The sequence below is a fragment of the Tardiphaga sp. genome (assembly GCF_041424195.1).
Taxonomy (GTDB): domain Bacteria; phylum Pseudomonadota; class Alphaproteobacteria; order Rhizobiales; family Xanthobacteraceae; genus Tardiphaga.
In genome coordinates this window covers 1-227,898 of the sequence record NZ_JBGMOE010000190.1, presented here as the reverse complement: position 1 = coordinate 227,898, position 227,898 = coordinate 1, and the positions used below count along the sequence as shown (strand labels likewise).

General features: G+C 62.5%; 215 protein-coding genes and 1 other RNA gene (1 of these 216 only partly in view). 131 read left to right on the top strand and 85 right to left on the bottom strand.

The window, feature by feature from the left end; translation table 11 throughout:
* Positions 1–849, top strand: partial view of an adenylate/guanylate cyclase domain-containing protein gene (locus ACEK02_RS26165; RefSeq protein WP_371424423.1) — the 3' portion only. It extends 357 nt beyond the left edge of the window; 849 of the gene's 1,206 nt are visible here — the last part of the coding sequence; its start codon lies beyond the left edge, outside the window; its stop codon occupies positions 847–849.
* 18 nt (positions 850–867) lie between these two features.
* Here the strand turns inward: ACEK02_RS26165 and clpS are convergent, their stop codons facing one another.
* Positions 868–1,173, bottom strand: coding sequence for an ATP-dependent Clp protease adapter ClpS (clpS, locus tag ACEK02_RS26160; protein ID WP_371424406.1), 306 nt, complete (start codon positions 1,171–1,173; stop codon positions 868–870).
* Between the two features lie 183 nt (positions 1,174–1,356).
* Here clpS and ACEK02_RS26155 point away from each other — a divergent pair, with 183 nt between their 5' ends.
* The gene (locus tag ACEK02_RS26155) at positions 1,357–2,202 is read left to right on the top strand and encodes a DUF1194 domain-containing protein (protein WP_371424405.1); all 846 of its coding nucleotides are present in this window, start codon (positions 1,357–1,359) and stop codon (positions 2,200–2,202) included.
* A gap of 6 nt (positions 2,203–2,208) precedes the next feature.
* On the opposite strand, the gene ACEK02_RS26150 is transcribed toward ACEK02_RS26155, so the two are convergent.
* From ACEK02_RS26150 to ACEK02_RS26140, 3 genes are all read right to left on the bottom strand, one after another.
* Entirely contained in the window at positions 2,209–3,528 is a 1,320-nt protein-coding gene (locus tag ACEK02_RS26150; protein ID WP_371424404.1) for a cobyrinate a,c-diamide synthase, read from the bottom strand.
* 64 nt (positions 3,529–3,592) lie between these two features.
* The gene (locus tag ACEK02_RS26145; protein ID WP_371424403.1) at positions 3,593–5,140 is read right to left on the bottom strand and encodes an acyl-CoA synthetase; all 1,548 of its coding nucleotides are present in this window, start codon (positions 5,138–5,140) and stop codon (positions 3,593–3,595) included.
* A gap of 148 nt (positions 5,141–5,288) precedes the next feature.
* Positions 5,289–6,461, bottom strand: coding sequence for an acetyl-CoA C-acetyltransferase (locus tag ACEK02_RS26140; protein WP_371424402.1), 1,173 nt, complete (start codon positions 6,459–6,461; stop codon positions 5,289–5,291).
* Between the two features lie 131 nt (positions 6,462–6,592).
* On the opposite strand from ACEK02_RS26140, the gene ACEK02_RS26135 reads away from it, so the two are divergent.
* The 8 genes from ACEK02_RS26135 (at position 6,593) to ACEK02_RS26100 (ending at position 15,781) form a co-directional block, all read left to right on the top strand.
* Complete coding sequence (locus ACEK02_RS26135) at positions 6,593–7,258, top strand: TetR family transcriptional regulator (protein ID WP_371424401.1); 666 nt, start codon at positions 6,593–6,595, stop codon at positions 7,256–7,258.
* Positions 7,259–7,450: 192 nt separating this feature from the next.
* Positions 7,451–8,209 (top strand): SDR family NAD(P)-dependent oxidoreductase, encoded by a 759-nt coding sequence (locus ACEK02_RS26130; protein ID WP_371424400.1) that lies wholly within the window; start codon positions 7,451–7,453, stop codon positions 8,207–8,209.
* A gap of 115 nt (positions 8,210–8,324) precedes the next feature.
* Positions 8,325–9,131 (top strand): enoyl-CoA hydratase/isomerase family protein, encoded by an 807-nt coding sequence (locus ACEK02_RS26125; RefSeq protein WP_371424399.1) that lies wholly within the window; start codon positions 8,325–8,327, stop codon positions 9,129–9,131.
* A 78-nt stretch (positions 9,132–9,209) separates the two neighbouring features.
* Positions 9,210–11,084: an AMP-binding protein gene (locus tag ACEK02_RS26120; RefSeq protein WP_371424398.1), complete on the top strand. Its 1,875-nt coding sequence runs from the start codon at positions 9,210–9,212 to the stop codon at positions 11,082–11,084.
* Between the two features lie 126 nt (positions 11,085–11,210).
* A complete protein-coding gene (locus tag ACEK02_RS26115) occupies positions 11,211–12,338 on the top strand; it encodes an acyl-CoA dehydrogenase family protein (protein ID WP_371424397.1) in 1,128 nt (375 codons plus the stop codon).
* A gap of 12 nt (positions 12,339–12,350) precedes the next feature.
* On the top strand, positions 12,351–13,595 hold the full coding sequence (locus ACEK02_RS26110; RefSeq protein ID WP_371424396.1) for an acyl-CoA dehydrogenase: 1,245 nt from the start codon (positions 12,351–12,353) through the stop codon (positions 13,593–13,595).
* 120 nt (positions 13,596–13,715) lie between these two features.
* A complete protein-coding gene (locus ACEK02_RS26105; protein WP_371424395.1) occupies positions 13,716–14,957 on the top strand; it encodes an acyl-CoA dehydrogenase in 1,242 nt (413 codons plus the stop codon).
* Between the two features lie 140 nt (positions 14,958–15,097).
* Positions 15,098–15,781 carry a nitroreductase gene (locus ACEK02_RS26100; RefSeq protein ID WP_371424394.1) on the top strand — a complete coding sequence of 228 codons (684 nt, stop codon included), beginning with the start codon at positions 15,098–15,100 and terminating at the stop codon, positions 15,779–15,781.
* Between the two features lie 66 nt (positions 15,782–15,847).
* Here ACEK02_RS26100 and ACEK02_RS26095 read toward each other — a convergent pair whose 3' ends face one another.
* Positions 15,848–16,654 (bottom strand): enoyl-CoA hydratase/isomerase family protein, encoded by an 807-nt coding sequence (locus tag ACEK02_RS26095; protein ID WP_371424393.1) that lies wholly within the window; start codon positions 16,652–16,654, stop codon positions 15,848–15,850.
* A gap of 267 nt (positions 16,655–16,921) precedes the next feature.
* On the opposite strand from ACEK02_RS26095, the gene ACEK02_RS26090 reads away from it, so the two are divergent.
* The 4 genes from ACEK02_RS26090 (at position 16,922) to ACEK02_RS26075 (ending at position 19,590) form a co-directional block, all read left to right on the top strand.
* Positions 16,922–17,581, top strand: a complete 660-nt coding sequence (locus ACEK02_RS26090; protein ID WP_371424392.1) for a Crp/Fnr family transcriptional regulator — start codon at positions 16,922–16,924, stop codon at positions 17,579–17,581.
* A 15-nt stretch (positions 17,582–17,596) separates the two neighbouring features.
* Positions 17,597–18,442, top strand: coding sequence for a DUF6537 domain-containing protein (locus ACEK02_RS26085; RefSeq protein ID WP_371424391.1), 846 nt, complete (start codon positions 17,597–17,599; stop codon positions 18,440–18,442).
* A gap of 170 nt (positions 18,443–18,612) precedes the next feature.
* Positions 18,613–19,017 (top strand): DUF3307 domain-containing protein, encoded by a 405-nt coding sequence (locus ACEK02_RS26080; protein WP_371424390.1) that lies wholly within the window; start codon positions 18,613–18,615, stop codon positions 19,015–19,017.
* 156 nt (positions 19,018–19,173) lie between these two features.
* Positions 19,174–19,590 carry a hypothetical protein gene (locus ACEK02_RS26075; protein WP_371424389.1) on the top strand — a complete coding sequence of 139 codons (417 nt, stop codon included), beginning with the start codon at positions 19,174–19,176 and terminating at the stop codon, positions 19,588–19,590.
* Positions 19,591–19,601: 11 nt separating this feature from the next.
* Here the strand turns inward: ACEK02_RS26075 and ACEK02_RS26070 are convergent, their stop codons facing one another.
* Together ACEK02_RS26070 and ACEK02_RS26065 are read right to left on the bottom strand one after the other, a co-directional pair.
* Complete coding sequence (locus ACEK02_RS26070) at positions 19,602–19,931, bottom strand: YkgJ family cysteine cluster protein (protein ID WP_371424388.1); 330 nt, start codon at positions 19,929–19,931, stop codon at positions 19,602–19,604.
* A gap of 60 nt (positions 19,932–19,991) precedes the next feature.
* On the bottom strand, positions 19,992–20,690 hold the full coding sequence (locus ACEK02_RS26065) for a YafY family protein (RefSeq protein ID WP_068735007.1): 699 nt from the start codon (positions 20,688–20,690) through the stop codon (positions 19,992–19,994).
* Between the two features lie 104 nt (positions 20,691–20,794).
* On the opposite strand from ACEK02_RS26065, the gene ACEK02_RS26060 reads away from it, so the two are divergent.
* Positions 20,795–20,998 (top strand): hypothetical protein, encoded by a 204-nt coding sequence (locus ACEK02_RS26060; protein WP_371424387.1) that lies wholly within the window; start codon positions 20,795–20,797, stop codon positions 20,996–20,998.
* 58 nt (positions 20,999–21,056) lie between these two features.
* Positions 21,057–21,782: a glutathione S-transferase family protein gene (locus tag ACEK02_RS26055; protein WP_371424386.1), complete on the top strand. Its 726-nt coding sequence runs from the start codon at positions 21,057–21,059 to the stop codon at positions 21,780–21,782.
* A 14-nt stretch (positions 21,783–21,796) separates the two neighbouring features.
* Here the strand turns inward: ACEK02_RS26055 and ACEK02_RS26050 are convergent, their stop codons facing one another.
* Complete coding sequence (locus tag ACEK02_RS26050; protein ID WP_371424385.1) at positions 21,797–22,423, bottom strand: pyridoxamine 5'-phosphate oxidase family protein; 627 nt, start codon at positions 22,421–22,423, stop codon at positions 21,797–21,799.
* 122 nt (positions 22,424–22,545) lie between these two features.
* Between ACEK02_RS26050 and ACEK02_RS26045 the strand changes: the two genes are divergently transcribed.
* Positions 22,546–23,445, top strand: coding sequence for a LysR family transcriptional regulator (locus ACEK02_RS26045; protein ID WP_371424384.1), 900 nt, complete (start codon positions 22,546–22,548; stop codon positions 23,443–23,445).
* Positions 23,446–23,451: 6 nt separating this feature from the next.
* On the opposite strand, the gene ACEK02_RS26040 is transcribed toward ACEK02_RS26045, so the two are convergent.
* Both ACEK02_RS26040 and pobA read right to left on the bottom strand, forming a co-directional pair.
* The gene (locus ACEK02_RS26040) at positions 23,452–23,871 is read right to left on the bottom strand and encodes a PaaI family thioesterase (protein ID WP_371424383.1); all 420 of its coding nucleotides are present in this window, start codon (positions 23,869–23,871) and stop codon (positions 23,452–23,454) included.
* 252 nt (positions 23,872–24,123) lie between these two features.
* The gene (pobA, locus tag ACEK02_RS26035; protein ID WP_371424382.1) at positions 24,124–25,296 is read right to left on the bottom strand and encodes a 4-hydroxybenzoate 3-monooxygenase; all 1,173 of its coding nucleotides are present in this window, start codon (positions 25,294–25,296) and stop codon (positions 24,124–24,126) included.
* 203 nt (positions 25,297–25,499) lie between these two features.
* Between pobA and ACEK02_RS26030 the strand changes: the two genes are divergently transcribed.
* From ACEK02_RS26030 to ACEK02_RS25990, 9 genes are all read left to right on the top strand, one after another.
* A complete protein-coding gene (locus ACEK02_RS26030) occupies positions 25,500–26,522 on the top strand; it encodes a TRAP transporter substrate-binding protein (protein ID WP_371424381.1) in 1,023 nt (340 codons plus the stop codon).
* A 264-nt stretch (positions 26,523–26,786) separates the two neighbouring features.
* Positions 26,787–27,284: a TRAP transporter small permease gene (locus ACEK02_RS26025; protein ID WP_371424422.1), complete on the top strand. Its 498-nt coding sequence runs from the start codon at positions 26,787–26,789 to the stop codon at positions 27,282–27,284.
* 5 nt (positions 27,285–27,289) lie between these two features.
* Positions 27,290–28,600 (top strand): TRAP transporter large permease, encoded by a 1,311-nt coding sequence (locus ACEK02_RS26020; protein WP_371424380.1) that lies wholly within the window; start codon positions 27,290–27,292, stop codon positions 28,598–28,600.
* 4 nt (positions 28,601–28,604) lie between these two features.
* Positions 28,605–29,069: a DUF3237 domain-containing protein gene (locus tag ACEK02_RS26015; protein ID WP_371424379.1), complete on the top strand. Its 465-nt coding sequence runs from the start codon at positions 28,605–28,607 to the stop codon at positions 29,067–29,069.
* Positions 29,070–29,259: 190 nt separating this feature from the next.
* Positions 29,260–30,051, top strand: a complete 792-nt coding sequence (locus ACEK02_RS26010) for a crotonase/enoyl-CoA hydratase family protein (RefSeq protein ID WP_371424378.1) — start codon at positions 29,260–29,262, stop codon at positions 30,049–30,051.
* Between the two features lie 62 nt (positions 30,052–30,113).
* Positions 30,114–31,997 carry a feruloyl-CoA synthase gene (locus ACEK02_RS26005; protein WP_371424377.1) on the top strand — a complete coding sequence of 628 codons (1,884 nt, stop codon included), beginning with the start codon at positions 30,114–30,116 and terminating at the stop codon, positions 31,995–31,997.
* Between the two features lie 32 nt (positions 31,998–32,029).
* A complete protein-coding gene (locus tag ACEK02_RS26000; protein WP_371424376.1) occupies positions 32,030–32,791 on the top strand; it encodes an SDR family NAD(P)-dependent oxidoreductase in 762 nt (253 codons plus the stop codon).
* A gap of 129 nt (positions 32,792–32,920) precedes the next feature.
* Positions 32,921–34,069, top strand: coding sequence for an ABC transporter substrate-binding protein (locus ACEK02_RS25995; protein WP_371424375.1), 1,149 nt, complete (start codon positions 32,921–32,923; stop codon positions 34,067–34,069).
* Between the two features lie 192 nt (positions 34,070–34,261).
* Positions 34,262–35,410 carry an ABC transporter substrate-binding protein gene (locus ACEK02_RS25990; RefSeq protein WP_371424374.1) on the top strand — a complete coding sequence of 383 codons (1,149 nt, stop codon included), beginning with the start codon at positions 34,262–34,264 and terminating at the stop codon, positions 35,408–35,410.
* Between the two features lie 64 nt (positions 35,411–35,474).
* Here ACEK02_RS25990 and ACEK02_RS25985 read toward each other — a convergent pair whose 3' ends face one another.
* The 3 genes from ACEK02_RS25985 to ACEK02_RS25975 are packed head-to-tail and all read right to left on the bottom strand — an operon-like array spanning position 35,475 to position 39,021.
* On the bottom strand, positions 35,475–36,206 hold the full coding sequence (locus ACEK02_RS25985) for an ABC transporter ATP-binding protein (protein WP_371424373.1): 732 nt from the start codon (positions 36,204–36,206) through the stop codon (positions 35,475–35,477).
* On the bottom strand, positions 36,203–37,975 hold the full coding sequence (locus ACEK02_RS25980; protein WP_371424372.1) for an ATP-binding cassette domain-containing protein: 1,773 nt from the start codon (positions 37,973–37,975) through the stop codon (positions 36,203–36,205). The genes ACEK02_RS25985 and ACEK02_RS25980 overlap by 4 nt, the downstream gene beginning before the upstream one ends.
* Positions 37,976–37,980: 5 nt before the next feature.
* Complete coding sequence (locus ACEK02_RS25975; RefSeq protein ID WP_371424371.1) at positions 37,981–39,021, bottom strand: branched-chain amino acid ABC transporter permease; 1,041 nt, start codon at positions 39,019–39,021, stop codon at positions 37,981–37,983.
* 185 nt (positions 39,022–39,206) lie between these two features.
* Here ACEK02_RS25975 and ACEK02_RS25970 point away from each other — a divergent pair, with 185 nt between their 5' ends.
* Positions 39,207–39,713, top strand: a complete 507-nt coding sequence (locus tag ACEK02_RS25970; RefSeq protein ID WP_371424370.1) for a MarR family winged helix-turn-helix transcriptional regulator — start codon at positions 39,207–39,209, stop codon at positions 39,711–39,713.
* A 120-nt stretch (positions 39,714–39,833) separates the two neighbouring features.
* Here ACEK02_RS25970 and ACEK02_RS25965 read toward each other — a convergent pair whose 3' ends face one another.
* From ACEK02_RS25965 to ACEK02_RS25930, 8 genes are all read right to left on the bottom strand, one after another.
* Complete coding sequence (locus ACEK02_RS25965) at positions 39,834–41,114, bottom strand: glycerate kinase (protein WP_371424369.1); 1,281 nt, start codon at positions 41,112–41,114, stop codon at positions 39,834–39,836.
* Positions 41,115–41,339: 225 nt separating this feature from the next.
* Complete coding sequence (locus ACEK02_RS25960; RefSeq protein ID WP_371424421.1) at positions 41,340–42,536, bottom strand: ABC transporter substrate-binding protein; 1,197 nt, start codon at positions 42,534–42,536, stop codon at positions 41,340–41,342.
* A gap of 226 nt (positions 42,537–42,762) precedes the next feature.
* Positions 42,763–43,992 carry an ABC transporter substrate-binding protein gene (locus ACEK02_RS25955; RefSeq protein ID WP_371424368.1) on the bottom strand — a complete coding sequence of 410 codons (1,230 nt, stop codon included), beginning with the start codon at positions 43,990–43,992 and terminating at the stop codon, positions 42,763–42,765.
* Between the two features lie 175 nt (positions 43,993–44,167).
* Positions 44,168–45,400 carry an ABC transporter substrate-binding protein gene (locus ACEK02_RS25950; protein WP_371424367.1) on the bottom strand — a complete coding sequence of 411 codons (1,233 nt, stop codon included), beginning with the start codon at positions 45,398–45,400 and terminating at the stop codon, positions 44,168–44,170.
* Between the two features lie 155 nt (positions 45,401–45,555).
* Positions 45,556–46,788 (bottom strand): ABC transporter substrate-binding protein, encoded by a 1,233-nt coding sequence (locus ACEK02_RS25945; RefSeq protein WP_371424366.1) that lies wholly within the window; start codon positions 46,786–46,788, stop codon positions 45,556–45,558.
* A gap of 162 nt (positions 46,789–46,950) precedes the next feature.
* Positions 46,951–48,177 (bottom strand): ABC transporter substrate-binding protein, encoded by a 1,227-nt coding sequence (locus tag ACEK02_RS25940; RefSeq protein ID WP_371424365.1) that lies wholly within the window; start codon positions 48,175–48,177, stop codon positions 46,951–46,953.
* A gap of 235 nt (positions 48,178–48,412) precedes the next feature.
* Positions 48,413–48,961: a sigma-70 family RNA polymerase sigma factor gene (locus ACEK02_RS25935; protein WP_068735058.1), complete on the bottom strand. Its 549-nt coding sequence runs from the start codon at positions 48,959–48,961 to the stop codon at positions 48,413–48,415.
* Positions 48,961–49,161, bottom strand: coding sequence for a NepR family anti-sigma factor (locus ACEK02_RS25930; RefSeq protein ID WP_371424364.1), 201 nt, complete (start codon positions 49,159–49,161; stop codon positions 48,961–48,963). The genes ACEK02_RS25935 and ACEK02_RS25930 overlap by 1 nt, the downstream gene beginning before the upstream one ends.
* A gap of 239 nt (positions 49,162–49,400) precedes the next feature.
* Here ACEK02_RS25930 and ACEK02_RS25925 point away from each other — a divergent pair, with 239 nt between their 5' ends.
* From ACEK02_RS25925 to ACEK02_RS25905, 5 genes are all read left to right on the top strand, one after another.
* On the top strand, positions 49,401–50,207 hold the full coding sequence (locus ACEK02_RS25925; protein ID WP_371424363.1) for a response regulator: 807 nt from the start codon (positions 49,401–49,403) through the stop codon (positions 50,205–50,207).
* Between the two features lie 267 nt (positions 50,208–50,474).
* Positions 50,475–51,305 (top strand): ABC transporter ATP-binding protein, encoded by an 831-nt coding sequence (locus tag ACEK02_RS25920; protein ID WP_371424362.1) that lies wholly within the window; start codon positions 50,475–50,477, stop codon positions 51,303–51,305.
* A gap of 13 nt (positions 51,306–51,318) precedes the next feature.
* Positions 51,319–52,221 carry an ABC transporter permease gene (locus ACEK02_RS25915; RefSeq protein ID WP_371424420.1) on the top strand — a complete coding sequence of 301 codons (903 nt, stop codon included), beginning with the start codon at positions 51,319–51,321 and terminating at the stop codon, positions 52,219–52,221.
* The gene (locus tag ACEK02_RS25910; protein ID WP_371424361.1) at positions 52,218–53,348 is read left to right on the top strand and encodes an ABC transporter permease; all 1,131 of its coding nucleotides are present in this window, start codon (positions 52,218–52,220) and stop codon (positions 53,346–53,348) included. The genes ACEK02_RS25915 and ACEK02_RS25910 overlap by 4 nt, the downstream gene beginning before the upstream one ends.
* 30 nt (positions 53,349–53,378) lie before the next feature.
* A complete protein-coding gene (locus ACEK02_RS25905; RefSeq protein WP_371424360.1) occupies positions 53,379–54,359 on the top strand; it encodes an ABC transporter substrate-binding protein in 981 nt (326 codons plus the stop codon).
* Positions 54,360–54,366: 7 nt separating this feature from the next.
* Here the strand turns inward: ACEK02_RS25905 and ACEK02_RS25900 are convergent, their stop codons facing one another.
* A complete protein-coding gene (locus ACEK02_RS25900; protein ID WP_371424359.1) occupies positions 54,367–55,278 on the bottom strand; it encodes a LysR family transcriptional regulator in 912 nt (303 codons plus the stop codon).
* 198 nt (positions 55,279–55,476) lie between these two features.
* Here ACEK02_RS25900 and ACEK02_RS25895 point away from each other — a divergent pair, with 198 nt between their 5' ends.
* From ACEK02_RS25895 to ACEK02_RS25880, 4 genes are all read left to right on the top strand, one after another.
* The gene (locus ACEK02_RS25895) at positions 55,477–56,811 is read left to right on the top strand and encodes an acyclic terpene utilization AtuA family protein (RefSeq protein WP_371424419.1); all 1,335 of its coding nucleotides are present in this window, start codon (positions 55,477–55,479) and stop codon (positions 56,809–56,811) included.
* A 2-nt stretch (positions 56,812–56,813) separates the two neighbouring features.
* The gene (locus tag ACEK02_RS25890; RefSeq protein WP_371424358.1) at positions 56,814–57,143 is read left to right on the top strand and encodes a hypothetical protein; all 330 of its coding nucleotides are present in this window, start codon (positions 56,814–56,816) and stop codon (positions 57,141–57,143) included.
* Between the two features lie 61 nt (positions 57,144–57,204).
* Positions 57,205–58,431, top strand: a complete 1,227-nt coding sequence (locus ACEK02_RS25885; protein ID WP_371424357.1) for an ABC transporter substrate-binding protein — start codon at positions 57,205–57,207, stop codon at positions 58,429–58,431.
* A gap of 326 nt (positions 58,432–58,757) precedes the next feature.
* On the top strand, positions 58,758–59,162 hold the full coding sequence (locus ACEK02_RS25880) for a hypothetical protein (RefSeq protein WP_371424356.1): 405 nt from the start codon (positions 58,758–58,760) through the stop codon (positions 59,160–59,162).
* Between the two features lie 21 nt (positions 59,163–59,183).
* Here ACEK02_RS25880 and ACEK02_RS25875 read toward each other — a convergent pair whose 3' ends face one another.
* The 3 genes from ACEK02_RS25875 to ACEK02_RS25865 form a co-directional block, all read right to left on the bottom strand.
* Positions 59,184–59,666: a hypothetical protein gene (locus ACEK02_RS25875; RefSeq protein ID WP_371424355.1), complete on the bottom strand. Its 483-nt coding sequence runs from the start codon at positions 59,664–59,666 to the stop codon at positions 59,184–59,186.
* 96 nt (positions 59,667–59,762) lie between these two features.
* Positions 59,763–60,134 carry a YqjD family protein gene (locus ACEK02_RS25870; protein WP_371424354.1) on the bottom strand — a complete coding sequence of 124 codons (372 nt, stop codon included), beginning with the start codon at positions 60,132–60,134 and terminating at the stop codon, positions 59,763–59,765.
* A 75-nt stretch (positions 60,135–60,209) separates the two neighbouring features.
* On the bottom strand, positions 60,210–61,319 hold the full coding sequence (locus tag ACEK02_RS25865) for an AI-2E family transporter (RefSeq protein WP_371424353.1): 1,110 nt from the start codon (positions 61,317–61,319) through the stop codon (positions 60,210–60,212).
* Positions 61,320–61,552: 233 nt separating this feature from the next.
* On the opposite strand from ACEK02_RS25865, the gene ACEK02_RS25860 reads away from it, so the two are divergent.
* The 3 genes from ACEK02_RS25860 to ACEK02_RS25850 all read left to right on the top strand — a co-directional run bounded on the left by ACEK02_RS25860 (position 61,553) and on the right by ACEK02_RS25850 (position 63,327).
* Positions 61,553–62,335: a L,D-transpeptidase gene (locus ACEK02_RS25860; RefSeq protein ID WP_371424352.1), complete on the top strand. Its 783-nt coding sequence runs from the start codon at positions 61,553–61,555 to the stop codon at positions 62,333–62,335.
* Positions 62,336–62,370: 35 nt separating this feature from the next.
* Positions 62,371–63,000, top strand: a complete 630-nt coding sequence (locus tag ACEK02_RS25855) for a DUF2865 domain-containing protein (RefSeq protein ID WP_371424351.1) — start codon at positions 62,371–62,373, stop codon at positions 62,998–63,000.
* 171 nt (positions 63,001–63,171) lie between these two features.
* Positions 63,172–63,327, top strand: coding sequence for a Thivi_2564 family membrane protein (locus ACEK02_RS25850; protein ID WP_371424350.1), 156 nt, complete (start codon positions 63,172–63,174; stop codon positions 63,325–63,327).
* 65 nt (positions 63,328–63,392) lie between these two features.
* On the opposite strand, the gene ACEK02_RS25845 is transcribed toward ACEK02_RS25850, so the two are convergent.
* The 4 genes from ACEK02_RS25845 to cysP all read right to left on the bottom strand — a co-directional run bounded on the left by ACEK02_RS25845 (position 63,393) and on the right by cysP (position 68,693).
* Positions 63,393–65,552 (bottom strand): malate synthase G, encoded by a 2,160-nt coding sequence (locus tag ACEK02_RS25845; protein WP_371424349.1) that lies wholly within the window; start codon positions 65,550–65,552, stop codon positions 63,393–63,395.
* 130 nt (positions 65,553–65,682) lie between these two features.
* A complete protein-coding gene (gene cysW / locus ACEK02_RS25840; protein ID WP_371424348.1) occupies positions 65,683–66,570 on the bottom strand; it encodes a sulfate ABC transporter permease subunit CysW in 888 nt (295 codons plus the stop codon).
* Entirely contained in the window at positions 66,570–67,397 is an 828-nt protein-coding gene (gene cysT, locus ACEK02_RS25835) for a sulfate ABC transporter permease subunit CysT (protein WP_371424347.1), read from the bottom strand. Before cysT (ACEK02_RS25835) ends, cysW (ACEK02_RS25840) begins: the two co-directional genes overlap by 1 nt.
* A gap of 285 nt (positions 67,398–67,682) precedes the next feature.
* Positions 67,683–68,693 (bottom strand): thiosulfate ABC transporter substrate-binding protein CysP, encoded by a 1,011-nt coding sequence (gene cysP / locus ACEK02_RS25830; protein WP_371424346.1) that lies wholly within the window; start codon positions 68,691–68,693, stop codon positions 67,683–67,685.
* Between the two features lie 311 nt (positions 68,694–69,004).
* On the opposite strand from cysP, the gene cysG reads away from it, so the two are divergent.
* The 11 genes from cysG to ACEK02_RS25775 all read left to right on the top strand — a co-directional run bounded on the left by cysG (position 69,005) and on the right by ACEK02_RS25775 (position 79,636).
* Positions 69,005–70,441, top strand: a complete 1,437-nt coding sequence (gene cysG, locus ACEK02_RS25825; protein ID WP_371424345.1) for a siroheme synthase CysG — start codon at positions 69,005–69,007, stop codon at positions 70,439–70,441.
* Positions 70,438–70,752: a DUF2849 domain-containing protein gene (locus ACEK02_RS25820; RefSeq protein ID WP_371424344.1), complete on the top strand. Its 315-nt coding sequence runs from the start codon at positions 70,438–70,440 to the stop codon at positions 70,750–70,752. The genes cysG and ACEK02_RS25820 overlap by 4 nt, the downstream gene beginning before the upstream one ends.
* A 12-nt stretch (positions 70,753–70,764) precedes the next feature.
* Positions 70,765–72,420 carry a nitrite/sulfite reductase gene (locus tag ACEK02_RS25815; protein ID WP_371424343.1) on the top strand — a complete coding sequence of 552 codons (1,656 nt, stop codon included), beginning with the start codon at positions 70,765–70,767 and terminating at the stop codon, positions 72,418–72,420.
* On the top strand, positions 72,407–72,919 hold the full coding sequence (locus ACEK02_RS25810) for a DUF934 domain-containing protein (RefSeq protein WP_371424342.1): 513 nt from the start codon (positions 72,407–72,409) through the stop codon (positions 72,917–72,919). Before ACEK02_RS25815 ends, ACEK02_RS25810 begins: the two co-directional genes overlap by 14 nt.
* Positions 72,920–73,126: 207 nt before the next feature.
* Complete coding sequence (locus tag ACEK02_RS25805) at positions 73,127–74,116, top strand: sulfate ABC transporter substrate-binding protein (protein ID WP_371424341.1); 990 nt, start codon at positions 73,127–73,129, stop codon at positions 74,114–74,116.
* Positions 74,117–74,182: 66 nt separating this feature from the next.
* Entirely contained in the window at positions 74,183–75,019 is an 837-nt protein-coding gene (gene cysT / locus ACEK02_RS25800; RefSeq protein ID WP_371424340.1) for a sulfate ABC transporter permease subunit CysT, read from the top strand.
* A gap of 6 nt (positions 75,020–75,025) precedes the next feature.
* Complete coding sequence (cysW, locus tag ACEK02_RS25795; protein ID WP_371424339.1) at positions 75,026–75,919, top strand: sulfate ABC transporter permease subunit CysW; 894 nt, start codon at positions 75,026–75,028, stop codon at positions 75,917–75,919.
* Complete coding sequence (locus tag ACEK02_RS25790) at positions 75,909–76,949, top strand: sulfate/molybdate ABC transporter ATP-binding protein (RefSeq protein ID WP_371424338.1); 1,041 nt, start codon at positions 75,909–75,911, stop codon at positions 76,947–76,949. The genes cysW (ACEK02_RS25795) and ACEK02_RS25790 overlap by 11 nt, the downstream gene beginning before the upstream one ends.
* Positions 76,950–77,032: 83 nt before the next feature.
* Positions 77,033–77,542: a CAP domain-containing protein gene (locus ACEK02_RS25785; protein WP_371424337.1), complete on the top strand. Its 510-nt coding sequence runs from the start codon at positions 77,033–77,035 to the stop codon at positions 77,540–77,542.
* Positions 77,543–77,657: 115 nt separating this feature from the next.
* Positions 77,658–78,848 (top strand): DUF3734 domain-containing protein, encoded by a 1,191-nt coding sequence (locus tag ACEK02_RS25780; protein ID WP_371424418.1) that lies wholly within the window; start codon positions 77,658–77,660, stop codon positions 78,846–78,848.
* A complete protein-coding gene (locus tag ACEK02_RS25775) occupies positions 78,848–79,636 on the top strand; it encodes a 3-hydroxybutyrate dehydrogenase (protein WP_371424336.1) in 789 nt (262 codons plus the stop codon). Before ACEK02_RS25780 ends, ACEK02_RS25775 begins: the two co-directional genes overlap by 1 nt.
* Before the next feature lie 41 nt (positions 79,637–79,677).
* On the opposite strand, the gene ACEK02_RS25770 is transcribed toward ACEK02_RS25775, so the two are convergent.
* On the bottom strand, positions 79,678–81,054 hold the full coding sequence (locus tag ACEK02_RS25770; protein ID WP_371424335.1) for a flippase: 1,377 nt from the start codon (positions 81,052–81,054) through the stop codon (positions 79,678–79,680).
* Between the two features lie 114 nt (positions 81,055–81,168).
* A complete protein-coding gene (locus ACEK02_RS25765; protein WP_371424334.1) occupies positions 81,169–81,996 on the bottom strand; it encodes a protein-disulfide reductase DsbD domain-containing protein in 828 nt (275 codons plus the stop codon).
* A gap of 152 nt (positions 81,997–82,148) precedes the next feature.
* Here ACEK02_RS25765 and ACEK02_RS25760 point away from each other — a divergent pair, with 152 nt between their 5' ends.
* Entirely contained in the window at positions 82,149–82,787 is a 639-nt protein-coding gene (locus ACEK02_RS25760) for a YqgE/AlgH family protein (protein WP_371424333.1), read from the top strand.
* A 131-nt stretch (positions 82,788–82,918) separates the two neighbouring features.
* Here ACEK02_RS25760 and ACEK02_RS25755 read toward each other — a convergent pair whose 3' ends face one another.
* Together ACEK02_RS25755 and ACEK02_RS25750 are read right to left on the bottom strand one after the other, a co-directional pair.
* Complete coding sequence (locus ACEK02_RS25755; protein ID WP_371424332.1) at positions 82,919–85,795, bottom strand: EAL domain-containing protein; 2,877 nt, start codon at positions 85,793–85,795, stop codon at positions 82,919–82,921.
* A 123-nt stretch (positions 85,796–85,918) separates the two neighbouring features.
* Positions 85,919–86,914, bottom strand: a complete 996-nt coding sequence (locus ACEK02_RS25750; protein WP_371424331.1) for an NAD(P)H-quinone oxidoreductase — start codon at positions 86,912–86,914, stop codon at positions 85,919–85,921.
* A 108-nt stretch (positions 86,915–87,022) separates the two neighbouring features.
* Here ACEK02_RS25750 and ACEK02_RS25745 point away from each other — a divergent pair, with 108 nt between their 5' ends.
* The 3 genes from ACEK02_RS25745 (at position 87,023) to ACEK02_RS25735 (ending at position 89,468) form a co-directional block, all read left to right on the top strand.
* A complete protein-coding gene (locus ACEK02_RS25745) occupies positions 87,023–87,217 on the top strand; it encodes a DUF1192 domain-containing protein (protein ID WP_371424330.1) in 195 nt (64 codons plus the stop codon).
* Between the two features lie 566 nt (positions 87,218–87,783).
* The gene (locus tag ACEK02_RS25740) at positions 87,784–88,296 is read left to right on the top strand and encodes a DUF1465 family protein (RefSeq protein ID WP_371424329.1); all 513 of its coding nucleotides are present in this window, start codon (positions 87,784–87,786) and stop codon (positions 88,294–88,296) included.
* Between the two features lie 86 nt (positions 88,297–88,382).
* Positions 88,383–89,468 carry an acyltransferase family protein gene (locus ACEK02_RS25735; RefSeq protein WP_371424328.1) on the top strand — a complete coding sequence of 362 codons (1,086 nt, stop codon included), beginning with the start codon at positions 88,383–88,385 and terminating at the stop codon, positions 89,466–89,468.
* A gap of 230 nt (positions 89,469–89,698) precedes the next feature.
* Here ACEK02_RS25735 and rpmE read toward each other — a convergent pair whose 3' ends face one another.
* Positions 89,699–89,929, bottom strand: coding sequence for a 50S ribosomal protein L31 (gene rpmE, locus ACEK02_RS25730; protein WP_089265403.1), 231 nt, complete (start codon positions 89,927–89,929; stop codon positions 89,699–89,701).
* 211 nt (positions 89,930–90,140) lie between these two features.
* Between rpmE and ACEK02_RS25725 the strand changes: the two genes are divergently transcribed.
* On the top strand, positions 90,141–92,003 hold the full coding sequence (locus ACEK02_RS25725) for an ABC transporter ATP-binding protein/permease (protein WP_371424327.1): 1,863 nt from the start codon (positions 90,141–90,143) through the stop codon (positions 92,001–92,003).
* Between the two features lie 19 nt (positions 92,004–92,022).
* Here ACEK02_RS25725 and ACEK02_RS25720 read toward each other — a convergent pair whose 3' ends face one another.
* From ACEK02_RS25720 to ACEK02_RS25710, 3 genes are read right to left on the bottom strand one after another with little or no spacing between them, the layout of a single operon-like run.
* Positions 92,023–92,469, bottom strand: coding sequence for a GNAT family N-acetyltransferase (locus ACEK02_RS25720; protein WP_371424326.1), 447 nt, complete (start codon positions 92,467–92,469; stop codon positions 92,023–92,025).
* A gap of 4 nt (positions 92,470–92,473) precedes the next feature.
* A complete protein-coding gene (locus ACEK02_RS25715; protein ID WP_371424325.1) occupies positions 92,474–93,505 on the bottom strand; it encodes a peptidoglycan -binding protein in 1,032 nt (343 codons plus the stop codon).
* A gap of 3 nt (positions 93,506–93,508) precedes the next feature.
* A complete protein-coding gene (locus ACEK02_RS25710) occupies positions 93,509–94,519 on the bottom strand; it encodes a flagellar motor protein MotA (RefSeq protein ID WP_371424324.1) in 1,011 nt (336 codons plus the stop codon).
* A gap of 325 nt (positions 94,520–94,844) precedes the next feature.
* Here ACEK02_RS25710 and ACEK02_RS25705 point away from each other — a divergent pair, with 325 nt between their 5' ends.
* From ACEK02_RS25705 to ACEK02_RS25695, 3 genes are all read left to right on the top strand, one after another.
* Complete coding sequence (locus ACEK02_RS25705) at positions 94,845–95,267, top strand: cyclopropane-fatty-acyl-phospholipid synthase family protein (protein WP_371424323.1); 423 nt, start codon at positions 94,845–94,847, stop codon at positions 95,265–95,267.
* Positions 95,268–95,560: 293 nt separating this feature from the next.
* Positions 95,561–96,775 carry an efflux RND transporter periplasmic adaptor subunit gene (locus tag ACEK02_RS25700; protein ID WP_371424322.1) on the top strand — a complete coding sequence of 405 codons (1,215 nt, stop codon included), beginning with the start codon at positions 95,561–95,563 and terminating at the stop codon, positions 96,773–96,775.
* Between the two features lie 10 nt (positions 96,776–96,785).
* A complete protein-coding gene (locus ACEK02_RS25695) occupies positions 96,786–99,944 on the top strand; it encodes a multidrug efflux RND transporter permease subunit (RefSeq protein WP_371424321.1) in 3,159 nt (1,052 codons plus the stop codon).
* 66 nt (positions 99,945–100,010) lie between these two features.
* On the opposite strand, the gene ACEK02_RS25690 is transcribed toward ACEK02_RS25695, so the two are convergent.
* From ACEK02_RS25690 to tkt, 9 genes are all read right to left on the bottom strand, one after another.
* A complete protein-coding gene (locus ACEK02_RS25690; protein ID WP_371424320.1) occupies positions 100,011–100,802 on the bottom strand; it encodes an inositol monophosphatase family protein in 792 nt (263 codons plus the stop codon).
* Between the two features lie 102 nt (positions 100,803–100,904).
* Positions 100,905–101,975: a tetratricopeptide repeat protein gene (locus ACEK02_RS25685; protein ID WP_371424319.1), complete on the bottom strand. Its 1,071-nt coding sequence runs from the start codon at positions 101,973–101,975 to the stop codon at positions 100,905–100,907.
* 7 nt (positions 101,976–101,982) lie between these two features.
* Positions 101,983–102,666, bottom strand: coding sequence for a thiamine phosphate synthase (locus ACEK02_RS25680; protein ID WP_371424318.1), 684 nt, complete (start codon positions 102,664–102,666; stop codon positions 101,983–101,985).
* 2 nt (positions 102,667–102,668) lie between these two features.
* Positions 102,669–103,694: a class I fructose-bisphosphate aldolase gene (locus ACEK02_RS25675; protein WP_371424317.1), complete on the bottom strand. Its 1,026-nt coding sequence runs from the start codon at positions 103,692–103,694 to the stop codon at positions 102,669–102,671.
* A 166-nt stretch (positions 103,695–103,860) separates the two neighbouring features.
* Positions 103,861–104,928 (bottom strand): class II fructose-bisphosphate aldolase, encoded by a 1,068-nt coding sequence (fba, locus tag ACEK02_RS25670; protein WP_371424316.1) that lies wholly within the window; start codon positions 104,926–104,928, stop codon positions 103,861–103,863.
* A 165-nt stretch (positions 104,929–105,093) separates the two neighbouring features.
* A complete protein-coding gene (locus ACEK02_RS25665; RefSeq protein ID WP_371424315.1) occupies positions 105,094–105,351 on the bottom strand; it encodes a hypothetical protein in 258 nt (85 codons plus the stop codon).
* Positions 105,352–105,413: 62 nt separating this feature from the next.
* Positions 105,414–106,607 carry a phosphoglycerate kinase gene (pgk, locus tag ACEK02_RS25660; RefSeq protein WP_371424314.1) on the bottom strand — a complete coding sequence of 398 codons (1,194 nt, stop codon included), beginning with the start codon at positions 106,605–106,607 and terminating at the stop codon, positions 105,414–105,416.
* A 151-nt stretch (positions 106,608–106,758) separates the two neighbouring features.
* Positions 106,759–107,769 (bottom strand): type I glyceraldehyde-3-phosphate dehydrogenase, encoded by a 1,011-nt coding sequence (gene gap / locus ACEK02_RS25655; protein WP_371424313.1) that lies wholly within the window; start codon positions 107,767–107,769, stop codon positions 106,759–106,761.
* 127 nt (positions 107,770–107,896) lie between these two features.
* The gene (gene tkt / locus ACEK02_RS25650; RefSeq protein WP_371424312.1) at positions 107,897–109,882 is read right to left on the bottom strand and encodes a transketolase; all 1,986 of its coding nucleotides are present in this window, start codon (positions 109,880–109,882) and stop codon (positions 107,897–107,899) included.
* 308 nt (positions 109,883–110,190) lie between these two features.
* Here tkt and ACEK02_RS25645 point away from each other — a divergent pair, with 308 nt between their 5' ends.
* The 7 genes from ACEK02_RS25645 to ACEK02_RS25615 all read left to right on the top strand — a co-directional run bounded on the left by ACEK02_RS25645 (position 110,191) and on the right by ACEK02_RS25615 (position 114,972).
* Entirely contained in the window at positions 110,191–110,520 is a 330-nt protein-coding gene (locus tag ACEK02_RS25645; RefSeq protein ID WP_371424311.1) for a DUF4164 domain-containing protein, read from the top strand.
* A 6-nt stretch (positions 110,521–110,526) separates the two neighbouring features.
* Positions 110,527–110,910: a cell division protein ZapA gene (locus ACEK02_RS25640; RefSeq protein WP_115030146.1), complete on the top strand. Its 384-nt coding sequence runs from the start codon at positions 110,527–110,529 to the stop codon at positions 110,908–110,910.
* 61 nt (positions 110,911–110,971) lie between these two features.
* A non-coding RNA gene (ssrS, locus tag ACEK02_RS25635) (6S RNA) lies at positions 110,972–111,131 on the top strand.
* A 129-nt stretch (positions 111,132–111,260) separates the two neighbouring features.
* Positions 111,261–111,848: a 5-formyltetrahydrofolate cyclo-ligase gene (locus ACEK02_RS25630; protein WP_371424310.1), complete on the top strand. Its 588-nt coding sequence runs from the start codon at positions 111,261–111,263 to the stop codon at positions 111,846–111,848.
* A gap of 1 nt (position 111,849) precedes the next feature.
* Positions 111,850–112,674 carry a TIGR00282 family metallophosphoesterase gene (locus tag ACEK02_RS25625; RefSeq protein WP_371424309.1) on the top strand — a complete coding sequence of 275 codons (825 nt, stop codon included), beginning with the start codon at positions 111,850–111,852 and terminating at the stop codon, positions 112,672–112,674.
* A gap of 218 nt (positions 112,675–112,892) precedes the next feature.
* A complete protein-coding gene (locus tag ACEK02_RS25620) occupies positions 112,893–113,396 on the top strand; it encodes a GDSL-type esterase/lipase family protein (RefSeq protein ID WP_371424308.1) in 504 nt (167 codons plus the stop codon).
* Positions 113,397–113,517: 121 nt separating this feature from the next.
* Entirely contained in the window at positions 113,518–114,972 is a 1,455-nt protein-coding gene (locus ACEK02_RS25615) for a tetratricopeptide repeat protein (protein ID WP_371424307.1), read from the top strand.
* Between the two features lie 52 nt (positions 114,973–115,024).
* Here ACEK02_RS25615 and ppk2 read toward each other — a convergent pair whose 3' ends face one another.
* Positions 115,025–115,951 carry a polyphosphate kinase 2 gene (gene ppk2, locus ACEK02_RS25610; protein WP_371424306.1) on the bottom strand — a complete coding sequence of 309 codons (927 nt, stop codon included), beginning with the start codon at positions 115,949–115,951 and terminating at the stop codon, positions 115,025–115,027.
* A 612-nt stretch (positions 115,952–116,563) separates the two neighbouring features.
* Positions 116,564–118,315, bottom strand: coding sequence for a methyl-accepting chemotaxis protein (locus ACEK02_RS25605; RefSeq protein WP_371424305.1), 1,752 nt, complete (start codon positions 118,313–118,315; stop codon positions 116,564–116,566).
* A 188-nt stretch (positions 118,316–118,503) separates the two neighbouring features.
* Here ACEK02_RS25605 and ACEK02_RS25600 point away from each other — a divergent pair, with 188 nt between their 5' ends.
* The 8 genes from ACEK02_RS25600 to ACEK02_RS25565 all read left to right on the top strand — a co-directional run bounded on the left by ACEK02_RS25600 (position 118,504) and on the right by ACEK02_RS25565 (position 123,441).
* Positions 118,504–119,250, top strand: coding sequence for a YebC/PmpR family DNA-binding transcriptional regulator (locus tag ACEK02_RS25600; protein WP_371424304.1), 747 nt, complete (start codon positions 118,504–118,506; stop codon positions 119,248–119,250).
* Positions 119,251–119,335: 85 nt separating this feature from the next.
* Complete coding sequence (gene ruvC / locus ACEK02_RS25595) at positions 119,336–119,863, top strand: crossover junction endodeoxyribonuclease RuvC (RefSeq protein ID WP_371424303.1); 528 nt, start codon at positions 119,336–119,338, stop codon at positions 119,861–119,863.
* The gene (gene ruvA, locus ACEK02_RS25590) at positions 119,860–120,477 is read left to right on the top strand and encodes a Holliday junction branch migration protein RuvA (RefSeq protein WP_371424302.1); all 618 of its coding nucleotides are present in this window, start codon (positions 119,860–119,862) and stop codon (positions 120,475–120,477) included. Before ruvC ends, ruvA begins: the two co-directional genes overlap by 4 nt.
* Positions 120,474–120,974, top strand: coding sequence for a hypothetical protein (locus tag ACEK02_RS25585; protein WP_371424301.1), 501 nt, complete (start codon positions 120,474–120,476; stop codon positions 120,972–120,974). Before ruvA ends, ACEK02_RS25585 begins: the two co-directional genes overlap by 4 nt.
* Positions 120,971–122,020: a Holliday junction branch migration DNA helicase RuvB gene (gene ruvB / locus ACEK02_RS25580; protein WP_371424300.1), complete on the top strand. Its 1,050-nt coding sequence runs from the start codon at positions 120,971–120,973 to the stop codon at positions 122,018–122,020. The genes ACEK02_RS25585 and ruvB overlap by 4 nt, the downstream gene beginning before the upstream one ends.
* A 6-nt stretch (positions 122,021–122,026) precedes the next feature.
* Positions 122,027–122,437 (top strand): NUDIX domain-containing protein, encoded by a 411-nt coding sequence (locus ACEK02_RS25575; protein ID WP_371424299.1) that lies wholly within the window; start codon positions 122,027–122,029, stop codon positions 122,435–122,437.
* Positions 122,434–122,892: a tol-pal system-associated acyl-CoA thioesterase gene (gene ybgC / locus ACEK02_RS25570; protein ID WP_371424298.1), complete on the top strand. Its 459-nt coding sequence runs from the start codon at positions 122,434–122,436 to the stop codon at positions 122,890–122,892. Before ACEK02_RS25575 ends, ybgC begins: the two co-directional genes overlap by 4 nt.
* Before the next feature lie 81 nt (positions 122,893–122,973).
* On the top strand, positions 122,974–123,441 hold the full coding sequence (locus tag ACEK02_RS25565) for a DUF1348 family protein (RefSeq protein ID WP_371424297.1): 468 nt from the start codon (positions 122,974–122,976) through the stop codon (positions 123,439–123,441).
* Between the two features lie 15 nt (positions 123,442–123,456).
* On the opposite strand, the gene phnF is transcribed toward ACEK02_RS25565, so the two are convergent.
* Entirely contained in the window at positions 123,457–124,191 is a 735-nt protein-coding gene (gene phnF, locus ACEK02_RS25560) for a phosphonate metabolism transcriptional regulator PhnF (RefSeq protein ID WP_371424296.1), read from the bottom strand.
* Positions 124,192–124,320: 129 nt separating this feature from the next.
* On the opposite strand from phnF, the gene phnG reads away from it, so the two are divergent.
* The 10 genes from phnG (at position 124,321) to ACEK02_RS25510 (ending at position 131,845) form a co-directional block, all read left to right on the top strand.
* On the top strand, positions 124,321–124,782 hold the full coding sequence (gene phnG, locus ACEK02_RS25555) for a phosphonate C-P lyase system protein PhnG (protein ID WP_371424417.1): 462 nt from the start codon (positions 124,321–124,323) through the stop codon (positions 124,780–124,782).
* Positions 124,783–124,784: 2 nt separating this feature from the next.
* On the top strand, positions 124,785–125,393 hold the full coding sequence (gene phnH, locus ACEK02_RS25550; RefSeq protein ID WP_371424295.1) for a phosphonate C-P lyase system protein PhnH: 609 nt from the start codon (positions 124,785–124,787) through the stop codon (positions 125,391–125,393).
* Positions 125,394–125,395: 2 nt separating this feature from the next.
* On the top strand, positions 125,396–126,502 hold the full coding sequence (locus ACEK02_RS25545; RefSeq protein WP_371424294.1) for a carbon-phosphorus lyase complex subunit PhnI: 1,107 nt from the start codon (positions 125,396–125,398) through the stop codon (positions 126,500–126,502).
* Entirely contained in the window at positions 126,499–127,383 is an 885-nt protein-coding gene (locus ACEK02_RS25540; RefSeq protein WP_371424293.1) for an alpha-D-ribose 1-methylphosphonate 5-phosphate C-P-lyase PhnJ, read from the top strand. Before ACEK02_RS25545 ends, ACEK02_RS25540 begins: the two co-directional genes overlap by 4 nt.
* Positions 127,376–128,200, top strand: a complete 825-nt coding sequence (phnK, locus tag ACEK02_RS25535; RefSeq protein ID WP_371424292.1) for a phosphonate C-P lyase system protein PhnK — start codon at positions 127,376–127,378, stop codon at positions 128,198–128,200. Before ACEK02_RS25540 ends, phnK begins: the two co-directional genes overlap by 8 nt.
* A gap of 7 nt (positions 128,201–128,207) precedes the next feature.
* Complete coding sequence (gene phnL / locus ACEK02_RS25530) at positions 128,208–128,909, top strand: phosphonate C-P lyase system protein PhnL (protein WP_371424291.1); 702 nt, start codon at positions 128,208–128,210, stop codon at positions 128,907–128,909.
* A gap of 11 nt (positions 128,910–128,920) precedes the next feature.
* A complete protein-coding gene (locus ACEK02_RS25525) occupies positions 128,921–130,075 on the top strand; it encodes an alpha-D-ribose 1-methylphosphonate 5-triphosphate diphosphatase (protein WP_371424290.1) in 1,155 nt (384 codons plus the stop codon).
* Positions 130,072–130,650 (top strand): phosphonate metabolism protein/1,5-bisphosphokinase (PRPP-forming) PhnN, encoded by a 579-nt coding sequence (phnN, locus tag ACEK02_RS25520; RefSeq protein ID WP_371424289.1) that lies wholly within the window; start codon positions 130,072–130,074, stop codon positions 130,648–130,650. Before ACEK02_RS25525 ends, phnN begins: the two co-directional genes overlap by 4 nt.
* A gap of 22 nt (positions 130,651–130,672) precedes the next feature.
* Entirely contained in the window at positions 130,673–131,293 is a 621-nt protein-coding gene (locus tag ACEK02_RS25515; protein ID WP_371424288.1) for a pyridoxamine 5'-phosphate oxidase family protein, read from the top strand.
* 252 nt (positions 131,294–131,545) lie between these two features.
* Positions 131,546–131,845: an HU family DNA-binding protein gene (locus ACEK02_RS25510; protein WP_068735221.1), complete on the top strand. Its 300-nt coding sequence runs from the start codon at positions 131,546–131,548 to the stop codon at positions 131,843–131,845.
* A 271-nt stretch (positions 131,846–132,116) separates the two neighbouring features.
* On the opposite strand, the gene ACEK02_RS25505 is transcribed toward ACEK02_RS25510, so the two are convergent.
* The 3 genes from ACEK02_RS25505 to ACEK02_RS25495 form a co-directional block, all read right to left on the bottom strand.
* A complete protein-coding gene (locus ACEK02_RS25505) occupies positions 132,117–132,464 on the bottom strand; it encodes a 5-carboxymethyl-2-hydroxymuconate Delta-isomerase (protein WP_371424287.1) in 348 nt (115 codons plus the stop codon).
* A 140-nt stretch (positions 132,465–132,604) separates the two neighbouring features.
* Complete coding sequence (locus tag ACEK02_RS25500) at positions 132,605–133,390, bottom strand: IclR family transcriptional regulator C-terminal domain-containing protein (RefSeq protein ID WP_371424286.1); 786 nt, start codon at positions 133,388–133,390, stop codon at positions 132,605–132,607.
* Between the two features lie 16 nt (positions 133,391–133,406).
* Entirely contained in the window at positions 133,407–134,627 is a 1,221-nt protein-coding gene (locus ACEK02_RS25495) for an NAD(P)/FAD-dependent oxidoreductase (protein ID WP_371424285.1), read from the bottom strand.
* A gap of 270 nt (positions 134,628–134,897) precedes the next feature.
* Here ACEK02_RS25495 and ACEK02_RS25490 point away from each other — a divergent pair, with 270 nt between their 5' ends.
* From ACEK02_RS25490 to ACEK02_RS25450, 9 genes are all read left to right on the top strand, one after another.
* Positions 134,898–136,571 (top strand): amidohydrolase, encoded by a 1,674-nt coding sequence (locus ACEK02_RS25490; protein ID WP_371424284.1) that lies wholly within the window; start codon positions 134,898–134,900, stop codon positions 136,569–136,571.
* A gap of 37 nt (positions 136,572–136,608) precedes the next feature.
* Positions 136,609–137,976, top strand: coding sequence for a Rieske 2Fe-2S domain-containing protein (locus ACEK02_RS25485; RefSeq protein WP_371424283.1), 1,368 nt, complete (start codon positions 136,609–136,611; stop codon positions 137,974–137,976).
* Between the two features lie 31 nt (positions 137,977–138,007).
* Positions 138,008–139,444, top strand: a complete 1,437-nt coding sequence (locus ACEK02_RS25480; protein WP_371424282.1) for a glutamine synthetase family protein — start codon at positions 138,008–138,010, stop codon at positions 139,442–139,444.
* Positions 139,445–139,546: 102 nt separating this feature from the next.
* Complete coding sequence (locus tag ACEK02_RS25475) at positions 139,547–140,722, top strand: ABC transporter substrate-binding protein (RefSeq protein ID WP_371424281.1); 1,176 nt, start codon at positions 139,547–139,549, stop codon at positions 140,720–140,722.
* Positions 140,723–140,889: 167 nt separating this feature from the next.
* On the top strand, positions 140,890–142,524 hold the full coding sequence (locus ACEK02_RS25470) for an amidohydrolase (protein ID WP_371424280.1): 1,635 nt from the start codon (positions 140,890–140,892) through the stop codon (positions 142,522–142,524).
* Between the two features lie 8 nt (positions 142,525–142,532).
* Positions 142,533–143,402 carry a branched-chain amino acid ABC transporter permease gene (locus ACEK02_RS25465; protein ID WP_371424279.1) on the top strand — a complete coding sequence of 290 codons (870 nt, stop codon included), beginning with the start codon at positions 142,533–142,535 and terminating at the stop codon, positions 143,400–143,402.
* On the top strand, positions 143,399–144,400 hold the full coding sequence (locus ACEK02_RS25460; RefSeq protein ID WP_371424278.1) for a branched-chain amino acid ABC transporter permease: 1,002 nt from the start codon (positions 143,399–143,401) through the stop codon (positions 144,398–144,400). Before ACEK02_RS25465 ends, ACEK02_RS25460 begins: the two co-directional genes overlap by 4 nt.
* Positions 144,397–145,161, top strand: a complete 765-nt coding sequence (locus tag ACEK02_RS25455) for an ABC transporter ATP-binding protein (protein ID WP_371424277.1) — start codon at positions 144,397–144,399, stop codon at positions 145,159–145,161. Before ACEK02_RS25460 ends, ACEK02_RS25455 begins: the two co-directional genes overlap by 4 nt.
* Positions 145,142–145,855, top strand: a complete 714-nt coding sequence (locus tag ACEK02_RS25450) for an ABC transporter ATP-binding protein (RefSeq protein ID WP_371424276.1) — start codon at positions 145,142–145,144, stop codon at positions 145,853–145,855. The genes ACEK02_RS25455 and ACEK02_RS25450 overlap by 20 nt, the downstream gene beginning before the upstream one ends.
* Before the next feature lie 28 nt (positions 145,856–145,883).
* Here ACEK02_RS25450 and ACEK02_RS25445 read toward each other — a convergent pair whose 3' ends face one another.
* Positions 145,884–146,057, bottom strand: coding sequence for a DUF1328 domain-containing protein (locus ACEK02_RS25445; RefSeq protein ID WP_371424275.1), 174 nt, complete (start codon positions 146,055–146,057; stop codon positions 145,884–145,886).
* 355 nt (positions 146,058–146,412) lie between these two features.
* Here ACEK02_RS25445 and ACEK02_RS25440 point away from each other — a divergent pair, with 355 nt between their 5' ends.
* The 5 genes from ACEK02_RS25440 to ACEK02_RS25420 all read left to right on the top strand — a co-directional run bounded on the left by ACEK02_RS25440 (position 146,413) and on the right by ACEK02_RS25420 (position 153,658).
* Entirely contained in the window at positions 146,413–148,698 is a 2,286-nt protein-coding gene (locus ACEK02_RS25440; RefSeq protein WP_371424274.1) for a GumC family protein, read from the top strand.
* Entirely contained in the window at positions 148,698–149,852 is a 1,155-nt protein-coding gene (locus ACEK02_RS25435) for a glycosyltransferase family 4 protein (protein ID WP_371424273.1), read from the top strand. Before ACEK02_RS25440 ends, ACEK02_RS25435 begins: the two co-directional genes overlap by 1 nt.
* Before the next feature lie 70 nt (positions 149,853–149,922).
* Positions 149,923–151,422, top strand: coding sequence for a lipid II flippase MurJ (locus ACEK02_RS25430; RefSeq protein WP_371424272.1), 1,500 nt, complete (start codon positions 149,923–149,925; stop codon positions 151,420–151,422).
* Positions 151,423–151,476: 54 nt separating this feature from the next.
* Positions 151,477–152,499 (top strand): polysaccharide deacetylase family protein, encoded by a 1,023-nt coding sequence (locus ACEK02_RS25425; RefSeq protein ID WP_371424271.1) that lies wholly within the window; start codon positions 151,477–151,479, stop codon positions 152,497–152,499.
* The gene (locus ACEK02_RS25420) at positions 152,492–153,658 is read left to right on the top strand and encodes a glycosyltransferase family 4 protein (protein WP_371424270.1); all 1,167 of its coding nucleotides are present in this window, start codon (positions 152,492–152,494) and stop codon (positions 153,656–153,658) included. The genes ACEK02_RS25425 and ACEK02_RS25420 overlap by 8 nt, the downstream gene beginning before the upstream one ends.
* 16 nt (positions 153,659–153,674) lie before the next feature.
* Here the strand turns inward: ACEK02_RS25420 and ACEK02_RS25415 are convergent, their stop codons facing one another.
* Both ACEK02_RS25415 and ACEK02_RS25410 read right to left on the bottom strand, forming a co-directional pair.
* Positions 153,675–154,853 (bottom strand): glycosyltransferase family 4 protein, encoded by a 1,179-nt coding sequence (locus tag ACEK02_RS25415; protein WP_371424269.1) that lies wholly within the window; start codon positions 154,851–154,853, stop codon positions 153,675–153,677.
* Positions 154,854–155,304: 451 nt separating this feature from the next.
* A complete protein-coding gene (locus tag ACEK02_RS25410) occupies positions 155,305–156,228 on the bottom strand; it encodes a helix-turn-helix transcriptional regulator (RefSeq protein ID WP_371424268.1) in 924 nt (307 codons plus the stop codon).
* Between the two features lie 149 nt (positions 156,229–156,377).
* Between ACEK02_RS25410 and ACEK02_RS25405 the strand changes: the two genes are divergently transcribed.
* From ACEK02_RS25405 to ACEK02_RS25380, 6 genes are read left to right on the top strand one after another with little or no spacing between them, the layout of a single operon-like run.
* Complete coding sequence (locus tag ACEK02_RS25405; protein ID WP_371424267.1) at positions 156,378–157,604, top strand: amino acid ABC transporter substrate-binding protein; 1,227 nt, start codon at positions 156,378–156,380, stop codon at positions 157,602–157,604.
* Positions 157,605–157,634: 30 nt separating this feature from the next.
* Entirely contained in the window at positions 157,635–158,504 is an 870-nt protein-coding gene (locus ACEK02_RS25400) for a branched-chain amino acid ABC transporter permease (protein WP_371424266.1), read from the top strand.
* Complete coding sequence (locus ACEK02_RS25395; RefSeq protein WP_371424265.1) at positions 158,501–159,448, top strand: branched-chain amino acid ABC transporter permease; 948 nt, start codon at positions 158,501–158,503, stop codon at positions 159,446–159,448. Before ACEK02_RS25400 ends, ACEK02_RS25395 begins: the two co-directional genes overlap by 4 nt.
* On the top strand, positions 159,445–160,188 hold the full coding sequence (locus ACEK02_RS25390) for an ABC transporter ATP-binding protein (RefSeq protein WP_371424264.1): 744 nt from the start codon (positions 159,445–159,447) through the stop codon (positions 160,186–160,188). The genes ACEK02_RS25395 and ACEK02_RS25390 overlap by 4 nt, the downstream gene beginning before the upstream one ends.
* Entirely contained in the window at positions 160,181–160,903 is a 723-nt protein-coding gene (locus ACEK02_RS25385; RefSeq protein ID WP_371424263.1) for an ABC transporter ATP-binding protein, read from the top strand. The genes ACEK02_RS25390 and ACEK02_RS25385 overlap by 8 nt, the downstream gene beginning before the upstream one ends.
* Before the next feature lie 32 nt (positions 160,904–160,935).
* A complete protein-coding gene (locus ACEK02_RS25380) occupies positions 160,936–162,387 on the top strand; it encodes an aldehyde dehydrogenase (RefSeq protein ID WP_371424262.1) in 1,452 nt (483 codons plus the stop codon).
* Between the two features lie 22 nt (positions 162,388–162,409).
* On the opposite strand, the gene ACEK02_RS25375 is transcribed toward ACEK02_RS25380, so the two are convergent.
* Positions 162,410–163,225, bottom strand: a complete 816-nt coding sequence (locus ACEK02_RS25375) for an IclR family transcriptional regulator (protein ID WP_371424261.1) — start codon at positions 163,223–163,225, stop codon at positions 162,410–162,412.
* 128 nt (positions 163,226–163,353) lie between these two features.
* Here ACEK02_RS25375 and ACEK02_RS25370 point away from each other — a divergent pair, with 128 nt between their 5' ends.
* The 7 genes from ACEK02_RS25370 to ACEK02_RS25340 are packed head-to-tail and all read left to right on the top strand — an operon-like array spanning position 163,354 to position 170,734.
* Positions 163,354–164,232: a xanthine dehydrogenase family protein subunit M gene (locus ACEK02_RS25370; RefSeq protein ID WP_371424260.1), complete on the top strand. Its 879-nt coding sequence runs from the start codon at positions 163,354–163,356 to the stop codon at positions 164,230–164,232.
* Entirely contained in the window at positions 164,229–164,726 is a 498-nt protein-coding gene (locus tag ACEK02_RS25365) for a (2Fe-2S)-binding protein (protein WP_371424259.1), read from the top strand. Before ACEK02_RS25370 ends, ACEK02_RS25365 begins: the two co-directional genes overlap by 4 nt.
* Entirely contained in the window at positions 164,723–167,017 is a 2,295-nt protein-coding gene (locus ACEK02_RS25360) for a xanthine dehydrogenase family protein molybdopterin-binding subunit (protein ID WP_371424258.1), read from the top strand. Before ACEK02_RS25365 ends, ACEK02_RS25360 begins: the two co-directional genes overlap by 4 nt.
* 9 nt (positions 167,018–167,026) lie before the next feature.
* Positions 167,027–168,031: an amidohydrolase family protein gene (locus tag ACEK02_RS25355; protein ID WP_371424257.1), complete on the top strand. Its 1,005-nt coding sequence runs from the start codon at positions 167,027–167,029 to the stop codon at positions 168,029–168,031.
* A gap of 51 nt (positions 168,032–168,082) precedes the next feature.
* Positions 168,083–169,111, top strand: coding sequence for an ABC transporter substrate-binding protein (locus ACEK02_RS25350; protein WP_371424256.1), 1,029 nt, complete (start codon positions 168,083–168,085; stop codon positions 169,109–169,111).
* 34 nt (positions 169,112–169,145) lie between these two features.
* Positions 169,146–169,964 (top strand): ABC transporter ATP-binding protein, encoded by an 819-nt coding sequence (locus ACEK02_RS25345; protein WP_371424255.1) that lies wholly within the window; start codon positions 169,146–169,148, stop codon positions 169,962–169,964.
* On the top strand, positions 169,961–170,734 hold the full coding sequence (locus tag ACEK02_RS25340; protein WP_371424254.1) for an ABC transporter permease: 774 nt from the start codon (positions 169,961–169,963) through the stop codon (positions 170,732–170,734). Before ACEK02_RS25345 ends, ACEK02_RS25340 begins: the two co-directional genes overlap by 4 nt.
* 51 nt (positions 170,735–170,785) lie before the next feature.
* Here ACEK02_RS25340 and ACEK02_RS25335 read toward each other — a convergent pair whose 3' ends face one another.
* The 7 genes from ACEK02_RS25335 to hemP form a co-directional block, all read right to left on the bottom strand.
* Entirely contained in the window at positions 170,786–172,159 is a 1,374-nt protein-coding gene (locus tag ACEK02_RS25335; RefSeq protein WP_371424253.1) for an FAD/NAD(P)-binding protein, read from the bottom strand.
* A gap of 36 nt (positions 172,160–172,195) precedes the next feature.
* Positions 172,196–173,485, bottom strand: coding sequence for an amidohydrolase family protein (locus ACEK02_RS25330; RefSeq protein ID WP_371424252.1), 1,290 nt, complete (start codon positions 173,483–173,485; stop codon positions 172,196–172,198).
* Positions 173,486–173,599: 114 nt separating this feature from the next.
* On the bottom strand, positions 173,600–173,965 hold the full coding sequence (locus ACEK02_RS25325) for a response regulator (protein ID WP_089265330.1): 366 nt from the start codon (positions 173,963–173,965) through the stop codon (positions 173,600–173,602).
* Between the two features lie 142 nt (positions 173,966–174,107).
* Positions 174,108–174,929, bottom strand: coding sequence for a heme ABC transporter ATP-binding protein (locus tag ACEK02_RS25320; RefSeq protein ID WP_371424251.1), 822 nt, complete (start codon positions 174,927–174,929; stop codon positions 174,108–174,110).
* 5 nt (positions 174,930–174,934) lie between these two features.
* Positions 174,935–176,032 (bottom strand): FecCD family ABC transporter permease, encoded by a 1,098-nt coding sequence (locus ACEK02_RS25315; protein WP_371424250.1) that lies wholly within the window; start codon positions 176,030–176,032, stop codon positions 174,935–174,937.
* 1 nt (position 176,033) lies between these two features.
* Positions 176,034–177,002: a hemin ABC transporter substrate-binding protein gene (locus ACEK02_RS25310; protein WP_371424249.1), complete on the bottom strand. Its 969-nt coding sequence runs from the start codon at positions 177,000–177,002 to the stop codon at positions 176,034–176,036.
* Between the two features lie 8 nt (positions 177,003–177,010).
* Positions 177,011–177,205, bottom strand: coding sequence for a hemin uptake protein HemP (gene hemP / locus ACEK02_RS25305; protein ID WP_371424248.1), 195 nt, complete (start codon positions 177,203–177,205; stop codon positions 177,011–177,013).
* A gap of 313 nt (positions 177,206–177,518) precedes the next feature.
* On the opposite strand from hemP, the gene ACEK02_RS25300 reads away from it, so the two are divergent.
* The 3 genes from ACEK02_RS25300 (at position 177,519) to hutX (ending at position 180,834) form a co-directional block, all read left to right on the top strand.
* Positions 177,519–179,846, top strand: coding sequence for a TonB-dependent hemoglobin/transferrin/lactoferrin family receptor (locus ACEK02_RS25300; RefSeq protein ID WP_371424247.1), 2,328 nt, complete (start codon positions 177,519–177,521; stop codon positions 179,844–179,846).
* Between the two features lie 91 nt (positions 179,847–179,937).
* Positions 179,938–180,276 (top strand): antibiotic biosynthesis monooxygenase, encoded by a 339-nt coding sequence (locus ACEK02_RS25295; protein ID WP_371424246.1) that lies wholly within the window; start codon positions 179,938–179,940, stop codon positions 180,274–180,276.
* A 51-nt stretch (positions 180,277–180,327) separates the two neighbouring features.
* Entirely contained in the window at positions 180,328–180,834 is a 507-nt protein-coding gene (hutX, locus tag ACEK02_RS25290) for a heme utilization cystosolic carrier protein HutX (RefSeq protein ID WP_371424245.1), read from the top strand.
* Positions 180,835–180,839: 5 nt separating this feature from the next.
* On the opposite strand, the gene ACEK02_RS25285 is transcribed toward hutX, so the two are convergent.
* Complete coding sequence (locus ACEK02_RS25285) at positions 180,840–181,745, bottom strand: LysR family transcriptional regulator (RefSeq protein WP_371424244.1); 906 nt, start codon at positions 181,743–181,745, stop codon at positions 180,840–180,842.
* A 157-nt stretch (positions 181,746–181,902) separates the two neighbouring features.
* Between ACEK02_RS25285 and ACEK02_RS25280 the strand changes: the two genes are divergently transcribed.
* From ACEK02_RS25280 to ACEK02_RS25255, 6 genes are read left to right on the top strand one after another with little or no spacing between them, the layout of a single operon-like run.
* The gene (locus ACEK02_RS25280; RefSeq protein ID WP_371424243.1) at positions 181,903–183,120 is read left to right on the top strand and encodes an amino acid ABC transporter substrate-binding protein; all 1,218 of its coding nucleotides are present in this window, start codon (positions 181,903–181,905) and stop codon (positions 183,118–183,120) included.
* 42 nt (positions 183,121–183,162) lie between these two features.
* Positions 183,163–184,029 carry a branched-chain amino acid ABC transporter permease gene (locus ACEK02_RS25275; protein ID WP_371424242.1) on the top strand — a complete coding sequence of 289 codons (867 nt, stop codon included), beginning with the start codon at positions 183,163–183,165 and terminating at the stop codon, positions 184,027–184,029.
* Entirely contained in the window at positions 184,026–184,976 is a 951-nt protein-coding gene (locus ACEK02_RS25270; protein ID WP_371424241.1) for a branched-chain amino acid ABC transporter permease, read from the top strand. Before ACEK02_RS25275 ends, ACEK02_RS25270 begins: the two co-directional genes overlap by 4 nt.
* Entirely contained in the window at positions 184,969–185,730 is a 762-nt protein-coding gene (locus ACEK02_RS25265) for an ABC transporter ATP-binding protein (RefSeq protein ID WP_371424240.1), read from the top strand. Before ACEK02_RS25270 ends, ACEK02_RS25265 begins: the two co-directional genes overlap by 8 nt.
* Before the next feature lie 7 nt (positions 185,731–185,737).
* Positions 185,738–186,454 (top strand): ABC transporter ATP-binding protein, encoded by a 717-nt coding sequence (locus ACEK02_RS25260; protein ID WP_371424416.1) that lies wholly within the window; start codon positions 185,738–185,740, stop codon positions 186,452–186,454.
* A gap of 27 nt (positions 186,455–186,481) precedes the next feature.
* Positions 186,482–187,237 (top strand): hypothetical protein, encoded by a 756-nt coding sequence (locus tag ACEK02_RS25255; RefSeq protein WP_371424239.1) that lies wholly within the window; start codon positions 186,482–186,484, stop codon positions 187,235–187,237.
* Between the two features lie 32 nt (positions 187,238–187,269).
* Here the strand turns inward: ACEK02_RS25255 and glgA are convergent, their stop codons facing one another.
* The 5 genes from glgA to ACEK02_RS25230 form a co-directional block, all read right to left on the bottom strand.
* Complete coding sequence (gene glgA / locus ACEK02_RS25250) at positions 187,270–188,691, bottom strand: glycogen synthase GlgA (RefSeq protein WP_371424238.1); 1,422 nt, start codon at positions 188,689–188,691, stop codon at positions 187,270–187,272.
* A 198-nt stretch (positions 188,692–188,889) separates the two neighbouring features.
* Positions 188,890–190,281 (bottom strand): MFS transporter, encoded by a 1,392-nt coding sequence (locus ACEK02_RS25245; RefSeq protein WP_371424237.1) that lies wholly within the window; start codon positions 190,279–190,281, stop codon positions 188,890–188,892.
* A gap of 247 nt (positions 190,282–190,528) precedes the next feature.
* Positions 190,529–191,932 (bottom strand): MATE family efflux transporter, encoded by a 1,404-nt coding sequence (locus ACEK02_RS25240; RefSeq protein ID WP_371424236.1) that lies wholly within the window; start codon positions 191,930–191,932, stop codon positions 190,529–190,531.
* Complete coding sequence (locus ACEK02_RS25235) at positions 191,929–192,432, bottom strand: helix-turn-helix transcriptional regulator (protein WP_371424235.1); 504 nt, start codon at positions 192,430–192,432, stop codon at positions 191,929–191,931. Before ACEK02_RS25235 ends, ACEK02_RS25240 begins: the two co-directional genes overlap by 4 nt.
* A gap of 212 nt (positions 192,433–192,644) precedes the next feature.
* Positions 192,645–194,207 carry an AMP-binding protein gene (locus ACEK02_RS25230; protein WP_371424234.1) on the bottom strand — a complete coding sequence of 521 codons (1,563 nt, stop codon included), beginning with the start codon at positions 194,205–194,207 and terminating at the stop codon, positions 192,645–192,647.
* A 199-nt stretch (positions 194,208–194,406) separates the two neighbouring features.
* Between ACEK02_RS25230 and ACEK02_RS25225 the strand changes: the two genes are divergently transcribed.
* From ACEK02_RS25225 to ACEK02_RS25215, 3 genes are read left to right on the top strand one after another with little or no spacing between them, the layout of a single operon-like run.
* Complete coding sequence (locus ACEK02_RS25225; RefSeq protein WP_371424233.1) at positions 194,407–195,015, top strand: LemA family protein; 609 nt, start codon at positions 194,407–194,409, stop codon at positions 195,013–195,015.
* A gap of 22 nt (positions 195,016–195,037) precedes the next feature.
* Positions 195,038–195,922, top strand: a complete 885-nt coding sequence (locus ACEK02_RS25220; RefSeq protein WP_371424232.1) for a YgcG family protein — start codon at positions 195,038–195,040, stop codon at positions 195,920–195,922.
* Positions 195,922–196,419, top strand: a complete 498-nt coding sequence (locus ACEK02_RS25215; RefSeq protein WP_371424231.1) for a TPM domain-containing protein — start codon at positions 195,922–195,924, stop codon at positions 196,417–196,419. Before ACEK02_RS25220 ends, ACEK02_RS25215 begins: the two co-directional genes overlap by 1 nt.
* Positions 196,420–196,450: 31 nt before the next feature.
* On the opposite strand, the gene ACEK02_RS25210 is transcribed toward ACEK02_RS25215, so the two are convergent.
* Positions 196,451–197,296, bottom strand: a complete 846-nt coding sequence (locus ACEK02_RS25210) for a helix-turn-helix transcriptional regulator (protein ID WP_371424230.1) — start codon at positions 197,294–197,296, stop codon at positions 196,451–196,453.
* Positions 197,297–197,948: 652 nt separating this feature from the next.
* On the opposite strand from ACEK02_RS25210, the gene ACEK02_RS25205 reads away from it, so the two are divergent.
* Positions 197,949–200,930: an autotransporter domain-containing protein gene (locus ACEK02_RS25205; RefSeq protein ID WP_371424229.1), complete on the top strand. Its 2,982-nt coding sequence runs from the start codon at positions 197,949–197,951 to the stop codon at positions 200,928–200,930.
* Positions 200,931–201,001: 71 nt separating this feature from the next.
* Here the strand turns inward: ACEK02_RS25205 and ACEK02_RS25200 are convergent, their stop codons facing one another.
* A complete protein-coding gene (locus ACEK02_RS25200) occupies positions 201,002–201,613 on the bottom strand; it encodes a glutathione S-transferase family protein (protein ID WP_371424228.1) in 612 nt (203 codons plus the stop codon).
* A gap of 173 nt (positions 201,614–201,786) precedes the next feature.
* Here ACEK02_RS25200 and ACEK02_RS25195 point away from each other — a divergent pair, with 173 nt between their 5' ends.
* The 3 genes from ACEK02_RS25195 to ACEK02_RS25185 all read left to right on the top strand — a co-directional run bounded on the left by ACEK02_RS25195 (position 201,787) and on the right by ACEK02_RS25185 (position 204,543).
* Positions 201,787–202,758 (top strand): hypothetical protein, encoded by a 972-nt coding sequence (locus tag ACEK02_RS25195; protein ID WP_371424227.1) that lies wholly within the window; start codon positions 201,787–201,789, stop codon positions 202,756–202,758.
* A 96-nt stretch (positions 202,759–202,854) separates the two neighbouring features.
* On the top strand, positions 202,855–204,369 hold the full coding sequence (locus tag ACEK02_RS25190; RefSeq protein WP_371424226.1) for a hypothetical protein: 1,515 nt from the start codon (positions 202,855–202,857) through the stop codon (positions 204,367–204,369).
* A 15-nt stretch (positions 204,370–204,384) separates the two neighbouring features.
* Positions 204,385–204,543: a hypothetical protein gene (locus tag ACEK02_RS25185; RefSeq protein ID WP_371424225.1), complete on the top strand. Its 159-nt coding sequence runs from the start codon at positions 204,385–204,387 to the stop codon at positions 204,541–204,543.
* An 84-nt stretch (positions 204,544–204,627) separates the two neighbouring features.
* Here the strand turns inward: ACEK02_RS25185 and ACEK02_RS25180 are convergent, their stop codons facing one another.
* The 3 genes from ACEK02_RS25180 to putA form a co-directional block, all read right to left on the bottom strand.
* Positions 204,628–205,194 carry a fasciclin domain-containing protein gene (locus ACEK02_RS25180; protein ID WP_371424224.1) on the bottom strand — a complete coding sequence of 189 codons (567 nt, stop codon included), beginning with the start codon at positions 205,192–205,194 and terminating at the stop codon, positions 204,628–204,630.
* A 220-nt stretch (positions 205,195–205,414) separates the two neighbouring features.
* On the bottom strand, positions 205,415–206,620 hold the full coding sequence (locus tag ACEK02_RS25175) for a CaiB/BaiF CoA transferase family protein (protein WP_371424223.1): 1,206 nt from the start codon (positions 206,618–206,620) through the stop codon (positions 205,415–205,417).
* A 263-nt stretch (positions 206,621–206,883) separates the two neighbouring features.
* Positions 206,884–209,889: a bifunctional proline dehydrogenase/L-glutamate gamma-semialdehyde dehydrogenase PutA gene (gene putA, locus ACEK02_RS25170; protein ID WP_371424222.1), complete on the bottom strand. Its 3,006-nt coding sequence runs from the start codon at positions 209,887–209,889 to the stop codon at positions 206,884–206,886.
* A gap of 112 nt (positions 209,890–210,001) precedes the next feature.
* Here putA and ACEK02_RS25165 point away from each other — a divergent pair, with 112 nt between their 5' ends.
* Both ACEK02_RS25165 and ACEK02_RS25160 read left to right on the top strand, forming a co-directional pair.
* Entirely contained in the window at positions 210,002–210,466 is a 465-nt protein-coding gene (locus ACEK02_RS25165) for an Lrp/AsnC ligand binding domain-containing protein (RefSeq protein ID WP_371424221.1), read from the top strand.
* 92 nt (positions 210,467–210,558) lie between these two features.
* Positions 210,559–211,200, top strand: a complete 642-nt coding sequence (locus ACEK02_RS25160) for a hypothetical protein (RefSeq protein ID WP_371424220.1) — start codon at positions 210,559–210,561, stop codon at positions 211,198–211,200.
* A 294-nt stretch (positions 211,201–211,494) separates the two neighbouring features.
* Here the strand turns inward: ACEK02_RS25160 and ACEK02_RS25155 are convergent, their stop codons facing one another.
* The 5 genes from ACEK02_RS25155 to ACEK02_RS25135 form a co-directional block, all read right to left on the bottom strand.
* Entirely contained in the window at positions 211,495–211,695 is a 201-nt protein-coding gene (locus ACEK02_RS25155; RefSeq protein ID WP_068734210.1) for a cold-shock protein, read from the bottom strand.
* 271 nt (positions 211,696–211,966) lie between these two features.
* Entirely contained in the window at positions 211,967–212,275 is a 309-nt protein-coding gene (locus ACEK02_RS25150) for a cytochrome c (RefSeq protein ID WP_371424415.1), read from the bottom strand.
* Positions 212,276–212,295: 20 nt separating this feature from the next.
* Positions 212,296–213,507 carry a molybdopterin-dependent oxidoreductase gene (locus tag ACEK02_RS25145; protein ID WP_371424219.1) on the bottom strand — a complete coding sequence of 404 codons (1,212 nt, stop codon included), beginning with the start codon at positions 213,505–213,507 and terminating at the stop codon, positions 212,296–212,298.
* 198 nt (positions 213,508–213,705) lie between these two features.
* The gene (locus ACEK02_RS25140; protein ID WP_371424218.1) at positions 213,706–213,948 is read right to left on the bottom strand and encodes a hypothetical protein; all 243 of its coding nucleotides are present in this window, start codon (positions 213,946–213,948) and stop codon (positions 213,706–213,708) included.
* A 166-nt stretch (positions 213,949–214,114) separates the two neighbouring features.
* Positions 214,115–215,875, bottom strand: coding sequence for an adenylate/guanylate cyclase domain-containing protein (locus ACEK02_RS25135; protein WP_371424217.1), 1,761 nt, complete (start codon positions 215,873–215,875; stop codon positions 214,115–214,117).
* Between the two features lie 119 nt (positions 215,876–215,994).
* Here ACEK02_RS25135 and ACEK02_RS25130 point away from each other — a divergent pair, with 119 nt between their 5' ends.
* Positions 215,995–217,593, top strand: a complete 1,599-nt coding sequence (locus ACEK02_RS25130; protein ID WP_371424216.1) for a glycosyltransferase family 39 protein — start codon at positions 215,995–215,997, stop codon at positions 217,591–217,593.
* A gap of 31 nt (positions 217,594–217,624) precedes the next feature.
* Here the strand turns inward: ACEK02_RS25130 and ACEK02_RS25125 are convergent, their stop codons facing one another.
* On the bottom strand, positions 217,625–218,653 hold the full coding sequence (locus tag ACEK02_RS25125) for a YcjF family protein (RefSeq protein WP_371424215.1): 1,029 nt from the start codon (positions 218,651–218,653) through the stop codon (positions 217,625–217,627).
* The gene (locus tag ACEK02_RS25120; RefSeq protein ID WP_371424214.1) at positions 218,650–220,113 is read right to left on the bottom strand and encodes a YcjX family protein; all 1,464 of its coding nucleotides are present in this window, start codon (positions 220,111–220,113) and stop codon (positions 218,650–218,652) included. The genes ACEK02_RS25125 and ACEK02_RS25120 overlap by 4 nt, the downstream gene beginning before the upstream one ends.
* Before the next feature lie 223 nt (positions 220,114–220,336).
* Between ACEK02_RS25120 and ACEK02_RS25115 the strand changes: the two genes are divergently transcribed.
* The gene (locus ACEK02_RS25115) at positions 220,337–221,035 is read left to right on the top strand and encodes a hemolysin III family protein (protein ID WP_371424213.1); all 699 of its coding nucleotides are present in this window, start codon (positions 220,337–220,339) and stop codon (positions 221,033–221,035) included.
* Between the two features lie 82 nt (positions 221,036–221,117).
* On the top strand, positions 221,118–221,915 hold the full coding sequence (locus ACEK02_RS25110) for an SDR family oxidoreductase (RefSeq protein ID WP_371424212.1): 798 nt from the start codon (positions 221,118–221,120) through the stop codon (positions 221,913–221,915).
* 52 nt (positions 221,916–221,967) lie between these two features.
* On the opposite strand, the gene ACEK02_RS25105 is transcribed toward ACEK02_RS25110, so the two are convergent.
* The 4 genes from ACEK02_RS25105 to ACEK02_RS25090 form a co-directional block, all read right to left on the bottom strand.
* The gene (locus tag ACEK02_RS25105) at positions 221,968–224,310 is read right to left on the bottom strand and encodes a molybdopterin guanine dinucleotide-containing S/N-oxide reductase (protein ID WP_371424211.1); all 2,343 of its coding nucleotides are present in this window, start codon (positions 224,308–224,310) and stop codon (positions 221,968–221,970) included.
* A 29-nt stretch (positions 224,311–224,339) separates the two neighbouring features.
* Positions 224,340–225,968 carry a benzoylformate decarboxylase gene (gene mdlC / locus ACEK02_RS25100; RefSeq protein WP_371424210.1) on the bottom strand — a complete coding sequence of 543 codons (1,629 nt, stop codon included), beginning with the start codon at positions 225,966–225,968 and terminating at the stop codon, positions 224,340–224,342.
* Positions 225,969–226,206: 238 nt separating this feature from the next.
* Positions 226,207–227,058, bottom strand: coding sequence for a MaoC family dehydratase N-terminal domain-containing protein (locus ACEK02_RS25095; protein WP_371424209.1), 852 nt, complete (start codon positions 227,056–227,058; stop codon positions 226,207–226,209).
* Between the two features lie 25 nt (positions 227,059–227,083).
* Positions 227,084–227,898 (bottom strand): CaiB/BaiF CoA transferase family protein (locus tag ACEK02_RS25090; RefSeq protein WP_371424208.1); only part of this gene is annotated, 815 nt, incomplete at its 5' end.

The window sequence follows — 227,898 nt, the reverse complement described above, 5'->3', positions numbered from 1 at the left end:
GGGGTCACCGACTATATCGCGCTCCCGCTGACCTTCGTCGACAACATGCTTCACGCATCGAGTTGGACCACCAAGCAGCCGGGCGGATTCACCGACGAGCAGATTGCGGCCCTGAAGACGGTGCTGCCGACGCTGGCGCGGTTGATCGAAGTCATCGGTATGCGGCGGATCACGATGACATTGCTCGATACCTATGTCGGTAACCGCGCCGGTGGGCGTATTCTCGGTGGCCAGATCCGACGCGGCCATACCGAGACCATGCGCGCCGCGATCTGGCTGTCCGACCTGCGCGGCTTTACGGCGCTATCGGACCGGTTGCCGCCGGAAAGTGTGGTCGAGATCCTGAATCACTATTTCGATTGTCAGGTGCCTGCGATCCTCAAACATGGCGGCGAGGTGCTCAAATTCATGGGCGACGGCCTGCTGGCCGTGTTTCCTATTGCCGAGGACGATGCAGATCGTTCGACGGTTTGCAGTCACGCACTGGAGGCGGCCCGTGAAGCCAGCGCTGCCGTCGAAGCGCTGCGCTGGTCGGATCGCGTAGCAGGTACCGAGGAGCGCTTCCGTTTCGGTCTGGCGCTGCATGTCGGTAAGGTTCTCTACGGCAATATCGGCGGCGGCAACCGGCTCGATTTCACCTGTATCGGCCCGGCGGTGAACCTCGCCGCACGCCTGGAGAAGATCGCCGGAAATCTCCAGCGTACCATCGTCGCGTCGGAGGCCTTTGCCGGAGCGATCGAGGCGGACTGGACCGCGCTCGGTGAATTCCCGATTGCCGGCTTCGCCAAGGCGGAGCGCGTTTACGGGTTGGCTGATGAGTCCGGCTCGCGAATTTCGCCCTCATCGTGAGGAGTACGCGGTCGCGTATTATTCTTCCGGCTCGGTCGTGAATAGTAGGGGATAGCCCTTGGCGCGGCCGGCGTCTGTCGCGCGGGTCGCCTTGGTCTCGGCGACGTCCCGGGTGAACACGGCGACGACGCAGACGCCGCGCTGATGCGCGGTCATCATCACCTTGGCGGCCTGGTCCTCGGACATGCGGAACTCCGCCTTCAGCACCCGCACGACGAATTCGCGCGGTGTGAAGTCGTCATTGACGAGGATGACCTTGTACAATTTCGGCCGCTCGACCTTCGGCTTGGCCTTGATCGTCGGCTTGATGACGGTGTCGGGCATGGCAACTCACGCGGGCGGAGCATACGGCCTTCAATATAATGGCACCACCAGCGACTGTCGATCAGCCGAGCCATTTATCCAGGCGCGCTGCTTCCCTGACTTGATTGTGAACATGCCCGCGGGTTCCTGCTTTGCGGCTCGTCATTTGCGTGTCACCATTCGATTATCAACGGGAGGGCCGCTATGCGCTGGTGTGTCTCGATTGGAGCGTTACTCGTCGCGGGAGCGATGGCCGGCGGCGACGTCGCGAGCATGGCGGCGACAGGCTCAAAAGCGCAATTTGTCCAGAGCAAGCAGGACCCGGTGGTCGATGTCGAGCTGGTTCTGGCGGTCGACGTCTCCTATTCAATGGACATGGACGAGCTGGCGATCCAGCGCGAGGGCTATGCCCAGGCCATTGTCTCCAAGGAATTCCTCGCCGCGCTCAAGAGCGGCCCCACCGGCAAGATCGCCGTCACTTATTTCGAATGGGCGGCCTCCAACGATCAGAAGGTCATCATCCCGTGGCGTGTCATTGACGGGCCTGAGTCTGCCGATGCGGTGGCATCCGAAATCATGAAGACGCCGATCCGTCGGGCGTCGCGTACCTCGATCTCGGGCGCGATCAATTTTGCCATGCCGCTGTTCGATGCAAACGAGTTGCATGGCCTGCGCCGGGTCATCGATATCTCGGGTGACGGTCCCAACAACAATGGCGGGCCGGTGACGATCGCGCGCGACGAGGCGATCGGCAAAGGCATCGTCATCAATGGCCTGCCGATCATGGCGAAAGAACTGTCCTATTCGACCATGGATATCGAGAACCTCGATCTCTATTACGAGGATTGCGTGATCGGCGGCGCGGGCTCCTTCGTCGTGCCGATCAAGGAGCGCGACAAATTCAAGGAAGCGATCCGCACCAAGCTGGTGATGGAAGTCGCCGGTCTGATGCCGGAGCCGCGCGCGATTCCTGTCGCCAACACAAGCAGGGAGCCGCGCGTGAATTGCCTGATTGGCGAGAAGATCTGGCAGGATCGCTGGGGTCGTTAAGTCCCGCTAGCGGTCGGCCTGCGCGATGGCGTGGAAGAACGTGCCGGTAACATGGCCGCGCCGTCCGCCACGTTCCGCCATGGGCTCGTTTTGTGCATTCCGGAGATCCACCAGCGGTTCATCGCGGCCCAGGTCGATCAGCGACGCGTAGTGAAATTCGTGGCCGCGGACGAGCGATCCCTTTGATCCGATCGGACTGTCGGATAGCAATTGCGCCTCGCGATAGCCGAGATGCAGGCGCCGCTTGTGGAAGCTCGTGGTATGGCCGAGTAAGCCCGTCATTGCGTGCCGGTTGCCGTCGGCGTCTTCGAGGCCTTCACCGAGCACCATATAGCCACCGCACTCGCCATGGACCGAACCTGTCAGTGCAAAGCGCACCAGTCCGTTTCGGAATGTCTGCGCAGATGCGAGAGTCGCCGCGTGAAGTTCGGGATAGCCACCGGGCAGCCAGCAGGCATCGCAATCATCTGGCGGCGCTTCATTGGCGAGCGGTGAGAAAGGCACGATCTCCGCGCCGGCACTGCGCCAGCCATCGATCAGGTGCGGATAGATGAAGGTGAATGCGGCATCGACGGCAAGGGCAATGCGCTGACCGGGCGGCGGCAATGCCGGCACGGCATTGCGTGTTGGCTGCCGCTCGATCGGCGCGGCCAGCGCAATGATCGCATCAAGATCGAGATGTCTCTCCGCCATGTCTGCGAGAACGGCGATCCGCGTGGCAAGGTCGCCGTGTTCGCCGGCCTGGATCAGGCCGAGATGGCGTTCCGGCAGCGCCAGCGTTGCGTCGCGCGGGATGGCGCCGACAACGGGGATGCCGAGCGGCGCGATGGCATCCGTGATGAGGCGGCGGTGTCGGTCAGAGCCAACGCGGTTCAGGATCACGCCGGCAACGCACACCTCAGGGTGATGGCTGGCGAAGCCGCGCACCATGGCGGCGGCCGATTGCGATTGCGCCGTGACATCGAGCACCAGCAGCACCGGCAATTTGAAGCGCGCGGCGATACTGGCGCTGCTGCCATCACGATCGGCCACGTCGGGTACGCCATCGAACAGGCCCATGACGCCTTCGACCACCAGCAGATCGGCGGTCGTTGTGGCACCGGCCATCAGCGCATGCAGCAGTGGCGGAGGCATCGTCCAGCTGTCGAGATTGATGCAAGGCGCGTCGGTGGCAACCCTATGAAAGGCGGGGTCGATATAATCAGGCCCGGCCTTGGCGGCACGCAGCACCATGCCGCGTCGTCCGAGCGCGGCGAGCAGGCCGAGCGTGACGGTGGTCTTGCCCGCGCCGGATCGCGCCGCGGAAACCAGCAGGCCGGCCGTCATGATGGAATGATCTGCGACATCGCCGCGGATTACCGCGGCGGATGCGGGGCCGCAAGAGTGCGGTCTAGGCCGAGGCCTTTTCCTTCTTCGGCCAGTACTTGTCGCGCAGATGGCGCTTCACCAGCTTGCCGGTGGGCGTGCGCGGCAATTCGGACTCGAAGTCGATGCTCTTCGGGCATTTGATCGGGGACAGGTGTTTGCGGCAGTACAAGATCAGTTCGGCTTCCAGCGCCTTGCCGGCGCGGCTCATGTCGTGCGGCTGCACCACGGCCTTGACCTCTTCGCCCATCTCCTCGTTTGGCACGCCGAACACGGCGACGTCGGCGATATCCGGATGGGTGATAAGAACGTCCTCCGTCTCCTGCGGGTAGATGTTCACGCCGCCGGAAATGATCATGTAGGACTTGCGGTCGGTGAGATAGAGGAAGCCTTCGTCATCGAGATAGCCGACATCGCCAAGCGTGGACCAGCCGCGGGAATTATAGGCGCGCTTCGTCTTCTCGGGATCGTTGTGATAGGTGAATTGCGGGGCGTCGGCAAAATAGACTGTGCCGATTTCGCCAACCGGGAGTTCCTGATCCTCTTCGTTGAGAATCTTGATGACGCCGGTGACGGCTTTGCCCACCGTGCCGCGATGCGACAACCACTGTTGCGAGTTGGACACGGTGACGCCGTTGCCCTCGGAGCCGGCGTAATATTCGATCAGGATCGGTCCCCACCAGTCGATCATGCGCGCCTTGACCTCAACCGGGCAGGGGGCTGCAGCATGGATCGCGCCGTTCAGTGACGACACATCGTATTTCAATCGGACTTCGTCGGGCAGTTTCAGCATCCGCACGAACATGGTTGGCACCAGTTGAGACTGGGTGATCTTGTGCGTCTCGACCAGCTTGAGGAACTCCTCGGCGTCGAAATGCTCCATGATCACCGAGGTGCCACCGAGCGTAATCGCCATCATGTTGAAGCGCAAAGGTGCGGCGTGATAGAGCGGCGCTGGCGACAGATAGACGCTGTCCGATGTCATGCCGCACATATCGGCGCAGAGCCTTTTCAAGAACGGATTCGGCACGTCGATCGGGTTGTTCTCCGATGCGCGCTTGATGCCTTTTGGCCGGCCCGTTGTGCCCGACGAATACAGCATGTCGTAGCCGGCGACTTCATCCGGGATTGGCGTGCCGGGCTGTGCGGCCAGCGCCTCCTGCCAGTTGCGGAAGCCGGGACGGGAGCCATCGACGATATAGAACACCGGCGCATCGGCGCCGTCGGTGATCAGCGGCGCCACCACGTCGGCGCATTTCTCGGAGGTGATGACGACGCGTGCGCCGCAGTCTTTCACGATATAGGCGATCTCGTCTTGCGTGAGGTAACGGCTGATCGCCGTGTAATAAAGCCCCGCGCGCTGGGCCGCCCAGCAGATCTCCATGAAGTCGAGCCGGTTTTCCATCAAGAGCGCGACATGATCGCCGGCCTTCAGACCCAACGAGCGAAACAGCTGCGCGCCACGATTGGAGCGTTCGTCGAGTTCGCGATAGGTGAGCGCCTGACCGGAACCGGCCATGCGATAGGCAATCTTGTCGGGATTGGTCTTCGCGTGAATCGACGGATGCGTCATGGAGAATTCCTTGGTGTTTCCTCGTAGACCGGCGGATTTTTCCGCTCGTGGTAGTTTAGAATAGTTTGGGCGGATGGGACGTGGCGAGCAGTGGAACGGTCTTGTGCCGGTTATCCACGCGCTGGTCACCATCCGCCGGTTGGAATCGTTACAGGCGCTCCACGATTGTCACGTTGGCCATGCCGCCGCCTTCGCACATGGTCTGCAGCCCGTAGCGCTTGTTGTTCTGCTGGAGCGCGTGCACGAGCGTGGTCATCAGCTTGGTGCCGGAGCCGCCGAGCGGATGGCCGAGCGCGATGGCGCCACCATTGACGTTGAGGCGCTTCGGATCGGCGCCGGTGGCCTTCAACCAGGCGGTTGGAATTGAGGCGAAGGCTTCGTTGACTTCGAACAGGTCGATGTCGTCGATCTTCATCCCGGCCTTTTCGAGCGCGCGCTTGGTGGCGGGCAGGGGTGCTTCCAGCATGATCACGGGATCGCCGCCCATCATGGTCATATGGTGGATGCGTGCCATCGGCTTGACGCCGAGCTGCTTGAGACCCTTTTCGTTGACGACCATCACGCCCGACGCGCCGTCGCAGATCTGGCTGGCGGATGCTGCGGTGAGCTTGCCGTTCTCGGCGATCAGCTTGACGCCTCGGATGCCGTCCAGCGTCGCATCGAAACGGATGCCTTCGTCGATGTGATGCGTATCCGTGGTGCCATCCGCGCGGGTGATCTGCAGCGGTATGATCTCGTCCTTGAAGCGGCCGGCTTCGGTCGCGGCAATGGCGCGTTGGTGGCTCTCATAGGCGTACTGGTCGAGTTCATCCTTGGTCAGCCCGTATTTCGCGGCGACCATCTCGGCCCCGGTGAACTGATTGAACTGGATGTTGGGATAGCGCGCTTCCATGCCGGGGCTCTTGTAGTGGCCCATGCCGGCTTTTGCGGCGAGGATGCTCGGCGAGCCCATCGGCACGCGGGTCATGCTCTCGACGCCCGCGGCGATCACGATATCCATGGAGCCGGCCATCACGGCCTGGGCGGCGAAATGCAGCGCCTGCTGGGAGGAACCGCACTGGCGATCGATCGAGGTGCCCGGCACGCTTTCCGGCAGCTTCGAGGCCAGCACGGCATTTCGCGCGACGTTCACGGCCTGCTCGCCACCCTGGCCGACACAGCCCATGATGACGTCTTCAACCGAGGCGGGATCTGCGCCGGTGCGCTCCACCAATGCGTTCAGGACCGAAGCTGCGAGATCGGCCGGATGCCAACCAGCTAAACGGCCACCTTTGCGGCCACCAGCGGTGCGTGCAGCGGCGACGATATAGGCCTCGGCCATGGCGTTTCTCCCTTATTTGGCTTATTTTGATGGCTTGTCGGTGCGCGGGATTTAAGTTGCCGCGGAGAGTTTAGTCAATCGGTCAATTAACTCTTGAGTGCGGGTGATTGTTCGTATTATCTGCGCCTCGAATGGCACCGACTGTGAACCCCAGCACCTCCGTGAAAACCGCCGTCGGCCGTAATCCGACGGCCGATAAGTTGCTGCTCGCGGCAAGCGAACTCATGATCGCCAGCAACTCCATCGAGGTGTCGCTGAGCGAGATTGCGCAGCAGTCGGGTGTGAACGCCGCGCTGGTGAAATATCATTTCGGCAACAAGGACGGCCTGCTGCTGGCGCTGCTTGCGCGCGACGCCGCCACCGAGATGACCAATCTGGAATATCTGCTGGCGCAGCCGATCTCGGCCACCGCAAAACTGCGGCTGCATATCGCCGGCATAATCAAGGCCTATTACCAGTTTCCCTACATGAACCGGCTGATCCACTACTTGCTGCACGAGAGCAGCAACGAGGCGGCCGACGAGGTCTCGAAGTTCTTCGTGGGGCCGCTGCTCGGCTTCCATCGCCGTCTGCTGGCGGAAGGACTCGAAGCTGGCGAATTCCGCAAGGTCGATCCGGTGCTGTTCTACACCAGCCTGATCGGTGCCTGCGACAACCTGTTTTTCAGCCGTCATGCCATGTCGCGCGCCATTGGCGTCGGCCCGGTGACGGATGAAGTTTGCCGCGACTACGTCGCCCATATGGAGGCGATGTTGCTCGGCGGAATCTTGACAAACAAGAAGGCCGCAAAGGCCTGACACAGAGCTAAGAAGAAACGGCCCCAAGGAAAGACTACCAAGAAAATTCAAGAACGTTTGGAAACGCCCAAGGAACCAAATTCAAGAATAACAAAACAAGAAAACGCCCAAGGACCTCTTCTTCTTCTTCTTTTTCTTCGCGACCCAAAAATTCAAGAAACGATCAGAAACGCCCAAGGAAAGGCATACTCCATGCAGTTGAAAGACGTAGCCGTATTCATCACCGGCGGTGGCTCGGGACTGGGCGCCGCGACCGCGCGCGCGATGGCTGCCAAGGGCGCCAAGGTTGCCGTGTTCGATCGCGCGCAGGACAATGCTGAGAAGGTCGCCGCCGAAGTGAAGGGCGTTGCCACCGTCGGCGACGTCACCAGCGAAAACGACGTCAAGGCGGCGCTCGCCAAGGCAGCCGCTGCGCACGGCACCGCGCGCGTGCTGGTGAACTGCGCCGGCATCGGCGGTTCGCAGCGCATCGTCGGCAAGCAGGGCGTCTATCCGCTCGAGAAGTTCACCAATGTCATCATGGTCAACCTCGTCGGCACCTTCAACTGCCTGCGTCTGTTCGCCGAACAGCTCGTCACGCAGGACGCCATCGGCGAAGAGCGCGGTGTTATCATCAACACCGCCAGCGTCGCGGCCTATGAAGGCCAGATCGGCCAGATCGCCTATGCTGCATCGAAGGGCGGCGTCGTCGGTCTGACACTGCCGGCCGCGCGCGATCTGTCGTCGCAGAAGATCCGCGTCAACACCATTGCGCCGGGCCTGTTCCTGACGCCGCTGCTGATGGGCCTCAACGAAGAAGCCCGCGCCAGCCTGGGCGCGCAGGTGCCGCATCCGGCCCGCCTCGGCGACGCTTCGGAATACGGTAACCTCGCGGTCCACATGGTCGAGAACCCGATGCTGAACGGCGAGACCATCCGTCTCGACGGCGCCATCCGTATGGCTCCGCGGTAGTCGTTACCCTTCTTCCCCTCTCCCCACCCGAAGCGAAGCTTCGCTTCGTGCGGGGAGAGGGCACCAATACAAGCGCCGGCAAGGCGACCTACGAGGCTGGGACGGAGTTGGCGTTGTGACCTCACCTTTGCTGATCGAACACGACGACGGCGTGGACCGGGTGACGCTCAATCGCCCGGACAATCTCAACGCGCTCGATCCGGCTCTGATCGATGCATTGAACGACTACTTCGAAAGCCTGCAGCGCAACCGCAAGACGCGTGTCGTGGTTCTCAAGGGCGCCGGCGCCAATTTTTGCGCCGGGCTCGACCTCAAGCACGCGATGGCAGCGCGCTCCGGCCAGAACGCACCGCGCACGGTTACCGAGTCCCTGGATTCCCAGCGCCGCATCGCCGACATCGTGATGCTGATGCGGCGTTGCCCGCAGCCGATCATCGCACTGGTGCAGGGCGCTGCCGCTGGTGGCGGTTTCGCACTGGCGCTGGCCGCCGACATCCGTATTGCCGCGAAGTCGGCGCGGATGAACTGCGCCTTCATCAAGCTCGGGCTAGGCGGCTGTGACATCGGCTCCAGCTATTTCCTGCCGCGCCTCGTCGGCGTCTCTGTTGCCTCTGAATTGATCCTCACCGGCCGTTTCATCCACGCCGATCGTGCGCTTGCCGTCGGGCTGGTGTCCGAAGTGGTCGATGACGGCGAGCTCGAGGCCGCAGCCGCGCCCTATGTCGACGCCATGATGACCGCGTCGCCGGTAGGGCTGCGGCTGTCGAAGGAATGTATCAATATGTCCGTCGATGCCGGCTCCATCGAGGCCGTCATCGCCATGGAAGATCGCAATCAGGTGCTGTGCAGCCGCTCGGAGGACTTCGAGGAAGGCATTCGCGCATTCATCGAGAAACGAAAGCCGGTTTACGTCACACGTTAAAGCATGATCTCACGCAGCGAATACAAGGTCCGGCAAACGAGACCATGGTTCGACAAGAACGGTTTTGGGAGAAACCACATGAACGCGCAGGCTGCCGCGGTGCTGACAAAGCCCGCCTTCCGCAAGATCCACTGGATGGAGCGCGACATCGATGTCGAGCGTCGCACGGATGGCGTGATTGTCATGAAGTCGCGCGTGCCGCTGATGGCCTATGAGACGCATCTTCCGGCCTCGCTGGCGAAATGGGCGAAGGAGCGTCCCGATCACACCTGGCTGGCGCAGCGCGCCGATGCGGATCGGCAGTGGCGCAATCTCAGCTATGCCGAAGCCAAGCGCACGGTGGATTCGCTGACCCAGGCGCTGCTCGACATGAAGCTTGAGGCGGATCGCCCCATCGCAATTCTCTCGGGAAATTCCATCGAACACGCGCTGATGACCCAGGCCGCGATGCAGGCGCGCCATCCCGCAGCGCCGGTGTCGCCGGCTTATTCACTGATGAGCCAGGATCACGCCAAGCTTAAATATCTGTTCGACCTGATCAAGCCGGTCGCAGTGATGGTGCAGGACGGTCCGACCTTTCAGAAGGCGCTCGATGCGCTGGATCTGACCGATATCAAGATCGTGCATGTCGGGCGTGCGCCCGAAGGCATCGCCAGCACGGCCTACGCCGACATGGCCGCGACCAAGGTGACGCCGGCGGTCGATGCATCCATTGCGCAGATCACACCCGACACCGTCGGAAAGCTGCTGTTCACTTCAGGCTCTACGGGGATGCCCAAGGCGGTCATCAACACCCAGCGCATGATGACCGCCAATGCGGCGCAGATGATGCAGACCCGCCCGCGCGATCCCAATGCGCAGCCCCCGGTCTATCTCGACTGGATGCCGTGGAATCACACCATGGGCGGCAATGCGCTGTTCAACCCGCTGCTGATCGACGGCGGCACGCTCTATATCGATGACGGCCGGCCGATGCCCGGCATGATCGACGAGACGCTGCGCAATCTGCGCGAGATCTCGCCGACCTACTACGCCAACGTCCCGGCGGGCTATGCGGCCATCGCCAGCGCCATGGAGAAGGACGATGCGCTGGCGCGGTCGTTTTTCAAGAATATGACGCTGATGGGCTATGGCGGCGCGCGGCTGCCGGACGATCTCTACGACCGGATGGAAGCGCTGGCCGTGCGCGCCACCGGCACCCGCATCGTGTTCTATACCGGCTGGGGCTGCACCGAGACGGCGCCGACCTCGACCGGCACCTATTGGGACACCGAGCGCGTCGGCCTGATCGGCCTGCCGTTCCCCGGCGTCGAATTGAAGATGGTGCCGGTGGATTCGAAATACGAACTCAGGCTGCGCGGCGTCAATGTGATGCCCGGTTACTATCGCCAGCCCGATCTCACCAAGGCAGCCTTCGACGAGGAAGGCTTCTACAAGATCGGCGATGCCGGCATCTTCGTCGATGACAACGATCCAGTGCAGGGCCTGATCTTTTCCGGCCGGGTAGTGGAAGATTTCAAGCTCACGACCGGTACCTTCGTGCATGTCGGCTCGCTGCGTACCGATGCCATCGCCGCGGCGACACCGGTGGTGCAGGATGCGCTGATCACCGGGCAGGATCGCCCGTATATCGGCATGCTCGCCTGGCCCAATCTGCCTGCCTGCCGCATCATGATCGGCGAGCCTGACGCGAGCTTTGCTGACGTCGTGAAACATCCCGCCGTGCTCGCCAGCCTCAAGAACGGTCTGCAGGCCCACAACGCGTCCTGCGAGGGCGCCAGCAGCCGGCGCATCGCGCGCGCGATGTTCATGGTCGAGCCGGCGTCCATCGATGGTAACGAACTCACCGACAAGGGCTACATCAACCAGCGCGCCGGTCTCGAGCGCCGTGCTGCACTGGTCGCGCAGCTTTACGCCGAACATCCCGGCGAAGACGTGATGGTGCTGAATTGAGGATGACGATCCGTAGGATGGGTAGAGCGTAGCGAAACCCATCAACTGCAAACACCGCCGCGATGGGTTTCGCGAAAAAACGCTCCACCCATCCTACGAAACAACACGAAGACAGAGTACACCGCCATGAACTTCGATTTTTCCGACGACCAGAAGCAGCTCCGCGACGAGGCCCGGCGTTTTCTCACCGAGAAGTGCCCGCCCAAGGCGGTGCGCGCCGTGATCGACGGCAAGGCGCCCTATGACCGCGAGCTCTGGAAGGGTCTCGCAGATATGGGCTTTCTCGGCGTCGCCATCCCGGAAGCCTTTGGTGGCTCGGGTGCCGGTCATCTCGAACTCTGTGTGATCGCGGAGGAAATGGGCCGCGCGCTGGCGCCGGTGCCGTTCTCGTCCACCGTGTATCTTGCCGCCGAAGCGCTGCTTCTGGCCGGCTCCGATGCGCAGAAGCAGAAGTGGCTGCCGGCCATTGCGCAGGGCAATGCCATCGGCACGCTGGCGCTGTTCGAAGGCTCGGGCAATCCGTCGCCGAAGGCGATCAAGCTCACGGCAGCTAACGGCGTGCTCAACGGCACCAAGAAGCCGGTGGCTGATGGCGCCATCGCCGACTTTGCCATCGTTGCGGCACGCACGGGCTCAACCGGCCGCGACAGCGACATCGCCCTGTTTCTGGTCGATCTCACCAGCGAAGGCGTCGAGGCCAAGGCGCTGACCTCCATCGATCCGTCGCGCAATCAGGCCGAGATCTCCTTCAAGAACGTCAAGGCCGAGCCGCTCGGCGCCGCCAACGAAGGCTGGAGCATCCTCTCGCGGGTGCTCGATCGCGCCGCCGTGCTGATCGGCTTCGAACAGGTCGGCGGTTCCGATCGCGCACTGGAAATGGGCCGCGACTACGCGCTCGATCGTATCGCCTTCGGTCGCCAGATCGGTTCGTTCCAGGCTGTGAAGCACATGCTCGCGGACATGTATGTCTCCGCGACGCTGGCACGCTCCAATTGTTACTACGGCGCCTGGGCGCTTTCGACCAATGCGTCCGAACTGCCGGAAGCTGCGGCTGCCGCGCGCATCAGCGCGACCCAGGCATTCCAGCACTGCTCCAAGAACAACATCCAGGTTCACGGCGGCATGGGCTTCACCTGGGAGTTCGACTGCCATCTCTATTATCGTCGCTCCAACGCCGTGGCGGTCGGATTGGGCTCGCTGTCCTATTGGGAAGACCAGTTGATCGAGCGCATGCGCCAGAAGAACGCGGCGTAAGGATCGATCGAGATGAATTTCGATGACACCCCACAGGAGGCCGCGTTCCGCGCCGAGGCGAAAGCCTGGATCGCGGCCAATGCGCCCAAGCAATATGAAGACGAGCTGAAAAAGGCCGCGCTTGGCCGCATTCAGCTCAGGAGCGCGAATATTCTCGATGTCGCGAAAGCCTGGCAGAAGAAGAAGGCAGATGCCGGCTGGGCGGTCCCGCATTGGCCGAAGGAGTATGGTGGTCGCGGCGCTTCTCCGATCGAGCGGGTGATCTGGCAGCAGGAAGAGGGCGTGTTCGGCAAGCTTGGCGCGCTGTTCATCATCGGTCACGGCATGTGCGGCCCGACCATGATGGCCTATGCCGCCGAGGAGCATAAGCGGCAGTATTTGCCGCCGCTGGCCTCCGGCGAGAAGATCTGGTGCCAGTTGTTCTCCGAACCAGCTGGGGGGTCGGACGTGGCCGGTCTGCGCACCCGCGCAGAGAAGGATGGCGATGACTGGGTCATCAATGGCCAGAAGATCTGGACCTCGGGCGCGCATTACTCGGATTACGGCATCCTGATTACCCGCACCGATCCCACTGTGCCGAAGCACAAGGGTCTCACCATGTTCTTCCTGGATATGAAGAGCCCGGGCGTCGAGGTGAAGCCGATCAAGCAGGCCAACGGCCAGGCCGAATTCAACGAGGTCTATTTCACCGACGTGCGGATTCCAGATAGCCAGCGCCTCGGTGCCGTCGGCGATGGCTGGAACGTGTCACTGACCACGCTGATGAACGAGCGCATGGCAATCGGCGCCAATGTCGCCACCGGCTTCCCGGAGCTGTTCGAATTCTGCAACAGCCTGATGCTGGATGACGGTCCGGCGATCGATGATCCGGCCGTGCGCTCCAGGCTCGCCAACTGGGCGGTGCGCGCCAGCGGACTTCGTTACACCAGCTTCCGCGCCATCTCGGCGCTGTCGCGCGGTGAGCGACCGGGTCCGGAAAATTCCATCGGCAAGCTCGTTGCCGGCGCCATGCTGCAGGACGTCGCGACCTATGCGCTCGATCTGCAGGGCGCGGCCGGTGTACTGAACGGACCGGAAGACGCAGAGGTTGCCGGCAAATTCCAGGCGATGCTGCTGCGTTCGCCCGCGACGCGCGTCGAGGGCGGCACTGACGAGATCCTGCGCAATATCATCGCGGAACGCGTGCTCGGCCTGCCGGGCGACATCCGCGTCGACAAGGACGTGCCATTCAACAAGATCCCGACCAAGGGACGATAAGTCAGCCTGTGGGATGGGTAGAGCGCAGCGAAACCCATCAATGTCCGCGCAAGCCCATCGATGGGTTTCGCAAGGGCTCTACCCATCCTACGCTTTCTTTTCTCATTAAGGACGACTGCCATGAATTTCGATGACACGCCGCAGGAAGCCGAATTCCGCGCGATCGCGCGCAAGTGGATCGACGCCAATGCGCCGAAGGAGCTGGAGGCCGAGCTGACCAAGCCGTCGGCCAAGCGCGCCTCTGAGAAGCGCGATGCGATGCTCGATGTCGCCAAGGCCTGGCAGAAGAAGAAAGCCGATGCCGGCTGGGCCTGCCTGCACTGGCCGAAGGAATATGGCGGCCGTGGGTCGACGCCGATCGAGCGCGTGATCTGGCAGCAGGAAGAGGGCGTCTATGACAAGCTCGCGCGGCCTTTCGCTATCGGGCAGGGCATGTGTGGTCCTACCGTGATGGCCTATGCCTCCGAAGACCAGAAGCGCAAATACCTGCCGCCTTTGGCGTCGGGTGAGAAAGTCTGGTGCCAGTTGTTTTCCGAACCTGCCGGCGGATCCGACGTCGCCGGTCTGCGCACGCGTGCTGAAAAGGATGGTGACGACTGGATCATCAACGGCCAGAAGATCTGGACCTCCGGCGCGCACTATTCGGACTACGGCATCCTGATCACCCGCACGGACCCGAATGTGCCCAAGCACAAGGGCCTCACCATGTTCTTCCTGGACATGAAGAGCGACGGCGTCGAGGTGAAGCCGATCAAGCAGGCCAACGGCATGCAGGAATTCAACGAGGTGTTCTTCACCAATGTCCGGATTCCAGACAGCCAGCGCCTTGGCGCGGTCGGTGACGGCTGGAACGTATCGCTGACCACGCTGATGAACGAGCGCATGTCGATCGGGTCACGCGTCGCGACCGGCTTCCCGGAACTGTTCGAATTCTGCAGCAACCTGATGCTGGAGGATGGTCTTGCCATCGACGATCCCAATGTGCGCTCAAGGCTCGCAAACTGGGCGGTGAAGAATTCCGGCCTGAAATATACCAGCTATCGCTCGATCTCGGCGCTGTCGAAGGGCGAGCGTCCAGGTCCGGAGAACTCCATCGGCAAGCTGGTCTCGGGCACGATGATGCAGGATATCGCGATGTTCGCCGCCGATCTGCAGGGCGCTTCCGGTGCGCTTGTCGGCGCCGATGCGGAAGCGGCCGGCGAATTCCAGGCGACGATCCTGGGTTCGCCCTCGATGCGTATCGCCGGCGGGACCGACGAGATCCTGCGCAATATCATCGCCGAGCGCGTGCTCGGCCTGCCGGGCGACATCCGCGTTGATAAGGACGTGCCGTTTAACAAGGTCCCGACCAAGGGACGGTGACATCTCCGTCCTCATCCTGAGTAATATGTAGGATGGGTAGAGCGAAGGTGCATCGCGCCGAAGCGAAACCCATCATCTCAATGCATTGCCGTGATGGGTTTCGCGAAGTCGCTCTATCCATCCTACAGGCCGAGGATTTCATGACTGAAACTACTCCCATCGATATGCTCGAAGATCTCCTCGCGTCGCGCTACTCCTGCCGTGCCTACAAGACCGAGCAGGTGCCGCGCGCGATTATCGAGCGCATTCTCAATGCCGCGCAGAAGACCGCGTCGTGGTGCAACAGCCAGCCGTGGCAGGTGACGATCACGTCGGGTGAAGCCACCAGGAAGTTTCGCGACGTGCTCTATCCCGTCGCGGCCGCAGGCACGCCGAATTCCGGCGATTTCCCGTTTCCGCGCGAATATCGCGGGGTCTATCTGGATCGCCGCCGTGAAAGCGGCTTTCAGCTCTACAACACGCTGGGCATCGCAAGGGGCGACAAGACCGCCTATGCCGAACAGGCGCTACAGAACTTCAATTTCTTCGGCGCGCCGCATGTGGCGATCATTACCTCGGACGAGGCACTCGGCGTCTATGGCGCGGTGGACTGCGGCGGCTATGTGAACAACTTCATGCTGGCGGCGCAGGCGCTGGGACTAGCGACCGTGCCGCAGGCCGCGCTGGCATTTCATTCGGCGGTGGTCCGCCAGCATTTTGGCATGAGCGATGACCGCCGCGTGGTTTGCGGCATCTCGTTTGGCTATCCGGATCGCGAGCACAAGGTGAACAGCTATCGGACGAACCGCGCGCAGCTGGACGATGTAGCGACGTTTGTCGGATAGATAAGGCTGTGCCTCGCTTCCCCTCGCCCCGCTTGCGGGGAGAGGGAAGCGTGGCGCAGCGCCAGATCAAAACCTCGGCGCCCGTTTCTCCGCAAACGCCTTCGTGCCTTCCTTGATCTCGTCGCCGCGCATGCTGTCCCGCGCGCGCTGGTCGGCCGCAGCCTCGTCCAGCTCGCCGCGGGCGAATTCGTTGATCGCCTGCTTCATGCCGCGCATGGCGACCGGCGCATTTCCGGCGAGAGTATTCGCGAGCTTGTCGACTTCCTCGTCCAGCGCCTCGGCGGGCACCATGGCGGTGAGGTAGCCGATGCGGAGCAGTTCGCTGGCTTCCAGCTTCTGAGCGGTGAGGAACAGCCGCTTGGCGTTGTCGACCCCGAGCCGGCTCACATAGCGTTTGATGCCGCCCTTGTAGTAGTGCAGCCCGAGCCGGGCTGCCGGCATGAACATCTCGCAGGTATCGACGCCGATGCGGAAGTCGCAGGCCAGCGCCAGGTCGGTCGAGCCGCCATAAACGCCGCCATTGAGCCGGCAGATGGTCGGCAGCCCCAGATCCTCGAGCCGGTTGGCGACGGCTTCGAAGGCCGATCCGGAAGAACCTTCTGCTACGGATTTGGGTGCACTTGCCGCGCGCTCGGAGATGGCATTGAGGTCGAAACCGGCGCTGAAGGCCCGGCCGGTGCCGGTCAGGACCAGTACCCTGATGGTGCGATCCGCCTCCACGCGATCGAACAGCTCCATCAGGGTGTCCAGGTCGGGCTGGGACAGCCGGTTCAGCTTCCGGGGGCGGTTCAGGCGGATGGTGGCGCGCGGGCCGTCGATGCTCAGAACGGGTGGCGAGGACTGGTCTGACGCGGTTTCTGTCGTTTCCGACATGTTGTTCTTCTCCCTGGCGTTTTCGAGCCCGGTTCGCGTTTGGAAAACGCGTCGAATCAAAAATCGCGTATCTCGGTGCGGGCAGTGAATGGACCGTGCCCGTAGCCGGATGGCGCGTCAATCCGCGCATCGGACCGCGATTTTGAGCGGTTGCAAGGCGGGCTATTTTAACCGGATGGGCTATATTGCAGATGCAAAGGCCCGGTTATCCGTCCTTCATGTTGGCGGGTGACGATGCGGCCGTTCCTGAAAACCCGGTTTGCTCCCATGGATATGTCCTATCTCCATCACGCCGGCAGTGCCTTCGCCACCATCTTCGTGGTGGCGACCTGCACGATGCGCACGATGATCCCGCTGCGGGTGTTCGGCATCATGGCCAACGTCCTGCTGATCGCGATCTCGATCCCGACCCACAACTATCCGACGATGGCTCTGCATACGGTCCTGCTGCCGCTCAATATCTATCGCCTGCGCCAGATGCTGCAATTGGTGCAGGACGTGAAGAAGTCGGTGAACTCGGACCTGTCGATGGAATGGCTGAAGCCGTTCATGACCAAGCGCCCTTGCAAGGCCGGCGAGATCCTTTTCTACAAGGACGAGAAGGCCGAGGACATGTTCTACATTGTCAGTGGCCGCTATCGTCTCGTCGAGTCCGGGATCGAACTGCCGGTCGGCGCCATTGTCGGCGAGCTTGGCATGTTGTCACCCACGAATGAGCGCACCCAGACGCTGGAGTGTATCGAGCCAGGCATGGTGCTCAGCGTCAGCTACAGCCAGGTTGAAGAGCTCTACGTGCAGAATCCGGAATTCGGTTTCTTTTTCTTGCGTCTCGCCAGCGCGCGGTTGTTCGAGAATATCAACAAGCTGGAAGCGCGCCTCGCCAAGCAGGATACACCCGCATTGCCGATGGCGCCGCAGCCCGTATAAGCGTCAGGACGTCCTGTGGCAGGCTTTATCAACGTCATCCGCTCCACGCTCGCCGAACTGGCGAACAAGGACGAACCTGTGGCGCCTGTCCTGCCGGCAGGCCTGCCGGATGCGGTGCGTCCGGTGGCGCAGGATGGCGTGAATCTGCTGATCAATTATCAGAGCGCCGGCTATGCACAGCTCTATAGCAACCGGCTGCGTCGCTTCGTCGGCCGGCGAAATGTCGATGACGAACTGTTCTGCGAGATTGCGCGGCTGCTCGCCGTGCGCATGAGTTATCAAGATCCAATCCGCATCGCACAGCTCAAGCTGCAGGAGCCCGTGATACCCGGTCGGCCGCCGGTGGTCGACAAGCGGCGCTTTCGGCTTGATGAACTGGTGTCGGCATTGCCGGAGATCGTCGGTGATCCCCTGATGTGGGCACTTGAGCGCATCTATTGCGCGCATCGCACGGTGCCCATTCGGTTCAGCAAGGCGAGCATTTGGGGCGTCAAACGTCTTGAGTTCGAATCCTGGCTGCGACGCTGGCGCCTGTTGTCGACGCGCTACGAGACCGAGCGTGTCTGGGTTGAGCGCTGGCTGCATATGATCGATCGCGCATTGACCAGGCAGCCCGACGCGGCAATGGCCATCGTGCAGACGGCCACCATGATCGAAGGCTACGGCACCGGCTACCGGCAAGGCATGGCCGCCTGGCATCAGATCATCGACGGGCTTGCCAAGCCAGCTTTCGATGGAACGTTGGTGATTGCCGATCTGTCGGACGCAATCGCGCGTGCGCGTGCGGTTCCGCGCGACCCCAAGGGTGACCAATTACGCAAGGCGATCGGCGAACTCCGCGCGCACGAGGTGATCAGCTAGCGTGAAAGTGGAGTATGGACGGTGATATCTCGGTTGAATGGCTGTGCAGGAAGCGGTGAGTTTCAGGTTCCGCTGCGTGCATTCCCGGTTTCGGGGTGTCATAAATAGGGCGAGCGATCGGGATCGGCTGGGCAGGCCGTTCTATCGTGACCGGTGAGAGGGACGTCAGCTTGTTGTTTCCTGCAATGTCGTCGTCGATTGCTCTGGGCGGGCTCGTCGGGTGGATGCTCGTCCTCACCGTCAAGCACGTGATCGCGGATTTCCTGTTGCAGAACGCCTGGATGGCGATGGGCAAGGATCAGCGGACCGGATGGGCGCTGCCGCTGCTGACGCATTGTGCGATCCATGGTGTCCTCACGACATTGTTCGTGGCCGTCGTACAGCCGAAGCTCTGGTTCCTGGGGCTGGTCGATTTCGCCATCCACATCACCATCGATCGGCTCAAGGGCATCTGCGTATCGCATTTCGGTGTGACGCAGGGCCATCGCTGGTTCTGGTGGCTGATCGGTATCGATCAGGCGCTGCACCACCTGACCGACTTCTTCCTGGCCATCTTCATCGTCGCCAACAGCTGATGCGCATTTGAACGCTTCGAGTTCCAATGTGGCGGTATCGCGGCGCGGCTGCCACATTTCAAACTGTTACTCAAGAGACGCACCCGGCCATTAAGGCTGTTGGTTAACTGCACGTTAGGAAATTCAACCGCATCCTCATCAACGAGGAGAAACCCCATGCGGTCCAGCCGTCAAGCTTTTGAGAACGATTTTTGCCCCGTCGAGGAAGACCTGCTCGGTGCAATGTATCGTGCCAATGAGAATGGCCTGCCCCATCTTGTGGCGAGCGTTTCATCCGATGTCCGCGCGATGCTGGCCTTGTTCTGCTATCGCCGCAGTCATCTCCATGCCTTGGCGATTTCGATCGCATCGAGCTGCAGCGAACGTGAGCTGATCGAATTCGGTGGCCGCGTCGGTTCCACACTCTACGCGTTGTCCCACGACACCGCCGTAGCGCGTCCTTCGGTGTCGGCCTATCACAGCCGCAAGGCCATCACGCTGTCGACCAAGCCGCTCTCGACGCTGGCGCCGATGGATGACGATCTCGACGACGAACTGGACGACAAGGCACTCGCTCACACCGTTACGGCGTGAACTGACGCCAACTATTCTGCGGCTGCCAGCACGGGCAGCCCGTGCCGGCGTCGCGCCATGGCACATTCGGGATCGCCGGGCATGCAGGTCCGACACACGTCCGGCCTGACTGCATAGATCCCGCAGGCTGTTGCCTCTCCAATTTTTCCCGTCAGCGCGCTGCAGCGATCACCATCGCAGCGCATTCCCGATTCACGATCATTGATGTATTTGGCCGGGATCAGATCGAGTTCGGCATCGTCCTCGATGGTGAAGCGCGGCCAGTTGCTCGAATATGAACAACACGCGCCACAGGCCTGGCACGGGCTGGCGTCGCTGATCGTGGTGACATCGCTTGTCATGCCGCGGTTTATCGCGATCGGGCGGATTGCGCCAGCCGTGCAGATGCAGGCTCGCCTGTTTCAGGTATCCTGTGGCCGCTCCCAGCTCAGCGTCTTGCGCCATTTGCTGCGCAGCGTTTCGCGCCGTTCCGGATACTTCTCATCGAGGAAGTGGGCCTCGATCGCGCGGTCGGTTCGAAAACTGCGGAAATCCTTGCGAAGCTCGCACCACGCCGCCAGCAGCCGCACGGCTTCCAGATAACCCACCGCGATCGGCCAGACGATGCGCTCGCTGTTGCGACCGGCTTCGTCCCGGTAAAGCAGCCGGACCTTCTTGCCCGCATGAATATGCGCGCGCATTTGCACCATATCCATACTGTCGGCGGCGCCGTGGAAATCCGGCCGCGCGCGGCTCGCGGGTTCCAGCACAAACGGGCGCAAGCGTTCGGGCACGGTGTCCGCGATCTTCGCAATGAGATCCTGTGCCGCCTTGGCCAAGGCTGGATCCGCGTGGCCCATCACCCATTGCGCGCCAAGCACGGCGGCTTCGATTTCGTCGGGTGTCAGCATCAGCGGCGGCATGTCGAAGCCGCGTTCGAGGATATAGCCCATGCCGGCTTCGCCGCGGATCGGGACGCGTTGTGCCATCAGTGTCGCGATGTCGCGATAGATCGTCCGTTTTGACGTTTCGAGTTCGGCGGCAATGGCATCGGCTGTCAGCGGCTTCCGCGTGCGGCGGAGCACCTGGATGATCTGAAACAGCCGGTCGGCGCGTCTCATGGTCGTCTCTCTGTCATTCTTGGTCCGCGGTGGATGCTGACAGCATGTTGGCAGCAGGGGGCAGGCATACAGGACCCAGGTTCAAACGATCGAAGGATTCTGCAATGGCCGCTTTCGAGTGTCTCGAAGCATTTTCGCATGATGACCGCCTCTGGCGCATCCGGGCATGGCTGCTCGAACGCACAATTTTTGTCCTGTCCGGAGACCTTCGCTGGGCCCTGATCGGGCTCGGCTGGCGCATGGCCACCGCCGTGGTGGGCCAGACGCGGGTCTGGGTCGCCGGCGTCACGCAACGTGATGGCTGCTGACACCATGTTGGCAGCAGCGAATGCCTAGTCTCTTGTCCTTATCACTCGGAGAAACCACATGATCGTCCTTCACGGCGCAGGCGCGGGCTTCGGCCTGCCGGAAATCAGCCCTTTCGTCACCAAGACGGAGGTCCAGCTCAAGATGGCCGGCTTGCCCTATCAGAAGCAACCGGCACGTCCGCAGGATTCGCCGAAAGGGCAGATGCCCTATATCGACGACGGGGCTGAGACCATCGCCGACTCCACCTTCATCCGAGCCTATATCGAACGCGAATATGACGTGGATTTCGATAAGGGTCTCGATCTCGCTCAACGTGCGCAGGCCTGGGCGATCGAGCGGATGATCGAGCATCACCTCTATTGGTCGCTGGTCGGCGTGCGCTGGGTCGATGCCGATAACTTCGCCAAGGGACCATCGCGCTTCTTCGATGGTGTGCCGGAGGCGCATCGCGCCGAAATTCGCGAAGCCGCGCGAAAGTCTGTCATTCAGAATCATCTGGCGAGCGGCCTTGGCCGGCATCCGGCGGATGAGGCGCTCCAGCTCGCCGATCGGTCCCTGATGGCGCTGTCGGTGCTGTTGGCCGGAAAGTCCCACCTGATGAGCAACCGCCCCGCCGGTGTCGATGCGACGGCATTCGGCGTCCTGGCCGGAATTCTGTCGCCTCTGTTTCCATCACCGTTGCAGCGTCAGTTGCAGCGTTACGGGAATCTCGTCGCTTACGTCGATCGCATGATGGCGGAGTATTATCCCGAGCATGTCTGGCAGTGCAGCGTCGCAGCCTGACCTCTGCACGGTCTTCAATGCGGCGGCGCTGAGTCCTTCAGCGTCGCCAGCTCGGCTTCCAGCTCTGCGATCCGTGCATCGCGCGCTGCCAGTGCTGCAGCAACATCGGCGGCATCGAATTTCTGCGGGATATGCTGCGGGCAATTGGTATCCCACGCGGCTATGGTGAACAGGATCACTTGCTCGGGCTTGGCGCGATAGCCTTGGGGCATCAGCGATGCCAGCAGCGCCGGATCGTCCTCCACCACCCGCGCCGTTCCCCAGAGCTTGACCCGGCGACGATGTGCGAAATCCATGATGAAGATGTTCGCCTTGGGATTTTCGGCCAGATTGCCTTGCGTGATGTATTGCCGGTTGCCGCTGTAGTCGGCGAAGGCCAGCGTCTGCTTGTCGAGCACCTTCACGAAGCCGGCTGGCCCGCCGCGATGCTGGATGTAGGGCTGGCCGTCCGCGCTGGCGGTGGCAAAGAACAGGCTGTTGGTTTCAGCGAGAAACGCAGCAAGATTGTCATCGACCTCGGTACGCCAGCCGCCGTTTTCCTCAACATGCGCATAGCCGGAACGCGACCCCTTACGGGTTTGGATCGCCTTGACGGTCGGCGTGAAGGCAATGTCGCTGGAATAGGCGTGGCTGTCTGACATGGCTTACTCCTGATTGGAGCTGGGAACAGGATAGGTTCTCGCTGGTCAAAAGTGGCTTCTTCTTCGCAATAGAACAATCGTCGGAATTGACACTTCATTGTTGCGGGATATGAAATAGTTGGATGGATCGCATCGAAGCCATGACCGTCTTCGTCGCCGTAGCGGACCTGCAGGGGTTTGCGCCTGCGGCCCGCAAGCTTGGACTTTCCGCCTCGGCCGTCACCCGCATGGTGGCCGCCCTGGAAGAGCGACTGGGCGCCCGCCTGCTTCAGCGGACCACCCGCTCGGTGATGCTGACCGATGTCGGCGCGCGCTATCTGCAACGAGCGCGCCAGATTCTCGCGGACATCGAGGAGGCCGAAGGCTCCGCGCAGGCCGAACGCGCACAGCCGAACGGGCGTCTGGTCGTCTCCGCACCGGTCGGCTTCGGGCGTCTGCACGTCACGCCCCTGATATCGGCCTATCTGCAGCGTTATCCCGATGTGTCAGGCGAATTACGACTGACTGATCGCATGGTCAGTCTGGTTGAAGACGGGATCGATGTCGCCGTCCGGATCGGCCATCTCCCCGATTCCAGTCTGGTGGTGCGTCATGTCGGCAGCATGCCGCGTATCGTCGTCGCGTCGCCGGATTATCTGGCGCGGCGCGGGGAGCCGAAGACGCCGGAGGACATTGCGAAGCACGATACGATCCAGTTCGGTGCCATTACATCAGCGCCGGAATGGCGCTTCGTGCAGGATGGCGATGACATTCGCATCACGCATATGCCGCGCTTCACGACCGACGTTGCCGATGCCGCCATCTGGCATGCCGAGCATGGCGGCGGCCTGACCCGCGTGCTGGCCTATCAGGCGGCCGATGCCCTGGCGGCCGGACGCCTCGAACGCGTGCTTATGAGGTTCGAGCCGCCAGCGGTGCCGATCCACATCGTCTATCCGACGTCGCGGCTGTTGTCCGCGAAAGTGCGCGTCTTCATCGATCTCGCTGCCGAAACCTGCCACTGGGATTTCAGCAAGCGATAGCCAGTGCTACACTTTTGGTGATGCCACACTGAACGTGCCATTCGCCCGGGCGCAGGGCTCGCCATCCGCCGTGATCAGCGCCTGCGCAAAGCAAAGGCGTTTGCCGGTCTTGATCACTTCGGTCTCGATCTGCAGCCACTGTCCGATCTGCGCGGCGCCGAGGAAATCGGCGGACAGATTGACGGTCACCAACCGTGTGCCGCCGCCGACTACATGCCCACAACTCAGGCCCATCGCATTGTCGGCCAGCGCCGTGATCAGCCCGCCATGCGCCATGCCGCGCGAATTGGTATGCGCTTCGGCGATGCGGAGACCGAGGATGACGTTGCTGTCCGTCACCTTCGAATAGATCGGCTCCCACGGGGCGGTGAGGGGGCTCTTGCGATAATGTGGCGCGAAGCCATCGGGGATCGAAATGTCGGTCATGGCGCACCCATCTGGATCGTTTACGCCATAGAAGCGAAAGCATGCGCAAAGGACAGGCCAACAAAGTTTGAAACAGGTCTGACTGGATGTTTAAAACAGGTGTGACAGCGATAACGCCAAACCCAGTCCGTCATCACCAGCGAAAGCGGATGAACCGGTAAACACGGGCGGTTCGGATCATCACACTTGCCGCTGTTTACTGGGTCACCCGGTCAAGCCGGGTGACGACATGCAGAGTGTGAGTGCGCGGGCCTAATACGGCAGTCCCACATAATTTTCTGCCAGCGATGCCGTCGCGACATCCGAATGCACGACGTAGTCGAGCTCGGCTTGCTGCAGCTTGGTGCCGAAGCCGTCATTATCGGGGAAGCGGTGCATCATCGAAGTCATCCACCACGAGAAGCGCACTGCTTTCCACACGCGTTTCAGCGCGATGGCCGAATAGAAGTCGAGACCACTCGAGGATTTCTCGTCATAGAATTCGCGCAGCGCCGTGGAGAGGTAATGGACGTCGGAGGCGGCGAGGTTGAGGCCCTTGGCGCCGGTCGGCGGCACGATATGGGCGGCGTCGCCGGCCAGGAATAGCCTGCCGAACCGCATCGGCTCCGCGACAAAACTACGCAGCGGCGCTATGCTCTTCTCCAGCGAAGGACCGGTGATGAGGCTCTCGGCCGCCTCCGTGTCGAGACGGCGACGCAACTCATCCCAGAACATATCGTCGGTCCAGTTCTCGACCTTCTCGTCGAGGGAGCACTGGACGTAATATCGGCTGCGCATCATCGAGCGCATCGAGCACAGCGCGAAGCCGCGTTCGTGATTCGTATAGATCAGCTCATGCGACACCGGCGGCGTATCCGAGAGCAGGCCGAGCCAGCCGAACGGATAGATGCGCTCGAAGGTCTGCACGGCCGAGGCGGGTACGCTCTGCCGCGACACGCCATGGAACCCGTCGCAGCCGGCGATGAAATCGCAGGCGATTTCGTGACTTACGCCATCCTTGACGTAGCGGACGCGAGGGCTTTTGCCGTCGAAATCATGCAGACTGACATTGTCGGCATCGTAGACTGTGGTCAGCCCGGCCTTGTCGCGGGCGTCCATCAGGTCGCGGGTGACTTCGGTCTGGCCATAAACCGTGACCACCTTGCCGCCGGAGGCTTTCTTCAGGTCGAGGCGGTGGCGAATTCCGCCGAATAGAAGCTCGATTCCGTCATGGATCAGGCCTTCGTGATGCAGGCGCTCGGTAATCCCCAGCTTTTCCAGCAGGCCAACGGTGCCTTGTTCGAGCACGCCGGCGCGGATCCGTGCCAGCACATAGTCGCGATCCTTACGTTCGAGAATAACGTTATCGATCCCATAGGCATGCAATAGTTGCCCAAGCAACATTCCAGCCGGACCAGCTCCGATGATGGCAACTTTTGTTCGCAACGCTTGCTCCCGCGGTTGATATAGGCTCTGTCGTCCGACTGAGTTGACAAGTCAAGCGAGGTCGCGACACTGGCTCCGCAACGTGTGCGATCGCACCGCTTGCATGGATGATTATAACATATAACAATATTCGCAAAGGGCCATTCAAGGTCCGGTGAACACGTTCGAGAGAACACGTCCAGGTGGACGTAGAGGGAGAGACGATGAGGAAAGCAATTCTCGCATTGCTGGCGGCTGGCTGCATCATGCCGGTACTCACGCCCGCGCAGGCGCAAGACAAGACCGTCAATATGAAAGTATCGCTGTGGGTGCCGCCAGCGCATCCGCTGGTGCCGGCCACGCAGGCCTGGGCCGCCGATATCGAGAAGGCCTCGGGCGGCAGCATCAAGATGTCGGTGTTCCCCTCGGAACAGCTCGGCAAGGCGTTCGACCATTACGACATGGCGCGCGATGGTATTGCCGATATCACTTATGTGAATCCCGGCTATCAGCCCGGCCGTTTCCCCATCGTGGCCGCAGGTCAGCTGCCCTTCGTGTTCTCGGATGGTAAGAAGGGCACCCTCGCGCTCAACGAGTGGTATCAGAAATACGCCAAGACCGAGATGAAGGATACGAAGCTGTGCTTCGCTTTCATCCACGATCCCGGATCGATCCACGGCAAGAAGAAGATCCTCGTACCGTCAGACCTCAACGGGGTGAAGGTCCGCCCCGCGCAGAGCACCATCGGCGAAATGGTCAAGCTGTTCGGCGGCACCAATGTGCAGGCCTCGGCACCGGAATCGCGCGATGCGATCGAACGCGGCGTTGCCGACGAGATCGCGTTCCCGTGGGGCTCGATCTTCCTGTTCGGCATCGACAAGGTGGTGAAGTATCACATCGACGTGCCGCTCTATTCGACGGTGTTCACCTACAACATCAACCTCGCCAAGTATAATTCCATGTCCGCGGCGCAGAAGAAGATCATCGACGATCACTGCACGCCGGAATGGGCCTCGAAAGTCACCGATCCCTGGGTCGATTTCGAAGCCAATGGCCGCACCAAGATGAAGGCGCTTCCGGATCACGAGGTCTACAAGCTGACGCCGGAACAGCTTGCCGAGTGGAAGAAGGGTATCCAGCCTCTCAACGCCGCTTGGGCCGCTGCTGTCAAGAAGGCCGGCGGTGACGCCGATGCCATCGATGCAGATCTCAAGGCGATGCTGAAGAAGCACGACGCCGGGTTGTGATTCTGACCTCTCCCCGCTCGTGGGGAGAGGTCGCCATTCGCATGCGACGCATGTGAATGGCGGGTGAGGGGAAATCTCCGCCGGCTCCGACGCTCGTGGAGAGTCCCCTCATCCGACTCGTTCGCACTTCGTGCGCGCGAGCCACCTTCTCCCCGCAAGCGGGGAGAAGAAAGTAAGCGCCATCAGGACCTGCCCATGACCGCCACGCCCCATATCTTCCAGGACGGTGCCCTCGGCATTCCGCCCGACCCGCCGCGCAAGAACATGATGGATCGCTTCATCGATTCCATTGAATGGATCGCCGCATTCTTCGTCGGCATCGTTGCGCTGAACACCTTCATTGCGGTGTTCATGCGAAAATTCTTCGCGGTCACGATCCCCGATTACTACAATATCGGCCAGTTCATGCTCGGCGTGCTGATCTTCTGGGGCATCGCCGCGACCTCCTATCGCGGCTCGCACATCACCGTCGATCTGGTCTGGGCCAATGCGACGCCGAAATATCAGCGCTGGATCGACGTGTTCGCAACCTTGGTGCTGCTGTTCGTTGTCGCGGTGCAGACCTACACACTGTTCGATAAGGTGGTGGACACCTATTCGAGCCACATCGTCACCATGGATCTGCAATTACCGGTCTGGCCGTTCTTCCTGCTGTCATGGATCGGCGACGTCTCGGCGGTGCTGCTGATCGCGATCCGCACTTACCGGCTGATCTTCCATCCGGAAGAGATGCACGAACCCAAAATCAAGACGGCAGAGTAAGTCGCATGGACCTCAGTAATGAAGCGGTTGCCGTCATCGGCTTTGTCAGCCTGTTTGTCCTGATGCTGCTGCGCGTGCCGGTGGGCATGGCGATGGGCCTCGTAGGCATCACTGGCTTCGGCTATCTGACGGGTTTTGCGCCGGCACTCAAGCTGGTCGGTCAGACCACCATGCGGACCGTGACGGATTATTCCTTCGGCGTGATCCCCATGTTCCTCCTGATGGGGGCCTTCGTCTCGGTCTCGGGTATCAGCCGTGAGCTGTTCCGCGCGGCCAACACCTTCGTCGGCCACTGGAAGGGCGGATTGGGCATCGCGACCATCGCCGCCTGCGGCGGTTTTGCTGCGATCTCCGGCTCGTCGGTGGCGACGGCCGCGACATTCTCCGCCGTTGCCTATCCGGAAATGCGCCGTTTCAACTATCCGCAGAGCTTCTCCACCGGCGTCATCGCCGTGGGCGGCACGCTTGGTGCGATGCTGCCGCCGTCCACAGTGCTTGCGGTTTACGGCATCATTACCCAGCAGGACATTGGCAAGCTGTTTATCGCCGGCATCGTGCCGGGCTTGCTCGCTATCGTGATGCACATGATCACTATTGCGATCATCGGGGTGGTCAAGCCGGGCTTCCTGCCGGCGGGCCCGAAGGCGTCCTGGCGCGAGCGCGCTGCGGCGATCCGAGACGTGTGGTCGCCGCTGCTGCTGTTCGTCTTCGTGATCGGCGGCCTCTATGGCGGCTTCTTCATTCCGACCGAAGCCGGTGCGGTCGGCGCGGTCGGCGCCTTCATCATCGGCGTGCTGCGCGGCAAGCTGAACAAGGACGGCATCCTGCAGTCATTGCTGCAGGCGACCCGGACCGCAGCAGCCGTGTTCACTGTGCTGATCGGCGCGCTGTGCTTCGGCTACTTCCTCACCATCACGCAGACCCCGCAGCATGTCACCGAATTCCTCACCGGTTTGGGCATTGGACCCTACGGCGTGCTGGCGCTGATCCTTCTGATGTATCTCGTGCTGGGCTGCCTGATGGATGCGATGGCGATGGTCATCCTCACCGTGCCGATCGTGTTTCCTGTGATTATGGCGCTGGGCTTCGATCCGATCTGGTTCGGCATCGTCATCGTGATGACCGTCGAGCTCGGCCTGATCCATCCTCCGGTCGGCATGAACGTCTTCGTCATCAAGAGCGTGATCAAGGACGTCAGCATGGCGACCATCTTCAAGGGCGTCCTGCCCTTTGTGGTCACGGACCTGATCCGCCTCGTATTGCTGATCCTGTTCCCGCTGATTGCCACCTGGCTGCCGACGCGGATGATTGGATGATGCGATGACGACACCGCAACTCGCCACGAAGTATGTCTTCAGCCTCGCTATCAAGGTCGGTACGCCGGTCGTTGCCGGCGACCTCGGATATGGCGTCCGCCGCGTCATCCCGGTCCTTGGTGGGTCCGTGGAGGGCGAGGGTATCAAGGGCACGATCCATCCGACTGGTGCGGATTTCCAGGTCATCCGTCCGGACGGCTTCACCGAACTGGAAGCGAAATACACGTTTGCACTCGACGACGGCGCCATCGTCTATATCGAGAATATCGGCATCCGCTTCGGGCCCAAGGAAGCGCTCGATCGCATTGCCCGCGGCGAGGCCATCGATCCTGCGCTGATCTATTTCCGCTCGGTGCCCCGATTTGAAACCGGCCATCCCAAATATCGCTGGCTGATGCAGAACCTGTTCATCGGCGTCGGCGCCCGGCATCCGGATCGGGTCGAACTGGCAGTGCATCAGGTGCTGTGAGACCTGTGTTGCCGGGCAGGGCGTCGAGATCAGGTAGGGCGATGTGGTGCTCTTGGATCCGGATCGCTGTCGCGCACCGAAATACCTGACCTTAACCTAGGGCGAAATCAACCCCTATTGCACCGCAAGATTGACTCATGAGCCATTCGTTATAAGATATAATTATTCTAGCCAGGACCTAATCGCGCTCATGAACCAAGCCGTCGCCGTTGCCGCCGCCATGCTCCAGATCGAAACCCGGGGCCGCGTGCTGATCGTGGGCCTGAACCGTCCCGCCAAGCGCAACGCGCTGAACGATGGACTGATCCTGGACATCGAGCGTTGCTTCGCGTCGCTGCCGGAAGACATCGGCGCGGTGGTGATACATGGCATCGGCGGGCATTTCTCCGCCGGCCTCGATCTGTCCGAACTCACCGAGCGCGACGCGACGGCCGGCCTGATGCATTCGCGCATGTGGCACCGGGTGTTCGATATCATCCAGCATTGCCGTGTCCCGGTGATCGCCGCATTGCAGGGGGCCGTGATCGGCGGCGGGCTTGAATTGGCTTGCTCTGCACATATTCGTGTCGCGGATCCCTCGGCCTATTACGCGCTGCCGGAAGGTAGCCGTGGTATCTTCGTCGGCGGCGGCGGTTCGATGCGCCTGCCGCGCCTGATCGGCGTGCACCGGATGGCCGACATGATGCTCACCGGCCGCGTCTACAAGGCGGAAGAGGGCATGGCGCTCGGCTTCGCGCAATATCTGACGGAAGCCGGCGGCGCACTCCCTAGGGCGATCGAACTCGCCGAACGCGTCGCGCAGAATGCACCGTTGACAAATTTCGCGGTGCTGCAAGCGTTGCCGCTGATCGCTGAAGCCAGTCCGCAGACAGGGTTGATGCTGGAAGCACTGATGGCGTCGGTGGCGCAGAGCGATCAGGAGGCGAAAAATCGCATCCGCGATTTTCTGGATCGCAAGGCGGGCAAGGTGAAGCCCGGCTGATCCGGGCCAACGACTACCAATAAAAATAAAAGAATCGGGACGAAATACACAGGGCGGAAGCAATGTCTGCAAGTGCTGACAAGATCGATCAGACGAAACGAGCGGCGACGGAACATCCGTTGCGGCCGATTTCCTATGGCGATCCGGCTGTTACCATCGAGCGCCGCGACGACGGCACCATCTATCTGCGCCCGACCAATGCCATCGGCGACTATCCGGAACGTGTCACCGATTATCTGCATCAATGGGCCAGGGAGGCGCCGGATCGCGTTTTCATGGCCGAGCGAGCGGAAGGCGGTGGCTGGCGCGAAGTCACCTACGCGCAGATGCTCGATGCGGCCCGCCATATCGCCTCGGCGCTGTTGTCGCGCAGGCTCTCCGCCGACAGGCCCATCGTCATTCTCTCCGGAAATTCCATCGATCACGCACTGATTGCCTTCGGCGCGCTCTATGCCGGCATTCCCTATGCGCCGGTGTCGCCGGCCTATTCGCTGGTCTCGAAGGACTACGGCAAGCTCGGTTATCTCATGAAGCTGCTGACGCCCGGGCTGGTTTTCGTCGATGACGCGGATGCGTTCATGAACGCCATTCACTTCAATGTGCCGGTCGACACTGAAGTTGTCGTTTCTGCCGGCGCCCTGCCGGACCGGCCCGTGACCAAGCTTTCCGATCTGCTCGTGACGCCGGAGGCCGCCAATCTTGATGCTGCGAACGCAGCCATCGGTCCTGATACCATCGCGAAGTTCTTGCTGACGTCAGGCTCCACCGGCAATCCGAAAGCCGTGATCAACACCCAGCGCATGATGTGCGCCAACCAGATCATGCTGCGCGATACGCTGGCGTTCCTGAAGGACGAGCCGCCAGTCATCATCGACTGGCTGCCGTGGAATCACACATTTGGCGGCAACCACAATATCGGGCTGACGCTGTTCAATGGCGGTTCGATGTATCTCGACGACGGCAAGCCGACACCTGCGGGGATCGAGCAGACCATCCGCAATCTGCGCGAGATCTCGCCGACGGTCTATTTCAACGTCCCCAAGGGCTATGAATCGCTGCTGCCTTATCTGCGAGAAGACGCTGCGCTGCGCGAGAAATTCTTCGCGCGGCTGCACGCGATGTTCTTTTCGGGTGCGGCGCTGTCGGCCTATGTCTGGGACAGTCTTGACGAACTGTCGGTGCAGACCACTGGCGTGCGCGTGCCGATGCTCACCGGCCTTGGTGCCACCGAGACCTCGCCCTTCTTCATGTGCGTCAATCCCGTGACCAGCCGCTCCGGCCATGTGGGTCTTCCCGTCCCGGGCAACGATGCCAAGCTGGTGCCGAACAACGGCAAGATGGAAGTCCGCGCCAAGGGGCCGAACATCACGCCGGGCTATTGGCGGGAGCCGGAACTGACCGCGAAAGCGTTCGACGAGGAAGGTTACTATATTTTCGGCGATGCGCTGAAAGCTGTCGATCCCGATGATCTCTCCGCAGGTTTCGATTTCGATGGCCGCATTTCCGAGGACTTCAAACTCGGCAGCGGCACCTGGGTCAGCGTCGGCCCGCTGCGCGCACGCTTCGTTGGCACCTGCGCGCCGCTGGTGCGCGACGTGGTGATCGCTGGCATCAACCGCGATGAACTTGCAGCGCTCGTGATCCTCGATCTCGATGGGTGTCGCGTGATCAACCCCGACCTGGCCGCCGGCGATCTCGCCGCTGCGGCCAATGATCCGATCGTCCGCGACGCATTCCGTGAGCGACTCGCGCGCTTCCTCGCTGGCGCCACCGGATCCTCGACACGGATCGCCAAGGCGGTGCTGCTCGACACGCCGCTGTCGATCGATCGCGGCGAGGTCACGGACAAGGGCTCGGTCAATCAGCGCGCGGTGCTGGAGCATCGTGCCAAGTTGATCGACGATATCTATGGGAATCCGGAAGTTGCGAAAGTGATTGCGATCTAGAACGGCAGAGAAATCGAACAAGGGAGGACATCATGCAATTGAAGAACCAGGCTGCCATCGTCACGGGTGGCGCTTCCGGCCTTGGCGCCGCGACCGCCCGCAGGCTCGCCGCGCAGGGCGCGAAAGTCGCGCTGCTCGATCTCAACACCCCCCTCGCAGAAACCGTTGCCAGGGAGATCGGCGGCGTCGCGATCTCATGCGACGTGTCCGACGCCGCCTCTGCCGAAGCCGCCGTCGCCGCTGCCGCCAAGGCGCACGGCCCGGCGCGCGTGCTGGTGAACTGCGCCGGCATCGGCGTAGCCAAGCGCGTGATCGGCCGCGATGGTCCGATGGCCCTCGGCGATTTCGACAAGGTGATCCGTGTCAACCTGATCGGCTCCTTCAACATGATCCGTCTGGCGACCGATCCGATGTCCAAGCTGGAGCCGCTCGAAACCGGCGAGCGCGGCGTGGTGATCTCGACAGCCTCGGTCGCGGCCTATGACGGCCAGATCGGCCAGTCCGCCTATTCGGCGTCCAAGGGCGGCATCGTCGGCATGACGCTGCCCATCGCTCGCGAAATGGCCCAGTTCGGCATCCGCGTGCTGACCATCGCGCCGGGCCTGTTCATGACGCCGCTTTTGGCCGGCCTGCCGCAGGAGGCGCAGGACAGTCTCGCCGCAGCGATCCCGTTTCCGCGCCGGCTTGGCCATGCCGATGAGTTTGCATCTCTCGCACTGCACATGATCGACAATCCGTATCTGAACGGCGAGGTGGTCCGGCTCGACGCATCGCTGCGCATGGCGCCACGTTAAGCCTGCGGCAAAGCATCAGTGCGCCGGCCCTTTACCGGTAAGGGCGCACTGACCTAAAGAAGGGGCTGATAAGCCAGCCGAACTTTGATTTAGCTGACGACATAAAAAATAACCTGGAGGGAGAGACCCATGACCAAGCATCACTTGGCGATCGCGGCTGTTGCCGTCTCGCTGGCACTGGCCGGACCGGCCATTGCCCAGACATCCGACGTCACCATCGGCATCACCACGTCAACGACGGGCCCGGCGGCCGCCTTGGGCATCCCCGAGCGCAATGCGCTCGAATTCGTGCCCAAGGAAATCGGCGGCGTGCCGCTCAAGATCATCGTGCTCGACGATGGCGGCGATCCGACCACCGCGACCACCAACGCCCGCCGCTTTGTCACCGAATCCAAGGCCGACATCATTTTGGGCTCAGCGGTGACGCCGACGAGCATTGCGGTGTCCAACGTCGCCAACGAAGTGGGTATTCCGCATTTCGCCCTGTCGCCGCTGCCGATCACGCCGGAACGTGCGAAGTGGTCGGTGGCCATGCCGCAACCGGTGCCGATCGTCGGCAAGGTGATGTACGACCACATGAAGTCGAAGGGCATCAAGACCATCGGCTATATTGGTTACTCCGACTCCTACGGCGATCTCTGGTTCAACGATGTGAAGAACCAGACCGGTCCGATGGATATGAAGGTCGTCGCCGAAGAGCGTTTCGCGCGCCCGGACACCTCGGTCACCGGCCAGGTGCTGAAGTTGATCGCAGCCAATCCTGACGCGATCCTGATCGGCGCTTCAGGTACCGCTGCGGCACTCCCGCAGACCGAGCTGCGCGAGAAGGGCTACAAGGGTCTGATCTACCAGACCCATGGTGCCGCCAGCATGGACTTCATCCGAATTGCCGGCAAGGCCGCCGAAGGCGTGCTGATGGCCTCCGGCCCCGTGATGTATCCGGAAGGGCAGGCCGATACGGCACTGACCAAGAAGCCCGGTATGGCGCTCAACAGCGCCTATGAAGCCAAATATGGCCCCAACAGCCGCAGTCAGTTCGCCGGTCACTCCTACGACGCCTTCGAGGTGCTCAAGCGCGTGATCCCGACGGCGCTGAAGACCGCCAAGCCCGGCACACCCGAGTTCCGCGAGGCGATCCGCCAGGCGCTGTTGACGGAGAGGGAAATTGCCGCCTCGCAGGGCGTCTACAACTTCACCGAAAAGGACCGCTACGGCCTCGATGAGCGTTCGCGCATCTTGCTGACGGTGAAAGACGGCAAATACGTTCTCGCCCAGTAATGCAGATCTGACGGAGGGCAGGGGCGCGTAGCGCCTTTGCTTCGCCGGCATTTTTCGATAACAAGGCCGGCCCTCGCCAGAGGGTCGGCTTTTTGCCGTGCGCGAGCCTTCGCGCGGCCGCAACCAGCGCAACATCCGCCGGTATGGCTGCCGCGTTCGGCGCTCTCCGCTTCCACACGAGAAAGATACGATATGTCCAAGCTTCATCTGGCGATCGCCGCCGTTGCCGTCTCGCTGGCGATTGCCACCCCCGCCGAAACCCAGACCGCCGACATCACCATCGGCGTCAGCATCTCCACCACGGGCCCCGCTGCCGCGCTGGGCGTGCCCGAGCGCAACGCGCTGGAATTCGTGCCCAAGGAAATCGGCGGCGTGCCGCTGAAGCTGATCGTGCTCGACGATGGCGGCGACCCGTCCATCGCGACCACCAATGCACGCCGTTTCGTGTCGGAATCCAAGGCCGACATCATGGTCGGCTCGTCGATCGTGCCGTCCTCGGTCGCCATGTCGGCGGTCGCCAATGAAGCTGGCGTTCCGCATTTCAGCCTGTCGCCGATGCCGTTCACGCCGGCGCGTGTGAAGTGGTCGGTGGACATGCCGCAGCCGGTCGAGATCGTCGGCAAAGTCATGTATGACCACATGAAGGCCCATGGCGTGAAGACCATCGGCTATGTCGGCTATTCGGATTCCTATGGGGACCTCTGGTTCAACGACCTCAAGACCCAGACGAGTGCGATGGGAATGAGCATCGTCGATGACGAGCGCTTCGCGCGTCCCGATACGTCGATCACCGGTCAGGCGCTGAAGCTGATTGCGGCCAATCCCGACGCGATCCTGATCGGCGCGGCCGGCACCGGCGCGGGCATGCCGCAGTCCGAACTGCGCGACCGCGGCTACAAGGGCCTGATCTACCAGACCCACGGTGCTGCCTCGAGCGACTTCATCCGCATCGCCGGCAAGTCTGCCGAAGGTGTGCTGATGGCTGCAGGTCCCGTGATGTATCCGGAAGGTCAGCCGGATACAGCGCTGACCAAGAAGCCGGGCCTCGAGCTCAATGCGGCCTATGAAGCCAAATACGGCGCCAGCAGCCGCAGCCAGTTTGCCGGTCACGCCTATGACGTGTTCGAAGTGCTGAAGCGCGTGGTGCCTGTGGCGCTGAAGAGCGCCAAGCCCGGCACGCCGGAATTCCGCGAAGCCATCCGCCAGGCGCTGATGAGCGAAAAGGAAATCGCCGCGACCCAGGGCGTCTACAACTACACTGAAAAGGACCGCAACGGTGTCGACGACCGCTCGCGGATTCTGCTGACCGTGAAGGATGGAAAATACGTTCCGGCGAAGTAAGCCGGAGCGCAGCTCAAAAAATGCCGGCTGTCGCGAGACAGCCGGCATTTTTACGTGATCGAGATCAGATCGCGCTGACACCTTCGTGCTGGAAGCCGAGATAGCTCGCCACCACGCGCTGGTTGCTGGCGATGTCGCTGGCGCTTCCATCGAGGATGAATTCGCCGAGCTCCATCACATAAGCGCGGTCGGCAATCTTGAGCGCGGCCTGCGCATTTTGCTCGACCAGCAGCACCGAGACGCCGGCGGCTTTGAGCTCGCTGACGATGCGGAAGATGTCGGCGACGATGATCGGCGCAAGGCCAAGGCTCGGTTCGTCGAGCATCAGGAGTTTCGGCGCGCCCATCAGCGCGCGGCCCATCGCCAACATCTGCTGTTCGCCGCCGCTCAGCGTGCCGGCCAGTTGCTTGCGGCGCTCCTTGAGGCGCGGAAACAGCGCGTAGACGTGCTCGAACGAACGGGCGGCGGTGGCCTTGTCGATGCGGAAGGCACCGAGCAGCAGATTGTCTTCCACATTCATCGTAGCGAACAATTCGCGATGCTCGGGTACGAGGCTGAGGCCGGCAGCGACGCGGTCCTCGATGTCGATCTTGGACACATCATCGCCGGCAAAGCTCACGCCCCCCTTCAGGGGCAGGATGCCCATCACGGCATTGAGCAGCGTGGTCTTGCCGGCGCCATTGGCACCGATGATCGTGACGATCTCGTTGGTGCGGACGTCGAGATTGACCGCGCGCACGGCTTCGACCTTGCCATAGGCGACATGTGCGTCCGTGACTTGCAGCAACGCGCTCATGCGACCGCTCCCAGATAGGCCTTGATGACGTCGGGGTTGGTCTTGATGTCGGCCGGCGTGCCCTCGGCGATCTTGGTGCCGAAATCGAGCACCACGATCCGGTTGGCAAGATTCATCACGAAGCCCATGTCGTGTTCGACCAGCAGCACCGACATGCCGCCGTCGCGAAGCTGACGAAGCAGTGCTGCAAGCTGCTGCTTTTCCATGTGGCGCAGGCCCGCCGCGGGCTCGTCCAGCAGCAGCAGCATTGGATCGACGCACAGCGCACGGGCGATCTCGACGATGCGCTGCTGGCCGAGTGACAGGGAGCCGGCGAGCTGGTTCATCTGGTCGCCGAGACCGACTCGCTCGATCTGCTTGGCGGCTTCCGCCAGCAGCTTCGCTTCGTCGGCGCGGTCGAGCCGCAGCATGCTGGCGATGGCTCCGGAGCGCCCGCGCAGATGTGCGCCGAGCGCGACGTTTTCAAGCACGGTCATGTCGGGCACCAGCTTCACATGCTGGAAGGTGCGGGCGATGCCGAGCTTGACGATCTCCTGCGGCGGCGCGCCGGAGACGCTCTTGCCGAGCACGGCGATCTTGCCGGCGGTTGCGGCCAGCACGCCGGTAATGAGGTTGAAGGTCGTGCTCTTGCCGGCCCCATTGGGGCCGATCAGCGCGACGATCTCGCGCGCCTGCACATTGAACGACACGTCGTTGACAGCGACGACGCCGCCGAACTGCTTGCGTGCCTTGTCGACCTGCAGCAATACGCCGGTTTCCGGACGGTGGTCGTTGCGGGCGGGCAGTGCATCGGCCGGCGCCGGGCGCTTGCGGCTGTCGCCGGACGGGAGCCACGCGGTCAGCCACGGCCACATGCCGGTCGGCGCGAGTTGCAGCAGCGCGACGAGCAGGATGCCGAACACGATGGTCTCGAGCTGGCCGCTGCCGCCGAAGATGACCGGCAGATAGCTCTGCAACGCTTCCTTGAGAATGATGACCACGGCCGCGCCGAGGACGCCGCCCCAGACATAGCCGGCGCCGCCGACCACGGCGATGAACAGATATTCGATGCCGAGATGAACGCCGAACGGAGTCGGATTGGCGGCGCGCTGGAAATGCGCATAAAGCCATCCGGACAGCCCGGCCAGCACCGCGGCATAGACGAAGACAAGCAGTTTGGCGCGCGGGGTCTGCACGCCAAAGGCTTCGGCGGCGATATGGCCGCGGCGCAGCGCACGGATGGCGCGGCCGGTGCGGGAGTCCAGCAGGTTCATCGACAGCAGGGCGGCAATGATCACGGCGATCCAGATTGGGAAATAGATCGTGCCGGGATCGAGCATTTTCCACGAACCGATGGACAGCGGCGGGATGCCCGAGATGCCGTCGTTGCGGCCGAGGAACTCCAGCTTGCCGAACAGGTAGTACAGGCTAATGCCCCAAGCGATGGTGCCGAGCGGCAGATAGTGGCCCGACAAGCGCATGGTGATGAGGCCGAGGAACACCGCAGCAAAGCCGGCGACCAGCAGCGACAGCGGCAGCGTCAGCCATGGCGAGATGCCGTAGGTGGTTGTCAGCACGGCCGTCGTATAGGCGCCGAAGCCGCAGAAGGCCGCCTGACCGAACGAGGTCAGGCCGCCGACGCCGGTGAGCAGCACGAGGCCCATGGCGACCAGCGAGGCCAGGCCGATATTGTCGAGCAGTACGATCCAGAACGGCGGGATGCCCGGTACGAACGGGATCACGGCCATCACGAGCGCGAAAACGAAGATGGGAAGAAGACGCGACGTCATGGCGCTCAATCCTTCTCTTCTTCGACTTCGGGTGCTGCGAGCGAGCGCAGCACCAGAACCGGCAGGATCAGCGTGAACACGATGACCTCTTTGTAGTTGCTGGCATAGAAGGACGAGAACGCCTCGACGCAACCGACCAGAATGGCGGCGGCGGCGGTCAGCGGATAGCTCACCAGCCCGCCGATGATCGCAGCGACGAAGCCCTTGAGGCCGATCAGGAAGCCGGTGTCGTAATAGAGCGTGGTGATCGGCACGATCAGGATGCCCGAGATGGCGCCGATGATCGAGGCGAGCAGGAAGGCGAGTTGGCCCGACAATGTGGTGCGGATGCCGGCGAGGCGGGCGCCGAGGCGGTTCACCGCCGTGGCGCGCAGCGCCTTGCCATAAAGCGTGTAGCCAAAGAACAGCCACAGCCCGATGATCAGCGCGATGGTGATGCCATAGACGGCGATGCTCTGGCCGGTGAAGCGTAATGCGCCGATAGTGATGGCGTCAGACGAGATCGCAGGTCCCCGCTGGCCCTCGGCGCCGAAGAAGACGAGGCCAAAACCCTGCAGCGCGAGGTGGCAGCCCACCGAGGCGATCAGCAGCACCAGCACGGAGGTGTGGGCGATCGGCTGATAGGCAATGCGATAGAGATAAAGGCCGATGGCGGCGACGATCAGCAGCGACAGCGCGATGTTGAGAGCGATATTCCCCGGCCGTCCACCCAGCCCCCACATCACGCCCCAGATCGCCAGCGGGAAGACGAGGTTGACAGCCGCGGAGCGCAGCACGCGCTTGGCATGCAGGGCCTTGCGGAAGGTGAAGAGATCGAAGGCGAAGGCCACGACGCCCATGGCGACGGCGAGCTTGATGGTGCCGGGCATCTGGCCGGCGGAGAGGCTGGCATAAGTCAGCGCGCCGAATGTGATGAATTCGCCCTGCGGGATCAGGATGACCCGCGTCACCGCAAAGACCAGTACAAGGGCCAGCCCAAGCAGCGCATAGATCGCGCCATTCGTGATGCCGTCCTGCAAAAGGAACAGCAAGATCGTCGTATTCAAAGCCGGACGCTCCCCCGCACTGTCTGGCGCCGCGGATACCACAGGCGCAGGACGATCAACAATGGCGGTTGAAACCCGCCGTCTATTTGATATACTTCATAACGATTATTGAACATAATCTCAAGGCCTGTCGCACGTCGACCGGGTGTTTCATTCAAGCTGCCGGGTATCGCGGAAAGCGAGCGATGACTGTTTCAAAGACGACGGTTCAGGATCAAGCCAAGCAGGCCGCGCCCGTCGGGTTCGACGAGGAGGGCGGTGCGCTGCAGCTCGGCGAACTGTCCGAACTGCTGGGCTATTCGCTGAAACGCGCGCAGTTGAAAGTGTTCGAGGACTTTTTGCGTTGCATGGCGCCGCTGCAACTGACGCCGGCGCAGTTTTCCGTGTTGCTGTTGCTGGACAAGAACCCGGGCCGCAACCAGACCGAAATCGCCAATACGCTCGGTATTCTCCGTCCGAATTTCGTCTCGCTGCTCGACGCGCTGGAGAGCCGCGACCTGCTGACGCGGATGCGCTCGCCGAGCGATCGGCGCTCCCATGTGCTGATGCTGACCGACAAGGGCCGCGCCACGCTGATCCGCGCCAAGAAACTGGTAGCCACGCGGCACGAGGCCCGGCTGATCGAGGTGCTGGGGCCAGCCGAACACAAGGCACTTCTGGGGATGATGGCGAAGATCGCCAGGGAGCTCTAAGGGGCGTCATGCTCGTCCCTTATCCTGAGGAGCGGCTTCTTCAGCCGCGTCTCGAAGGATGGCCACACACATGGCTCGGGACGCGCGCAAATGCTCCTCACCGTGAGGTGCCTGTTACGCTCACCCCACCAAAATCACCCTGACATCATTTACATTCGTCAGCGTCGGGCCGGTCTGCAGCAGATCGCCGGTCGCCGTAAAGAACGTCGTGGCGTCGTTGTTCGCCAGCGTCGCCCTGGGATCCAGCTTTTGCACGCGCATCGCCTCGAACGTCCGCTCATCGACGATCGCGCCGGCGGGGTCGCTGGCGCTGCCGGCGCCGCCGTCGGCGCCGTCAGTATCGCCGGCGAGCGCGACGATGCCGGTGGTGTCCTTGAAGGCATCGGTGAGCGCCAGAGCGTATTCCTGGTTCGGGCCGCCGCGGCCGTTACCCGTCACGGTGACCGTGAGTTCGCCGCCGGAGAGGATCGCGAGCTTCTTGCCGTCGGCCTTGGCCTTAAGCGCCAGCTTCGCATGCTCGGCGGCAACCTCGCGCGCTTCGCCTTCGAGATCGGCGCCGAGATCGACGATCTCATAGCCGGCATTGCTGGCCACCTTGATCGCGGCGTCGAGCGACTCCCGTGGCCGTGCGATCAGCTCAAACCGTGCGCGCGAGAACGCCGCGTCATCCGGCTTCACGCTTTCATTGGCCTCATCGCTGAGCGCCGCGCGCACCGCATCATCGATCGTGAGATTGAACTTCGCGATGATGGCGCGAGCATCGGCCAGCGTTGTCGTATCCGGCACTGTTGGTCCCGACGCGATCACGGCGGGATCGTCATGCGGCACATCGGAAATCGCCAGGGTCACGATCTCTGCCTTTTGCCCGGCGCGGGCGAGGCGGCCGCCCTTGATGCGGGACAGGTGCTTGCGCACGGTGTTGATCTCGCCGATCACGGCACCGGAGCGCAGCAGCGCGCGGTTGAGCTGCTGCTTCTGCTGGAAGGTGATGCCATCAACCGGCGCGGTCCAGTTGGCCGAACCGCCGCCGGAAATCAGCACAAGCAACAGGTCGTCAGCCGTAGCCTCTGAGGCGAGCTTGAGACTGTCGTCGGCGCCCTTGAGCCCGGCTTCGTCCGGGACGGGGTGGCCGGCTTCGACCACGCGGATGCGCCGGGTCGGCACGCCATGGCCGTGGCGCGTGGTGGCGATGCCGGTCAGGCGCGCGGGATCGAGCTTCAGTGTGTCGAGATAATGTGCCTCGGCGGCGGCAGCCATGGCCGCAGCGCCCTTGCCGGCGGCCAGGCAGATGATGCGACCTTTCGGCGGCGCCGGCAGATGGGCGCCGAGGATGACATCGGGATGGGCCGCAGCAACTGCGGCATCGAAAATTGCGCGGAGCAGGGGGCGTTTGTCGGTCATATCGGGGTTATGCCGATCATTGGCGGAGGCGGCAAGATGGTCGCTTCTTCTCGTCTCCCCCTGTGGGAGAAGGTGGCGCGGGCGAAGTCCGCTGGATGAGGGGGGGAGGCGGGCACTCCATGGCTACCCCTCACCCGTATCGAGCCACTCGGCGGGTCGATCCGTCCTCTCCCGCCTGGCGAAGCCTCGCTTCGCGCGGGGGGAGAGGGGAAGCAAGGCAGAACGCTAGCCGCCGCTGCCGCCCGTGCCGAGTTCACCGGTCAGCACGTCGCCGAACAGTTTCCAGTTCTCGCCTTCGAAACGCATCAGCTGCATCTGTTCGATGGGCGAGAAATCGGTGGGTGAGGTGTTGACCAGCACGCCGGGCAGCAGCGTCGACTGCTGGACGTTCTTCAGGTTCGCCGCCTGCTTCATCACATTGGCGCGGGTGAGATCGTCGCCGCACTGCTTGAGCAGGATCGCCATGGTCTCGGCGATATTATAGCCGGACATCAGCGACGAGTCGGACGGGTTGCCGTCCGGGACGTATTTGGTGAGGAATTCGCGATAGGCCTTGATGCCTGGATCGTCCTTCCACTGCGGGTCGGTGGCGTCCTTGGAGTAGTGCGCGGAGAGCAAGCCCTGGGCGTTCTCGAAGCCTGCGGGACGCAGCACCTGACCGATCGAGACGCTGACGCCTGGCACGATCATGGTCGGCTTCCAGCCGAGCTCGGCAATCTTCTTGATAGTCTGGGCAGCGAATTTCGGCGTCGCGAAGATGATGACAACATCGGGATTGAGCGACTTCATCTTGACGATGTGGGAATCCACCGTCGGCTCGGTGAGCTCATAGCTCTCTTCGATCACGATGGAAGAGGCCTTGTCGCCGAGGCCGTCCTTGACGCCCTTCAGGTAGTCCTTGCCGAAGTCGTCATTCTGATAGAGCACGCCGATCTTGGCGCCGGCTTTTTCCTTCAGCAGGTACTTGGCATAGATGCGGCCCTCGCTCTGGTAGCTGGGCAGCCAACCCATGGTCCAGGGGAAGTTTTTCGGATCGGCCCATTTGGTGGCGCCGGTGGCCAGGAACAGTTGCGGCACCTTCTTGGTGTTGAGATATTTCTGGATCGCGGTGTTGGACGGCGTGCCGAGTGCCGAGAACATCAGCAGCACTTCGTCGGACTCGACCAGCTTGCGGGTCTGCTCGACAGCCTTTGGCGGCGAGTAGGCGTCATCATAGGAGATGTAGTTGATCATGCGGCCATTGATGCCACCCTTGTCGTTGATCATCTTGAAATAGCCGGCCTGCGCCCTACCGACGGCGCCATAGGCCGAGGCCGGTCCGCTATAGGGCACGATGTTGCCGAGCTTGATTTCGGTGTCGCTGGCGCCCGTGTCGTATTTCTTCTGGGCGAGAACGTGGGTCGAGGAGACGGCGAGCAACATGGCGGCGGCCAAAAGCGACCATAGCCGCGCGGTCGTGGCAGACATTTGAGTTCCTTCCCTTGCTTGCAAGGCGAGATTTTCTTGTGTTGCAGGCCTTTTTGCGCCTGCGAGATAATCATACTGCGATTGCACAATGGCTCAAATGGAAAGCGACCAAAACGCAGTGAGGCCTGCGCCACTTTTGACGCAAGCCTCACGCATTTTCCGTTATGTGGAATGAGGGCGATCAGCCGCCCACATCCGCGCTTATGATGTCGCCGAACAGTTCCCACTTCTCGCCCTTAAATCGCATCAGCTGCAACTGACTGATCGGCGCGAAGTCGGTGGGTGAGGTGTTGATCTTGATGCCCGGCAGCAACACCTCGGTGCGGAAGTCTTTCAGGTTTGCGGCTTGCTTCATGACGTTCTCGCGGGTGAGATTATCGCCGCACATCTGCAGCACCTTCACGAGCGTCTGTGCGACGCCGTAGCCGACCACGACATTGCCGTCGAGCTTGTTGCCGTCCGGAAAATCTTTCTGCAGGAAGGCAAGAAAAGCCTTCATGCCGGGATCGTTCTCCCACTGCGGATCGGATACGTCCTTGAGATAGGCCGCCGAGATGATGCCCTGTCCGTTCTCGAAGCCTGCCGGCTTCATCACACTGCCGACGGAGGCCGAGACGTTGTTGAGGAAGTGCAGCGGTTTCCATTCGATCTCGGCAATCTTCTTGATCGCCTGCGCGGCGAATTTGGGGGTCGCGATATCAATGAAAACATTGGCACCCGATGCCTTCAACTTGACGATATGGTTATCGATGGTCGGCTCCGACGTTTCGAAGCTGTCTTCAGCGACGATCATCGACGCGGCCTTGGTGCCGAGGCCATCCTTCAGGCCCTTGAGATAGTCTTTTCCATAATCATCGTTCTGGTAGAGCACGGCGATCTTGGCGTCCGGCTTTTCCTTCAGCAGGTACTTCGCATAGATCTGCGTTTCGCTTTGGTAGCTGGGCTGCCAGCCTATGGTCCAGGGGAAATCCTTCGGATCGTTCCACTTGGTGGCGCCGGTGGCGACGAACAGCTGCGGTACCTTCTTGCTGTTCATGTATTTGTGGATCGCCGAATTCGGCGGCGTGCCCAGCGGATTGAACACCAGCAGAACTTCATCGGACTCCACAAGCTTACGTGCCTGCTCGACGGTCTTCGGCGGCGAGTAGGCATCGTCATAGCTGATGAAGGTGATCTTGCGGCCATTGATGCCGCCTTCGGCATTGATCTTCTTGAAATATGCTTCTTCGGTTTTTCCTATGACGCCGTAAGCGGAGGCCGGTCCGCTATAGGGCATGATATTTCCGATCTTGATCTCAGTATCGGATGCGCCAGGATCATATTTCTTCTGGGCGAGGGCACCGGTCGCGGATACGGCCAGCAGGCCCAAGGCAGCCGGAAGCGCGGCCAGACGCAGATGCATTGCGGGCATTTCTGATCTCCCTGATCAAATTGTGACGTGTCGCGTTTCTTGACGTGGAGCTCTACGGCTCCTAGTGACATTCAACACCCGCCTGCATGTCGCAGCAAGAAAAAGCCCTCGCGACGTGGTCGCGAGGGCGCACTAATTCGTGTTCGCGGTGCAGCAGATCTGCGGGCGCAGCAGATTACTGCGTGACCGCGTCGGCGCTGAAGATCTCGCCGAAGCGCTCCCATCTCTCGCCCTTGAAGCGCTGCATCTGCAATTGCGAGATGGGCGCGAAGTCCGTGGGAGAGGTATTGATGGTGATGCCCGGCAGCAGCGTGTCGGGGGTAAAGTCCTTCAGGCTGGCGGCCTGCTTCATGACATTGGCGCGGGTGAGGTCATCGCCGCACATCTGCAGCACTTTCACCAGGGTCTGTGCTGCACCATAGCCATAGACTGTGCTCGAATCCGCCCTGTTGGCGTCCGGCATATATTTGTCGAGGAACGCGTTCCACTTCTTCATGCCGGGATCGTCCTTCCATTGCGAGTCGGTGCCGTCCTTGGTGTAGGAGGCCGACAGCACGCCCTGCGCGTTGTCGAAGCCGGCGGGCTGCATCACCGCGCCCACGGAAACGCTGACATTGGCGAGGATCTGCAACGGCTTCCAGCCGAGTTCGGCGGTCTTCTTGATAGTCTGCGCGGCAAATTTCGGCGTCGTGAAGATCATCAGCACGTCGGGATTGGCGGCCTTCAGCTTCACCACATGGGTGTCGATGGTCGGCTCGGCGATCTCGTAACTGTCTTCGATGGTGATCATCGAAACCTTGGCTCCGAGGCCGTCCTTGAAGCCCTTCAGATAGTCCTTGCCGAAATCGTCGTTCTGATAGAGCACGCCGATCCTGGCATTCGGCTTCTCCTTCAGAAGGTACTTTGCATAGATCTGCGCTTCGCTCTGGTAGGAGGGCTGCCAGCCGATCGTCCAGGGGAAGTTCTTTGGGTCATTCCACTTGGTGGCGCCTGTGGCGACGAAGAGTTGCGGTACTTTCTTGCTGTTCAGATATTTCTGGATGGCGGTATTGGAGGGTGTGCCGAGCGGATTGAACACCACCAGTACCTCGTCGGACTCGACCAGCCTGCGCACCTGCTCCACGGCCTTTGGCGGCGAATAGGCGTCGTCGTAACTGATGAAGTTGATCTTGCGTCCGTTGATGCCGCCCTGTGCGTTGATCATGTTGAGATAGGCTGTCTCGGTCTTGCCGATGGTTCCGTAGGCAGACGCAGGGCCGCTATAGGGGATGATGTTGCCGACCTTGATCTCGGTGTCAGTGGCGCCGGTGTCGTATTTCTTCTGCGCGAGCGCGCCGCTGGTCGTGGCGGCAAGCAAAGCCAGCGCAGCGGGAAACGCTGTCAGGCGCATGGATCGTGCGAGCATCATTGATCTCCGTGATCGTTTCTTCCCAAGCTTTTTCGGAGTTCTGCGACTCCTGTCCGCATTGAATACCCCTGACACGCCAGTCACAAGAAAGAGCCCCTGCGACCAAATCGCAGGGGCTCTAGTGGTTCAGTGGTGCGGTGCGAGAGGCGTTGCCATTATTCCGGAGCGGGCGTATCGGCGCTGATCACATCGCCGAACAGTTCCCACTTGTCGCCCTTGAAGCGGATCATGCGCAATTGTGCGATCGGCGCGTAGTCCGTGGCCGAAGTGTTGAGGGTGATACCGGGCAGCAGCGTGTCGGGCACGAAGTCCTTCAAGCTCGCAGCCTGCTTCATCACATTGGCGCGGGTGAGGTCGTCACCGCACATCTGCAGCACCTTCACCAGTGTCTGTGCCGCGCCATAGCCGTAGAGCAGGCTATTGTCCGAGCGATCCGAGCCGGGCATGTATTTGTCGACGAAGGCCCCCCATTTCTTCATGCCGGGGTCGTCTTTCCACTGCGGGTCGAGACCATCCTTGCGATAATCGGCCGATAACACGCCCTGGGCGTTATCAAAGCCCGCCGGCTGGAGCACTGCGCCAACAGAGATGCTGACATTGCTGACGAGGTGCAGCGGCTTCCAGCCGAGCTCGCCGATCTTGCGGATCGTCTGCGCGGCAATCTTCGGCGTGACGAAGGAGACCACCACGTCCGGGTTCAGCGACTTGATCTTGACGATATGGGAATCCACCGTCGGTTCGGAGATCTCGTAACTCTCCTCGGTGATGATCATCGACGCCTTGGCGCCGAGCGCTTCGCGGAATCCCTTCTGATAGTCTTTGCCGAAATCGTCGTTCTGGTAGAGCACGGCGATCTTGGCGTCCGGTTTTTCCTTCATCAGGTATTTCGCATAGATTTGCGCTTCCACCTGATAGCTAGGCTGCCAGCCCATGGTCCAGGGGAAGTGCTTCGGATCGTTCCACTTGCTCGCGCCGGTAGCGACGAACAGTTGAGGCACCTTCTTGGCGTTGAGGTATTTCTGGAACGCGGTGTTGGATGGCGTGCCCAGCGGATTGAAGACGACGAGCACTTCGTCTGATTCCACCAGCTTGCGCACCTGTTCGACCGCCTTGGGCGGCGAGTAGCCGTCATCATAGCTGATGAAGTTGATCTTGCGTCCGTTCACGCCGCCCTGATCGTTGATCATGTTGAAATAGGCGGTTTCGGTCTTGCCAATCAGCCCGTAGGACGAGGCAGGGCCGCTATACGGCATGATGTTGCCGATCTTGATTTCGGTGTCGGTGGCGCCCGTGTCGTATTTCTTCTGGGCCAGCGCGCTGCTGCCGGCGGCGACGCTGAGGGTCGCGGCAACCGACAAGGCCAGCGCGCGCGATCGGATCGAAGGCATTTCAGAACTCCCTGATTTTTGTTCGTCTTGTTTTTGTGGGCCTTTGCGGCTCCGACCGGATTGAACACTGTTCGCATGTACGCAGCAACAAAAAGCCCTCGCGATGGTCTCGCGAAGGGCTGCTTTGCGGAACAACGGAAATGCCGTCTGCCGGTATTTATTCTAGTGGCTGATTTCGCCTGAGATCACCGGGCCGAACAGCTCCCATTTGTCGCCCTTGAAGCGCATCATCTGGAGTTGCTCGATCGGGTAGAAGTCCGTTGCGGAGGTATTGAGCTTGACGCCCGGCAGCATCGTGTCCGGCGCAAAGTCCTTCAGGCTGGCGGCCTGTTTCATGACGTTCTCGCGGGTCAGATTATCGCCGGCCTGTTTCAGCACCTGAACCATGGTCTGTGCCGCGCCATAGCCATAGACCACGGAGATGTCGTTGCGGCGGGCATCCGGCGCGTATTTGGCCAGGAACGCGTAGAAGCGCTGCATGCCTTCGTCATTGTCCCATTGCGGGTCGGAGCCGTCCTTGGCGTAATAGGCCGACAGGATGCCTTGCGAAATCTCCTGTCCCGCCGGCTTCAGCACCGAGCTGATCGATGCGCTGGCATAACCCTGAATGTAGAGCGGCTTCCAGCCCAGTTCAGAAACCTTGCGGATACTCTGCACGGCGGACTTCGGCGTGGTGACACTGATGAACGTATCTGCGCCTGATGCCTTCAGATTGATGATGTGGCTGTCAATGGTCGGCTCGGTGACCTCATAGCTCTCGGCCGCCACCAGCATGCTCGCGGCTTTGTCGCCGAGACCATCTTTCAGGCCTTTCAGTACGTCCTTGCCGAGATCGTCATTCTGATAGAGCACCGCGATCTTCGCGTCGGGCTTTTCGTTCAGCAGATATTTCGCATAGATGCGGCCCTCGCTCTCATAGGGCGGCTGCCACGCCATGGTCCAGGGGAAAGCCTTGTGATTGCCGAAATAGGTCGCGCCGGCGGCGACGAATAGCTGTGGCACTTTCTTGATGTTGAGATATTTCTGGATCGCTGCGTTGGACGGTGTGCCCAGCGGATTGAACACGACGAGAACTTCGTCCGATTCCACCAGCTTGCGGGCCTGCTCGACTGCCTTGGACGGGTTGTAGGCATCGTCATAGCTGATGAAACTGATCTTGCGGCCGTTGATGCCGCCCTGATCGTTGATCATGCGGAAATAGGCCGCCTCGATGATGCCCGCGACGCCGTATGCCGAAGCCGGCCCGCTATAGGGCATGATGTTGCCGATCTTGATCTCGATATCGGATGCGCCGGGATCGTATTGCTTTTGCGCCAGTGCATGGCCTGTGCAGGCGAGGCTCAATGCGGTGGCCAGGGGCAGGGCGGCGCGTCGTTGAAACGTGGTCATTGCAGGGTATGTCCTCGCGGTCATTCATCGCGAGCACTTGATGACATCGGCATCAAGAAACATCGCCTCGCGACATGATCGTGAGGGGCGCTTTCTGTGTGGCGGAAAGATGGTGGCGGTTCCCTCGCCCCGATTGCGGGATGAGGTCGGGGCGCGGCTGATGCAGTCGTACTAACTCGCAAAAAGAAGCGGCCACCGAAGTGGCCGCTTGTCTTGCCTCAGTTATTGGATCGACCTAACCGCCCGATCCGCCGATCACTGCCCGGACCGTGTCGTCCGGGCCGAAGTCTTCCGCGCCATCCACATAAAGCAGGGCGCTGAGCTTCGAACGTGCGCGGTTGACGCGGCTCTTGATGGTACCGACGGCGCAGCCGCATATGGTGGCCGCGTCTTCATAGGAGAAGCCGGATGCGCCAACCAGAATGAGCGCTTCGCGCTGGTCCTGCGGGAGCTTCTCGAGTGCTGCACGAAACTCCTCGAATTCCAGATGGGCATTCTGCGCCGGCTGGGTCTTGAGAGTCTTGGCATAGCTGCCGTCGGCATCCTCAACCTCGCGCCGCCGTTTGCGATAGTCCGAGCGAAACAGGTTGCGGAGAATCGTGAACAACCATGCCGGCAGATTCGAGCCGACCTGAAAGGAGTCGATATTGGCGAGAGCGCGCAACAGCGTTTCCTGGACAAGGTCGTCTGCCCGGTCGCCGTTGCCGGAGAGCGAGATTGCAAAGGCGCGCAGACTAGGGACTGACGCCAGAATGTCGTCACGCAGAGAATCTGTGAGAGGCATTATTCCCCTCCTTCAGTTTTGGCCGCCGGATCGCCAGCGATCTGGGCTTGAGCCTCGGCCCCATCCAGCTTGCGGATCAGATCCGCAAATCGGTCCGGCACGCCCTGTCGCACGACATCGTCGTACATGGCGCGCAACTGGTGTCCGATCCGCGACTGGATTTCGGCGTTTAATCCGCCCTTTGGCTTCACATCTTTCATGACCCGTTCCACATTCCCCAGAAAACATGTCCCTGGAATTTGAGAAATTTTCTTGATTTTTGAAGCCTTTGCGGCGTCTGTCGGCGATCTAATGCGGAGCGCGGCCGAAAGTTCCGGCCTGATGGAACTTTTGTCTGGCTGGGGCGTAAACAAGCACATCGAAGGGAGCCGGGTTGTATCCGGGTACCCCTTCGACTTTGACGTAGAGTCGCCTTTGACTCAGACAGGATGGAGTGGGGATGTCCCGATCACAGCTCGTAGCTGAACACTTACCGCTGTTGCGGCGCTATGCCCGTGCTCTCACGGGTAACCAGGCCTCGGGTGATGCCTATGTGGGTGCCATGCTGGAAGCGCTGTTGCAGGACCAGTCGCTGCTCGATGAGCAGCATGGGCCCCGCGCGGGCCTGTTCCGCCTGTTCACGCAGATCTGGAATTCGGTCGCCTTGAATGACGATCCGGATGTGGCGCCGCACCAGGCGGCGTCTGAGAAGCGCATCTCCAACATCACCCCGCTGCCGCGTCAGGCCTTCCTGTTGCTGTCGCTCGAAGGCTTCTCGGAAGAGGAAGTCGCCTTCGTACTCGACGCCGACGTGACGGAAGTGCGTACGCTGGCCGACACGGCCGGCCGGGAAATGGCCGCCGAGATTGCGACCGACGTTCTCATCATCGAGGATGAAACCTTCATCGCGATGGACCTCGAAAGCCTCGTGAAGAATCTCGGCCATAACGTCATCGGCGTTGCCCGCACCCATGCGGATGCGGTGGCGCTCGCGAAGAACAAGAAGCCCGGGCTGATCCTCGCCGATATCCAGCTCGCCGATGGCAGCTCCGGTCTCGACGCGGTGAACGAGTTGCTGCGCATCTTCGAAGTGCCGGTAGTCTTCATCACCGCCTATCCGGAGCGTTTCCTGACCGGCGAACGTCCGGAGCCGGCCTTCCTGATCTCGAAGCCGTTCCAGCCCGCGATGGTCTCGGCAGTTGCCAGTCAGGCGCTATTCTTTCAGCGCAACTCGAAGAACAAGGCGCCCAAGACCGCGGCGTCCTGAGCGGGCGATCGTACTCAAAATCAGCGCGGCCGGGCCATGTGCCCGGCCGTTTTCGTTGCGTGGCATCTGTGAAACGTGTCCGATGATACCTGCTCAATAAGTCCGCTTTGCTTGCGCAAACTATCAGCGAACAGAGGAGCAGGATCTGCAGTATTGTGTTGATGCAGCTATCAATGCCGATATCATCTCCTGACAGGCGGCATATTGCCACGTGCCTCAAGGCTGTGGCCTAGCTGCGTTGTGACCCTCCTGGTCGAACCGGTGCGCATGAACTCAACTGCCGAAACGACACCCCACATCTATCAATCCACGGCCACTCGCACCATCGCAGTCGATGTCAGCAAGGTCTCGCTCACTTTCGATACAGCCGATGGCAAGGTCGAGGCGTTGTCCAATGTCGATCTGCAGATCGGCGGCGGCGAGTTCGTGTCATTTATCGGCCCATCTGGCTGCGGCAAGACCACGCTGCTGCGCGTGATCGCCGATCTGCAGCGGCCGAGTTCGGGCGCCGTGACCGTCAACGGGATGAGTGCCGAGCAGGCGCGTCTCGGCCGTAACTATGGCTATGTGTTTCAGGCGCCCGCATTGTTTCCCTGGCGCAGCATCGAGGCCAATCTCAAGCTGCCGCTGGAGCTGATGGGCTTCTCGCCGACCGAACAGAAGCAGCGCGCGGCGCGCTATCTCGCACTGGTCAATCTGACCGGCTTCGAGCGCAAGTTTCCCTGGCAGCTCTCGGGCGGCATGCAGCAGCGCGTGTCGATCGCGCGGGCGCTGTCCTTCGATCCGGAATTGTTGCTGATGGACGAGCCGTTCGGCGCGCTGGACGAGATCGTGCGGGATCATCTCAACGAACAGCTGCTGCAGCTCTGGGCCAAGACCCGCAAGACCGTGTTGTTCGTCACCCATTCGATTCCGGAGGCGGTATTTCTTTCAACGAAAATCGTTGTGATGTCGCCGCGGCCCGGCCGCATCACCGATATCATCGACTGTAACTTTCCGCGCGACCGTACGCTGGAGATTCGTGAGACGCCCGAATTCATTGCGATCGCGCAGCGCGTGCGCACGGGCTTGCGTGCCGGGCATTCCTATGAGGAGTAGCACGGTCCTCGCGATGCCGGTCGAGCGCACTGCGTGGCACCGGCATCCGCGGGTGAGGCGGAGTGCGCCCGTTGTGACGGTGGTCACGGTGCTAATCGTCATCTGGTACGTCGCCGCGGTGTTGATGAATCTGTCATTGGTGCGCGGCGGCTTCGAGCGCGAGGAAGCGCCCTATACGACCATGGAATTGCTGGCAGGCACCATGATTGCTGAACGGCCACTGCTGCCGGCGCCGCATCAGGTCGTCGGCGCTTTCGTGGACGGCGTGTTCGGCTACGCGCCGACGGCGCCGCGCAGCCTTGTCTATCATTCCATGGTGACGCTTTCGGCAACGCTGCTCGGTTTCGCCTTGGGCGCACTGCTTGGCATCGTGCTGGCACTCGCCATCGTCCATAGCCGCGTGCTGGAGCGCAGCCTGATGCCCTGGATCATCTGTTCGCAGATGGTCCCAATCCTGGCGCTGGCGCCGATTTTCATCGTGGTGCTCGGCGCCATTGGACTGCAGGGTCTGCTGCCGAAATCGATCATCTCGGCCTATCTGAGTTTCTTCCCCATCACCATCGGTATGGTCAAAGGCTTCACGTCGCCGGATCCGATGCAGATGGATCTGATGCGCACATGGTCGGCGACGCCGCGCCAGGTGCTGTCCAAACTGCGCTGGCCCTCGGCAGTGCCGTATCTGTTTGCCAGCCTCAAGGTCGCCATCACCATCTCGCTGATCGGCGCCATCGTGGCCGAATTGCCGACCGGCGCCGAAGCCGGCATCGGTGCGCGTTTGCTGGCGGGCTCCTATTACGGCCAGACGATTCAGATCTGGTCCGCTCTGGTGGCCGCCGCGGTGCTGGCGTCGAGCCTGATCGCCGTCGTGAGCTACGCTGAACGCAAGGTCGCGCAGCGGATGGGGGGGCGGGCATGAACCGTCGCCAGATCCGGCTGGGCTTCATCATGTCGGCGGTGTGCGTGCTGATCACGCTAATGCTGCCGCTGCCGCTTGCGGGTGTGCCTGTCGCAGCCCTGATGGCGCGGCCGCCGACATTCCTGCTCACTGGCGTGATCGTTCTTGTGTTCGGCCTTGCCGCCGGCTTACGCGGCCTGCCGGCGATCGTGATCGGTCTCATCGGCGCAGGCATCACGGCAGGCATGACCCTGATGCTGCTCCGTGATCCCCTGATTGCCGGCGATGCCGCGTCGGGCTTCTGGATGGTGGTGGTCGGCGTCTGGCTGGCGTCGTGGATCTGCGTCGTTGCATTGGCCGGGCTGAAGCCGCGCGACAGCGGCTTCCGCAAGGCCATCGACCTCGCCATCCCGCTGCTGTTTGGTGCGGCGGTGTTCTATCTTTGGGAGGTCGTGGTGCGCGGCGCCGGCGTGCCGCCGGTGCTGCTGCCGTCGCCGAGCGCCGCCGCTGCTAGGTTCATGGCGTCGCTGTCGATGCTGGGCGCGGATTTTGTGCAGACCTTCATCCGCGGTGTGCTCATTGGCTACACGATAGGCTGCTCCTCGGGATTGCTGGTGGCGATCCTCGCGCATCGCTTTGAATTTCTTGGCCGTGGGCTGCTGCCGCTCGGTAACTTCTTCTCGGCGCTGCCGCTGGTGGGCGTGGCGCCGATCATGGTCATGTGGTTCGGCTTCGACTGGCCATCGAAGGCCGCCGTCGTGGCGCTGGTGACGTTCTTCCCGATGCTGGTGAATGCGCTGGCCGGCCTGCAGGCCGCCGGCGATATCGAGCGTGACCTGATGCGCTCCTATGGCGCGAGCTATGCACAGACTCTGATCAAGTTGTATCTTCCCGCTGCTCTACCTTTCATCTTCAATGCCTTGAAGATCAATGCCACACTGGCCCTGATCGGGGCGATCGTCGCGGAGTTCTTCGGCACGCCGACGCAAGGCATCGGCTTTCGGATTTCGACGGAAGCCGGGCGTATGGCGTTGGATATGGTGTGGGCAGAGATCGCGCTCGCCGCAATCGCGGGAATGGCGTTTTATGGACTTGTTGCGCTCGCCGAGCGCGCAACCACGTTTTGGCATCCATCCATGCGAGCCTGATCGGCAGGTTCGCCAGTTCCGGAGTTGGGCATGAAGAAGATCATGGTACTTGGCGCGGCGATGGCGCTGTCGCTTAGCTCCGCGCAGGCGGCAGACAAGGTCACCGTCCAGCTCAAATGGGTCGCGCAGGCCCAGTTCGCCGGCTACTTCGTTGCCAAGGAGAAGGGCTTCTACAAGGAGGCCGGGCTCGACGTGACCATCAAGCCGGGCGGTCCCGACGTCGCGCCGCCGCAGGTGATTGCCGGCGGCGGTGCCGATGTGGTGGTGGACTGGATGCCGTCGGCGCTGGCCTCGCGCGAGAAGGGCGTGCCACTCGTGAATATCTCGCAGACCTTCAAGAAGTCTGGCCTCGAACTCACCTGCCGCGCCGAGACCGGCATCAAGAAGCCCACCGATCTGAAGGGCAAGGTCACCGGGGTCTGGTATGGCGGCAACGAATACCCGTTCCTCTCCTGGATGTCGAAGCTGGGTTACAAGACGGATGGTTCGCCGGCGGGCGTGAAGATCATCAAGCAGGGCTTCAATGTCGATCCGCTGCTGCAGAAGCAGGCCGATTGCGTGTCGACCATGGCCTATAACGAATACTGGCAGGTGATCGACGGCGGCTACAAGCCGAGCCAGCTCACCGTGTTCAAATATGAGGACGAGGGAGTCGCCACACTGGAAGATGGTCTCTGGGTGCTCGACAAGAATCTCAAGGACCCTGCCTTCGTTGCGAAGATGGCGAAGTTCGTGAAGGCATCGATGAAGGGCTGGGACTATGCCAAGGCCAATCCCGACGAAGCCGTGAAGATCATCCTTGCCGGCGACTCCACCGGCGCCAAGACCGCCAAGGATCAGAAACGGATGATGACCGAGGTCAGCAAGCTGCTTGGCGACGCCAACGGCAAACTCGACGTCAAGGATTACGACCGCACGGTCGCGACGTTGATGTCGGGCGGATCGGACCCCGTGATTACCAGGAAGCCGGAAGGCGCCTATAGTTTCGCGGTCTATGAAGCGATGAAGTAATCGCGCGTCAGCGGCGCGCAAACGATGGCTGCGCGCCAATCGATGTGGCGAGGTGATCGCCAAAGGCTTCGCTGATTGGCGGCAGAGTGCGCCCGGCTTTCTTGATGATGGTGATTGCGCGGGAGAAATCCGCGACGTCGATCTGCCGCGAGCGGAGATCAGGCTCCGCGCCGATCTCGCGAGCGGAGCCCGGCAGGATGGTGATACCCAGTCCGGCACGCACCATGGCGATGGCGGTCATCATATAGGTCGCCTCGCAGGTCGGCTGCGCGATATGCCCCGCCGTCAGGAAGGCGCTGTCGACGACGGCGCGGACGCTGGTCGCGGGGTCCATCAGCACCAGCGGATACTTCATCAGATCGTCGATAGTGACCTTGCGGATTCCGCCGATCGGGTGCTTTGCCGGAAACACCACATGCATACGATCGCGCACTTCGAGCAGCACTTCCACATCGTGGCCGGTGACGCTGCCGCCCATGATGCCGAGATCGACTTCTTCGGAACGGACAAGATCCAGGACGCGGTTGGCGATCACGTCCTTCAGGACGAAAGACGCGCCGGGCTGTAATTCACGAAACGACTTGATGGCTTCGGGCAGCACACCTGCCGCGACCGACGGGAGCGCGGCGATCCGCACCACGCCGCGGCGCTTGGCGGCGATATCGCGGGTATCCACGACCACAGCATCAAGATCGCGGATCATGCGCTGGAACACCGGCAGCAGTTCGCTGCCCATGCGGGTGAGTTCGACGGAGCGGGTGTTGCGGTCGAACAGTTTCACCTCGAGCGTTTCTTCGAGGCGCCTGATCTGAACCGTCAGCGTCGGCTGCGCCAGATGGAGCAGTTCAGCGGCGCGCGTGAAGCTGCCGGTCTGGGCAACGACGACGAACGACCGGATTTGGCGGAGATTTACATCCATAGATAATTTCTATCAATGAGATAGAATTTATTCAATTGAATGGAGGGAGACTTCTGGCTTCAATGCGCGAAAGCAACATGCGCGTGATCGCCTGCTCAGGCCCGTGACGTGTCCGTCAAAAGAGATCGGGAGAGGACATGCGGCGATCGCGCCATGGGCGATGTGGCTGCGGGTAGTCCGATCCTGGGAGAACTGCTCGTGCGCACCATCAGGATCGGATCCGGTGCCGGCTATTCGGGGGACCGGATCGAACCGGCGATCGAACTCGCGGAAAGCGGCAACCTCGATTATCTCGTCTTCGAGTGTCTCGCCGAACGCACCATCGCGCTGGCCCAACAAGACCGCTTGAAGGATCCGCAGGGCGGCTTCGATCCGCTGCTCGCCGATCGTATGAAAGCGGTGCTGCCGATCTGCAGGAAGAATGGCGTCAAGATCGTCACCAATATGGGCGCGGCGAATCCTGTCGCGGCAGCCCAAGCGACGCGTGACATCGCCAAAGCGTTGGGCCTGACCGGAATGAAGGTTGCGGCCGTGACCGGCGATGATGTGCTGGCGCAGGCGCGCGCATCCGATGTAGCGCTGGACGAAGGCGGCTCGGTCAAGGCGCTCGGCAACCGTGTGATCTCAGCCAATGCCTACACAGGCGCCGCCCCCATCGCCGAGGCGCTTGCCGGCGGTGCCGATGTCGTCATCACCGGCCGTGCGGCTGACCCGGCGCTTTTTCTCGGACCGCTGGTTCATGAATTCGGCTGGGCGATGGATGACTGGGACCTGCTTGGCAAGGGTACCATGGTCGGCCATCTCCTGGAATGTGCTGGCCAGATCACCGGCGGCTATTTCGCCGATCCCGGTGTGAAGGATGTGCAGGGGCTCGCGCGACTTGGATTTCCGATCGGCGAGGTGCGTGAGGATGGCGATCTCGTCGTCACCAAGGTGGCGGGCTCGGGCGGGCAAATCACGCGTGCGACGGTGACGGAACAGTTGCTCTACGAAATTCACGATCCGGCTCGCTATTACCAGCCGGACGTGGTTGCCGATTTCTCGCAGGTACGTGTCGAGGAAGTCGGGCCGGATCGCATTCATGTCACGGGTGGAAGCGGCACGCCCAAGACCGGCCTGCTGAAGACCTCGGTCGGCTATCTCGACAGCTATATCGGCGAGGGCGAAATCTCCTACGCCGGTGCCAATGCCGCTGCGCGCGGACGGCTTGCACTCGACATCGTGCGTGAACGTCTCGCGCTTACTGGCGTGAAAATGACGGAAAGCCGCTTCGATCTGATCGGCGTCAATGCGCTGCATGGTGACGGCTTGGCCGAGGGCCACGATCCCTATGAAGTCCGCATTCGCGTCGCGGGGCGTACGGACTCGTTCGCGGAGGCCGTGAAGATCGGCAACGAGGTCGAGACGCTCTACACCAACGGTCCTGCCGGCGGCGGCGGTGCCTGGAAATCGGCCCGTGAGATCGTCGGCGTTGCCTCGGCGCTGCTGCCCGAAACTGTCGTGACGTCATCAGTCACGTTCATGGAGGCGTGAGCATGAAGCTCCGTGAGATCGCGCATGCGCGCAGCGGCGACAAGGGCGATACGTCTAACATCTCCGTCATCGCATTCGATGCTTGTGACTTCGGCTTTCTGGCTGAACATGTGACCGCAGGTCATGTCGCGCAGCATTTCAGCAACACGATCACTGGCACCGTCGCTCGTTATGAATTGCCGGCGCTTGGTGCGTTGAATTTCGTGCTGACGGGTGCACTCGGTGGCGGTGTGGTGCGATCGCTCGCGCTGGATACGCACGGGAAGTCATTGAGCTCTGCGCTGCTTGAACTGGAGCTTCCGGCTAGAGGGGCGCCATCCAGTCCACCATGATCTTCGTCTCAAGAAGACGATGATGCTTTTCGTATAAGAAACAAAAACAGGGAGGATTAATATGAAGCGGCGTACATTCCTGGCTGGCCTCGGCGCAGCCGGTGTCAGCACGGCCATCTTTTCGCCGGCCATCGTTCGTGCCGCGGCGGATACGCCGCTGAAGTTCGGCGTGCTCACCGACATGACCGGGCTGTTCGCCGACAATGGCGGCGCAGGATCGGTCGCGGCAGCGCAGCTTGCCATCGATGAATGCGGTGGCAAGGCGCTCGGCAAGTCGATCCAGTTGATTTCCGCCGACCATCTCAACAAGCCCGACGTTGGCGGCAATATTGCGCGCCAGTGGTACGATCAGGAAGGCGTCGATGTCATTCTCGACGTGCCGGTGTCGTCGGTCTGCATCGCCGTGCAGACTTTCGCCAAAGAGCGCAACAAGATGTTCATCACGTCCGCCGGCGGCTCGGCGGATCTGAGCGGAAAGTTCTGTTCGCCGAACTTCATCCAGTGGACCTACAACACCTATGCGCTCGCCAATGTCGGCGGCAAGGCATTGCTGAAGCAGGGCAACGACACCTGGTTTTTCATCGCAGCCGACTATGCTTTCGGCCATGCGCTCGAGCGCGACGTGACGGAGGTCGTGACCAAGGGCGGCGGCAAGTCGCTCGGCCACGCATTGCATCCGATCAACACCGCCGATTTCTCCTCGCAGCTACTGACGGCAAAATCGTCGGGCGCGAAGGTGATCGCCGTCGCCAATGCCGGCAGTGATACGCAGAACGTGATCAAGCAGGCCGAGGAATTCGGCCTGCTGAGCGGCGGCCAGAAAATGATCGCACTCCTGATCGACGTGAATGACATCCGCAGCGTCGGCCTCAAGAGCGCGCAGGGCCTGCTGGTGACGTCCGGCTTCTACTGGAATATGGACGATCGCACGCGCGAATTCGCCAAGCGCTATGCGGCCAAGATGGGCAAGCCGCCGAGCATGATGCAGGCCGGCGTCTATTCATCGACGCTGAACTACATCAAGTCTGTGGAAGCTGCCAATACCAAGGATCCCGCTGCGGTTGTGAAAGACCTGCAGGGCCGTACCTTCAACGACGCCTTCCTGCGCAACGGCAAGCTGCGCCCGGACAATCTGATGGTTCACGACATGTATCTCGCCGAGGTGAAGAAGCAGAGCGAGCTCAGTGATCCCTATGACGTGTTCAAGATCCTCGCGACGGTGACAAGCGAGGAAGCTTTTCCGTCGCTTTCGGCGAGCGCGTGCCCGATGGTGATGAGCAAGAAATAACCCGGAAAAGCTGATGAACCGAATGTCGCGGGCAGGGAGATACCGTTGCCCGCGATATCTTCTGAAGGGTGAGAGAGGCTTACCTATCCCGCAAAAAAATGCGGGATGTAGCTGGCATCACCACAGCTACACCCCGCGTCGCCGGTCAATTGGGGCAGGGGACGACCGACTGTCTGAATGACGCGCGTCGCTGGAAACCGTTCCCGGCCAACGCAGAATATTTAACACACGGTTAAGTGATCGCCGTTTTTGAACCTGGAGCCTTGACGCACGTTCCTATTATGGACGCGACGCAACGACGTCGCGCAGGGCAGGCGAGGCCTCAGATGTCAAAAGTATCCAGCTTGGTTTTGGGAATGGCCGCAGGCGCGACCATGTTCGGCGCCATTCAGTATGCATCCGGCAACGACCTGCGGGGCACGTTGACCGATTCAGACAGAGCCGCTGCCAGCGGCGTCAACCGGGCCGCCAAAGGCGATCGGGGGACCATGATCACGGCAAACGAGCAGAGCCAGACGCTGTCGTTCCGTGTTCAGGGTCTCTCAGATACGTCGGTACTTTTGCGCCTGGGCGCAGCGCCCGTAGTCGCTCCGGCCAAGAACGAGGCCGCTAATGTCCGTACGGTTCCCGTGAACGCCAAACCGCAGCGTGCTGCCGTGGGCTGCGAACCTCCGGTGAGCGTGCTTAGCGAGATGGCCAAGATCCTGCAGCCTGGTCGCTGTGTAACCTGATCGTCATTTGAACAATTTGTATCAATCGCCGGCGGCCTCATCGGGGTCGCCGGTTTCGTTTGTGTCGTCTTCGTCGGCCGCAGCGCTGTTGCGATTGGCCATATACCCGAGTGCAACGCCTGCCAGCGCCAATAGCGGAATGAGCTTCTTCAGGCCCAGCGTGCGCGCGATCTGAATGCCGGTCGCTACCATCATCGGATCAATCAACGGTGCATTGGCAGCAGCTCGTGCGGCTGCCCGCGCGGCAGCGGCTGCACGCTCACGGGCACGCTTCTGTCTGGTGGCATAGATCTGGGCGAAGATCGCCGCGATGACCACGAAGATGCCCGCAATAGTGAGGCAAGCCTCGATGACGCCGTAGCGCTGCATCATCGCGACGAAGGCCGCAGCACACAGGAAGCACAAGGCCACGAAGCCGGCAAAGCCCGCCATTGCCATGAGGGATGTCATGCGCAGGCTGTCGCCCGTGCTGCTCTTCAGATCGTCGATAATACCCTTCAACATGGAAGCCCCCGAACGCGGAATTCTAAAATACAAAGAAAACTGACGGCACCCATGGGCACCGCCAGTTCATTCCGATCCCAATATTTGGCATGTGGCTCAGCGACGCCAGGCCATTCCTATCAGTACGCCGAGTCCGAGCGCCAGACCGACCGCGGCGAGCGGGCGCTGGGTGATGCTGTCTTCCAGCGTTTCTTCCAGCGAATAGGCGGCGTCATGCGCGGCATCATAGGCGGCGCTGCCGCGCTCCCGCATGTCAGACATCATGTCTTCGGCGTTGGCACGTGCCTGCTGGACGCCGCGGCGGGCCTGTTTGGTGGCCTGACCGGTAAAGGCATTGAGGGCGTCTGTGATCTGTTCGGTCAGGGCTGCAACATCGTTTTTCACGGCGGTGAGATCCTTCTGAAGGCGGCTAAAGGTTGCTTTGTCGGTCAGTTTCCTGAGTTCATCCAGGCCATCGATATCCGCCATGCGAAGCTCCCCTGATACTGAAAATCCAATGCAGAAACGCCCGGTTAGACCGTAGGTTCCATCAGTAGAGCTGGATTAATCCGGCGGCAACTGCGGCGAATTGATCGGCATCAAATGCTCCTTCAGGATCAGCCCGACGATCAGGATTGGCGCCGCCAGAAAGCCGCCCATCGGCCCCCAGAGCCACGTCCAGAACGCCAGCCCTATGAACACCGCCAGCGCATTGAGTTGCAGTTTGCGTCCGATGATCGTCGGCGTGATGAAATGGCCCTCCATGAAAGTGAGGCCCACGAACAGCAGCGGAGCGATCATGCCTGCAGCGATCGTCGATGACGAAATGATCCCGACCACGACCAGAATGACGAACATCGCGATCGGGCCGATGATTGGGAAGTAGTTGAGGGTGGCGGCCAGCGCGCCGAGGCCGGCGGGATTGGGCGTGCCGGTGGCCGCGCAGATCACGCCGGTGGCAATGCCGACGCCGAAATTGATCATGGTGACCATCAGCAGATAATCGCCGAGGCTGGTCTCTATGGCATTGAGAATGCGCAGCGTCCGCAGCCGCCATTCATGATCGGCGAAGTTCATGACCAGCGCACGGCGCAAGTCCGTCCAGCTGGCGATGAACAGGACCAGCGTGGCGAAGAACAGCAGGAATTCGGTGAAGGTCGGCGACAGGAATTCGACGGTGGGCTGTACCCAGTCGATCTTGGGCAATTCGAACTTCGTCGTGGCAAGCGTTTCGGTGCTGCCGAACATGCTCTGTATCTGGTGCCACAGCGCCAGCGGTCGGTCAAAGACATGCAGCTTGTTCTTGAGCAGCGAACCTAGTTCGGGGAGCCGCGTCGTCCATTCCATCAGCGGGGATGAAATAAGCCCCACGATGAAGGCGAGCCCGGCGCAGACCAGGATAACAATCAGGACTGCCGAAACGGATCGCGGAATGCGACGCTTTTCGAGAAAGTTCGCCGCAGGCGACAACATGGTGCCAATGATGAAGGCTGTCACGATTGGCAGGAAGAATGCCTTGGCGACATAGAGCACCGTAATCACGGTGATCACCAGCAGCGAAACCAGCGTGAAAGCAACCACTTCGGCGCGGCGGAATACCGGCGGTTGCTCGATCTTGCTCTCGGGCACCGGCGCGCCTGCAGGCTTTTCGGGAAGAGCGCGTACTTCACTCATGAGCTGTCCCGACATGCCGCCACTTGTTCGCGCCGATCATTCGCGCGTCAGATCGCCGACATGCGATCGGGCTCTACAACACGACGACAATGCAAAAGTTCCGTCGCGGTTTCGTGATGGCTCCTTGGTTGACAAATCATTCGACGAAAGCCCGCGGGGAGGGAACCGCGAGGCTTCGGCGCAGTTGGTTGCGGTCATCACGACGATGACGCGTCGCCAAACGGGGCAGTCACATGTCACAGTCCGAAAACCGCACGCTTTCGCTGCGTCTCACAGGCGCGCTCGTTGTTGCAGCCGCTCTAATCGTAGCTCCGCCGTTCATCTCCAGCGCATCGGCGCAGGTCATGAACTATGGGCCGGCTGCGCTAAGCGCGTTTCCACCGGACGACGATGTGATGGCTGCCCCGCGGGTGCGGGAGAACATGGATGCCGCTCTCCCCGAGCGCCTGCGCCGCGCTGAAGTCAGCTACATGACCCGCGAAGCGCCAGGTACGGTGATCATCGATACGGGCAACACCCAGCTCTATTACGTGCTCGGCAACAACCGGGCGATCCGGTACGGTGTCGGTGTCGGCCGCGAGGGTTTTACCTGGTCGGGCACGCAGACCATCACGCGCAAGGCGGAATGGCCGGATTGGCATCCGCCGCAGGAAATGATTGCGCGCCAGCCCTATCTGCCGCGCTTCATGGCTGGCGGTCCCGGCAATCCGCTCGGTGCCCGTGCGATGTATCTCGGCTCCAGCGCCTATCGCATCCATGGCACCAATGACCCGTCGACCATCGGCAAATTCGTGTCGTCGGGTTGTATCCGCCTGACCAATGAAGATGTGCAGGATCTGTTCAGCCGCGTCAGCGTTGGTACCAAGGTTGTGGTGCTGCCGAAGGCCGGTGCGCCGCGCTACGAGGCACGTACGGCTCCGGCAGTGCGAAGCGTGACCTCGATTTCGGTTCGTCCTGCCACGCAGCAGGTCCCGGGCCGTCAGGCGATGAACCTTTCGGCGTCGTCTCTCTACTGAGAATTATCCCGCTTTGATACCGCGTTGGAGGCCTCATGACCCGACTTTCAGGACAACGGATGGCCCTTGGCGCGATAGCGGCGATCATGTTGAGTGCTGTTCCGGCACAGGCGCAGGATTTCTTTTCGGCACTGTTCGGCGGCATTGCGCGTGGCCGTGGGCCAGACATTTCGTTGCCGTTCGTCAATGAAGGTCCGCCGGTGCAGGAACAGCGCCCTCGCGCGGCAAGCGGCGGTCGTCAGGCCTTCTGCGTGCGCACCTGTGACGGCCGCTACTTTCCGATCACGGCAAGCGACAACCAGAGCCGCGCAGCGTCATGCAATAATTTCTGCCCGGCCAGCGAGACCAAAGTCGTCTACGGCAGCAGTATCGACACCGCAGCAACGGATAGCGGCAAGCCCTATTCGGACCTGCCGAATGCATTCAAGTATCGCACAGAGCTGGTGGCGGGATGTACGTGTAACGGCAAGGACCAGATGGGACTGGCACCTGTGAAGCTCGAAAACGATCCGACCTTGCGCAAGGGCGATATTGTCGCTGGCGCCGATGGATTGATGGTCACGGGTCGCGGCGCCGACAAGCGCGGCGCATCGCTCAACATGTCGCCGGTATCGCCATCGCTGCAGGCGAAGTATGAGCGCATGCCGGTGGTGGCGCGAGAGTAATCCGCGCCACGTTGTTCACCCGGTTAAGCCGCGCGGATCTGCCGATTTCCTGCGGTGAAACAGGCGGCTGTTCCGAGCATGGAACCCGGAGAGGTCGAGCGCGTTGATGGCGCACACGCTAGCGGCGCTGGACGTCGTTCGATTCACGTCAATCTGTCTGGGGGATTTCATATGCTCGTCGGCGCTCTCATTACCTTCCTCGTCGTCATTCTCATTCTGTACTTGATCAGCCTGTTGCCGATCGATGGCCGCGCCAAGCAGATCTGCCGCGTCGTCGTCATCGTCCTCGGTGTGATCTCGCTGTTGAAATACATCGCGGTGTTCTAACGAAACGAACTCACAAAAAAGCCCCGGCGATTTGCCGGGGCTTTTATTGATCGTGCCTCTTGCAATCAGGCCAGAGCTTTTGCCTCGCGGCGACGCGCGGTGAGGATGTATTCGGTATAGCCGTTCGGCTGGGTGCGGCCTTCGAAGATCAGATCGCAAGCCGCCTTGAACGCGACGCCATCGAAGGACGGCGCCATGTTCTTGTAGATCGCATCGCCCTTGTTCTGTTCATCGACCACGACCGCCATGCGCTTCAGCGATTCCATCACCTGATCCCTGGTGATGACGCCCTGATGCAGCCAATTGGCGAGATGCTGTGCGGAAATGCGCAGCGTGGCGCGGTCTTCCATCAGGCCGACGCCATGGATGTCCGGCACCTTCGAGCAGCCGACGCCCTGGTCGATCCAGCGCACGACATAGCCCAGAATGCCCTGGCAGTTGTTGTCGATCTCCTGCTTCACATCATCCGGCGCCCAGTTCGACTGCGACACCGGGATGGTGAGGATGTCGCTGAGCTTGCCGCGGGGGCCGCCCTTGGCGAGTTCTTTCTGCCGTTCGATGACGCCGACCTGATGATAGTGCAGGGCATGCAGCGTCGCGGCCGTGGGCGAGGGCACCCATGCAGTGGTAGCGCCGGCCTGCGGATGGCCGATCTTCTGGGTCAGCATGTCCGCCATCTTGTCCGGCGCGGCCCACATGCCCTTGCCGATCTGCGCATGGCCGGGCAGGCCGTCGAGCAGGCCGGTATCCACGTTCCACTCTTCATAGGCCTTGATCCACGGCGTCGCCTTCATGTCGTTCTTGCGGATCATCGCACCCGCTTCCATCGACGTGTGGATTTCGTCGCCGGTACGGTCGAGGAAGCCGGTGTTGATGAACATGATGCGCTTCGACGCATTCTGGATACAGGCCTTGAGGTTCACCGTGGTGCGGCGCTCCTCGTCCATGATGCCGACCTTCATCGTGTTCTCGGGCAGCGACAGCATCTTCTCGACGCGGCCGAAGATCTCGCAGGCGAAGGCGACTTCATCGGGGCCATGCATCTTCGGCTTGACGATATAGATCGAGCCAGTGCGGCTGTTGCGCAGCTGGCCGGTGCTCTTGACGTCGTGGATGCCGATCAGGCCGGAGACGGCGGCATCCAGCAGGCCTTCGGGGATTTCCTCACCCTTGCTGTCGAGCACGGCGTCGGTGAACATGTGATGGCCGACATTGCGCATCAGCATGAGGCTGCGGCCGTGCAGCACGAGATCACCTCCGGCCGGCGTCTTGTAGGTGCGGTCGGCATTGAGCGCGCGGGTCAGCGTCTTGCCGCCCTTGTCGAAATCGGCCGACAGCGTGCCGTTCATCAGGCCGAGGGTGTTGCGATAGACCAGTACCTTGTCCTCGGCATCGACGGTGGCGACGCTGTCTTCCATGTCGAGAATGGTGGAGACGGCGGCTTCCATCAGCATGTCCGAAACGCCAGCCGGATCGTCCTTGCCGATCGGGCTGGTGCGGTCGATCTGCACTTCGATATGCAGGCCATTATTGACGAGCAGGATCGCGTTGGGCGCTGTGTGATCGCCGAGATAGCCGGCGAGCTGGCCCTCGTTCTTCAGCGCTGTGAGGTTGCCGCTCTTGAGCTTGGCCGAGAGCTGGCCCGCGATGATGCTGTAGGCCGTGACATCGGTGTGGCTGCCGGTGGCGAGCGGTGCTGCCTGGTCGAGGAAGGCTTTTGCCTTGGCGATGACCTTGTCGCCGCGTGCCTTGTTGTAGCCTTTGCCACCTTCAGACGGATCATGCGGGATCGCATCGGTGCCGTAGAAGGCGTCATAGAGGCTGCCCCAGCGCGCATTTGCGGCATTCAGTGCGTAGCGCGCATTGGTCAGCGGCACCACGAGCTGCGGGCCGCAGATCTGGCCGATCTCGATATCGACATTGGCAGTCTCGACCTGCTTGGTTGCCGGTTCTGGCAGGAGATAACCGATCTCCTTGAGGAACGCCGTATAGGCATTCATGTCGAAGGCGCCCTTGTTCGCCAGATGCCAGGCATCGATCTTGGCCTGCATCGTATCGCGCACCTTGAGCAGTTCGCGGTTCTTCGGGCCCAGGTCCGTGATGAGACCGGCGACACCGGCCCAGAACGCATCCGGCGCAATGCCGGTCCCGGGGGCGGCTTCCTTGGCGATGAAGTCGTACAGGACGGGGGCGATCTGCAGTCCGTGGGCGTCGATGCGTTTCATGGTGTCTTTCTCGCGAGAAGCGGCAATTCTGCTCTATTTTCAGGGAGTATCAGCATAAACGGCGCCAAACCGCGGCGCCCATGGGACCTTTTAGCGCCAAGGCTACCCGGTGAGAAGTCCCCTAAAGGGATCAGTGGCCGGGCGGCCGGGCCGCGGCCTGTGCGTGGTCTGGCGAGAGGCGTTCCAGCGCCAGTTTGATCACGATGGTGAGCAGCGCCACGGCGGTCAGCACCGTCGCCGCGGCGAAGGCGCCTGCGACGTTGTAGTCCTGATACAGAAGTTCGATCTGCAGGGGGAGCGTCGTGGTCTGGCCGCGGACATTGCCGGACACAACGGACACCGCGCCGAATTCGCCCATCACGCGCGCATTGCACAGAATAGCGCCATAGAGAACGGCCCAGCGCACATTCGGTAGCGTGACGCGCAGGAAGGTCGCAAAGCCAGACGCGCCGAGCGTGACGGCTGCTTCTTCCTCGTCGGTGCCCTGCACCTGCATCAACGGGATCAGCTCGCGGGCCACGAACGGCGCGGTCACGAACATGCTGGCCAGCACGATGGCCGGCAGCGCGAACATCACCTTGATGCCGAGGATTTCGATAATCGGGCCGAACAGGCCCTGCGTGCCATAGACGAACAGATAGGCGACGCCGGCGACGATGGGCGAGATCGAGTAGGGCAGCTCGATCAGTGAGATCAGCAGGGTGCGACCCGGAAATTCGAATTTCGTCACCGTCCATGCGGCCGCCAGACCGAAGACGACATTGATCGGGACAGCGATGAGCGCAGTGATCACTGTCAGCAGGATCGCGTGCTGGGTGCCGGGCTCGGTGAGGCTATTGAAAAATGCACCGACGCCCTGCGACAGCGCGGAACTGAAGATCAGCGCCAATGGCGCTATCAGGAACAGGAGCGTCAGCACTGCGACGACGCCGAGCACCACGCGGCGCATCACCGGGCCGGCGCCGACGGGCGTTACCATCCATTCGGTATGGGCGCGTTCACTGGTGGGGCGCGGCATTACGCGTCTCCCCGGCCGAGATAGCGCAGGTTCCAGGCCTGTACGGCATTGGTGATGATCAGCATCGCAAAGGCCATTGCCAGCATCACCACGGCGATCGCGGCGGCGGCCTCGTAATTGTATTCCTCGAGCCGGATGTAAGTGAGCAGAGCAACGATCTCGGTTTTCATCGGCTGGTTGCCGGCGATGAAGATCACGGCGCCGAATTCGCCGAGGCTGCGCGCGAATGACAGCGAGCAGCCGGCGAGGAAGGCCGGGAAGATCGCGGGAAAGATCACGCGCCAGAGGATCTGCAGATCATTGGCGCCAAGCGAGCGGCCTGCTTCCTCGACGTCGGAGCCGAGGTCCTCGATCACCGGCTGCACTGTACGGACCACGAAGGGAACGCTGGTGAAGGCCATGGCGATGGCGATGCCCAGCGGAGCATAGGCGACCTGAATGCCGAGCGCATCGAGCGGTCCGCCGAGCCAGCCGTTCTTCGAGAACAGTGCAGTCAGTGCGAGACCGGCCACTGCGGTAGGCAGTGCAAAGGGGACATCGACCAGCGCATCGAGAATGCGCTTGCCGGGAAACTCATAGCGCGCCAGCACCCAGGCGAGCAGCAGGCCGTAGATCGCATTGAACAGCGTGGCGGCCAGCGCCATTGTCACGGTGACGCGGATCGCCGACAGCGTGCGCGGCGACGACAGGATGCCCCATAACTGCGCGAGCCCGACATCCGAGGCTTTCAGGATCAGCGCACACAGCGGCAGCAGCACGATCGCCCCGAGATACAGGACGGTGATGCCGAGCGAGAGCCCGAAACCTGGAATGACGCTACGTCGCAAGGCGGATGGATCCGTGTGTGAAGCCGCTGGGGGCTCTCATAGACGATTTACGCGGAAAAGGAATGCGGGGCGCCTACACTCCGTCCTCATGGTGAGGAGGCGCCTCTTCGGCGACGTCTCGAACCATGAGCTGGCGTGGTCCGGAGCGGGCCGCCATCCTTCGAGACGCCGCGCAAAGCGCGGCTCCTCAGGATGAGGCTGGCGTTTGGCGCGGCTCCTGGAAAAGGTTGCTGTCGTCGCCCGGCTTGACCGGGCGACGACAGGCGAAGTGTGGCGCCGGGCGCCTCACTTCCCGCCGAACAATTGATCCAGCTTCGCGCCGGCATTGAGATGTTCGGTGTTGAGCTTGTCCCAGCCGCCAAACTCATCCTCGACGCGGTAGAGCTTCACCTCGGCGAACTTGTCCTTGTACTTCGCCATCACGCTTGCATCGGTGACGCGGTTATAGCCCTTGGCCTCGATGTCTTGGCCTTCCGGCGAATACAGGAATTCGAGATAGGCGGTGGCGAGCGCTTTCGTACCGTGCTTGTCGGCATATTTGTCGACCACAGTGACGGGGAACTCGGCGAGCACGCTGGTCGGCGGTACGACGACTTGATACTTGTCCTTGCCGGCAATATCGCGGATCGACGAGGTTTCCGCCTCGAAGGTAATCAATACGTCGCCTGTGCCGCGCTCGACAAAGGTCGTGGTCGCGGCACGGCCGCCGGTGTCGAATACCGGGACATTGGCGAACAGCTTCTTGATGAAGTCGTCGGCCTTGTCGGCGCCATACTTGTTCTTCGCGAAGGCGTAGGCGGCCAGATAGGTGTAGCGCGCATTGCCAGAGGTCTTCGGGTTCGGGAAGATCACTTGTACACCCGGTTTCACCAGATCGTCCCAGTCCTTGATGCCCTTTGGATTGCCGGCGCGCACCAGGAAGGCCGGTAGCGAATAATAGGGCGAGGAATTGTTCGGCAGCCGCTTGGCCCAATCGGGCGGGATGAGCTTGCCGCGATCATACAGCACCTGCACGTCAGTGACCTGGTTGAAGGTCACTACGTCGGCCTCAAGGCCTTCGAGGATCGAACGCGCCTGGCGCGACGAGCCATTATGCGACTGATTGATGGTGACGTCCTGGCCGGTCTTGGCCTTCCACTGCTTGGCGAAAGCAGTGTTGATCTCGGCATAGAGCTCGCGCGAGATGTCATAGGAGACATTGAGCAATGTGGTTGGCGTCTGTGCCTGTGCGGTCGAGACGATACCGGTGGTGAGCGCACCAAGTCCGGTGATCAGGGCGATGATGAAGCGGTTCAAGGCAGGTCCCCTATGAGTGGATCAGATGTCGGTCGGCAGGATTGTTGATGGCCGACGCTGCGGCGTTTTGCCCGGCCAGCGGTCCGGAATTTGCTCTGCAATGGAGACGGGCGCAGGCGATGCGATGGGCAGCTTCCGCGTGGCTAGACCGTCTTCAAGAAGAAGCATCTACGGTGCTTGGTGTTCGAGGGTAAAAATTCTACAATTAGAACGGACTAAAGAAGAAAAAATCTTCTCTTTGCTCAGTCTATTCAAGGGATATATAGAATATAATTCCAGTCAATCCCGAACTTCGGGGCAGCGGAGTGTGGATGCGCTTTTTGCCTGTGTTCCTCGATCTGCAGACCGGGCCGATCCTTCTGATCGGTCAGGGCGAGTTCGTGCGCGCCAAGTTGCGGCTGCTGCTGGCGGCTGGCGCACGGATTCGCTGGTATGCGACGGATGGCAATCGCGGCACGTCCGGTCTCGATGCCGGCGGCGTGGCGCGGATCGAGCATGCCGACGGTGATCCACTGACCGCCGACCTGACCGGGGTGATCGCCGTGCTGTGCGCCGGCGCCGGTGAAGTCGGTCATGCCGTGGCGGCTCGCGCCAGGGCAGCGGGCGTGCCTGTCAATGTGATGGACGAACTCGCGCACTCCACTTTCATCTTTCCGGCCATCGTCGATCGCGGTGATGTGGTCGTCGCCGTCGGCACGGGCGGTTCGTCGCCGGTTGTGGCGCGGCGTGTGCGTGAAAAGATCGAGGCGATACTGCCGGCGCGGATCGGCGACCTCGCAGGTTTCATCGGCCGCTGGCGCAAGCCGATCAATGCGAAGATTTCCGATGGGCTGCTGCGCCGCCGGTTCTGGGAGCGTATCGTCGATGGGCCGATCGGAGCTCTGGTGCTTGCCGGCAAGGGCGCCGAGGCCGCGAAGGCACTGACGGATATCAATGATCTGTCGGGCTATGCGGGGGCGCCTGAAACCGGTGTCGTCGAAGGTCACGTCACGCTGGTCGGTGCCGGACCCGGCGATCCGGATCTCCTCACCATCAAGGCGCTCCGCGCGCTGCAGGATGCTGACGTCGTGTTCTACGACGAGCTGGTGTCGCCCGAAGTGCTCGACCGCATTCGCCGCGATGCGTCCCGCGTGCCGGTGGGCCGCCGGGTCGGCAAGCCCGGCATCGGTCAGAACGCGATTCACAAATTGCTGATCGAAGCCGCGAAAGCCGGGCAACGCGTCGTGCGTTTGAAGGGCGGCGATCCCTTTGTCTTCGGGCGCGGTGGCGAGGAAATCGAAGCGCTGCGCGGAGCGGGTGTTGCCTACTCCGTCATTCCCGGCATCACAGCAGGCCTTGGCGCCGCCGCCATGTTCGAAACGCCGCTGACCTATCGCGGTGAGGCGCTGCGCATCACCTTCCTGACGGCGCATAAGGAAAAGGACGCCGACCAGGTCGATTGGTCGACGCTTACCGACGAGAAAATGACCGTCGTTGTTTACATGGGCATGACAGCTGCGCCCGCGATCCGGTCTGGACTGCTGGCGGCGGGGCGCTCGCCGCAAACTCCTGTCGGTGTGTTCGCGCGCGTGACGCGATCGGATGCGCAGGCCGCAGTCGGCTTGCTCGATAATCTCTCGGCGCTGGTCGAGCAGATCGACGGCGGTCCGGCCATTCTCATCATTGGCGATGTCGTGGCGCATTCCGCGCCATGGCAGGCCGTCCAGATCAACAAACTCGCTTCAGATTTATTGGTGGCTGCCGAATGACCTCTCCACTGCAACAGAAAATCAAGATCGCCGGTCCGTCCGTGGTGACAGCTAATCGCACCTGGGACGGCGTTGTGATTTATCGCGATGCTCATCGCGGCTGGACCACAGATCTCGCGCAGGCAGCCATCGTGCGCACTGCCGACGATGCGCGCGCGTTGCTCGCCGAATCTGCAGCCGATGACGTTGGCGCCATCGGTCCCTATATCGCGCCGGTCGCCGTGAACGACAACGGCACGGTCGAGCCCGGCAACCTCCGTGAACAGATTCGCCGCAAGGGCGTCACCATCGATCTTCCGGCCTCGGCTTAAGGCACCCGAACTATGTATGCTTATGATGAAATCGATCGCACGCTGATCAACGAGCGTGTCTCGGAATTCCGCGATCAGGTGAAGCGCCGTCTCGCAGGTGAACTCACCGAAGACGAGTTCAAGATGCTGCGGTTGATGAACGGCGTCTATCTTCAGCTTCACGCCTATATGTTCCGCGTCGCCATTCCCTATGGCACGCTGTCATCGCCGCAACTGCGCAAGATGGCCCATGTGGCGCGACGCTATGACCGCGGCTATGGCCACTTCACTACGCGGCAGAACATCCAGTTCAACTGGATCAAGCTCGCCGATCTGCCGGATGCGCTGGAAGATCTCGCTTCGGTCGGCATCCACGCCATGCAGACCTCGGGCAATTGCATGCGCAATGTCACCACCGACCAATGGGCCGGCGTTGCGCCGGGCGAGATTGAGGATCCACGAATCTGGGCGGAATTGCTGCGGCAGTATTCGACCATGCATCCGGAGTTCTCGTTCCTGCCGCGTAAGTTCAAGATTGCGATCACGGCGTCGGCCCATGATCGCGCGGCGATCAAGGTGCATGACATCGGGCTGCGGATTCACAAGAACGGGGCCGGGGAGACCGGCTTCGAAGTGCTGGTCGGCGGTGGCCTCGGCCGCACGCCGTTCATCGGCAAGGTGATCAAGCCGTTCGTGCACGGCCGCGACATTCTGAGCTATGTCGAGTCCATCCTGCGCGTCTACAACCAGTACGGCCGCCGCGATAACATCTACAAGGCGCGCATCAAGATTCTCGTCCACGAACTCGGCATCGAGAAATTCGCAGCCGAGGTCGAGGACGAATGGCTGGCGACGCGCGACAGCGCGCTGGCGCTGGACAACGAGGTTGTCGAGGATATTCGCTCGCGCTTCAGCTATCCGCATTATCAGACGCTTTCCGATACGCCGGATGAGCTGACGGCGGCCTCCGCTGATCCGCATTTTGCGCGCTGGCTCAATAACTCGGTCGCACCGCATCAGCGGACCGGGTACGCCATCGTCACGCTATCGTTGAAGCCGGTAGGCGGACCTCCTGGCGATGCCACGGCCGACCAGATGGATGCGGTCGCCGATCTCGCCGACAAATATTCCTTCGGCGAAATCCGCGTTGGCCATGAGCAGAACCTCGCGCTGCCCAATGTTGCCAAGCGCGACCTGCCGGCGCTGTGGCGGCAGCTCGACAAGCTCGGTCTTGCGACGCCGAACGTGAATCTGGTTACGGACATCATCGCATGCCCTGGCCTCGACTACTGCTCGCTGGCCAATACGCGTTCGATCCCGATCGCGCAGGAGCTGACGCGACGCTTTGCCAATCACGATCTCGCCGAGCTGATCGGCCGGCTGCATATCAACATCTCCGGCTGCATCAATGCCTGCGGTCATCACCATGTCGGCCATATCGGCATTCTCGGCGTGGAAAAGAATGGCGAGGAATTCTTCCAGATCACGATCGGCGGCCGTGCCGACGAGCATGCCGTGGTCGGTACGCTGATCGGGCCGGCAGTGCCTTTTGCCGAGGTCGCTGACGTCATTGAGGATATCGTCGAGGCCTATCTGGCACTGCGTGCCCGGCCGGACGAATTGTTTGTCCAGACTGTCGAACGCCTCGGCGTCGAGCCGTTCAAGGAGCGCGTTTATGCCACTCGTTAAGCAAGGCAAGATTGTTGCCGACAGCTACACCCACGTGGCCGACGACAGCGAAATTCCGATCGAAGGTCCGGCGCTGATTCCGGCTGCGCGGTTCCTTGCCGATCCTGAAGCGCTGGTCGCGCGCAACAGCCCGACCGGCGTGATTTGGCCGAACAACCGGGATCCCGAGGACCTGCTGCCCTGGATCGGCAAGCTCGCCGTCGTCGCGCTGGTTTTCCCGACGTTCCGCGACGGCCGCGCCTACAGCCAGGCGCGCCTGTTACGCGAGCGTTACAAGTTCAAGGGTGAATTGCGTGCCACGGGACAGGTGCTGCGTGACCAGTTCGTGATCATGCTGCGCGCCGGATTCGATTCGTTCGAGGTGAAGAAGGATGCCGACGCGGAAGCCTTCGCGGCAACTGTGAAGCGGTATTCGGTGTTTTATCAACCGACCGGTGACGGTCGCATCACGGCATTGCATCAGCGCATGCAATTGCGGCATTCGGAGAGCGCGCGCTAATTCGCCGCATTCCAACGGCTCTCGCGCCGTTAGGTGATGACAAATTGCTGGCTCGCGATACGGTATCCGTACGAAGGCATATTCATAGCACATTGCTGCCGTCATGCCGCCAACATTGGAAACTGGTTTCGTTGACTTGGCGGTGCTTCTTCAAGATTTTGCCCCGACCTCATAACGATCGTGTTGTCAGGTTGGATGGAGATCAAAATGGTCCGTCGTATTCTTCCCGTCATTGCGGGTCTCTTAATTGCAACATCGGCGCACGCGGCAGATGTTTCGCTGCTTAACGTGTCGTACGACCCGACGCGCGAGCTCTATGTCGATTTCAACAAGTCCTTCGCGGCGTCCTATCAGAAGGAAACCGGCAAGAGCATCGAGATCAAGCAGTCGCATGGCGGCTCGGGCGCGCAGGCGCGCTCTGTGATCGATGGCCTGCAGGCCGATGTGGTCACGCTCGCGCTCGCCTATGACATCGACGCCATCGCGAACAAGGGCTTGCTGGCCAAGGACTGGCAGAAGCGTCTGGCGCAGAATTCGTCGCCCTATACATCGACCATCGTGTTCCTCGTGCGCAAGGGTAACCCTAAGGGCATCAAGGACTGGGACGATCTGATCAAGAGCGGCGTCAGCGTCATCACCCCGAATCCGAAGACCTCGGGCGGCGCGCGCTGGAACTATCTCGGCGCCTGGGGCTACGCGCTGAAGAAATACGGATCGCAGGACAAGGCGAAGGAATTCGTCGGCAATATCTTCAAGAACGTTCCGGTTCTCGACACGGGCGCGCGCGGTTCGACCATCACATTCGTCCAGCGCGGCGTTGGCGACGTGCTGCTGGCCTGGGAGAACGAGGCCTATCTCGCACTTCAGGAATTCGGCAAGGACAAGTTCGAGATCGTGGCTCCGTCGCTTTCAATTCTGGCCGAGCCCCCGGTCGCCGTTGTGGATACCGTTACCGATAAAAAGGGCACCAAGGCTGCCGCCGAGGCCTATCTGAAATACTGGTACACCAAGGAAGGTCAGGAGATCGCCGCGCGCAATTTTTACCGCCCGCGTGACGCCGATATTGCTAAAAAGCACGAGGCATCCTTCGCCAAGGTTGATCTGTTCACGATTGACGACGTTTTCGGAGGTTGGACCAAGGCGCAGAGCGAGCACTTTGCCGATGGCGGCGTGTTCGACAAGATTTACAAGAACTGACCGTTCGCAGCGAAACACTCGGGCCGGCACGCCGGCCTGAGGCTTTTATCAAAGCAAGGGGACATTGTGAGCGCGGCACCTAAACGAAGTGCGTTGCCGGGGTTCGGCCTGAGCATGGGCCTGACCCTGACATGGCTGTCGCTCTTGATCCTGATTCCGCTAGCCGGATTGTTCGTCAAGACGATGGATCTCAGCCTCGCGCAATTCATCGACACCGTCACCAGCAACCGCACGCTACACGCGCTCAAGATCTCATTCGGATTGGCCTTCGCGGCTGCGCTGGTCAATCTGGTCGCTGGCCTGGTTATCGTCTGGGCACTGGTGCGCTACCGCTTTCCCGGTCGCCGGTTGTTTGATGCCATCGTCGATATCCCGTTCGCTTTGCCGACCGCAGTTGCCGGCATCGCGCTCACGACGTTGTTTGCGCAGAACGGATGGCTCGGCGCGCCGCTCGCGTCGCTCGGCATCAAGGTGGCGTTCACGCCCCTCGGTATTTTTCTGGCAATGGTTTTCATCGGTATTCCGTTCGTGGTGCGGACGGTGCAACCCGTCCTCATCGATCTCGATGTCGAAATCGAAGAGGCTGCCCTCTGTCTCGGTGCGTCTCGCTGGCAGACCATCACCCGCGTCATCATTCCCAGCCTGACGCCGGCCATTCTCACCGGGTTCGCTCTGGCGTTCGCCCGCGCTGTCGGTGAATATGGCTCCGTCATCTTCATCGCCGGCAATCTTCCGAATGTGTCGGAGATCGCGCCGCTCCTGATTGTCATCCGGCTGTCGGAATTCCGCTATGCCGATGCGACGGCGATCGCAGTGGTGATGCTGGTCGTCTCGTTCCTCATCATCTTCCTGCTCAATCGGCTGCAGCGCTGGGCGCAGACCCGCGCGCTGGCCGTGAGTTGACCTGACATGACCATTACAATTATCAATTCCCCAGTCACCGTGGAGCGCGCCCAGTCAGTGGCACGACATGATCCGCATACCGAACCATGGCTCGTGCGCGGGATCATTATTGGCGTTGCGGTGACGTTCCTGACGGTCTTCGTCGTGTTGCCGCTGATTCTGGTGTTCTCGGAGGCCTTGTCCAAGGGCGTCGGGTTCTATCTGTCGGCTCTGGCAGATTCCGAGGCGCTCGCAGCCATCTGGCTGACGCTGATCACGGCGGTGATCTCGGTCAGCCTCAATCTGGTATTCGGCGTTGCCGCCGCCTGGGCGGTGGCCAAATTCGAATTCAGGGGCAAGACCTTGCTGGTCACCCTGATCGACCTGCCATTCTCCGTCAGCCCCGTTATCTCCGGTCTGGTTTTCGTGCTGCTGTTCGGTGCGCAGGGTTTCTTCGGGCCATGGCTGATGTCGCATGGCATCAACATTCTGTTTGCCGTACCGGCGATCGTGCTGGCGACCACCTTCGTCACCTTCCCGTTCGTCGCCCGGGAATTGATCCCGCTGATGCAGGAACAGGGATCGCAGGAGGAAGAGGCGGCGATCTCGCTGGGGGCGAGCGGCTGGCGCACCTTTATCGTGGTGACGCTGCCCAATATCAAATGGGGCCTGCTCTACGGCGTGCTGCTGTGTAATGCGCGCGCCATGGGTGAGTTTGGCGCGGTTTCGGTGGTGTCGGGTCACATTCGCGGCGAGACCAACACCATGCCGCTGCTGGTGGAAATCCTGTATAATGAATATCAACTGGTGGCGTCTTTCGCGATCGCGTCACTGCTGGCTCTGCTGGCGCTCTTGACGCTGATCGCAAAGACCATCCTCGAAGGCCAGATCGAAGAAGGACAGCCGCCCCGTGACGATTGAAGTTCGGAATATCGTAAAGCAGTACGGTGCCTTCAAGGCGCTGGATAATGTCGACCTCCGGGTCGCGGATGGTGAGTTGCTTGCGTTGCTCGGACCGTCGGGTTCCGGCAAGACGTCGTTGCTGCGCATTATCGCAGGGCTTGACTGGCCGGATGCCGGCGAAGTCTCGTTCGACGGCGAGAACGCATTGGCGCGCGGCGCCGGCGAGCGTCATGTCGGTTTCGTATTCCAGCACTATGCGCTGTTCCGCCATATGAGCGTGTTCGAGAATGTCGCCTTCGGCCTTCGCGTGCAGCCGCGCGCCGTGCGCAAGAGCGAAGCGCAGATCCGCGCACGGGTGAAGGAGCTTCTCGATCTCGTGCAGCTTGACTGGCTCGCCAATCGCTATCCGAGTCAGCTCTCGGGCGGCCAGCGGCAGCGTATTGCGCTGGCGCGCGCGCTCGCCATCGAGCCGCGCATTCTGCTGCTCGACGAGCCGTTTGGCGCCCTCGATGCCAAGGTACGCAAGGAATTGCGCCAGTGGCTGCGTACGCTCCACGAGGAGATCCACGTCACCTCGATCTTTGTCACGCATGACCAGGAGGAGGCGCTCGAAGTCGCCAACCGCGTGGTGGTGATGGACAAGGGCAAGATCGAACAGATCGGTACGCCTGGCGACGTTTACGATAATCCGGCGACGGCTTTCGTGCACTCATTCATAGGTGAATCGATCGTGCTTCCGGTCGATGTAAATGGCGGCCAGGTGAGGCTCGGCCATCGCCCGCTCAACATCGACGCGGGTGGTGCCGTCGGTCCCTCCAAGCTGTTTGTTCGTCGTCACGACATGCAGATCGGTCCGGTCGGCGAGGGGGCCCTCGAAGGCACCGTGCGCCGCGTCCGCACCTTCGGCCCGATCCAGCGCGCCGATATCGCCCTGTCCGGCGACGATACGCTGGTGGAAATCGATGCCCCGCGGGACCGCCCGCTCAGCACGGGTGATGCAATCAGCCTGCAGCCACGGCGCTACCGGATCTTTGCCGGGCAGGAATGACAGGGCTGCCTAAAAGCGCTGCCTGTTCACCTTTCAGCCACGGTTGGTGTGCAACAACGGCCCCTTGATTTGGGGGATTGCCGATGAAGCGGGTGGCTCTGGCCAGTCTGGGATTTCTGTTACTGGCAGGGTGCGCGGGGACCGTCGATACCGTGCCGGACCAGCCCACTATGTATCTCAGCATGGCCAATGGCGGCGCCAAGCTCGATCCTGTTGCCGCGGCCTCCATGATCTCGCTGTACCGGCAGAACAACGGCCTCGGGCCGGTTGTGGTCGATCCCGCATTGATGGCGCTGGCGGAAGACCAGTCCACCGCCATGGCGAAAAAGAACAAGCTCGACCACGACGTCAAGGCACCGTTGGCCAAGCGTCTGAATGCCGGCGGCTATCCGGCGACCTTGGCGGTCGAGAACGTCTCGGCCGGCTATCACACCATGGCCGAGGCCTTTTCGGGGTGGCGGGATTCGCCCCCCCATCGGGCCAATATGCTGAAGTCCGGTGTCACAAAACTGGGCATCGCGGCGATCTATGCTCCCAACACCAAATATAAGGTGTTCTGGACCATGATTCTGGCTTCGACGGATTCCAAATAGCCTTTCAGGATAGCCGAAGCGTGATGGTGCGCTGCGCCATCTGTGATTGACGCCGCGGCACGGGAACGCCACGGTACGGTTACCGTCGCCGATATGATCGAGTGGTCCCATGGGTATGTCCGATCAGCCTCAATCCAGCGCTACCAGCAAGCCTGCTGAAGCCAGGCGTGTGCTGGTTCTGCAGGGCGGCGGCGCGCTTGGCTCCTATCAGGCCGGCGCCTATGAAGCGCTGTGCCATCACGATTTCGAGCCGGAATGGGTCGCTGGCATCTCCATCGGTGCCATCAACGCGGCGATCATCGCGGGCAACGAGCGCGACAAGCGGATCGGCAAGCTCAAAGAATTCTGGGAGATGGCGGCATCGCCGGTGCCCTGGAGCCCGCTGCTGACGGATGACCGCGCGCGCTCTTATTTCTACGAGGCAGGCGCCGCTGTCATTGCCACATTCGGCGTGCCAGGCTTTTTCGTGCCGCGCATTCCGCCTGCGCCGCTCTGGCCGCCGGGCAGTCCGCAGTCGCAGAGCTTTTACGACACCGCGCCGCTGAAGGCGACGCTGGAACGGCTGGTCGACTTTGATCGTCTCAACGATTGCAAGACCCGGCTGAGCGTCGGCGCCGTGAGTGTCACGACCGGCAATTTCACCTATTTCGACAACACGCTGTTCAAGAAACTTGGCAAGAAGATCGAGCCCGAACACATCATGGCCTCCGGCGCGCTGCCGCCGGGCTTTCCGTCGATCGTGATCGATGGCGAGCATTTCTGGGATGGCGGCATCGCCTCCAACACACCGCTGGATTTCGTACTGGATGACGTCACCAGCGATCTGCTGATCTTTCAGGTCGATCTGTTCAGCGCGCGCGGGCCATTGCCGCAGTCGATCCTCGAAGCGCAGGAACGCGAAAAGGACATTCGCTATTCCAGCCGCACCCGCATGAATACCGACAAGAACAAGAAGATCCATAACATCCGCAAAGCGCTGCGTGACCTGATTGGTAAATTGCCGGCAGAACTGAAACAGGATGCCGGCGTGGCGCTGTTGTCGGAAGCCGCGAAGGAAAATACCGTCACGGTGGTGCATCTGATCTATACGAGCAAGAATTACGAGTCGTCGTCGAAGGACTACAATTTCTCGCGCATCGGCATGGTCGAACATTGGGGCGCCGGCGAGCGCGACGTATTCCTCTCCATGCGCCACAAGGATTGGTTCGAGCGGCCGCAATCCGATGAATCGATGGTGACATACGCCCTCACCGCCGACGATTACAATGATCTTCCGCAGCAGTTGACGTCCAACAGGAGCAAGTAATGGCTAATCTCACAGGCAAGACCGCCGTCGTCACCGGTTCGACCAGCGGCATTGGCCTCGCTTATGCGCGCGCTTTCGCAAGCGCAGGCGCCAATATCGTGATCAACGGCATGGGCGCGCCTGCTGACATCGAGAAGGAACGCGCGGCGATCGAGAGCGATTTCAAGGTCAAGGCGATCCATTCAGCGGCCGATATGACCAAGCCGGCCGAAATTGCCGACATGATCGCGCTCGGCGAGAGGACCTATGGATCGGTCGATATTCTCGTCAACAATGCGGGCATCCAGTTCGTGTCGCCGATCGAGGAATTCCCGATCGAGAAATGGGATGCGATCATCGCGATCAATCTTTCGTCCGCATTCCACGGCATCCGGGCCGCTGTGCCCGGTATGAAGAAGCGCGGCTGGGGCCGCATCATCAATACCGCATCGGCGCATTCGCTGGTCGCCTCGCCATTCAAGTCGGCCTATGTCTCCGCCAAGCACGGCATTGCCGGCCTGACCAAGACGGTGGCGTTGGAAGTGGCTACCCACAAGATCACCTGTAATTGCATCTCGCCTGGCTATGTCTGGACCCCGCTGGTGGAAAAGCAGATCCCCGACACCATGAAGGCGCGCGGACTGACCAAAGAGCAGGTCATCAACGACGTGCTGCTGGCTGCCCAGCCGACGAAGGAATTCGTGACGTCCGAGCAGGTTGCGGCATTGGCGCTGTTCCTGTGCGGTGACGATGCCGCACAGATCACCGGGACCAACCTGTCGATCGATGGCGGCTGGACCGCGGAGTAGGTTTGCTTCCTGACCTCCTCCTGCCTTGCAGGGGGAGGTCGTCAGGCGCCTTGTTTCCCGAAGGCGAGTACGTGCAGTCCAAGCCGCTGTCGCACGATCCAGAACAGCAGGATCGTCTCGAATGTCAGCGCGATCGAGGTTGCTGCGGCGGCGCCATGACCGCCGAATTTCGGCACCAGCACGAGACATAGAACCAGATTCATGACGAAGGCCGACGCGTAGGCCACGGCGCAAATGTGCTGATGGCCGAGCATGTTGAGCAGCCGCTCCACCGGACCGATGGCGGCGCGCACCACGAGGCCGATGGCGGCGATGAACATGATGTCGTAGCCGCTGGTGAATTGCGGGCCGAACAGCCAGAGCAGCGGCTTGCCCAGAGCAAGCAGGATCAGCGTGGCCGCGAGCGACGGCCAGAACGTCCACTTGATGGCATGCGTCACATAGGCCGCGAGGCGGTCCTTGTCGCCAGCGGCGTGATATTCGGTGAAGCGATGCGCCGTTGTCGCCGACATCGCGTAGTGAATGAACGACACCAGCGCCAGGGTCTTCACCACAGCGAAGTACACGCCGACCTCGTCCGATGAGACGAACTGCTGCAGCACCAGCACATCGGTATAGGACAGCAGCAGATAGAAGCTCTCGACCAGCAGGATCGGCAACGACACCGCAAGCCAGCCGCGATAGTCATACGCTTTCGGGCCAGGTTCGATATGCGTGTGAAGCCGGCGGTTGAGCACGATCATCTGGCCGATCATTGCGACCCACACCGCTGCGACGCTCGCCAGCATCGCGATGGTGGCGCCGAGCCTGAAGCCGAGCGTGAATGCGCCGGCGGTGAAGCCGATGATGAGCGCCTGACGAACAATGAATTGCGGCATCAGACCGAGACGCATCCAGTCATGCGAGCGCGCAATGCCATCCTGCGTGTTGGCGACGACGAAGGCCGGCAGCGTCAGGCAGCCGAGATAGAGCGGCACCACGGTGTCGGCATCGATCCATGGCGAGATGAGTTTGACGAGGCCCGCGAGCAGCAGCGAGACGATCACCGAGACGATGCCGGTCATCCAGCGGCTGCCTGAGAGAAAGCCGCGCAGCCGCGCGTGGTCGCCCCTGGCGCGATACTCCGGGATGATCTTCTGGGCTGAGGCGGCGATGCCGAAATCCATCATCGAGCCGAGGAGCAAAACCCAGGTCCAGACATAGACATAGATGCCGTAATCCGACGTACCCATCCAGCGCGCCAGCAGGATCTGCGAGAAGTAAGCGAGGCCGGCCGAGATGACGCGGATGAGGAAGATGGTGCCGGCGAGGCGGCGTGTCAGTGAGGCATCGCCTGAACCGGTGAACAGCGCGCGCAGCCTCGCCTTGAGGCTGGCGGGCTGGGTTGCGTGTGCGGAGTTTGCGTCCATCACGGCCACGACAAGGTCCTCAGCCGCAGACGCGCGGCAGTGGTCTGGCGTAGCAAGTAGTCGTTAACATCCGGTTGGATGGAGGTGCGCAGGTTGCGCCGAGCAGGTTACACGCCCGCCGTGTCAGGGCAGGCTGACGTTGAATTCGTAGGCGCGGTCGTTGCCGACCAGAGTCAGTTTAAGGGCCGCGCCATCGGTCGTGGCGCCGGGCGGCACGCCATCGAGTTCGAAGCTGAAGCGCTTCACGCCCGGTGGGCTGTTGGCCTCGAGTTTGGGGACCGGCAGCGCCCATTCCGGCGTCGGGCCCTCGACGAACAGGTTGGGCTCGCTGCCTTCGGGCGCAACGACGTCGACGACCACATTTTTGCCCTCGCGCTTGATGTCGCGGACCGTGAGCGGATTGGCGTGGCCCATGGTTGCCGGCTTCGGCACCGTATCCAGCGCCGCAGTCAGGGCGCCGTCTTCGGTGCTGGCCACGCTGGTAAAAGCGAGCTCGGCATTGGCTTCGACCGGGATGCAGAGCTTGTCGCAGACCGCGTAATTGATCGCCGCACGGAGAATCACCGGCTTGCCTGGGTCCTTGGCGATGATCCGCATCGGCAGCAGCACCTGTTTTACATAGCCCAGCGAGAGGCCACCGGCCCCGTCCTCGAACTTTTTCGGCGCCGGCCAGAGGATGGTGACGGTATCCAGATTGTCCGACTTGGAGAAATCGAAGCGTGGCGGTACCCCGGAATCGCCGGGAGTGCGCCAATACGTGTGCCAGCCGGGCTGCAGCTGGATCGCGATACCGCCCAGCATGACCGGACCGCTACGCGAGCCTGCCACAAGCCTGATCTGCGAATGACTGTCTTGCTGCCAAGGTGAGGTGTCCTGCGCCTGCGCGCTGCATGTCAGGAGCAGGCCCGCGGCGCAGACAGCGACAATGTGATGCGGAACAGATGTGGTCATCGGGCGTCCTTACAGGGTGAGCCTGTCATAAAGCCAAACCTGTCTTAAGCTACTGAACTGCTTGTGATCCGGTTTTCGTGAGTTGCGGAAGGTTGATTGACAGAACCCACACCCAATATCAGGATGAGCAAGTAAATGAGAGCGGTTTGCTAATGGAACCCACTCGCAAGCGACCGCGGAAAAGCCGCGCGAAATCCAGCGTCGGCGACACCGGCAACTACCTCGACGGGCAGTTGCTGATTGCGATGCCTGTGATGGAAGACGAGCGCTTCGCCCGTTCAGTGATTTATGTCTGTGCGCATTCGTCGGAAGGTGCCATGGGCATCATCGTGAACCGGCCCGCGGGGAGCATCGATTTCCCGGAATTGCTGGTTCAATTGGATATCATCGAAAAGTCCGACGACATCAGGCTCCCGGAAAGCGCCGAAAGCATGAAAGTGCTGAAGGGCGGTCCGGTCGAGACCGGCCGCGGTTTCGTGCTGCATTCCAGCGATTTCTTCATCAAGGATGCGACTCTGCCGATCGACGATGGCGTCTGCCTGACGGCGACCGTGGATATCTTGCGCGCCATCGCCAGTGGTGATGGACCCAAGCACGCGATCCTCGCGCTGGGCTATGCCGGCTGGGCGCCGGGTCAGTTGGAAGACGAAATCCAGGGCAATGGCTGGCTGCATTGCGCGGCTGATGAGGATCTCATCTTCGGCGGCGATGTCGAGGAGAAGTACATCCGGGCTCTGCAGAAAATCGGGATAGCGCCGGGCATGTTGTCGGCCGAGGCCGGGCACGCCTGACGCCACCAGCACAGCGATCATAGCTTGCTGCAGGGTGGGCAAAGGCGCGCAGCGTCGCGCTCACCAATTCTTCTGCGACATGGAAAAGCCTGGGCGGGCTTCGTTGTGCCCACTTACGAGAAACTAGATCGTCAGCTTGCCGCTTCCAGCCGCTCTTCTGTCAGCATCCGCATCGCCGCATCCGCATCCATGGGTTCGCCAAAGGCGAAGCCTTGGGCGTATTCGCAGCCGAGCTGATACATCTCCACCGCATCCGAATCCGTCTCCACGCCCTCGGCGACGACGTCCATGCCGAGGTCGTGGGCCATGGCGATGATCGACTTCAGGATCACCGGGCGGGTGCCCCGTGAGGTGGTGCGGACGAAGGACTGGTCGATCTTCAGCGTGTCGAACGGGAAGCGCTGCAGGTAGGACAGGGACGAATGGCCGGTGCCGAAGTCGTCGAGCGAAAGACCTGTGCCGAGTTCGCGGATCCGGTGCAGCATCTGGGCCGCATGTTCCGGATTTTCCATCACCAGCGATTCCGTGAGTTCGAGCTTCAGCGTGCCACGGGCCACGGATGAGCGTGACAGCACGGTACGGATGTCATGCAGGAGGTCGTGGCGCAGCAGCTGCCGCGAGGAGACGTTGACGCTGGCAAAAATGGGCTCGCGCGAGCGCATCGCGCGCTGCCAGATGGCGAGCTGCCGTGCGGTCTGGTCCATCACGAACATGCCGAGATCGATGATCAGGCCGATCTCCTCGGCGATGGCGATGAATTCCGAGGGCGACATGCGGCCGAGCTTGGGATGATCCCAGCGTGCCAGCGCCTCGAAACCGGCGATGGAGCGATCTTCCAGCCGTACGATCGGCTGATACAGAATGGTGATTTCCTGGCGCTCGATGGCGCGGCGCAGTTCGGATTCGAGCGTCAGGCGATCCGTTTTGCGGGCGCGCATCGCCGGTTTGTAGACGTCGATACGGTCGCCACCGATCCGCTTCGAATGATACATCGCAAGCTCGGCGTCCTTGATCAACTCGTCGGTGAGCGGCGCGGCAGGATCGCTCAGGGCGAGACCGATCGAGGCGGTCAGGAAGATCTCGCGGTCGTTGAAGGCGATCGGCGCGCGGATGGTCTTGCGGATGGTTTCGGCAAAGGCGGTGATCTTCGCCGGGTCCTGCTCGGACATCAGGATCAGGCCGAACTGGTCGCCGGCGAGGCGGGCCAGTGTGTCCTGCGGCTTGAGGATACGGGTGAGGCGGCGGGCCAGCGTCAGCAGGATCGAATCGCCGACGGCGATGCCGACGGAATCGTTGACCTGTTTGAAGCGGTCGAGGTCGATCACCATGATGGTCGGCCGCATGGTCGGCACGGTCTTGGAGAAGTTTGCGACGGCGTTGAGGCGGTCGATGAACAGCTTGCGGTTCGGCAGGCCGGTCAGATTGTCATGCACCGAGTCGTGCAGCATGCGCTCTTCGGCATTCTTCATCTCGGTGACGTCGGTGAGTGTGCCGACCACGCGGGACACTTCGCCGTCGGAGCCGACCACCGGGCGCGCTTTCAGCGCAAACCACATGAAGTGACCATCGGGGGTGCGCAGGCGGAAATCCTGCACGAGACGGCCGCGGCGCTGGTCGAGAACGCTGTCGAGTGCCGCCCGGAAGCGATCCTGATCGAGCGGATGCAGCACTTCCAGCCAGCTTGCGGCCGGGCCTTCCAGCGTGCCGCGCTTGAGGCCAAGCAGCGCTTCGGTCTCGGGACTGGTGAACACCTTGTCGGCCGAGACGTCCCAGTCCCAGATCAGGTCGCCGGAGCCGGTCAGTGCCAGCGCGCGGCGCTCCACGTCCGAGACGATGCCATTGGTGGCGCCGCCACCGGCGAAGGCGTGCTGCATGACAGTGAAGCCGATCAGCATCACGATCAGTACGAGGCCACCCAGCAGCGCCGGGCCGACGATGTCGTTGGTGACGCTGCCGGCGACGGTCATGCCCGCGGCGACGACCCATACCACCAGCAGGAACCAGGTGGGGATCAGCAACACCGCGCGGTCGAAGCCATGGGTCGAGAGATAGACGATCAGCCCAAAGCCGGCGAAGGCGATCAGCACCAGCGAAATGCGCGCGATGCCAGAGGCTACCGCAGGATCGAACAGCGCCAGGCCGACAAGCGAGCCGAGAAAGGCCAGCCAGCCAAGCGTGATGTGCGAGTAGCGCACATGCCATCGACTGAGATTGAGATAGGCGAACAGAAACACCAGCAGCGTCGCCGCCAGTATCGCTTCGCCCGAGGCGCGCCAGACGCGTTCTGCGCCCGACGACATGTCCAGCACCTTGCCCCAGAAGCCGAAATCGACACCGATATAGACCAGCACGGCCCAGGCCAGTGCCGCGGCGGCGGGGAACATGATGCTGCCCTTCACCACGAACAGGATCGTCAGCACCAGTGCCAGCAGGCCGGAGATGCCGATGACGATGCCCTGATAGAGCGTGAAGGAGTTGACCTTGTCCTTGTAGGCTTCCGGCTCCCACAGATAGAGCTGCGGCAGCTTGTTGGTGCGCAGTTCGGCGACGAAGGTGATGACGGCGCCGGGATCGAGTGTGACGCGGAAGATGTCGGCGGTGGCGCTGTCCTGACGCTCCGGACGGTCGCCGGTGGACGGCGTGATGGTCGCGATGCGCGACAGGCCGAGATCGGGCCAGAGCAGGCCGGACGACACGATGCGATAATGCGGCGCGACGATCAGGCGATCGAGCTGGTCATCAGTATTGTTGGCGAGCGCGAACACCACCCAGTTCTGGCCGGCTTCGCGGCCGCGCACTTCGATGCGGCGAACGATGCCGTCGGTGCCGGGCGCGGTGGAGACCTGGATGCGGTCGGTGTCGCTGTGCTGATATTCGAGGATCGCTGTGAGGTCGATTGCAGGCGCGTCACCGCGGACGCTGACAGCGTCAACAGCCCGTGCCGGTGCTGCGGCAACAGCAATCATGAGGCCGAGCGCGAGGGGCGCGAGCCACCTGATCAAACGCAATGTCATTCTCCGCGATCAACAAAACATCGACCCTGCGTCACGCAGAAGCAGGGTCATTTCCCGACGCGCGATAAATGACATGAAAGCGAGATAAATCAAAGGGTTTCCGGCTGTTCTCCAGCCTTAAACGACCAACACAATTTTGCCAATATGTGCGCTGGTTTCCATGCGTTTGTGCGCGTCTGCAGCCTTTTCCAGCGGGAAAGTGCTGTCCATCAGGGGTTTGACCTTGCCGGCCTTGAGCAGCGGCAGGACATTGGCCTCGATCGCTTTGACCATGGCGGCCTTGTCGGCATTGGTGCGCGGGCGCAGGGTCGAGCCGGTATAGTGCAGCCGCTTCACCATGATCTTGGCGGCATTGATGGTGGCTTTCGGGCCGTTCAGCACGGCGATCTGCACGATGCGGCCATCGACGGCGGCGGCGTCGAAGTTTTTCTCCACATAGTCCGCGCCCACCATGTCGAGGATCAGCTCGACGCCGGTCTTGGTGATCTCCTTGACGCGCTCGACGAAATCCTCGGTCTTGTAGTTGATGGCGTGATCGGCGCCGAGCTTGAGGCAGGCGTCGACCTTGTCCTGCGAGCCGACGGTGACGATCACCTTGGAGCCGAGCGCCTTGGCGAGCTGGATCGCCATGGTGCCGATGCCGGAAGAGCCGCCGTGGATCAGCACGGTCTCGCCGGGCTGCAGTCCGCCGCGTTCGAACACATTGTGCCAGACGGTCATCAGGGTTTCGGCGGTGGCGCCGGCTTCTGTCATCGAGAAGCCTTCGGGGACCGTCATCGCCTGCGCGTCCTGGGCGATGCAATATTGCGCGTAGCCGCCGCCGGCGACCAGCGACATCACCTTGTCACCGAGCTTGTGTTTGGTGGCGCCCTCGCCGAGGGCAACAACTTCACCGGAGATTTCGAGGCCTGGCAGATCGCTGGCGCCGGGCGGTGGCGGATAGGAGCCGGAGCGTTGCGCGACGTCCGGGCGGTTCACGCCAGCGGCTGCGACCTTGACCAGGATTTCGCCGGGACCGGGCTTCGGAACGGGGCGTGTTTCGGGGATCAGCACCTCGGGGCCGCCCGGTTTGCTGATACCAACGACGGTCATTTGCGTGGGCAGCTTTTCCATGATTTGTCCTTGCGGCGTGCGAGATGTCGACTGGCGATCTGATTAAACAGCCGGATCAACGCTGGCAACATCGGTATATCTTTGAACTTGAGACGGGGAGGGCCCCAAATGGCGATCGACGACGACGATAACAAACCGAAAAAGAAGGTCAGCCACGAGATCGGGCAGGACCTTTCGCTGCTATCGGTCGAAGAACTCGCCGACCGGATCGCGCTGCTCAATGCCGAGATCTCGCGGCTGCAATCGAGCATGACCCTGAAGCGCGCGACGCGCGATGCGGCGGATCGCTTTTTCAAGTCGTGACGGGCTATTGAACGGCGCTCCTGCCTCTCTGCCGTCATTGCAGGTCAAGGAAGCTGCCCTGCAGCTTTCCTCGTGGCGAAGCGACGCGGCAATTCAGACGCGATATGCGAAGAAAGACTTGCCTCGCTCCGCTGGCAATGACCGACCAGAGATCTGCGGAATACCACTGATGCTTCCTTCAATCACGATTCCGACATCGTCTCATTCCGGGACAGGTTGCGATGCTTCGCATGGCAAACGGATCGTGAAGAAAGCCCTCGCATTTACGCGCAATTAAGCTTTCTCGCATATTACTTAAATTGTCCTTGTTTGGACACCGAGTGGCTCCTGTCCACTCTGTTTGACGCCTCCCTGTTATCAACTTTAAAGCCGCCGGAAACGGCGGCTCTTTTTTGGTACGCATGTCCTCTTTTGGGGCGGTCGCGATCATTAAATCGCGTTAGAAACCATAAATACTTCTTTAATTTTACGCCGCTGGACTCTCACGCACGCACGCGTAATGATTTGTTCATCATAAGCCCGCCGCTCAGAGCTGGCTGCGAAACCATTTGCGTGAGGCGTTAACTATGTCGGATCGTTTGCACAGCGAACCCGCTCTCGTTCAGTTCAGCGAGCGGCTGACCAATTCTGCCGCCTTCGGCGCCTTGTTTCGCGAGGGGATGGATCTGGTCGAGGAGACCGCTGCCTATCTCGACGGCGTCGGCCGTAACGAGGCCAAGGCGCTGGATCGCTCCGTCAGCCTGACCTACGCCACCGAAAGCATGCGCCTCACCACGCGCCTGATGCAGCTTGCCTCATGGCTCTTGCTGCACCGTGCGGTGAAGGAAGGCGAGATGACGCTGACCCAGGCCAATCGTGAAAAGACCAAGGTGAAGCTCAGCGCCGCCGATCCGAGCCCCGAAGAGATGCTGCTCAAACTGCCCGAGCAGCTGCAGATCCTGATCGCGCGTTCGATGGTGCTGCAGACCAAGGTTCGACGTCTCGACCTCTCGATCCATGCCGCGACCACCACGCATGCCCCGATCGGCAATCCGCTGGTGCCGCAGCTCAATCGCCTGAAGGCTGCGTTCGAGCGCTGATCGCGCGTCCCTCACATTCCTGAACGCTGTTCCTCGCTCGCCGCTCATGCGCTAGACATGAGCCAAGCGAAGCGGGGGCATTGGCCATGGCGGACGATATCAGGGCATTGACGGGGGTGCGCGGCGTCGCAGCCGCTGTCATCGCCGTGTATCATTTCGGTGACGTGCAGCTCGCAACCGGCGGCACCGGTTCATTCTTCCGCATCGCCTACGGTTATCTGCTGGTCGACCTGTTCTTCATGCTGTCAGGCTACGTGATGGCGCTGACCTATCGCGACGCGTTCCTGCATCTCACCGGCAAGGCGTTCGCCCACTTCATGTTGAAACGGGTCGCGCGGCTGTACCCGGCCTATTTCATCATCGGGTTGTTCTATGTCGCCAAGATCGCGGCTGGTCTGTCAGGTGAGACGCTGGAGATGTATTCAGCCTGGGACTGGACCGGCAATCTGCTGATGATGTCCGGCTGGGGGCTCTATATTTTTCCGATCATCGGCGTCGCCTGGGCGGCGAGCGCGGAGATGGGCTCCTATCTGCTGCTGCCAATCCTGATGGCTCTTACCCAGCGCTGGAGCAAATGGATTGCAGGACTTGCGGTGATCGCGGCGCTGCTCGGCATCTATGCGGTGAGTGTCAGTGGCCGCGGGTCGGGCGGACCGCTCGATGTGGTCAACGGCAATTCGCTCTATCCGATGCTGCGCGCAGTAGCGGGATTCACGCTGGGCCTTGCGATCTTCCGCTTTGGTGGCCTCGTCGATCGCCTGTCGGCAACCGTGCAGGATGGTCTGGTCATCGCGCTTCCACTTGCCATCATCGCCGTTGGCCTGGCCGATGCCAGCGATCGCCTGATGTATCTGCTGTACATCCCGCTGGTCGCGGTCCTGTCGCGCGACGGACGGATGGCACAGCTGCTGTTTGGCAACGCGCTGGTTTATCGACTCGGCATCATCTCCTATTCGATCTACCTGATCCATCCACTGTTCGTGAGCTTCGCGATCAAGACCTGGCGGCATTTCGGCCAGGCCGATAGCGTCTATATCGCTGCGTCGCTGGTCTGTTTCGCCATCATCTGGGCTCTGGCGGAAGTGAGCTATCGTTTCATCGAGATGCCCGGGCGCAACTGGATCACGCAGCGGTTCATCCCGCGGAGAAGCGACGTTCCAGCGAAGGCATAAGCCCGCCGGCGATGCAGCGAGCGGCGCGATGCCGCAGACCCTGGTCCATTCGTTCGGATATCGCCGCCAAACTGTCCGCAAATGTGAACGATACCACTGGCTGGCGCACTTTATTGGACGGGCAGCGGAGGCGGTTTTGAGGTACCGGCGTGGCGAAGGTCGGCCGACAACGAAAAACGCCCCTGCGGGCTGCAAGGGCGTTTTGAAAGCAGTCAGAAGATCCGGAAGGATCAGTCTTCCTTCTTGAGGAAGCCCGAGAACTTCTTCTGGAAGCGCGACACGCGGCCACCGCGGTCGAGAAGCTGGGTGGTGCCGCCGGTCCATGCCGGATGCGACCGCGGATCGATGTCGAGGTTCAGCTTGTCGCCTTCCTTGCCCCAAGTGGAGCGGGTCTGATACTCGGTACCATCGGTCATAACGACCGTAATGTTATGATAATCCGGGTGAATTTCGGCTTTCATGACGGTTCCTTCGGCGCGCCGGCGCCTGAATCTCTGTGATTTCGATGGCGGATTTGGCCGCTCTATATCGCAGGAACGTGCAGGAGACAAGGACTCCCGTTGTGGATCATTGTCCCCGGACAATTTGCCCTTTGGAAGTTGACCTAGGTCATTTGCCTCAGGGCCCGCTCCGGCCTATCTCAGGGCAACGCAAGAACGGTTATAAACAATCATGAGTGCAGTCGAACGGCTTGAGACCCTCCGCGCGGCCAAGCCGCCGCTTCCGCAGCTGGATTCCGTGCTTCCGGAGCCGTCGCTGGCGGACACCGTCGTGAAGATCCCGGTACAACCCAGCCGAGCCAAATTGCGCCCGCTGCTGGCGCTGGCGCCCTATGTGGCGCGGTATCGCGGACGCGCGCTTCTGGCGCTGGTGTCGCTCACCATTGCGGCTGTGACCACGCTCGTCGTGCCTGTGGCGGCAAGGCGGATGATCGACTTCGGCTTCAGCCCCGAAGGCATCGCGATGATCAACAACTATTTCAGCGTCATGATCGCTGTGGTGGTCGTGCTCGCGCTGGCCAGTGCGGCCCGCTACTACCTTGTCATGACCATCGGCGAGCGCATCGTCGCCGATCTGCGTCGCGACGTGTTCCAGCATCTCACCGCCCTGTCGCCGTCCTTCTTCGATACCTCGCGATCCGGCGAACTGGTGTCGCGGCTCACGGCCGATACCACGCAGATCAAGTCGGCGGTCGGCGCGTCCGTATCCATCGCCTTGCGCAACCTCGTGCTGTTTCTCGGCGCCGCCGCCATGATGGTGGTCTCGAGCCCCAAGCTTTCCGGCTTCGTGTTGGCCGCGATCCCGCTGATCGTGATCCCGCTGGTGGCCTTCGGTCGCTGGGTGCGGCGTCTGTCGCGCAATGCGCAGGATACGCTGGCGGAAGCCTCGGCCTATGCTGGCGAACTCGTCGGCTCGATCCGCACTGTGCAGGCCTATACCAACGAGCAGCTGGCGAATGCACGCTTCGGCAAGGAGGTCGAGCAGGCCTATGAGGCCGCCCGCGGCTCCACCCGTGCGCGCGCCGTGCTGACTGCGATCATCATCTTCATCGTGTTCTCCAGCGTGGTCGGCATTCTGTGGGTCGGCTCGCACGATGTTCTGACGGGGTCGTTGACACCCGGCCGGCTCGGCCAGTTCGTGCTCTATGCGGCGTTTGCGGCCTCCAGCCTCGGCCAGCTCAGCGAAGTCTGGGGCGAGATCTCGGCTGCGTCGGGCGCAGCCGAGCGCCTGTTCGAAATTCTCAACGTCAAATCCGCCGTGGTCGCTCCGGCGTCGCCGCGGTCATTGCCGCAGCCTGCGCGCGGCGACGTCGTGTTCGACAATGTCTCCTTTGCCTATCCGACCCGGCCGGAGATTCTGTCGGCGGCTGGTGTATCGCTGTCGGTGAAGGCCGGCGAGAAGGTCGCCATCGTCGGCCCGTCGGGCGCCGGCAAGAGCACGCTGTTTCATCTGCTGCTGCGCTTCTACGACCCGAAGGGTGGTGCCATCTCCGTCGATGGCGTGCCGATCCGCGAGGCCGATCCGTGCGAGCTGCGCAAGCGCATCGCATTGGTGCCGCAGGATTCCGTGGTTTTCGCCGCAACGGCCCGCGAGAATATCCGCTTCGGTCGTCCTGATGCGACAGATGCTGAAGTCGAGCACGCTGCATCGCTGGCGCATGCCACCGAATTCATCCGCCGCCTGCCGGATGGTTTTGACGCGCAGCTCGGTGAACGCGGCGTAACGCTGTCAGGCGGCCAGCGCCAGCGTATTGCGATTGCCCGCGCCATCCTGCGCGACGCACCGCTGCTGCTGCTCGATGAAGCAACCTCTGCTTTGGACGCGGAATCCGAGACGCTGGTGCAGACTGCTCTGGAAGAGTTGATGAAGCACCGCACCACGCTGGTGATCGCCCATCGCCTCGCCACCGTACTGTCCTGCGACCGTATCCTCGTCATGGATCATGGCCGCATCGTCGAGCAGGGCACGCATGCGTCGCTGGTCGCGGCGAACGGGCTTTATGCACGATTGGCGAGGTTGCAGTTCGGGGTGTGAGTCGGAGCAACCGCTCCGGTCACGGCTTCCATTTCATCAGGTCGACGGCACGGCCAGACGTGTTCACCTCGTCGCCCGTTTTGACGAAGCCGTTGCGTGCATAGAACTTGATCGCGCGAGCATTGTCGGCATTGACCTTGAGCGTCACGCCGCCGGGCGACAGCCGTTTGGCGTCATCGACCAGCAGGCGAGCAACATTCGTTCCCCATTTGGCCGGGCTCACCACCAGTTGGTCGAGATAGCCTGACGCGTCGATGGTGACAAAGCCGACCATCGCGCCGTCCTGTTCCGCAACCACGATCTGCGTTGCGGGTACCAGTTCGGTGCGCCATCGGTTGCGCCACCAGTCGACGCGGGCGTCGAAATTGATCGAGGGATAGGCCTGCCGCCATGTCTCCAGCCACAAGGTGATGGAAGCGTCTTCATCGCTCTCGCGATAGGGGCGTAACTCGAATGCCTCAGACATGCCCTCAGCGCTCGGTGAGCTTGAGTTCGATGCGGCGGTTGCGCTTGTACGCTTCTTCGGTCTGCGCCGTATCCAGCGGCTGGTTTTCGGCGAAGCCGGCGGCGACGAGGCGCTGCGCGGGCACGCCAAGCGAGATCAGATACTGCACGACAGAGATCGCACGCGCGGAGGACAATTCCCAGTTCGATTTGAACAGCGGACTGTTGAGGATCGGCCGCGAGTCGGTGTGGCCGTCGACGCGCATGACCCAGGCGATTTCCGACGGGATCTGCTTGTCGAGTTCAATGAGCGCGCTGGCGACCTTGTCGAGTTCGGCGCGGCCTTCCGGCAGCAATAGCGCCTGGCCGGCGTCGAAAAAGACTTCCGACTGGAATACGAAGCGGTCGCCGGCGACGCGAATGTCCGGGCGGTTGCCGAGGATGGCGCGCAGGCGTCCGAAGAATTCTGAGCGATAGCGCGACAGCTCCTGAACGCGCTGTGCGAGCGCGACGTTGAGGCGCTGGCCGAGATCGACGATGCGGCCCTGCGATTCCCTGTCCCGCTTCTCGGACGCTTCCAATGCTTCTTCGAGTGCCGCAAGCTGACGGCGGAGTGCGGAGATCTGCTGGTTCAGCACCTCGACCTGCGCCAGTGCGCGAGCCGAGAGTTGCTTTTCGGAATCCAGTGCCTTGTTGAGCTCGGTGTTACGGCCTGCGGCATCGGAGCCGGCACCGGCGAGGCCGTCATACAGGCCCTTGATCCGGTCGCGCTCCGATTCCGCGGCGGACAGCCCGGCGCGCATCTGCGAGAGCTGTTCGTCGAGATTGAGCTTGCCGAGCTTCTCCAGCGACAGCAGATCGTTCAACTGAGCCAGCTTGGCGGTAAGCTGCTCCAGCGCCTTGTCCTTGCCGGTGACTTCCTGCGACAGATAGAATTGCACCACGAGGAAGATCGACAGCAGGAAGACGATCGCGAGCACCAGCGTCGACAGTGCATCGACGAAGCCCGGCCAGTAGTTGAATTCGGAAGAGCCGCGGCGATTGCGTGCCAATGCCATGGATCAGTTCTTCTCAGGTTGGCGAGCGATGTGTTCCAGCAGCTTCTTGATCTCGCGGCTCTGCTCGCCCTGGCCATCGGCCCATTCGCGGATCATTTCCTGCTCGCTGCGCATATGCGCAACGAGGCTTTGGATCGCGTCGGCGAGATTGGCCATGGCGGTGGTCGTGCCACGGTTGTTGTTGCCGTCCTCGATGGAGCGACGCAGGCGCTCGATGGCATCCTGCAACTCGGCCGGCGTGCCCGATGAGGTAACGGGGGCTGTCTCGCCGGAATATTCCTTCACGGTGGAAGCGAGCCAGTCTTCCAGATCCGTATAGAAGCGGTTCTGCGCCTGGCTGGATTGCAGATCGAGGAAGCCGAGGATCAGTGATCCGGCGAGACCGAACAGCGAGGACGAGAACGAGATGCCCATGCCGGCAAGCGGCGCGGCGAGGCCTTCCTTCAGCGTGTCGAACAGCGAACCTGCATCGCCGCCGACCTTGAGGCCCTCGATCACCTTGCCGACGGAGCCAACGGTCTCGATCAGGCCCCAGAAGGTGCCGAGCAGTCCGAGAAACACCAGGAGGCCGGTCATGTAGCGTGAGATGTCGCGGGATTCGTCCAGGCGCGTCGCGATGGAGTCGAGCAGATGCCGCATGGTCTGCTGCGAGATGGTCATGCGGCCGGTGCGCTCGCCGCCGAGGATCGCGGCCATCGGCGCCAACAGGGTCGGGCGACGGTCCAGCGCGAGGCCGGGATCGGAAATGCGGAAACTGTTGACCCAGGAGACTTCCGGATAGAGCCGGATCACCTGCCTGAACGACAGGATAATGCCGATCAGAAGCACGGCACCGATCAGTGCGTTGAGCCCCGGATTGGCGAAAAAGGCGAGCACGATCTGCTTGTAGAGCACGGTCATGATCAGACCGCACAGAACCAGAAACACCAGCATCCGAACCAGGAATATCCGGGGCGATGACAGCTTGGTCAGTTCGATCTCCATCGCGGAGCGGGACGAGGGGCCTGGCGCCATGTGCGGATCATCTGCATGCGAGAAAAGGTTCGGCGGGCAATATGGCACAGCCTCGCGACAAAAAAAGATCGGATACTGCCGGAATCCACGATGTCACCGGGAACTTCCGGTTGAAACCCGGCCTGATCTGCCACGTTTTTGCAAAAGACCTTGCTGAGCCGTTTACGGGACCCCGCATGACGTTGCGATACTTGCACGCGCTGCCGGCCATTGCGGTCCCGCTCTCGGGTCTGATGTCGCTTGCCGGGCGGGTGCTGGCTCTAGCCGTGGATGGCACCGCAATGTCGCAACTCCCCGCATCGCCGCTGCATCGAACCCCACCTCGGTGTGCGGCTATGTCGAAGGCGAGGCCGTGTCGCGCGGTCTCTCCAATCGGTGCGTCATCACGCAGGGCATGAATGTCGTTGAGCGGGAGCAGACATTCGATCGCATCGTCTCGGTCGAGATGTTCGGGCATGTGATGAACTGGCGCGAGCTGATGACCGCCGTGCGTTCATGGCTGGCGCCAGACGGCCGCTTGTTTCATGCACATCTTCACGCATCGCTATCTCATCCGGCAATAGGCAGGCATACTCGCTGTCGAGATAGAGTGGTGCTGGTGCGGCACGTATCGCAGCTCCGGCGAATGATCGGCTCGACAACTTTGATCGCTCTCGCGACGAGATCGAAAGCATCCTGCGTCCGGTCTATGGACGCGCCGCCGCATTGCGGATGCGGCGCTGGCGCTGGTTCTTCCTCGCTTGTTTGACTATGCCGCCGCAAGCGAGTGGGGGTGAGTCACTACCGAATGACCGCCGTTAACTGAGTTATCGCCGGTTCCGCCCGATTCACGTTCGCGTGAGACTTGAAAGCTGCTGCGAGTTCAATGCGATAGGCCGTGTGGCAATGCGCCGCCTCGATATGCATTGCGCCGCAGCACTGCGGTTTTTATTCTGAGCCATCAAACAGGTTCGATGAATCCGGCTACGCGCACGATGACCTCACAGGTCCGGCGTATCCGTCGATGTATGTCCGAATAGGCAACTTAGGGTACCAAATTAAATGACGACCTTGAACGCACGCTCTGCAGGCTTCGTGCTTCTGCTGGCGGGACTCGCACCCGTGCTCGCCGGATGCAACGAACCGAAGGATGCCGTGGCGTCGACGTCTGCACAAGCTCCCGAGCCCGAAGTCAGCGTGATTTCCGTGAAGCCACAGTTGCGCGCGATCATTCGCGAATTGCCCGGCCGCATTGCGCCCACCCGAGTCGCAGACGTGCGAGCCCGTGTGTCGGGGATCGTTATCGAGCGTACATTCCATCAAGGTACCGAAGTGAAGGCCGGCGATACGCTTTATCGAATCGATCCGAAGCCGTTCGAAGTGGAACTGCAGTCCAATCAGGCTGCGCTCGCGAAGGCGCAAGCGGCGTTCGAACAGGCATTGCAGCAATCCAGGCGTATCGCTACCCTTGCTCAGCAGAAGGCTGTGTCGGAAGCCGAGAACGAAAAGGCTTTCGGTGCGATGCGTCAGGCCGAAGCCGAGATCGCGGCCAAGAAGGCCGACGTCGCGCGCGCGCGTTTGAATCTGGACTACGCGACCGTTCGCGCGCCGATCGACGGTATTGTAGGTGCCGCGCTGGTGACCGAAGGCGCGCTGGTGGTGCAGAACGACAATACTAACCTGGCGACCATCCAGCAGCTCGATCCGATCTATGCCGACTTCACTCAGTCGGTGTCAGAGCTCAACAATCTGCGCCGCGCATTCGAGACGGGCGATCTCGAGCGGATTGCGCCCGACACCGCCAAGGTGCGCCTCGTGTTGGACGACGGTACGATCTATTCGCATCCCGGCAGATTGCTGTTCTCGGAAGCCAAGGTCGATACCTTCACGGGTCAGGTGACGCTGCGTGGCGAATTCCCGAATCCGAAGCGCGAGCTATTGCCCGGCATGTATGTCCGCGTGCAGATCGAGCAGGGTATCGACATCGATGCCATCGCGGTTCCGCAGCAGGCAGTCCAGCGCAATGGTGGTGGCGGCGCCGAAGTGTTCGTCGTCAAGGATGACGGTCGTGTCGCCGTTCAGATGGTGCGCACCGGCGCCGTGCAGGACGGCCAGTGGTTCGTGACCGAAGGTCTCAAGGGCGGTGAGCGCGTCGTGGTCGAGGGGTTCCAGAAGTTCGCTGCCGGCGACAAGGTGAAGCCGATGGCGTGGACTGACGCGACTGCTGCTGCGGGCCCTCTGCCCGAGGGGCAGAAAACCACTCAAGCCCGTCCCTGAGTAAATCGAAATGGCTAATTTTTTCATCGACAGGCCGATTTTCGCCTGGGTCGTTGCGCTTTTCATTTGTCTTTTCGGCGCGATCGCGATTCCGCAGCTGCCCATTGCGCAGTATCCGATCATCGCGCCGCCATCGATTTCGATTTCGACCAGCTATCCCGGTGCGTCGCCCGAGAACCTCTACAACAGCGTTACGCGGCTGATTGAGGAAGAACTCAATGGTGCTGCTGGCATCCTGAACTTTGAATCGACCAGCGACTCGCTCGGCGCCGTCGAAATCATCGCGAACTTCCAGCCCGGCACCGATACCAGCCAGGCCTCGGTCGAAGTGCAGAACCGCCTGAAGCGCGTGGAAGCGCGTCTGCCGCGTGCCGTGATCCAGCAGGGCATCTTGGTCGAGGAAGCGTCTGCCGCGGTGCTGAACATCATCACGTTGCGCTCCACTGATAACAGTCTCGACGAAGTCGGCCTCGGCGACTTCATGATCCGCAACATCCTTGGTGAAATTCGTCGTATTCCCGGCGTCGGCCGTGCCTCGCTGTATTCCACCGAGCGCTCGCTGCGCGTCTGGGTCGATCCCGCCAAGCTCGTTGGCTATAACCTGACGTCCGACGACGCGAACAAGGCGATCACCGCGCAAAACGCCCAGGTCGCCTCCGGCAGTGTTGGCGCCGAGCCGTCGACCGCGACCACCAAGACCTCCTCGCTGGTGCTCGTCAAAGGCCAGCTCTCCACCCCGGAAGAATTCGGCGCCATCGTGCTACGCGCCAACGCCGACGGATCAACCGTGCGGCTGCGAGACGTCGCCCGTATAGAGATCGGCGGCCTCAGCTACCAGTTCACCACCCGCCTGAATGGTCAGCCGACGGCCGGCCTGTCGGTGCTGATGTCTCCGACGGGCAACGCGCTGGCGACGGCGTCCGCGATCGAAGCCAAGATGAAGGAGTTGTCGAACTTCTTCCCGGCCAACATTGCCTATGACATTCCGTACAACGTCACGCCGGTGGTCGAAGCGTCGATCATGAAGGTGGTGATGACGCTGATCGAGGCTGTCGTCCTCGTTTTCATCGTGATGTTCCTCTTCCTGCAGAACTTCCGCTACACGCTGATCCCGACCATCGTCGTGCCCATCGCGTTGCTCGGCACCTGCACGATGTTGTTGCTGGCCGGCTATTCCATCAACATGCTGACCATGTTCGGCATGGTGCTGGCCGTCGGCATCCTCGTCGACGACGCCATCGTCGTGGTCGAGAACGTCGAGCGCATCATGAGCGAGGAGGGCCTTCCGCCGAAGGAAGCCACCAGGAAGGCGATGGGCCAGATCTCCGGTGCCATCATCGGTGTCACGCTGGTCATGATCGGCGTGTTCGTGCCGATGGCGTTCTTCCCGGGCTCGGTCGGCATTATCTACCGCCAGTTCTCCGTCACCATGGTCGCCTCCATTGCATTCTCCGCATTGCTGGCGCTCTCGCTGACGCCGGCGCTGTGCGCGACCTTCCTGAAGCCCGTCAAGGAAGGACACGGCCATGCCAGGAAGGGCCTGTTCGGCTGGTTTAACCGCAAGCTCGACGCCACCCGCGACGGCTATTCGAAGACGGTGGGCTGGTCGATCAAGCGCACCGGACGTTTGCTGATCGTCTATGTCGCGCTGCTGGTGGGATTGACCTGGGGCTTCATGCGGATGCCCGGCGGCTTTTTGCCGATCGACGATCAGGGCTTCATCACCACTGACGTGCAGACGCCGTCGGATTCCTCGTTCGCCCGCACAGAAAGTGCCATCGAGAAGGTCGAGGACTATCTGAAGAAGCGTTCCGGCATCGAGAGCGTCGTGTTCCTGACCGGCTTCAGCTTCCTCGGCCAGGGCATGAACACCGCGCAGGCCTTTATCACCCTGAAGGACTGGTCGGAGCGTCCGCCGAAGGACTCCGCGGCGGCACTCGTCGATGATATCAACAAGAGCCTGTCGTCGATCCGCGATGCCAAGATCTCTGCCTTGCAGCCGCCGCCGATCGACAATCTCGGCAATTCGTCGGGCTTCAGCTTCCGCCTGCAGGACCGTGGCCAGAAGGGCTTCATCGCGCTCAATGCCGCGTCCGACAAGCTGGTCGCGGACGCCAATGCCAGCCCGGTGCTGCAGAAGGTGTTTGTCGAAGGCCTGCCGCCGGCGCCATTGGTCAACCTGATGATCGACCGCGAAAAGGCAGGCGCCTTCGGCGTCACTTTCGAGGACATCAACAGCACGATCTCGACCAATCTCGGCTCGAACTACATCAACGACTTCCCGAATCGCGGCCGCATGCAGCGCGTCGTGGTCCAGTCGGAGGCCGCCAACCGGATGAACGCCACAGACATCCTGAACTACAACGTCAAGAACAGCCGCGGACAGCTGGTGCCGTTCTCGTCCTTTGCCACCGTGGAATGGGCAAAGGGGCCGACCCAGATCACCGGCTTCAACTTCTATCCGGCAGTGCGAATCTCCGGCGAAGCACGGCCCGGCTTCACCTCGGGCGATGCCATCAAGGAGATGGAGCGTCTGGCTGGCCTGCTGCCGCGCGGTTTCGGCTTCGAATGGACCGGCCAGTCATTGCAGGAAAAACTGTCCGGCTCGCAGGCGCCGTTCCTGCTCGCGCTGTCGGCGCTGGTGGTGTTCCTGGTGCTGGCAGCGCTTTATGAGAGCTGGACGATTCCGGTGGCCGTGCTGATGACGGTGCCGCTCGGCATTGTCGGCGCCGTGCTGGCGGCGAATTTGCGCGGCCTGCCGAACGACGTCTACTTCACGGTGGGTCTGATTACGATCATCGGTCTCGCGGCCAAGAATGCGATTCTGATTATCGAATTCGCCAAGGACCTGCGCGCGCACGGCAAGTCGCTGGTGGATGCCACGATGGAAGCCTGCTTCCTGCGCTTCCGCCCGATCGTGATGACCGGTCTCGCCTTTATCTGCGGTGTATTGCCGATGGTCGTCGCATCGGGGGCCGGCGGTGCCAGCCAGCAGGCGCTTGGTACGTCGGTGACCGGCGGCATGATCGCGGTGGTGATCCTGGCACTTCTCATGGTGCCAGTGTTCTTCGTGTCGGTGCAGCGCCTGTTCTCGCCCGACAAGGCGCCGAAGGCGGAAGAGACAAAGCAGGACGAGCCGGCCGCATCGCCGTCCGTGTTGCACAGCTAAGGCAATCAAACAAAAAGCCCGGATGGCGCAACGCTATCCGGGCTTTTTCTATTCGAGCGATCAATCTTACTTCGACAGCGGCCGCAGAATCTTCGTCAGCGCGCCGTGCACGAATTCGTTGCCGGCGACGACGTTGCCGGTCGTCAGCACATCGCCGCCATTGATATCGCCAACGGTGCCGCCGGCTTCCTTGATCAGGATCAGGCCCGCAGCGACGTCCCACGGCTGCAGGTTGCGCTCCCAATAGCCATCGAGGCGGCCCGCTGCGACGAAGGCCAGATCGAGCGAGGCTGCACCGAAGCGGCGCAGGCCGGCGACCTTGGGCTGCAATGCGCTCATTTCCATGCGCGAGAGCTCATGGTCGCCCCGGCCGATATGCGGCAGGCCGCAGGCGATGACGCATTCGTTGAGTTGTTTGCGTCCGGCGACACGCAGGCGGGTGTCATTGAGGAACGCGCCCGAACCCTTTTCGGCCATGTAGAGTTCGTCATTGGCCGGATTGTAGATCAGGCCGGCGATGACCTGACCTTCGCGCGCCAGACCGATGGAGACCGCGAATTGCGGGATGCCGTGCAAAAAGTTGGTGGTGCCATCGAGCGGATCGACGATCCAGGTGTGGCTCTTGTCGGTGCCGTCGCGGCTGCCACCTTCCTCGCCGAGGAAGCCATAGCCCGGGCGGGCCTTGTTGAGGTCGGTATAGAGCATTTCCTCGGCCCGCTTGTCGGCGAGGCTGACGAAATTCGCCGGACCCTTCATCGAGACCTGCAGGTTCTCGATCTCGCCGAGGTCGCGCTTCAGGCTGCGGCCGGCGCGGCGTGCGGCTTTCACCATCACGTTCATAAGGGCTGAATTGATCATGCGTTCGTCTCACGACGACCTGACGGCAGGTCTGATTGGGGGTTGCTGGGGCGATGGGTGCCCTGCGGGCGGCATCCCGTCAAGGCAAGATCGCTACAGGGGTCATTTCTGGGTCGTGCCCAGCCACTTCTTGGCGGCTTCCTGGGCCTTGGTCTTTTCCTCGGGGGTGGCCTGGGCCAGAAGCTCGTCGAGCATCAGGTCGCCCTTTCCGGCAGTTTTGGCCACGATGTGCCATTTCAGGCCTTCCAGTCGGTCGTCGGTATTGGTGCGGAGCGCCAGCACCCGGGCGAGGCGATTCTGGGCAATCGGGCTATTCTGTTTGGAGGCCTTGCGAAGCAGGGCGATGGCCGCAGCCTCGTTCTTGGGGGTTCCGGTGCCGTTATAGAGCGCAATGGCATATTCGACCTCGGCATCGACATTGTCGGCCAGCGCCGCCGCCTGGAGCAGGCGGACCGCCTTGTCCATGCTCTTCTCGACGCCGGTGCCCTCCTTGTAGAAGGTCGCCAGTGCGTATTGCGCTTCGGGGTTGCCGGCATCGGCGGCGACGCGGAGCAATTCGGCCGAACGCTTGACGTCCTGCGGCAGCGTCTGTCCGTCGAGATAGAGCAGCGCCAGATTGTAGGCGGCCTTGGGATTGCCAAGCTTGGCCGAGGACGCCAGCAGTTTCACAGCCTCGTCGCGTTTGCCGACATTGCCGCGATCCGATAGCCGCAGCATCGCCAGCGCGAACATGGCCTCGCGGTCGCCGCGCTCCGACGCGCGTTGATACCATTCAGCAGCCTTGGCGTAATCGCGTTTGACGCCGAGTGCGTTGGCGTAGAGTTCGCCGAGCATGGTCATCGCCTTCGGATCGTTGTTCTCCTGCGCGCGCTTGCTCGCGAGTTCGAATGCGGTCTTGTACTGACCGCGCTGATAGGCGCCATAGACCAGATCGGCATTGGGGTCGGTTGGTGCAGCTTCTGCGGGTTGCGCGGACTTGTCAGCAGGCGGCGCAGGAGCTTTCTTCGCTGCTGTCGGTGCTTTCGTCGGTGCCGGCGCTTTCTTTGGCGCGGGCTTGCTTGCAGCCGGTGGCGGCGTCTGCACGCCCGGCGGCGTCAGCGAGATCTGCGCGGACGCGCAGGCCGCCCAGACAACGCAGCCGGCAATCACAGTGAGGGAACGCAGAACTTTCATTCCCGCGTTATTCCTGTTCGACTCTGGGCTGCCCCGAGACGAGCGCCGCGTATCCCTGCTGGATCGCCTTCTCTGCGTCCATCAAGGCCGCAGCAGCACCGCGTGCGTCGTTCCAGATGACGTCGCCGACCAGCACGAAGTCGGCGCCGGCGGCTGCGAATTCCCTGGCTTCGTCGAGTGTCGTAGCGAAGCCCACGCAAGGCGGTTCGAACAATTCCGCCCACCACTGCAGGCGCTCGACAATGGCGTCAGTCGATGGGCGCTGGCCCTTCGGGTCGGGCTCGCCGAACAGCACGTAGTCGGCACCGGCTTCGCCTGCAGCCATCGCGTTGTGGCGTGTCGATAGTCCACCGCAGCCGGCGATGCGATCCGGTTTCAGCGAGGGGAGTGCGTCCTGCAGGGGGGCGAGACCGGGCAGATGGGCCCCATCGGCGCCGCCGCGCGCGACGAGTTCGACATTGCCTTCGACCAGCATCGCCGCGCCCACGTTCTGGATGACCGGCGCCAGCGCTTTGATGCGCGTGATCATGGTGCGCTGGTCGGTGGTGGCCAGTCGCACCAGCACGGCGGCGACATCCGCCTTGCCCAAGAGAGCGGGAAGGCTGGCCGCCAGCGTTGACGGATCTTCGACGACAGCCGTCGCGAGATAGAGGCGCGGCATCGGCGGCGGCGGAACGGGTTTGGAAGCCAAGACTATAGCGCCTTCTGTTCTTGATCGGGTGTCCACTCGCCCTTGCTGGCGAGTGAATTCATGTGTGCACGATGGGTGAAGGCCTGCTGACCAACGGGCACATTGTCGGATTTACCGGACCAGGCCTTTTGCGGCGCGGCCTGAAGCGCACGACCATAGGAGAAAGTGAGCGCCCAGGGCAGGCCGCCGATCCTGTTCATGGCGTCGAGATGTGCGGTGGCGTCTTTGTCTGACTGGCCGCCGGAGAGGAACGCAATGCCGGGCACGGAAGCAGGCACGCAGTTTTTGAGCATGCGCACGGTCTTCTCCGCGACCTCGGCCACGCCAGCCTGGGTCTTCGATTTCTTGCCCGAGACTGCCATGTTGGGCTTCAGGATCATGCCTTCCAGTGCGACGCGCTGGAGCCGCAATTCCTGAAACGTCTTGTTGAGCACGCGCTGCGTGACCTCGACGCAGCGGTCGATATCGTGATCGCCGTCCATCAGCACTTCCGGCTCGACGATCGGCACGATCTGCGCCGCCTGGCACAGTGCGGCATAGCGGGCGAGGGCGTGTGCGTTCACGGAGATGGCTGTCATCGAGGGAATGCCGGCACCGATATCGATCACCGCGCGCCATTTCGCAAAGCGTGCGCCGCGGTCGTAATATTTGGCGAGACGCTCGGCGAGCTTGTCGAGACCGGCTGTGATCAACTCACCGGGGCAGTTCGGCAATGCCTGTGTGCCTTCATCGACCTTGATGCCAGGAATGGCGCCGGCTTCCTCGATCAGCCGCACCAGCGGCGTGCCGTCCTTGGCGTTTTGCCAGATGGTCTCGTCGTAGAGGATCACGCCGGAAATGTAGCTGCTCATGGCCTCGCGCGAGCGAAACAGCATCTCGCGATAGTCGCGGCGGCTGTCCTCGGTGGACTCGACCCCGATCGCATCGAAGCGCTTCTTGATCGTGCCGCCGGATTCATCTGCGGCAAGCAGGCCCTTGCCCGGCGCGGTCATGGCGCGGGCGATCTTGTTGAGTTCGGCGAGGTTCATGGGCGTGTCCTGAGCGGGCTAGTCCTGCAGGCCAATCTAGACGGTTCTCGGGCAAAATCCGAGCATATGGCAGCCTAATGGGCTCATTCGCATCCGATTTCGGCAAAAAAATCAGCCTCCATATGCTGTATGGCAGGCTGACCGGCAGTCAATTGGCAGTTTGGGCTCAGGCGATCTTGGCGTTCAGCTCGCCCGAGGCGTAACGCTTGGCCATTTCGGCTGTGGTCAGCACCTTCTTGAACTTGCTGGCCTGGCCGGCGGTATTGAATTCCTGCAGGCGCTGCTTGCAGAGCTTCACCATCGCTTCCATCGCCGGCTTCAGATACTTGCGCGGGTCGAATTCGCTGGGGTTTTCGCTCAGCACCTTGCGGATCTGGCCGGTCATGGCCATGCGGTTGTCGGTGTCGATGTTGATCTTGCGCACGCCGTGCTTGATGCCGCGCTGGATTTCCGACACCGGCACGCCCCAGGTCGGCTTCATCTGGCCGCCGAATTTGTTGATGATATCCTGCAGCTCCTGCGGCACCGAGGACGAGCCGTGCATCACCAGATGCGTGTTCGGCAGCTTGCGGTGGATTTCCTCGATCACGTTCATGGCGAGGATGTCGCCATCGGGCTTGCGGGTGAACTTGTAGGCGCCGTGCGAGGTGCCCATGGCGATCGCCAGCGCGTCGACCTGGGTCTCCTTGACGAACTTCACGGCCTCATCGGGATTGGTCAGCAACTGGTCATGGCTGAGTTGGCCTTCGGCGCCGTGGCCGTCTTCAGCTTCGCCCATGCCGCTCTCCAGCGAGCCGAGCACGCCGAGTTCGCCTTCCACCGAGATGCCGCCGAGATGGGCCATGTCGGTGACGGTCTTGGTCACGCCGACATTGTAGTCCCAGTCCGCCGCCGTCTTGCCGTCTGCCTTCAGGGAGCCATCCATCATCACCGAGGTGAAACCGGCCTGGATCGCGGTCATGCAGGTTGCGGCTTCGTTGCCGTGGTCGAGATGCACGCAAACGGGAATGTGCGGATAGATTTCAGTAACCGCGTCCATCATGTGCTTGAGCATGATGTCGTTGGCGTAGGAGCGCGCACCGCGGGAGGCCTGGATAATCACCGGCGCATCGACACCGGATGCAGCCTCCATGATCGCCAGCGCCTGTTCCATATTGTTGATGTTGAAGGCCGGCACTCCGTAATCGTGTTCTGCTGCGTGATCGAGCAGTTGACGCAACGTAATACGGGCCATGCGGGGAGCTCCTTGTAAAATGGGGACAGGCGCAAACGCCGCGCCGAGGGATATATGGCTCTTAGCGCGAGGAGGCGGCGAATCCAAGACGCCATCAGTCGCACATACAGCCAACGTTAATCGCCGTGGTGGCCCAGCGTTCCAGCAAATGGAATTTCCGAAGCGTCAGTGCTCACGAGCGTCAAGCAATGCGATCTGCTGCTCGACGGCTGCGAGCCGTTCCTCAAAATCACCGGCCGCCGACCGCATCAAGACCAGCACCGCAGCGCCGTCACGGCGTTGTTTGCGGATGAGCGTTTCCATTCGCTCATGCTCGACGCGGTTCTCACGCTTGAAATCGCCAACGTCCGCACGTACGGCGGCAATGTCACCCTGAATTTTCTTCAGGATCTCGAACATCGCTGTTGGCACGTCTTCGCTCATGGAAAGAACATACCGTAAACATCGCCGCGCCCACAAGTCTTGCGGGCAAAAATGTACCGCTGCTACTTCTTCAGTACTTCGACACCCGGCAGCGGCTTGCCTTCCATCCATTCGAGGAAGGCACCGCCCGCCGTCGAGATATAGGAGAAGTCATCGGCGACCCCGGCGTGATTGAGCGCAGCCACCGTGTCGCCGCCGCCGGCGACTGAAATCAGCTTCTTCGCCTTGGTACGCGCCGCGGCGTGTTTGGCGCCGGCAACCGTGCCGCGGTCGAACGGTGTCATTTCAAACGCACCCACCGGGCCATTCCAGACTAGCGTGGCGGCATCGTCGATCGCCGCGTTGATGCGTTCGATCGACTGCGGGCCGACATCGAGGATCATGCCCTCATCGGGGATCGCATCGAGACCGTAAGCGTGTGACGGGGTGTTGGCGGCGAAGTGGAATGCGACGACGGCATCCACCGGCAGGATGATGGCGCAGCCGGAGGCTTCGGCCTTGTCGATGATCCGCAGCGCAGTGGCGGCGAGATCTTTCTCGCACAGCGACTTGCCGACGTTGACACCCTGCGCATGCAGGAAGGTGTTGGCCATGCCGCCGCCGATGACAAGTGCATCGACCTTGGTGACGAGGTTTTCAAGCAGGTCGATCTTCGAGGACACCTTGGCGCCGCCGACGATGGCGATCACCGGCTTGGTCGGCGCGTCCAGCGCCTTGCCGAGCGCATCGAGTTCGGCCTGCATGGTGCGGCCGGCATAAGCGGGCAGCTTGTGGCCGAGCCCCTCGGTGGAGGCGTGGGCGCGATGCGCCGCCGAGAATGCGTCATTGACCCAGATATCGCCGAGCTTGGCGAGTTCGGCGACGAAAGCCGGATCGTTCTTCTGCTCAGCGGAATGGAAGCGCGTGTTCTCAAGGCAGAGAACGTCGCCGTCTTTCATCGCGCCAACGGCCCTGGCAGCGACGTCACCGACGCAGTCGTCGGCAAAGGCGACCGGCTTCTTGATGACAAGCGCGAGTGCTTCAGCAACCGGCTTCAAGGAGTCCTTGGCATCGCGGCCCTTGGGGCGACCGAAATGCGCGAGCAGTATGACCTTGCCACCCTTGTCGGAGATTTCGGTGACGGTCGGCGCGATGCGCTCGAGCCTCGTCGCGTCCGTGACCTTTCCGTTGTCCATGGGGACATTGAGGTCGACGCGCACGAGAACGCGTTTGCCCTTCACATCGACGTCGTCGAGGGTGCGGAAAGAATTGGTCATGGCTGGCTCGGTCAGTTGGCGGCATCCTTCGAGGCGCCGCGCCAAAGCGCGGCTCCTCAGGATGAGGTGGAGTTCCGTGATGAAACTAAATCCCTCATGGCGAGGAGCGCGCCAGAAGGCGCGCGCTTCGAACCATGAGCAGTCGCTCTGCTTACAGCAGCTTGCCCATCGCAACGGCTGTGTCGGCCATGCGGTTGGAGAAGCCCCATTCGTTGTCGTACCAGGAGAGCACGCGCACCAGCGTGCCGTTCTGCACCTTGGTCTGGTCGAAGGCGAAGGTCGACGAATGCGGGTCGTGGTTGAAGTCGATCGAGACGTTCGGATGGCTGGTGGTGCCAAGGACACCCTTCAGTTCGCCGGCGGCAGCCTTCTTGATGGCTTCGTTGATCTCTTCCTTGGTGGTCGACTTCTTGGCGATGATCTTGAGATCGACCACCGAAACGTTCGGGGTCGGCACGCGGATCGAAACGCCGTCGAGCTTGCCGGCAAGTTCGGGCATCACGAGGCCGATGGCCTTCGCAGCGCCGGTCGAGGTCGGGATCATCGACATCGCAGCCGCACGGCCGCGATAGAGATCGCTGTGCAGCGTGTCCAGCGTCGGCTGGTCGCCGGTGTAAGCGTGGATCGTGGTCATGAAGCCGGTCTCGATGCCGACAGTTTCGTTCAGCACCTTGGCGACCGGCGCGAGGCAATTGGTCGTGCACGAGCCGTTGGAGACGACTAGATGCTCCTTGGTGAGTGTCTTGTGGTTGACGCCGTAGACGATCGTTGCGTCAGCGCCGTCCGACGGTGCCGAGACCAGCACGCGCTTGGCGCCAGCGGTCAGATGCGAGGAGGCCTTCGCCTTGGCGCTGAAGATTCCCGTGCATTCGAGCGCGATGTCGATACCGAGATCCTTCCACGGCAGCGTGTTCGGATCGCGCACTGCGGTGACCTTGATCTTGTTGCCGTTGCCGAGCTGGATGCTGTCGCCATCCACGGTAACTTCGCCGGGGAAGCGGCCATGCACGCTGTCGAAGCGCAGCAGATGGGCGTTGGTTTCAACCGGGCCGAGATCGTTGATGGCGACGACTTCGATGTCGGTGCGCTTGGACTCGTAGATCGCCCGCAGGACGTTGCGGCCGATGCGGCCAAAACCGTTGATCGAAACCCGGACTGCCATTCAACTTCTCCCTTTTAATAGGCTCAAACCTCGCGTGAGGGCCTTCATATAGTGACGTGTGACGGGCGTTTCATGCCCTGAATGGAACGCTGGTGCAATGTGTCAAATTACCAGCGTTCCAATAGAGTTAAGCCGCGTTGTGCTTGCGGGTCGCGGCCTCCACGACGGCTTCGGCGGTGATACCGAACAGCTTGTACAATTCTTTCGCCGGCGCGCTCGAGCCGAAGCCCTTCATGCCGATGAAGGTGCCGTCGTGGCCGATCACGGCATCCCAGCCGAACCGGACCGCGGCTTCGACGGCGATCTTGATTGGCGCGTCGCCGATGATCGCCTTCAGGCGCTCTTCGGGCTGCTCCAGCAGCAGTTCGAGCGAAGGCACCGACACCACCCGCGTCGCGATGCCCTTGTCGGCAAGCTGCTTCTGGGCAGCGACGGCGATCTCGACTTCCGAGCCGGAAGCGAAAATCGACACGGCGGCCTTACCCTTGGCCGCGATCAGCTCATAGCCGCCGGCGGCGCAGAGATTGTCGTCATGATGCGTGGTGCGCACCGGCGTCAGGTTCTGGCGCGACAGCGCCAGCATGGTCGGACCGTTGGTCTTCTCCATCGCGAGCTGCCAGCATTCGGCAGTCTCGACCGTATCCGCCGGGCGGAACACCCGCATGTTCGGCATCGCGCGCATCGCGGCCAAATGCTCCACCGGCTGATGGGTCGGGCCGTCTTCGCCGAGACCGATCGAGTCATGGGTCATGATGTAGATGACCGGGATCTGGGCCAGCGCCGAGATGCGCATCGCCGGTCGCGCATAGTCGGTAAAGCACATGAAGGTCGCGCCGGCAGGAATGAAGCCGCCATGCAGCGCGATGCCGTTCATGGCTGCGGCCATGCCCATTTCGCGGATGCCGTAATGGATGTAGCGGCCCTTGAAGTCGCCGGGCTTCACCTCAATGGCGTGCTTGGTGCGGGTGTTGTTCGACGGCGTGAGATCGGCGGAGCCGATCACCATTTCCGGCACGACCTGGACCAGTGCTTCCAGCGCGAGTTCGCTGGCCTTGCGGGTCGCAACGGTCTGCGGCTCGGCGATCAGCTTCTTCTTTAACGCGCGGATCGCGTCGGCCATGGCTGCCGGTCGAACATGATCGTTGCGGCGGATGAATTCGCTGCGCTGGTCGTCCGGAAGCGCATCGAAGCGCTTCTGCCAGTCCGCATGCGCCGACGCGCCCTGCTTGCCGACATTGCGCCAAGCCTGCAGGATGTCATCGGGCACTTCGAACGGGCCGTAATCCCAGCCCAGTGCCTTCTTGGCGCCTGCGAGTTCTTCTGCTCCGAGCGGTTCGCCGTGGGCCTTCGAGGTGCCGGCCCGGGTTGGTGCACCAAAGCCGATGGTGGTCTTGCAGGCGATCATCGACGGACGGTCGGATGCCTGCGCCTGCTTGATGGCGGCAGCGATGGCGACCTGGTCGTGGCCATCGACATGCACGGCATTCCAGCCGTGGGCCTTGAAGCGCGCGACCTGATCGACACTGTCCGCGAGCGACAGCGGGCCGTCGATGGAGATGCCATTGTCGTCATACAGGAAGATCAGCTTCGACAGCTTGAGATGCCCGGCGAGGGCCATTGCTTCATGGCTGATGCCTTCCATCAGGTCGCCATCGGAGCACAGCACGTAAGTGTAGTGATCGACCACATCGCCATATTCAGCGGCGAGCATGCGCTCCGCGAGCGCGAAACCGACTGCAGTCGCGACGCCCTGGCCGAGTGGACCGGTGGTGGTCTCGACGCCGGAAGTGTGGAAATTCTCGGGATGGCCGGGGGTCTTCGAATGCAGCTGGCGGAAGTTCTTCAGCTGATCGAGCGTCATCTCCTTGTTGCCCGTCAGATAGAGCAGGGCATAGAGCAGCATCGAGCCGTGACCGGCCGAGAGAATGAAGCGATCGCGATCCGGCCACTGCGGATCGGCGGCGTCGAATTTGAGGAACTGTGTGAACAGCACGGTGGCGATATCGGCGGCGCCCATCGGTAGCCCAGGGTGACCGGATTTGGCCTTTTCCACGCCATCCATGGCGAGGGCACGAATCGCGTTGGCCATTTTCGAGTGATCAACCTGCGCCATGTCGGTTTCCGTCTAAATTGAAGGGAATGGAATATTTCGCGTCCGCAAGAGGGGCGGTCTGCAGCGAGATGTTGGGATCGCTTAGGAGAAACTGGTGGATAGCATCTGGGTTCCTGGGAGTCCAAGGTCTCCCGAACAGTTCTGGTCTGTGGATATATACCGGCGGTTTTTGTCGGCTTTGCGGTGCATAGCTTTTAAGCTTTGTTGCGTCCGGCTCGCTTGCAACCTAAGTTTCAGGGCCTAAAGGCTTGCGGAGCCGTGGTTTTTGAGCTCCGGTCGCATCACATCCAAGGTCCGCGTAACCCAGTATGGTCGAACGTCCCGCCCATCTCTCTGCCTCCGATCCCGCCAGTAATGGCGCGGCCGAGATCGACGCCGCCACGCGGCGGTTGATGGCGGCGCTGGATGCTCTGGAAAGCGCCGTGGAGCGCCGCCATGAAGCGGATCGCGACGAGGATGAACTGGCCACCCGCATTCAGGCGCTGGGCGCCGACCGGTCTCGCCTGGCGGATGAGCTCGATGGCACGCTGGTGAAATCGCGGCGGCTGGAGCGCGCCAATCGCGACATCGCCGACAAGCTCGATACCGCCATCGGCACCATCCGCGCAGTGCTGGCTGCGGACAATGCGCATGAGTGAAGCGAGATGAGCCACGTCAATGTCACCATCAATGGCCGGCAATACCGCATGGCCTGCGAGGAGGGTCAGGAAACCCGGCTGCTGCGATTGGCGGAGAGTCTTGAATCCCGTGTGGAAAACCTGCGCGGCAAATTCGGCGAGATCGGCGATGCACGGTTGACGGTGATGGCGGCGCTGACCATTGCCGACGAACTGGTCGATGCCAATCAGCAGATCCGCGCCTTGCAGGAAGAGCTCACAGCGTTGCGCGATGTCCGGGTTGTCGCTGCGGACCGCGCACGGGCGACGCAGACGGCAGTTGCCGCGGCGCTGAATGCAGCGGCCGAGCGGATCGAGAAGACCACCCAGGTGCTCAACCGCACCATCGGCGGCGGCGTTGCTATTGGATAACGCAGGCTTCGGTGCCAAGCGGGCACTGGCGCATCCGCTCGATAACCCCTACATTGTGCAGGCGAGGCTGCGTCGCGCGTCAGGAGCCATATATCCCCGGGGCCTTATCGATCCTTCAGGGAACTGTCCCTGACCAGGTCCGTGGATCTGGTCACATGGTGCCCACCTACTTTCGTAGGTGCTCCGGGATCGAGTGCTTCAACGGCCATCGTGGCTTCGCGCTTTTACTTTTGTGACGGCTCTGGCCGTTTGCGTGGCTTTTGCCGCGCCTCTTAACCTCTCGAGACGAAGATGCTGGTGAAAACCGGTCCTGCGCTTCCGCAGGCTCTGGGGACAGCATATCCTGCGGCATGTCCGACACGCCGCCCACTCCGACAAAGATTGAGCTCCGCATCGCCGCGCTGGCACGCCGCACGGCGCTGAGCGAGGCTGAAAGATCGGCTGCAGCGCAGGCCATCGCAGCGCGGGGGCTGCCTTTCCCCGTCAGGGACGGCGGCATCGTCGCCGGCTATTCCCCCATCCGCAGCGAGATCGATCCGATCCCGCTGATGCAGCGTCTCGCCGCCCGAGGTGTGCGGCTGGCGCTCCCGGCGATCGTCGCCCGTGATGAGCCGTTGATGTTCCGGCTCTGGAGCCCGAGCGATGTGCTAGTGCGCGGCTCGCTTGGCATTCCGGAACCGGCACCGGAGGCGCCACGACTGATCCCCGATATCCTGCTGGTGCCACTCGCGGCCTTCGACCGCGCCGGCCACCGCATTGGCTATGGCGCGGGGCATTATGACCGCACCTTCGCGCAACTGCACGCCATCAAGCCATTCATCTCCGTGGGCGTGGCCTTCGACACCCAGGAAATCGAGGCTATTCCGATGCAGCCGCACGACGTGGCGCTGGATTATGTGGTAACCGAGACCCGGACGATCGATTTTCGGAGCATCTGACTTGCGTATTCTTTTCATTGGCGACGTCGTCGGCAAGACCGGCCGCGTGGTGATCCTCGACAGACTGCCGGGCCTAATCCGTGACTGGAAGCTCGATCTCGTCGTCATCAACGGCGAAAACGCGGCCGGCGGCTTCGGTATCACCGAGACGATCTACAACGACCTCATAGATGCCGGCGCCGATGCGGTGACGCTCGGCAATCACGCCTGGAATCAGAAGGAAGCGCTGGTGTTCATCGAGCGTGCGCCGCGCCTGATCCGTCCGCTGAATTTCCCGCGCCATACGCCAGGCCGCGGCGCCGCGCTGATCGACGCCAAGAACGGCGCGCGTGCGCTGGTGATCAACGCCATGGGCCGCGTCTTCATGGAGCCGCTCAACGATCCGTTCAGCGCAGTCGGCAAGGAGATCGATGCCTGTCCGCTGGTCGAGGCTGCCGATGCCATTGTGGTGGACTTCCACGGCGAAGCCTCGAGCGAGAAGCAGGGCATGGGCTATTTCTGCGACGGCCGCGTCAGCCTCGTGGTCGGCACGCATACGCATGTGCCGACGGCAGATCACCAAATCCTAGCGGGCGGCACGGCCTATATGACCGATGCCGGCATGACCGGCGACTATGATTCTGTGATCGGAATGCAGAAGGAAGAGCCGGTACGTCGTTTCACCACAGGCATTCCTTCCGGCCGCTTCGAACCGGCCTTCGGTCCGGCGACGCTCAGTGGCGTCGCCGTCGAGACGGATGACAAGACAGGGCTTGCGTCTCGCATCGCACCGGTGCGGCTGGGCGGCCGGCTCTCGCAGGCCGTGCCGGAGTTCTGGGTGACCTAGACGCATGTCCGACCGCCGGCTTCGGACCAGTGCGCGCGGGTAGCTGTCGACGGCGGCTTAGCCGTGGTTCCCTGACGGCCCGACGTCCCACGCCGTACTCACCCAATTGGGGGACGAACGTGACGTCGTTCCGTGCCTCCTTGCTTCTGTCAGCTTGCTGCAAAGTTGGTCACCGAGCATCGAGCCGATCCAGTCCAGATCAGACAGAGGGAACAATCATGATATCACTTAAAACGGCGATCCTCGCCGCGACGCTGCTCGCTGGCATGAGCGTCATGCAGTCCGCGTCGGCGCAGGTCGTCGCCCTCGGCGCGAGCAACACCGAGGGGCACGGCGTCGGTTCTTCAGAAGCCTATCCGGCGCAACTGGAGCGCATGCTTAAGGCCAAGGGCTCGAGCACTCAGGTCAGGAATGCCGGCGTATTTGGCGATACCACGCAAGGCATGCTGTCGCGGCTCTCGAGCAGCGTACCTGAAGGAACCAAGGTGGTCATCTTGCAGTTCGGTGGCAATGATGGCCGTCGCGGCATCACCCCGCCGCAGCGGCAGGCCAACATCGCCAACATCCAGCAGCAACTGAAGGCGCGCGGCATCAAGACGGTTCAGGCCGACGGATATGTGAAAGCGGCATTGCAGTCGGGCATGGCCCAGAGTGATCACATCCATCTCACTGCCGCGGGTCACCAAAGGGTTGCCGCACAGCTCGTCGGCTCGGTTCGATAGGCTGCACCGACGGCGGTTCGCTCACGCATTTCTCGTTGCAGCTCTTCCGAAAAGGTCCGCCCCGGCATGGCCGCGGCGGGCCTTCCGGCCCTATCGCTTCATTTCATTCAGGGGCCATATGATGTCATCAGGACTGGTTCAGCACGAGCAACCTCTTCCCGCTTCGGACCGGCCGGTCGTGCAGGCAAAGCGCCGGCTTCACGCCCGCACCCGGGACTATCTGGCAGCGCAGATCCGGGAGCGGACGGTTGCCGAGCTGGTGATGTTTGCCAAAGGGCTGGCCGTCGTCCTCGTCACTATTGTGCCGATCGTCCTGACGGTGATCGTGGTCTCCAAGGCGATGGTCGAGAACGGCATCGTGATGACCGCGCTGCGCGTGCCGCAATCGCTGGAAGCCGCAGGCTACACGGCAGAGACCGCAACGCAGCGACTGCTGGATGAAATCTCCGCCCTGAATCGCACCTCCAATGCTGCGAAGCCCAAAACTGCGCTTGGTGACACGCAATTGATCGATGCTCTGTCGTCTATCGAAACGCCGGCTGGAAACATCGACCTGAAGTCGTTCCAGTCGCTGATCCAGAAGGTGCTGGGAAAGAAGATCGTTCAGATCTCCGGTGAAATCACCACTCGCAATGAAGACGGCAGGGAGCTGTTGCGGCTTCGTCTGCGTCAGACCCCTGGCCGCGAGGGGCTGATCGATGTTGAAACCGCGCAAGGCGCCGAGAATCTTTTCAGGAAGGCTGCGCTGAACTTGCTGGAACACATCGATCCCGAAATCGCGGCGGGCATCTATTTTCGCGAGTATGGCGACGAGGAAAGCGCCATGCGCCTGACTGCCGTCGCCCTGGCAGGCGGCCACAAGGACGCGGAAAAATACGCTTTGAACTTGCGGACCTACATCTACCTCGGCCGGGGCCAGATCGCCGAAGCGATGCAGGCGACGGAGGGCGCGCGGGCCATGGATCCCGAATTCGCCGCGACCGAATACACCAGGGCCTTCGTGCTACTGGCGCAGAAGCGGCCGGAGGAAGCGCTGGAGGCGGTGCGGCGCGGCGTCGAACGCGCGCCGGACTCCGACAACAGCTACAACTCCCTCGGCTTCGTGCTGAATGCGATGGGCCGCAAGGACGAAGCGATCGACGCCCATCGGGCCGCGCTCGGCAAGAATGCGCGAAGTATCGTGGCCTATCGCCGGCTGGCGGTGGTATTCCGCGACGCGAAGCGTGACAGGGAGGCGAGCGAGGCGTTGCTGACAGGCGTCGCCATGATCCCGAACAGCGCCATGCTGCAGCTCGATTATGGCGAAGACCTGCAGCGCCAGGGCCGCAACTATGAAGCTATCGGGCCGTTGCGAAAGGCTTACGAGGCCCAGCCCGACAACATCAGGTTTCAGATCGCGCTGGCCGAGACCGAGCATGCGCTCGGCCATATCGCGGAGGCTATCAAGCTGGCCTCGATCGTGAAAAGCCGGCTCGGCACCGGCGAGAAATTTCCCGGGAATATTAGACAGCGCGCCGATGCCCTCGTCGCGCGCATCGGTCCAGGTACGGAGGCGACGGCGCCGGCCACAAAATAGTCGGCGCCGTTGTGCATGATTGCCGAACTGATAGCTCTGCTGCACGCGGCGCTTAATAGCGCTCAGGCACGTACATCTCGGCCGGTACCGGCGTGCGGTGATAGTCGGGATTGCGGACGCGGGCCGGCAGGGTCACCGGCGGGTGCTCGACCTCCTGATATGGGATCTGCTCGAGCAGATGCGCGATGCAATTCAGGCGCGCCTTCTTCTTGTCGACAGCCTGCACCACATGCCACGGCGCTTCCGGAATATGCGTATGTTCGAGCATCGCTTCCTTGGCCTTGGTGTAGTGCTCCCAGCGAGTGCGCGCCTCGACATCCATCGGGCTGAGCTTCCACTGCTTCAGCGGATCGGCGATGCGCATCGAGAAGCGCAGATGCTGAGCTTCGTCGGTGATCGAGAACCAGTATTTGATCAGGATAATGCCCGAGCGCACCAGCATGCGTTCGAATTCCGGCACCGAGCGGAAGAATTCCTCCACGTCATCCTCGGTGCAGAATCCCATCACGCGCTCGACGCCTGCGCGATTGTACCAGCTACGATCGAACAGCACGATCTCGCCGCCAGCGGGGAGGTGCGAGACGTAACGCTGGAAGTACCATTGCGTGCGCTCGCGCTCGCTCGGCGCGGGAAGCGCAGCGACGCGGCAGACGCGGGGATTGAGCCGCTGGGTGATGCGCTTGATGACGCCGCCCTTGCCGGCGGAATCGCGGCCCTCAAAGATCACCACGACCTTGAGCTTGTTATGCTGCACCCAGCTTTGCAGCTTCACCAGCTCACCCTGCAAACGGAACAGCTCCTTGAAATAGAGGCGCCGCTCGATGGTCTCCGCCGGACTGTGGCCGGACATTTCGTTGGTCAGGGCGTCGAGACGATCGTCGTCGATCTCGAGCTCGAGTTCTTCGTCGAAGCCGTCCAGCATTTCTGCGCGAATGCGGTCGTGGATTGCTTGCGCGTCGTCGAAGGAATGTTCGGTCATGGCAGCTCCGCTGGCATCGAATGGGTCCACGGTTATGGACCGACTCAATTGTCAGCGGTGTGACACTGCCTTCCAGGCCCGCGGCGAGGGGGAATGGCCCCAATGAGTCTAGCCGCCGCCATCCATGCAGGACGGGGTACCACCCGCCGAAATTCAACTACGCGTGATTGGCGCTACCTTGAGGGCCAAGCATGCGCATCTGAGGTCGCGGGGCTCATTGACCAGGGAAGAATGCGATGAATAAATTCATTCTGTTGGGCGCCGCTTTACTGATCGCCGGCACTGCGAGCTGGACCGCGCAGGCGAAAGACGGGCATAGCGCTGCCAGCAAGCATCGACGGATCATGTCCTCTCACGCGCGGTATGAGGGAAGCGATCCGGGAATGGTCTATCGCGGATTCGGTACCGGCCCCGGTTCATATGGATACCGCGCGCCATACGGATACAGCGCGCCATACGGATATGGCGGCGGCTCATACGGCGGAGATGACAATGCGGAAGGCCGAACCAGCGGCGGCTAGGAGGTCTTGGCGGGTTCGGTTGTAAACCTACGCACAGACGGAACATGCGGCTGCGCCAGGGTCAGATAGCAACCAGCTGTGCAAACGCAAATCATAATTTGTACGCCGTGCGGAATCCGCCCCAATGCCGGCCCTGTACACGCACCGGCACGTCGATCTCGCGCATCATCACGGTCTGGCCGTTGCCCATGTCGCGGGCATAGCTCTGGATCAGGTAGGAGCGGGTATTGCGGCCGGCGGCCAGCCCGGCCGGATCGTTGAAGATGCGACGATTGCGGCTGTTGGCCGTATTCCAGACGACATCGCCCGGGCGCTGCGGCTTTGAATAGATGCTGTTATGCACCGGCAGGTAGCCATTGCGGTCGATTGCCGCGCAAAATGCCATGCGGCTGTCCTTTGCCAGAAATGCATCCTGGAATTCCGGCAGCACGCGGTCGGCCCAGCCGAGAATCTTTGTGCGATACTGCACAGGATTGGAGCCTGGAATTTCGACATAGGTCTCGTCGAACATGTCTTCGATGCTGATCGCGCCGGATGCGATGCCGTCGGCGAAGATCTTGTTGAGCGCGGCCCCTGCATCGATGGCGCGGGTGACGAATTCGGTGTTCTCGTCATGGATCGCCCATAGCCGGTCTTCTATGCGGCTGACGAGGTGGCCGTCGGGCGCTACGAACCGCGCCTGCGTGCCGGCGGGAGAATGCTCGGCAATGCGCAGGCGGCACGGCCCGACCTCGCTGAGTTCGGCGGTAACGATATCGTGGAGCGGAAGCCGGTTTGCGTCAGGCCCGCCGATCAGGATTCCGTCCATCGAGATTTCATAGACCGGGGCGCTGAATTGGCCCCCGCGCGCCTGAAGATGGACGTTCAGGTGACATGGCAGCTTTTCGCGTCGGCGCTCGTCTTCGCGCTCGCTCTGTTTGAGCAGCACCGCACAGCGCGACTTCAGCCTCGAGGCAAACATCGTCACGGCCTGGCCGGCTTGTGCAACATGCTCGCCATGGGCCGCAGCTTCCCTGGCAGCGCTATCGATTTCCGCGGCGCTGTTGCCGACCGAAACGATGAATTGTGAGGCGGTGGTGGCATTGTGCGACATCTCGCTGGTGGTCGCGTTCTGCTCGGCCACTGCGCCGTTGACGTTGGCGAAGACCGGGCGGATCGCGTCGATGGCGCCGGAAATGCGGTGCACGGCATCGACCGAACTCGCTGCGTCGCGCTGCAGTGTGTCGATCTTCTTCCGGATCTCTTCGGTGGCATTCTGCGTCTGCACCGCCAGCGCCTTGACCTCGGTGGCGACGACCGAGAAGCCGCGGCCGGCGGAACCTGCGCGGGCCGCCTCAATCGTTGCGTTCAGCGCCAGCATGGTCGTCTGCCGGGCAATCTGCGCGATCAGCTCGAGCACATTGCTGATGGCAGCGGAGGAATCCCGCAGCCGGTCCACATTGGCGCTGGCTTCGTGGGCGGCAGCGCTGGCCTCATCCGCGAGCCGGCTGGCATCGCGCACCTGAGCGCCAATGCCCTCGGCCGATTGGGTGAATTTGTCGGCGGCCTGCGCGAAAGTGGTGGCGGTGGATTGCGCGGCGCTGCTGTGGTCGGCCAGTACATCGGTACGGGTGCGGATGGCGGAGAGAGTCGCCGCGGTCGATTCGGCGCCGCCGGCCACCGAGGTGGCCGCCCGCTCCAACTGCCGGATCAGGGCCCCCAGCTCGAGTTCCAGCAGCTCCAGGATGTCGCGGGCGGAATCGTTGTCGGAAGCAGCGGGGGCCTCGATTGGCGCAGCTTTGTCGGGGGCGAGTACCGGCACAGCCAGATCGGGCTGCTTCCTGCGGAACAGTCCAAATGCCATATTCAAATCTCGCGGATTGCAATCTATGCGGGTATTCTTGCACCCGAATGTGAAGTGAGGGTTAAGGATCGCAGCGGCGGCGATTTTGGCCTGCGAGATTTCGACGCATATTTTTGATTTTGCCGATCTCGCGGCCTATAACCCCGCGCCGCAGCCCTTAAGACACCAGACGATTCAAGAGAGACCGCATGGCCGGACATTCCCAATTCAAGAACATCATGCACCGCAAGGGCCGGCAGGATGCCCAGAAGTCCAAGCTGTTCAGCAAGCTGGCGCGCGAAATCACCGTCGCTGCCAAGATGGGAACGCCGGACCCGTCGATGAACGCCCGGCTGCGCTCTGCCGTGATCGCTGCCCGTCAGGAGAATATGCCGCGCGACAACATCGAGCGCGCGATCAAGAAGGCGATCGGCAGCGAAGGCGAGAATTATGACGAGATCCGCTACGAAGGCTACGGCCCCGGTGGCGTTGCCGTCATCGTCGAGGCGCTGACCGACAATCGCAATCGCGCTGCCTCCGACATCCGTTCTTACTTCACCAAATCCGGCGGCAATCTCGGTGAAACCGGCTCGGTGTCCTTCATGTTCGACCATGTCGGCGTGATCGAATATGACGCCGACAAGGCCTCCGCCGACGACATGCTCGAAGCGGCCATCGAGGCTGGCGCCGACGACGTCGTGTCGGGCGAGGGCGGCCATGAGGTCTATGCCTCGCAGGAGACGTTCCGCGACGTCGCCAAGGCGCTCGAAGCCAAATTCGGCGAAGCCCGCAAGGCCGCGGTGATCTGGAAACCGCAGAACACGCTCTCGGTCGATGACGAGACGGGCGAAAAGCTGATCAAGCTGATGGACCTCCTGAACGAGCATGACGACGTGCAGAACGTCTATGCGAACTTCGAGGTGTCCGACGCGCTGATGGCCAAGATGGGCGGCTGAGCAGGGGCTCAGCTTCCCTCTCTTTCCCTTGGGACGGCCGCGCGTTTCTATTTCGTTCCGTTCCGACCGGCGTTATTCCTGTGGGATGACACACCCTCCGATTCGCCCTCCTGTCCGCATCATCGGCATTGATCCGGGCCTGCGCCGCACCGGCTGGGGCGTGATCGAGATCGACGGCAACCGGCTGACCTATATCGGCTGCGGTTCGGTGGAGCCGCCGGACAGTTTGCCACTGGCGAGCCGGTTGCTTGGCATCCATGAGGGGCTCGCCAAGATCCTTGGCGATTTCCAGCCGGCCGAAGCTGCGGTGGAGCAGACCTTCGTCAACAAGGATGGCGTCGCGACGCTGAAGCTCGGCCAGGCGCGCGGCATCGCCATGATGACGCCGGCAATGTTCGGCATTGCCGTCGCGGAATACGCGCCTAATCAAGTGAAGAAGACTGTGGTCGGTGCGGGCCACGCCGACAAGAACCAGATCCAGGTGATGCTGAAGATTCTGCTGCCGAAGGCCGAGCCGAAATCGGCCGATGCCGCCGACGCGCTGGCCATCGCCATCACCCATGCGCATCACCGCCAGAGCATGGCACTGCGCCTCAAGGTCGTCGGCGCGTGATCGGCAAGCTCAAAGGCCTGATCGACAGCTATGGCGAGGACTACGTGATCCTCGATGTGCAGGGCGTCGGCTATCAGGTGCATTGTTCCGCACGCACGCTGCAGGCATTGCCGCAGGCGGGGGAAGCTGCGGTGCTCTCCATCGAAACCTATGTCCGCGAAGACCAGATCAAGCTGTTTGGCTTCCGCAGCGATATGGAGCGCGAATGGTTTCGGTTGCTGCAGACTGTGCAGGGCGTCGGCGCCAAGGTTGCGCTGGCCGTGCTCAGTACGCTGCCCCCGTCGGACCTCGCCAATGCCATTGCGCTGCGCGACAAGACGGCCGTGGCGCGCACGCCGGGCGTCGGTCCTAAAGTGGCCGAGCGCATCGTCAGCGAATTGAAGGACAAGGCTCCGGCCTTTGCGTCCGTCGATCCGGTGGTCGCACAACTCGCCGGCGCGATGGACGACAACCGTGCGCCTGGCGCCGTCAGGGATGCGATCTCCGCGCTGGTCAATCTCGGCTATGGCCAGCCGCAGGCGGCGGCGGCCGTTGCTGCAGCATCGCGCAGCGCAGGCGAGGGCGCGGAAACAGCACAATTGATCAAACTCGGGCTGAAGGAACTGGCGAAGTGAGCCTTGCCAGGATCGCCCGTGTGATTGGCATTGTCGCGATCTTCGGTGTTGTCGGTTCGCTATCCGTGGCTGCGCTCGTGTCGTTACTGGTGGTCGCCCTCGGTGCGTCGATCCTTCAACTGATTTTCTCTGTCGCCGATCTCGATGGTTTCAGATCGCTTGTCTCGATTGCACTGTGGCTGCTGGCATTCGTCGCTGCATTGGCGGCGCTGCTGCCGTCAATCGGTGCCGGCGTCGTCTTTGCGCTGTCTGCCGTCTATGCCGGGCAAAACACGATCTGGATGGCGTGGCTCGCTGCGGCCTTCGGCATCGCCGGATTCATCGGTCTTGGAATGTTCATTCAACCCTCGGAATCCTCGGCAATAATCTTGCCCGGCGTTCGATCGCTCACGCAGGCGCTGTCGCTGTCGGTATTGCTCGCGAGCATTGCCGTGATTCCAGCCAGCCTGTGCTGGTGGTTCGCGCGACCGTTGCACCGTGGTAACGTCGCATCATGAACATCCCAACTGATCGCGTCATCACGCCTGAGCGCCGTTCCGACGATGTCGGCGACACCGCGTTGCGTCCCCAGTCGCTGTCCGACTTCGTCGGCCAGGCGCAGGCACGCGCCAACCTGCAGATATTCATCGATGCCGCGCGCAAGCGCGGCGAAGCGCTGGATCACACGCTGTTCGTCGGCCCGCCCGGGCTCGGCAAGACCACGCTCGCGCAGATCGTCGCGCGCGAACTCGGCGTTGGCTTTCGTGCCACGTCGGGGCCGGTGATCGCCAAGGCCGGCGATCTCGCGGCGCTCCTCACCAATCTCGAGGAGCGCGATGTTCTCTTCATCGACGAGATTCATCGTCTCAGCCCTGCCGTGGAAGAAGTGCTCTATCCGGCGATGGAGGATTTTCAGCTCGACCTCATCATTGGCGAAGGTCCCGCTGCACGTTCGGTGAAGATCGAGCTGTCGAAATTCACACTCGTCGGTGCGACGACGCGCGCAGGCCTGCTGACAAATCCGCTGCGTGATCGCTTCGGCATTCCATTGCGGCTGAATTTCTACACCATCGACGAACTCGAAAAGATCGTCACCCGCGGTGCGCGCGTGCTGCAGATAGGCATGACGCCGGAAGGCGCCAATGAGATCGCGCGTCGCGCCCGTGGCACGCCGCGCATCGCCGGGCGGCTGTTGCGCCGCGTGCGCGATTTCGCCTCCGCTGCGGACGCTGCCGCAATCGATCGCAAGATCGCGGATCATGCCCTGAGCGCGCTCGAAGTGGACAGTGCCGGCCTCGACGCCATGGATCGCCGCTATCTCACCACTATCGCCATGAATTACGGCGGCGGCCCGGTCGGCGTCGAGACCATGGCGGCTGCGCTCTCCGAACCGCGGGATGCCATCGAAGACATCATCGAGCCCTATCTGATCCAGTGCGGCTATCTGCAGCGCACCCCTCGCGGGCGATTGCTGACGTCGCATGCCTTCAGGCATCTCGGATTGAGTGAGCCAACGCGCGATGCGAGCCAGATCGGACTGTTTGGATCCAGCGACGAGGAGTGATCTGCGATGACTGACAAGATTATCGGCGTTGTAGCCGCGCTGATCCGCGACGATATTGGACGCATGCTGGTGGTGCGCAAACGTGGCACCGAGGCCTTCATGCAGCCGGGTGGCAAGCGCGATGCCGGCGAAGACGATCTAGCCGCGTTGGAGCGCGAGATCAGCGAAGAGCTGGGATGCCGAATGGTGCCGGGTTCTGCCCAAGCGCTCGGACAGTTCAACAGCGTTGCCGCCAATGAGCCGGGCTGGCAGGTGCAGGCCAGCGTTTACGCGGTGAAGGTGGATGGCGCGATCGCGCCCCAGGCCGAGATCGCCGAAACGCTCTGGATTGATCCGGCCGCGCCTGAGGCCGTTATCCTTGCGCCATTGACGCGCGATCACGTCTTGCCACTCGCCTTTCACGGTTTCCCGCAATGACGGTTTCGGCGACCTCCCATCTCGACGGCACTATTGCCGACGGCATTCACCGCATGCAGGTGCGTGTCTATTACGAAGACACCGATTTCTCCGGCATCGTCTATCACGCCAACTATCTGCGCTTCATGGAGCGCGGGCGGACCAATTATCTGCGATTGCTCGGTGCTGATCAGCGTGCGCTGTTTGCCGAGGCCGAAAGCGAAGCGCCGGGCTTTGCCTTCGTGGTCCGGTCGATGCAGCTCGATTTTCTCAAGCCGTCGCGCATGGACGATCTGCTCGACGTGCTGACCCGGCCGCTGGATGTGAAAGGCGCCTCGATCACGCTGCATCAGGAAGTCCGCCGCGGCGATGAGTTGCTGTTGGAAGCCAAGGTGAAGGTGGCCTTCGTGTCTGGTGGCCGCGCCAGGCCGATTCCCAGGGCGTTGCGCATCGCCATGAAGGCCGATCAGATTTAGCAATCGCCCGATAGGCGAAACGGCGTCGACTCTGCGAAAGGCCCGGCTACACTCCCGGCACATCGCAAAGCCGAGGGTCCCATGTCGCGTCCACCGTTTCCGCCCTTCACCCGAGAGACCGCCGCCCAGAAGGCCCGCATGGCCGAAGACGCCTGGAATTCGCGCGATCCGGTGAAAGTGTCGCTCGCCTATACCGAGGACAGCGTCTGGCGCAATCGCGGCGAGTTCTTTCAGGGGCGCCCGGCGATTGTCGAATTCCTCACCCGTAAATGGGCGAAGGAGCACGAATACCGGTTGATCAAGGATTTATGGGCCTTCGACGGCAATCACATTGCCGTGCGCTTTCAATATGAATGGCACGACGATGCCGGCAACTGGCATCGCTCCTATGGCAACGAGCAATGGGAGTTCGACGAGGGTGGTCTGATGCGTCGCCGCGAGGCGAGCATCAACGATGTGGCCATTGCCGAAAAGGATCGCCGCTTCCTGTGGCCGGCACCGGGGCCGCGCCCCGCGGATGTGCCGGGTCTCGGCACGGACCCGTTCTGATCTCGTTGGGCAGGATTACAGCGAGCCGCTATCGACCACGAATTCGACGCGCTCGGCGACGAAGCGTGAATGCGTGGCGCTCAGCGGCGTACCGTCCGCATCCACATCGATGGAATCGACGATCAGAATCGGACGCCCCAGCGCGACGCCAAGCCGTGTCGCATCAGTCGCATCGATGATTCCCGCGGTGACTTTCGTTGAGGCTCGGCGATAGTCCTTGATGCCGTAATGCGCCAGCGCCTTGGTCATCGAGCGCACGCGCTCATAGATCTTGCCGAAATCCGGGAAGCGCTCGGCAGACAGCCAGTTGGTACCGATACAGATCGGTGTCTTGTCGGCGAGGCGTAGCGCCTCGATGCGAATCAACCTTGCACCGGTCTTGAGGCCAAGCTGCCGCGCCAGTTCACGTGTCGCGACGTCATCCCAGGCTCCGATCAGTTGCGCCTGTGGCTCGCGGCCGCCGGCGCCAGCGATTTCCGAGAAGCGCGTACGCGAGCGTAAGGGGTAGGCGAGTTTCGGCGCTTCCACATAAGTGCCGCTGCCGCGCTCGGCGCGCACGAGGCCGCGCTCGGCCAGCGTCGCCAGCGCGCGACGTACCGTATGTCGATTGACGCGGTAGAGCTCCGCCAGCTCCGTCTCGCCGGGCAATTTGTCGCCGGCCGGATAACGCCCGTCGGCAATGCCGCGCTCGATGCCGTCGGCAACGTGCCGCCAAAGTGCGACGCCTGTTGGCTTTTCCTGAATGGTCACAAAAGTCGGTCCTAGAATGATGTCGACCACGCATTAGCGAAAAATCGCGCCGCTGTCACGAAACGGTCATTGCCCCGGCCTATAAAGTTGTCTAGTAAATCATACAACTTGTTGCGGATCGCGGTGACCATGAGCACAGTTCCCTCGAATGACCAGCAGGCCCGGCGCCGTGAAGCGATGGGGGTGCTGGGGCACTCGCAGACGGCGGATATTGCCGGATATCTCGATACGGTGGCCGTTCCGGCCCATGAACAATTGCGCCAGCCCGAAAATGGCCTGGTGATGCTGCGCGGCCGGATTGGCGGCGATGGCGCGCCGTTCAATCTCGGCGAGGCGACCGTGTCGCGCGCCGCCGTGCGGCTATCCAGCGGCGAGGTCGGCTTCGGCTACACGCTGGGCCGGGATGGCGCGAAGGCGCACCTGATCGCGCTGTGCGATGCGCTGATCCAGACCAGTGAATTTTCAGAAGCTGTCGAGACCAGGGTGCTGACGCCGCTGCGTGCGCGCGTCGTCGCCGACATCAGGCGCAAGGCCGCGGAGACGGCGGCAACCAAAGTCGATTTCTACACGCTCGTGCGCGGGGAGGGCTAATCATGACGACAGTTGCGGAAATGCCGGCCGGTTTCGCGGACAAGGTCCTTGCAGCGCAATCGACCTTCCGTTCGGTGATGGACGCGATGGCGCGTCCCGGCACCGTGCAGCGGATCCTGGCTGTTTCGGGCGTGCCTGCGCCAATGATGCGCGGGGCTGCGGCCATCGCGCTGACGCTGTTCGATCAGGATACGCCGGTCTGGCTCGATGCCAAGCTGGCGGCGACGATGGATGTCGCCAAGTGGATCAAGTTTCACACCAGCGCGCCGGTCATCGCCGATCCCGCCGTGTGTGCCTTCGCCGTGGTGGCTGATGCTGCCGCGCTGCCGTCCTTCGAGCACTTTGCATTCGGCTCCGGCGAATATCCGGATCGCTCCACGACCATCGTTCTACAGGTCGCGAGCCTGACCGAAGGCCCGGCCTATGAGCTGCGTGGTCCCGGCATCGACGGTGCCATCATCCTGCGCGCCGCGATCGGCGTGCCGGACCTGCTGGATCGTCTTGCGCTGAATGCCTCGCTGTTTCCCCGCGGCATCGATCTTGTGCTGGTGTCCGGCGAATCCATCGTCGCGCTGCCGCGCACTACGCGCCTTGTCGCGAAAGAGGGCTGAGCATGTATGTCGCCGTCAAGGGTGGCGAACGCGCCATCGAGAATGCGCATCGTCTGTTGGCCCATGAGCGCCGGGGTGATCGCGATGTACCGGAAGTATCGCTGGCACAGATTTCCAATCAGCTCGGTCTCGCTGTGGATCGCGTCATGACCGAAGGATCGCTGTATGACCGCGAGCTCGCGGCGCTGGCCATCAAGCAGGCGCGTGGCGACATGATCGAGGCGATCTTCCTGCTGCGCGCCTTCCGCGCGACGTTGCCGCGGTTCGGCTCGAGTGAGCCCGTCGATACCTCGCAGATGCAGGTGCGCCGCCGCGTCTCCTCGACCTTCAAGGACATGCCGGGCGGCCAGGTGCTCGGTCCGACCTTCGACTATACGCATCGTCTGCTCGATCCGGTGTTGACCGGAGAATCCTCGCCCGACCAGCCGGCCATGGCCGATGCAGAGCCGGGCGCGATGCCGCGTGTCACCGATATTCTTGGCCGGGATGGTTTGATCGAAGCGTCGCCGGCGGAAGCCCCCGAGAAGCCGGTTGGCGATCTCACGCGCGACGCGCTGAGCTTCCCGGCAGAGCGCGATCTGCGCCTGCAGAATCTCGCGCGCGCCGATGAAGGGTTTCTTCTGTCGCTCGGCTATTCCTCGCAGCGCGGCTATGGCCGCAACCATCCTTTCGCAGGCGAAATCCGCCTCGGCGAGGTCGAGGTTGAATTCTTGGCCGAGGATGTCGGCTTCGCGGTGCCGCTGGGGTCGATCACGCTGACCGAGTGTCAGATGGTCAACCAGTTCAAGGGCTCGGATACCGAGGCGCCCTGCTTCACCCGCGGCTATGGCCTCGCCTTCGGTCAGAGCGAGCGCAAGGTGATGTCGATGGCACTGGTCGATCGCACGTTACGCGCGCGTGAGCTCGGCGAGGACATCAAGGCGCCGGCGCAGGACGAGGAATTCGTCATGTCGCATTCCGACAATGTGCAGGCGACCGGTTTCGTCGAACATCTGAAGCTGCCGCATTATGTCGACTTCCAATCCGAGCTCGGCCTGCTCCGCAAGCTGCGCAAGGAGTTCGCCGACGCCAACGAGACGCCAGTTGCTCTTCAGGAGGCCGCGGAATGAACGCGCCGACATATAACTTCGCCTATCTGGACGAGCAGACCAAGCGGATGATCCGCCGCGCCATTCTCAAGGCCATCGCGATTCCCGGCTATCAGGTGCCGTTCGCCAGCCGGGAGATGCCGATGCCCTATGGCTGGGGCACCGGCGGCGTGCAGGTGACGGCGGCGATCCTCGGCCCCATCGACAAGCTGAAGGTGATCGACCAGGGCTCGGATGATACGACCAACGCGATCTCGATCCGCAAGTTTTTCGAAAAGACCGCAGGCGTTGCGGTGACCACGAGCACGAGCGATGCCACGGTGATCCAGACCCGGCACCGTATTCCCGAAGCGACGCTGCAGGCGCATCAGGTGCTGGTCTATCAGGTGCCGATCCCGGAGCCGCTGCGCTTCCTCGAGCCGCGCGAGACCGAAACGCGCCGCATGCACGCGCTCGGTGAATACGGGCTGATCCATGTGAAGCTTTATGAGGACATCGCGCGCTTCGGCCATATCGCAACGGCCTATGCCTATCCGGTTAAGGTCAATGCGCGCTACGTGATGGACCCGTCGCCGACGCCGAAATTCGACAATCCGAAGATGGACAACTGCGCCGCACTCCAGCTGTTCGGCGCCGGCCGCGAGAAGCGGATCTATGCGATCCCGCCTTATACGTCGGTGGTGTCGCTGGATTTCGAAGACCATCCCTTCGAGCCCTACAAGCACAAGGCCTGCTGCGCGCTGTGCAATGCCGAGGATAGTTATCTCGACGAGATCGTCACCGACAACATGGGCAGCCGGATGTTCGTGTGCTCCGACACCGACTACTGCGAAACGCGGCAATCACAGGGACACCGCGGCAGCGAGAATGCTGCGCCCTATGCGGAGAGCGCAAATGCTTGATGTGACAGCGAATTCAACTCACCGCGCCGCGCCCGTGCCTGCCAGCGACGAGCCGTTGCTTGTTGCGGCAAACCTGGGAAAATCTTATGGCCGTCTTGCGGCATGTCGTGACGTGTCGTTCGAGCTCTATTCCGGCGAAGTGCTGGCCATTGTCGGCGAGTCCGGCTCCGGAAAATCGACGCTGCTGCAGATTCTCTCCGGCCAGTTGACGCCGAGCACCGGTACCGTCTCCTACCGAATGCGCGATGGCGTGACCCGTGACCTCGCCACCATGGGCGAAGCCGAGCGTCGCTTCCTGTTCCGTACCGACTGGGGCTTCGTGCATCAAGATCCCGCGATGGGTCTGCGCATGGCGGTCTCGGCCGGCGCCAATGTCGGCGAGCGGTTGATGGCTGTCGGTCATAACCACTATGGCAAGATTCGTGACACCGCGACGTCCTGGCTCGAGCGCGTCGAGATTTCGCCTGATCGTATCGACGATGCGCCGCGGACCTATTCCGGCGGCATGCGGCAGCGGCTGCAGATCGCGCGCAATCTCGTCACTGAACCGCGGCTCGTCTTCATGGACGAACCGACTGGTGGCTTGGACGTGTCGGTGCAGGCGCGTTTGCTCGATATGATGCGCACGCTGGTCAGCGAGCTAGGTCTCTCGGCCATCGTCGTGACGCATGATCTCGCGGTAGCGCGATTGCTGTCGCATCGTGTGATGGTGATGCAGGGCGGGCGTGTGATCGAGACGGGCCTGACCGATCAGGTGCTCGACGATCCCCGCGAGCCCTATACGCAACTGCTCGTTTCCTCGATCCTGCCGGCGTGAGGTCAAGATGATTCCCATGATCGATATCCGCAACGCCGAGAAGACCTTCATCATGCATTTGCAGGACGGCATTCGGCTGCCGGTGGTGCGCAATGTGTCGTTTCATGTGGCACCCGGCGAATGCGTGGTGCTGTCCGGACCGTCCGGCGCAGGTAAGTCATCGATCCTGAAAATGATTTTCGGCAATTACCGTTGCGATGGCGGCACCATCGGTGTGCGCCACAACGGCGACATCGTCGATATCGCGACCGCGGAGCCACGGCAGGTGCTGAATGTGCGTCGCGACACCATCGGTTATGTCAGCCAGTTCCTGCGCGCGGTGCCGCGTGTCGCCGCGATCGACGTTGTCGCCGAGCCGTTGCTCGCTGCTGGTGTGACGCGCGAGGAAGCGCAGACGCGCGCGGGCGTGTTGCTCCGTCGCCTTAACATTCCCGAGCGGCTGTGGAAGCTGCCGCCCTCGACCTTTTCCGGCGGCGAGCAGCAGCGCGTCAATATCGCGCGCGGCTTTATCTCCGATCTACCGATCCTGTTGCTGGATGAACCGACTGCGTCGCTCGATGCCGCCAATCGCGCGGTGGTCGTCGAACTGGTCGCCGAGAAAAAACGGGCCGGTGTTGCCATGGTTGCCATTGTGCATGACGACGAAGTGCGGCACCTGATTGCCGACCGGCTGGTGGACGTCGCATCCTTCGCCGCTGCTGCTGCCTGAGAAAGAGAACCATGACTGCATCATCGACCGAAACCGTCATCGGCAACGCCAGGATCGTTCTTGCCGACCGCGTCATCGACAAAGGCTGGATTGCCTTTGTTGACGGTCGCATCGCTGAATTTGGCGAGGGCGATGCGCCGCGCGGCAGCGAGGATATGCGCGGCGATCTGATCATGCCGGGTCTCGTCGAATTGCACACCGACCATCTCGAAGCGCATTTCATGCCGCGGCCGAAGGTGTTCTGGGATCCGATCGCCGCGGTGGTCTCCTATGATGGTCAGCTTGCCACCTCCGGCATTACCACGGTGCTCGACTCGGTGCGGGTCGGATGCGAGGATTCGAGCCAGGGGATCGACAGCTATGCCGGCGTGCTGGTGGATTCCATTGCCTCTGCCGGGGAAGCCAGCCTCTTGCGGGTGGATCATTTCCTGCATCTGCGCTGCGAGATTCCGATGCCGACCGTGGTCGAGGAAGCGAAGGCACTCCTGGAGAAGCCGAACGTCCGGCTGATGTCGCTGATGGACCACACGCCCGGCCAGCGCCAGTTTCGCGATGAGGAGAAGCTGCGCACCTATTATCGCGGCAAGGGCGGCAAGAGCGATGCCGAGCTCGATGTGATGTTCGCACAGCGCCTGGCCTGTCAGCAGCAATATGCGGCCGGCAATATGCGCGCGATCGTGGCACTGGCCCACGAGCGAAATATTCCATTGGCGAGCCATGACGACACCACGGAAGACAACGTGACCGAAGCCGTGGGAGACAAGGTCTCGGTGGCGGAATTCCCGACCACGCTGGAGGCTGCGCAGGGCCTGCACAGAGCCGGTGTCGGAATCCTGATGGGGGCGCCGAATGTCGTTCGCAACGGTTCGCATTCCGGCAATATCGCGGCGATCGATCTCGCACGTGAAGGCATGCTGGATATCCTGTCATCGGACTATGTGCCGTCGAGCCTTCTGATGGGCGCCTTGCAGCTCGCGACGAAAGTGCCATCGATCGATCTCGCCAGTGCAATCCGCACGGTGACCAAACGGCCCGCGGAAGCCGTTGGCCTCATGGACCGCGGCGAGATCGCGGTCGGCAAGCGCGCCGATGTGATCCGCGTTCACGTGGCGCATGATGTGCCGGTGGTGCGCAGCGTCTGGCGCGAAGGACATCGCGTGGCATGACCGACACCGCGGCGATGTCCGGAGCGCAGGCAGGCCGGATCGGCCCTGGCCGATTGGTGCTGGTGGTCGGCCCGTCCGGTGCCGGCAAGGATACGCTGATCGGTCTGGCGCAGGCGGCCTGCGCGGATGACGATAATGTGGTGTTCACGCGCCGCGTGGTCACGCGCGAGGCGTCGGAATTCGAGAATAATACGCAGGTCACGCCGGAGGCGTTCCGTCAGGCACAGGCCAGCGGCGCCTTCGCCGTTCACTGGGAAGCGCATGGTCTTTGTTATGCGCTTCCGCGCTCCATCGATGATGCGCTTCGCGCCGGCCGGAATGTCGTTGCCAATATCTCACGGACGGTTATCCCGGCACTACGTGCCGCCTATGAAGATGTCGTCGTTGTGTCGATCACGGCGCCGCCGGAAGTGCTTGCGGCGCGCCTTGCGGCGCGGGGACGCTCAAGCGATGGGCCGATCGGCGACCGGCTCAAGCGCAGCGTCGAGACATCAGGTGCCGACGTCACGATCAACAATATCGGTGTCGCGAAAGATCATGCGGATGACCTGATACGGGTCATCAGGGGTCAATAGATACGGGCGGGGGAGTGTGGCCATGTCGGTGATCGAAACCATCGAGCAGCTCGAAGCGATCTACGGCCGGTTCAATGATATCGGCGAAGCCTCCACTGCCAAGGTTGCGGATCGCGTGACGGCGCAATATCGCCGGCTGATCGAGGTGTCGCCCTTCGCCGCTCTGGCGACATCGGGACCCGAGGGGCTCGACTGTTCGCCGCGCGGCGACCTGCCGGGCTTCGTCCGTATCCATGACGAGAAGACACTCATGATGCCGGATCGCCGCGGCAACAACCGCGTCGATAGCCTGCGCAACATTGTGCGAGACCCGCGGATCGCGCTGCTGTTCCTGATCCCGGGCTCCGGCACGACGCTGCGTATCAACGGCGAGGCCCATCTGTCGGCCGATCCTGCGCTGTTGGCCTCCTTCGCTGTCGCGGAGAAGGCGCCGCGGACAGTCATCGTGATGACGATCGGGGAGATCTATTTCCAGTGCGCCCGGGCCATTGTCCGTTCGGACCTCTGGGACCCGGACAAGCGCATCGATCCCAGGACCTTGCCGACGCCTGGCGAGATCCTGGCCGAGATGAGCGAGCGCCGGGTCGGGGGCGTCGACTATGATCGCGCCTGGCCGGAAAGGGCGCGTCAGACCATGTGGTGAGGGCGCCAATCCGGGGGTGATTTTGGCGGTGCGTTTCCGGCGCCTGCGGCGAATCCGTAGGCCCCTTGTTTCAAGTATTTTGCGCTTGCGAGGGTCCCGAAACCCTGCCGTACAAGTCGAATCGGGGTTTGGTGGTCAAAAAACACCATTTTTCCCGGCAAAATCTGTGAAAATTTCATTGAGCACGGGTTTTTTCCCGTGATTCCTCATAGTGTCTGTCTCACCGAATCACGGCAAACCAAAAGGTGCAAAATGGCAGACCAAATGACGAAGTCGCAGCTCATCGAGAAAATCGCTGAGACCACTGAGCTCTCGAAGAAGGACGTCAAGGGCGTTATCGAGACCATGGCGACCCTCGGCTACAAAGAGCTGAAGAAGAGCGGCGTGTTCCTCGTTCCCGGCTTCGCCAAGTTCGTCGTCATCAAGAAGCCCGCCACCAAGGCACGCAAGGGCACCAACCCCTTCACCGGCGAAGCAATGACCTTCAAGGCCAAGCCGGCCCGCAAGATCGTGCGCGCTCGCCCGGTCAAGGCTGCGAAGGACGCGGTCTAAGCGAACCTCCGGCGCGGTCGCCCATGAGGTGACCGCAGCCGACCTGAATTGGGAACGGCGCGGCATTCCCAGGGAATGCCGCGCCGGTTTCGTTTTGGGGAGTGCCTTACCTCTCCCCGCTTGCGGGGAGAGGTCGACTGCAACGCGCGCGTGGAAGTCGGGTGAGGGGGCTCTCCATTCGCTCTGCGCCTGCGGAGGCTCCCCCTCATCCGTCGTCGCTTCGCGGCGCCCACCTTCTCCCCGCAGGCGGGAGAAGGCAGTCAGCGCGGCTCTACTCGTTCAGCCGCTTCTTGTAGGCGACGGAGTCCATATCCCGGATATCGACGCTGAGGCTCTTGGTCTGCGGCAGCAGCCTGACCATCGCGGCACGTAGCTCTTCGCTCACCGCCACTTTCTGCGCGGGCGTGCGGCCTTCCAGCATGGACACGGTGACATGGCAGAAGCCGTCGCGCTCCCTGGCAAGCAGGTAATCCGCATAGGCCATCGCGCGGACCTTGATGTCCGCCGCCTGCATCACGCCGGTGGCGGCGGCTGCGTCATGCAGAGCCTGCATCAGGCTGGTAGCGTCGAACAGGCCGCCATGACCGTCGGTGGAGTGTTCGATGACGATATGGGGCATGAGACGACAATTCCTGGTGCGTGTTCAATCTCGGACCTCATGGTGAGGGGGCGCCGCTTGGCGCGGTCTCGAACCATGAGTGTGGGGTCATCCTTCGAGACGCGACCAAGTGGCCGCTCCTCAGGATGAGGGTAGAGCATTCAAAGCAGCAGCGGCTTCACGGAGTTGGCGGCATCGCGCAGCAGCGGCAGGAAGCGATCGATCATCTCGCCGGTGGAGACGCGGTCGACATGGGCGCCCATATTGATGGCGGCGACGATCGCGCCATCGTAGCGCCGCACCGGCACCGAGATCGAGCGGAAGCCCGGCTCGGCCTCGCGGTCGACCAGCGAATAGCCTTTCTCGCGGTCGGTGATGATGGTGGCCTTCAGCAGTTCCTTGTCGGTTACCGTGAAGGGCGTCATCGCCACGAGGTCCATGGCATCCAGCGCTGCGGTGAGGTCGTCGTTGGAATACTTGCCCAACATCGCGCGGCCCACCGACGAGCAGAATGCCGGCAGCCGGTAGCCGAGATCGATGCCGGCGGAGAACACCCGCGCCGGGCTGGCGCGAGCGACGAAGATCACCTCATGGCCCTCGAGCACCGCGAGCGACGAAATCTCTTGCGCGGCGCTGGAGATGCTGTCGAGCACGGGCTGCAGGATGGTGACGACCTGATTGGAGGTCATATAGGAGCCGGCCAGCGCCAGGACGCGCGGGGACAGCGCGAACAGCTTGCCGTCGCTGGTCACATAACCCTTGCGCTCCAGCGTGAACAGGATGCGCCGGGCAGTGGCGCGCGGCAGCTCGGCGGCCTTGGCGACATCGCTCAGCGTCATCGGGCGCGAATGTGCGCCGAACAATTCGAACACCCGCAAGCCCCGATCGAGGCTCTCGATGAAGTCGGTATTGCCGCGTTCGTCGTCGGGACGCTTGATCTTGGGCATGAGCCGTGGGTCCGCCCTATTTGCCGGCTTCGAATTTTTTCAGATCGAATGACAGATCGGCGGCCTGTTCCGGCGTCGGCGACAGCGCCGCGGTGATCAGGCGGCGTGCGATCATCTGGTCGCCCGGCCGGTTGATACTGTCAACGGCGGTGAGCTTGCCGTCGCGATAATAGAAGACCGAGAACTTGCCGTCGTCCATCGAACCGCGGATCACTGCGCTGTCGGTCGGCGCAGAGAGACCGACGATCTGCAGCTTGGCGTCATATTGATCCGACCAGAAACGCGGCACCGCATCATAGGCTTCCGGCTTGCCGGCGATCATTGCGCCCGCGGCCTTGCCCTGATCGGTGGCGTTCTGCACGGCTTCGAGGCGCACGCGGCGGCCCGCGAATGAGTTGTAGTGATTGCTGACGTCGCCGGCAGCATAGATGTTCGGCGCGCTGCTCAAGCCATGCTCGTCCACATCGATGCCGTTGGTACAGGCGATGCCCGCCGCGGCTGCCAACTCATCATTGGCGATGCCGCCGATGCCGGCGACGATTAGATCGGCCCGCACCCGCAGGCCGCTGGAGCAGACGACCTCATGCACCGCATTGTTGCCTTCGATGGCGACGACGGATTCGTTGAAGCGGATGTCGAGGCCATGGGAGCGATGGGCGTCGAGCAGGAATTGCGAAATCAGCGGCGACACCGCGCGCTCCAGCAGGCGCGACTGCGCCTCGATCAGCGTCACCTTCTTGCCGGCCTTGGCGGCGGTCGACGCCACTTCGAGGCCGATGAAGCCGCCGCCGACGATAACGACATCATTGGCCGCTTCGAGTCGCGGCTTCAGATGTTGTGCGTCATCGAGGGTGCGTAGATAGACGATGCCGTCGCGCTCATGGCCGGGCACGCTGAGGCGCCGTGCGCGCGAGCCGGTGGCGATGACGAGTTGGTCGAAGGGCAGGCTGTCGCCGCCTTCCAGTGCGATCCGGCCGGCGGCGCGGTCGAGCCCGACGGCGCGATGACCCAGCACCAGGTCGATGCCCTGGGTCTTGAAATAGTCCTCGCCGCGGAGGAAAAGGCTGTTATGCGCGACGTCACCGGAGAGAAACGCCTTCGACAATGGCGGGCGCTGATAGGGCAGATGGATTTCATCGGCGACGATGCGGATCGGCGCCTGATAGCCCTTCTCGCGCGCGCTAATGCCCGCCTGGACGCCTGCATAGGAGGCGCCGACAATCACGAGGCCGCTCACGAGCGCGCTCCCTGGGTTCGATCCGCACACGAATTCAAAGTGTTCGACATCATCAGCTCCTGAATTGCGTCCGTATATTGAACAAGTGTTCGTTCTGCGCAAGGCGATGCTTTGGGCGTGAATTGCTGCACTTGCTCAATAACCCATCAGTTCATGCTGTAAAATTCTGCTTGCCTGGAATTCTTCTAACGATAATATTCGCACATTAGTTCGTCTATTGAACATCTTTGATGGGGCGGCGAGATGCATCTGGGTGGGAAATTCCTGATTGTGGGAGCAATTGCGATTGCTGCCGCCGTCCTGCCGGCTGTGGCGCAGCAATCAGACCCGAACGCGCCCCAGGTGGTCCTGACGGGCGGCAAGATCCTCACCCTCGACGACCAGTCGACGATCGTGCAAGCGCTGGCCATCCGCGACGGCAAGATCCTCGCGGTCGGCAGCGACGCTGCGATCAAGCCGCTGGCGGGTCCGCAGACCAGGGTCATCGACCTCGCCGGCAAGTCAGTCGTCCCCGGCCTGATCGACACCCACGCGCATTTCAGAGCGGCGGGGCTCGGCGACTATGTGGTCAATCTCGGCGGCGCCAGGGACGTGGCCGGCGCGCTCGATCTCATTCGGGCGTTCGTTGCGAAGAAGCAGCCCGGCGCGTGGATCACGACCGGCGGCTGGCATCCGCCGTCGCAACTGGCGGAAAAGCGCTACCTGACCCGCCAGGAGCTCGACAGCGTGTCCCCCAACAATCCGGTCTATCTGCGGACCGTCGGTCACTTTGCGATGGCCAATTCGCTGGCCTTGCAGAAGGCGGGCATCAGCAAGAATACACCGGATCCGGCCGGCGGCGCGTTCGAGCGGGACGCAAGCGGCGACATCAATGGCGTGCTCGTCGAGACGGCGATCCCGCTGGTCGAGAACATCGTGCCGCCCTTCACCGAAGACGAGGAGTTGCGGCAATATCGTCTCGCCGAGGCCGCGCTCAACCGCCTCGGTATCACCAGCGTCGTCGAGGGCGCGACGAGCGCGCGCGACACGCAGATCCTGCAGAAGCTCGCTTTGGCAGGCGATGCGACGGTGCGGGTCGGAACCATGTTTCGACCGGAGCCGCCCGCGGACTCGGCCGGGTGGGACGCCATCATGAGCGGCAACGGTGCCACCTCGGGTTTCGGCGACGATTGGTTGAAGCTCGGCGGCATCAAGATCTTCTACGACGGCGGCATGACCCTGAAGACGGCCATGATGCGCGACGCCTATCCGGACTCGCATGACGATTATCATGGGGTCGCGCAGGTCACGCCCGAGCGGCTGAAGCAGCTGGTGTCGATCGCCAACCTTCGCGGCTGGCGGGTCGGCGTACATGTCGTTGGCGACCTCGGCGTCGATCACGTGCTGGATGCGTTCGAAGCCACCGACAAGGAAAAGTCGATCAAGGATCGCCGCTTCGTTTTGATCCATGCCAGCCTGATCCGCCCCGAACAGATGGAGCGGGCGCGCCGCGTCGGGGCGCGGATCGATTTCCAGAACGCCTTCATGTGGGACAAGGCGGCGACGGTCGCGCGTTTCCTTGGCAGGCCGACAGCGGATCGTGCGGTGCCGACGCGCACCCTGATCGAGAAAATGGGACTGGAGAATCTCGGCGCCGGCACCGATTTCCCGGTCAACCCGTTAAACCCGTTCCTCACGATGTATATTATGGTGACGCGCAAGGACCCGGCCGGCCAGGTCTATGGCGCGTCCGAAGCGATCGGGCGTGAACAGGCGCTTCGCCTCTATACCAGTGCGGCATCGCGCTACATGTTTGAGGAGGCGCGGAAGGGGACGCTGGAGGCCGGCAAGCTGGCCGATCTCGTGGTTCTCTCCGCCGACTTCATGACGGTGCCGGACGGCCAGATCAAGGACATCACCGCCGATATGACGATGGTCGGCGGCAAGATTGTATTTCAGCGTTAAGCGGCGCATCGCCGGAGTTATAGAAGGACATTTTGCCATGATGAGCCAAGAGCAGAACGATCTGATCACCCGCATCGGCCCCAAGGCGCCCGCGGGCAAGCTGATGCGCCAATACTGGCAGCCAGCGGCACTGGTCGATGAGCTCGAAGGGGATCGTCCGATCCGTCCGGTCAAATTGCTGGGCGAGAACTTCGTGCTGTTCCGTGACGAGCAGGGCCGCTACGGCCTGCTCGATCGCGACTGTCCGCATCGCGGTGCTGACCTCGCTTTCGGCCGTCTCGAAGGCGGCGGCGTGCGTTGCGCATTTCATGGCTGGCTGTTCGACGTCGAGGGCAAGTGCCTGGAGACCCCGGCCGAGCCGAAGACCTCGAAACTCTGCGCCGGCATCAAGCAGCGCGCCTATCCGGTGGTCGAGAAGGGCGGCATCCTCTGGGCTTATCTGGGCGAAGGCGAGCCGCCGGCATTTCCGGAGCTCGACTGTTTCGCCGCACCCGGCCAGTACACCTTCGCCTTCAAGGGCCTGTTCGAATGCAACTGGCTGCAGGCGCTGGAAGTCGGTATCGATCCTGCCCATGCCTCGTTCCTGCATCGCTTCTTCGAGGACGAGGACGTCAAGGCCTCCTACGGCAAGCAGTTCCGCGGTGCGTCCGCTGGCACTGAGCTGCCGATGACCAAGATCCTGCGCGAATATGATCGCCCGATCATCAATGTGGAGTCGACCGAATACGGTCTTCGTTTGATCGCGCTACGCGAGCTCGACGACGAACGCACCCATGTGCGCGTTACCAACCAGCTCTTCCCGCATGGCTTCGTCATTCCCATGAGCACGGAAATGACCATCACCCAGTGGCATGTGCCGGTCGATGACGAGAACTGCTACTGGTACGCGATCTTCACCAGCTACACCCAGCCGGTCGACAAGAAGAAGATGACCGACCAGCGGCTCGAACTTTACGAGCTGCCGAACTATACGTCGCGCAAGAACAAGACCAACGATTACGGTTTCAATCCGCACGAGCAGAAGCACGAGACCTATACGGGCATGGGCGCCGACATCAACGTCCACGACCAGTGGGCGGTGGAGTCGATGGGCAAGATCCAGGATCGCACCCGCGAGCATCTCGGCTCCAGCGACAAGGCGATCATCGCCTATCGCAAGCTGTTGCGTGCGGAGATCGAGAAGGTCGCCGGTGGTCAAAAGCCGATGATGTCCCTCGATGCGGACACCGCGCGCAGCATCCAGGGTCCGGGCACCATGGACGGCATCGGACCGACCAAGGGCTGGGAAACCTACTGGATGGAAGTCGACGTCGCCCGTCGCCGCGGTGCGCCATGGATGGCAGCCGCTCCGGCCGATCAGACCGAGCCGGGATCCAATGTCATCCACCTGCCGGCGGCAGAGTGAAAATCGATCAGAACAGCCGCGGGAGAGTGCGTTGAGTTTCGTTGAACGTCACGGTTTGTGGTCCGCGGAGCAGAAGGAAGCAGCCGTCCGGCTGCGCAGCATGGTCGAAGAGCATAAGCTCGAAGTGATCCGGCTGTCGTTTCCGGATCAGCACGGCATCCTGCGCGGCAAGACGCTGATCGCCAGCGAGGCGTTGCGTTGTCTCGAAAGCGGTTGCTCCATCACCACGACGATGTTCGCCAAGGACACCTCGCACAAGACGGTGTTTCCGGTGTTCACCGCCGGGGGCGGCTTCGGCATTCCCGAAATGCAGGGCGCGGCCGACGTCTTGATGATCCCCGATCCCAGCACGTTTCGGATTCTGCCCTGGGCGCCTGAGACCGGCTGGGTGTTGTGCGACGTGCATTTTTCCGACGGCCGTCCCGTGCCGTTCGTGACGCGTAACCTCTACAAGAAGGTGCTCGGCGATCTCGGTAATCGCGGCTACGATTTCGTCGCCGGGCTCGAAGTCGAGTTTCATATCTTCAATGTCGAGAACAACCGGATGAAGCCGGAAGATGCCGGCCAGCCCGGCAATCCGCCGGAGGTCAGTCTGCTCTCGCACGGCTACAACTACCTCACCGAGCAGCGCTACGATCAGATGGAGCCGGTGCTCGAAATCATCCGGCGTGATGTGATTGCGCTTGGTCTTCCATTGCGTTCGGTGGAAGTCGAATACGGCCCGAGCCAGTGCGAATTCACTTTTGCGCCGACGGTGGGGCTGACGCCAGCCGACAGCATGGTGCTGTTCCGCAGCGCCGTGAAGCAGATCGCCCATCGCCACGGCTATCACGCGACGTTCATGTGCCGGCCGAAGATCCCGAATGTCGTGTCATCGGGCTGGCATCTGCATCAGTCGATCGTATCGCGGGACACGGGCGCAAATGCGTTCATGCCGACCGAGGGCACGCAGCCGCTGTCATCGTTCGGGCAAGGCTATCTCGCGGGGCTTCTTGCGCATGCGCGCGCCGCTACGGTCTTCACGACGCCGACGATCAACGGATACAAGCGCTATCGCTCCTATTCGCTGGCGCCGGATCGTGCAATCTGGGGTCGCGACAATCGCGGCGCGATGCTGCGTGTGCTCGGCGGCTTGAATGATTCCGCGACACGCATCGAAAACCGCGTCGGCGAGCCTGCGGCCAATCCCTACCTCTACATGTCATCGCAGATTCTCTCGGGTCTCGACGGCGTCGATCGCAAGCTCGATCCAGGCCCGTCAGCCGACACGCCCTACGAGACCAACGCAGATCTGTTGCCGAAGTCGCTGCGCGAGGCGACCTTTGCGCTCAAGGAGGATCCGTTCTTCCGCGAGAAGATGGGCGCGACGATGGTCGACTATTACACCCACATCAAGAATGCCGAGATCGATCGCTTCCAGGCGGAAGTCTCCGACTGGGAGCAGCGCGAATATTTTGAGATGTTCTGAGGCGTCGGCGCGCTGACGCCGGTTCAAGCGTGCCATCTCGGCACGTTTATTGAATACAGGTTTGCCAATAGTTTTCTTAACTTTCCAACGGGGACAACCGCAATGAACAGACGCAGCCACTCCATTCTTGCACTGGCCATTCTCGGCCTGATGACCGGCACGGCCTCTGCCGACACCATCAAGGTCGGCGTGATCGGCACCATGTCGGGCCCTTACGCGCTGTTTGGCAAGAACTTCAAGATGGGCATCGACGCCTGGGTCGCCGAGCATGGCACCAAAGCAGGCAAGCATGACGTCGAATTCATCTATCGCGATGAAGAAAGCCCGAATCCCGCCAAGTCAAAGGCGCTGGCGCAGGAGCTGCTGGTCAAGGACAAGGTGCAATATCTCGCTGGCGTCTATTTCACGCCGAACGCGATGGCCATCGCGCCGTTGCTGGAAGAATCCAAGACGCCGCTGATCGTGATGAATGCGGCGACCTCGTCGATTGTCGAGAAGAGCCCCTATATCGTCCGTACCTCGTTCACGATGTGGCAGAACACGGTGCCTGCCGCGAAAATTGCGTTCAAGAACGGTGCCAAGAAGGTGGCCATCGCAGTCAGCGATTACGGTCCGGGTGTCGATGCCGAAGCGGCATTCAAGAAGACGTTCGAAGGCGAGGGCGGCGCGGTGGTCGAAGCGATCCGCATTCCGCTCGCCACCACCGACTTCAGCCCGATCATGCAGCGCATCAAGGATTCCGGCGCTGACACCATCTTCACCTTCCTGCCATCGGGGCCGCCGACGCTGGGCTTCGTCAAGGCCTATATCGACAACGGATTGAAGGCCGGCGGTGTCAAGCTGATGTCGACCGGTGACGTCGTCACCGAACCCGATCTGCCGAATATCGGCGATGCCGGCATCGGTATCCTCTCGACCTATCACTATTCGGTGTCGCACGACTCCAAGGAGAACGCGGCCTTCCTTGCCACCATCAAGAAGGGCGGCGGCAACCTCGACGAAGTCACCATGACATCGGTCGCTGCCTATGACGGCGCGCGCCTGATCTACAAGATGATCGAGGCCACCGACGGCAAGCGCGATCCCGCCAAGGCAGTTGATGCCGTCAAGGACATGAAGTGGGTCTCGCCGCGCGGTCCGGTGTCGATCGATCCGACGACGCGTCACATTCGCCAGAACGTCTATCTGCGCAGTGTGGAGAAGGTGGACGGCAAGCTGATCAACAAGGAAAGCCAGACCTTCGCCGATCAGCCGGACTGGGCGCTGAGCACGAAGTAATACTATTGTCATTCCGGGGCGTGCGCAGCGCAAGCTGCGCGCGACCCCGGAATCCCGAGATGAGATGAACACGTCGAGATTCCGGGCTGCCCTATCGTCGGCTTCGCCGACTTCAGGACGTCCCGGAATGACATCGACGGGATGCGCGATATGAGATTTTCTTTCTGATGACCAGGTCCGCGCACACCGTTCGACTGATCAATGCCCGCATCTATCGTTCTGCCTGGGATAAAGCTCCCGCGGAGAGCATCGTCGTCCGCGATGGCAAGGTGGTCTGGATCGGCGCAGCGGATGTTGCGCCATCCGCCGACGAGACGATCGATCTCGCGGGTGCCACCGTCATTCCCGGCCTGACCGACGCGCATATTCATCTGTTCGCCATCGCTCATGCGCGACTGCAGGTGCCGGTGACGCCCCGCGATGCACCAACGATATCTGCCGTGCTAGATCTGCTGGTTGCACGCGCAGGCGCCATTCCGTCAGACAGATGGGTTTACGGTGCTGGCCTCGATGAGAACGGTCTGACCGAACACCGGCTGCTGGCACGTGCCGAGATCGATGCCGTCATTCCCGATCATCCGGTGCTGATCCGCAGGTTCTGCGGTCATGTCGCCGTCGTCAACAGTGCCGCGCTGCGACTGCTGGGCATCGACGATGCTATCGCCGATCCGGAAGGCGGCACGTTCGGGCGCTCCGAGGACGGTCGACTGGACGGCAGCGCCAAAGAAAGCGCGGCCGAACTGATTTTCCGTGCCGCGCCGCCGATGGACCGCAACGAGCTCGCCGCGGCTCTGCGCGCGACAATTGCCGACAGCGCCAGGCTCGGTCTTGTTGCTGCCGTGGAAGCCGCGGTTGGATTCACCGTCGGTTTCGATGATGAGTTCGCCATCTGGAACGAGATCCGCGCGAATGGCGATGTGCTGCCAATGCGGCTCGGCTTCATGAACCAGCTCGACCCGGCTGAAGCGGAGGCGCGTGGGTTGGCGCCGACGCCAGATGCCGACTGGCAGTCCATGACGCTGAAATATTTCGCCGATGGCATCGTCGGCGCGCGAACGTCGGCCGTGAGCGAGGATTTCTTCGATACGCCATCCCGCGGCATGTTCATGCGCGATGAAACCGAGCTGCAGCGCGTGATCGCCGAGGCCCATGCGGACGGCTGGCAAGTCGCCGTTCATTGTACCGGCGATCGCGGCATCGACTGCATCATCGAAGCCTATGAGAAGGCGCAGGCGGCGCATCCCCGCGCCGATGCCCGGCATCGCATCGAACATTACTTCGTGCCACCTGCCGGTGGACTGGCACGGATGAAGGCATTGGGCGCGCTGGTCGTCACCCAGCCGAGTTTCCTCACCCGGATGCGGCGCTCGATTGCCGGCGCGTTCGGTCCGCGCGCCGACCGTTGCTATCCCGGCCGCTCCGTGATCGACGCGGGTGTTGCCTACATCGCCAGCTCGGATGCGCCGACCGGGTCGTGGTCTCCGTGGGATGGCATCGCCGACGCGGTGAACCGCGCCTCGGACAGCGGTGCGCCGATCGGGCAGGGTGAAGCCGTCAGCGTCCGCGAAGCCATTCACAGCTATACGGTCGGTGGCGCCACCGCGATGAAGCAGGATAACTGGCGCGGCACGCTGATGCCGGGCATGGCGGCCGATCTGATCGCACTTGATCGCGATCCCTTCGCCGCCGAGCGCCTCCCTCTGAAAGAGACGCAGGTGCTGCTCACCATGGTGCGTGGCGCCGTCGTCCATGACGCCTTGCCGCAGTCGCCGGAATGGCGTTCGGTCGCTGCTTCGGTATAGGATCAATCATGCGCACCATCTTCAGCATCATGACCGACGCCGTCGCCTATGGGATGGTTCTGTTCATCATTTCCATCGGCCTGTCCATCATGATGGGGCTGATGCGCGTCGTGAACCTCGCCCATGGCGCTTTCGCCATGATTGGCGGTTATCTGGCCTCCTATGCGATCCGCGACCTGCATGTGCATTACAGCGTTGCGATCCTGATGGCAGTGATCGGCACCATCATCGTTTCGATCCCGTTCGAGATTCTGCTGTACCGCCGGATCTACCGGAAGTCCGATCCGCTGATTCAGGTGCTGATGACCATCGGCATCACGTTTTTCATCATCGGCATCGTCAACTTCATCTTCGGCCCGTCGCTGAAATCGATTCCGCTGCCACAGACCCTCAGTGGCCCGCTCGATATCGGCTTCCGGATGCTGCCAACCCATCGCATCTTTGTCATCGCCTGCGGCGTGATTACGGCGCTGGCGTTGTGGTTGTTGATCGAGAAGACGGAGTTCGGAATCAAGCTGCGCGCCTCGGTCGATCACAGCGGTATGGCGGACGCCTTGGGCATCCGCACCGAGATCATCTACGCGGTGACCTTCGCGCTGGCGATCGGGCTCGGTGCATTCGGTGGCGTGGTCGGCGCGGAGATCCTGCCGATCGAACCGTTCTATGCGCTGCGCTATATGGTGACGTTCCTGGTCGTCGTCTCTGTCGGCGGTGCAGGCTCGATCCTTGGTGCTCTGTCGGCGTCGCTGCTGCTCGGCCTCGCCGACACCACCGGCAAATATCTTGCGCCGGAGTTCGGCGACTTCTTCTTCTATCTGTCGGTGATCTTCATCGTGTTCCTGTTTCCGCATGGCCTGTTCGGCAGGTCGCACGCATGAGCGAGATCGTCGTGACTCACGTTCCGCACAAGCGCAACATTCCCTTTGGCCAGGAAGCGGCAGGTGCGCTGAGCATCATCGCGCTCGGTGCCATCGGCTATTTTCTGTATCCGGACGATCTGGCGTTCCTGACGCGCTTGATCGGCATCGCATTCCTGGTGCTGTCGCTCGATCTGGTCACCGGCTATTGCGGCGTCGCCACCCTCGGTCATGCCGCGCAATTCGGCGTGGGCGCCTATGCCGCCGGCATTGCTTGCGTGCGTGGCATTACAGATCCTGTCGCATTGCTGGCGGTCGGCGTGTTTGCGGGCACGATCATGGGGCTGATCTCCGGCGCGCTGATCACGCGGTTTCGCGGGCTGCCGCAACTGGTGCTGTCGATTGCCGTGGGGCAATTGGTGGCCGCGCTTGCCAACAAGCTGTCGTGGCTGACCGGGGGCAGCGACGGCCTGTCCGGTATCACACCGGGTAAGGTGTTCGGCATCTTCAGTTTCGACATGTACAGCCGCACGGCATTTTTGTTCTCGCTGGGCGTGCTGGTTATTGTCTTCGTGCTGCTGCAGCGCTTCGTGCGCTCGCCATTCGGTCTGATGTGCCGTGGCATCAAGGACGACGACCTGCGCGCAAGGATGATTGGCGTCTCGATCTATCCGCGTCTCGTGCTGATGTATGGCGTGGCTGGCGCCGTGGCTGGCGTCGGCGGCGCACTGACAGCGATCAGCACCGGAGTAGTGGGCCTCGATAGCGTCAGTTTTGAGCGCTCGGCCGAAGTGCTGGTGATGCTGGTGCTCGGTGGCGCCGGGCATCTGTGGGGCGCGCTGGCCGGGACGATCATCTTCATGATCTTCGAGCACATCGTCGCCGCCGCCAATCCGTTCCACTGGATGACGCTGGTCGGATTGTTGCTGATCCTGATCGTGGTATTCGCGCCGCGCGGCCTGATCGAACCGATGCTGTCGCTGACCTCCCGCCTCAGGCGCAAGGGGAGCGCTGCATGAGCGATCTCCTGGAAGCCCGCGGCGTTTCGCGTTCGTTCGGCGGATTGCAGGTCACCTGCGACGTCAATTTCAAGCTCGCTGCGGGTGACCGCGTCGCGCTGATCGGGCCGAACGGTGCCGGCAAGACCACGCTGGTCAACCTGATTACCGGTGACATCGTGCCGAGCGGAGGCCAGTTCTTCATGGGCGGTGATGAGATCACCAACCTCAGCATTCCCGATCGTGTACGTCGCGGATTGGTTCGGACATTCCAGACCACGCGCCTGTTCGCCAATCTCACGGTCGCCGACAACGTTGCGCTGGCGATCATGCAACGCAAGCGCATCACACGGCGATTCTTCTCTCGCTCGACCGAATTGCCGGAAGTCCGCGCCGAATGGAGTGAGATCCTGAGCCATCTCGGTCTCGATCATCTGGCCTATCGCAGGGTGGTTGAACTCGCTTACGGCCAGCAACGCCTGATCGAGCTTGCCATCGGCCTCGCGCTGCATCCGAAGGTGTTGCTGCTCGACGAGCCCGCCGCCGGTGTACCGCATGACGAAGCACCGAAGATACTGGACGCGATCAATCGTCTGCCGGCGGATATCGCCGTCCTGATGATCGAGCACGACATGGATCTGGTGTTCAAGTTTGCCAAGCGCGTGCTGGTGCTGGCGGCCGGGCGGCTGATATTCGAGGGATCGCCTGACGCCGTTACTGCCGATCACGAAGTGCGTCGCGCGTATCTGGGGAGCTATGCCGATGCCCGCCGCGCCACTTGAAATCCGGAACCTCAGCGCGGGCTACGGCCCGACGCGGATCATCGAGGACATCTCGTTTTCGGTGAAGGCCGGCGACCGTCTCGCCGTGCTCGGCCGTAACGGCATGGGCAAGACCACGCTGCTGGCAACGCTGATGGGCCTGACGACGCGCCATGGCGGCGAGATCAGGATCGGTGACCAGGACGTCACGGCCAAACGCACCTCGGCGCGCGCCGACCTCGGGATCGGCTATGTGCCGCAGACCCGCGACATTTTCGCCTCGCTGACGGTGGAGGAGAATCTGCGCACCGGGCTGAAGGGCAGGCCGGCGTCGGCACTCGACGAGGCCTATGCGATGTTTCCGCGCCTGCGCGAACGTCGCGGCAATTATGGCAAGCAATTGTCGGGTGGCGAGCAGCAGATGCTGTCGATGGCCCGGACCCTGCTGGGCAAGCCCTCGATCCTGTTGCTGGATGAGCCGCTGGAAGGTCTCGCGCCCGTGATCTGCGACGAGCTGATGGCATTGCTGGCGCAGCTGGCCGCTACCAGCGAAGTTACCATCATTCTGGTCGAGCAGCAGATCGAGCGCGCGCTCGATTTCGCGAACAGCGTCATGGTGATGGAACGGGGCCGGACCAGCTGGAGCGGCGAGCCGGATGTGCTGACAGCCGACCGCGCGCTGGTCGATCGGCTGGTCGGCGTCGGCATTCACTAGATCCCGGACAGGCGCGCCGCCTGGCGCGTCAGGCCCGAAAGATCGTGATCCCCAATAGCAGCAGCACGATGCAGATCGCCAGGAAGATATAGAAAAGCACGCGCGCGACATCCGCCGTGGCGGCGGAGATGCCGGTGAAGCCGAACACGCCGGCGGCGACGGAAATCAGAAAGAAGATCAGCGCCCATTTCAGGAGGCTCATTGGGGAACTCCGGTTGCACCAATTCTGGAACGCGGCACTGCGACATTTGGTTCCGGCTCGCAACCAATACCGCCATGCTTACGTAGCTCCCTAAAATGCGGCACACGCCGAGGGACGCGCGTAACAGCCTACTATTTGGGCAGTGCACACGTATTGGTTATCATTTTAAACCCGCCCTTAACCAAAACATCCCTAATGAATGGATAGTAGGCCTGCTCCCTGCAGTGGATTTGTGGTTCGGGGACAAGGGGTTCAGTATGCGTGTCGCGGTCGTTCATGGGTGGTTGCGCTGGGTGAGCGCCGTTGCGGCGCAAGGATGTGCGGTGCCAGCGCGCCATAGCAAAGTCTGACACGCATGTTCACCAGACGCGCCATCGTTACGAATACCCAAACCGCCGATGGCGCGGCGAGCGAGAGCCCGTTGCTGAAGATCTGGCGCAATCGTAGCCTGTTCGGCGCTGTGTTTCTCGGCGTGATGATCCTGACGGTCATTGCGCTGGTCGTGCTGCCCGTGCGTTATCTCGCCACAGGTTCGGTGATTGTCGCCGAGCAGGAGCCCAGCAACAGCAACGCCTCGGCCGCCTGGGCGCAGAAGATCGGCGACCCCGCCGACGTCGAAAGCCAGCTGCTGATCGCGCGCTCGCCGCGGGTCTTGCGGCTCGCCATGCAGCAGCCGGGCATTACCGAAGCTGCCATCGAAGAGTGTCAGAGCAAGGGCAACGCCGCGACCTGCGAGAAAATGAAGACCGACACGGCGGCGCTGATCGAATACGTGTCGGGCAATTTCTCGATCGGTGCTGTCGGACGTTCCCGCGTCATCAATATCTCCTACACCTCGTCGATGCCCGAAGTCGCGCAGAAGATGGCGAATGCGCTGACCAATGCGTTTCTCGACGAGCAAAGGACGTCGGGGGCGAACAGCCGCGAGATTGCCGCGTCCTATCTCTGGAAGGAAGCCAAGCAGCTGGATATCGAGTTGCGCGACGCCGATGCCAAGATTCAGGCCTTTCGCCGCAACAAGGGTCTGATGCGTGGTTCGCTGGCACCGATCAGCTCGGAGCGGCTGACCAGCATCAGCCAGCAATTGTCCACGGCGGAAACCGCGCGCGCCGAAGCGCTCGCCCGCTTGCAGGAGATCAAGGCCAATCAGGCTCGCGCTGTCGATTCCCCTTCGGTGCTATCGAACCGTTCGATCGCCGATCTCAAGCAGCAGCTCACGGTCGTGACCGCACAGCTCGCCAGTCAGGCTAATGTACTCGGGCCCCGGCACCCATCGCTGCGTGCGCTGGAGCAGGAGCAGTCTGCGATCAAGGGGCGCATGGCCACGGAAGTGGCCAGCATCGCGGCCAGCGCGCAGAAGGCCTATGACGCCAATGACGCGCTGGTAAATTCGCTGAAGAAGCAGATGGATGCCGTGAAAGCTGAAGTCGGCTCGGCGACATCGGACGAAGCCTCGATCGAGAGCATGGTGCGGAGCACCGAGATCAAGCGCCAGCAATATGCCGATCTCTACAAGCGCGCCAGCGAACTCGAAACCGAGCGCCGCGTGCTGATCGGCAATACACGACTGGTCAGCCTTGCCGAACTGCCGGCCAAGCCGTTCTTCCCGAAGAAAATCCCGTTCCTTGCCGCCGGCGGTACGCTCGGCCTGCTGCTCGCACTCGTCGCAGCCTTCTTCGGCGATCGCGTCAATCTTGCGGGTCTATCCCGGCTGCGGATGGCAACCATTCGCCCGGCGCGCGCAGCGGCGCCCGAGCCTGCCGCTGTCGTTACGCCCGTCGCTCCGGCTCCTGTCCAGGCGACAGCCCCGGTGGCGCCGCGTCCCGGACCGGCGCCGGTGGCATTGTCATCGGAGCTCGCCGTCGTCACCGGCGCGCCCATTCTGGCACGATTGCCGACCGTCAAGCGCGATCCGTCGGAATCGCCGATCGGTGCGATCCTCACGGCGCAGTCCGGCGCTTCGCTGGCGCGTGCGCTGCCACTCGCACTGCAGGACCAGCACTATCAGGATGCACTCCGCGATCTGGCGACGGGGCTGCTGACGTCGAACGACGCCAGGACACGCCGCAAGATTCTGGTCGCGTCGCCGACGACGGCCGAGGGCAAAACCTTTCTGACCCTGACTCTGGCGCAGCATCTCGCAACGGCCGGCCGCAGCGTTCTGGTGATCGAATGCGATTTCGGCGCGCCGAAGTTCGAAACAGCCTTGGGCTTGCGCAGCAGCATGGGGCTGCAGGGAATTCTGCGCGGCGACATCGCGCCGCGCGAAGCGGTGGTCCGCACCGCGACTCCCAATCTCGACGTCATTCCTGCTGGGCCGTTCTCGGCATCCGCCGAATTGCTGATGCGCAAACCGCTCGGCGATCTGCTGCTGTGGAGCCAGATCTACGACGTCGTCCTGATCGACGCGCCGTCGCCCGGCATCCAGACCGATCTGGGCGTGCTGGCCAGGCAGGTCGATGGCGTGCTGCTCTGCATGCGTTCCGGCCGCTCGTCGATCGGGCAGGCGGTGGCGACGTCCAGCGCGATCCGTGTCGCCGGCGGCAATGTCTTCGGTATTGCCGTCACCATGATGCCGGATGCCAACACACCACGCAGTACGGACCGGCTCTCGAATGATGCCTATGCCGGGGCGACGTGATGCCTGCTCCGCGCGTTCTGTTCGTCTGCCATACAGGCGCGATCTCCGGCGCCGAGCTGGTTCTGATCGATCTCGTTCAGCCATGGGTGGGCGAGGCCGCCTTCCTGTTCGAGGATGGCCCACTGCATCAGGCGCTCGCAGCCAAGGGTCTGAAGGTGCGCGTGTCGCGCTGGGGCAAGGGGCTCACGGATGTCAGGCGCGACAGTTCGATCCTGAAAGCCTTTCCGTTGATTGGCCGGCTGGGGGCCATCATTGCCGAATTGACGGGCGAAGCGCGCCGTCACGACGTCATCTATGCGAACTCGCAGAAGGCCTTTGTGCTGTCGGCCGTCGCCGCCACGCTGGCGCGGCGTCCGCTGATCTGGCACCTCCATGATATCATCAGCAGCGAGCATTTCGGCGCCACGCAGCGCCGTGTGCAAGTGACGCTGGCGAATTATTGCACGGCAAAGGTGATCGTTCCTTCGCAAGCCGCTGCAGATGCCTTCATTGCCGAAGGCGGCCGCAAGGAGCTGGTCGCGATCGTGCCCAACGGTCTTGATGTGCCGCCGGACGCAAACACGCCGCTGGAGATCCGGCGCGAGCTGAAATTACCCGAAGGGCCGCTCGTCGGCGTCTTCAGCCGCCTTGCGGCCTGGAAGGGGCAGCATATCGTGTTGCAGGCCCTGGCAAAGACCCCGGGCGTCAGTTGTATCATTGCGGGGGCTGCGCTGTTCGGCGAGGAACCCTATGCCGAGAAGCTCAACCGGATGGTGGCGGATCTCGGTCTTGGTGATCGCGTGCATTTCCTCGGCCAGCGCAATGACGTGCCGAGGCTGATGCGTGCCGTCGATGCGATGATCCATCCCTCGATCGATCCCGAACCTTTCGGCCGGACGCTCGTCGAGGCCATGCTCGCGGGTGTGCCTGTAATTGCAACGGATGCCGGCGCAGCCTCCGATATTCTCGAGGTCGGCAAGGCCGGAACGCTGGTACCGCCCGGCGATGTCGATGCGCTGGCCACTGCGATCACACGAGTGATGTCGCACCCGCCTGAGCTGGCGGGCCAGTTGCGATATGCCGAAGCGCGGGCGCGGTCGCACTACAGCGTCGATCAGATGTTGCAGACGGTCTCGAGCCTGATCGGGCGAGCGGCTGCGGGAGCTCCCGTGTGACTGCGTATCGCTGCTCGGTTCTCGGTTTGAAAGCTCGGATGGTCCCTGATCGGACCGCGGCGGCGCGCCTATGAGCGGAGCCCGGCACTCGACGCGGAAGTTCACGGCGATTCTCATCAGCGGTGCGCTGACCAGCAAGCTGCTGGGGTTCGGCCGTGAGATATTGATGGCGCAAGTGCTTGGCGCCTCGCTGGTCGCCGATGGCTTTCGTGGCGCGATCACGGCGGTGATGCTGCCGCTGGCCTTCCTGCAGAACGAAACCGTGCCGGCCGTGATGATCCCGATGCACCGGGATGCGTTGAAGGACGGCAACGGACCTCAGCGCCTTGGTGCCATGACCGTGGCGATCACCGGCATCGCCATGATCCTGATGATCGGGCTGCAGGCTCTCGGCGAGAGGGCCGTGGACGCGCTGGTCGGCGGCTTTTCGGCGGAAGGGCGTAGGCTTACCCTCGACTTCATTCGCATCATGGCGCTGGGCATGCCGGCCTCGGCGATGATCAATGTGCTGGCCTCGGGGGAAATTGCGCTCGGCCGGACCCGCCTGACGAATGTCCGCGCCAGCATCCTGAACGTGGCCGTGCTCATGGGCATTGCTCTCGTTTCTGTGTCCGGCAACTTCCATACACTGGCCTGGTCGTTCTCGATTGCCTTCAATGCGCTCGCCGCCTGGGGCCTCTACACCATGTGGCGCGAGGGCGTGCTCAGCTTCAAGGGCCTGTCGCTGTCATCGGTGCTGGCATCGGGGCGCGACTTCTTCCGTCGGCTGCGACCGCTGCTCGCGCTACCGGTCGCCGAACAGGCCAATGTCTGGATCGAACGCCTGCTGGCCTCGCGGGTCGGGACCGGTGCGGTGGCCTCGATGGATTATGCGCGGACGTTGACCGAAAGCGCGTTGCTGCTGATCAGCCAGCCGATCGGGCTGGCGGTGTTGTCCAGCCATCCGCCAAAGGATGTCGGCGTGCAGATCGAAGGGATCGCCCGGCCCATTCTCGCATTCGCGGTGCCGGCGTCAGTCTTTCTCGCGATGTTCGCGCCGGAGATCGTGCGACTGGTTTTTCTGCGCGGCGCCTTTAACGAGCAGGCACTGTTTCTGACCAGTCAGGCCTTGCGCGGCATTGCACTTGGCCTTTGGGCTGCGACGCTTGGCTGGATCCTGATCCGCATCCTCAATGGCGCAGGACGGAACCTTGCGGCCGCGGCCATCATTATCAGTGCCTATCTGGTTAATATCGTAGTTAACCTTCTCACCTCATACCTGCCCACGGCGCACGAATGGGGCACCTTGTTACTTGGACTGGGCGAAGCCGCCCGTGGTATCGTTCTTCTGGCTGGCGTCATGATCGTCCTGGGGTCCCGGCGCAAGCTGCTCTACCTGATGGTTCTCGCGTGTTTCCCGGCAGCGCTGATGGCAGTCTTCAGCTGGCAAATTCATGAGGTTCTGACGGGCCCGTGGCAGCGACTTTTCGCCGGTGGTTTTGCCTATCTGGTCTGCCTTGCCCTGTCTGTCGCCATGCTGATGCCCGGCATTTACATTGCGGCATTTGCGCGCGTCCGGGGCCGCTTGTGATTTTAGTATGTGTTTTTGTATTAGAGAGTGCCTTGATCGTCTGAGGACTTTTCGATGAAGCACCTGTTATCCAGCGCCGCCCGACGCATGGCTTCGTCCGAAGCGCTGGTTCGCCCGATCAGCATGGCTGCCGACTTGTTCATGGGCACGCGCGGTTGCCTGATGACCTTTCACCGCGGCGCTTCAGCTCGGGCCTGGGAAAAGCTGCCGAACCGCGACTTCTATCTCGATACGAATTTTCTCGATCAGTTCCTATCGCATCTGAAGCAACGCGGCTGGGATGTCGTGACGATGGAAGAGGCGATCCAGCGCACGAAGGCCGGAAAGTCCAACGATCGTTTCGCCAATTTCTCCGTCGACGATTGCTATCGCGATACGTATGAGGAGATCGTGCCGCTGTTTCGCCGTCACAACGTGCCGGTGACGCTGTTCGTTACGACGGGCATTCCTGACGGTACGCTTCCGCTGTGGGCCGCGGGTCTGGAAGATACCCTGCTCAACAACGACCGGGTCATTCTCGAGGACGGCGCGATCGACGTGCCGACATCCGACGCCAAGCGTGCGGCGTTCCATCGGATTGCGGATCGTTGGGACGGCCCCCAGGCGGCCAGCTGCTACGCCAAATTTTGCGAACTCAACGGTGTCGACATCGACGCGATGCACTGGAAGCATGCGATCACCTGGGAGATGCTCGAAGAGCTGCGCGACGATCCGCTGGTGGAAATCGGCGGCCACACCGTGACGCATGCCCGCATTTCGTCGCTGTCGCCCGATGACGCACGCTTTGAACTCAAGGGCGGCCGCGACCGGTTGGTCGAGCGGCTCGGTATTCCCGCCAGACATTTTGCATTTCCCTATGGGCGTTCAGGCGATTGCGGTCCGCGTGATTTCGCCATCGCGCGTGATGCCGGCTATGCGAGCGCAGCAACCACGCGCAAGGGCCTCGTGCGCAACGGGCAGGATGCCTACAACCTGCCACGATGCACGATCAACGGCGCGGATCGCAGTCTCGCGACCATGGAACTGCATCTGTCTGGCCTGACGGGTGTGGCCGCGAGGATGACGGGGCGTGTCTAGCAGTCGTCGCCTCAAGGTTCTTTCGATCGCCCATCCCGCCGTCAGCCGCGATGCGGGGCGCCTGCGTTACTACCCTCTCGTCGGGCGCGATGACGTCGATATGCATCTCGTCGTCCCGGCGACCTGGTATCAGTTCGGCCGCACGATCATTGCAGATCCGTCCGACGATCCCGGCATGACCGTGCATGTGATGCCGATCCGCCTGCCGCGAGCGGGCCCGATGAGCTGGTATCTGCATTTCTATCCGGGGCTGCGCCGCATTATCCGCGAGGTCGATCCAGATGTGATCCATCTCTGGGAAGAACCGTGGAGCGTAGTCGCGATGCAGGCGCGCGTCCTCAAGGGCCGCGCTGCAATGGTCCTGGAAGTCGATCAGAACATTCTCAAGCGCCTGCCGCCGCCATTCGAATTCATCCGCAAGGACGTGTTGCGGAATACGGATCACATCCTCTCGCGTAGTCCGGAGGCGACAGCGGTCGTTCGCGCGCGCGGCTATGCCGGCCCGACGTCGCCAATCGGCTACGGTGTCGATCTCGCGACCTTCAATTTGACGGACGAGCGCCGGGCTCCGATGGCGCCCGGGCAGGGACTACGCATTGGCTATGTCGGGCGTCTCGTCGAGGAGAAGGGCCTCGACGATGCGCTCGATGCGATGAAGCGCGCCGCGGCGCATGTGACATTGGCGATCATGGGCGAAGGCCCTCATGAGCCTGCACTCAGGCAGCGTGTCGCTGAAATGGGCCTGACCGACCGCGTCACGTTTCAGGGGTGGGGCAAGCCCGCCGATGTCGCGTCGTTCCTCAGCAGCCTCGATGCGGCGATCTTGCTGACCCGCACAACCAGCGCCGTGCGTGAGCAGTTCGGCCGGGTGATCGTCGAGTCGCAGGCCTGCGGCGTGCCGGTTATCGGTTCGACGGGCGGTGCTATTCCCGAGGTTGTCGGCAAGGGCGGCTGGATTGTTCCCGAGCGCGATCCGGATGCCCTGGCGACACTGCTGGATCGGCTTGCTGCTGATCCGCAGCAGTTGCTGGATCGCGGTGTGGCCGCGCGCGACAATGTGCTGACGCGTTTCACTTACGAGGTGGTGGCGAATGCGCTGGTGTCGGCCTGCCGGCAGGCGGCCGATGCCAAGCGGGGAGCCGCCCGGCCGCTCCCTTGAAAGCAGGCGCTTGCGATCAGGCGCCGACCGCCATCGCGCCCGGCGCAAATTCGTCCTTCGAGGCCTGGACCTGCTCCAGCAGTTCGATGTAACGCGAGCCGACATAATCCCAGCCGTAGTTCAGTGCCGTGGCATGCGCCCCTTCGCACAGCCGCGCCAATGCTGCCGGATCGGAGAAAGCCATCGCGATCTTCTCTGCGATGTCTGCGTCGTCCATCTTGATCTGATAGCCGTTCACGCCGTCGACAAGGTAATCCTCGATGCCGCCAACCGGCGTCGCGAAAACCGGCGTCGAGCAGGCCATGGCTTCCATGCAGACCAGTGAGAAAGTCTCATAGGCGGTCGGCAGCACGAAGGCATCGGCCGCAGCGTAGAACGCAGGCATGTCGGTGCGCGATCCTGCGAAGACCAGCCGATTGCTCGAGGTTGTCGCCAGCTTGCGATAGGGCGCAGGATTGTCCGAGCCCACCACCAGCATCCAGACATCGGGGCCAAGACGCTCGAGCGCGCCGATGGCATGCGCCAGACCTTTGCGGCGAAATTCATGGCCGGCGAACAGCAGAAGCCTGGCGTGTGCGGGGATGCCGAATTCCTCACGGATCCTGAGGCCGGCCGCGGTATCGCGGGTAAAGCGATTGAGGTCGATGCCGTTGGGGATCACACGGATGCGCGATGCCGGCACCTTGTAGATTTGTTGCAGTTCGGTCGCGACGCGCGGCGAGACCGCGACATACATGCGATAGCGCAGACCGCCGATCATCCAGCGATCACGCAGGGCCACCCACAGATGCATGGGATTCAGCATCCATGACCAGGAACCGGCGTTGCGCTTTTCGGCGAGGCTCTGCGCATTGACCGCGTGCACGACCAGCACGTCGCCCGTCAGGCTGTCACCGTGACTCACGATGACGGCCTTGGGATGATGATAGGCGGCGCGCGTCGCCAGAAAAGTGAAGGTAGGAACGACAAAAGCGCGGCCAAGATAGCGCAGGACGCCGCGCGTCTTGATGCGTGACAGCCAGCCGCCGACGCGCTCGATGCGCGTACCCGGCGTTGCCTTGTCGCCGACGGCGCTGGCGAGAACTGTGTTGGCGATCTTGGCGCGGCTGAAGGCGCATGCGAGTTCGCTGGCCACGCTTTCAACGCCGCCGACCGAACTCAATTCCTGGACGATCTGGACGATCTCGATGGTCATGGGCCGACACTATGAAAAAGGGTGAACGCCAATTTCGTTGGTGCGCTGATAAGTCGCAATTTCATCAATATCCTGCTTTCGCAGCCTTTTGTCACCAGCACAACGTCTAAGATTTGACCTTCGCGATAAGGCATTTCGGCGGAAACACTCGGACACAGTTGAGTGAATGCAGCCTCGTTGCGCCAAGTAGTATTCCGCTCTACCTGGAGTCGGTAATTGGCGCCGTCACATGCGTCTTATGGGTGCGATCCTACGTCGATGACGATCTCGTGGGCATCTTTCACCAGCGCTTTGGGCCGAATAGTGAACGGCGTCATGAGTGACATCTGAAACAGAGCGCGGAAATGGATGTTGTGATCCCGATTCAATATCGAGTCATGCTTAACGCGTGCTGTTCCAAATTGATCACGCAGGTTTCAAAGAGACACAGCACTGATCGACGGTGGGACAGTTACGGCCACGCTGCATAGGACGGACCGTGCTGACCTGGATCGAGTCGCGCGCGGCGCCGATAGGCGCCAGGCGAGGCGTTCTGATATTTGCGAAAAAAGCGGTTGAAATAACCGGGGTCGCGAAAGCCGAGGCCATAGCCGATCTGCTCGACAGGCAGATCAAGTTGTCGCAAGCGCATGCAGGCTTCGTGGATTAGCCGTTGATGTATGATGGCGCGCGGACTGCAACCCTTCTCGCGCTTGCAATGCGCATGCAGCTTGTCGTCGGTGACGCCAAGCGCGGCCGCATAGCGGGCGATGGGCCAGCCGTCACGATAATGCAGTTCGACCATCTGCAGGAAATTGCCGACAAGGCGGGGGCCATCGCCGCGCTGCGCAGCATCGTCGGCGGGCTCCTCCGAAATCAGCGATCGCCAGAGATGCAGGCACAGCAATAACACATGTGTCGAACTCATCGTCGCACTGCCGCGGCCGGGCGTGCCCAACTCGCGCACCAGTGTGGCGCAGGATTCGGTGATGGGAGTGAAGGTCGTGGCGAGTTGCTTGCCTTCAAGCAGGACCAGCCGGTCAATGGTCCGTCGCAGATGCAGCGCCTCGGCGCTGCTCGCCACGGTCCGCGTCAGCACGTCGTCGGAGACGGATATCAGATAGCCCTGCGCGCCGGCCTCGACCTGCAGCGTGCCTTCATGATCGCCGGGAAGCCACAACAGGCCGGGGGACTGAATGGCAACCGTGGTGCCGCGCATTGTCGCGGTGCCGCGCCGGGTTTCGATCACCAGCAGGTGTGAGCGCCGGGGAATCGACTGCCGGATGGTCCAGCTGCGCGGCGCCAGTCCGGGCACGAATCTGTCGGCATGCAAAGCGGGAAGCAGCTTCTCCATGAAGCCGGCCGGACCCGAAACGATGTGCGCGGTCTCAAGCACTGGGACAATCCGTCGCGCGAAATAGCTCGCTTACACGGATCAATACAATCTTTCCCCGGATGCGTCCAATTCCCAGGTCCAAGCGCTCGACTAGTCTCCCGCCATCGAACGCCACAAGGCGTCGGTGAAAAGATCTCGGGGAGGATATCATGGTGTCAGCAGTCAAGCGCCTTGCGGCGGGACTACTCGCAGTGGCCGGTGCGGCGGTCGTCGGATGGGACGGCGCGGCGGAGGCCCAGACGTCGGTCAAGATCGGTTATGCCATCTCACGCACCGGCCCGGCGGCCGGAGGCGCTGCGGTGACGACGATTCCAAACTACGAGCTGTGGGTCAAGGAGGTGAACGCCGCCGGCGGCCTCAAGCTCGGCGACAAGCGCGTGCCCATCGAGGTCGTGCAATATGACGACCGGTCGAGCGCCGAGGAAGCCGCCAAGGCGCTGGAGCGGCTGATCACCCAGGACAAGGTCGATTTCATCCTGCCGCCCTGGGGCACCGGCCTGAATCTCGCGGTTGGCCCGATCCTCAACAAGGCCGGCTATCCGCATATCGCCTCGACGGCAGTGACTGACCGCGCGCCCGAACTGGCAAAGCGCTGGCCCAACAGTTTCTGGCTGCTCGGCACCAGCGCCGACGCCGCCAAGACGCTGGTCGAGCTGCTGACGAAGCTCCGCAGTGAAGGCAAGATCGGCGATACCGTGGCGATGGCCAGCATCGCCGACGGCTTCGGCATCGATCTCTCTGGTGCCGCAAGGCCCGCTCTGACAGCCGCCAAATTCAAGCTGGCTTATGACAAGACCTATCCGGTGGGCACGCAGGATCTCAGCCCGATCATCAACGAGGTGAAGGCACTGAACCCCGACGTGTTCATCGCCTTCAGCTATCCGCCGGACACGATCGCCATCACCGAACAGTCGCGCATCTCCGGTTTCAATCCGAAGATCTTCTACACTGGCGTCGGCACGGCATTTCCGTTGTTCAAGCAGAAGTTCGGTGCCAATGCGGAAGGTGTGATGGGCATCGGCGGCTGGAGCGGCGACAGCCCGGCCATCAAGGACTATCTGGCGCGCCACAAGGCGTCGACCACGAATGGCGCCGAGCCGGACCGCTGGGCGAGTGCGGTCACCTATGCCGGCCTGCAGATGCTGCAGCAAGCGATTGAGCGGGTTGGCAAAGTCGATCGTGCTGCGGTCATCAAGGACCTGCAGAGCGGCACCTTTGACACCGTGATTGGCAAGGTGAAGCTCGAGAACAACATGCCGACCAAATACTGGTGGGTCGGGCAGTGGCAGGACGGCGAGTTCTATGGCGTCGGCCCGTCGGGTAACGAGGGCGCGCGTGCGCCGGTCGTGCCGAAGCCGGCATGGAAGGCGCAGTGATCGCGTCCCTCCTGTATCTGGTCTGACAGAATGACAAACGCGGTTCTCACCGGCCTCGTGCTGGGCGGCATGTATGCGCTGATCGCCATGGGGCTCACCCTGCAATATGGCGTGGCGCGGATCATGAACCTGTCCTATGGCGAGTTCCTGATCGGCGCGGCCTTTGCGTCCTACTGGCTGTTTACCGGCTGGGCGCTCAATCCGCTCGCAGGACTGGCGTTTGTCATTCCGGTCAGTTTCGGCGTCAGCTATCTCTTGTATCGCGTGTTGCTCACGCCGCTGGTGCGCCGCGCGCGCACCCGCGACGCCCTTGAGGTCGACAGTATTCTAGCCACCTTCGGCATGATGTTCATCGTGCAGGGCATCATGCTGACCATGTTTGGCGGCGCTTATTTCAGCTACTCGTTCCTCGCTGTGCCGGTGACGATCGTCGGCGAAGTGCTGGCGCTGAATCGCCTGATCGCTTTCGGTCTCGCGGTCGTCGTCGGTCTCGCGCTCTATCTGACGCTGACGCGCACACGGATCGGCACCTCGATCCGCGCGGTGGCCGTCGATCCCGTCGCGGCGCAGCTCGTGGCGATCGACGTCACCAGGACATCGGCACTCGCTTTTGCACTCGGCGGCGCGCTCGTGGCGTCCGCGGGCGTGCTGATCAGCATGTTCCTGACCTTCAGCGCCACCTCCGGCGTGGTCTTCACCATGAAGGCCCTGATCGTCGTCGTGATGGGCGGCGTCGGCAATCTGCTCGGTTGCCTGGTGGCAGGACTTGCGCTCGGTCTGAGCGAAGCGCTGGTGGCGACCTTCATCGATCCCGGGCTGACGCTGGCGGTGAATTTCGCGCTGTTCCTCGGCGTGCTGTTGGTGAAGCCGGCCGGCATTTTCGGGAGGGCGCAGCGATGAGCCGCGCACAAATGACAACCGGTGCGATCTGCCTTGCAGCGGTGGTTGCGCTCGCCTTCGTTCCGATGGTGGTCGACGCCTATTATCTCGCGCTGGCGATCAGCCTGTTGCAGTTCACGGTGCTAGCGACGGCATGGGGCATGTTCTCGGGCCCGACACGCTACGTGTCGCTCGCAACGACAGCCTTCTTCGGTGTCGGCGCCTACACCGTCGCGGTGCTGGGTGAGCAATTGCCATGGTCGCTGGTGCTGCTGATCGCGGCTGCGATCGGCGCGGTGATGGCCGTCATCGTCGGCCTGTCGACGCTGCGGCTGAGCGGCGTGCATTTCGTTATCTTCACCTTCGGTCTCGCCGAACTCGTGCGCCAGATCGTGGTCTGGTACGAGGTCAACAAGACGCGCGTACTCGGCCGTTACGTCTTTGTCGATATCACCCAGAACGACATCTACTGGCAGTTGCTGGCGCTGGCCGTCATCGTGTTCGGTGCCGGCTGGCTGATCGCCCGCTCGCGCTTCGGCTTCGCGCTGCGGATTATCGGCGAGGACGAGACTGTGGCGCGGCATTGCGGCATCAACGTCACTATCGCCAAGGTGGCGCTGTTCACCATCACCGCCACCTTCATGACGCTGGTCGGTGCGATCATGGCGCCGCGCTTCACCTATATCGAGCCCTCGATTGCCTTCAACGCCACGATCTCCTTCGAAGTGGTGATCATGGCGCTGCTCGGCGGCGCCCATCGCCTGTGGGGCCCGGCGCTCGGCGCCATTCCGCTGACGCTGTTGTTCGACGTCCTGTCCGCACGCTTCCCCAGCACATCGACCCTGATCATGGGCGTGGTGTTTCTCCTCATCGTCTATGCGCTGCCATCAGGCGTGGTTGGCTTCTGGGAGAAGTTGAAGGCCTGGCAGCCAACGGCGTCGAAGATGCGGGGAGCGCAGGCATGACCCCCAGTGCAACGCCGGTGCTCCGCATCGAAGGCCTGACCCGCGCTTTCGGTGGCCTCGTCGCCGTCAACGGCATCGACCTGGCGGTGCATGCCGGCGAGATCGTCGGCCTGCTTGGCCCCAACGGCTCCGGCAAGACCACGGCGCTCAACCTGATCTCCGGCGTGTTGTCGCCGAATGCCGGCGTGATTGCCTTCGCCGGCCACGATATCGCGGGCTGGCCGACCCATCGCATCGCGCGTCTCGGGCTCGCGCGCACCTTCCAGCTGGTCCGTGTGCTCGATGGCATGACCTGCGGCGAGAATGTGGAGGCCGGGCTGGCCTTTCATCATGCGCCGCTTGCACGCGACGCGATGGCTGCGGCTGCGGCCGGCCTGCTCGCGCGGGTCGGGCTCGCCGGATTTGGCGGACGGCCCGCATCGGAGCTCACTTATATCGACCGCAAGCGGCTCGAACTGGCACGCGCGCTGGCGCTGCAGCCGCGCCTGCTGCTGCTCGACGAATGGCTTGCTGGTCTGAACCCGTCCGAATTGCTGATCGGGATCGAACTGATCCGCTCGCTCAAGGATGAGGGGCTGTCGATCCTGCTGGTCGAGCACGTGATGGATGCGATCCGCTCGTTATGTGATCGCTGCGTGGTCATGAGCAGCGGCCGCAAGATTGCAGAAGGGCCTGTTGCTGCTGTGCTGAGCGACCCAGCGGTGATCGAGGCCTATCTGGGAGTGCCTGCGGATGCTTGAGGTCTCCAATATCAGCGTCACCTATGGCCAGCATCACGCGCTGAGCGATGCGGCGCTCCATGTCGAGCGCGGCGAGATCATCGTCATTCTCGGCGCCAATGGCGCCGGCAAGTCGTCGTTGCTCAAGGCCATTGCCGGTTTGCTGCCGTCACCAGCCAAGATCGTCAAACTCGCCGGTCGTGATCTGTCCCGTCTGCCGCCTCATGAGATCGTGGAAGCCGGGCTCGCACTGGTGCCGGAAGGCCGCGGCGTGTTCGGTGAATTGACAGTGGCGGAGAACCTTCTGCTCGGCGCCAATCCGAAGCGCGCACGGGCCGTCGAGGCCGAACAGCGCGCCAAGGTGATGACGCTGTTTCCTCGGCTCGGCGAGCGCCTGGCGCAGACCGTGCGTACCATGAGCGGCGGTGAGCAACAGATGGTGGCAATCGGCCGCGCGCTGATGTCGAACCCCGATATTCTCCTGCTCGATGAACCATCGCTCGGTCTGTCGCCGTTGCTGGTGCGCGAATTGTTCGCGGCCTTGCGCAAGGTGCGCGAGACGGGTGTCGGGTTATTGCTGGTCGAGCAGAACGCGCGCGAGAGTCTCGCCATCGCGGATCGCGGCTATCTGATCGAGAACGGCAGGATTACCGGCAGCGGTACCGCGGCTGCCCTGCAATCAGATGACGCCGTGCGCCGCGCCTATCTCGGCGGGCTCGCCAGCGGCGCAGCCTGATCCAGCAAAAATATTCAACGGAGGCTATCGCCATGAACCAGATCAATCTGCTGCTCGAGAACCAGGATGTGCAGGCCATCGACGGCGCGACATTCGATCGTCTCAACCCGATGACCGGTGACGTCGCCTCGCGTGCTGCGGCTGCGCAGATCGCCGATGCCAAGCGCGCGGCCGATGCCGCTGCCGCTGCTTTCCCTGCGTGGTCGTCCACCGGCCCGGGTGCACGCCGTGCCGTCCTGCTGAAGGCTGCCGATATCCTTGCCAGCAAGGCGCCCGACTTCATTGCACTGATGGCGTCGGAAACCGGTGCGACCGCCGGCTGGGCTGGCTTCAATGTCCATCTCGCCTCCAACATGCTGCGCGAAGCGGCATCGATGACGACGCAGATTTCCGGCGAGGTCATTCCATCGGACAAGCCCGGCTGCATCTCGATGGCGATCCGCCAGCCCGCGGGCGTCGTGCTCAGCATCGCGCCGTGGAATGCGCCGGTCATTCTCGGCGTGCGGGCCGTGGCGTTGCCGCTGGCCTGCGGCAACACGGTGATCCTGAAAGCGTCCGAGATTTGCCCCGGTACGCATCGGCTGATCGGCGAATGTCTGCGCGAGGCGGGTCTGCCGCCCGGCGTGCTCAACGTCATCACCAACGCGCCGGAGGATGCTCCGGCGCTGATCGATGCGCTGATCTCGCATCCCGCGGTGCGGCGGATCAACTTCACCGGCTCGACCCGCGTCGGCCGCATCATCGCGCAGACCGCCGCGACCTATCTCAAGCCGGTGCTGCTCGAACTCGGCGGCAAGGCGCCGCTGGTAGTCCTCGACGACGCCGATCTCGATGCGGCGGTGGCGGCAGCGGCCTTCGGTGCCTTCATGAATCAGGGCCAGATCTGCATGTCCACCGAGCGTCTCGTGGTCGACCAGAAGGTCGCTGATGCGTTCGTGGCGAAACTGGCGGCCAAGGCCGGGGGGCTTGTCGCCGGCGACCCACGCCAGGGCGACACGCCGCTCGGCTCGCTGATCGGCGCGGACGCGGCAGATCGTTTGCAGGCGCTGATCAAGGATGCGGTGGGGAAGGGCGCGCGCGTCGTGGCCGGCGGTAGCGTCGAAGGCACGCTGATGTCGGCCACGGTGCTGGATCACGTCACCTCGGCCATGCGCATCTATAATGAGGAATCGTTTGGCCCGATCGTGACCGTCGTGCGTGTAGATGGCGTCGAGGAAGCCGTGCGTGTGGCCAATGATACGGAGTATGGACTATCGGCCGCCGTGTTCGGCCGCGATATTGCCCGCGCGCTGGATGTCGCCAAGCGGATTGAGTCCGGCATCTGCCATATCAATGGCGCGACGGTGCATGACGAGGCACAGATGCCGTTCGGCGGGGTGAAGGCGTCGGGCTATGGCCGCTTCGGCGGTAGAGCCGGCATTGCCGAATTCACTGAACTGCGCTGGATCACCATCGAGACCGGCCCGCAGCATTATCCGATCTGATCGTGCCGGTTACGTGCAGCCGTCAAAGACTGACGGCTGCATAGGCCCTGCTGATATCCTTGGCCGCATGCTGCAGATGTTCGCGCAGCCTGATCTGGCTGGCTTTCGGCGTGCGGAATGCCGGCGTCACGAACGAGATGGCGGCAACCACCCCGCTGGGGTCACGCACCGGAACGGAGACGGCATAGACGTGGGGTGTGATCTCGGCGCGTGACTCCGACCACCCCTGTTCCCGGATCATGGCGAGTTCACGCACCAGCAACCTGCGATGCGGAGCAAAGCCGGGCTCGCGCAGAACCGCGTCGTCGAGGATCGCCTCGCATTCGGCTTCCGACATGTGAGCGAGCAGTATTTTCGGGCCGGCGCCACGGTGCAGGGGCAATGCCGTTCCGACCTCGAAGGTCAGGCGAATACGCGACGACGATTCGGCGCGCTCGATACACACGGCGCGATCGGCCGAGCGGCGCAGCAGGATAATCGTTTCTCCGACTTCCTGGGAGACGCGCTTCATGAAGGGGCGTGCAATGGAGGCGAGGTCGGTGCCGGCGCGGGCGGCCTGAGCCAGGCCGATGACGCGCGGTGCCAGCACGAACGAGCCGCGGCCGTCTTCATCAATGAGATCGGCTTCGCGAAGGATACCGATATAGCGATAGGTCGACGACAGCGGCACCCCGATCTGCTCCGACAGGCTTTCTGCTGAATGCCGCGGACGATCGGTAGAGAAGGCCAGCAAGGCACGAAGTATCTTTCGCGAACTGCCGTCCGCGGCGGGAGGACGCTCCGTTGCGTCAGCGCGTTTCGACGCTGTTGCTCTCTTGATGGCCAACGGAACCTCCATTCGGTAATGCCTGCCATCGGAACGGGCAGCATCTGGATATGATTTGCGCACGAACAAACATTGCCCTGCGCTGTGGTTCTTATAAGATAAGATGGTGTTCTCAGCAATTGAGAAGTAGCAAATAGCCCATGAAGCTTCCGCCGCTGGACTATATTTGCGCTGCCACGCTGTCCGAGGCGATTGCCGCACTCGCGGCCCACGGTGGCAATGCCAAGGTGATCGCGGGTGGACAGAGCCTGATGCCGATGCTCGCATTCCGGCTGGCGGCACCGACCGTCCTGGTTGATATCGGGCGGCTGCCCGATCTCAAGACTATCAGTATTTCCGCTGAGGGCATCGATTTCGGCGCCCTCGTGACCTGGCGCGATATCGAGCGTGATGCGCGGCTCGCGCAGGCGCATCCACTACTGGCGGCAGCCGTTGCCCATGTCGCGCATTACCAGGTCCGTAACCGCGGTACCGTCGGTGGCAGCATGGCCCATGCTGATCCGGCCGCCGAAATGCCGGGCATTGCGGTGACCTGCGATGCGATGCTGACGATCGTCGGGTCGAACGGGTGCCGCATTGTGTGCGCGGATGAGTTCATTACCGGCGGGCTCAGCACGGTTCTGGAGGCCGACGAGATCGTGACCAGTATACATCTGCCACCATGGAAGAAGGCACGGCGTTGGGCCTTCGAGGAATTCGCCCGCCGCCGCGGGGATTTTGCGCTGGCGGGCGTCGCAGCATTTTACGACATCGATGCGCAAGGTCTGGCTTTCGATGCGCATGTCGGGGTCATCGGCGTCGCGGATCGTCCAGCGCGACTGCCAGGTGTCGAGGCTCTCCTTAATGGCCGCCGGATTGATGCGGATGTGATACTTCAGGCTGCGACGGCTGCGCGGGATGCGGTCGATCCTGCCGATGATATCCACGCGGAAGCCGCCTATCGCCGCGATCTTCTGGGTGTGTTGCTGGAGCGGGCGCTGGCGCGTGCGGCCGATATCATCTTGCCGGAGGCCGCATGACGTCCGCGCGTCCCGTCCATTTCACCGTCAACGGCGCGGCGGCGACCGTCGCGGTCGAGCCGCGCACTACGCTGGCGGATGCGCTGCGCAACGAACTCCGCCTGACCGGAACGCATCTGGGTTGCGAGCACGGCGTCTGCGGTGCCTGCACGGTGATCGTCGACGGTGCCGCCGTGCGCGGCTGCCTGATGCTGGCGGCGCAGGCGGAAGGGTGCGAGGTGACGACCGTTGAGGGGCTCGGCAGCGCTGCGCATCTCGGCGCGTTACAACTGGCATTCCGTAAGCATCACGCTTTGCAATGCGGCTTTTGCACCGCCGGCATTCTCGCAACTGCCCATGCATTGCTGACCGACGAGCCGCAGGCGGATGAGGATCGCATCCGCGAGGTGATTTCCGGCAATCTCTGCCGCTGTACCGGATATCTGCCGATCATCGCGGCGATCATGGAAGCCCGTATTGCCTATAGCGACGTACAACGTGAGGCGGCACAATGAGCGATGTCGCCAAACTTCTGGTTGGCAGCGCGGTCGAGCGTATGGAGGATGCGCGCTTCCTGTCGGGGTCCGGCAATTTTGCTGACGATCTCGCCGTCGAGGGGATGCTGCATGCCGCGATCCTGCGTAGCCCGATCGCGCATGCGCGTATCCTGGCGATTGATGCATCGGCTGCGCTGGCCATGCCGGGCATTCGTTCTGTGATCACAGCCCGCGATATCGGCGATGTCATCCCCATCATCCCGCTTCGCCTGGCGCCGCTGCCCGAATTCGAGCCATTCCGCCAGCCTGTGATCGCGCGCGACAAGCTGCGCTATGTCGGCGAGCCCATTGCTGTCGTGGTTGCTGACAGCCGCGCTTTGGCCGAGGACGCGCTGGAGACGATCGGCATCGAATTTGAAGCGCTGTCGGCAGTCACCGAGCGCGGTGCAAGCGCAACCCCGCTGTTCGACTTCACCGAAGATAACGTCGCGCTGCGCTACGATGCCGGATTTGGCAATGCAGATAAAGCGTTCGCGTCGGCGGACTATGTGCGCACCGAGCGCTTCAGCGTGCAGCGCCACACGGCGCTGCCCATGGAGACGCGGGGGCTCCTTGCAGAATGGAATTCGTCGGCCGGTCGGCTTGTCGTCACGGGCGCGACAAAGGTCACGTTCTATAACCGCCGCGCGCTGGCGCAGATGCTGGGCCTTCGCCAGGAGGATATCGATCTGATCGAGATCGATGTCGGCGGCGGCTTTGGCGTCCGTGGTGAGTTCTATCCCGAGGATTTCCTGATCCCCTTTGCTGCCCGCAAGCTGGCACGCCCGGTCAAATGGATCGAGGATCGCCGCGAACATCTGATGGCGATCAATCACTCACGCGATGTCGCCTGCGAATTGTCGCTCGCCTGCCGCAGCGACGGAATGATACTGGGTTTGCGCGGCCGGATATTCGCCGATATGGGCGCCTATATCCGCACCAATGGCGGCGTGGTGCCGGCCAAGGCGGCGCAGTTTCTGCCTGGTCCCTATCGCATCCCCCATGTCAGCGTGTCAGTCGAAGCTTTCATGACCAGCAAGACGCCGGTCGGCACCTATCGCGGTCCGGGCCGCTTCGAGGCAAATTTCTTTCGCGAGCGGTTGATCGACATGGCGGCGATGGATCTCGGCATCGACGTCGCTGAATTCCGGCGCAAGAACCTGATTACCGAAGAGGAGCTGCCCTATCCCATTGACGGGCTCGTACCCTATGAAGGGCCGACATCCTACGACACCGGCGACTATGTCGAGGTCTTCGAACGTGCCTTGAAAGAGATCGGCTGGACCGAGAAACGACATCTGCAGGGCAAACTGATCGATGGCGTACGTCATGGCATCGGGCTCGGTTGTTTCGTCGAAAGCGGCGGTGCCGGCCCGAAGGAAAATGCCGCAGTCACGCTCGAGAGGGACGGCTCGCTGACTGTTGTTGTGGGCTCATCCGTGCTGGGCCAGGGTTTGGAGACGGTGCTCGGCCAGATCGCGGCGGATACGCTATCGCTCCCGTTCGATCGTATACGCGTGTTGCACGGCTCGACCACGCTGCTTGATGAAGGCTTCGGCACGTATCATTCGCGCGCGGTGGTGATGGGCGGTTCGGCCGTGCTCGATGCTGCCACCCGGCTGCGCGAGAAGATCCTGGAGCGTGCCTCCAATCACCTGGGCAGGCCGAACAGCGAGTTGAAGATCGTCAATGCGAACGTCATCGCCGATAACGGCGCGTCCGTGTCGTTCGCTGCGCTCGCAACCGACAGCGAATTGCAGGCAGACGGCACATTCTCCAACAATGTGCGCACCTACAGCTACGGCACCCATGCGGCGCATGTCACCGTCGATCCACGTACCGGGGCGGTGAAAATTCTCGATTACATCGCGGTCGAAGATGTCGGTCGTGCCATCAATCCGGCCATCGTGCACGGACAGGCGATCGGCGCCATCGTGCAGGGACTGGGTGGCGTTTTTCTCGATCATCTGATCTATGACGATCAGGGACAGCTCCTGAACGCCTCTCTGGCCGATTATCTGGTGCCGACCGCGAGCGATTTTCCGGTGCTGCGCGCGGTGACGCTGGAGCTTCGGCCGTCGCCGAGCAACCCGCTCGGCGCCAAGGGCGCGGGCGAGGGCGGCATCGTTGCTGTGGCCGCAGCGACGGCCAATGCGGTGGCGGCGGCGCTGGCGCCGTTGCATGTGGAGATTCATCACCTGCCGCTGACGCCACCGCGTCTGTGGCGCCTCATCAAGGATGCGCGCGAGCGCAGGACCAATGCCGCATAGGGACTGATTGTGCCGATCGATATCCATGCCCATTATGTGCCGCCGCAGCTTCTGTCCGCGATCGATGGCCGCGGCGCCTATTGCGGCGTGAGGCTGCTGCCGTCAGGGAACGGAAAGCCGCCGGCCCTCGGCTTCGATTACGGTTTCAGGGTTCGGCCGTTCTTCCCGCAACTGGTCGAGCCTGTTGAACAACGCCGTGCCAGCCTCGATCGTCAGGGTCTCGACCGGCAACTGGTGGCCACATGGCCGGATATTTACGGCTACGGCCTTCAAAAAGATGCCTGCGCGCATTGGCATCGCATGCTCAACGATACGCTGGGCGACTGGTGCCATACGAACAATGACCGCTTTTCCTTCGTCGCATCGGTGCCGCTGGTCGATGCTGCCGACGCTGCGGCCGAGCTCGATCGCGCCGTGGATCTCGGCGCCGTGGCTGTGATGGTCCCCGCCAATATCGAAGGCATCAATATCGGCGAGAAGCCGCTGGATCCGTTCTGGAGCAAGGCGGAAGCGCTGGGACTGCCGGTCATCCTGCATCCCGTGCTGGTGGATGCCGCGCCGCGCGCCGCAAAATTTGCCCTGACGCAGATCGCCCAATACACATTCGACACCACGCTCGGCATCGGCTCCATCATGTTCTCCGGTGTGCTCGATCGCTTCCCTGCTTTGTCCATCGTCCTCAGCCACGGCGGCGGTACGTTCCCGTATCTGCTGGGCCGTTTTGACGTGATGCATGCGCGGATGGACCGTGCGGGTCAGGGCGACGTCGCGCAATGCGATCCGTCTGTCTACGCGTCGCGCATCGGCTATGACAGTATCGTTCATGCGCCGAAGGCGCTGCGCTTTCTCGCCGATGCAGTGGGTATCGAACGCGTGGCGCTCGGCACCGATGAGTCGTTCCCGCCGGCGGATCGCGATCCGCTCGCCGGCATCAAGGCTGCGGGTTTCTCCAAAGCCGATATCGAACTGATTACCGAAACCAATCCGAGACGTCTGTTTCCACGTTTGCCCTGAGCTGCGGCGCGTTTTGCCCATCATTTTCATGCGAGATAGAGAGGACCGATCATGCTGAAACGTCTGCTTGTTGTCGCTGCTGTTGCGATGTCGATGATGGGAAGTGCGCATGCTCAGGGGATGAAGACGGTCAAGGTCGGAACCACCAACCTGTCATCCGATATCGGCCTGTTCCTCGCCGAGAAGCGCGGCTACTTCAAGGAAGAGGGCGTCAAGGTCGAACTCATCCCGTTCGATTCCGGTGCCAAGATGGTCGCGCCGCTCGGTGCGGGAGATCTGGACGCCGCCGCAGGGGCTGCGTCGGCCGGGCTCTATAATGCCGTCAATCGTGGTCTCAAGCTGAAAATGGTGGCCGACAAGGGCACCAATATCGCCGGCTATAGCTACAAGGCGCTGATGGTCCGCAAGGACCTGATCGAGTCAGGCGCATTCAAGTCGCTTGCCGATCTCAAGGGCAAGAAGGTCGCGATCATCGCCAATGGTGCGGCCGATGAATCCGTTATCAATCAGGCGCTGAAAAAGGCCGGTCTGAAGGACGAGGATATCGAAAAGATCTTCCTGCCATTCCCGCAGCATCTCACGGCATTCGCCAACAAGGCGATCGATGCGGCGATCTCGGCCGAGCCCGGCGTGACGGCCATGGTGCGCAATGGCGTCGCCGTACGCTTCGCCGGCCTCGACGATTTCTATCCGGTGCAGCAGACGGCCATGCTGCTGATCAATGGCAAGTTCGCCGAGGATCGCAAGACGGTGACGGCCTTCCTCAAGGCCTATCTGCGCGGCGTGCGAGCCTATGACGCGACGCTGAAGGACGGCAAGATCGCGGGTCCCGGCGCCGAGGGCATGATCAAGGACATCGCCGAAATGACGGGGATCAAGGACATGACGCTGCTGCAGCAGATGGTGCCGGTGTTTATCGATCCCGATGGCCAGGTCAATCTCCCGAGCGTCGAGACCGATCTCGCTTATTTCAAGTCGCGCGGCCTTGTCACCAGTGACATCAAGGCTGCCAAGGTCGTCGATATGTCCTATGTCAATGCGCTGAAGCCGGACCTGGGGCCGTTCGCGCGGCCCAGGTAAAACGGCGTGGGAAAACGTAACAATGGCGGTGCAGATGTCGACAGCAGCAATCGGGGATGGCGGGCCAGTGTCCGCGCCGAAGATCAGCCTGCGCGACGTCACCAAGCGGCACGATACGCAGCTGGCGCTGGACCGGATCACGCTCGATATCCCGGCCAGCACCTTCTTCGTGGTGGTCGGCCCGAGCGGCTGCGGCAAGACGACTCTGCTGCGTATGCTTGCGGGGCTGGATGCGCCATCGGACGGCCGGATCGTCATCGCCGATCCGCAGCCCGGCCATCCGCAGAACGCCATGGTGTTTCAGGGGGACTCGCTGTTTCCCTGGATGACCGTATGGGATAATGCCGCCTATGGCCTGACGATGCGCAATGTTCCGAAGGCGCGGATCGATGATGTGGTCGGGCATTATCTGAACAAGACCGGCATGTATGGCGCGCGGACGCTCTATCCGCATCAACTGTCCGGCGGCATGCGCCAGCGCGTTTCCATCGCGCGCGCCTTCGCCAGTGATCCCGACATCTTGCTGATGGACGAGCCGTTCTCGGCGCTCGACGAACAGAACAAGACGCTGCTGCACGAGGAGCTGCTGCGAATCTGGGAAGAGACGCGCAAGACTGTGGTCTTCATCACTCACAGCGTCGACGAGGCCGTGACGCTGGGCGATCGCATCATGGTGATGACCGCCGGCCCCGGCCGTATCAAGACCATCGTGCCGGTCGATCTGCCGCGGCCACGCAACGTCGTCGAACTCCGGCACACACCGGCCTATGGCGAACTGGTCTATGACATCTGGGCGCAGTTGCGTGAAGAGGTCGATCGCGCGCGCAGCCGCGAGCCGGGGAGCAAGGCATGAGTTCGGCCCGTTCGCCTTCGCTGTGGAGCGACCGTACCATCAGCATCCTGTCCCCGCTGGTATTGCTCGGCCTGTGGGAAATCTGCGCCCGCACCGGTATCGTTGATGTCAGGTTTTTCCCGGCGCCTTCGAATATCGTGAAGCATCTGTTCGAGCTGGCGTCATCCGGCGCGCTGTGGCGGCATGTCGGCGCCAGCCTGTATCGCCTCATCGTGGGCTTTGTCGTCGGCTGCGTGCCGGCGATCGTGATCGGGCTGGCCATCGGTCTGTATCGCCCGGTTCGGGCCGCATTCGATCCCCTGATCTCCGCGACCTATCCGATTCCGAAGAGCTCGCTATTGCCGCTGATGCTCTTGATTTTCGGTCTCGGTGAAAGTTCCAAGATCGCCATGGTGGCGATCGGCGTGTTCTATCCGGTGGTCATCAATACGGCCGCGGGCGTGCGCCAGATTGCGCCGATCTTCCTCGATGTCGGCCGCAATTTCGGCGCCAGCCGCTTCAACATGTTCCGCACCGTGGCGCTGCCCGGCGCATTGCCGCTGATCATGACCGGCATCAAGCTTGGCGCCGGCATGGGGCTGGTGCTGATCGCCATCGCCGAGATGGTCGGCGCCAAGCAGGGGCTCGGTTACATGATCTGGAATGCGTGGGAGCTGTTCGACGTCCAGACCATGTATGTCGGCCTGTTCGTCATCGCGATCATCGGCTTCGTGATGAATGCCGGCTTCGACGCGCTGGAGCGGGCCATCGTGCCGTGGCGGAAGGGCTGAGTCTGTAGGATGGGCAGAGCGAAGGCGCGAAGCGCCGGAGCGAAACCCATCCTACGACGCGGTTGACGGTGAATTCTCCAGCGTATCTCCAATCGCCAGCAACTGCCGCCGAATATTGGATGCCGCAGTCACTTCCCAGAACGCGCCGCGCGTGGCGTGGCCGATGGCATAGAAGCCGGGCTGAACATGACCGGCGCTGTCGCGCAGCTCGCAGGTTGGAGCGACATCGAGGCCGAGGCCGTTGAAGCCGGTCCGCACTTGCCCGGTTGTGAGCAGCGACTTGATGAGCGGATCGCCCAGGCGATCATAGCGCTCTTCGGGGCCGGTGCAGTTCAGGATCCAGTTGGTGGCGAGGTTGATCGTCTCGCCATGTCCGCGCTTGCGGATGCTGACGTCATGGCCTGATGTCGTCGCGACCGCGCTGGCGATGCGTCCTGCGATCACGTCGAGCCGCTTGTCCCGCTGCAACTGCTGCAGCAGCTCGGCGACATCCGGCGCCAGCCGATGCCGATGCACCATCCAGATCGCGCGCAGATGCCGTGCGAAGCGGGCACGTTCGGTTTCGGAGGCGTTCCTGTAGAGTTCACCAATCGACAGTCGAAACGTGTCGACCATGGTCTGCCATGGAATCCCCGCGGCCACCTTGCGGCGGGTGTCCTTGAGAAGAGCGGCCAGAAGGCCCCGTGCGGTGGGTACGGGGAATGAGTTCATCGGATTGGGATCGATTTCCGCTGGCACATCGATCAGCGGCAGCAGTCCGCGCCGCGAGACCATCGTGATGGGCGCGCGCATGCCGCGATGGACGAGATCGATCACCACATCGACCGCGGTGGCGCCGGTGCCGATGACCAGCACGCGATCATCCGCCCCGATGGGATCGAGTGCGCCGGGCGCCCAGACATTGGTGATCGAACGCGGCGATGCCTTGATGCCGGGAAACGGCGACGGCGGCTGGTTGCCAAGACAGAGGAACACCAGATCGGCGTCGATGGTCGCGCCAGATGCGGTCGCAACGCGATAGCCATCGCCTTGGCGCGTCACGGCGACTGCCACGTCCTGCCGCGGCGTCACACGCCCGATGGCGGTCAGTTCGTTGAACTTCGTCGAGATGTAATCACCATAGACTCGGCGGGGAACGAAAGACGACGAGTAGTCCGGCCAGTTCGCCTGACCGGTTTCCGTCAGCCATTCGACAAAGCCGTCATCGTCGGCGCCGAGCCCGCCCATCTTGTAGGCGGGAACGTTGATGCGGTGCCACTTCGCTTTGGCGGAATAGGCGAGCCCGCGCCCGAAGGCGCCATCGCGATCCAGCACGGTGATGGGCCCGATCTGCGGCAGCCTGGCCAGAATGATGCCGGCGAACGCACCGGCCACGCCGCCGCCGACGACGGCAACGCGCAGGGATTTGGGGGGAGAGGATGTCATACTGCCGGGAGATGTGAGGGAAGGAGGCCGACGATATCAGGTCGGTGGCGCGTAGGCGGCCGGATCGACCAATGCGGGGCGGCCATCGAGTGCGAGTCGGGCAATCCGTGCGGGCGTCTCGGCGATGACCTTGCCGCGGCGCACGACCGCGAGGCGCGTCGCCTTCAGCCGGATCGCCTCGATGGGATCACGCGCCTGCAGGAGCACGAGGTCGCCGTTACAGCCCACATCGAGGCCGTAACCTTCGAGGCCCATGATGGCAGCGGGATTTGTCGTGACGGTGTCGAAGCAGAAACGCATGGCGTCGCGGCTGGTCATCTGTCCGACGTGCAGCCCCATATGTGCGACCTCCAGCATGTCTGCGGAGCCCAGCGAATACCACGGGTCCATGCAGCAATCCTGGCCGAAGGCGACGTTGATTCCGTAAGGCCGCATTTCCGGCACGCGGGTCTGGCCGCGGCGCTTCGGATAGCTGTCGTGACGCCCCTGCAGCACGATATTGATCAGTGGATTGGCGATCGCGGCAACGCCGGCCTCGGCGATCAGCGGCAGCAGCTTCGAGACATAGTAATTGTCCATCGAATGCATCGAGGTCAGATGTGAGCCGGCGACACGGCCCTGCAATCCCAGCCGCTGCGTCTCATAGGCCAGCGTCTCGATATGACGCGACATGGGATCGTCGCTTTCGTCGCAATGCATGTCGACGCGCAGTCCGCGTGCGGCGGCGATCTCGCAGAGTGCCTTCACCGAGGCCGCGCCATCGGCCATGGTGCGCTCGAAATGCGGAATGCCGCCGACGATGCTGACACCCTTGTCGAGCGCGCGTTTCAGATTCTCTGCAGCCGTCGGCGAGCGGAAATAGCCGTCCTGTGGAAAGGCCACCAGTTCGAGATCGAGATAGGGGGCGACCTGCTTCTTGACATCGAGCAGCGCATCCACCGCGAGCAGCCGGTCGTCGCAGATATCCACATGGGTACGCACGGCCAAAAGCCCTTGCGCCACTGCGAGGTCGCAATAGCGCAGCGCGCGTTCGACCAGTGCCTCATAGGTGAGGTGCGGCTTTAACTCGCCCCACAGGGCGATGCCTTCGAGCAGGGTGCCGGAGACATTCAGGCGCGGCAGGCCGAGCGACAGCGTCGCATCCATATGGAAGTGGACATCGACGAATGGCGGCGAGACCAGATGCCCGGCGGCATCGATCACCCGTCCGGCGTCTCCCGACAGATTGGGCTGCACCGCGACGATACGGCCCGCTTCTATGGCAATATCCTGGCCAGTCCGGCCATCGGGAAGCGTGGCGTTGCGAATGAGGAGGTCGAACGGCATGTGACCCTTGCTGCGGCGGGCGTGATCGCCGAATTATCAACTTTGCGCTGCAGCAATGCAAGGCTGTCCCACGCGGTTCGCGAGCGGCAAGCCGCGTGTGCTTTGCCTTTTACGCTAATGGAAGGATTGTTGTGCCGCGCGAAGCAGGTCGATCGGGCTCCACGGCTTGGCCATGAACAGCGTGCCGTCGGGCAGGCGGCGCACGCGAGGCGCACCCGAGGTCACGATCACATGCATATCGGGGTATCGTTGCTTGGCAAGATAAGCGAGCTCGATGCCGTCCATCATGCCCGCGAGTTCCACATCGGTGAAGACCATCGCAACATTGTCGCCGGATTCCTCCAGCACCAGCACGGCCGCCTCCGCGCTTTCGCATTCGATGACGTTCATCTCGCTCTCTTCGAGCAGCAGGCTGACCAGTGTACGTTGTGCTTCGTCGTTCTCGACCACCAATGCTGTCGATCTGTGTGCATACCCCATGGGGAATCTCCGTGGTTTGTTGCGACAGGAGGGCAATGCGTGAGTTCATCAGGGGTTCAGATAAAAGTGAGTTCCCGTGAGCAACAATGTTACTCACGCATATGCATGCCTGCGCAGCACGATGCGCTTGGCAGAAATGTAGCTAACCCGCTGCGGAAGTTGAAGTCGCAATCTGTTGCATCATCTGCGGCAGCAGATAGGGCGCGCCATCGTCGGTGCGGGCGACGACGACATCGATATCGAACACGCGGCGGATCACATCGCTGGTGATGGTGTCGGCCGGCGTTCCTTCTGCAGCAACGGCGCCGTTGCGCATGACGACGATGCGATCCGCGAAACGAACTGCGAGGTTGAGATCGTGCAGCACCGCGATGACGGCCGTGCCGTTGCGCGCGCGCTGCCGTGAGATTTCCACGAGCTCGATCTGGTGCCGCAGATCCAGAGACGACGTCGGCTCGTCGAGCAGCAGGATGCCGGGGCCATGGGCAGCCTCGCCGCAGGCGAGTTGCACGAGGATGCGGGCGAAATGCGCGCGCTGCTGTTCGCCGCCGGAGAGCGTCGGCAATTCGCGATGACGGAAGTCGCCGAGGCCCACTTCATCGATGGCGGCATCGACCAGCGATTGCGCGGCAGCCAGCGGCAGGATTCCGCTCCCCATGCGCACGACTTCTTGCACGGTGAACGGAAAACTCACGCTGACATGCTGAGACAGCATTGCGCGCCGCATCGCGAGTTCTTCGGGCGACCAAGCGTGGAGATTGCGGCCTTTCAGCGTGATGCTGCCGCGCGATGCGCGCAGATCGGCGGACAGCAGGCGCAGCAGCGTCGACTTGCCGGCGCCGTTGGGGCCGACAATGGCGACCATCTCGCCGCTCTTGATGGTGAGATCGACGTGATCGAGCAGCGTGGCCTGGCCAACGGTGAGCGACAGGCCGGATGCTGTAAGGATGGGAGCGTCGGCCATTGGCGTCACAGCCCCACCAGCCCGCGCTGGCGCAGCAGGATGAGCAGGAAGATCGGCGCGCCGACGGCGGCGCTGAGGATGCCGATGGGCATCTCGGCCGGCGCCACGATGGTGCGCGCCAGCGTATCGGCGCCGACCAGCAGGCTCGCGCCGAGCCCGACGGAGGCCGGCAGCAGGAGCCGATGGCCCGGACCGATCACCAGCCGCAGCAAATGCGGCACGACGATGCCGACGAAGCCGATCACGCCGCAGACCGACACCGCCGCGCCGGTCATGGCCGACACCAGCACGATGCAGATACGCTTGAGGCGCTCCACATCGACGCCCGAATGGAAGGCTTCGGACTCACCGAGGATCAGCACGTCGAGGCCACGGCTGGTGAACAGCATGCCGATCAGGCCGAGAGCCAGCATCGGCGCAATCGTTGCCGCTTTGCTCCAGGTGGCGCCGCTGAGCGAGCCGAGCAGCCAGAAGGTGATATCGCGCAGCTGGCGGTCGTCGGCGATGAAGACCAGCAGGCCGATGCCCGCATTGGCGATGGCGGCGATGGCAATGCCGGCGAGCAGGAACAGCGCGATAGACGTGCGCCCGCTGCGGCTGGAGATCCGGTACAGGATGATGGTCGTCAGCAGCGAGCCGACGAAGGCCGCGAGCGGCAGCAGGAATGGCTGCAGAAAGCTGACATCATGCGCAAAGCGGCTGTCGCTGATGACGATGGCGCCGGCCGCAGCAAATGCGCCGCCGCTGGAGACACCGACCAAAGCAGGGTCAGCCAGCGGATTGCGAAACAGGCCCTGCATAATCGCGCCCGCCGCACCCAGCATGCCGCCGATCATCGCGGCGATGGCTATGCGGGGAATCCGGATCGACCACAGGATCAGCTGGTCGCGTGCGGCAAATGGATTGCCGGAATCGGCAGCCGTCAGGCCAAGCGCCGCGGGCAGGCGGGCGAGGGGAATGCCGGCGGCACCCACGGTGGCGGCAAGCAGCACCGTCAACAGCAGTGCTGCGAACAGGCCGCACAGGACAACGATGGTCTTGGGGCGGCGCACCCGGCCCCTCGTTCTGACAAACACAGTCAGCTTGGCGTCCGCAGCAGTCATCTTATTGACGACAGTTGACGGCGAGCGAGGCGGGCTTGAACGAGGCCGCGTCGGCGGTCAGCGCCGGATCGAGTTTCACGGCAAGGTCGCGCGCGGCGGCGGCCGTCCGTGGGCCGAAGCCGAGCAGATAGAGGCCGTCCATGGTGATCAGGTTTCTGGTCTTTGCGGCCGGCGTCAGCGCGAAGGCCGGGTTGGCAAACACGGTGTCAGCCTGCAGCGTGTCCTTGCCGCGCTCCATCGATAGCACGACATCAGGTTTGGCTGCGGCGATCGCTTCATCGGTCATGATCTTGTAGCCATCGAAACTGTCCGCGACATTCACGCCGCCGGCCAGCTTGATGATTTCGTTGGCTGCCGTCTTCTGGCCTGCGACCATGGCGCGGCCGTCGAGGAATGACATCACGAACATCACGCGAACAGGTGTTTTGATTTTCGCGCGCAACTCGCGCAGCGCCGTGAGGTCGCCGGCCACGGCATTGGCGAGACATTCGCCGCGCGGCTCGACACCCGCGACCCTGGCGATCAGCCGGATCTTCTCGATCATGCCGGCCTCGGTGAACGTATCCGGCACCATGATGAGCGGAATCCTGGCGGCGTCGATGACGTCGATGGTTTCCTTCGGGCCGGAGCCCGCAATGGCCAGTACCAGTTGCGGATTGAGTCCGAGTACGCCTTCGGCCGAGAGCTGGCGCATGTAACCGACATTGGGTCTGTCGGCCATCGCCTTCGGCGGATACAGGCTGGTCGTATCAATAGCGACGATGCGGTCGTCGGCGCCGAGCGCATAGAGGATTTCGGTGACCGCGCCTCCGATCGAGACGATGCGGGTCGGGTGGCCGATGGTGACGTCGCGGCCGCGGGCGTCGCGCACCATGACGTCTTCGGCTGCCGCTGCGGCGGAGAATGCGAGGGTGCTCGCGAGCGCTACACATTGCAGTGCATGCGCGATGCGGCGATTACGCATGGTCATCGCAGCGATCATTTGGTGAGGATCAGCTTGTTCTGGAACGTCAGGCGCAGGCGATAGGTCTCGTCGCCATGCGTAATCAGTAACTCACGCTGATCCGCGAACAGCTCCTTGCTGTCTAGCCGGTCGCCATTGACGACTACATTGCGTCCGGCCGAGGGTTTGGTGTGAGCGGCGGCGCTGCCGTCGTGAGAACCAGTATCCATAGCGCCGATATATCCCGTCCGTGAAAATCTCTCTCGTCGTTATAGGTTTGGTCGCGCCTCATCGCCAAGCACTGCAATCTATAATCGGTATAAACAGGAGCGGGATTGCTTGACCCTTCTGTCAATGAACCGTAATCGAAAATGGCAACTTGGTGGCAGGGGTCCCCGAGTCGCATTCGAAAGCCAGCAAGCTCCCTGCCTCGCGCAGCGCCAGCCAGCCACGATCCGTTGAAAAATTGTGTTTGGGGATTAGGCTATGGCTCTTGGGGGCAGGACTACGCGCGCCTTGTTGTTGGGCGCGTCGATCGTATCAATGGGAGCGCTCGTCTCCGGGGCCGCCCTGGCACAGGCGGCTGCCGTGTCGGCAGGCGACGTGCAGCCGCAAAAGCCTAAACCAGCGAAGAAGAAGCGTGTCGCGGCACAGTCGGCAGTCATGCCGGCGCCGGTGGCTAACGCCAATGCAGAGGCCGGCCGCAGCAGCCAGTCCCTCGATGAGATCACCGTTACCGCAACGAAGACCGAGCAGCGCGCCATCGATGCGTTAGCGCCGGTCAGCGTCATGACGCAGGAACAGATCCAGCTGCAGCAGCCAAACCGTCTGAGCCAGCTCTTCTACAACGTTCCCGGTGTCTGGATGCAGGACCGTGGCGATGATCCATCGACGGCGATCAATATCCGCGGCCTGCAGGACTTCGGCCGTGTCGCTGTTGTGGTCGATGGTGCACGCCAGAATTATCAGCGCTCGGGTCACAATGCGAACGGATCATTCTTCCTCGAACCCGAGCTGATCGGTGGCATTGATATCACCCGGGGACCGACCGCAAACATCTACGGGTCGGGCGCCATCGGCGGCGTGGCGTCGTTCCGCACCAAGGACATCAATGATGTTCTGCGACCGGGCGAGCGTTGGGGCGTGGACATGAGCGGTTCCTACGGCTCCAACAACAATCGCGGCCTCGGCTCCGTGTTCGGCGGCGTGCGCGTCGACCCGTCGGTCGACGTGTTCGGCGGCGCGGTCTATCGGACGCAGGGCAACTACAAGGATGGTGACGGCACCGAGATCGGCAACACCGGCAACGACATCGCTGCGGGCCTGATGAAGCTGACGGTCCGCCCTGCCGATGGCCACGAGATCAAATTCGGCGGCATCTTCCAGGATTATCAGTACAGCATCGGTCAGATGAACCGTGGGGGCACCACCACGGCGGCGCCGGCTGCGGCCATCGCCGGTTCGTCGGTCTATGGCTCCACGGCCAAGACCTATACCGGTACGGTGACCTGGAAGTACTCCAGGCCGGATGACATGTTGTTCGACTGGAGCGCCACGCTGTATGGCAATCGCACCGACAACGATCAGGTCAAGACCTACAACAACCGTATCACCGCGGGTTCAGGCACCTGCACGCTCGCCAACCCCGGCAACAATATTTCCGGCTGCGTCGGTGATCGCCGCGGTTACCTGCTGGATACGGTCGGCGTGGACGTCAACAATACGTCGCGTTTCGATGTCGGCGGATGGCGCAATGCCGTCACCTACGGCTTCGATGTCTTCAACGACAAGGTCTCGACCTTCGATTCCCGCGGCAACTCCAACATCACCACACCGAGCGGCGACCGGACAGTGGGCGGCGGCTTCATTCAGCTGAAGAACAACTACTCGACCTGGCTCGAAGTCATCAGCGCGCTGCGTTATGATCACTACGAGCTGAATTCGTCCGGCACAGGCGTTGCCGGAACGACGTCGTCGAGTGGCGATCGCCTCTCGCCGAAGATCACTGTCGGCGTTACGCCGGTTGCCGGTTTCACGCCTTATGTGAGCTACGCCGAGGGCTATCGCGCGCCGTCGATCACGGAGACGCTGATCGCGGGCGGCCATGCCACCGGTGGCGGTCCGACGCTGTTCAACTGTCCCGATGGCACTTCAGGTCTGTTCTGCTTCCGGCCGAACCCGAACCTGCGTGCTGAAGTCGGCAAGAACAAGGAAGTCGGCGTCAATCTGAAGTACAACGGCATTTTCACAGCCGGCGATAGCTTCCGCGCCAAGTTCAACTTCTTCCGCAACGATGTTGACGACTATATCGATCTGGTCGCTTCGCCCCCTGTCGCTTCGCCACTGAGGTTTATGGGTTTCCCGATTCCGGGCCTGTTCAGCCAGTTCTACCAGTACCAGAACATCGCGTCGGCAAGGATCGAGGGCTTCGAAGCCGAGACATCCTATGATGCAGGCGATTGGTTCCTGGGTGTCGGTGCTACGCTTCAGCGCGGCAAGAACACCCAGACCAATGTTGGTCTGGCGACGATCCAGCCGCGCAAGGTCACGACCACCGGCGGCATCCGCTTGCTGGACCGCAAGCTGGTCATCTCGGCTCAGTGGTCGTCAGTTGGTGCCATTACCGACATCCCGGTCGGCTATGTGCCATCGACCGCCTATGATCTGGTCAATCTGTACGTCGCCTATCAGCCCACGCCGGATATCACCCTCAACTTCGGCGTCGACAACATCCTCAACCAGTACTATCGCCCCTACGCCATTCCAGGCGCGGGTGCGGATGGCACGACCCAGAACGACGTTCTGTGGACCAGCCCTGGCCCCGGCATCGTCTACAAGGGTGGTCTGAAGGTCCATTTCGGCGGCGCATAACCGCCTGCGACATCTCCAGAGGAATCGCGCTCATGTCCGGGCGCGATTTCGTTTATGATAGGCTACGAGCACACAAGAGAAGGAATACTCCATGTTCATCGCCATGAACCGCTTTCAGGTGAAACTCGGCTCCGAGGCCGCTTTCGAAAACATCTGGGCGAACCGGGAATCGTATCTCTCGGAATTGCCGGGCTTCATCGAGTTCAGCCTGTTGAAAGGCCCGGTGGCCGAGGATCACACGCTGTATTCGTCGCATACGGTCTGGGCCAGCAAGGCGGACTTCGAGGGCTGGACCAAGTCCGAGCAGTTCCGTAAGGCCCATGCCCGCGCGGACAACAAGTCGGAAGGCGCCAGCCTCTATCTCGGTCACCCCAGGTTCGAGGGTTTCGAAGTGATCCAGTCCGAGCGCCGCAAGAGCGCTGCGGCCTGATCGCGGACGACTGCGTTTATTGACGACAATGATCGATCACGGAGCCATGCCATGCTGAATACGGATCTCGCCGCGCTGAAGACCTATATGGCGGAGAATCCCGGCGCCGTGATCGAGACCGTTGCGTGTGAGCGCAACGTCACGCCCCGCGCGGTGCTTGAGGCATTGCCCGAGGGAATGGTGACCATCGGCGGCGGCGCCGACGCCTTCGTGACCGCGATGACTGATATTGCCGAGTGGGGCGAGGTGACGCTGATCGTTCACACCGAGGACGGCATCTTCGAGACGACGGCGCCGCTGTCGCGGGGCGCCATTGGCCATGGCTACTATAATCTGACACAGCCGAAGGGCCTGCACGGCCATCTGCGTCATGAACGCTGCGGCGGCGTTGCCTTCGTCGAGCGGCCCTTCATGGGCAAGTCGTCAGCTTTCGTTGCTTTTCTCAATGTGGACGGCGGCGTGATGTTCAAGGTCTTTGTCGGCCGCGACGAGACCCGCGCGCTGAAGCAGGATCAGCTCCAGCGTTTCCGCGCGCTGGCTGGAAGGCTCGCCGCTTAAGGCGTCTACCCTTCATCGCTATCCTTCATCTGCGCCACCAGCATTTCGGCGACCAGTCGCGTTGAAGGTGATGCCATGCGTGCGGCCGACTGCACCAGCGTCACCTGTGTTGACTCAAGCCTGCGGTCGCGCGGCGGGATCGCGACCAGCGTGCCGGCATTGATCGCCGCCGTTGCCGAGACCATCGGCAGGAACGTCGCGAGATCGGTGCGGGCAGCCACGGTCTGGGTGAAGGCCAGCGAGTTGGTCTCGCTGCACATTTCCAGCCGCACACTGGCCTGTGCGCAGGACTTGTCGAGTTCCTGACGAATGCCAAACGATGGGTCCGGAAGGATCACGCGCAACCCTGCGAGATCTTTCATCCCGTATGAGTTTTGGCTGGCCAGCGGATGCGTGGGTGCGACGATCAGGCAGACGGGTTGCCGCATGCGTCCGAGTTCGATCAGGTCGCGTCGCGGCGCGCGGCCGAAGATCAGGCCGAGATCGACCTCGTTCTGGCTGACCATCTCGACCACGTCGCGCGCGCCGACTGCGGTGACCGACAGGGCGATGCCCGGATATTGCTGCGACAGGTCGACGAACGAGTTCGGCAGGAAGCTCGACAACATGCCTTCGACGGTGGCGATCTTCACCTGGCCGCGGCGCAACGATGCGAATTCCTCGACCTGGCTGCGCAGTCCGTCGAGCTGGCTGCGATTCTCGACTGCATAGCGATACAGCACGTGGCCGGCATCGGTCAGGTTCATGCCGCGCGCGCCGCGTTCGAACAGTTTGACCGCAAGCTCTTCCTCCAGCCCCTGCACCTGCCGGCTGATGGCGGAGGGAGCGATGCGCAGCGCTGCAGCGGCCTGTTTGATCGATCCGGACTCGGTAACCACGCGAAAATAGCGAATGGCGGTGGATTCGATCATCGTTGGTCCCTCGCGGCTGGCTGCCCAGCGCGATGGCAGGACCTGACTAGCGTTCTGATTTTCAGACCTCTCACATCGAAATTCAATGCTTTTATTCGAAATGCTAATTTGCAAAAGTTTCGGCAGGTCACGGTCCCGTCATCGATGGAGAATTTGGATGTTTCATCCCCGGCTTGCTGCCTCGGCTTTTTCGGCCTCCCTTCTGCTGGCTGCGGCCGGCGTGGGAGCGACGTCCTCAGTAGCGTCTGCGCAGGATGTCATCCGTTTCGGCGCGCCGCTGCCGATCACCGGGCCGCTAGCGCCGGAAGCCGTGAAGCAGCAGCAGGGCTATGACCTCTGGGCGGAGCAGGCCAACAAGGCCGGCGGCATCAATGTCGGCGGCAAGAAATACAAGGTCGAGATCGTCTATTCGGACTATCAGTCCAACACGCCGCGCTCGGTGCAGACCACCGAACAGATGATTACCCAGGACAAGGTGAACTTCATGTTTGGCCCGTTCGGGTCGGGCGCCGCCAAGGCCGCCAGCACGATCGCCGAGAAATACAAGGTGCCGATGCTCGCCGCGACGGCGTCATCGTCACAGGTCTATGACCAGAACTACAAATATCTGTTCGGCACCTTCACGCCGAACGACACGCTGACCACGCCGCTGACGCAGCTGGTCAAGGCCAAGGCTGCCGATGTCAAGAAGGTTGCGATCCTCGCGCGAAACGATCTGTTCCCGCTGGCCATTGCGCAGGAAATGGAAAAGTCCGCCAAGGCGAACGGTCTTGAGGTCGTCTATTTCGAGAAATACGCCATCAACACCCTCGATCACTCCGCGACCCTGTCGCAGATCAAGTCGCTCAATCCGCAGTGGATCTTTCTGACCGGCTACACCAATGATCTGCTGCTGCTGCGCAAGCAGATGGTCGATCAGCAGATGAAGGCGGGTGTCGTGACCATGATCGCCGGTCCGGCCTATCAGGAATTCATCGATTCCGCCGGCCAGAGCGCCGAGAACATCTCCAGCGCGTCGTGGTGGCATCCGGCCGAACAGTACAACGGCAAGGACATCTTCGGCACGACAGCCAATTTCGTGAAGCTGTTCAAGGACAAGTACAAGCTTGAGCCGGACTATGCCCACGCTTCGGCTGCGGTATGCGGTGCGCTGTTCCAGATGGCGATCGAAAAGGCCGGCTCGCTGGACCGCGACAAGGTGCGTGACGAACTCGCCAAGATGGACGTCGTGACCTTCTGGGGCCCGGTGAAATTTGGCGCCAACGGCCAGATCAACTCGCTCGAACCGCCGGTCTTCCAGATCCAGGCCGGCAAGCCGGTGGTGCTGTTCCCCGATGCCATCAAGCAGGGCGACTTCAAGCTCGGCGTGAACTGAGCGCCGAGTTTGAAATAGCAAAGCGACCGGCGGGGAATCGACATGCTGGCCATCCAGGTCCTGATCAATGCGCTCGTGCTTGGGTGTCTCTATGCCTGTATCGCGATCGGCTTCTCGCTGGTCTGGGGCGTTCTCAACGTCATCAACCTGATCCACGGCTCGTTCATCGTGCTCGGTGCCTATCTGGCCTGGGGCGCCTATAATTCGCTCGGGCTGTCGCCCTGGTATGCGTTGCTGATCGCCGCGCCGGCCTTTTTCGTGTTCGGCTATCTGCTGCAGCGGCTGCTGCTCAATCGCGTCATCACCGCACCGGTGCTGGTGACGCTGACGCTGACTTTCGGGCTCGATCTGATCCTGAACAATGCGATGATCTATTACTTCAAGGCCGACTACCGGAAGCTGATCCTGACCCCGCCGACGGGTTCGATCTCGATCTTCGACGTCGTCGTCCCCGTCGATCGCCTGATTGCGACAGCTTCGGCATTGGCTCTTACGTTCTTGCTCTACCTGCTGCTGCGCCGCTCGAAAGTCGGCCGCGCCATCGTTGCCGTCCGGCTCGATCGCGATGCCGCGGTGCTGATGGGTGTCGACGTCAAATCGATCTACGCCATTGCCTTCGGTCTCGGTGCTGCACTGGCCGGTTGCGCCGGTGTGCTGATGGCGCTGATCTTCCCGATCTCGCCGCTGACCTCGTCGGCCTATCTGGGCAAGGCCTTCGTGGTCTGCGTACTCGGCGGTCTCGGCAGCGTTTCCGGCGCGCTGGCCGGTGGCATCTTGCTGGCTTTGGTCGAAGGCGTCGGCTCGGTCTATCTCGGCCCGGCCCATGCGGTGACGCTGTCTTTCGTCCTGCTCATTATCTTCCTTGTCGTCAGGCCGCAGGGCTTGCTCGGCCGAAAGGGTTTTGAATGACCCGGACCAATCTCGCGCTTCTCGTTCTCATTGCCTGCGTCGCCGCGCTGCCGCTATTCGGCGATGCCTATGCGCTGCGTCTCGGCACCATGGCCTGCATGTATGCGATCTTCGCGCTGTCGTGGAACATCGTCGGCGGCTTCGCCGGCTATCCGTCCTTTGCGACGGCAGCGTTCTTCGGTCTCGGCGCCTACACCACCGGCATTCTCATGAACAAGGGCGTGCCGCTGTCCCTGTCGCTGCTGGGTGCGCTGGTGCTGTGCCTGTTGCTTGCGGCTGCGCTGGGCGCGGTGCTGCTGCGGCTGCGCGGCCATTACTTCGCGATTGCCAGCCTGTCGCTGGTCGAGGTGTTCCGCGAACTCGTCAACAACGCGACGGATCTCACGGGCGGCGGCATGGGCCTGAATATCCCGCTGGTGTCCGGTTCGAGTGTTCTCTCCGACGCGACCTTCTTTTTCTACGCCATGTGGGGGCTGCTGCTGATCACCGCCCTCGTTGTCATCGCGGTTTCGATGTCGAAGCTCGGTTTTGGTCTCAACTGCATCCGGCAGAACGAGACAGCCTCGAACATGGTCGGTCTCAATTCCACGCTCTACAAGGCCATCGCCTTCGGCCTGTCGGCCTGCTTCGTCGGCGCCGCCGGCGGGCTCTATGCCGCCTGGGTGCATTACATCGACCCGTCCGACGTGTTCGATATCCTCTATTCGGTGAAGCCGATCGTGATGGCGCTGATGGGTGGGCTCGGCTCGCCGCTCGGTGTGGTCTGCGGCGCCTTCGTCTATCTCGGTCTCGAAGAGGTGGTCTGGCGCAACTACATCCAGATCCATTCGGGCGTGCTGGGTGTTCTCATCATCCTGCTGCTGTTGTTCCTGCCGCATGGGCTGGTGTCGCTGCATGCCGGCAAAATCTGGCGCGGATTGACCGGACGAAAGGCAAAGCATGTCTAGGCCCGGTCACGAAATCCTGCATCTCAGCAACGTCTCGCGCCACTTCAGCGGGCTGAAGGCGCTCAGCGATGTGTCGCTGTCGGTCAACAAGGGTGAGGTGGTCGGCCTGATCGGTCCGAACGGCGCCGGCAAGACCACGCTGGTCAACACTATCTGCGGCGTCACGCCAGCGAGCTCAGGCGTCGTGACGTTTGACGGCCAGGACATCACGCGGATCAAGACCTATCAGTCGGCGCGGCTTGGCCTGTCGCGGACTTTCCAGATCGTGCAGCCTTTTGCCGAGTTTTCGGCGCTCGACAATGTCGCCGCCGCCGCACTGTTCTCGCAGCCGGGCGAGAGCCTGAAATCGGCCCGCGAGACCGCCCGCGCCCATCTCAATTTTGTCGGCCTCGATGCACAGGCCAACCAGTCCGCAGCGACCCTGACACTGGCCATGCGCAAGCGCCTGGAACTGGCCAAGGCTTTGGCCATGAAGCCGAAGCTGCTGTTCCTCGATGAGGTCAATGCCGGCCTCAACAGCGCCGAGGTCGAGCGTGCCACCAAGCTGATCCATCAGCTCGCCGCCGATGGCATCACCATCGTGATGATCGAACATCTGATGAAGGTCGTGCTGAACGTCTGCACCCGCATTGCGGTGCTGCATAACGGCCGGCTGATCGCGGACGGCGCGCCGCGCGACATCATCAAGGATCCCGCCGTGGTCGATGCCTATCTGGGCCAGCAATATGCACAACGGAACGCCGCCCGTGGCTGATCATCCGATGCTCGAACTCAATCAGGTCTGCGCCGGCTATGGCGAAATCCAGGTGCTGTGGGGCATCGACATGGCGGTGCGCTCCGGCGAGATCACCGCGCTGATCGGCTCCAACGGTGCGGGCAAGACCACGCTGATGCGTGCATTGTCCGGACTGATCCCGCTGACCTCCGGAAAATATGTCTCCGAGGGCGTCGATCTGTCGAAGGCCACGGCGGCACAGATGCTGGCCCATGGCATCGTCCATGTGCCGGAAGGGCGCCGTCTGTTCGGCGCCATGAGCATCGAGGACAATCTCCTGATGGGCGCCTATTCGCGCAGCGTCAGCCGGGCCGAGCTCAATCGCGATCTCGACCGCGTCTATACGACGTTCCCCAAGCTCCGCGAACGCCGCAATCAGGCGGCGGCAACGCTGTCGGGTGGCGAGCAGCAGATGTGCGCCATCGGCCGCGGGCTGATGAGCGCGCCGCGCCTGCTGATGATCGACGAACTCTCGCTCGGCCTGTCGCCGCTGCTGGTGGAGCAACTGGTCGCCGCGTTGCGCCAGCTCAACAGCGAAGGCATGTCGATCCTCCTCGTCGAGCAGGACGTCACGACGGCGCTCGACCTCTGCCATCACGCCTACATCATGGATATGGGCCGCATCGTGCGCACCGGGCAGGGCGCCGAGCTGCTGGCCGATCCCATCATTCGCGACGCCTATCTCGGCGTCCTTGAAGACTGACTTTGATTTCATCGAAAGAGGCCAAACATGATCGAGACCGTCGAAGCCCCAAATAGCGGCTACCGTTACATGCCCGGCGTCAGCCAGTATTCCTGCGGCGTCGGCGCACTGCCTGGCTTCGCGCTGGAGCGCGTGCGCTTCTCCCGGGTTGTCCCGCTGAAGGAGGGCTTTGCCAGGATCGCCGAGATCATCAAGGCAGCCGGCCGGCCGCTGACCGCCTTCGCGGCCTGCGAGCTGCGCTCGCCGGCGCCGTTCACGGAGCAGGGTTTCATCGACTTCAACGAGATCTATATCAGGACCCTCGAAGACTGGGGCATCATGAAGGACCGCGTGAATCCCGTCGGGCGCAGCAATGTGTGTCCGAAGATCGACCCGCCGTCGGAGCCGGGCTTCCACGCCTTCTCGTTCACGACCGTTGCCCCGAATGCGCCGACGTCCTTTGTCATTGCCGGCAGCGGCGAGGCCGCTGAGGGCAAGGGCGATTACCGCGACAATACCGTGCGCCTTGGCGACATCAGCCCGTCGGGGATGCTCGAAAAGGCCAAGTTCGTGCTCGATGAAATGGAGCGCCGCATGAGCGCGTTCGCCGGTGACTGGAGCCAGACAACAGCCGTGCAGCTCTACACGGTGCGGGACGTTTATCCGCTGCTGGAAAGTGAACTCGGTCGTCGCGGCGTGTTCCGCAACGGCCTGACCTGGCACTTCAACCGGCCGCCGGTCGTTGATCTCGAATATGAGATGGATTGCCGCCGCGTGCATGTCGAGCGCGTGGTCGAGGTCTGAGGCTGAGACGTTGCCGCGCGTCTGAGACTATCTCAGACGCCGGCGACGATGGCCTTGCGATAGAGCGCGCTGTAGCTGGCGGCAGAAATATTCCAGCTGAAGGACTTCGACATGGCGCTGCGGCGCATGGAGTTCAGGCGATCCTTGGATCCGTAGGTCGCGAAGGCGCGGAGGATGCCGCCGAGGAACGACTCCGTAGATGGCTGCGTGAACAGGAAGCCGGTCTCGCCGTCGACGATGGTTTCGGCGAGGCCGCCGGTCTGGTGGCCGATCGGCAGCGAGCCGAAGCGCTGCGCATACATCTGACTAAGACCGCACGGTTCGAAGCGCGACGGCATCAGCGTGAAGTCGCTGCCGGCGAAAATGCGCCGTGCCTCGCGGTCGTTGAAGCCGATGGCGACACCGATGGCGTCGGGCCGGCGGCGATGCGCGTCCATCAGCGCGTTCTCGATGGCGGTCTCGCCGCGGCCGGTCACGACAATCTGTCCACCGGCCGACACGATGGCGTCGGCGGCTGACAGCACGAGGTCGACGCCCTTCTGATGCACGAGGCGGGCGACCAAACCAAAAATGGGCCCGCGGGAGAGCGCGAGCCCAAATTGTTGACGTACCCCATCGGCATTGGCGCGTTTGGCTTCCCAGTCGCCCGCGCCGAACGGTCTCATGAGCTCCGCGCAGACGCGCGGGTCCCAACTCTCATCGATGCCGTTAAGGATTCCCGTGAGCCGCGACTCGTTGGAGCGCTTGGACAGCAGGCCTTCCAGCCCGCAGCCGAGTTCCGGCGTGGTGATCTCGCGGGCGTAAGTCTCGCTGACGGTCGTGAGGTGCGACGAGTAGATCAGGCCGCCCTTGAGGAAGGACAGCTTGTCGTAGAATTCGAGCCCGTCGATATGGAACGACTCGGCGGGCGCGCCGATCCGGCGCAGCGAAGACTTGGGAAACAGGCCCTGATAGGCCAGATTGTGGATCGTCAGGATGGTCGGAATCTTGACGCCGCTCCAGGCGAGATAGGCCGGCACCAGTGCGGCCTGCCAGTCATTGGCGTGGACGAGGTCGGCCGACCAGTTCTTGTCGAGATTGCCGGAGGCGAGCAGGGCCGCGGCGGATGCGAAGCGTGCGAAGCGGATGTCGTTGTCCGGCCAGTCGCGGCCGCTGGCGTCGCCGTAGGGATTGCCGGGACGATCGTAGAGCTGCGGGCAGAGCAGGATATAGATCGGCAGGCCGTCCTTGGTCGCGGCCAGGCCGACCGAGCAGGCGGGCATTTCCGCCAGTGCCGGGCATTCGCCGACGATCTCGATGTCGGGAAACTGCGTGACGACGTCGCGGTAGCCGGGAAGGATGACGCGGACATCGGTCCAGATGCGCAAAGCTCGAGGGAGAGCGGCGGAAACGGCTGCAAGGCCGCCCACCCGGATGAAGTCGTCAATCTCTGGAGTGACGAACAGTACCCTCAAGAAATGCCCTCGTGCCCGCCGTGACTACAAGGATACGAAACTGGTCCAGCGTCTTTGGGTACTTATGGAACCGAAGGGCAATGGAACTCAGTTTTGTTACTTGCGCCGCAAAATATCCATCTGTGCACTGCAGTATATCACATCACTTAATACGGCATTGCAAAAGAGAAATGTGAGTTCGCAAAATTATCTCTGAAATCAGTGACCGGGTGACGACGGAACGATCAGTCGCAGGAAGCTCATGATGCAGCCGAGCGCGGCGAAGCCGGCGCCGAGCGCCAGCGCCCAGGTCGCGCCGGAATGGCCGAACAGGCCGAAGCAGAAGGCGGCGAGTGCCGCGCCCATGCTCTGGCCGGTCAGCCGGGCGGTCGCCACGATACCGCTGGCGCCGCCGCTACGGCCGGCCGGGGCGCTGGACATGATCGCCTTCATGTTGGGCGCCTGGAAGAAACCGAAGCCGGCGCCGCAGATCACCATCCGCCAGACGATATTGGCGACGCCCGGATCAGGCGGCAGCGTGGCCAGCAGCACCATGCCGATACCGAGCATGGCGAGGCCGATGCCGCCGAGCAGGCCGGCCGGATAGTTGTCCGACAGCCGGCCGGCGATCGGCGCCATGATGCCGACGACCAGCGGCCAGGGCGTCAGGAAGAAGCCGGTCTCAACTGCCGAACGATGCAGAACCTCTTCGAAATAGAACGGCAGCGACACGAAGGCGAGGCCCTGGACGGAGAAGGAGCACACCGCCGTGGCCGCCGACAGGGCGAAGAGCGGGCGGCGGAACAGGTCGATCGGCAGCATCGGCGCGGGATGATCGGCCTGCCGGCGGAGCAGCAGCCACCCGAACAGCAGACCGGCAACCAGTTCCGCGACGACGATGGACGGTGCGGTGTGATGGGCGGCGCTGTCGATGCCGAGGATCAGCAGGCCGAGACAGAGCGAGGTCAGCAGGGCACCGAGAAAATCGAAACTATGGGTGGCGCGTGCGGTCTTTGGCAGGGTCTTGAGGCTGATGACAATGGCGGCGAGGCCGAACGGCAGGTTGATCGCGAACAGCCAAGGCCAAGTCGCGACCGACAGGATGCCCGAGGCGATGGTGGGGCCGAGGGTGAAGGCCGTCGCGACGACGAGGGCGTTATGACCGAGCCCGCGGCCGAAATGGCTTGGCGGATAAACCACGCGGACCAGCGCGGCATTGACGCTCATGGCGCCGGCGGCGCCGAGGCCCTGCAGCACCCGCGCGAACAGCAAAGTGTCCAGTGACCACGCGAATGCGCAGGCGACCGACGCGATCGTGAACAGGATCAGGCCGCCGAGATAGATGCGCTGATGGCCGACGATCTCTCCCAGCGCGCCGAACGGCAGCAGCGTGGCCACCATGGCGATCTGGTAGACATTGACCACCCAGATCACATCCGCTGGCGTGGCATGCAGGTCGGCGGCGATGGAGGGCAATGCGATATTGGCAATGGCGGTATCGAGCGAGGCCATGGCGAGCGCGGTGAAGATGGCAAGCCGCGCCCAGCGCTGCTGGCTCGGCGTCAGCCCGTCCGTCGGCGGGGGAGCCTGTGCCACGATACCGTCTGCCATGCTGGGAGATTCCTGGCGGCGGCCGAATTGGCCGCCGATCCGCGCTATCTAGGATAGTTCGCGTTGCCCCTACAGGCGTGTAACTGCATGAGGCATATGCACATCTTTGTTCCCAGCGAGTAGGATGGGTCGAGCGTCTTCGCGAAACCCATCGCTTTTCCCGCGGACCACGATGGGTTTCGCGCCGGCGCCACGCGCCTGCGCTCTACCCATCCTGCACGCCGCGATCTGCTTTGAGGCGACGCTTTCAGGTGGCCTTCTTGAACCAGGTCCCGGACGCGACCGCCGTGACGATGATGGTGCCGTAGACGACCAGCGCGAAGGTCAGGCAGGCGAACAGCCAGGTCAGCGATCCCGTCAGCCGCAGCGCCAGCCAGCCGCCGCCGATGGAGATCAGCAGGCGCAACACGCCCGCCAGCAGCGGAAACATCATCTTTCCGGCGCCCTGGGAGGCGAAATACAGCGACAGGCCGAGGCCGAAGAAGCCATAGGCCGGACCGACGATGCGCAGATAGGCGCTGCCGGTCTCGATCATTTGCGGATCCGACCCGAACAGGCCGAGCCAGGCAGCCGGCCAGATCGCGGCGGCCAGGCCCACGGTTTCGGTGATCACAAACACCATGCCGCCGCCGATCAGGGCGGCCCGCAACGCGCGCTGCTCCTGCCCCGCGCCGATATTGGTGCCGACCAGAGCCACCAGTGGTCCGCCGAAGCCGAAGGCCAGCGGCACCATCAGATATTCCAGCCGGACGCCGGTGCCGAACCCCGCCACCGCATCGCCACCGGCGAAGCCGCCGACCAGCGCGGTGGTGAGCAGCACCGTGAAGCTCGTCTGCAGCGAGATCACCGCGGCGATGGCGCCGACACGCAGGATGTCGGCGGACAGATCCCAGCGCAGGCGCGCCAGCTTGAAATGGACGATGCAGCGGCCGGAGAGAATGTAGCCGGCGAGCACGGCGCCGACCGTGAAGGTCGACAGCACCACGGCCCAGCCGCCACCGGCGATGCCCAGCGCGGGGATCGGACCCCAGCCAAAGATCAGCAGCGGTGACAGCGGGATCAGCAGCACGACACCGATGCAGATCGACAGCGACGGCACCAGCATGTTGCCGGTGCCGCGGATGATGCTGGCGAAGCCGTTCATCAGCCAAACCAAAACGCTGCCGCCGAACACCACGTTGGAATACTGCATGGCCGCGTCGAGCGCGCCGCCGCTGACACCCATCGCGGTATAGATCGCGCGGCCCCAGATCAGGAAGATCGCCGAGCCGATCAGGCCGAGCAGGATATTGATGAGCGTGGCATGCATCACCAGCGCTTCGGCATCGTCGGTGCGCCGCGCGCCGAGCGCGCGCGCAATCGCCGAGGAAATGCCGCCGCCCATGGCGCCCGCCGACAGCATCTGCATCATCATGAAGCCGGGAAATACCACCGCCATGCCGGTCAGCGCGTCGGAACCGAGATGCGATACCCACCAGGTCTCGATCAGGCCGGTGGAGGCCTGCGCCAGCATCACCAGCAGATTGGGCCAAGCGAGCTTCACCAGCGTGGACGCGATCGGTGCCTGCAGCAGCATCCGCGTGCGCGGATTCATCTCGGGGATCGGTGTCGGATGGGCGGCAGCGACTGCCTGTGGCGTTTCGAGTTTCACAGTGTTCCGTCCTTCTGTGGGCGCGGTTTGGTGAGCCGCCGTTGCACGCGTGCACTGGCGGCGGGGCCGGGGGCGTTGGCGTGGGTGGCTTCGGTGATCGGTTTGCCGGTGCGGCGGTCGACCAGGATGGGATCGGCGGTCTCGCCGGTCTCCTTGTCGATCAGGACGACGCTTTCGCCTTCAGGCGCAAAATGGCGGTTGCCCCAGCTCTGCAGCGACCACAGCACGGAGCGGAAATCCCGGCCACGCGGGGTCACGATATATTCGTAGCGCGGCGGCTTTTCGCAATATTGCCGCTTCTCCAGCAGCCCGGCCTCGACAAGCACCGCCAGCCGGCGGGTCAGCATGTTCGGCGCGATTTTGAGGTTCTTCTGGAACTGGTCGAACCGCGTCATGCCGTAGATGGCGTCGCGCATGATCAGAATGCTCCACCACTCGCCGACGCGCTCGAGGCTGCGGGCAACCGGGCATTCCAGTTTTTCGAAACTCTTGCGCTCCATCACGGGAAGATAGGGGAGTAACTATCATCATGCAAGTCACTAGGTGGTGACCCTCCGCTGTCATTCCGGAGCGCAGGCCGGCGGCGAAGCCGCTGGCAGGCGAATCCGGAATCCCGAAGTGTTCAGCCATGTCGAAATTCCGGGTTCGCGTCCGGCAAGAGCCGGCCACGCCCCGGGATGACGCGCCTGGAGGAGTGGTCGTCTACGATCCTCTATCCCACCATCCGCTCGCGTCCGACCCAGAAGCTCGCGCGCAGCGCCTTCTTGTCGATCTTGCCGACGCCGGTCATCGGCAGCTCGGTCACGAACTTGATGTGCTTGGGCGCATGGGCCGAGCCCTTGCGGGTCTTCACCAGATTGATCAGCTCATCCGCATTCGGTTTTGCCCCGCCGCGTGCGACCACGATGGCGGTGACGGCCTCGCCCCATTTGTCGTCGGGGACGCCGACCACGGCACACATGGCGACATCGGCATGGGTGGTGAGCACATCCTCGATCTCGCGCGGGAAGATGTTGAAGCCACCGGAGACGATCATGTCCTTCTTGCGGTCGAGGATGAACATATAGCCGCGCTCGTCGGCGCGGGCGATGTCGCCGGTATGCAGCCAGCCGTTCTTGAGCGTCTCCGCGGTCTGCTCCGGCCGCTTCCAGTACTCCTTCATCACATGCGGTGCGCGGACGCAGATCTCGCCGGCCTCGCCGGGCGGGACTTCCTGATCGTCACCGTCGAGGATGCGGACGTTGCAGACTGCGATCGGAAAACCGCAGGATAGAAATAGTTCCGGATTTTTCGGATCGTGATCCGACTTGCGCAGCACCGACACCGGATAGCATTCCGTCTGCCCATAGAGCTGCGAGAACACCGGGCCGATCCGCTCGATGCCTTCCACCAGCCGGCTCGGCGACATCGGTGATGCGCCGTAAAGCACCAGATCGAGCGAGGACAGATCGGTCTTTGACAGCGTCGGGTTGTCGAGCAGCACATAGATCATGGTCGGCACGAACAGCGTGAAGTTGATATGCTCGCGCTCGATGGTCTTGAGCACGGCCTCGGGATCGAATCCCTTCAGCATATGCACGGTGCCGCCGCGCATCAGCGTCGGCAGCACCTTGGTGCCGGCGACATGGCTGATCGGCGCCACGGTGAGATAGCTCGGCCTGTCCGGGATCTCGAAGTCGGCCAGGATGGCATTGGCAAAGCCCGAGACTTCGCGATGGCGGCGCAGCGCGCCCTTGGACTTTCCGGTGGTTCCGCCGGTGTAATTGAGCACGGCGATGTCATCGACCTGTGCAAAATCCCGCGCGGTGGCGCTGCCACCCGAGCCGACGACCTTCAGCAGATCGATTCCGTAATCCGCGCGGCCCAGCGTGAACACGTGCTGCAGACCCTGCGCGCGCGATGCAAGCTCGCCACCGCGTTGCAGGAAATTGTCGGCATCGATAATCAGGATCGTGGAGCCGGCGTCTTCGATCTGGTCGATCTGGTCCTGCATCGAGCCGAGCGGATGCAGCCAGGAAATGGCGAAGCGCGACAATTGAGCGGCGACACCGGCGCACCAGGTTTCGGCACGATTCGCGGTCAGCAACGCCACTTTCGTGCCGGGCTGTGCGCCGAGGTTCATGAACACGTTCTGCAGTCGCGCGATCAGGTCCGTGGCGCCGCGATAGGTGATGGAGCCGCCCGGCCAGCTGAAGGCGATGCGATCGGGATAGCGTGCCAGCGCCCGCAGGGTCTGCGCGCCGACGGTCGGAAACGTGTTGAGCACGTCCGTCATGAAATCCTCCCAGTATGTCCTCGGCTTCTGTGGGCCGATGGTTGTGGCAAGGCTAACAACGAATGCCCCGTGTGCAAACACAAACCGTTCGATACATGCGTGGACGCATTGCAGCATCGCGCTGTGAACTTGTAGCGACGGATGTCATCGCCGTGTGCTAGAAACCGCCTAACATTGAGCCGCGTCACAGGAGAATTTCATGCGCAAGTTTCTGACCGTGCTGGCCGCACTGGCGACCCTCAGCCTGACCAATTGCGGTTACAACGCGATCCAGACCAGTGACGAGCAGGTCAAGTCGGCCTGGTCGGAGGTCGTCAACCAGTATCAGCGCCGCGCCGATCTGGTGCCGAATCTCGTGAACTCCGTGAAGGGCTTTGCGCAGCAGGAGAAGGACGTCCTTCTCGGTGTCACAAATGCCCGCGCCAAGGTCGGCTCGGTGCAGGCGACGCCGGACGTGGTCAACGATCCCGCGGCATTGCAGAAATTCCAGGCGGCGCAAGGCGAACTCTCCAGCGCGCTGTCGCGGCTGCTGGTGGTCACCGAAAACTATCCGCAGCTGAAGTCCGACGCGCTGTTCAAGGATTTGATGTCCCAGCTCGAGGGCACCGAGAACCGCATCACCGTGGCGCGCAACCGCTACATCAAGTCGGTGCAGGATTATAACGTCGGCGTGCGCACCTTCCCGAACAATCTGACCGCCATGATGTTCGGCTACAAGGAGAAGGCCAACTTCTCCGTCGCCAATGAGAGCGAGATCTCGACCGCGCCGAAGGTCGACTTCAATCCGACGCCGGCGCCTGCGAAGTAGGCCGGCCTCGCCGGTGAGTGCGATGAAGGCTGTCAAAGCCTGTCTGCTGGCATTGTTGTTGTGCTGGAGCGTTGCCGCTCTGGCCGATGTGGCCGTGCCCGCGCTCAGCGGACGCGTTGTCGATCAGACCGGGACCTTGAGCGAGTCCGACAGGGCATCGCTCGACAGCACGCTGCGCGACTTCGAGGCCCGCAAGGGCAGCCAGATCGCGGTGCTCATCGTGCCGACCACGGCGCCGGAAGCCATCGAGCAATATTCCATCCGCGTCGCCGAAGCCTGGAAGCTCGGCCGCAAGAAGGTCGATGACGGCGCGATCCTGCTGGTGGCCAAGAATGACCGCAAGCTGCGCATCGAGGTCGGTTACGGCCTCGAAGGCGCGCTGACGGATGTCACCACCAGGCGCATCATCGACGAGATCATCACGCCGCGCTTCAAGGCCGGCGATTTCGCCGGCGGCATCTCGGCAGGCGTCAACCAGATCATCAAGGTGATCGATGGCGAGCCGCTGCCGGCGCCGGATGAATGGAAGGGCAATGCGAATGTCCTCGATCAGATCATGGAATATGCGCCGTTCCTGCTGTTCGGTGTGATCATCTTCGGCGGCATTCTGCGCACGATCTTCGGCCGGCTGTTCGGTTCGCTGGCGACTGGCGGGCTGGTCGCCACGGTGGTCTGGCTTGTCGCCGGCAGTTTGCTGTTTGGCGGCATTCTCGGTGTGATCGCCTTTTTCTTCACGCTGGTGAGCGAGGCCTTCATGTCGGGCGGCGCAGGCGGTGGGCGAGGTGGCGGCGGTTATATCGGCGGTAGCGGCGGTTCCTGGTCGTCGGGGAGTTCGTCGAGCAGCGGCGGTGGATTCAGCGGCGGGGGCGGCAGTTTCGGCGGCGGCGGCGCCTCGGGGAGTTGGTGATGAGCCTCAAGCGGATCAGCAGACATCTGCTCAGCAATCGCGCCCGCGTCCGCAAGGCGTTTCCGCCAAAAGTCATGGCCGCCATTGAGCGGGCCATCAAGGCGAGCGAGGCCTTGCATGCCGGCCAGATCCGCTTCGTCGTCGAAGGCGCACTCGACGGTGCGCCGCTGTTCCGCAATCAGGCGGCGCGGGAGCGCGCCATCGACGTGTTCGCACAGCTCCGTATCTGGGACACCGAGCACAATAACGGCGTACTGATCTATCTGCTGCTCGCCGATCGCGATGTCGAGATCGTGGTCGATCGCGGGATCGATGCCAAGGTGGGCAGGCCGGGCTGGGAAAAAATCTGCCAGATGATGGAAGTCGACTTCCGCGCCGGGCATTTCGAGCGCGGTGTGATCAAGGGAATCGAAGCCGTGACGCGGCATCTGGCGGCGCATTTCCCGCGCGATGCTTCGTCGGTGAATGAACTGCCGGATGAGCCGGTGGTGTTGTAAGGCGCCACTCCGTCCACGTCGTTCGCCCGCCCTAGATGACGCGCTTGATCGCTGACACGATCTTCGCAAGCTCGCCCTGTCGGGCAATGTGAAATTTGCTGTAGATGCGGCGTATATGTGTGCGCACCGTCGAGAGAGCAATTTCTCGCACCTCGGCGATCTCCTCCGGCGATGAGCCGGTCCCAAGCATGAAAGCGATGACAGCTTCGGTGGCGGTCAAGCCAAGCGCGACCAGCTCGTCAAGCGGAGCGCCATCGGATACGCCTTCGGGGTCGCTGATCGTCAGCAGGACAAGGTCGAGGCCCCGCAGAACATGTGCAAGCGGTCGGTCGGACTTTCCGGAGATCGGGACAGCCCTGATCACGAGCGGCTTCCTGAGGCTGGGACGCTGCAGGACGACGGGGCGAACCTCCGCTGCTTTGACACGGGAAGCTGCGGTGTCCGCGATCAACTGGGTAAGGGCTGGTTGGTCGCGAAGCATCGACGCAAAAATCTGACCGCGGTCGACACGGAAACCGTCTCCATCCAATGCCTCGGCCTGGCGATTCATGAAGACTACGCGACTGTTGTGATCAGTGACGATGATGCCTGTGGGGAGGTGCGCGAGGACATCGCTCAGCAATTCGCGCGACAGCTGTGGGGATGCCACCGAGCGATAGACTTGCAGCGCGCGGATGGCATGGGAAGACAGGACTTCCATGGCCTTGCGCTCCTCGGGGCTTGGCAGGTCAGCCGATCGCGTTCTCTGGCTCGCGAGGAAGAACGTGCTGCCGGGCACGAGTTGACGACTGCTCAGAGTTAGCTGCGTGCCGAGATCGTAGCGGCGCAGGAAATCTTGATGAAAGGCGGATCGCGTCATCTTGTCGGGCGAGAACACGTCTTCATCGCTCCACGAACGATCGCCCAAAGCGGGGTTCAGTCCGGCGGAGGTCCGCGGACAGACTTGATGCCACAACTGCGCATATTGCGTCGCCGCGTCCGTGAGCGAGGGACTGAAATAGGTGATGTTCGGCTCTGGACGGTCCGGCGAAAACAGCAAGGCGCCGATCCCACCAGTGACCATGGCGAATGAATCGAGCGCGGAGGCCCATTGATCGGGATTGAGGGCGGCACTGTAGAGGCGATCGATAACTGCCGAGATCGCGGCCTGATCGTGCGCTAGCGCATTCAACTCCACGCCCCCTCTCTCATGATCGTTTTCGCGGTGATCGCAGCCTCATCCCGACTCGCAGCCTAATTCCATCGCCGGACAGCGGCGTCATCAAATTTGAGTAGGAGCGTCGAGCTTACCGGCGGTTTCCCAGCAAATTCAAGCCGATCGGCCATCGCCTTCATTGAGGGCGCGGAAGTGTCCTTGGATCGGCCATTCTCCGACCATCGATCTCAAACAAGAGTTGGCTTCGGGGCTCATGAATTTCGTTCAAAATTCTTCCGTTTTCACCTCCGTCGCCCATCGGCCCAGGACGAAAGGTCTGCGCTCTGCATTGCTTTCGGGAACTGCTCTGCTGTTCTTGATAGCAACGGGTACCGTGAGCTGGGCGCAGGCCGTCATCGACAACGGCGCGGTCGAGACCGTGCCGGGCACCCAGGCGACGCCGTGGAATATCGGCGGCGCCCTGACCGTCGGTCAGAACGGCAACGGCAGGCTCATCATTGGCGATGGTGTGAATCCGGGTGTCGTGACCAGCGGTTTCGGCGTGCTCGGCCAAAGCCTGGGCTCTGGCGGTCGTGTCGATATTGTCGGGGCGGGGTCCAGCTGGGACACCGGCAACAACTACATTTACGTTGGAGGTGCCGGCTCCGGGACGCTGGCGATGTCGAATGGCGGTTTACTTACGACAGGCCTGGGCGGCCTCAGGATCGGCGATGGACCCCCAGGCATAGGTGACGTCCTGGTTTCAGGTACGGGGACGGCGATTCAGGCAGGCGGCCTGTCGATCGGTCACGCGGGCCAGGGATCGCTGACCATCTATTACGATGCGACGGTCACCTCGAACGGTCAGATCACACTCGGCGCGCTGGCAAGCGGCCGCGGACGCTTAACCCTGACGGATGGTGGAAAACTGGATGCAACCGGCCAGGATCTCATTCTGGGCAACCTTGGCACCGCAGCAATGTGGATCCAGTCCGGCGGCAACGTGAAGACCGGCACCGTCAGTACGGCGCTCAGCGCAGCCAGCACGGCAAGTGTGATCGTCGATGGCCAGGGATCGAGCTGGCAGACAGGTGACCTGTATTTCGGCTACCTCGGTGGGAGCACACTGGTCGTTTCCAACGGTGGCACCATCACGACCGGTACTGCAGCAACCGGTTCCGATGTCTATGTCGGTTACGGCTCCAGTGCGAGCACCACCAACGCCAGCAACAGCGTGACGGTCACGGGCCCGGGCTCGACCTGGACGACCCACGGCGCTTTGACGATCGGACACTTCGCTGACGGCCAGCTCAAAGTCACGAATGGCGGCGCAGTCGTGGCAACCGACAACGCCGTGATTGCAGCACGTCCCGGCGTGACAGGAATCGCAAGCGTGACCGGGGCCGGCTCGAGTTTGACAGTCGGAAAAGCGCTGTTCGTCGGCGGCGACAACGTCAATGCCGGCAGCGGCTTCCTGACAATTGCAGACGGCGGCACGGTGTCGACGGGCACTGTCAACGGTGCCGCCATTGTCTATGTGGGCATGTCGGGCACGACTTCGGCATTTCTCAACATCGGCGATACGATGCCCGCTCTGGGCGGCAGCCTTGCTGCGCCCGGTACTCTGAATGCTGCGGAGGTTTTTCTGGGGCAGTTCGCCCAGGCCAATTTCAGCCACACCAGCGCCAACTACACTTTCGCACCGAAGTTTTCGGGGGTGGGTACGATCGCCGTCTATAATGGCACGACGACGTTCACCGCCGATTCGAGTGCGTTCGGCGGACAGACTATCGTCGGCGGCGGCACTCTCGTGATTAATGGCAAGCTCGGCGGCACGCTGGATGTTCTGGCTAGCGGTCGTCTTCAGGGCTCCGGCACGATGGGGAGCACCGTCGTTGCCGGCACGGTTGCGCCGGGCAACTCGATCGGCACTCTCAATATTGCCGGCAACGTCACCTTCAATGCCGGCTCGATCTACGAGGTCGAGGTCAATGCGGCGGGACAGTCCGACAGAATCGTCGCGACGGGGACAGCCACCATCAATGGCGGCTCGGTGAAGGCGCTCGCCGGCACGGGCAACTATGCCCCGGCCACCACCTACACGATCCTGACAGCCAACGGGGGGCGGACCGGAACCTTTACGGGAGGCGTGACGTCGAATCTCGCCTTCCTCGATCCCTCGCTCAGCTATGACGCGTACAATGTCTATCTGACGATGACCCGCAATGTTGTCAGCTTCCAGAATGTCGGCATTACGCCTAACCAGATCGCCGCGGGCGGCGGCATCGAGAGCCTCGGCGGCGGCAATGCGGTTTATAACGCCGTGCTGAACCTGTCGGCTGCGCAGGCGCAATATGCGTTCGACCAGCTCTCGGGCGAGCTTCATGCTTCAGCGAGGACTGCGCTGATCGAAGACAGCCGCTTCGTCCGCAACGCCGTCAACGATCGCCTGCGCGCCGCCTTCGACGGCGTCGGCGCTACCGGCAGGGTCACGACCTATGTCGACGGCAAGCCGGTGACGGTGAAGGCCAACACCGATCGTCTGGCGGTCTGGGGGCAGGGGTTCGGTTCCTGGGGCCATAGCAGTGGCGATGGCAATGCCGCTCGGCTCAATCGTTCGACGGGCGGCTTCTTTCTCGGGGCCGACGCCCCGGTTTTCGATACCTGGCGCTTCGGCGGGGTCGCGGGCTACAGCCGCACCTCGTTCGACGTGAAGGACCGTCACGCTTCGGGGACGAGCGACAACTACCATGCCGGTCTCTACGGCGGTACGAGCCGGGGTCTCTCCGGGGGCGATCTCGCCTTCCGGACCGGAGCTGCCTACACTTGGCACGATATCTCGACTGCGCGGAACGTGACCTTCCCGGGCTTCAGCAACAGTCTGAGGGGGGACTACAATGCCGCCACCGCCCAGCTCTTCGGCGAACTCGCTTACGGCTTCAATGCGGGCGGTGCTCGCTTCGAGCCTTTCGCCAACCTCGCTTATGTGAACCTGCATACCGATGGCTTCACCGAACAGGGCGGCGCTGCGGCGCTGACCGCCGCCTCGGCGACCACCGACGCGACCTTCACGACAAAGGGTCTGCGCGCCTCCACCACCATCAATGTCGGTGGCGCCACGCTCACCGCAAAGGGGATGCTCGGCTGGCGTCATGCCTTCGGCGACATGGTGCCGCTCTCCTCCATGCGTTTTGCCGGCGGAGGCAGTACCTTCTCCATCGGTGGGGTTCCGATCGCCCGCGATGCGGCCGTGATCGAAACCGGGCTCGACTATGCGATCGCGCCCAACGCGACGCTCGGCGTCAGCTATGGCGGCCAGTTCGGAGCGGGAATGTCCGACCAGTCGATCAAGGCAGACTTCAATGTGAGGTTCTGACGCGCACGGATGTACGCACCGATTAGCAAGTGTCGGTCTCGGTTAAACCTGTCCAGGATGATCGGGCAGGCTTACGCCTTTGCCGACTCCCGCGCGCCGACGTGCTCGAACCACGCCGCAACATTTGCATTCTCGCGATCCCATGGCTGCTTCACCTTGTCGGCAAAATCGAGCCAGCAGAACAGCACGATGTCGGCCATGGTGAAGCGCTCGCCGCAGATATAGGTCTTGCCGGCCATCTGGCCGTCGAGCCAGCGCAGCCGGTCGATGGCGATTGTCTTCAGGCCCGCCGCGCCTTCGGGGACGCAGACGATGCGCGTCTCGAACCGCTTGAGCCCCTCGGAGAAGCGATAGCCATTGGCGATGTGCTGGCAGATGTTGAGATCGACGCGCTGGCGCCACATCCGGGCCTCGGCGCGCTGTTCGGGCGTGGTGCCGATCAGCGGCGGTGTCGGATGGGTCTCCTCGAAATATTCACAGATCGCCACGGTTTCGGACACATAGGCGCCATCGTCGAGTTCGAGCGTCGGCATCTGCCCATGCGGATTGCGCGCCAGATGCGCAGACTCGCGGTTCTCCCCGGCCGCAAGATCGACGCTCTGCACAGGAGTGCTGATGCCTTTTTCCGCCATGAACATCCGCACCACGCGCGGATTCGGTCCGATGGAATCGTAGAGCTTCATGGCATTTCCCCGATTGTTCTGTTTGCAGCTGTTGTGCGGGCCAGGCGCATGCGCGTCAAGCAACGGTTCCGCCGCCGGACAAGAGGTGAAATTTTCGTAAGCACGGCGGGCGGTAAGGATTTGGCAAGCAATGAAAGTTACCAAATAGTTCATCTTTCCCGGAGAATTTGATCGTGAGCGAGCACAAGGCCGAAGCCACCCCAGATGTCAGCGGCGATCACGTCGACACCGGCGTGACGGCGGCGGGTTCCGACGCCTCCGACGTTCATGTTGACGCACCGAAGCTCGCGCCCGAGCAGGGCGACGACCGCCGCGCGCAGATGCCGAAGAGGGAAGCGCCGAGGCTCGGTGCGCCCGGTCGGATCACCATCATGGCGCCCTCCCGCGACAGCGGCCCGCGCGACGGCGCATCCCATGAAGGCGCAACGCGGGAAGGGTCTTCGCGCGAGCACTCCTGGGAAGATTTCGTCAACTCCGAACCGAAGCTCGAGCCGGCGCAGAAAGCCGGCCGGAGCCGGATGATGGCCATTGCCGCGATGATCGCGCTGGGCATCACCGTCGGCGCAGTCGGTGGTTCGGTGGCCATGTCCGGCCTCGGCAAGCTGTTTGCCGCCGACGATACCAAATCCACCAATCAGGCGCTGGAAGACCATATCGCCCGCCTCGACGGCGAACTCTCGGCGCTGAAGGCCGAGGTCGATCGCAACGCCAAGCAGTCCGCTGCAGCGCGTGCGAAGTCTGCCGATCGTCTCGACAAGCTTGAGAAGGGCCAGGCCGAACCGGCCGCGAAACTCGCCAAGCTCAGCGAGACCGTCGAAAAGCTGCGCACCACGCCGCCGCCTGCTGCTGCGCCCGCGCCGGCCCCTGCACCGGTTGCCTCAGTACCGGCCAAGGAAGTCACCGGTTCGATCAATGCGCCGGTACCGACCCCGGCACCGAAGCCCGAAGTCGCGCGTCTGCCGACAGTCGAGGGGTGGCGCATTCTCGATATCGCCGGTGGTGGTGCCACTATCGAAGGCCGTCCGGGCATCTTCGAAGTGTATGCCGGCGATCCGGTTCCCGGCCTCGGCCGCATCGACGCGATCCGCAAGCAGGACGGCCGCTGGACGGTCGTCACCTCCAAGGGCCTGATCGTCGCCCGCTGATCCACTCTTCTCACGATGAATGTGTTCGGGCCGCTGGCAGGTGCAGCGGCCTTTCTTTTGGGCTAGCCTCCCGCGGTGACATCTGGGATAGCGCCCGTGCGACTTCGCTTGAGCCTCGTGGCCGTGCTGCTTTGCCTCGTGGCATCCGTCGCGCGGGCTGATGAGGGCAATGGACTCGCCGTCACCGATGCCGGCGTGTTGCGGGCGCTGGAAACGCACAACACCCACGGCCTCGGCCTCGCGCAACTGCTCGATCCCGCGCGCGCAACGCCGATCCGCAATGATGCACTGTTCGCGCTGCCGGCAATGACACCGATCCCTGCCGCGCTGGATGATGCGTTCGCGCGCTATCTCGCCGAACATCAAAAGCATCAGCCGCGTGTGAGTATCGGCGTCGGCTCCGGCCATGACGCGCAACTGTTCGACAAGGCGATGCTGACATCGCCGGACGCGCGTTTCGTGCTGGCCGGGATCGTCAATCGCATGGATCGCGCTTATGTCGCGCCGGATACCTGCGGCGAGATCAGGCTGATCTACCGGCTCACGCGTCTGGATGCCGGCACCACGCCGCCGCGCCTGCCGATGACGCTTAACCTCGTGCTCCACGCCAAGGAGCCGAAAGACAAATCGGTCACCTGCGTCGATCTTGCCGGGCGCTGGCTCAGCGCTGCCTCCCTGAGCGAGACAGGCGCGGCACTCGCAGATCGCCTGCTTGCGTCAGACGGCCCGCTGGCAACGGTCGTAGCCGCGAATATCGATCGCATCGAGACCAATCTGCAGATCGCACATGCGCCGAAATCCGACATGCAGGAATTCCGCACCGACTATTTGCAGAAGGTGTTTCGTTTCGACGAGACTGCGAAGCGGTTTCGCGAGACGCCGATGGAAAACCAGATCGACCGCGACCGGCTGCTGGCTGACGCCGCGCTCGGTCGCGCGTTTCGCGACTGGTTGCTCGCACCCGATCATCTGCGCGCCTTCGATCGCGGCACGGTGCTGATCCCCGAGAAGTTCCTCGCCACTTCGTCGCTGGCATCGACGCCGGTCGGCTTTGCGCCGTCGGTCCTGCAGCCGGAATTCGGATTGATATCGATCGATGGCAAAGGGAAGGGCGTTTTCAGCGAACACGACGTCGTCACCGCGCTGGAGCGCGCAGTGGCGCAAGGCGGCGCGCTCGAGAATATCCGCTCGCCGGCCGGCTTTGCGCGGCGGCTGAACGACATCACCTGCGGCGGCTGTCACCAGATCCGCGGTATCGGCGGTTTCCATTTTCCCGGCGCGGATACGCTGGCAGATCAATCGCAGGGAACGGTTCCGGCATCGCCGCATTTCATCGGTGACCAGGTGCGTCGTCGCGATATCGTCATGGCGATGCGCGATGGAGAGGCGCCGGATTTTTCACGCGGGTTTTCGGATCGTCCACAGACGCGCGGCAGCCACGAACTGGCGGGATCGCCCGTACTCGATGGCTGGGGCGCGACATGTTATCGATCGAAGCCGAAAGGCACGGCGGACAAGAGCTTCGCGTCCTGGGCCTGTGCCGAAGGTCTTGCCTGTCAGCAGGTTGGCTCGGACAGCTCGTCGGCCATCGGCATGTGTTTCGTGAAATGAAGTGAGGGGCGCGCGATGAACGAGACCGACAAAGAGATCAAGGAGCGCGACATCGCCATCGCCGAGAACGAGAGCAAGCAGCAGGCGACAAGCAGCATCCGCGTCAGCGTATGGGCCATCGGTGTGGCCGTCCTGCTCGGGCTCGGCTTCTTCGGCTGGCTGCTGGCGAGATAGGCGAGGCGGCGTTCTTAACCTCTCCCCGCAGAAGGGCGGGGAGAGGGTAAACAACAGGCAGGACGGATCGACAAATCGACCCGATCAGCCCGGCATCAGCACGGTGTTGACCACGTGGATCACACCGTTCGACTGGTTGACGTTGGGGATCGTCACGGTCGATGTGCCGCCCTTGGCATCGACGATCATGACCTTGCTGCCCGAACGCTTCACGGTGAGCTGCTCGCCTTCGACGGTGGTCAGCTTCTTGCCGTCGGTGAGGTCAGCGGCTTCAAGCTTCCCGGGAACCACATGGTAGGTGAGGATCTTGGTGAGCGTTGCCTTGTTTTCCGGCTTCACCAGCGTCCCGACAGTGCCCTTGGGCAGCTTCCCGAATGCCGCATTGGTTGGCGCAAACACGGTGAACGGGCCGGGGCTGGCGAGTGTATCGACCAGGCCGGCCGCCTTGACGGCAGCGACCAGCGTGGTGTGATCCTTCGAATTCACCGCATTCTCGACGATGTTCTTCGACGGATACATGGGGGCGCCTCCAACCATGACGGTATTCTCGCCCTTCATCATCTTGGCGGCAGCGGGCTCAAGGAAGCTCGCCGAAATCATCAGGGTGCTAAAGGCCGCAAATGAAAGCAGTGCAATGCGCTTTGTGGACATGGTCGTCTCCCAATTAATTGTAGCGTCGCTAACGGGGAATCCGCAGGCGTCGTGAACTCGTGTCCGCGCGACACGGCGTGTGCCTGTTGCGCGAACGAGATCAGCTACGCGTTTTGGGGGAGGCGGTTTCAGAACGGCCCCTGACCACTTCGTGATCACGGATCGCATCGTAGCATTGAAACTCTTTTGCTCCAGCTTCGTACTATGCGGTTTTGCGCGACTATGCGACCGTCCCGGTGGCACGCAGCCGTGCGATCTCGGACTCGTCGAAGCCGGCGGCACCAAGGATCTCGTCGCTGTGCTGGCCGATGGATGGCGGCAGATGTGGCTTGCGCTTGGTCTCGCCGCCAATCCAGATCGGACTGTTGATGGTGAGAATATCGGTTCCCTCGAACGGGATCAGCACATCGTTGTCCTTCATCTGCTGATCATTCGGAATATCGTCGAGGATGCCGACGAAGCCGAAGACGAGACCATTGCCGTCAAGCCGCTCGCGCCAGTCGGCGAGGTCGCGGGTCGCGAAAACCTCATCGAGGATCCTGATCAGTTCGACCGAGCGCGCATGGCGATCGGGTTTGGTGGCGAAGCGAGGATCGTCGCGCAGGTCCTCGCGGCCGAGGCATTTGGTGAAAGCCGGCCATTGCCGATCTTCGGCCAGCAGCGACAGCATGATCCAGCGGCCGTCGCGGCACCTGTAGTGATTGGTGACGGCATTGAGCGCTTCCTCGCGCGAGCGGCGCTTCTCGAATTTGGCGCCGACAAGTTTGGCCTGTGCCAGCACGCTCGACGACCACACGCCATTGGCCATCAGGTTGGATTTCACCTGGCAGCCCTTGCCGGTTTTCTCGCGCTTGTAGAGCGCGGTGACGATGGCGCCATACAGCGCCATGGCGCAGGGGTGATCGCCCATGCCGGCAATCGATCGCGCCGGCGTGGTGTCCTCATCGGCGCGAACGAGATCCATCATGCCGGAACGTGCCCACCAGGCGGTGGAGTCGAAACCTGGTTTGTCGGCTTCCGCGCCCTTGTCGCCGTAACCGGTGAAGCAGGCATAGATCAGCCGGTCGTTCAGCGGTGCGATATCCTCATAGGCGATCTTCAGCCGCTTGCGCACCGGCGGCGGGAAATTGGTGATGAACACATCCGCTTCGGCGATCAGCTTGTAGAGCACCTGCTGCCCCTCGGGCTTGGCAAGATCGAGCGCGAGGCTCTTCTTGTTGCGGCTCTCCATCATCCAGGCATAGTTGTGTTCGCTCTTGGGATAGCCGGGCAGGTTGGGCAGATTGCGATAGGGGTCGCCGGCACCGGGCGGCTCGATCTTTATGACGTCTGCGCCGAAGTCCGACAGCACAGTGGCCGCAGCCGGTGCAGCGATGAAGCTCGCGCAGTCCAGCACCTTCAGCCCTTTGAACAGACCGTCTTCCATGCGTCGCTCCCGTCGCTTTTGTTCTACGTGTTGTATTGCCGCCTGCCGGAATTTAATTCCGTCTGGAATCCGGCAGCGCATTTGACCCATCTTCGAGGGGCGATGCAACGGGCTCAGCTAACCCTCCTCTGGAGGGGGAGGGTTGCTGCGTGCATAGCGCCCAGCGGGGTGGATGAAGCAGCAAGCTCCGTCGTTGTGGCTTCACCCCACCCCGTCTGGCAACACGCGTTGCGTGCTGCTCCTCCAAGGGAGGGTAAGAAGGATCAGCTTTGATCTGTCATCAATGCTGCATTGCCCCCCGCGGCAGCCATGTTGATCGTGACGGTCTGTTCGGTGGCGAAACGGGCGAGATAATGCGGGCCGCCGGCCTTTGGCCCCGTGCCCGACAGGCCGAAGCCCCCGAAGGGTTGCACGCCCACGACCGCGCCGATCATGTTGCGATTCACATAGACATTGCCGACCGGCAGGCGCGCGATCACGCGCTCGACCATATCGTCGATCCGCGAATGCACGCCGAGCGTGAGGCCGTAGCCGGTGCCGGAAATATCCTGCAACACCTTGTCGAAGTCGGCAGCGTGATAGCGCACCACATGCAGGATCGGCCCGAACACTTCCTCGGTGAGTTGCCGGGCGCTGGCGAGCTCGAAAATATGCGGCGCAACGAAGTTGCCTGCATGTGCGGTGCCCGCGAGATGCACGCGTGCCTCGCCTGTCATGCGCGCGATATGCGCATCGAGCTTCTGCTTCGCTTCGGCATCGATCACCGGACCGATATGCGTTGCCGGGTCGGCGGGATCGCCGAGCTTCAATTCGCGCGCGCTGCCCACGATCATCTCGATCATGCGGTCGGCGACGTCGTCCTGCACGAACAGCAGCCGCAGCGCCGAACAGCGCTGCCCGGCCGAGCGGAACGCCGACATCACCACGTCGTCGGCGACCTGTTCCGGCAATGCGGTGGCATCCACGATCATCGCATTGATGCCGCCGGTCTCTGCGATGAGAGGCACGATCGGGCCGTTCTTGGCGGCGAGGGTGCGGTTGATCGATCGGGCCACCTCTGTCGATCCCGTGAACACCACGCCGGCAATGGCGGGATGTTCCACCAGCGCGGCACCGATGCGGCCGTCGCCCCGGATGAGATGCAATGCAGAGGCTGGTATGCCGGCTTCATGAAGCAGGTGCACGGCTTGCGTCGCGATATCAGGTGTCTGTTCGGCGGGCTTTGCGACTACCGCATTGCCCGCCATCAGTGCAGCACTGATCTGGCCGAGAAAGATCGCCAGCGGAAAATTCCACGGCGAGATGGCGATGAAGACGCCGCGACCGCGCAAGCGCAAGACATTGCTCTCGCCGGTGGGGCCGGGCATCGCTTCGCCAGCGCCGAATTGCTTGCGGCCCTGTGCGGCGTAATAGCGGCAGAAGTCGATGGCCTCGCGGACTTCCGACAATGCGTCGTCCGGCGTCTTGCCGCCTTCGAGCTGCAACAACGCGATGAAGGACGCGCGGCGTTGCTCCAGCAGATAGGCGGCGCGTTCCAGGATGGCGGCGCGTGTATCGGCTGATGTGCGGCTCCAGGACCGGAAGCCAGCCAGCGCATCGGTTATCGTTGTGTTGGCTTCATCTGGCGTGGCGTCGCTGATGGTTACGTTGCTCGGCCTGTTGGCCGTCACATCTTTCAGCAATTGCCCCAGCGCCGCGCGTTCGCCAAATTCGATGCCCTGCGAATTGATGCGGTCGGGCCGATACAGATCGGCGGGCAAGGGGATCTTCGGATGCCGCGCGCCGTCGGGAGTGCCGATGATCGCGGCAGGCCGCTTGAGCAGCGTCGCAACGGGCACCGTGTCATCTGCGGCAATGGCTACGAAGGACGAGTTGGCGCCGTTCTCCAGCAGACGCCGCACCAGATAGGCCAGCAGATCGCGATGACTGCCAACCGGCGCATAGGTGCGCCAGCGAATGGCGGGATGGTCCTTGCCGAGTTGTTCGTAGAGTGCGTCGCCCATGCCGTGCAGGCGCTGGAATTCATAGCCGCCTTTCGCGCCGGCCAGTTCGAGAATGGTTGCGACCGTCAGTGCGTTGTGCGTAGCGAATTGCGGAAAGATGCGCGGCCGCAATGCCAGCAGCTTCTGTGCGCACGCGATGTAGTTCAAATCGGTCATCGCCTTGCGCGTGAACACCGGATAGCCGGGGAGGCCGCGTTCCTGCGCGCGCTTGATCTCGGTGTCCCAATAGGCGCCCTTGACGAGGCGCACCATCATCTTGCGATCGTGACGGCGCGCCAGCGCGTCGATGTGATCGATCACATCGACGCAGCGCTTCTGATAGGCCTGGATCGCAAGGCCAAATCCGTCCCAGCCTGCCAGCGACGGCTCGGCGAAGGCCGCATCGATCACATCGAGCGAGAGTTCGAGCCGGTCGGCTTCTTCTGCATCGACGGTGAAATTGAGGTCATAGGTTTTTGCCTGCTGTGCCAGCGCGATCAGGCTTGGCACCAGTTCGTGCATCACGCGCTGATGGCTCACCGCCTCATAGCGCGGATGCAGCGCCGAGAGCTTGACGGAGATGCCCGGCCGATCGGGCAGCGGGGTGTTGCCCGCTGTGCGGCCGATGGCTGAGATGGCCGAGGCATAGGCGTCGAAATAGCGCTGCGCATCATCCTTGGTGCGGGCGCCTTCGCCGAGCATGTCGAACGAATAGCGTGCCGGGCGCTCGGACGGTGCACGGGCGCGGGCCAGCGCGGCATCGATGGTTTCGCCGAGCACGAAGTGGCTGCCCATCAGCCGCATGGCCTGCCGCGTCGCCGTGCGCACTGCAGGCAGGCCGATCCGCTTCGCCAGCCGGCCCAGCGTCCCCGTCGGCGTCTCGCCCGGCTGGATCGCGCGTTGCGAGATGCCGAGCGCCCAGGCCGACGCGTTGACCAGGAAGGCGCTCGACTTCGTCTCGTGATGGATGAAATCGCCCCGGCCGAGCTTGTCCTCGATGAAGGCGTCGGCGGTGCGCGCATCCGGCACCCGCAGCAGCGCCTCCGCCAGCACCATCAGCGCGAGACCTTCCTTGGTGGACAGCGCATATTCCCGCAGCATGTCTTCGACGCCGCCGAAGCGGTCGTCCCTGGCGCGAATGGCGTCGATCAGGCGCGCGGCCGTTGTGTCGATCCGGGCGTCCTGCTCGGGCGACAGGGTGGCACCGGCCAGCAGCCGGGCCGCTATGGCCCGGTCATCCGGCGCGTAGGGCGCAGTGAAGGGCGAGAGGATGGAATCGGGCAACATGGGCATTTCCTCGGATATGATCCAAGCCTAATCCCGATATTTCCGGTGTTCGATAGGTCATTTCACAATTTTACCTTACATAATCCGGAAGCGGTCGTGCTAAACACTCGATATGAGTGATATCGACAAGATCGACCGGAAAATCCTCGCCGTCCTGCAGGCCGATGGCCGAATCGCCAATGTGGAGCTGGCCGAGCGGATCGGCCTGTCCCCAACCTCCATCGGCGAGCGGCTGAAGCGGCTGCAGCGCGACGGCTATATCGAAGGCTATGGCGCGCGGCTCAATCCGCAGATGCTGGGCCTCGGTCTGCTGGTGTTCGTCGAGGTGCTGCTCGACAAGACCACGCCCGATGTGTTCGAGCGGTTCGCCCGCGCCGTCCGGCTCGCGCCGGAAGTGCTGGAGTGTCACATGGTGGCCGGCGGTTTCGATTACCTGGTGAAGGCGCGCGTTGCCGACATGAGCGCCTATCGGCGGTTCCTCGGCGAGAGTTTGCTGGCGCTGCCGGGCGTGCGCGAGACCCGCACTTACGCCGTCATGGAAGAAGTGAAGCGCGATGCGCCGCTGCCCGTGGGATAGCGAGCCGGGATAACGCCGCCGTTGCCGTGCCGTTATCTTGGCAGGGTGAAGACGCTGCGTTAGGTTTCCGCGCGTTTCTCTCGGAGCAGATCATGCGGGCAGGCCACTTCAATCTTCGTGTTGCGATAGCGGCGGGCGTCATCGCTGCGACGGGCTTGCTGCCGACATCCCAGGCGCGTGCGATCGAGATGTCCCGCGAGGTCGGCGATCTCTACACGTCGGTGTCGATCTATCCGCCATCGGCCGGTTCCATGACGATCTGCTACGGCTTCGTGTGCCGGCGACGTCACGTCTTCGATTTCACCTCTGCCGACAGGGCTGCGCTCACCAAGCTTCTCGCCGCCGGCAAGGCGTCGGCCGTGGCGGAGCGCGCCGCGGTGCAGAAGGCGGTGGTGTGGTGGGACCGCCGCGTCGGCCCGGTGCTCGGCACCGACAAGCGGATCGCCAATGCGGATTTCCGTTATTTCGACGACAAGCACAATTTTGATTGCTGGGATACGACGCGCAACGTCACCAGCCTGCTGCTGATCATGCAGGATTGGGGTTTGCTGAAGCATCACACGGTGGGCAATCCGCGCTATCGCGGCAATGCGCTCGTGCTGCAGACGCCGCACAATACCGCTGTGCTGGTGGACCGCGCGACGGGCACCGAATGGGTCGTCGACATGTGGACGCGCGGCTATGCGCAACTGCCCGACGTCAAGCCGGCCGATCAGTGGGTCAAGGAAAACTGAAGCAGGGAATGGAGCGCCGTCGCGTCGCTGAGGCGTGCGTCACGTCAACTGGCGGCTATAAGGAGCGGGCCTTCGAAAGGTCTCAGCTCGGCTTTTGGAGTTAGGCTAGAGCGCACACCGCGGATCGAATTAGCGCAATCCTGCGTGAAACTGATTGCGTTGCAGGAGAGATGCCCCTTCGGAGGAAACCGCTCGTGCCGAATGCGCTCTACATTGTTGAGGCGTGATCGCGAAGACTTGCCTGACGAAAGTCTGGTGAAGTGACCGGATCACACTGGTATCAAACCAGATGTATCAGACCTTGAGGTTCTCAGCCGAGGTCTTGCCGCGGTTGGCAACTTCCTCGAATTCAACGGTCTGTCCTTCGTTCAGTGTCGAAAGGCCAGCCTTCTCAACTGCCGAAATATGAACGAACACGTCCTTGCCGCCATTTGCCGGCTGGATGAATCCGTAACCCTTCGTCGGGTTGAACCACTTCACAGTACCTTTAGTCATCACGTCGTCTCCACGGGATCAAAATCGATAACGAACTGCCGGTCCCCGCAAACCAGCATATCCGACATGCGCACGTTACGCGCGGATTGCCAAGCTTGATAGCTCAAACGGCGTGCAGAAATCGGTCAAACGGGCGCATATTGCATCCAGAGCAGCCCATTTCAGCAGTTTTGGGACATTTTGACGCCTGTTGGGCTGGTCGCGTGCAGGACCACACGCGTTCGACCCACGCGTGATCCGCACGGCCATGCAGGGGGCAGACCCCGCGTGTTTAGTAGGTGGCCGTTAGATAGTCGACGATCGCAGCCGCATCCGCATCGTCAATCGGTGCGCCGTAAACCTTGATCATCTTGGTCACTTCCGCCTGCCAGAAATCCTTCTTGAACTTGGGTCCGCGGGGCTGGGTCTGGATGTAGTCCGCGGAGTGACAGGCCGTGCAGTTGTTCTGCGCGGCCTCGACGCCCGGTCCCGGTTTGAACGCAGCGGTCTCCTCGGGAAGCGTGTAGGTCACAGGCCTGGCCTGCAACTGTGCCAGTCCGGTCGTCCCGACGGCGGTCGCGGCGATCAGGGCGCAAATCATGTTTCTCATATGCGATCCCCTTAGGCCGCGGTGACGCGAACGGTTTCGACGACGTTGCGGAGATATCCGGCGGGATTCCACAGCGCCTCCATCGGTTGCGATACGCCGGCCTTGTTGGTCGCGCGCACCTTGATCTCGTGTGGGCCGGCGGCAAGCTTGACCGGCAGTGTCCATTCCCGGAACGAATAGTTGCCAAGGTCCTTGCCGAGCGTCGCCGGCATCCATGCCTTGCCGCCATCGGTCGAGATCGCGACATCCTTGATGCCCTTGCCGCCGTCGAACGCGATGCCCTTCAGCGTCGTCGTGCCGGCCTTCAGTCTGGCGCCGTCGCTGACACTCGTGATGAAGGAACGCACCGTGAAGCGATTGATCGGAATGGTGGTCTTCGGCGCGGTGCCGGGCTCGACGCAATTGCAGTCATTGTCCGGTATCCGGTAGGCCGACTTCATCCAGAAATTATCGAACACAGTGTCGATCACCGTGATCTCGTTGAGGTGCTTGACCCAATAGGTGCCGTAATAGCCGGGCACTACGAGCCGCAGCGGGAAGCCATTGAGCATCGGCAGATCGGCGCCATTCATCGCATAGGCCAGCATCACCTCGCCATCGCGGGCATGGTCGAGGTCGAGCGCCTTGGCGAAATCCGGCGTCTTGTCACTGACGGGACCATCGAGCCCGCCAAAGGTCACCTGTTTGGCGCCGGCCTTGACGCCCGCTTTGTCGAGCACGGCCTTGAGCGGGACGCCGCGCCAGCGCGCATTGCCCATCGCGCCATTGCCGAGCTGACCGCCGGCAACGCGCGGGTTGAAAAATCCGCGGCTGTTGCCCGAGCACTGGTTGACGGCGACGATCTCCAGCGCAGGCATCGCCTTAAGCTCTTTCAGCGACAGCTTGGTCGGCCGCTCGACGCTGCCCTTGATCTCCAGCGTGAATGTATCGGGATCGATGCTGAGCGGAATGTCGGCGAGGTGATATCGGACGAAGAACGCATCATTCGGCGTGATCACGCCTTCATTGAAGACCGCAAACGGCGTCTCGAGTTGCGGCGGGCGGCTGGTGATGCCGATCAGACGGCGCTTCTGCGGATATTTGACCAGCGGTCGCTCGCCGTTGTCGAACGGCAAGGTTACGGTGTCGAGCGCAAAGGATTTGAGCGGGTCAAGCGTTGTCGCAGCGCCCAGTGCAGTCAATCCTGCACCGGCACGTTTCATCAATTCTCGGCGATCGAGCATGGGCTTCCTCCGAAGCTGTCATGTGGCGCCGTCATCACGGACACCTTGACCCCATAGTCGCGCCAAGCTTCGACAAGTCAATTTTTGCTTTTGAGAAATGGCGTCCGGAATCTGCAGCCGGAACTCATGCCAGCCATTGCAACGCAGCAAAAGCCCCCGACCGGTATCGCGATCGGGGCCCTGCCTGATTGCAATAGTTCAGTAGCAGACGTTCACCGTGCGCCAGCGCAAGCCCCAGGGCGTCATCACGCGGCGGCTCACATAGCATCCGCCGCCACCGACATAGCCGATGCCGAAAGCGGGACCGTAAAAGCCGCCGCCATGGAAGTGGTGATGGCCGCCATGCCAGCCCCAGCCATGGGCCGATGCGGTGGACGGCGTCAGTGCCATCGCGCCGAGAGAAGCTGCAGCAACGAATGCGAGTGCGAGTTTGCGAAACATGATCATTCTCCTTCAGTGATGCGCGAAGCGCTGGTTGCGGGATCTGTCTGTTCGATCCATCGCAAATTCGTCGCATCGATTTCGGAGCGGGTTCGAGGAATGTCAGAAGGAATTTTCTGAACGCCTGTTCAGGCGGATGCCACCGCCGCGTCCTGCAATAACAGCGTCAGGACGCAGCAACGATATCGCCGGTGACGAGGGTTGAAAGCACCTTCGCGTCTGTGATCATGCGCACATTCATCGGTGCGGCGCGGCCGCGGATCGCAACATCCTGATGTGGCAGTGCATCGGCCGCGAGCCCCGCGGTGGTGCAGACTTCTTCGGAGATGATCACTTCGCAAGCGAGGCTTTTGGTCATGTCCTGCAGGCGCGCAGCAACGTTGACGGCATCGCCGAGCGCCGTGAACACCATGTGATCGCGATAGCCGATATCGCCGACGATGACTTCGCCGCCGTGAATGCCGATGCCGAAACGCAGCGGCTGCGGCAGGTCATGGGCGAGGGTGCGATTGAGTTCGTCGATATTTTCGGCGATGAGGTGTGCGGCCTGCAGAGCCTGACGGCATGCCGTCTGCGGATCGCTGGCAAGACCGAACAGCGCCAGTTCGCCATCACCGATGAACTGGTTGGGCTGGCCGCCACTTGCGATCACCGCTTGCGAGACGGCATTGAGGAAGCGATTGACGATAAACACCGTGTCGAACGGCAATCGCTTTTCGGCGAGCATGGTCGAACCGCGCATGTCCACGAACATGCAGACGAGATAGCGCTCCTGGCCGATCCGCGTCGGATGCGATGCATGGGCATTCGCGCTGGTCACCTGCGGCGCGAACAATTGCACGAAGGCCACATCGGTCGTCGGTCGCAATTGGCAGGCAAGGCGAACCGCGGGATCGGCGCCCGCACCAATCCGGCTCAGAATGAAGGCTTCGCGTGCTGACGGTGCCGGCAGTCTGGCGATGTCGCTGGTGACACGAATGCGGCAGGTCGAGCAGCGCGCGCGTCCGCCGCAGACGCTGGCATGCGGAACGCGATGGCGCAGACTGGCTTCGAGGATGCTAAGTCCCGTGGGAACGCGGATTTTGCGGCCATCGCCATAGGCGAGATTGATCATCCCGGCGCGCTGCTCCACCACCTGCCGGATGCCGCGCGCCGCCAGCGCGATGGCGAGCAGCGCGGCATAACCGATCAGGAGCTGATCCGTGAGATCGCCCAGCGTCTGTTGTTGCGGCTCGGTGCCGAGCCGTGTCTCGTTGAGATTTGCCGCCCGCCATTGCGGCGACGCCAGCTTCGCTTCGACCTCGCGCTTGCCCTGAAAGATGCCCAGCAGCGCCAGTGTCGGAATCAGAACGGCTGCTGCAAGCAAGTAGGGCGCCAGGCGCTTGAAATAGGTTTTCAGCCGTAGCCAGAAGTACAATCCGATGCAGCCGTGAAGCCAGGACACGAGCACCACGAGATACATCGACCACATTTTGAGCGGAGATGTAATCGAGCTGTAGAACACCTGCGGGTAGCTGCGGTCGATATCGAACAGGTTCTGGCCGAGCCTGACCGCGACAACATGGGCGACGATGAGTGCCGGGATACTGAGCCCGAGCACGAGTTGCAGCGGCTCGATGGCCCGCCAGCGAAATTGCCGGCGTTCGTACAGCGCCCAGATTCCCAGCGCCATATGGATCGTCACGGCCGAATAAAAGATCTCGGCGACCGGAAAGGATTGCCAGAAGCCGGCATGGATGATGACGCCGGCCTGCAACGCGTCGAGCGAGATGTTGCCGAGTGCGTGGTTGAGGAAATGGCTGAGCAGGTAGGTGAACAGCACCAGCCCGCAGGCGAGGCGGATCTGGCGCAGGCCGATGCTCCGCCACCATGCGGCGGCCGGGGCGGCCTCAAGTGGCTTGCCGGCTGTCTTGAATGTCGCGTCCATGGCGAAATCCTACGGCGGGACGCGCTCCGATGCCATCCGGAGCAGCCTCCGGACAGACCTTATCCCGCAGTAAAGTCAATAAGTTGACACCGTGGCGAAGTCCGCCGAAAAGCTCGGCGATGAGGCCCTTTCCCGACCCTTACCTCGATCGGAATGTCGCCCGCCGCGCCTTTTGGGCGATCGGCGCATTGCTGGTGGCGCTGACCGCGATGCGGCTGATCTATGCCGGGCTGTTCGATCTGCGCACCGACGAGGCCTATTACTGGACCTGGTCGAAGGAAAACGTGCTGTCGTTCCTCGATCACCCGCCGATGATTTCCTGGTTCATCCGCTTCGGGACGTGGCTATTCGGCGACACGAATTTCGGCGCGCGTTTTGCCGGTATCGTGGCGATGGCGGTGACGCAACTGCTGCTCGCCGACATCGTCCGCCGCGTCACGCAGGATCTGCGCGCCGTGCTGCTGGCGGTGCTGATGTCGGAAGCCGCGCTGTATTACGGATTGCTGATGGCCAAGGTGGCGCCGGACGTGGCGCTGATCCCGTTCGCCATGGCGATGCTGTGGGCGCTGGTGCGGCTGGCCGAAAGCCACGACGGGCGCTGGTGGCTCGCCGCCGGCGCGTTCGGCGGCCTCGCGCTGTTGTCGAAGTTGACCGTGGTGATGTTCGTGCCGGGCATTCTCGCTTTCATGCTGGTGCCGGAATGGCGCGGGCGCTGGCTGCGCAGCCCGTATCCATGGCTCGCCGTGCTGATCGCACTTGCGATCTCGTCGCCGGTGCTGATCTGGAATGCCGGACACGACTGGGCGTCGTTCAGGTTCCAGTTCATCCGTGCGACCACCAATAACGAGGTGTCGCTGCGCACGCTCGGCGATTTTCTCGGCCTGCAATTCGGCCAGGTCGGCTTCATCCTGATGCCGGTCATCCTCTCCGCTGTCGTTGCGATGGCGTGGCGCGGTTATCGCCGCCGCGAACCGGTCGCGATCCTGCTTGCCACCTGCGTGCTGGTGCCGTTTCTGTATTTCGCGTGGAAGTCACTGACATTGCGGGTCGGTGACACCTGGCCGATGTTCCTGTGGCCCGCCGGCATCGCCGCGGCGGCGATCAATCTCACGAAACTGCCGGGCGACGGCTGGTCGAAGCGCATGGTGCGCGCCTCCTATGGCTGGACCATCGCCGCCATCGCCACCGGCATTCCGCTGGTGGTGCTGGTGTTCCTGTATTGCGTGGCCGCGCCGTGGAATCTGATCGGCAAGAACGATCCGCTCGGCGGCGAGGGCGGTTATCGGGTGCTGGCCGACCGCGCGCTGGCCGAAATGAAGACCACCGGCGCCACCTGGATCGCGACGACTGACTACCGCACCTATGCGATGCTGCGCTGGCATCTGAAGGACAAGGTGCCGGTGGTGCAGGTCAATGAGCGCGCGCGGTTTCTGGGCTTCCGCGATCCCGGCATGGACAAGATCAGAGATCGCAGCGGACTCTATATCGCGCAGACCGCGGACAACCAGCGCCCGCTGCTGGCGACGACCAGTGCGGTGCTCACGCCTCTCGCCGAAGTCGACACCATCTGGCGCGGCACGGCGATGAAGCACTATGCGATCGACAAGCTCACCGGCTGGACGCCGGACCTGACGCCTGCGCCCGACACGCCATTCTACAAGTGGCCGGCGCTGGCGGAGATGTCTGTGCCGTCACGCATTCAGCTGGCAGCGCGCTGAGATAACCTCTCCCCGCTTGCGGGGCGAGGGACTACTCTTCCCCGTCCCGCTTGCGCAGCAGATCCTTGGCGAGGTCGCCAAGCTGCGGGCGCGGCAGTGCCGTGAACGGCAATGGCCGCGTCACGTCGATCGCAGCAAGCCCGAGCCTTGCGGTGAGCAGCCCATTCAGCACGCCTTCGCCGAGGCGCTGCGAGAGTTTCGCGGCGATGCCATGGCCGAGCACCTGCTGGATCATGCTGTCGCTGGCGGCCATGCCGCCGGTAATGGCAAGATGGCTGATGGCATGGCGCATCAAGGTGATCATGCCGAGCGTCCCCGGCCGGCCGCCATAAAGTTTTGCCAGCTGGCGCACCAGCCGGATCGCCGCGGCAGCGACGAACAACACATCGACCAGCGCACGCGGGCTGATGGCGGTGACCACCGAGACGCGTTGCGCGGCAACCGAGACGAGGCGACGCGCCTCGATGTCGAGCGGGCTCATCAATTCACGTTCGGCCACGCGAATGAGATCCGCGCCGTCGATGATATCGCCGGCATGGCCCTGCAGGGCCGTGCGCGCGCGGGCGAGCCGCGGATTGCTGTGCGCGAGCTTCAGCAGATCGGCGAGTACCGCGCGGCTCTCGGCATGATCGTCGCTGGCGATCACGGCCAGCGCGCGGGCATGCAGCTTCTCGATGGTGGCGAGCCGCATCAGGCTCAGTGCTTCGCGTGTGATGATGGCGATCAGCGCGACACTGACCAGCGCGGCGAAGCCGAGGCCGACAAAGCCGAGACCGTCATTGATCGCGAACAGGTCGCGGACCAGTTGCGTGACGCCCAGACCCGTGCCGAGCAGCACGAGGCCGCCGAGTCCGGTCCAGAACAGCGTGCCCCAGCGGAAACCGGTGCGCACGGGTCGTGGCGGTTCGTCGATGACGACGGGCATCGCCATCGGATCGGCTTCCGGCGTGATGCGGATGGTGCCGCGGGTGAGGCGGCCGGCGTCCTCGTCGGCGTCCATCACCGTGACATGGGGATCGTCGAGCCGGAACGTGGCCGGGCGGCGCGTACGGTCGGTCATTGCAGCCTGTCTCCGATCAGGAACTGGAGCGCGCGGTCGAGGCGGATGTGAGGCAGCGCCGGCTCCTCGCCGCTGTCGCGCGTGAGCAGCGGCGGGCGGAAGCGTAAGAAGCGATAGTCGGCCTTGTCGGCGGCATCTGTCGAGAGACCCTTGAAGGAACGACCCTCGAACAAGCCATCCAGATCGGTCGGCAGATCGCCGGGGAACGTCGCCACTTCGGTCTCGCCATCGAATGTCTCGCCATTGGCGACCTCGCCGGCGACCGGCGTGCCGATGATCGACGGCAGCTTGTCACGGCCGCGCTGCACCAGCGCTTCCTTGGTGGCGCGGACCGCGGCGATGGCGACGACATCGACGGCGGCGCCGGCCAGTTCGGAGCGCGCAACGGCCTTGGTCACGGTGCGCCGCAGGATGTCTTCGAGCCGGTCATGGCTGAGGTGATGCAGATGATCGGCCTTGGTCGCTGCAAACAGAATGCGATCGACGCGCGGACGAAACAGCGTACTCAGGATCGTGCCGCGGCCGATGCGGAAACTGTCGAGAATGCCGGCGAGGGCCGCTTCGAGATCGTGCAGTGCTTCCGGGCCGGCATTGAAGGCGGAGAGCGCATCGACCAGCACGATCTGGCGATCCAGCCGCGCGAAGTGATCGCGATAGAACGGCCTGACGACGACATCCTTGTAGGCCTCGTAGCGCCGCTTCATCATCGCCCACAGCGAGCCATCCGGCGCGCCGCCATCGGGGGGCACGTCCAGCGGCGCAAATGTCAAAGCCGGCGAGCCCGCGAGATTGCCCGGCATCAGAAAGCGGCCCGGCGGCAGCAGGCTCATGGCGAAGCGATCGTCGCGGCAGGCGCGCAGATAGTCGGTGAAGAGTCTGGCTGCGATGAGCGTTGCCTGCTCGTTTTCCGGTGCGTTAGTATCGAGCGTCGCGAGATGCGCATGAAAGGCGGCAGCCAGTGCCGCGCGCGGTCCTTGGCGCGACAGCGCAAGACTTTCGGCCGACCATTCCTCATAGCTCTTGCCCAGCAGCGGAAGATCCAGCAGCCATTCGCCGGGATAGTCGACGATATCGAGCGTCAGCGTGCGGTCGGTGCCGCTCGCACGCTGATAGTCGATGACCAGACGCAACTCGCTGATATCGGTGGTCGAGTTCGGCCAGCGGCGTTCATCGATCAGCGTGCGCAGATGATCCTCATAGGCAAATCGCGGCACGGCATCGTCGGGCTGCGGCGCGAGGCGCGCCTTGGCGATGCGCCCTGTAGCCAGGGACTCGAACACCGGAAAGCGTCCGCCGCGCGTCAGGCCATGAACGAGTGCGGTAATGAATACCGTCTTGCCGGCGCGCGACAGGCCCGTGACTCCAAGCCGCACCGTGGGATTGAACAGACCCTCGCCATAATCGAGCAATGCGCGCGCGGACAGCCGTGCTTCTTCGACGAGTTCGGACAGGCTGGGCATCGTGGGTGAAAACTCATCATGGTGAATGGTGCGCGGGGGGCGGTCTGCCTTCAAAAATGGCGATTATCGGGCTGAAATCAAGCTCGTCACGAAACCGTCGTCACTCCGTCGTTCGGCTTTCGTTGACGATGTCCAGCCTATGATCTATCGCTGCTGCAGGGGTAGTCACAGGCGAGCTTGCGGGGCAAGCTCACCGCATCGCACCGGCCGGGTTGACGCCACCATGACTGTTTTCCGCTTGAAAGAGCTGACCACCAACTCCGCTCACAAGGTGGCCGGAGCGATCCGCTGGAATTACGACCGCGCCGAACTGATCGCCGACGGCATCGTTCACGGCCTCGGCGTGTTCTCCGGCCTGATTGCCGCGACTGTTCTCATCGTCCTCGCCGCCGTATTCGCCACCGCCTATGAAGTCGTCACCGTCTCGGTCTATTCCGCGGGCTTGCTGGCCATGCTGGTGCTGTCGGCGATCTATAATATGTGGCCGGTGTCGCCGCGAAAGTGGTTCCTGCGCCGCTTCGATCACTCCGCGATCTATCTGCTGATCGCCGCCACCTACACGCCGTTTTTTGCGCAGATCGACAATACGCGGCTCGCGATCTCGCTGCTCGCCGGCGTGTGGAGCGTCGCCATCACCGGCATCGTCATCAAGCTGCGTTATCCCGGCCGCTTCGATCGCCTCGCGGTCGTGCTCTATCTCGCCATGGGCTGGAGCGGCCTGATGGCCTATGACGCCGTGTTCACGCCGCTGCCGCCGCTCACCATGTGGTTCGTCGCTGCCGGCGGCACGCTCTACACACTCGGTGTGGTGTTCCACGCCTGGCAGCGGCTGCGTTTCCAGAATGCGATCTGGCACGGATTTGTCCTGCTCGGCGCCGCATGCCACTATACGGCTGTGCTCGACATGGTGCTGAGCACCTAGAGCATGATCCCGAAAACTGGATACCGGTTCTCGGATCAGATCACGCTCTAACAAGAAACAAGAACATCAGGGGGAGTGCGGCATGCGGGTAGACGGCAAGGTCGTCGTCGTGACCGGTGGCGCCAATGGCATTGGCCAGGCGCTGTGCGAGACATTTCATAAAGCGGGTGCAGCGAAAGTCGTCGTCGTCGATCTCGACGGCGCGCGCGCGCGAGCCGTCGCCGACGCCATCGGTGGCGCGTGGTTCAAATGCGACGTCAGCAAGGAACCGGACATCGAGCATGTGATCGCGGAGACCGAGCGGCAGTTCGGCCCGATCGCTTTGTTCTGTTCCAATGCCGGCATCGGCGGCGGCTTCGATCCCATGAGCCCGAATGCCGGTGGCACATCGGATGAACCATGGGCGCGGAGCTGGGCGATCCATGTGATGGCCCATGTCTATGCCGCGCGGCATCTGATCCCGCTCTACAAGGCGCGTGGCGGCGGTTATTTTCTCAACACGATTTCCGCGGCGGGCTTGCTGTCGCAGGTCGGCAGCCCGGCCTATTCGACCACCAAACATGCCGCGGTCGGCTTCGCCGAAAATCTCGCGATCTCGCACCGGGCCGATAACATCAAGGTCTCGATCCTGTGCCCGCAGGGCGTCGACACCAACATGCTGAAGAACATCCCGAAGGGCCCGCAATCCGACGACGGCAATCTGTCGCCGGAGCAGGTCGCGCAGGATGCGCTGGCGGGGATCGAGGCCGAGACGTTCCTGATCCTGCCGCACAAGCAGGTGATCGATTACATGCGCAAGAAGACCGAGAACTACGATCGCTGGATCGGCGGCATGGCCAAGATCCAGGCGAAGATGCGCGAGACGTTCGGGACGAAGTGAGGGGCGCAGGGCTTCCTTAACCTCGCCCCGCAAAGAGCGGGGAGAGGTAAGATCACTCCGCCGCTTCGAGCTTCGGCGGGCGTGGCCAGATCACCGGCACCGGCGGATCATAGGCCTGGATCGGCGGCAGGTTGCCGGTGAATTTCTCGACATTCACGACCGTCAATTGTCCGGTGCAGCCTTGCGCAAGGCGCGAGGTGCCGGTGTCCCTTGTCAGCACATTCGGATTGCCGTGCACGCAGAGCGGCTTCTCCTCGTTCGGATCCTCGGGATCGTAATAGGCGCCGGTCGGCAGTTGCACCACGCCGGCCATGACGTCTTCGGTGAGGACGACGGAAGCGAGGCAGGCGCCGCGCTGGTTGAACAGCTTGATGATGTCGCCATCCTCGATGCCGCGCGCATCCGCGTCGACCGGATGCATCCGCGCAACCTCGCGGCCGCGGCGCTTCTCGGCGCTGCTATGCCCACCGAAATCGAGCTGGCTGTGCAGCCGTGACGCCGGCTGGTTGGCGACGAGCTGCAGCGGATTGGTCGCATCGACAGTGTCTTCGGGCGCGAGCCAGACCGGATGGCCGGGGCAGTCGTCGTAGCCAAAGCTGGCGATGGTGTCGGACGTGATCTCGATCTTGCCGCTGGTGGTCGGCAGCGGCTTGCCCTCGGGATCGTCGCGGAACGCACGCAGGGTGCCGCCATCCAGCGGCAATTGCGGCAGCATCACTTCGCCGGCGGCCCAGAAGGCGTCGAAGTCCGGCGCGTCGAGACCCTTGGCTTTGAGCCCGTCATAAGTCGGCTGATAGAGATGCTTCAGCCATTCGCGCGGCGTGCGGCCTTCGGTGAATTCATCGGCCTTGCCGAGGCGTTCGGACAGGCCGGTGAAGATCGCATAGTCGTCGCGTGCATCGCCGAACGGCTCGGCCATTTGATGCATAGCGACCATCAGCGGATCGGTCTGCGACGAGCCGATGTCCTCGCGCTCCAGGCTCATGGTGCAGGGAAGCACGAAGTCGGCATGGCGCGCCGATGCCGTCCAGGCGAGGTCGTGCACGACAAGCGTATCGACGCGCGCAAAGGCCTTGCGCAGTCGGTTGAGATCCTGATGGTGATGGAACGGATTGCCGCCGGCCCAATAGACCAGCTTGATATCCGGATAGGTCATATGCGCGCCGTTATATTCGAACGGTGCGCCGGGATTGAGCAGCATGTCGCTGACGCGCGCCACCGGGATGAACTCGCTGACGCCGTTCTTGCCCTGCGGCAGGCCGGCGATCGGCACGGCATTCTGGCGGCGTCCGTAATTCGCGATGGCGCCGAGCGCATAGCCGAAGCCGCCGCCGGGCAGCCCGGACTGGCCGAACATCGCCGACAGCACCGAAGCCATCCAGACCGGCTGTTCGCCATGCTTGGCCCGCTGCAGCGAATGCGCCACGACGAACAGCGCGCGCTTGCCGGGCAGGCGACGCGCCAGCTTGAGGATGGCCTCGGCTGTGAGGCCGGTGATGCCGGCAGCCCAGGCGGCATCTTTCGGCTGGCCGTCGCTGCGGCCCATCAGATAGTCCTCGAAGGTGTCCCAGCCATGGGTGTGGCTGGCGAGGAACGCGCGATCATGGGTGCCGTCCATGACCGCGGTGTGCGCGATGCCGAGCATCAGCGCCACGTCGGTGCCGGGACGCGCGGCGACCCAGTCCTGGTTGACCTCATCCGGCAGGTCGCTCTTCAGCGGCGAGATCAGCACGAGTTCGCCGCCGCGCTTGGAGAGCGCGATCATGTCGCGATGTTCGGTATGCTTGCTGATGCCGCCGCCGGCAACGCGCGAGTTCTTGGTGTTCATGCCGCCGAAGGCGAGGATGATATCGGTGTGTTCGACGATCTCGTCCCAGCCGATATTGCGGCGGGTCATGTCTTCGTAGTTGCCGAGGATGTGCGGGATGAGCACCGTCGATGCGCCGGCCGAGTAGCTGTTGACCGAACGCACATAGCCGCCGAGCGCGACGTTCAGGAAGCGATGAATCTGACTCTGTGCGTGATGGAAGCGGCCCGCGCTCGACCAGCCATAGGAGCCGCCATAGATCGCCTTGGCGCTGTAGGTGTCCTTGACACGCTTCAGCTCGCCGGCGAGCAGGTCGAGTACCTCGTCCCATTCCATTTCGACGAATGCGTCGCGGCCGCGCCGATCGTCCGGGCCCGGGCCATTTTCGAGCCAGCCACGGCGCACCATCGGCTTGGCGATGCGCGCCTTGTGGCGGAGTGCCTCGGGAAAATTCTGGATGATCGGATTCGGATCGGGATCGATCGGATGCGGCGTGATGACGAGCTTGCCGTCGACCCACTGTCCGGAAAAGGCACCCCAGTGCGAGCTGTGCGATTTCTTGGCGTTGTCGTTCGGCTGCTTGGTCATGCCGGCCCTTCCGCTATGATCCCATGATATCAATGCTTCTGTCCATAAAGCACAGGAACGGCCGAGTCGACGATGACTTCGACAAGGCTGACGCCCGGATGTTGCAGGCTTTGCCCGAACGCGCCGGCGAGTTCCGAAGACTTGCTCACACGGGCCGCATGCGCGCCCATGCCTTCGGCCAGTTTGACGAAATCCAGACCGGGAAGATCCAGTCCGGGAACATTGCGCACCTGCATCACCTGGCTGAACGAACGCATCGCGCCGTAACCGGAATTGTTGATAACCACTATAGTTAAAGGCAATTTGCGCTGTGCAGCGGTCCACAGCGCCTGGATCGAATACATCGCCGAGCCATCGCCGATCAGGCACACGGTGCGGCGGTCCGGATAGCCCAGCGCCATGCCGACAGATGCCGGCAGCGAGTGGCCGAGACCGCCTGAGGTCATGGTGTAGAAACTGTTGGCGCCGCGCATAGGAAGATACTTCTGCATCGCCGGGCGATGCGATGGCGCTTCTTCCACCAGCATCGCATCCGATGGCATGGCCCGCGACAGCGTGTGCAGCAGATAATCTATCGGGATCGGGTCACTGGCCACCGGCGGCGGCGGCAGGATGCGGCCCTTGGCGATGTTTCGTGTCGTGTCTGGTAGCAGTTCAAGCAGCAGCTTGAGCGCCGGCTTCATGGTCGCGATAATGCTGGTGCCGATCGGCGCCACGGCTGCGGAGTCCGCATCGTCGGTGATCTGGAAGATCGTGGTATCGCCGTCGAAGATTGCCGCATGGCCTTCCACATGGAAGGTGAAGACCGGCGCGCCGATGACGACGACGAGGTCGTAGTCTTTCAGCGCGTCCGACAGTTGCGCCGGCGAGGCGTGCAGGAAGCCGCAAAATTGCGGATGACGCTCCGGGAAACTGCAACGCGCAGAGAACGGGCTGACCCAGACGGCGGCTTTGGTCTTCTCTGCGACTGATACCATCAGATCGACAGCCTCTGCGCGGTCGATCCCGGGGCCGACGATCAGCGCAGGGGTCTTGCTGTTGCCGAGTGCGGCGACCAGTTCCTGCATCGCCCGGGGATCCGGCCCGAGCTCGCGACTGACATGGCGTGCTTCAAGAGGTTGGGCCTGATGCGTCCAGTCGTCGATCGGCACCGAGACGAAGGTCGGCCCGCAGGGCGGCTGCATCGCCACATAATAGGCGCGGGCAATCGCCGCCGGCACGTCCTCGGCACGCGCGGGCTCGACGCTGTATTTCACATAGGGTCGCGGAAATTCCGAGGCGCGCTCGGCATAGAGGAACGCTTGCAGCGGCAGGATGCTGCGCGCCTGCTGGCCCGCGGTGATCACCATCGGCGTCTGGTTGCGATGCGCGGTGTAGATATTGCCCAGCGCATGGCCGACGCCGGCGGCGGAATGCAGATTGACGAAAGCGGCATTGCGCGTCGCCTGCGCATAGCCGTCGGCCATGCCGATCACCGAGGCTTCCTGCAGGCCAAGGACGTAGTCGATATCGTCCGGCCAGTCGGAGAGGAACGGCAGTTCGGTGGAACCGGGATTGCCGAACACTTTTTTGATGCCGAAACCGCGCAAGAGATTCAGCGTGGCGTCCTTGACGGTCACGGGAGTACGGGCGGCGGTTGTCTTGCTGTCGCGGGCCAAGGCGGTTTCCTCACATTATCGGGCAGTTGTCTGCCGTGTGCTGTTGACTCATCAACAGCAGGAAAGTGTGGTGAGTCAATGCCGTGAGGGGGCATAAACAAACTCCGTCCTCATGGTGAGGAGGCGCGTAGCGCCGTCTCGAACCATGGTGGCGCATTCCCATCATCCTTCGAGACGCGCGCAAGGGCGCGCTCCTCAGGATGAGGGCTGGGTGTGGTGGCGGAGAGGGGCGGCGAACTTACCAGCTCGCGGTCGCCTTCATGGTCGGCGCGCCCTGGTGGTTCGCCGTCCAGACCTCGAGCCCGTCCGCCGTCTCATTCGCATTCACCGAAAAATCCGCGCCGTCGAACAGCGGCGACACGCCGCGGTAGCTGAATTTCGCGGGCGCCTTGCCGCCCTTCAGCTTCGCCGCGAATTCCACCAGCAAGGCCGCCTGCAGCGGCCCATGAAACACGAGGCCCGGATAGAACTCGACCTTGGTGACATAGTCGCGGTCGTAATGGATGCGGTGGCCGTTGAAGGTCAGTGCGCTGTAGCGGAACAGCAGCACGGGATCGGCGTAATGCGTTTCCCGATGCTTCGCCGCAGGGACTTCCTTCGGTGCGGGCGCGGGCGGCGCCATGCTGGTCGGCATGTCGCGATAGACGATGTCCTGACGCTCGCGGATGGCGAGGCCGCGCTTCGTGGTGATCAGGTGCTCCACATTGACGAAGCACAGCGCGCCGGTGGAGCCGGTCTTGAGATTGACGTCGAGGATTTTCGACGAGCGCGTCACCTCATCGCCGACAAGCAGCGGCTCGATGAACTGCACTTCGCCGCCGGCCCACATGCGGCGTGGCAGCGGCACCGGCGGCAGGAAACCGCCGCGCGCGGGATGGCCATCCGGCCCGAGCTTGTCCATGGCCGCCACCGCCTGGGCGAGGCACCAATGGGTCGTGAACGGCGCGGCGTCGCCCGGCTTCGGCGTGCCGATGTCGAGAAACAATGTCGCGCGCAGGCCTTTCACGAGCTGCGCGGTGATGACGTCGGACTGCTCGTCCGTGCGACCGATCCACTGCTTGAGGTGATCGATGTCGAGCTTGTCGGTCATGATGACCTCCGTCTGATCCTGAAGACTACTTCTGCACTTCGCCGATGCCGGGCACGGCGCCATAGCTGCGCGGCGCACCGACCCAGATCGCCGCCGGCGCCGGATAGGACACCTCGCCATTCGGCGTGTTCACGGTGATGCGCCGCAGATGCGGATGGTTGGTGAGATCCGCCATGGTGTTCACTTCGGCAAAGGCGATGTCGGCCTCGGTCAGCCGTGCCAGCAATTCGTCGCGGCTGAGCGATCCGAAGATGTCGCTGACGGTCTGGTCGGTGAAGGCGCGGTTGCGCACGCGCTCGACGCCGTTGACGAGGCGCGGATCCGCGGCGAGGTCGGCATTGCCGAGTACCTTGGCGCAGAGGATCTTCCACTCACGCTCGCTCTGGATCGAGATCAGGATGTCCTTGCCGTCCCTGGAGCGAAACACGCCGTAAGGCGCGATGGAGGGATGGGCGAGGCCCATGCGCTTCGGATCGTTGCCGGCCTCGGCATTGAGCAGCGGCACGGTGAGCCAGTCGGCCATCACGTCGAACATGGAGATGCGAATGTCGGCGCCTTCGCCGGACACCGAACGGCCGATCAGTGCTTCGAGGATCGCGGCATGGGCGGCTGCACCCGTGGCGACATCGACGATGGAGACGCCGACGCGCGACGGGCCTTCGGGGCCGCCGGTGATCGAGGCGAGGCCGCTTTCGGCCTGGATCAGGAGGTCATAGGCCTTGCGATGGGCGTAGGGGCCGGTGTCGCCATAGCCGGTGATGGTGCAGCAGATCAGCCGCGGATAGTCCTTGCGCAGCCGCTCGCGGGTGAAGCCGAGCTTGTCCATCGAGCCGGGCTTGA

Coding starts and splice junctions, on each gene's coding strand:
- clpS (WP_371424406.1), bottom strand. CDS start 1,173: ATGCCCGACACCGTCATCAAGCCGACGATCAAGGCCAAGCCGAAGGTC.
- ACEK02_RS26155 (WP_371424405.1), top strand. CDS start 1,357: ATGCGCTGGTGTGTCTCGATTGGAGCGTTACTCGTCGCGGGAGCGATG.
- ACEK02_RS26150 (WP_371424404.1), bottom strand. CDS start 3,528: ATGACGGCCGGCCTGCTGGTTTCCGCGGCGCGATCCGGCGCGGGCAAG.
- ACEK02_RS26145 (WP_371424403.1), bottom strand. CDS start 5,140: ATGACGCATCCGTCGATTCACGCGAAGACCAATCCCGACAAGATTGCC.
- ACEK02_RS26140 (WP_371424402.1), bottom strand. CDS start 6,461: ATGGCCGAGGCCTATATCGTCGCCGCTGCACGCACCGCTGGTGGCCGC.
- ACEK02_RS26135 (WP_371424401.1), top strand. CDS start 6,593: ATGGCACCGACTGTGAACCCCAGCACCTCCGTGAAAACCGCCGTCGGC.
- ACEK02_RS26130 (WP_371424400.1), top strand. CDS start 7,451: ATGCAGTTGAAAGACGTAGCCGTATTCATCACCGGCGGTGGCTCGGGA.
- ACEK02_RS26120 (WP_371424398.1), top strand. CDS start 9,210: ATGAACGCGCAGGCTGCCGCGGTGCTGACAAAGCCCGCCTTCCGCAAG.
- ACEK02_RS26115 (WP_371424397.1), top strand. CDS start 11,211: ATGAACTTCGATTTTTCCGACGACCAGAAGCAGCTCCGCGACGAGGCC.
- ACEK02_RS26110 (WP_371424396.1), top strand. CDS start 12,351: ATGAATTTCGATGACACCCCACAGGAGGCCGCGTTCCGCGCCGAGGCG.
- ACEK02_RS26105 (WP_371424395.1), top strand. CDS start 13,716: ATGAATTTCGATGACACGCCGCAGGAAGCCGAATTCCGCGCGATCGCG.
- ACEK02_RS26100 (WP_371424394.1), top strand. CDS start 15,098: ATGACTGAAACTACTCCCATCGATATGCTCGAAGATCTCCTCGCGTCG.
- ACEK02_RS26095 (WP_371424393.1), bottom strand. CDS start 16,654: ATGTCGGAAACGACAGAAACCGCGTCAGACCAGTCCTCGCCACCCGTT.
- ACEK02_RS26090 (WP_371424392.1), top strand. CDS start 16,922: ATGGATATGTCCTATCTCCATCACGCCGGCAGTGCCTTCGCCACCATC.
- ACEK02_RS26075 (WP_371424389.1), top strand. CDS start 19,174: ATGCGGTCCAGCCGTCAAGCTTTTGAGAACGATTTTTGCCCCGTCGAG.
- ACEK02_RS26070 (WP_371424388.1), bottom strand. CDS start 19,931: ATGACAAGCGATGTCACCACGATCAGCGACGCCAGCCCGTGCCAGGCC.
- ACEK02_RS26065 (WP_068735007.1), bottom strand. CDS start 20,690: ATGAGACGCGCCGACCGGCTGTTTCAGATCATCCAGGTGCTCCGCCGC.
- ACEK02_RS26060 (WP_371424387.1), top strand. CDS start 20,795: ATGGCCGCTTTCGAGTGTCTCGAAGCATTTTCGCATGATGACCGCCTC.
- ACEK02_RS26055 (WP_371424386.1), top strand. CDS start 21,057: ATGATCGTCCTTCACGGCGCAGGCGCGGGCTTCGGCCTGCCGGAAATC.
- ACEK02_RS26050 (WP_371424385.1), bottom strand. CDS start 22,423: ATGTCAGACAGCCACGCCTATTCCAGCGACATTGCCTTCACGCCGACC.
- ACEK02_RS26045 (WP_371424384.1), top strand. CDS start 22,546: ATGGATCGCATCGAAGCCATGACCGTCTTCGTCGCCGTAGCGGACCTG.
- ACEK02_RS26040 (WP_371424383.1), bottom strand. CDS start 23,871: ATGACCGACATTTCGATCCCCGATGGCTTCGCGCCACATTATCGCAAG.
- ACEK02_RS26030 (WP_371424381.1), top strand. CDS start 25,500: ATGAGGAAAGCAATTCTCGCATTGCTGGCGGCTGGCTGCATCATGCCG.
- ACEK02_RS26025 (WP_371424422.1), top strand. CDS start 26,787: ATGATGGATCGCTTCATCGATTCCATTGAATGGATCGCCGCATTCTTC.
- ACEK02_RS26020 (WP_371424380.1), top strand. CDS start 27,290: ATGGACCTCAGTAATGAAGCGGTTGCCGTCATCGGCTTTGTCAGCCTG.
- ACEK02_RS26015 (WP_371424379.1), top strand. CDS start 28,605: ATGACGACACCGCAACTCGCCACGAAGTATGTCTTCAGCCTCGCTATC.
- ACEK02_RS26010 (WP_371424378.1), top strand. CDS start 29,260: ATGAACCAAGCCGTCGCCGTTGCCGCCGCCATGCTCCAGATCGAAACC.
- ACEK02_RS26005 (WP_371424377.1), top strand. CDS start 30,114: ATGTCTGCAAGTGCTGACAAGATCGATCAGACGAAACGAGCGGCGACG.
- ACEK02_RS26000 (WP_371424376.1), top strand. CDS start 32,030: ATGCAATTGAAGAACCAGGCTGCCATCGTCACGGGTGGCGCTTCCGGC.
- ACEK02_RS25995 (WP_371424375.1), top strand. CDS start 32,921: ATGACCAAGCATCACTTGGCGATCGCGGCTGTTGCCGTCTCGCTGGCA.
- ACEK02_RS25990 (WP_371424374.1), top strand. CDS start 34,262: ATGTCCAAGCTTCATCTGGCGATCGCCGCCGTTGCCGTCTCGCTGGCG.
- ACEK02_RS25985 (WP_371424373.1), bottom strand. CDS start 36,206: ATGAGCGCGTTGCTGCAAGTCACGGACGCACATGTCGCCTATGGCAAG.
- ACEK02_RS25980 (WP_371424372.1), bottom strand. CDS start 37,975: ATGACGTCGCGTCTTCTTCCCATCTTCGTTTTCGCGCTCGTGATGGCC.
- ACEK02_RS25970 (WP_371424370.1), top strand. CDS start 39,207: ATGACTGTTTCAAAGACGACGGTTCAGGATCAAGCCAAGCAGGCCGCG.
- ACEK02_RS25965 (WP_371424369.1), bottom strand. CDS start 41,114: ATGACCGACAAACGCCCCCTGCTCCGCGCAATTTTCGATGCCGCAGTT.
- ACEK02_RS25960 (WP_371424421.1), bottom strand. CDS start 42,536: ATGTTGCTCGCCGTCTCCTCGACCCACGTTCTCGCCCAGAAGAAATAC.
- ACEK02_RS25955 (WP_371424368.1), bottom strand. CDS start 43,992: ATGCCCGCAATGCATCTGCGTCTGGCCGCGCTTCCGGCTGCCTTGGGC.
- ACEK02_RS25950 (WP_371424367.1), bottom strand. CDS start 45,400: ATGATGCTCGCACGATCCATGCGCCTGACAGCGTTTCCCGCTGCGCTG.
- ACEK02_RS25945 (WP_371424366.1), bottom strand. CDS start 46,788: ATGCCTTCGATCCGATCGCGCGCGCTGGCCTTGTCGGTTGCCGCGACC.
- ACEK02_RS25940 (WP_371424365.1), bottom strand. CDS start 48,177: ATGACCACGTTTCAACGACGCGCCGCCCTGCCCCTGGCCACCGCATTG.
- ACEK02_RS25935 (WP_068735058.1), bottom strand. CDS start 48,961: ATGCCTCTCACAGATTCTCTGCGTGACGACATTCTGGCGTCAGTCCCT.
- ACEK02_RS25930 (WP_371424364.1), bottom strand. CDS start 49,161: ATGAAAGATGTGAAGCCAAAGGGCGGATTAAACGCCGAAATCCAGTCG.
- ACEK02_RS25925 (WP_371424363.1), top strand. CDS start 49,401: ATGTCCCGATCACAGCTCGTAGCTGAACACTTACCGCTGTTGCGGCGC.
- ACEK02_RS25920 (WP_371424362.1), top strand. CDS start 50,475: ATGAACTCAACTGCCGAAACGACACCCCACATCTATCAATCCACGGCC.
- ACEK02_RS25915 (WP_371424420.1), top strand. CDS start 51,319: ATGCCGGTCGAGCGCACTGCGTGGCACCGGCATCCGCGGGTGAGGCGG.
- ACEK02_RS25910 (WP_371424361.1), top strand. CDS start 52,218: ATGAACCGTCGCCAGATCCGGCTGGGCTTCATCATGTCGGCGGTGTGC.
- ACEK02_RS25905 (WP_371424360.1), top strand. CDS start 53,379: ATGAAGAAGATCATGGTACTTGGCGCGGCGATGGCGCTGTCGCTTAGC.
- ACEK02_RS25900 (WP_371424359.1), bottom strand. CDS start 55,278: ATGGATGTAAATCTCCGCCAAATCCGGTCGTTCGTCGTCGTTGCCCAG.
- ACEK02_RS25890 (WP_371424358.1), top strand. CDS start 56,814: ATGAAGCTCCGTGAGATCGCGCATGCGCGCAGCGGCGACAAGGGCGAT.
- ACEK02_RS25885 (WP_371424357.1), top strand. CDS start 57,205: ATGAAGCGGCGTACATTCCTGGCTGGCCTCGGCGCAGCCGGTGTCAGC.
- ACEK02_RS25880 (WP_371424356.1), top strand. CDS start 58,758: ATGTCAAAAGTATCCAGCTTGGTTTTGGGAATGGCCGCAGGCGCGACC.
- ACEK02_RS25875 (WP_371424355.1), bottom strand. CDS start 59,666: ATGTTGAAGGGTATTATCGACGATCTGAAGAGCAGCACGGGCGACAGC.
- ACEK02_RS25870 (WP_371424354.1), bottom strand. CDS start 60,134: ATGGCGGATATCGATGGCCTGGATGAACTCAGGAAACTGACCGACAAA.
- ACEK02_RS25865 (WP_371424353.1), bottom strand. CDS start 61,319: ATGAGTGAAGTACGCGCTCTTCCCGAAAAGCCTGCAGGCGCGCCGGTG.
- ACEK02_RS25860 (WP_371424352.1), top strand. CDS start 61,553: ATGTCACAGTCCGAAAACCGCACGCTTTCGCTGCGTCTCACAGGCGCG.
- ACEK02_RS25855 (WP_371424351.1), top strand. CDS start 62,371: ATGACCCGACTTTCAGGACAACGGATGGCCCTTGGCGCGATAGCGGCG.
- ACEK02_RS25850 (WP_371424350.1), top strand. CDS start 63,172: ATGCTCGTCGGCGCTCTCATTACCTTCCTCGTCGTCATTCTCATTCTG.
- ACEK02_RS25845 (WP_371424349.1), bottom strand. CDS start 65,552: ATGAAACGCATCGACGCCCACGGACTGCAGATCGCCCCCGTCCTGTAC.
- cysW (WP_371424348.1), bottom strand. CDS start 66,570: ATGCCGCGCCCCACCAGTGAACGCGCCCATACCGAATGGATGGTAACG.
- cysG (WP_371424345.1), top strand. CDS start 69,005: ATGCGCTTTTTGCCTGTGTTCCTCGATCTGCAGACCGGGCCGATCCTT.
- ACEK02_RS25820 (WP_371424344.1), top strand. CDS start 70,438: ATGACCTCTCCACTGCAACAGAAAATCAAGATCGCCGGTCCGTCCGTG.
- ACEK02_RS25815 (WP_371424343.1), top strand. CDS start 70,765: ATGTATGCTTATGATGAAATCGATCGCACGCTGATCAACGAGCGTGTC.
- ACEK02_RS25810 (WP_371424342.1), top strand. CDS start 72,407: ATGCCACTCGTTAAGCAAGGCAAGATTGTTGCCGACAGCTACACCCAC.
- ACEK02_RS25805 (WP_371424341.1), top strand. CDS start 73,127: ATGGTCCGTCGTATTCTTCCCGTCATTGCGGGTCTCTTAATTGCAACA.
- cysW (WP_371424339.1), top strand. CDS start 75,026: ATGACCATTACAATTATCAATTCCCCAGTCACCGTGGAGCGCGCCCAG.
- ACEK02_RS25785 (WP_371424337.1), top strand. CDS start 77,033: ATGAAGCGGGTGGCTCTGGCCAGTCTGGGATTTCTGTTACTGGCAGGG.
- ACEK02_RS25780 (WP_371424418.1), top strand. CDS start 77,658: ATGTCCGATCAGCCTCAATCCAGCGCTACCAGCAAGCCTGCTGAAGCC.
- ACEK02_RS25775 (WP_371424336.1), top strand. CDS start 78,848: ATGGCTAATCTCACAGGCAAGACCGCCGTCGTCACCGGTTCGACCAGC.
- ACEK02_RS25765 (WP_371424334.1), bottom strand. CDS start 81,996: ATGACCACATCTGTTCCGCATCACATTGTCGCTGTCTGCGCCGCGGGC.
- ACEK02_RS25760 (WP_371424333.1), top strand. CDS start 82,149: ATGGAACCCACTCGCAAGCGACCGCGGAAAAGCCGCGCGAAATCCAGC.
- ACEK02_RS25750 (WP_371424331.1), bottom strand. CDS start 86,914: ATGGAAAAGCTGCCCACGCAAATGACCGTCGTTGGTATCAGCAAACCG.
- ACEK02_RS25745 (WP_371424330.1), top strand. CDS start 87,023: ATGGCGATCGACGACGACGATAACAAACCGAAAAAGAAGGTCAGCCAC.
- ACEK02_RS25740 (WP_371424329.1), top strand. CDS start 87,784: ATGTCGGATCGTTTGCACAGCGAACCCGCTCTCGTTCAGTTCAGCGAG.
- ACEK02_RS25735 (WP_371424328.1), top strand. CDS start 88,383: ATGGCGGACGATATCAGGGCATTGACGGGGGTGCGCGGCGTCGCAGCC.
- rpmE (WP_089265403.1), bottom strand. CDS start 89,929: ATGAAAGCCGAAATTCACCCGGATTATCATAACATTACGGTCGTTATG.
- ACEK02_RS25725 (WP_371424327.1), top strand. CDS start 90,141: ATGAGTGCAGTCGAACGGCTTGAGACCCTCCGCGCGGCCAAGCCGCCG.
- ACEK02_RS25720 (WP_371424326.1), bottom strand. CDS start 92,469: ATGTCTGAGGCATTCGAGTTACGCCCCTATCGCGAGAGCGATGAAGAC.
- ACEK02_RS25715 (WP_371424325.1), bottom strand. CDS start 93,505: ATGGCATTGGCACGCAATCGCCGCGGCTCTTCCGAATTCAACTACTGG.
- ACEK02_RS25710 (WP_371424324.1), bottom strand. CDS start 94,519: ATGGCGCCAGGCCCCTCGTCCCGCTCCGCGATGGAGATCGAACTGACC.
- ACEK02_RS25700 (WP_371424322.1), top strand. CDS start 95,561: ATGACGACCTTGAACGCACGCTCTGCAGGCTTCGTGCTTCTGCTGGCG.
- ACEK02_RS25695 (WP_371424321.1), top strand. CDS start 96,786: ATGGCTAATTTTTTCATCGACAGGCCGATTTTCGCCTGGGTCGTTGCG.
- ACEK02_RS25690 (WP_371424320.1), bottom strand. CDS start 100,802: ATGATCAATTCAGCCCTTATGAACGTGATGGTGAAAGCCGCACGCCGC.
- ACEK02_RS25685 (WP_371424319.1), bottom strand. CDS start 101,975: ATGAAAGTTCTGCGTTCCCTCACTGTGATTGCCGGCTGCGTTGTCTGG.
- ACEK02_RS25675 (WP_371424317.1), bottom strand. CDS start 103,694: ATGAACCTCGCCGAACTCAACAAGATCGCCCGCGCCATGACCGCGCCG.
- fba (WP_371424316.1), bottom strand. CDS start 104,928: ATGGCCCGTATTACGTTGCGTCAACTGCTCGATCACGCAGCAGAACAC.
- ACEK02_RS25665 (WP_371424315.1), bottom strand. CDS start 105,351: ATGAGCGAAGACGTGCCAACAGCGATGTTCGAGATCCTGAAGAAAATT.
- pgk (WP_371424314.1), bottom strand. CDS start 106,607: ATGACCAATTCTTTCCGCACCCTCGACGACGTCGATGTGAAGGGCAAA.
- gap (WP_371424313.1), bottom strand. CDS start 107,769: ATGGCAGTCCGGGTTTCGATCAACGGTTTTGGCCGCATCGGCCGCAAC.
- tkt (WP_371424312.1), bottom strand. CDS start 109,882: ATGGCGCAGGTTGATCACTCGAAAATGGCCAACGCGATTCGTGCCCTC.
- ACEK02_RS25645 (WP_371424311.1), top strand. CDS start 110,191: ATGGTCGAACGTCCCGCCCATCTCTCTGCCTCCGATCCCGCCAGTAAT.
- ACEK02_RS25640 (WP_115030146.1), top strand. CDS start 110,527: ATGAGCCACGTCAATGTCACCATCAATGGCCGGCAATACCGCATGGCC.
- ACEK02_RS25630 (WP_371424310.1), top strand. CDS start 111,261: ATGTCCGACACGCCGCCCACTCCGACAAAGATTGAGCTCCGCATCGCC.
- ACEK02_RS25620 (WP_371424308.1), top strand. CDS start 112,893: ATGATATCACTTAAAACGGCGATCCTCGCCGCGACGCTGCTCGCTGGC.
- ACEK02_RS25615 (WP_371424307.1), top strand. CDS start 113,518: ATGTCATCAGGACTGGTTCAGCACGAGCAACCTCTTCCCGCTTCGGAC.
- ppk2 (WP_371424306.1), bottom strand. CDS start 115,951: ATGACCGAACATTCCTTCGACGACGCGCAAGCAATCCACGACCGCATT.
- ACEK02_RS25605 (WP_371424305.1), bottom strand. CDS start 118,315: ATGGCATTTGGACTGTTCCGCAGGAAGCAGCCCGATCTGGCTGTGCCG.
- ACEK02_RS25600 (WP_371424304.1), top strand. CDS start 118,504: ATGGCCGGACATTCCCAATTCAAGAACATCATGCACCGCAAGGGCCGG.
- ruvC (WP_371424303.1), top strand. CDS start 119,336: ATGACACACCCTCCGATTCGCCCTCCTGTCCGCATCATCGGCATTGAT.
- ruvB (WP_371424300.1), top strand. CDS start 120,971: ATGAACATCCCAACTGATCGCGTCATCACGCCTGAGCGCCGTTCCGAC.
- ACEK02_RS25575 (WP_371424299.1), top strand. CDS start 122,027: ATGACTGACAAGATTATCGGCGTTGTAGCCGCGCTGATCCGCGACGAT.
- ybgC (WP_371424298.1), top strand. CDS start 122,434: ATGACGGTTTCGGCGACCTCCCATCTCGACGGCACTATTGCCGACGGC.
- ACEK02_RS25565 (WP_371424297.1), top strand. CDS start 122,974: ATGTCGCGTCCACCGTTTCCGCCCTTCACCCGAGAGACCGCCGCCCAG.
- phnG (WP_371424417.1), top strand. CDS start 124,321: ATGAGCACAGTTCCCTCGAATGACCAGCAGGCCCGGCGCCGTGAAGCG.
- phnH (WP_371424295.1), top strand. CDS start 124,785: ATGACGACAGTTGCGGAAATGCCGGCCGGTTTCGCGGACAAGGTCCTT.
- ACEK02_RS25545 (WP_371424294.1), top strand. CDS start 125,396: ATGTATGTCGCCGTCAAGGGTGGCGAACGCGCCATCGAGAATGCGCAT.
- ACEK02_RS25540 (WP_371424293.1), top strand. CDS start 126,499: ATGAACGCGCCGACATATAACTTCGCCTATCTGGACGAGCAGACCAAG.
- phnK (WP_371424292.1), top strand. CDS start 127,376: ATGCTTGATGTGACAGCGAATTCAACTCACCGCGCCGCGCCCGTGCCT.
- phnL (WP_371424291.1), top strand. CDS start 128,208: ATGATTCCCATGATCGATATCCGCAACGCCGAGAAGACCTTCATCATG.
- ACEK02_RS25525 (WP_371424290.1), top strand. CDS start 128,921: ATGACTGCATCATCGACCGAAACCGTCATCGGCAACGCCAGGATCGTT.
- phnN (WP_371424289.1), top strand. CDS start 130,072: ATGACCGACACCGCGGCGATGTCCGGAGCGCAGGCAGGCCGGATCGGC.
- ACEK02_RS25515 (WP_371424288.1), top strand. CDS start 130,673: ATGTCGGTGATCGAAACCATCGAGCAGCTCGAAGCGATCTACGGCCGG.
- ACEK02_RS25510 (WP_068735221.1), top strand. CDS start 131,546: ATGGCAGACCAAATGACGAAGTCGCAGCTCATCGAGAAAATCGCTGAG.
- ACEK02_RS25505 (WP_371424287.1), bottom strand. CDS start 132,464: ATGCCCCATATCGTCATCGAACACTCCACCGACGGTCATGGCGGCCTG.
- ACEK02_RS25500 (WP_371424286.1), bottom strand. CDS start 133,390: ATGCCCAAGATCAAGCGTCCCGACGACGAACGCGGCAATACCGACTTC.
- ACEK02_RS25485 (WP_371424283.1), top strand. CDS start 136,609: ATGATGAGCCAAGAGCAGAACGATCTGATCACCCGCATCGGCCCCAAG.
- ACEK02_RS25475 (WP_371424281.1), top strand. CDS start 139,547: ATGAACAGACGCAGCCACTCCATTCTTGCACTGGCCATTCTCGGCCTG.
- ACEK02_RS25470 (WP_371424280.1), top strand. CDS start 140,890: ATGACCAGGTCCGCGCACACCGTTCGACTGATCAATGCCCGCATCTAT.
- ACEK02_RS25465 (WP_371424279.1), top strand. CDS start 142,533: ATGCGCACCATCTTCAGCATCATGACCGACGCCGTCGCCTATGGGATG.
- ACEK02_RS25460 (WP_371424278.1), top strand. CDS start 143,399: ATGAGCGAGATCGTCGTGACTCACGTTCCGCACAAGCGCAACATTCCC.
- ACEK02_RS25455 (WP_371424277.1), top strand. CDS start 144,397: ATGAGCGATCTCCTGGAAGCCCGCGGCGTTTCGCGTTCGTTCGGCGGA.
- ACEK02_RS25450 (WP_371424276.1), top strand. CDS start 145,142: ATGCCCGCCGCGCCACTTGAAATCCGGAACCTCAGCGCGGGCTACGGC.
- ACEK02_RS25445 (WP_371424275.1), bottom strand. CDS start 146,057: ATGAGCCTCCTGAAATGGGCGCTGATCTTCTTTCTGATTTCCGTCGCC.
- ACEK02_RS25440 (WP_371424274.1), top strand. CDS start 146,413: ATGTTCACCAGACGCGCCATCGTTACGAATACCCAAACCGCCGATGGC.
- ACEK02_RS25435 (WP_371424273.1), top strand. CDS start 148,698: ATGCCTGCTCCGCGCGTTCTGTTCGTCTGCCATACAGGCGCGATCTCC.
- ACEK02_RS25430 (WP_371424272.1), top strand. CDS start 149,923: ATGAGCGGAGCCCGGCACTCGACGCGGAAGTTCACGGCGATTCTCATC.
- ACEK02_RS25425 (WP_371424271.1), top strand. CDS start 151,477: ATGAAGCACCTGTTATCCAGCGCCGCCCGACGCATGGCTTCGTCCGAA.
- ACEK02_RS25415 (WP_371424269.1), bottom strand. CDS start 154,853: ATGACCATCGAGATCGTCCAGATCGTCCAGGAATTGAGTTCGGTCGGC.
- ACEK02_RS25405 (WP_371424267.1), top strand. CDS start 156,378: ATGGTGTCAGCAGTCAAGCGCCTTGCGGCGGGACTACTCGCAGTGGCC.
- ACEK02_RS25400 (WP_371424266.1), top strand. CDS start 157,635: ATGACAAACGCGGTTCTCACCGGCCTCGTGCTGGGCGGCATGTATGCG.
- ACEK02_RS25395 (WP_371424265.1), top strand. CDS start 158,501: ATGAGCCGCGCACAAATGACAACCGGTGCGATCTGCCTTGCAGCGGTG.
- ACEK02_RS25390 (WP_371424264.1), top strand. CDS start 159,445: ATGACCCCCAGTGCAACGCCGGTGCTCCGCATCGAAGGCCTGACCCGC.
- ACEK02_RS25385 (WP_371424263.1), top strand. CDS start 160,181: ATGCTTGAGGTCTCCAATATCAGCGTCACCTATGGCCAGCATCACGCG.
- ACEK02_RS25380 (WP_371424262.1), top strand. CDS start 160,936: ATGAACCAGATCAATCTGCTGCTCGAGAACCAGGATGTGCAGGCCATC.
- ACEK02_RS25375 (WP_371424261.1), bottom strand. CDS start 163,225: ATGGAGGTTCCGTTGGCCATCAAGAGAGCAACAGCGTCGAAACGCGCT.
- ACEK02_RS25370 (WP_371424260.1), top strand. CDS start 163,354: ATGAAGCTTCCGCCGCTGGACTATATTTGCGCTGCCACGCTGTCCGAG.
- ACEK02_RS25365 (WP_371424259.1), top strand. CDS start 164,229: ATGACGTCCGCGCGTCCCGTCCATTTCACCGTCAACGGCGCGGCGGCG.
- ACEK02_RS25360 (WP_371424258.1), top strand. CDS start 164,723: ATGAGCGATGTCGCCAAACTTCTGGTTGGCAGCGCGGTCGAGCGTATG.
- ACEK02_RS25350 (WP_371424256.1), top strand. CDS start 168,083: ATGCTGAAACGTCTGCTTGTTGTCGCTGCTGTTGCGATGTCGATGATG.
- ACEK02_RS25345 (WP_371424255.1), top strand. CDS start 169,146: ATGTCGACAGCAGCAATCGGGGATGGCGGGCCAGTGTCCGCGCCGAAG.
- ACEK02_RS25340 (WP_371424254.1), top strand. CDS start 169,961: ATGAGTTCGGCCCGTTCGCCTTCGCTGTGGAGCGACCGTACCATCAGC.
- ACEK02_RS25335 (WP_371424253.1), bottom strand. CDS start 172,159: ATGACATCCTCTCCCCCCAAATCCCTGCGCGTTGCCGTCGTCGGCGGC.
- ACEK02_RS25330 (WP_371424252.1), bottom strand. CDS start 173,485: ATGCCGTTCGACCTCCTCATTCGCAACGCCACGCTTCCCGATGGCCGG.
- ACEK02_RS25325 (WP_089265330.1), bottom strand. CDS start 173,965: ATGGGGTATGCACACAGATCGACAGCATTGGTGGTCGAGAACGACGAA.
- ACEK02_RS25320 (WP_371424251.1), bottom strand. CDS start 174,929: ATGGCCGACGCTCCCATCCTTACAGCATCCGGCCTGTCGCTCACCGTT.
- ACEK02_RS25315 (WP_371424250.1), bottom strand. CDS start 176,032: ATGACTGCTGCGGACGCCAAGCTGACTGTGTTTGTCAGAACGAGGGGC.
- ACEK02_RS25310 (WP_371424249.1), bottom strand. CDS start 177,002: ATGACCATGCGTAATCGCCGCATCGCGCATGCACTGCAATGTGTAGCG.
- hemP (WP_371424248.1), bottom strand. CDS start 177,205: ATGGATACTGGTTCTCACGACGGCAGCGCCGCCGCTCACACCAAACCC.
- ACEK02_RS25300 (WP_371424247.1), top strand. CDS start 177,519: ATGGGAGCGCTCGTCTCCGGGGCCGCCCTGGCACAGGCGGCTGCCGTG.
- ACEK02_RS25295 (WP_371424246.1), top strand. CDS start 179,938: ATGTTCATCGCCATGAACCGCTTTCAGGTGAAACTCGGCTCCGAGGCC.
- hutX (WP_371424245.1), top strand. CDS start 180,328: ATGCTGAATACGGATCTCGCCGCGCTGAAGACCTATATGGCGGAGAAT.
- ACEK02_RS25285 (WP_371424244.1), bottom strand. CDS start 181,745: ATGATCGAATCCACCGCCATTCGCTATTTTCGCGTGGTTACCGAGTCC.
- ACEK02_RS25280 (WP_371424243.1), top strand. CDS start 181,903: ATGTTTCATCCCCGGCTTGCTGCCTCGGCTTTTTCGGCCTCCCTTCTG.
- ACEK02_RS25275 (WP_371424242.1), top strand. CDS start 183,163: ATGCTGGCCATCCAGGTCCTGATCAATGCGCTCGTGCTTGGGTGTCTC.
- ACEK02_RS25270 (WP_371424241.1), top strand. CDS start 184,026: ATGACCCGGACCAATCTCGCGCTTCTCGTTCTCATTGCCTGCGTCGCC.
- ACEK02_RS25265 (WP_371424240.1), top strand. CDS start 184,969: ATGTCTAGGCCCGGTCACGAAATCCTGCATCTCAGCAACGTCTCGCGC.
- ACEK02_RS25260 (WP_371424416.1), top strand. CDS start 185,738: ATGCTCGAACTCAATCAGGTCTGCGCCGGCTATGGCGAAATCCAGGTG.
- ACEK02_RS25255 (WP_371424239.1), top strand. CDS start 186,482: ATGATCGAGACCGTCGAAGCCCCAAATAGCGGCTACCGTTACATGCCC.
- ACEK02_RS25245 (WP_371424237.1), bottom strand. CDS start 190,281: ATGGCAGACGGTATCGTGGCACAGGCTCCCCCGCCGACGGACGGGCTG.
- ACEK02_RS25235 (WP_371424235.1), bottom strand. CDS start 192,432: ATGGAGCGCAAGAGTTTCGAAAAACTGGAATGCCCGGTTGCCCGCAGC.
- ACEK02_RS25230 (WP_371424234.1), bottom strand. CDS start 194,207: ATGACGGACGTGCTCAACACGTTTCCGACCGTCGGCGCGCAGACCCTG.
- ACEK02_RS25225 (WP_371424233.1), top strand. CDS start 194,407: ATGCGCAAGTTTCTGACCGTGCTGGCCGCACTGGCGACCCTCAGCCTG.
- ACEK02_RS25220 (WP_371424232.1), top strand. CDS start 195,038: ATGAAGGCTGTCAAAGCCTGTCTGCTGGCATTGTTGTTGTGCTGGAGC.
- ACEK02_RS25215 (WP_371424231.1), top strand. CDS start 195,922: ATGAGCCTCAAGCGGATCAGCAGACATCTGCTCAGCAATCGCGCCCGC.
- ACEK02_RS25200 (WP_371424228.1), bottom strand. CDS start 201,613: ATGAAGCTCTACGATTCCATCGGACCGAATCCGCGCGTGGTGCGGATG.
- ACEK02_RS25185 (WP_371424225.1), top strand. CDS start 204,385: ATGAACGAGACCGACAAAGAGATCAAGGAGCGCGACATCGCCATCGCC.
- ACEK02_RS25180 (WP_371424224.1), bottom strand. CDS start 205,194: ATGTCCACAAAGCGCATTGCACTGCTTTCATTTGCGGCCTTTAGCACC.
- ACEK02_RS25175 (WP_371424223.1), bottom strand. CDS start 206,620: ATGGAAGACGGTCTGTTCAAAGGGCTGAAGGTGCTGGACTGCGCGAGC.
- putA (WP_371424222.1), bottom strand. CDS start 209,889: ATGTTGCCCGATTCCATCCTCTCGCCCTTCACTGCGCCCTACGCGCCG.
- ACEK02_RS25165 (WP_371424221.1), top strand. CDS start 210,002: ATGAGTGATATCGACAAGATCGACCGGAAAATCCTCGCCGTCCTGCAG.
- ACEK02_RS25160 (WP_371424220.1), top strand. CDS start 210,559: ATGCGGGCAGGCCACTTCAATCTTCGTGTTGCGATAGCGGCGGGCGTC.
- ACEK02_RS25155 (WP_068734210.1), bottom strand. CDS start 211,695: ATGACTAAAGGTACTGTGAAGTGGTTCAACCCGACGAAGGGTTACGGA.
- ACEK02_RS25150 (WP_371424415.1), bottom strand. CDS start 212,275: ATGATTTGCGCCCTGATCGCCGCGACCGCCGTCGGGACGACCGGACTG.
- ACEK02_RS25145 (WP_371424219.1), bottom strand. CDS start 213,507: ATGCTCGATCGCCGAGAATTGATGAAACGTGCCGGTGCAGGATTGACT.
- ACEK02_RS25140 (WP_371424218.1), bottom strand. CDS start 213,948: ATGTTTCGCAAACTCGCACTCGCATTCGTTGCTGCAGCTTCTCTCGGC.
- ACEK02_RS25135 (WP_371424217.1), bottom strand. CDS start 215,875: ATGGACGCGACATTCAAGACAGCCGGCAAGCCACTTGAGGCCGCCCCG.
- ACEK02_RS25130 (WP_371424216.1), top strand. CDS start 215,995: ATGAGGCCCTTTCCCGACCCTTACCTCGATCGGAATGTCGCCCGCCGC.
- ACEK02_RS25125 (WP_371424215.1), bottom strand. CDS start 218,653: ATGACCGACCGTACGCGCCGCCCGGCCACGTTCCGGCTCGACGATCCC.
- ACEK02_RS25120 (WP_371424214.1), bottom strand. CDS start 220,113: ATGCCCAGCCTGTCCGAACTCGTCGAAGAAGCACGGCTGTCCGCGCGC.
- ACEK02_RS25115 (WP_371424213.1), top strand. CDS start 220,337: ATGACTGTTTTCCGCTTGAAAGAGCTGACCACCAACTCCGCTCACAAG.
- ACEK02_RS25110 (WP_371424212.1), top strand. CDS start 221,118: ATGCGGGTAGACGGCAAGGTCGTCGTCGTGACCGGTGGCGCCAATGGC.
- ACEK02_RS25105 (WP_371424211.1), bottom strand. CDS start 224,310: ATGACCAAGCAGCCGAACGACAACGCCAAGAAATCGCACAGCTCGCAC.
- ACEK02_RS25095 (WP_371424209.1), bottom strand. CDS start 227,058: ATGACCGACAAGCTCGACATCGATCACCTCAAGCAGTGGATCGGTCGC.